The following is a 216,692-nucleotide window of genomic DNA, read 5'->3' as shown; positions in this document are numbered from 1 at the left end:
TTGCGGCGAGTTCTTCGGCGCGGTTGATGAGCCAGCCGTGGATATCCTGCATCTGCTTCTTGCTGGTCATCAGCTGGGTATCCTGACAGCCTTCGAGCCAGACGCCCTCGACGCGGAGCTGGCCGATGTCTTCGAGATACTCGTACTCGCGGACAGCCCACGCGCTGCCACCGTTGACAGGATATGGGTCCGGGCCGTCGATCTCTTTCTCGCGCCAGAGTTCGGGCGGGACGTAGTACTTCTCGGTGGTGTCCTCGACGGCGTTGACGTGGTGAACTTCGACCCAGTTACGTCGACGGAGCCATCGGGCGATCTTCGCACCGACGAGATAGCAGGGGATCGCCAGCACAAGCCAGCCGACGGCGATGGCGGGAATCCACGTCGGCAGGGTCGGCAGCTGTGGCTGGTAGTAGGCGAACAGCACGGCCGCACCGGCGAGCATCCCACCGATGAGTAGCTTGTACTCGGCAAGCAGGTAGACAAGCCGGTCGCGGTTGTTCTGGAAAGTCGGTGCGGGCTTCATGCTACCTCCGGACGGCCGTTCTCGCCGCGGATTACGTTGTAGCCAGCTACGATCATCCAGATGAACGCGACAGTTGCCCCGGCGAGCCACGCCTGCAATGACGAGAGCGCGCGGAGGATGTCGAGCCCGCCACCGGAGGGCTGCTGGACGATTTCGGCGTACAGTGGCGTGTTCGCCGTGGAAATGGCGACACCGACGTAGCCGTCCTTCTCGGTGACGGGAATCTCGACAGTAGCGGTGTCGTCCGAACGCAGGGCGACTGTGCGGACGGGAATCTTCCCGCCTTCCTGGAAGCGGCCGGCGTCGGAGATCGTTACGGTCTGGACTCCGCTCGACCGGAGCGTGATTCGGGCGATACCCTCTTCGGGTAGGTACTCCGAGCCGACGATCTCGGTCTGTCCGTCGATGCGAGTAGTTTCGGTGGCGTTTCCTGTGGGCTGTGGGCCGGATGTTTCGGTGGGGAGGTTCCCCGCGGACTGTGCGACGGTCGGAGCGCTGACGCAGCCAAGGCTGACCACGAGCAGCGCGACGAGGAAAATGGAACGCATGGGTGGGTTAGTTCTGGAGAACGACGATAGCCAGTAGCGTGCCGATGACGGCCAGCGCTACGACGGGTGGAACACTGCCACCACCGAGCAAACCACCGCCAGCAGACTGTTTCAAGGCTTTCTCACGAGCTTCGATCTGTGCCCGCTTGTAGGCGAGATCCTCGTACTGCTGTTTGAGTTCGGTAACGTTGGTCGTCTCGTATGTCGTCTTCTGGATAGTGACATTCTGGACAGTCTGACCGTCCTGCGTCGAGATACTGTCGATGGTGAACTCTCCATCCAGCTCGACAATGCGATCCGAGGTAACGACGTACTGCGTGCCACCGATATTGGACGTGTTGTAGGTCGTTCCGTTCTCGAACTGACCGCTGGCTGGATTTTCTTGAGAGAACAGTACGCCCTCGTACTGCGTCCCGGATTCAGTGGTGATCTGGAAGCTCCCGATCTGGTCGAAGTTCTCTGGGGAGTTCGTGCCGAGCAGGGTGAGCTGTGCGGCGGCCCAGCCTTGGAAGTCGTCGCCCGGCGACTGCTGGGACGCCAGCACGTACGGGTCCACGAGGTCGCTATTGTTGATTTCGCCAGCCTGATAGGCGCTATACGTGTTCTCTGCCAGCGTATCCATTTCATTCCGAACAGTCTGGTCTTGATTCTCGATAGTCGTCCACGTAGACTGATACCGCTCGAAGGGGACGACAGCAACATATGACGTATCGGAACTGTATCCATGGACCCCGAGCGACTTAGCCGATATACCGAGGGTTGCACCAGATTTCGCAGTGTTTGTGATGTAGTGGTCGTACGTTTCGGTGTCGCCACCCGGACCGTAGGTCTTGGATATTTGGACGTATGTGTAGTCCTCAGTCGTGCCATCAGTGAGAGTTACGGAGTCTGTCGGTTGATTCCAGTTGTAAGTGTAGTCTCCAGTGCTTGATAGCGACTGGTCGTCAGTATCCACGTAGCTACTGTCTATGCTCTCGTTGAGGGCAGTACTACGCAGGTACTTGAAGTGGGAGACGGTCAGTGTGTACTCAGCCAGCAGATTCCGCTGGTGGGTCGCGTAGAAATCACTTACAGCCTCTTTAGCCGCATTCTTAGCGGCTGACTTACTGCTTCCGTTGTTTAGTGCGCGGATATAGGCGTTTTTGCCCTCAATGCGAGCTTGCGTCTTAGCATCCTTCAGGTCGTTGTTCAGGACGGTTAGCGTGTTGTCAGTGCTAGCATTGCTGTTGAGGGCAGACTGATAGATGTCCGTTTTGACCTGTGCAGTGTCCGTATTCGTCGTGTTGACGGTCGTCGTGCCCGGTTGAGGCGTACAGTCCAGATTCTCGACGCCGGAGAGTGCATTACCGATTTTGTCGGACGTGTCGCAGGTCAAATCAGAGTCGCCGCCGGTCGTTCCGACGACGGTACGAACGAGGTTCACACCGCCGAGAAGCCCGCTCTTGGAGTCGAACGTCGGTTCGCCGCCGGAGTAGTCCGACACGGTGACGTTCACGGATTCATACGCGCCGTCGTTGAAGAACAGGAGTTGGTCTTCTTTGAGGTTCGCGGTGTTGTACGTCTCACGGGCTAACACGGTCGTCCGAGTGGACGGGCCGCCCTGCGTGGTGTACTCGACAGTAAACTCCGTGCCACCGTCGAGATTGCTGGTGTCAACAATCAGCGTCGTTGGGGAACCGGTGTACTCGTAGGTGACTGGTCCGCTGTCGGTGGCTGTCTGTGCCAGTGCGGGACCGACGGCCCCGACGACGGCGGAACAGACGATGAGCGCGGCGAGCAGGACCGAACGAGCGCGGGTCATTGCTCGCGTCCCCCGTCGGTTTCGACCTGCTCGACGCTGGCACGAACCTCTTGATCGTCAGCACCGGTGGCGGTGTCCTTCTGCTGTGCGTGGTGCGCGGCGATCACGCCGCCGGCAACGACGGCGGGACTGACGACGGGGAGCGGGGAACCGATGACAGCCGCGGCAATTGTGGACGCAGAGACGCCGATGACGCCCATAAGCCCATAGCTGAGTATGCGGTCCATCGGATTCACCCCAGGTAGCTGATGACGTAGTAGCCGGCAGCCTCGACGCCAACGACGACAAGACCGATAGCGGCCGAACCGACCACGATATCCTGCGCGCCAAGGATGTTCAGCCCGGTGAACAGAACGATGACGAGCGTCCCGAGCGCGAGGTAGGTTTCGACAGTGGCCGAGCCCTTGGCGATCTCGACGAGGTCGGTGTCGAGCTGGTAGTTCTTGTTGCGACTCTCGTTGACGCGGTTGGTGGCATATGCCATCGCCAGAGCAGCGAGCGACAGCAGAAACGCGAGGTCAATGCTCGTGCTCTGGACGGTGAACACAGAGGCGGCGAGGTCGTAGCCGAGCAGGCTGATTGAGGCGATACCGTTGGTGACGAACGCGCTGGCGGTGAAAATCACACCGGCCAGGGCGTCTTCGATGTCTATCTTTCCGAACATGGGTTGCACCGGCCGTGAGTACGACCGTATTCCGGCCGTGCAGTCTGCTGGCTAGAAAGCACCGAATCGCGGTATTCCCGGGACTCAGTAAATTTTAGTATCGGGACTGCACCGCCGGTGGCATGGAGATGCGAAAACTCTCTCCGGCAGGCGGCTGTGTGACCGTCTCGATACCGATAGACGATCTCCGCGAGCGCGGAGTCGTCGACGAAGATGGCGAGCTGGTGGGCAACCACTGGGCGAAGGTCGAGAGTCTTGACCAGGACGACGAAGGCGACTACCGATTAGAGTTGGTCAGCCCATGATGCGAGCCCGACCCCACGGGGTTAGACTCAGATGTAACGCCAATCCTCGATGTATGCACCTGTGGGCTGTGGGCCGTGGGCTACGGTGCATAAAATCGAGGCGGTTGGGCTGGGGGTTCGCCCCGATCACGGCGGCAGTCCGACTCCAGTTTATGAAGAACCACCCTGTCGCTCACTCCAGAATGACGCGAACCAACCCCCGGTACATACACTTGTTTAAACAATGACCCGACGTACCAGCCTCAAGATCACTGACGAACGGCAGCGACTACTGGATAAGGCGAGTGCGATTGTCGCGAGCGATCAGCACGACGACCCACCGATGTCCGATGTGCTGGACGCGGCGCTGACGCACTTGATCGAGAGCGAGGAAAACATCGACGACGCGCGTGGGGATCTGGACCCCGAGACGATCCAGCAGTTCAATACGAGTGTGATTGGACTCCGCTATCGGACGAGTGTCGAGAGTAAGTGGCGATAGTCAACTTCTCAGAGGTTACTTAGTGAAAATGAGAACCTGTCGTTATGATTCATTTCAAAGGCCACCTGCGCGATGTCGATATTTTCTGTACCATCTGGAATACCTCGCGAAACAGTAGAATCAACATCTTTCTCCAGGCCATATTTTGGCACAATCTCTTTGACGTGCTCAGTGAACTTGCTGTACATCGTTTTGTCTGGATTATTTCCGGGTACAGAATAGCCCAGGTCTCGTAATCCCTCACATGACTTAGAATTGAGTGTAGCGTACTGTGATGGATCAATCACCTCTAGTAGTTCGCTTAGTGTTGCAACCCCCATTCCAGGAATATCTTCGTTAATCGCTTCTGGACCTTTTGAAGCAGCACGTTCGAGTAGATCTCGCATCTCGGTAGCTGTATAGCCTTTATTCAGGGTACGCTTCCGAACGAAATGAGCTGGATCTCCAAAATGGCGATATGCCCACCATGTTTCTCCAAACTCAAGGAGCGATTGGGAAGTGGGGTTGGTACGGAACGTTTCCCAGTATTTCCGCTTATTTTCGATACTGAACTGCTCACCACGTACTGGTTGATCCCAATACTCACTCGTCATTCTCCATTAGGATTGTCTCTTCAAATATAAAAAACTCAACTACTTTTCAAACGAGTGACCTCCTCTAATATGACTTCAATCATTGGAAGTGAGGTCAATAACCCCATCAAAGCCTTCGGAGAATAGTAGGTGAGGCTGCAACAGCGTTTTCTGTGAGTACGATAGATGTACGCACGTATGTCAGAAGCCGATGCGAACGACGGCGATCCCGAGATTGACAGGATCAACCTCCGCATCGCTCGGTCATTTCTCGATGTCGTCGACGAGACATGGCGCGAGCGTGGGTTCAACAGCCGAAGCGAGTTCATCCGGTTCGCACTTCGTGACACGGTGAATCACCCGGAAGGGGCCGGCGTGTGGAAGGACCTCGCAATCAGTGAAGCGCAGTTCGACGAGGGTGACGGCATTTCGAGCGACGAGATCAGAGCACAGTATGGGACAGACAGCGAGTGACGACGAGTGGGACTGGGAGTTTTCGCCCCGAGCTGAAAACCAGTTCTCGCAGTTAGATTCTGATATCCAGCAACGGATAATCGACAAACTGGATGAAGTTGTCTCGTCAGAGTGGGGTAAGCTCGATGATTTTCTTGAACCACTGATGAACCCCCTGCCTTGGAAGTTCCGTGTCGGTGATACCGACATGGGTGCGGTTAGTCCACGAGCTGAGGATGCCCGGAAAAAAGTATTAAATCGACCAATTTCGATTAATAAGTGAGATGGAGACATATCTCGTAGTGGTTGCAGAATTGACGCCCGTTAGCAATACTGCTTCACAACCGGAGCCTGCGTTTTCACTTCTGTCATTCGTTATAGGGGTGGGGATTTCCTTATTGTCAGCAATACTGGTGTATATCCTCCGTCAGTTATGGGAAAAAAAGAAGCTACATCGTGCATTGCTTACGGAAGTTGAGCAAATGGATGGTATAGCTACTTGTAAAGATCAAATGGAACGAATAGGTGAGCCACCCAACTATCAACTATCCTCAGATGATGTCCCTGCTCCAGATTCAATACCAACAACTGTATATGAATCTACGGCCTCAAATATCGGTCTTATAGGTGGTATCCGAGCACCCAATGAATTAAAAGGGGTGGTAAAATTCTACTCGAAAGTATTAAAATACAAATCAATAATAAAAGAGATTGGTGACAGAGGGAATAAAATTAGATTCAACGGCGAAGATGAGGCTGAAGAAGTAGAGCAAATCCCTATCTCAGATGATGATCAAGAAGATTTGTACAATAGTATCACTCACCTAAATACAGTCAGGAACAGAATAATCGAAGCTCGATCTTTTGACGTGGCTTATCCGGAGGAGTTAGAGTCGTAAACTATCCAGAAGAAATAACTGGCTCGTACACATTTACTTAAATATGGATGCAATTTGCTCCCTTATGATATCTTGGGGGAAGGCTCATGAGTGAAGACGCTGGAGATTTTCTAGGCGTTTCTGATATTGAGTTCGATTCACGCGATGATTTCATATCTAATATTGATAAGAAATACCGGCTTGAAAAGTTGGGTGGTGGATTTAATATTATTGCGGCTGTGAACAACCGAGAGGATCCTAGCGAATTCTTTGACCTCCTAAAACAGCAGTTCAATGTGCTGGAACGGAATGGAGATTTGATTCGGATACATACAACTATCGACGGGGAACCCGTGTATAGCTACGTCTTTCTTGATGAAATTGCTCCAATATTTCTAACACAAGCCAACAAAACGGATCAGATCCCTCCGACTATAATTAAATTCTTGCAGTCAACACAGGATATTGGCCGGTTAATGTTGTCCAAGCGTGAGATTGATGAAACCAGAAAGCGAATCGTTTCTGAATATGATAATGTTATAGTACCGTACTTTAGTGCCAAGCGTTCAGTAGATGAGCCAATAACTGCGAAGAAACGTCCAGACACCAAGCGCTCAATCCAGTACCGGGCAACTGATGGATTAGAGACATACCGTGAAATGCGTTTTAATTATGGTGTTCTCCCTCGGATTATGACTTTTGAATGTCCAAATGAATTCAAATTCAAAATCAAGGAGGACGGGACATTTGTACATGTGAGAGGTGGAATTAGGACTATTTGGAACTGTCTACAGCGTCAAATCGAGCGAGTTGAGGAAGTCGTTGAATATGCCAACACAGGTTCATATGGGGAAACAGAAAGTGAAATTTTCGCGGATGACGACAAGTTCACGGTTAGTAAGCCATGGGCAGTAGAAGTAACTGAGGGGATCTCCTCAAAGCAAATTGAAACACTTCCTTCTCAACTTGATGACTCATTTTGGGAATTCAGTGTGGCAGACTACTATAGCCAGCCAGAAGTGAACTCGTTTGAAGCAGAAGTAATCGACGAAACAACGCATGAGCGGACAACATTGAAATCAAAGGGTAATGATATTAGAATATTCCCTCGTGAATTTACCGACGTAGATCAATCACTGAGACTGTATAATTTCATTACAGACCACTTTGACGCAGATTGTAAACCAAAGAAAGTGGTATGATAGAACCAGATAGCTTTGATGATGGGTATTATTCTGGTCTAGGACTTCAAGATAAGAAGGATTTCGACAAGCTATATAAAAAGAAATACAAATCTATCGACGAAGATCGGGCTCGCGAAAGCTTTGAACAGTCATTTGACTCAAATGAAGAGGCAGAGTATCGCCTATTTCGAGATGTGGTTAATGCATTTTCTTCGCCACAAGCGGGGTTTGAGGCTACTATTGTAAATCCCTTGTACGAATTTGGGGAACCAGAAGTTGAAATATTACTGGCTAAACCACAATCAAGCAGTGTTCACTTATGTTTTATATCTTGTGAGATATCCGGACAAGATTATATCCGTTGGCAAGAACGAATAAATTCAGTAAGTGAGTTAATGGATAATCAACAAATAGTAGAAACAATCAAAAATAATGCAAACTGCTCAAACCTTCGGTTAGGAAGTATACAGTTCGTAACTCTTACACAAGATATAGATATTGTAGATGCCGATGTGGATATCTTAAAACGGGGGATAGACCCTGAGTATTATGCTATTTGGAAATTGATCAGGTCTGCTGAGTACAACGAAGAAACTGAAGAAATGGAAGAGGCAAAGACAATCAAACTACATGATGGAAGTACATCCGTACCTAGTCTTGAGACCATTGTTAGCGGTGGAATTGACCCCACAACTGCAGAAAACGATGATATTAAGTACTGTTTTTCATCACATCCGGTTTTCCCGATAGGTGAAGTATGTTTAGAATTGTACTTAAACAAATATAATACCTCAGAAAACCCAAAAGAATTCAACAGAAGCGAGTTCGAATCAGCATATCTAAACAATGTCCATTTTGGAGACGACAGAGAATCAATGACGACAATTGCAGAAGATAGAGTTGATGATCTTCTGGAATTCTCGTTGTCACATGGAATAATAAAGAAGGATGATGACATTGTTGAACAACGCGATTTCAAAATAATGTGGTCCTCCGAAGATCCAGGTGATATCAAATCTATGGTCCAAAATAAGTATATTGACTCGAAAGTCCCTGAAAGAACCGGTCAAATTGCATATGACCGGACAAAAGAAGAGCATGAGAAGGGGGAAGCATCGCTTGATGACTTTGCCAATTAAATAATATATAGAGACCATCACCCTGTCTGAGGGTAATAATTTCTTTTCTTCCCGGAAGTGTCGCACCAGTTTATATCCCTGTCTGTTCTCACCCTCACCCAGCATGATTGCCGACCCTGCTGTCTTCGATGATGAACACCTCCCGCGTCGCCTCCTCCATCGAGAAGCTGCCGTTGACCACTTATCTCGTGCATGGGAACCGGCACTTGGTGGCAATCAAGCCCACGACGTGATGATTCACGGCCCGCCAGGCGTAGGAAAGACAGCGCTGACCCGCCACTCCTTACAGAAGCTCACTGGACACGCCGACGTTCAGACGGCCCACGTTCGCTGCCTCGGGAAAACGACTGCTGGTGTTGTCCGCTCGGTCCTTCACGATCTCCCCGGTAGTGACCCGTCGGTGAACGTCCCTCGCGAAGATCTTTGTATCCAGCTTCAGGAGCGCGTCAACAGTCCGGTGATCGTTGTCCTCGACGAGGCTGACGGCCTCCCGTCCACGAACGCACTGAATCGGCTGGTTGATGTCGAGAACGTGTCTGTCGTCGTTATCTGCCACGACCCAGATGAGTGGTTATCCCGACTTGATGGGAGACTCCGGCGGCGGCTGTCATTCGCGGAGTTTGGTCTGGACCGCTACAGTGTCGACGAGCTGGCGGACATTCTTGAAGCACGGGCTAACCTCGGGCTACCGTCGGAATCGGTCACCCGCGAGCAGTTAGAGACAATAGCTGATGAGGTAGCTGGCGTTGCACGGAACGGGATACAAGCACTTCGACAGGCTGCACTTCGGGCTGAGGAACTGCAACATGATCGAATCACCGACGAGGATGTGAGCGAGTCGTTTGAGCGGGCGAAGCGACACATCCGCGAGCTAAATCTGGAGACATTACCGTTCCATCATCAACTGCTGTACGAACTAATCCGTATGGGCGATGGGCTGGAGGCTGGGGAACTGCATGATCGGTATGATTCCGTTGCTGATCAGGCGTACCGTGGACGTGAACAGACGCCGATTTCGGAACGGGCTCGGCGGACGAAGCTCTCGAAACTGGTGGGGTACGATTTGATTGAAGTGAAGGGAGAGAACCGACACCGAGTGTATCGAGTTTGTGATCGAGAGGTAGTAGCTCAGATTGTGTTGAATTACGCTATTTGAATCAACAACCGCTGCTCTTGCACTATAGCCTGCGAATGATATCTGACAGAGGAGTAAGAGTCAAACTTGCTGTGTGATAACCGAAAACGGTGGTTTATGCAGGTAGCAGCGTTTTTATACGCGAATACAGCACGCAAATCGCTCAAATATGATTAGTTATTTTCATTGTCCATTTCGGAAGAATCAGTATCATATAATACTTCCTCAACCCGCTCCAAGCCATTCGCAAGATCCTCTATGCCATCACCTATAGAATTTAGTTCAACATGTACCTTTGCAGGACCGGCTGATAGTGACATAGTCCCTCCTGATAGGATTAGTGAAGTTACTAATACAACTCCCATCCCAGAAGCCACAATCGTCAGAGGACTCTTTTTCTCAATTGACAATAATTCGATTTCATATCTCTTGTTTGGACTGCTAACGTCAGGATTAGACTCTAAAACGTTCCAGATAGAATCCTTCTGGTCCTCTAGCTGATAATAATCTACACTGGTGTATTGTTCAATGATATCGTAATTTTCTGCTATGGTACTATATATTAAATTAAGATTCCGAATAAAATCATATAATTCGAGATCAGATAGACTCTCATTCGATTTAAATCGAATACGGACTTGGGAAGAAGTCGAACCATCCTCAAAAAGGGAATCTAATGGGAAGATCGCCCCACCAACTTGCTCTCTATTTATTGGCGTCCTCGAAATATGGACATTAGAGAAATCTGCTTTCTTCAATTTTGCTCCCGCTAGAGAAGTACGAACAACCCGGGCACCGCTCAAATCTGCCCCTCTAAGATCTGTACTACCGAAATCTGCACACCATAGATTTGCGTTTGATAGATCAACTCCTGAAAAATCTCCATTAGTACAATTAGCATTCCAGAGATCTGTTTCTGACATGTCTACACCGTTTAAAATAGCGCGACGAAGATTCACGCCCGCCATCACTGACCGCGTAAACGAATTATCCCTCAAGTCTAAATCGCTAAAATCAGCCCCAGTCAACCTGACATTAACAAAGTCTATCTCGGAGAAGTCTACGTTGTTAAACCCACAATTAGTAAGATCTGAGTCTGTAAATATAGTGTCGTGAATTGTTGCCCCATCAAATTTCGTCCCTTGAATTTCAGCCCCTCTAAAACTCACAGAATTTAAGTGTGAATCATGAAAGTCCACATTATTCACACTGCACTGCTCAAAGGATATTTCTCCATCTACCGAGATCTGTTTCAGTATTGCTCCGTCCAATAGTTCCGGTCCATCAGAACGTTGTTCTCGCAATTCAGAAATGGGTTTATTATCTTCATCAGCATGCCAAATGCACCGGTCTCTCCCTTCCCACAGGGGGCGTCCGCAGTATCCAGATATCTCATACCTTTTATAAATGTGTGTGCACCCTTGAATCGGGTTAGTATCAACATCTTGTCTAATCCCTTCCTGAGATGCTCCTGTTTTTGATTTACTCATTTTTACCCCAAAATCGAACGCCAAGTCAATAAATTAACATGGTAGATCTCCTTCCGATAGGGAGGTGACGATGTTTGTTGTTTTGAATCGGTCAGAAAATCAGAATGCTCTTCAGAATCCTCAGAAGGGTATTGACTCACTATGCCTTTTTCGAGTGACCAACTCATATATTAGAATGAGCAATAGTGAGTTTCGATGATGGAAACACCCCTCCTTTTTCTCCCGGAAGTATAGCACCTTTTTAACCCGTTTCTTCCCCTCGGTCCACAGTGTATGGAAGGAACAATCGAAGTCTACACTGGTGAAGAGGTGAACGTTGAGCACATCAAAGCCCTCGGGAACGGCGGTGCTCGGTTCGACATCACCGCCGAAGACGGCCGGAAGTGGCGCGTCGACCTGACCCGAGATGGTGAAACCGAGATCGTGACGAGCTGGCGCGACGGCAAGTTAGCCGATCTCGAATTGCCGGAATGGGCCGGTGACGTGACGGCACGACTCGTGGGGGTGTAAGAATGTCAGCCGGCGTCTTCGACAGGTGCGAGTTCGCTGGCGTCGAGTTCCTCGTTGAGGAATGCACGCCCGTCATCGGTCAGTCGGTAGAGACCGCGTCCGATCTTCTCAACCAACCCGTACCGGGTAAGCTCAGAGAGTCGATCACGGGCGTAGTTGGCAGCGGCTATGTCGAAAGTATCATCGAGAGCTTGGGGAGTCATGTTCCCTTCATCTCGAATCGTTTCCAGAATGGCTTCGTCAGTCTGAGTCATCCAATCAGCACGCTGCCTAGGCACATCAAGCGGTGTGGCTGTGGAACTCATAGGTGTATCGGTGCATTAGACATCTATTTGCAATCACTTGTATCTCAGCGTAGTAGCACAGATTAATCTGTGCAATTCACAGAAAAGTATTTCAGTAGAGGCGTTATACAGGTGAAGTGACCCGCCCATCGGACCAGAAAGGTCCGGCGTGCTGGCACACGCCGGGTGGGTCGTTTCCCGTTTGAGGCTTAGACGACCCATGAAAGACGAGAACGAGCGGGCTATTGAAAGTAGCCCAACGAGCAGCGGTATAGCCAGTCGACCAACCTGCGGAGACCGGTACGTCCCGTCTGGAGGTGAGCGTGCGTGAGCGACCGCGTCATCGAAGACGTGGACAAGTGTGAGACGGACGGCTGCGAGAACTTTTGCTATCCCGGTGAGTCCCGCTGTCTGGGCTGTTACCGGAAGCGAAAGCGGGGGCAAGCATGAGTGAGGATCTGATGGATCTCTCGCCAGAAGACGGTATCGAGCGGTTCCTCCGACACCGCGAACCGTCCGTTCGCGAGAGTACGATGCGGAACGCGAAGACGCGACTTCGGTTCTTCAACGAATGGTGTGAGGAGCGCGACATCGAGAACCTGAACAACCTCACCGGCCGCGACTTAGCTGATTTCGTGGCATGGCGACGGGGAGACATCGCGGCGCTGACCCTCCAGAAGCAACTATCGACGATTCGTGAAGCGCTCCGATATTGGGCCGACATTGAGGGCGTCGACGATGGGCTGGCCGAGAAGGTCCATGCCCCCGAGCTGCCCGACGGAGCCGAAAGCCGCGAAGTCCACCTGAGTGCAGACCGGGCACATCGGATACTCGACTACCTTCACGAGTACCGTTATGCGAGCCGGGATCACGTTGTCTTCCTGATCCTGTGGAAGACGGCGATGCGCCGGTCGGCCCTGCGGTCACTGGACGTTGACGATCTTCGTCCCGACGACTACGCGCTGGTGCTGGAGCATCGAATCGACGAGGGAACGAAACTCAAGAACGGTGAAGACGGCGAGCGGTGGGTCTACCTGGGTCCGAGCGATTACCAGGTCGTCGACGATTATCTCGACAACCCTGACCGCTACGAGCGGACTGACGACTACGGCCGGAAGCCACTCATCACCTCGCAGCACGGCCGGCCCACGGGTGATACCATCTACAAGTGGGTGAACAAGCTCACCCAGCCGTGCGTTCTCAATGGGTGTCCTCACGACGCTGATCCGTCGGACCCGTCGACCTGCGAGGCACTGGGCTCGCGTGCGGCCCACAGTAAGTGCCCGTCTTCCCGGTCACCCCACGGACTCCGGCGTGGCAGTATCACCTACCACCTGAATAGCGACGTGTCCCCGGAGATCGTCAGCGAGCGATGCGACGTATCGCTCGAAGTGCTGTACGAGCACTACGACGTGCGGACGAATCAGGAGAAAATGGCGGTTCGAAAGAAGCAACTGGAGCGAATCTAACATGACCATTACTAAACACAACCCCTCGTTGTCGTGTAAGTTTCAGACTACTACCCGGCGAGTCCATGCGAATTTCGCTTGTTCGGTAATCGCAACACGCCGCCGCTTCTTTATAATCGACATACCGTCGAATTGTGTCTCCGTTCTGGCTGCAGCAGCTTTGCCGGTAGTGATTCGAGACGCTGTCAGGAGGGGAAAACCCGTCCCAGGAGGATAGACGAAACCACCGGTGTGTCGGTATCGGCCTTGGTTTCGGATGAGCAGCGGGTCGACCCGCTGAGTCGTTCAGAAGAACTGGAACAGATCGTCTCGCTGGGCCTCGTGAAGGTGGTGCCGGACGGCCTCGTTCAGCGGCTCGACGGAGCCGCGCTTCGCGCTGATCGGCGCGATAGTCTCCTGCCACTGTTGCCATGGCGGGTGCAGTCCGAGTCGGTCACAGAGTTCGTTCAAGCGGTCGTCCTTGTCGTCGACCTTGTCCATCTTGTTGACGGCGACGACCGGCTCGACACCGACCTCCCGGAGGAAATGAAACATCTCCACGTCGTGTGGGATCTCGTCGGGGCCGGAGTGGCGGTCGATGATGTCGATGACCGACTTGCCGTCCACGACGAGGATACCGACGAGAATATGCTCGGCGTTCCGCTCGACGTACTGGACCACGTCGGTCTTGATTTCCTCGCGGACGTCTTCGGGGACGCCTTTCATGTACCCGAAGCCGGGGAGGTCACTGATGACGAAATCGGCGCTGGCCCAGTCGAAGTGGTTGGGCGAACGCGTGACACCGGGTCGCTGGCCCGTGTCGAACGTGTGGCCCGTTATCTCGCGCATCAACGTCGATTTCCCGACGTTTGACCGACCGACGAGCACCACCTCGGCGTCCCGGTCCGGTCGTGATTCGAACATACCCCGTGTACTCCGCCGGCGGGGAAAAGCGCGTTCGTTTCCCGAGGACCGACTGTTTCGTGATTCACGGCGGCGTTTCGCTCCAGTTCTGCACCCGGGACTCGCTAACTAGCCGCTTTTTTACCCTCGCGGGTCCCACCCGGAGCCGTGCGGCTGGTACAGATACTGATTCCGACCGGAAAGCGAGACGCCGTCCTGGGCGTGTTGGCCGAGGAGGGCATCGACTACGTGCTCACCGACGAGACGAGCGGGCGGGAGTTCACCGCTGTCGTCACCTTTCCAGTCCCGACCAACGCACTCGAACCAGTCCTCGAAGAGCTGCGGAACGTCGGTATCAACGACGACGGCTATACGGTCGTCGTGGACGCGAACACCGTCATCTCCAGCCAGTTCGACGAACTAGAGGAGAAGTACGCTGAGGAGGAAGACGAAGACCGCATCGCGCGAGAGGAACTCACCTCGAAGGCAAACGACCTCGCTCCCTCGATGTCGAACTACGCGCTCATGACCATCATCAGCGCGATTATCGCGACCGCCGGGCTCCTGCTCGATTCCCCGGCCGTCGTCGTCGGCTCGATGGTCATCGCGCCGCTCATCGGCCCGGCGATGACCGCCAACGTCGGCACCGTCGTCGACGACCACGAGATGTTCATTCAGGGCGTCAAACTCCAGGCCGTCGGGCTCGGACTCGCCGTGGCAAGCGCGACTGTCTTTGCCCTGCTGGTCCGGTACGCCAACGTCATCCCGCCGCTCGCCGATGTGACCACAGTCGGCCAGATACGCGAGCGGGTCGCCCCCGACTTCCTCTCGCTGATCGTCGCGCTCGGCGCTGGCGCGGCCGGCGTCGTCAGCCTCACCAGCGGCGTCTCGACGGCACTGGTCGGCGTCATGATCGCCGTCGCGCTCATCCCGCCGGCGGCCACGGTCGGCATCGGTATCGCGTGGGGCCAACCGCTCGTCAGCCTCGGGTCCGCCGTGTTGCTGCTTGTGAACGTCCTCTCGATCAACCTCGCAGTGCTCGTCGGGCTCTGGTATCAGGGCTACCGCCCGGAACACTGGTTTCAGGAGAGCAACGCACGGTCGGCGACTGTCAAACGGATCGGCGTCCTCGTCCTGTCGATACTCGTCCTGTCGGCGTTCCTGGGCGGCGTCACCTTCGACTCCTACCAGCAGGCGACGACGGAGTCGGACATCCGCGACGCCATCCAGGGCAGCGTCGACTCGCCGGCTCGCGTGCTGACGGTCGAAATCGAGTACACCAACACTGCGATCTTCCAACAGCCGCGCCGCGTCATCGTCACTGTCGGTCTGCCGCCGGACGCGGAGCAGCCACTGCTTGTCGACCAACTGGATGCTCTGGCTGATGACGCGGCCGGCCGAGACGTTGCGACGGAAGTTCGCTACGTCACTGTCGAGCGGAACGGCTGACGCTCAAAACCGACTTTGACCGTTCGGTGACATAAATACCGTTGGGCGTGTCGGGGACGATATGGTATCACGACCACTCGCAATCGCTGGCGTCCTGGCACTGCTCGTCGCCGGTGGCGTCGGGTTCGCACTCGCGGACACCGGAGCCGTCGCGCCGTCGACGAATTCGACCGTGAGCGTCAACGCTGACGCGACCGTCGAACGCGCGCCCGACCGTGCAACCGTCACCGTCGCCGCCGTGGGCCGCGGTGAGACCGCCGAAGCGGCGCGCAACAATCTCAGCGGTGATGCTGACGCCATTACGTCGGCGCTGGAAGACGAGGGCGCGAACGTGACCTCCTCGCGGTTCCAGATCCGCCCCGAGTACGAGGAGAGTCGAGAGGGCCGCGAACAGGTCGGCTACGTAGCGATCCACACCGTCGAAGCCGAGACGAGCAACGTTTCGACTGCCGGGACACTCATCGATGCCGCAGTCGACGCCGGCGCTGACCGCGTCGAGGGCGTGCGCTACTCCCTGAGCGAGGAGACGCGACAGGCCGCACGCGAAGAAGCCCTGACGACCGCGATGGACAACGCCCGAACGGACGCCGAAGTCGTCGCCGCTGCGGAGGATCGGTCCGTCGGTGACGCCGTCACGGTTCAGACCAGCGACCACGGCCGCCCCGTCGTGTACGCGGAAGCGATGGCCGCCAGTGATGCCGGCGGACGGACGAGCATCCAGCCCGGCGATGTCACCGTCGACGCCTCCGTCAGTGTCACGTACGAACTAGAGTAAGCCGTTCTGACTCGCCACTGCGGTTCCTTGTTCGGATTGATCAAGACGCCTCCCGTTGGTGACCGCAGTCCTCGCGGGTCGCTTCGCTCCCCGCTCGGAGTGTTCGAGACGCCTCCCGTTGGTCGGCGTCTCGCTATTCGTCAAACGGCAGTTCGATCTCGTACCCCACCGCGTCGATAGCGGCCTGCAACACGCCGTCGACGTTGTCGTCTTCGGTGACGCTCATGTAGTGGTCGGCCTCCACGTCCGTCGAGAGGTCGCTCTTGTTCGCAATCGTCAGTACAGGCACGTCGAAGCGCGCTTCGATGTCGTTGCGCAGTTCCAACTGGTCTGCGAGCGGGTAGCCACACTCGCCGCTGGGGTCGACGAACACGAGGACTGCGTCGGCGAGGTGTTCGAGCGCGCTCACGGCCTGTGACTCGATCTCATTGCGGTCCTCCGGCGGCCGGTCGAGCAGGCCGGGCGTGTCGACCAGCTGGTAGCGGATACGCTGGTCCTCGAAGTGCCCGACGCGGATCTGCGTCGTCGTGAACGGGTACGAGGCGATCTCGTTGTCGGCCCGCGTGACGCGGTTGACAAAGGACGACTTGCCGACGTTGGGGTAGCCGGCGACGACGATGGCCGGCTCGTCCGGGCGGATATCGGGGATGTCTTTGAGGGCGTTGTGCGCCGTCGAGATGGCGGCGAGGTTGTCTTCGACCTCCTCGACCACGTCGGCGATACGGGCGAACGCCTGCTTGCGGAGTTTCCGGGCGGTGTCGATGTCGCCGCGGGCGACGCGGCTCTCGTACTCCTGGCGGATCTCGACGACCTTGTCGGCGGCCCACGAAACCTCTGCGAGGTGCTGTTTCAGCGCGTCGATACCGGGGTCGTTGTCTGCGGGGTAGGCTTCGCCGATGACCGCGTCGGCGAGTTCGATATAGAAGGGGTCCAGATCGTCGATCGTCGGCCACGCCGTCACCACGTTCTCCATGTTGTCGGAGGCGATGTTCGACGCCGTCATCAGCATCGACTGCTGGGCTTCGTTCCCGTCCTTGGCCCCGCCGGCGCGCGACGCCCGCGAGAAGGCTTTGTCCACGAGCTCCTCGGCGGTGGGCGTCGTCGGCAGACCCTCGAAGGGATGGCTCATAGGTCACGTTGACGGCCGGAGCGTAAAAGCGCATTCAATCGCTCCCCAAACTGTTGCGAGTCACGTTTTTGAGCGTCCCGGACACAGTTCCGGCATGGCACAGATTGACGCCGGCGAGATTCTGCCCAACGACCACGTCCAGCAGATGGCTGCTGAGGGGCGGGTCACTCAGATGCACCGCGGCCACCAGTACGCCGACGAGGGCGACACGTTCGAGATCGACGGCACCGAGTTCGCGGTGACAGACGTAACACACCGGACACTGGGTGACATGACCGACGAGGACGCACAGCGTGAGGGGTCGGAAGACCTCGACGCGTACAAAGAACGGATGAAGAAAGTCCATGGCAGCTTTGAGTGGGACGACGACAGCGAGGTCGTCCGGCATCGGTTCGCGCCAGTCGACGAGTGAGGCGGGACCGTCTGACGACGACCGGCAACTGAATTGACGGCCGAGCGGGCTGCCACCGCGCCGCAGACAACCCTTATCAACTACGGTAACTATCAGTAACTACATGACAGAGACGATGAGCAAGTCGAAAGCGGACGATCCGGAGCGGGCGCATCTCGCGGACGTTGCGGATGGCTGTGGCTGCACCGAAATCTGGGAGCACATGAGCGAAGCTCGCGACGCAGACGACGACTGAGCGCCCTATTACTCCGATACCACGTCGACGCCGGTAAACTCGAAGCGTGCGCCGCCGGCATCGCTTTCAGTGAGGGTGACTGTCCAGCCATGCGCAGCGGCGATCTGTGAGATAATCGAGAGCCCGAACCCGGTGCCGTCAGTTGTCGTCGAGTAGCCGCTTTCGAACACCGCCTCCCGGTCGGCTTCGGGGATGCCTGTGCCGTCATCCGAGACTGCGAACCCGCCCGGAATCTCGCTAATCGTTACTGTCACGCCTGGTATGTCGTGTTTATCGGTACCACCGGACTGAATCCGACTGTCCGTAGCGCTGTGCTCTACGGCGTTTCGGATCAGGTTCTCCAGCAACTGTTTGAGCCGCGTCATGTCCGCCTGTATCTTGCGGTCGGTGTCGACCACCAACGTCGCGTCGCCGGTATCGACGACCTCCCAGCAGTCCTCGACTGCTGTCGCCAGTGCCACCGTTTCCATCTCTGTAATGTCGTCGCCGGTCCGGGCCAGTAACAGGAGGTCGTCAATCAGCGCCTGCATCCGCTCGAGAGCCTGTTCTATCGCGGCCATATTGCTGTCGTCGTCACACTCCTCTTTCAGCGCGCCCAGCCGGCCGATAGCGACGTTGAGAGGGTTGCGAAGGTCGTGGCTGACGACTGTCGCGAACTGTTCCAGACGGTCGTTTTGCGTCGATAGTTCCTGCTCACGGTCACGGAGCTGTCTGTCGCGCTCGACGGCGGCGAGAGCCGCCTCCATGTTCGCCGCGAGGACCCGCCCAGCGACGATGTCTGCCTCGTCGAATGCATCGACGGTCGTCGATGCGGCGATGAGAATGCCGTGTTCCCCCAGCGGCAGATACAGTTCGCTGCGTATCGGTGTCTCGGGGTTCTGCACGTCCTCTTCCAGCCGCACGTCGGGGACTGCGGTCGCTTCGCCACGCTCGTACACCCGCCAGGCGATGCTGTCGCCCGGCCCGAACGTCGGGATATCACCGACCAACTCTCGAGCCGATGCGGTCGCGGCGACGGGTTCTAACTCCCCGTCGTCGTTGAGGAGGTGGACAGCATTCGCGTCGAGCCCGATAATCTCCGCGGCCGCGTTGACGCCGATCCCGGCAACTTCGTTGTGGACTTCGGCGGCCATCAACTGCCGGGTGGCCTCGTGCAGCGCTTCGAGCCGCTGTTCGCGCTCGTCCGTATCGCCCCGGTCGCTGATGACCGACACTGTGCCGTCTTCGCCGTCCCAGGTCACGTCACACGCCGTGACGCTGGCCTGCACGCTGTTGCCAGCGAGGGTCCGTATCGTCCGGCTGACTTGGCCGGCCGTCTGGCCGTTCTCGACGACGCGTTCAACGGTCTCGGTCCCGCCGTCCGTTGTCGGTTCGACGAGGTCAGTCAGTGGCCGGTCACAGAGGTCGTCGCTGTCTGCTGCGCCGAAAAACTCCACCGCCGCCGGGTTCGCGTATACGACGGTGTCGGCGACGCTGATGAGGGCCGCATCGCTCGTTGCGTCGAGAATCCGTTTCGTCCGTTCCTGTGCGGTATCGGCCGTTGCTTTCGCTCTGACTCGCTCGACTGTGTTTCGGATCCGCTGCGCGAGCACGGCGTACTGCTGGGACCCCTGCACTTTTTGAATGTAATCGGTGACGCCGGCCGTGACTGCCTCGCTTGCGAGCGACTCGCTCCCCTGACTGGTAAATAACAGGAACGGCATATCCGGGTCTCTGGCACGGACCGCCTCCAGAAACTCCAGCCCGTCGATGCCGGGCATATCGTAGTCGCTGACGATGCAGTCCACGTCGTGCGCATCCAGATACGATAGTCCGTCCGTAGCGCTCGTGACTCCGGTGGCGTCGATCGCCTCGTCGTTGCGTTCGAGATGTGTCGCGATCAGGTCTGCGTACGACGGTTCGTCATCGACACAGAGGACTGTAATGCCCGACGCCACATGGCCCATGCCTCCTGATATGAACTGTGTCAGTGTCAATCTATCGCGCCCCTCACCTGGTGACGGGTCGCCTTACCGCCGCTTGGCCAGTTCTGCACGCAAATCGTCGACGTCCATGTCTTTCATCGACAGCAGAACGAGCAGGTGATAGACGATATCGGCCGATTCGTGGGCGAGCTCTTCGGTATCGTCGTCTTTGGCCGCCAGAATCAGCTCCGTCGTCTCCTCGCCCAGCTTCTCCAGAACGGCATTTTCGCCCTTCTCGTGGGTGAACAGTGACGCCGTGTAGGAGTCCTCGGGAAGGTTCGCCTTGCGGTCCTCGATGACAGCGAACAGTTCGTCGATAACGTCGCCGGTGTCGTCGCTCATAGCCGCCGTTCGGTCAGCGGGGCCTTCAGGCCGTCGCTACGACTCCACCGAGTCGAAAAAGGCCAGGTCGTGGATGCGCGGGTCTTCGGTCAGTTCGGGGTGGAACGACGTGCCGACGACCGGTCCCTCACGGACCGCGACTGGGTGGTCGTCCCACGTCGCCAGCACTTCGACGTCCGTGCCGACGTAGTCGATGACCGGTGCGCGGATGAACACCGCCGGGAACGGGTCGTCAAGACCCTCGACCGCCAGTGGAGCTTCGAAGCTGTCCTTCTGTCGCCCGAACGCGTTGCGCTCGACGGAGACGTCGATGACGTTCAGCGTGTCGACGCGGTCGTCCTGTGCGTCGCTCGCGCTGACGATGAGCCCGGCACACGTCGCCAGCACCGGCTTGCCGGCGTCGACGTGGGACTGGATTTCGTCGGCGATGCCCTCCCGGTGGATGAGCCGCGATATCGTGGTCGATTCCCCGCCCGGTAGCAACAGCACATCGCAGTCGGGGACGACCCCGGACTCGCGTATCTCGACGACCTCCGCCGTCTGGTCGTGGGCCGCTGCCGCCCGCCTGATCGCGTCTCCGTGTTCAGAGACATCGCCCTGAACCGCGAGTACACCCGCGCGTAGCGTCATACGTCCCCGTTAGTGTGCCTGTGCGAAAAGCCTCTCGTCTCCTGCAAAGATCCGGTAGCAGGGCCGTCTTTGACTCCTCCGTTGTCGTCTACGACGCCGCTCAGTGTCCGTTCGGATATAGTCGAACCAAACGGTTAGGTGAGGCGGCCTGTAGACGTGGCACATGGGAAAGCGACGGCAGGACCCGGTCGAGGTAAACGCGGACGGGTCGGCAGACCTCTATGAGATATCGACTTGGGAGCCCCGGTCGAGGCTGGACCGGTTCGCCCACTGGCTCTACCACATCGGAATACGGACGCTGCGGTATCTGGTCATCCTTGCAGCCATTCTGATCCTCCTCCTGCAGGTCGCGTTCGGGAGCCTCGGCGCGCTCAGCGACCAGCCGCTGTTTGCCGGGATGGCCATCCTCTCTGCCGTGCCGGCGCTCGGACTCGCGGCCTACATCTACTACGCTGATGTGACTACGGAGGAACCACTGACGCTGCTCGTGGGAACGTTCTTGCTCGGAGTGTTGTTTGCCGGCTTTGCCGGTATTCTCAACGGGTTCCTCGGCGAGCCGGTTCAGGCAATCGGCTCCGGGTTCGGGCTCGTGCCGTTCCTCGGTCAGGTGTTCGTCTTCTTCCTCATCGTCGGTCCCGTCGAGGAGACCGTGAAACTGCTGGCGGTACGCCTGTACGCCTTCCGCGACAACCGCTTCGACGCCGTCGTCGACGGTGCGGTGTACGGCGCTGTCGCCGGTCTCGGCTTTGCGACTATCGAAAACGCGCTGTACATCACACAGAACGCCGAGATGGCTACCGGGACGGTCGAGTTACTCGCCGCGAGCAGCGACATCACCGCGATCAGAGCGCTCGCGGGGCCGGGCCACGTCATCTACTCGGCCTTCGCCGGCTACTACCTCGGTCTGGCGAAGTTCAACCCCGACGACGCCGGCCCAATCGTGCTGAAGGGACTGCTCATCGCTTCGCTCATCCACGCCGTCTACAACACGCTGGCCGGCCCGGTGACAGCTATCCTGGCGGGCATCTACAACGTCAACTTCCTCGTCGCGTTCTTCGGCTTCGTCATCGTGTACGACTCGTTTTTCGGCCTGCTGTTGCTGAAGAAGGTTCACGCCTACCGGCGGGCCTACAGGCGCGCTCACGAGGACCCGGACGAGACTGCGCTTCGCCCGGAACAGACCGAGTTCGACCCTTAGACCAACTGCTCGACGTATTTCGCGACCACGTCGACCTCTAAGTGGACTGGATCGCCGACCGACTTCTCCGACAGCGTCGTCTCGGCGTACGTCGTCGGAATGATCGCCACGTCGAACTCCTCGGAGCGACGGTCGGCGACGGTCAGGCTGATGCCGTCGACCGTTATCGACCCTTTCTGAACCAGATAGTCCTGATGGGCCTCGGGCAGGGAGAACGTGAACGTCCAGTCCTCGCCCTCCTGTTCGATACCGACGATCTCGGCCGTCGTGTCGACGTGGCCTTGCACGATGTGGCCGTCGAACCGGCCGTCGGCCGGCATCGCCCGCTCAAGGTTCACCCGGTCACCGCCGTCGAGGTCATCGAAGAACGTCCGGGCGAGGGTCTCCTGGGCGAGAAACACCTCGAACCACTCACCGTCGGCCGCCTTCTCGACGGTGAGACAGACGCCGCTGACGCTGATCGACTGGCCGTGGTCGAGTCCCTCGAACGGCGCGCCGATCCGCATCCGACGCCCGCCCTCGTCGTCAATAACCGCCTGCACCTCGCCGGTCGTCTCGACGATTCCGGTGAACATACCCCAGATACAGCACGGCTGGCGGAAAGCACTTGGCTTCCCGGAGACGTAATATAGACTCGGAACCGAGTAATTACTTACAATATCTTGGCGGAAGGAATTTATCCTCGCCGCTGGTAGCGCGGTGTATGGCAGCTACGCCCGACGCTGACCACGACTGGACTGGCCGTCACGCACGGACGGAGCCGACCGAAACCGGGCGAATCGTCGAGGTGCCCGACGAACTAATCGAGGACTGGGACCTGCGACACGCGGAGACGAAAGGCCGCAGTTAACGCTGTAGCGCTTCGACGCCGACCAGTTCCGCGCCGGTCAGCGCCCGGATGTAGGCCCCGCCCGCGATAGAGACGTGGCCGAACTCGTCTTCTTCCATCCCGTACATCTCGATAGCTCGTGAGGTGTCGCCGCCGCCGACGACGGAGAAGCAGTCGGTGTCGGCGATGGCTTCGAGCACGCCGGCGGTGCCGACCGAGAACCGCTCGTCCTCGAACATCCCCAGTGCGCCCTTCACGAAGACGGCCTCGGAGTCCCGGATGATCGGCGAGTACTCCATGACGGTCTCGCTCCCGACGTCGAGGTAGGAGACGCTCTTTTCCTCGATGTCGTCGACGGCCTGCTCGGCGCGGTCGCCGTTCTCGTCCTCGTAGGCCAGGTCGACCGCGAGCGTGATCTGGTCGCGGTGGTCTTCGAGCATGGACTCGATCTTCTCGCTGTTTTGCTCCCACTGCTCGTCGTAGAGGTTCGCGTCATCGATGTCGTAGCCGACCGGGTAGCCAGCGGCTCGCAGGAACAGTTCTCCGGCGATGCCGCCCAACAGGAAGTCGTCGACCTTCTCGTCGAGGTGGGTCATCACGTCGATGACGTCCGTGGCCTTCGTCCCGCCGACGACCATCGTCACCTGCCCGTCGAACTCCTTCTCGGCGATGGCGGTGTTGGCCTCGTACTCGGTTTCCATCACGCGGCCGGCGTAGGCGTCCATGACCAGCGGGAAGCCCACCAGCGAGGCGTGCGAGCGGTGGGCCGCGGAGTAGGCGTCGTTGATGTAGGCGTCGAACTCGTCTTTGAGCGTCTGGACGAACTCCGTCTGTGATTTGATTTCCGGGTCTTCCTCCGGCAGTTCGTCGTCGCACATCCGCGTGTTCTCCAGAACGAGTACGTCGCCGCCGTCGAGGGCCGCGATGTCGTGAATCGCCTGCGGCCCGTAGGTCTCGTCGACGAAATCCACGTCGTGGTCAATGTGTTCCGCGAGAATGTCGGCGTGCTGGGCAAGCGAGACGAAGTCGTCGCGGCCAGGACGGCCCTGGTGGGCCAGCACTGCAACCTCGAACCCGCGGTCGACGAGTTCGCTGATCGTCTCCGCGTGGCGGTCGAACCGTCGGTTGTCCTGTACCGTGCCGTCCTCTACCGGTGAATTGAGGTCGAGGCGAACGAGGACGCGCTGTCCGTCGTCGAGGTCGTCGAGCGTCTGGAAGGTCATCACTCGGGAGGAAACCTGCCGACCGCTTAACGGTTTCCGAGTCCGAACAGTGGGCGGCTTGTCGGGAGCTACCGTCGTTGTTTGCACTGGCTACCAGCGTAGAAATGGGGAGAGGGGTGGGAGTGAGGGTGGGGTGGGAGTCGGGATGGGGACACCGTTGTCGCACACAGCCGGCACCGGGTCACAGGATGCCGACTGGGGGCACAACTGTCTGTGCTGACACACAGAGTCGACCAGTGGGCAAACACCGGTTCGGACTCTATGTGTGCAACATCTTTAGTGAACAATAATTATAAACCTTCCTGACGCCGCAAATCGTTTCTGCGTTTACTCAGTGATGTACTCGGCCACGTCGAGCATCCGGTTCGAGAAGCCGTACTCGTTGTCGTACCAGGTGAGAATCTTCGTCATCCCGGAGACGACGTTCGTCGACTGCAGGTCGACCTGCGTGGAGTACGGGTCCCCGAGGATGTCCGAGGAGACGACGTCGTCGCTCGTGACGCCCAGCACGCCTTCGAGTTCGCCGGCAGCGGCCTCCTCGAAGGCGGCGTTGACATCGCTCTCCGTCACGTCGTCGTCGAGGTCGACAACGAACTCGGTGATGGAGCCGTTCGGCACCGGGACGCGGATAGCCATCCCGTCGAGTTTGCCTTCAAGCTCGGGCAGGACCTCGGTGGTCGCCTGCGCGGCACCGGTCGAGGTCGGGATGATGTTCTCGGCGGCCGCACGGCGACGGCGGGGCTTGCCGTTCGGGCCGTCCATCAGGTTCTGGGAGCCGGTGTAGGCGTGGACCGTCGTTAGCTGGCCGGCGTTGATGCCGAACTCCTCGTCGAGGACCTTCGCGACCGGCGTGATGGAGTTGGTCGTACAGGAGGCGTTCGAGACGACATCCTCGCCGTCGTACTCGTCGTGGTTGACGCCGTAGACGAGCTGCTTGACCGGCTCGTCGCCCTTCGGCGGGGCGGAGATGAGGACCTTGTCGGTCCCGGCGTCGAGATGCTGGCTCGCGTCCTCCTTGGTGCGGAAGATGCCGGTCGCCTCGAAGGCCACGTCGACATCGAGGTCGTCCCACGGGAGCTGTGTGGGATCTGTTTCGTGGAAGATGCCTGCTTCGAAGTCGGTCCCCTCGACCGTGAGGACGCCGTCGTCGACGCTGGCCCCTTCGAGTTCACCCATGACGGTGTCGTACTGGGCGAAGTAGTCGATTTCCGAGTCGTCCATCACATCGTTGATACCGACGACTTCGACGTTGTCGTTGTGTAACGATGCGCGGAATACGTTGCGGCCGATACGGCCGAAGCCGTTGAGGCCGACGCGGACTGGCTCACTCATTGGTGTCTAGAGAGGCAGTCGGTCAGTGTAAAGTGTTTTCGGATTTGTTGTAAATTTGTGTTTGTTTATGCGCGTTCGAGCGCGAATGATTAATAGTGAAGGTGGCCGTTCGTGTGAGAGTACCCCTCGACGGCGTCTGGTAACAGGTACTATATTCGTCCGAAGGCTTTTGAAACGGACGGACGTACTGATTGGTAGGAATGAGACGCGATGACAGTGACGACCCGTTCGACGAGTTCTTCCGGGAAATAGAGCGGATGATGGACGAGATGATGGGGGCCGAAGGCGACGTCCACATCGACCGGGACACCGGTGGCGGTGGGGCCGACCTCCACGTCGACGTTCACGAAACCGACGAGGAGATCCGGGTCGTCGCCGACGTTCCGGGCGTCGACAAGGACGCAATCGACCTCAAGTGCGACGGCACTGTCCTCACGATCAACGCCGAAAGTCCGGAGCGCGAGTACCACGAACGACTGACCCTGCCGACCCGCGTCGACGAACACTCAGCCGCCGCGACGTACAACAACGGCATCCTCGAAGTCACCTTCGACCCCGAAGAGGACTCCGCGGACATCGAACTGTAGCACGCCCGGCACACGGTTCTGATTTTCCGCGCGCCACTCCAGTGCGCTTGCTTCGCTACTGCTCAGCCGTTTGCCGTATCAACGCCGCCAGGTCGTCCCAGAAGCCGTCCTCGTACTTCGTCGCCGAGTCGATTGTCGGGCGGGCGTTCGTCTCGTTGACGACTGCGCGGTCCTCGGTCACCAGCAGGTCGACGCCGAGGTACGGAATCTCCAGTTCGTCGGCCGCGTCTTCGGCCAGTTCCCGTAGCGCCGCTGGCAGTTCCTGCCCTTCGGCTTCGGCCCCGCGGTGGACGTTGTGTTTCCACCGGCCCTGCGCGCGGCTCGCGTCGGGGAGGCGGCGCTCCACCGCGCCGACGTACTCGCCGTCGACGACCATCACGCGGTAGTCGGCGGCGTCGGCGACGTACTCCTGAACGAGAAACGACTGATCGCCGACCGCGCGGTAGTCGTGGACCAGATCGAGGTAGTCGACGATGCCGAGAAACGAATCCAGATCGTGAGCCTTGGCCACGCCGACGCCGCGGGTCGTCGAGTTCGGCTTCACGACCACGGGCGGGTCGAATCGCTCGAAGGCCGCCGTCAGCTCGGCCTCGCTCGCCGGGTTCGACACGACGACGGTCTCGGGAACGGGGACGTCCGCACGGCCGAGACGCGCCAGCACGTCGGCCTTGTTCCGCGAGCGGAGGATAGCCTCGCGGTCGTTGACCCATGGCACGTCCAGCATGGCGTCGGCGACCGCTCCCTCCATGATTCGGGAGGGATAGACGAAGCCCACGTCGTACTCGTCGAAGGGACTCTCGTCGAGCGCCAGCGTCCGCTCAGCTGTCTTGACGTGGCCCACCTCGATGTCACGGGCCGCCAGCGGCCCCTGCATCCGCTCGAAGGTCTCGGCGTTCGTGGCGACGGCCAGCCTGTACATAGCTTGCAGTTGTCGTGGAGAGATAAAACACGCTCGCAGCCGCTCTCGGCACACGGTGACCGGACTCTGCTGCGCGTCGCGTACCTATTCTCGCCAGCCACAGAATTGCGGCATATAATGGATGCATACGCAACTATTGGCGGAAATGACAGATAAACGCTAAGTATGCCGGGGAATAATAGACCACGCGTGTACGACGACATTCTCTTCCCGACGGACGGCAGTGACGGCGCGGACGAAGCGCTTTCACACGCACTCGAACTGGCGGAGACGCACGACGCGACGATTCACGTGCTCTCTGTCGTCGATTCGACGTATCTCGGGAGCGCCGCGGCAGAAGCAACGACCATCGAATCGCTGCAGGAACAGACCGAGCAGGTCATCGACGAGACTATCGACGATATCGCCGCCCACGGCGCGGCCGTTGTTGCCGAGCACCGAATGGGCGACCCCTATGAGGAGATTATCGACTACGCCGAGACGGCGGGTGTCGATATGATCGTTATGGGAACCCACGGGCGGAGCGGTCTGGATCGGTTTCTGCTGGGGAGCGTCACCGAGAAAGTTGTTCGGACGGCGGACGCGCCGGTGTTGACGGTCCGACTGTCCGGCGATACGTAGCGGGCACCCGCTAGCAGCGCCGGTCACCCGTGTGGTGTGGCGGGCCGTTCTGCTGAGTCACCCGCCGCTACGACTTCGTCGGAGTACCCACAGCACGAGGAGCGCGCCCTCGACTCGGGCGGCGCTGTACACCCACGGGCGCAGGTCTATCTCGTCACCGTTCGTCGCCGCCAGCCCCATCCAGAAGTCAACGACCTTCCGGGGGCGGAGCAGTTCGATGACGCCAAGGGCCAGGAGTATGACTCTGAGTACCATACTGGTGGTACGTGGAACGGGTGCAAGAACATTATGGGTGCTGGTACCATAGAGCAAGAAGCACGCTCCGAGTGTATGGGTTCGCGATTGAGATACGACTCAGTATTCTACGGAGCGGCACGGAGAACGAGGCAAAGGGCGACGAGTTGCGGACGTCTCGCCCTGCGAACGGCGAGCGAACACTGTTTGACTTACGCGACCAGCAGGTCTTCGCCGTGTTCTGCGAACGGTCAAAAGACGTTGTTGACCGATTTACGCGATCAGCTTCTCTTCGCCGCGTTCGACCTTGATGCGGCAAGAGGGCGTGATCTTGTTGTATGCGCGGCGGAACGCTTCCTTGACGTGCTCTGCGTCCTCGACGTTGACGTAAGCGGTGAACAGCTGTTCGCCGGCTTGGACGCGGGCGGCGGTGCCGACGATCTTCCCGAAGGCGGCGCGCATCCCGTCAGAGACACGGTCGGCCCCAGCACCGGTCGCCTGCTTGTTCTCGCGCAGGACCTGGTGGGGGAACTTCCGGAGGGTCATCTTGTAGTCACCCTCTTCGCCGAGCTCCTTGATCATGTGGCGGTTGGCCGACAGGCGGGAGGCCTCCAGCGAACCGTGACGGAGCTGGACGGTCTCCTCGACGATGAGGCTGATCTGGACGGGGTAGTCGTCGGCGTCCTTCTGCTTGCGGCCCATCTTGTGCTGTGCGATCTTCGACCCGGGAATGCCTGTGATGTATTCGCGTCGGGTGTACGCGGGCTTGTCGATGTCCCGGTACATTGAGGCGGGTTTGTCCGACATAGGTACTCTTGGAGAATACGTCGCCGAGCGGCCCAATAAGGGCTTCGAACCCGCCCGGCGGCGTGCCGTGGTGTCCCATACACTGGCGCGCGACCGCCAGCGGCCCCGGACTGACCGTTGCTGGAGTCCCTGCTCTCGGTACCATCGGGAACATCGGTGTTGGTCCGGTAACACCGCTGTCACCGCGCTCTTTTACCACTCGCGCGCGTACGATTGGTTATCATGAATATGCTCGTCGACGGCGAGTGGCGGACTGACGCGTACGAAACGACAGACGAGGACGGGGCTTTCGACCGGCAGGACACCACCTTCCGAGACCGGGTCGAGGACGACCCCGACGCGCGGTTCCAGCCCGAGGCGGGCCGGTATCACCTGTACGCCTGCCGCGCCTGTCCGTGGGCCCACCGGATTCTGGTCGCTCGGAAACTGCTAGGACTCGAAGACGCCATCACCGTCGACTACGTCGACCCGTTCCGCGGCGAGGACGGCTGGCAGTTCACGCCCGACAAGGACGGCTGCACGCCGGATACGGTCAACGGATCGGACTACCTCCGCGAGGTCTACGTCGCGGCCGACAACGACGCGACCTGCCGCGTGACGGTGCCGGTGCTGTGGGACAAACAGGAAGAGACCATCGTCAACAACGAGTCCGAGGAGATCCTTCGGATGCTCGACACTGAGTTCGACGACGTGGCCGACAACGACGTCGACCTCTACCCCGAAGGCTATCAGGACGAGGTCGACCGGATCATCGACGACATCTACGAGCCCATCAACAACGGCGTCTACCGCTGTGGCTTCGCGAACAGCCAGTCGGCCTACGACGAGGCCGTCGAGGAACTGTTCGACGCGCTGGACCACTGGGACAGCGTCCTCGAAGACCAGCGCTTCCTCGCCGGCGACCGCCTGACCGAGGCGGACATCTGTCTGTTCACGACGCTCGTGCGCTTCGACGAAGTGTACCACACCCACTTCATGTGCAACCACAAGCTCATCCGCGAGTACGACAACCTCTGGCCGTACCTCCGGGACCTCTACCAGCTCCCCGGCGTCGCCGAGACGGTGAACATGGACCACATCACGGAGCACTACTACACCACTCACCCCGACGTGAGCCCGAAGCGAATCGTCCCGATGGGACCCGACCCCGACTTCGAGGCCGACCACGACCGCGACGAACTCCCCGGTGACCTGCCCGAGACGCTGTTCCCGACGGCGTAACCGGGCAGTTTCGCGGCCGGATATCGAACGCTGAGTCGACGCTGTTCCTTTTATATACCCCGTTCTCACCTGTGTTCAATGAGTCGGGTAGACGGGCGACGTCGGGCCGTGAGCCCAGTCATCGGTGTCGTTATCCTCGTCGGAATTGCTGCAATTCTCGCTGCCACCATCGGTGTGTTCGCGCTCGGCTTCAGCGAGCAGCGACCCACGCAGGCACCGCAGGTCGCTATCGTGGCCGACTACAGCGAGCGGACCACCGGCAACGGGGAGTATCTGAACCTCAGCTTCAGCAGCGGTGAAACCGTCTACCGGGACAACCTCACTGTCGTCGTCTCCGATGCCAGGAGTTCCGACGGCAGCGACGTGACGCTTGACACCGATCCGATACAGGCACAGGCCTCGACGCGGATTACGTCGGGGACAGAAATTACGATACATCAGGGACAGTTCGCCGGCATCACGAGCGGGGAGCATCTGGACCTGAGCGACGCGACGCTTCGACTCGTCTGGAACCCAGCGGACGAACCGGAATCGGAAACATACGTCATCTACCGGTGGCCGGACCCGAGCCAGCGTAACTGAGCGGGCGTTTCGGCCCCGCTGTCGGACCGGCTCTCCTCACTCGGCCAGCGAGAGCGTGACCGCGTCGGTTTCGTAATCTTCGATGAACGACCCGGAGCCGCCCAGCGAGACAGTCCGGTCGCCGACGTCGACGACTAGCGTGTGTTCGATGGGGTAGGAGTTGGTCTGTGGCTCGGCGACGCCCTGTTTCGTCTCGACGACGGTCCCTTCGATGGTCGTTGTGTCGTCGTCCGCCTGTACTGCCCGTACTTCGGCGGAGACGTGGATGTCGTGGCCGGCGCGCAGGTGGAGCGTCGCCTGGAGGACGGCGTGGCGGAAGTCGTGGTAGGTGGCTGGGAGCGGGGCCGGGTCGGTGACGGTCTCCTCGGTGGCCATCAGCCAGTAGTTCCCGAGGAACGACCCTGACAGCACGGGGACGAGCTGTTGCTGGACGAAGGCGATGGCCCGCTGGTCGGAGTTAGTCCGTGTCACCATCTCCGCCGGGGAGACGAGGCCGAACTGGGCGTCGACGGTGAGCATTATCGGCATCGGCTGGTTCCAGGACCGGACCACGGAGGCCAGCCCGCGCACGTCGTCCGGTTCCAGGCCGTCGGCGCTGCTGACGACCAGCATCACGAGGACGCCGCGGTCGACAGCTGCGACCAGTTCCTCCGAGATCTCCGGGAGGTACTGCTGGGGAACCGACAGCATGATCTCCCGTTCCGCGTTTCTGATGTACTCCGTGAGTCGCTTGATGACTGTCACCCGGGACTTGATGACGTCGAACTGCTGTGGTTCCCGCGCACTCGCCGAGTATCTGGAATCGAGCGCACCGCTCATCTCTTCGAGTCGGTCGGTCAGGGCGTCGATGACTTCCTCGGGCGGCCGAGCGCGTATCGTCGTGGGCACGACGTGGTCGTTGACCTCGATGAACCCACGGTCTTCGAGCGATTCGCTGATGCTGTAGACGTACCGTTTGGAGACCCCGGTGTCGTCGGCGATTTCGCTGGCCGTGGCCTCGCCGCTGCCGAGAATCGACAGGTACGTGTCGACTTCCTTCTCCGACAGGCCCAGTTGCCCCAGCCTGTCCCTGAGAGTCGAATCGTCCATCTGTTCACATCTGGTAACGGCGGCGGATAACTGTGTTTCGGTGCTATGTGGCCCGCCAACGCCTCCGAAGCCGCCCCAATGGGCCGTATCGTCGACTGGCCCACACCGAGCTCACAAGAATGAAAAACTATTACACCATATTTTATATCCCCCGCAGTGGTGTCTCTCACCAATGACGCTCCGGACGGCACTTAACGACTTCAAGCGGACCCGGGACCGCCGCCACCAGTTCCCGGGCGAGTTCCGCTCTACGACGGGCACTTTCTCCGGACTCGACAGCCGGTTGGTGCACGTCGACAGCGATGGCTCACTGCGGGACTACTCCTATCCGCTGTGTGGGCTCACGGGGATCGACCGCTCGCGGTTCGGTATCGACACGGGTTCGACGACGTGGTTCGACGCCGACGCCGACCAGCGGTATCGTGGTGACGCTGGCGTCGTCGAGACTATCCACGACTGCGGCGACTGGGCCGTCGTCCAGACGGACTGCACTATCGAGCAGGCCCACGTCACCCGGTTCGAACTTCGCGGCGATGTCCCCGCCGACGTATCGCTTCGGGCGTTTGTCGATTTCGCACCCGACGGACGGGACGGCCAACAGAGCCTGCTGATGCACGGCAACACCGTCGAGGCCTACCATCGCTCCGAACACGACTTCGTCGGCGTCTCTACCGAACTCGACGCCGTTCAGGGCCAGATTCCCGAGCGGTTCCCCGAACTTGTCGACGACGACCCAGTCTCGTTCCCACGGGCGACCGGGGAGCGACGGTACGAGGACACGACGCTAACTGGCGGCGTCCTGCTGTCCGCGCCGTTCGTCGACGGTGGCGTCACGCTGACGACGCTGCTGACGGACGCGGACGACACCGACCGCGATACGGCGCTGTCGACCATCGACCGTCTGGTGAGCGACCACTACACTTCGGAGACACTGCTCGAAGCAGGGCAGGCACAGCGCCGCTGGAGCGTGCCCGCAGAGACGCCGAACCGGGAGAGTGTCGTCGCCGACCTCCGGGTCCTCTCGCTGCTTTCGGCTGCGAACGGGGCCAGAATCGCCGCGCCGGACTTCGACCCGTACTACGTCACCTCCGGCGGGTACGGCTATACGTGGTTCCGCGACGACGCCGAAATTTCGGCGTTCCTGCTCGAAGCTGACGGGACGTTCGACCTCGGATTATCGCCGTGGCACCAGCGTTCCGCCGCGTTCTACTGTCGCACGCAGCGACCGGACGGCAGCTGGCCCCACCGGGTCTGGCCCGGCGACGAGACGCTCGCGCCGGGCTGGGCGAACGCCCGGCTCGAAAGCGGTTCGGACGCCGATTACCAGGCCGACCAGACCGCAAGCGTCACCACCTTCCTCGCGACGTATCTCCGGACCGGCGAGCCGGCCGACCCGGAGTGCATCGAAGCCACGCTCGGACGTGCCGTCGAGAGCATCGACGACACGCTGGCCGACGACGGCCTCCCCATCGCCTGCCAGAACGCCTGGGAGAACATGCAGGGTCGGTTCACGCACACCGCTGCAACCTTCTTGCACGCCTACGCGGCCGTCGCCCGCGCACCCGTCTCCGCCGCGCTCCGGGATCACGCCCGTTCACAGGCCGAGACGGTGTTGTCTTCGCTGGACGCGCTGTGGACCGGTGACCGCTACGCCCTTCGCGAACACGACGGGACCATCGACGACCGACTGGACTCCGCGACGCTGGCCCTCCCCGCCGCCTGTCGCGTCGCCGCCGAGGCCATCGACCTGCCGGCGGCGACCCGTGACCGGCTCTACACCCACGTCGAGACGACACTCGACGGGCTGGAACGGGACACCGGCGACATCCGTGGTCTCATCCGCTTCGAGGGCGACGACTGGCGGCGCGGCTCGCAGGACCGCGAGAAAGTCTGGACCGTCTCGACGGCGTGGGGCGCAAACAGTGCCGCCCAGCTGGGTGCGCTCCTGCGTGACGCCGACGACAGCCGAGCGACGGCGGCCTACGCCCGGTCCCGGGACCTGCTGGACGAGATCCTTCCCGGTGGCTCGCTCGTCCAGTCCAGCGGCTACCTCCCCGAGCAACTGTTCGACGACGGGACGCCGGACTGTGGTACGCCGCTCGGCTGGCCCCACGCGCTCCGGCTGGCAACCGTCGCCCACCTCACTGACGCCGAGGCGCTCACTGCCGAGCCGCTGAGCGCCCGCGAGTGAACTGCCGAGCCGCTGAGTGCCCGCGAGTGGTTTTTTGTACGGACCGTGCTGCTCGCGCACTCGCAAACGTAGTAGATGGCCGTAGGGACTCTATAACTGATCGAAAACAGTGACTACGCCCGGACGCGGATCACTGACTATCGTCCTACTGCGGTGCTGCGACGGGCGCGTCCTCGCCGGCCGTAACCGTCTCGCCGGTCTCCGGGTCGAACAGGTGGACGGCGGATTCGTCGAACGACACCTGCACGCGGTCGCCGATGGCCGGCTCCACGTCAGTACTTACCCTGGCGATGAAATCCGGCGCACCGTCGCCCTCGAACCCGGTTTTCGATTCGCCCAGATCGAGATAAAGGTAGTTGTCGCTACCGATGGGCTCGAGCACGTCGACCGTCGCCGGAACGGCGTTCTGGTCGCCGCCGTCGCTGACGGAGACGTGTTCCGGTCGGATACCCAGCACGTACGAACCGCCTTCGATGTCGCCGAAGGCACTGGCACGGCCGCCCGTGAGGTCGTAGGAGAAGTCGTCGTGAGCACCAGTGAGCCGGATGCCGCTGCCGAGTGGCTCCGCGGTCACGTCGAGGAAATTCATCGAGGGCGAACCGACGAAGCCGCCGACGAACTGGTTCGTCGGGTTCTCGTACACCGTCTTCGGCCGACCGGCCTGCTGGAGTTCCCCGTCGTTGAGGATGACGATGCGGTCGCCCATCGTCATTGCTTCTTCCTGGTCGTGGGTGACGTAGACGGCCGTGATGCCGAGTTCCTCCTGCAGGCGCTGGATCTCCGTCCGCATCGTCGTCCGGAGCTTCGCATCGAGGTTGCTGAGTGGCTCGTCGAAGAGGAACACGTCCGGCTCCCGGACGATGGCGCGCCCGAGCGCGACCCGCTGTTTCTGCCCGCCGGAGAGCTGGTCCGGCGTGTCATCGAGCAGGTTCCCGATGCCCATCATCTCCGCCGTCTCAGTGACTCGCTCCTGCCGTTCTTCCTTCGAGAGGTCCGTGCTCATCCGGAGGCCGAAGGCCATGTTCTGCCGGATGGACTTGTGTGGGTACAGCGCGTAGTTCTGGAACACCATCGCCACGTCGCGCTTGCGGGCGTGAACGTCCGTCACGTCCTCGTCGCCGATGCGGATACGACCGCTCGTCGGCCGCTCAAGCCCGGCAATCATCCGTAGCGTCGTCGATTTCCCACACCCCGACGGGCCGACCACCGTTACGAACTCCCCGTCGTCGATGGACAGGTCGACATCGTCGACCGCCACGATGGAGCCACCGTCGAACTCCTTCCGGAGACCGTCTAGTTCGAGACTCGCCATTACACAGAGTCTCACACCCATCGCTAATAAGTTTGATGGGATTTTTCATAGAAGTTCTAGCGTCGCCGCAGATGAACTGGGACCTCCGCGAGGCCAGTCGGCTTAGCTGTCGATCCCCGCTGGTACCACGACGATGTCTCCGACTTCGACCGTCCCGGCGCTTCCGACCTGATCGCCACTGAGAAGGTCGGTGCCCCCAATCGGGGTTTCGGGCGAGACTGTCGCGGTCCCCTCGCCGAAGTGCAGAACGACCACGAGCGTTTCATCGCCGTCGGTGCGCTCGTACGCGACGACGCTGTTCGCATCGCCCGATTCGACGGTGTGAGGAACCGGACGTACCCCGGACGCGCGCAGTGCCCCGTGGTCCGCTCGCAGCGCCACCAGTCGCCGGTGGAAGTCGGTCAGTGCGTTGTCGCCGTCGTGCCAGCGCATCGTCCCGCGCTGTTGTTCGACGCCCCGTTCCTGGCCGGCGTAAACCATCGGCGTTCCGGGGAGCGTGAACGTGGCCCCGACGGCCGCCCGCAGTGACGCGGCTCCGCACTCGTCGAGATAGCGGTCCTCGTCGTGGTTGTCGACGTACCGCATGTGGGCGGTACGGTCGGGGTAGCCGTGCTCGGCCGTCGCGTCGAGCGCCTCGAACAGCGCCGACGCTGGTTCCTCGCCGGTCCCGATGTCGCGGAGCGTGTCGAACAGGTCCGTGTCGTAGTGAACGTCGAACTCGTTTTCGGCGAAGGCGGCGTCGCGTGGGACCGTCTCGTCGAGCAGCAGGAACTCGGGGTCGTCGGCTTTCACCCGCTCCCGGACTTCCTTCCAGAACCCGTGTGGCACGCCCCAGGCAACGTCACAGCGGAACCCGTCGACCACGTCGCGCCACTCGTCTACCACGTCGAGCATCCAGCGCCGCACCGCGAGCGAGTCGTAGTTGAGGTTCGGGATTCGCGTCCAGTTGAAGTAGTAGCCCGGCGCGTCCTCGCCCGCCCAGTCGATATCGGAGACGTCCTGTGACGCCGGGATTCGCTCGTAGTAGTCGGCGTACTCGGGGACACCGGCCCGGTGGAGCTGGAAGGCCGGATGGTCCCGCGAGCTGTGGTTTATTACCAGGTCGAAGACGACCCGAATCCCGGCGTCGTGGAGCCGGTCGACCAGCGATTCGAATTCGTCGCGCGTTCCCAGGTCTGTGGCGGTGTCGAAGAAGTCCGTGATATGGTAACCGTGCCGGGTCGGACTCGCCTGAATAGGGGTGAGCCACACCACATCGACGCCCAGCGACTCGATGTAGGGGACCCGCCGCTCGATGGCTTCGAAGGTCGTGTCGACGGTCTCGCCGGCAAACGACCGGACGAATATCTCGTAGATGGTGGCGTCGCCGGCCCAGGCCGGCGGGTCGGCCGGCCGTGTGACGGGCACTGTGCCGCCTGCGGTCGCGTTTCCGGTTCCACTGTCGCGTTCCACGACTAGCGTGTCCGCGACGCTGTGGCGCTCGGCGACGGCAACCGCGTGAACGCGGGCCATCTCCGGCAGGGCTTCGTGTGGCACCCGGAGTTCGTCGCCGTCGATGGTCACGGCCGACTCTTCCAGCGCGTCGCGGCCGTCGAGATAGAACTCGACTTCCGGTTCGCTCCCCGACGGGGCCGCGCGGGCGTCCGCCGAGACGACGAAGTCTCCGTTCACCGTCTCACCGGTGAGTTCGACCCGGGGGCGACCCGGTCCCTCGACGGTGACCTCGTCTGTCGCGGTCGACTCGAAGGAGCCATCGAAACTGAAGATCGCGTGGTGGGTCCCCGGTGGGAGGTCGGTTTCGATGACCCATTCGTCGCCGTCGCGCTCGGCCCAGTGTGTCCCCATCGTGAAATCGTTGAACGTCCCGATGACGATGGCGCGGTCGGCGACGGTGAGGTCGTCGGTACCGCCGTCGCAGTCGAAGTCCTCCGCCGTGACGCTGAACCGGGCCGTCTCGGTGATGCTCGGGAACGCCCGGACGACTTGCTCGTGTGTGCCGTCCGGTGCGGTTACCGCCGCTCGGTAGACGCCCGGCACGTCGGGTTCGAGGTGACAGACCGGGCCGTCGCCGAGCGCTGCCGTACTCGCCGCTGGCCGCTCGACTAACCGCCACTCGGCAGCCATGCCGGGGTCGGGCTGACGCGGGGCCAGTTCGACCGATTCGCCGACGGTGGCGAACCGTGGCGGGCCTGGATGGTGCATACGCCTACGGTACAGGGTCGGTACTGTGAGTGTTACGCTTCTGGTTGAAATTTAGAAAAGATATTACTTCGTTTATTCTCCTCCATCCGATCTGTTGAAACCGACACACGGCGAGGCGAATTCGCGCCGTTTCTCGAAATCTATCATCATTGTCTCCTTCTATTTCCGAATGATTTAAGTTATGAAGGACTATTTCATCCCATATCTATCCATGACAATGGAACGACGGACGGTGCTCAAACGGATCGGCGGTGTCGGGGCGGCTACGGCCTTGGCTGGCTGTAGTGTGCAAGAGCAGGGCAGTGGCGGCTCAGAGGGGGAAACGGCTTCCGGCGACGGATCGGGCGATGGGGCAAGCGGCGGGAGTCAACAGTCCGGCGGGACCGCGACGGCGTGGTACCAGCTTCAGGACTCGGAGATACCCGCACGCGAGGACGCGATGGAGACGTTCGCGAGCGAGACGGAGTTCGGCGTCGACGGGTCGGACATCTCCAATATGGAAAAGAAGACCACGAGCGCGATTCCGGCCGGGCAGGGGCCGGAAATCTTCGAGTGGGCACACGACTGGGTGGGCGACTACTACCAGCGGGAGTTCGTCGTCGACCAGTCCGAGGAACTCTCCGTGAGCCTCGACCAGTTCACGGACGCCGCCGCCTCGGCCGTCCAGTTCGACGACGCCGTCGTCGGCCTCCCGCACTCGGCGGAGACGGTGACGCTCATCTACAACGCGGACATCGTCGACGAAGCGCCCGAGACCATCGACGACATGGTGTCGGCGATGGAGGAGTACTACGACCCGAGCAGCAGCCAGTACGGCCTCGCCGCGCCGTTTGACCCGTACTTCACGAGCGGGTGGATACAGGCCTTCGGTGGCTACTACTTCGACCCGGAGCAGGACCCGGCGCTCGGGCTGGATGCCGACGAAGCTATCGAGGGGCTCCAGTTCGCCCTCGACACCCTCCGTCCGTACATGCCCGACGACCCGAACTACGAACCGCAGGCCGCGACGTTCTCGGAGGGGAACGCCGCATTCGCCGTCAACGGGCCATGGTATCTGGCGACGCTGAACCAGAGCGACGTGAACTATGAGGTGGCGACGTTCCCTGCCATCGACGGCGGCGAGGTGACGCCGTACACCGGCATCTCGATGTGGTACTTCGCGGACGCGATGAGCGAGGGCGGAGCCGACGCCACGGCCGCCCGGAACTTCGTCGAGTGGTTCGCCACCAACGAAGACCACGCCACGCGACTCGCTAAGGAGCAGGGCGCGATTCCGGTGCTCGACAGCCTCGTCGGCAGCGACGAACTCCCCGACCACGTCCAGACGTACTCCCAGACCGTCAGCCAGGGGGTCCCGATGCCGACCGACCCGCGCATGAACAAGGTGTGGTCGCCACTGGAGAACGCGCTCATCGAGGCGTTCAACGGCGACGCGAGCGCCGAAGACGCACTGACGACCGCCGCCGAAGAAATCCGAAGCAACTGGGAGTGAGAAACGCCCATGAGTACGGTTTCACGGGCGGCGGACCGCATCGAGTCGGTCCCGTTTCTGACGCGGGACGACGCGTCGTTACTGCTAGTGCTCCCGGGGCTGTTCGTCTTCTCGGCGTTCATGCTGTTCCCGGTCCTCTACCTGCTGGGAATCTCCTTTACGAACGCAGAGCCGGCCAACCTGTTCGCCGGCGAGGGCGTCGTCGCCGTGCTCACGTTCGGCGACGCGCTGTTCGTCGGCCTGGAGAACTACGCCGACGTGCTGACCGACGGCCAGTTCTGGAACTCCTTCGGCGTCACCTGGCTGTTCGTCGCTACGAGCGTCACGCTCAAAATCGGGGCGAGCCTGGCCATCGCGCTTATCGTGACCAGTGAACTCGTCCGCGGCAAGCGCGTCCTGCGCTCGCTCATCATCTTCCCGATGGGCCTGCCGCCGATTTTCACCATCACGGTGTGGCGCGGCATCTTCAGCTCCGCCGAGTTCGGGCTGATGAACCAGCTACTGACCGCGTTCGGCGCGAGTTCGGTCGCGTGGCTGTCGGGCCGCTGGACCGCCTTCGTCGCGTACAACGTCACGGAGGCGTGGCTGGCGTACCCGTTCATGGTCATCATCACCGTCAGCGCGCTACAGGACGTACCCGAAGAACTCCACGAGGCGGCCGTCGTCGACGGCGCGGGGTTCCTCGCACGCTTCGCTCATATCACGCTGCCGTCGATCAAACGGCCCGTGCTGTTCGCGTCTATTCTGACCTCCGCGGCCTCGTTCCAGCAGTTCCTCATCCCGTTCGTGTTCAACCAGGGCGGCCCGGCACGGGCGAACGAACTCATCGTCGTCTACGGCTATCGTGAGGCGCTGTCGTTCCAGCAGTACGGTCGCGGTGCGGCCATCAGCATCATCGCGCTCGCCTTCATCGGCGCGTTCATGTGGCTCAACGTCAAGAAAGGCAAACTCGCCGACGGGGTGAACGACTAATGCTCCTCGGTGCAATCGCCAGAAAGCTCGGCAACGACATCAAGACGTTCGCGACGATGCCCGCACGGACGGTCCGCAAGTGGTCCTACACTGTGCAGGCCGTCCGTCGGGGCGAACTGCCCGCGTCCGAAGTCCTGAAGGTCATTCTCTCGACCATCGGCGCGACGCTGGTCGTGCTGGCACTGCTCTTCCCGATCTACTGGATTCTGATGGCGGCCCTCTCCGGCTCCGGAAGCTCGCTGTACACGTCCGAGAGCTTCTCGCTGTTTCCCACTAATCCGACGGTCAAACCGTTCATCTGGGTCATCGGTGACCTCATCGTGCCGTCGTACTCGATATCCACCGCCATTCCGTTCACCGACCTCGCTTTCGTGTTCCAGACGCCGGGGATCGAGATTCTCGACGCCTCCGACTACGGCGTCGACCGCCCCTCGGAGTTCAAGCACTTCCTCTGGAACAGCCTCATGGTGGCGATTCCCACCGTGCTGATCGCGATGTCGCTCATCATTCCGGCGGCCTATGCCCTCTCGCGGCGGGAGTTCCTCTTCCGCCGGAAGATCCTGTTCCTCTACGTCCTGATGACACAGGTCGGGGGCGGTCTCGGCGTTGCCCTGCTCATCGGGATGTACGCACTGTACGTCCAGTTCGGCATCAACGACAGCAAACTGGCGCTTGCGGTGTACTACGCGGCGACCGCCGTGCCGTTCAACACCTGGCTGCTGAAGACCTACATGGACGGCATCCCGGTCTCCTACGAGGAGGCCGCCGTCGTCGACGGCGCGCCGCCGTGGCGGGTCGTCACCGAGGTCATCATCCCGATGTCGACCGCCGGGCTGGCAACGGTGTTCATCTTCGTCTTCCTCACCGGGTGGACAGAGTTCGTCGTCGCCCAGACGCTGCTGGGGACGGAGAACTACACGCTGCCGGTCGGCCTGTACGCGATGGTCGACGAGTACTCCATCCCGTGGGCGCGCTTCTCCGCGTTCGCGCTCACCTTCGCCTCGCCGATTATGCTGGCCTATCTGTTCGCGCAGCGCTACATCGAGGGCGGCCTCTCCTTCAGCGGGATGGAAGGCTAAGCTGGCGCGACGCCCGCCGTCATCCAGCACCCCTCATACGGCGCGTCACTCTGCTTTTCGACCGTCCACTGGTAGCTCGTCGTCGTTCCGTTCCCATCGACGACCGTCACCGGCTGTGACGCGGTGTCGCCGTCGCGGTCGAGCGGCCCGTACCGCACGCCGGTCGCGTTCAACAGCGGTTCGAACCCACTTCGAATGGTTCGGACAAAGTTCGAGTACGGCCCCGTCAGGCCCCGGTTCGACGGCGACGCGAACTGCCAGGTCGTGTTGATGCCCTCGTTCGTCGCCGGGTCGTTGTTCTGCAGTGCGAGCACCTGGATGTGGACGACGAGCCCCGGCGGGCGCTCGCAGTTCGGTCGCAGTTCGAGGACCCGCGGCTGTGTCACCGCCGATCTGTTGGTGTCGACGGAGACGTTGCCCCAGTACTCCCGCCCGCCCGCTGCCGGTTCTACCGCTTTCGCGTCCTCTGTCGGCACGTCAGCGGGCGTTATCGTCGCTTTCGACTCCGTCGAGTCGCCGCCGCCGAAAAACGCACCGCAGCCCGCCAGTGCTACGACCGCGGCAAGTGCGACGAGCGCCAGCGACCGAACGGCTGTCATACCCCTGTATTGGGGTGACGCTCCTTCGATGTTCCGTCGCCGTGTACAGTGCCCATATCGCCTGTCAGCGGTCGATGCCGTCAGCCGAGCCGTTCCTCGACCGCGTCGACGTCGCTCGGTTCGTTGACGTTGTGACACCAGCCCTCCAGTTCGACCGCCTCGACGCGGTGGCCGGCGCTCAGTAACAGGTCGATTGCGTCGGGGAGTTCGTACTCGCCCCGCTCGGAAGGTCGCGTCAGCGCGCAGGCGTGGCCGATGGCCGGCTCGAACACGAAAAAGCCCCGCGTGACCAGCGTCGACGCCGGGTCCGACGGCTTCTCGACGAGGCCGGTCACCTGTCCCCCGTTGTCCGTCGTGACGACACCGGTCGTCTTGGCTTCGGCCCGCGACACGTCCTCGACGAGCAGCGTCGCGCTGGCGTCGGTCTCGCGGTGGCGCTCGATGGCCCCGTCGAGATTTGCCCGGCAAACGTTGTCGCCGTTCAGCACGACGAAGGTCCCGTCGACGGCTGTGCGGGCCTGTTCGAGCGCGTGCGCCAGTCCTAACTGTTCGTCCTGCCGGACGTACGCTATCGGCGTGTCCCGATACTGCTCTCCGTAGTGTGCCACGATGTCGTCACCGCGGTAGCCGATGACGACGACCAGGCGGTCGACGCCGACTGACAGCAGCGTGTCGAAACAGTGTGTCAGCAGCGGCTTTCCGGCCACCTCGACCAGTCCCTTCGGCTTGTCCGCAGTGAGCGGTCGCATCCGCGTCCCTTCGCCGGCAGCGAGTACGACGCCGTCCATATCCGCCCCCACGCTTGCGCCGGCTAAATGCCTGTGGGCGAGCGGGTTCTGTCCGTGGCCGCCAACCTTGACGCATGGCTGAGGAGTGTGACACCTGCGGCCGGTCGGTCACCGTCGACGAGGCGGTCCGCCGGGCGACCTTCGGTGACCTCGACAACGACCGCTGGCAGACGCTGTGCTGTCCGGACTGCGGTGCGCGGCTCCGGACAATATTCGTCGGGCCGGACTCCTGACGGGGAAAGAGACAGGTAGCAGCAGTGTGTGACTCTGACGCATGGAAGACGAAGCGTGGCGCTCGGTCGACATCATCCGGGACAACGACGGCGTACCGCACGTCCTCCAACAGAAGATGCTGGTGTTCACAAGCGGTGTCTCCGAGGAGTCGGCCGGCTACACGAAGCCAGCGATGGAACACCGGCTAGTACCGCTCAAGGAACTCACGAAGTTCGGGCAGTCGTAACGAACAGCCGCCGGAACAGTCTGCGCCGCGGCCGATAGCTCGGACGCTGGACCGGTTGGACAACGAACACCTCGGGATACACTTTTGCGCCTATCCGAACGAGTATCGATAATGGCTGAACCGCTGTACGTCGGTGTCGACCGGAGCGACGAGTCCTGGGTCGCTGTGGCGCTCACCGGCGACGGGTTCGACCACGCGTCGGTGTTCGACAGTATCGGCGAATGCTGGTCAGCGTACGAGGAGCGCGCTCGGCTGATTCTGGTCGGAGTGCCGATTGGGCTCGTGGAATCCGGTGATCCGGACCGCCGGTGTGACGAACTCGCCCGGTCGGTGCTCGGCGAGCGGAGCGCGGCAGTTCGCACGCCGCCGGTACGAGAAGCGACCCGGAAACAGCGCTACTCGACGGCCAACCGCGTCCACAGGCGCAAGACCGGACAGGAACTCTCTGAGCAGGCGTTCGCACGTAGCGACAGCCTCGCCCGGATCGATGAACTCTTGCAGGAACTGCCCGAGGCTGCCGCAGCCATTCGGGAATCCCACCCAGAGGTCTGTTTTCGGGCCTTCGGCGGCGAGCCGCTTAGCTACTCGAAGCGCACCGCCGGGGGATATGCCGAGCGGATGCGGATTCTCGCACATTACGACCGCGACGCCGCCCCGACGGTCCAGAAAGCCGCCGAAGCGACCGGTGGCACGGCAGTGGCCGTCGACGATGTACTGGATGCCGTCGCCCTCGCGTACACAGCACAGCCGGGCGACAGGGAGTTGTACACGCTGCCGCCCGAGCCGCCGCGAGATGCGGCGGGGCTGCCGATGGAGATCGTCTATCGGGCGGCGTCGCCACTGATCACGTCGTGACGTGTTCCGGCGAGCGCCGTCGCTCGTCGTGGGTTATGTGCATGCCAGCGACACTGCCGTGTACGCTACACCGCGACCGCTGACAAGTGATTATAGTGCTAGACTGTAGACAGAAGCCGTCTTACAGTCGCGTGAGGTTGGTCGCACGCGGACCCTTGTCCGCCTGCTCGATGTCGAACTCGACTTCCTGCCCCTCTTCGAGGTCAGGGCCGCCGACGTCTTCCATGTGGAAGAAGACGTCTTCGTCCGCATCGTCGGTTTCGATGAAGCCGTAACCACCAGTGTCGTTGAAGAAGTCGACAGTGCCTTCCGCCATTGTTAGAGCCTCGTGACGTTGTTGGCGCGCGGACCCTTGTCCGCCTGCTCGATGTCAAATTCGAGCTCCTGTCCTTCCTCGAGGTCCGGGCCGCCGATGTCTTCCATGTGGAAGAAGACGTCCTCGTCCGCGTCCTCAGTGTCGATGAAACCGTAACCGCCAGTGTCGTTGAAGAAATCAACCGTTCCTTTCGCCATTGCAACCAAAGAGATGCCAGCACCACGGATAACAGTGTCGGTACGATGTTCTGGTGGGAAACAGAAAGATCCGACCGCTGTCTGGCGATTAGGGGGTGTGTAATACTGTCATGGCACATGCGCCGCCGGCTCTCCCGGCTGGCTATAGACGCCACGGCGTCGCGTTCGGTCTTACCGGATCACTAACCAAATGGAATTAGCCGTTCGAGCACAAGTCATAATTATGTACCGTGGTGCCCGGGCCCGCCTTGCGCCGTGGCTGCTTGCTGGCTTCGGACTCGCGTTCACAGGTGCGGCCATCGTCTGGCACCTCGGTATCGAGACACAGCGTATCGGACAGGTCGGCGGCCCTGCGCTCGCGTTGGCCCTCGACGGGCTACTGCCGCTGGTGCTAGTGTATGGCAGCTATCGCCTCGTCTCGTCGTCGACACCGGGGGAGCAGATATGGACAGTTTTCGTCTGGAGCGTTGTCGGCAGCGCTGCGGTCGGGGCTATCATCGGTTTGAGCGTCTTTATCCGCATGATGGAGGGTCGAACAATCGCCGAACCGGTGTTCGTCACCCTGTTGGCGATGGAGACGGGCGCTGTCACGGGACTCATCGCGGGCACGCTTGCGGTTCGGGCCCGTCAGGATGCCAGTCGGGCGACCCGAACCGCGAACACGCTGTCGTTCGTCAACGACCTGTTTCGACACGATATCGCGAACGGACTCGTCGTTATTGATGGCCGCGCGACGATCATTCGACGGAACGCCGACTCGGACACGGTTCAAACGGCAGCGGACGCGATCCACGAGCAGGTAACCGAACTCGATAGCTTGGTCGACAACGCCGGGGCGGTCGTTGAGACCCTCAGTTCCGACCCGGCATTCGAACCGACCGACATCGTCGGGATTGCCGAGGCGGTGATACAGCGAATCGAGCAAACACATCCCATCACCATCGAAGTTCAAGCCCCGGACAGCGCAATGGCATACACCAACGAGGCCGCTCGCCCGGTTCTCCGGAACCTCATCGAGAACGCTATCGAACACGGGACGCCGGCAGCAGAACTCTCCGCCGAGGGGACCGCGACGGACGGAGCAGCGCTGCCGAGCGAGGCACAGCGGGCGGAGACGACAGAGTTGACGGGAGACAGATATCATCAGCCATCGGTGTTTGTCGCGATCCGGGAGACCGACGACGATGTCGAGACCCACGTCGTCGACGACGGACCGGGGATTCCCGACGACCGGCGTGACAGCGTTTTCGACCCGCGGGCGGGCGACACGCACGGCGGTGGGCTCCATCTCGTCGAGACACTCGTTACGAGCTTCGGCGGCGATATCTCCCTCGCCGACACCGCCAGCAAAACCGACGCGCCCTTCCCCGACACCGCCCTAGACGGCGCGCACTTCGTCGTCGAACTCCCGCGGGCATGACACCAGTCCGCACGACCGACGTTTCTTGATTGTGGGAGGCACAGTGAGGCGTATGTTCCCTCGCTTGCGCGCACAGGGCCCGACCGTACTCATCCCGCTCGCGTGGCTGCTCGTGGGGCTGGCTCATCTCGATGTGGTCACTGACCGGACGGTGCTGGTGTTTCACGTCGTCGCTGCCGTCCTCATCGCTGCGTTCGCCGTCCTTTCGTGGGACGAGATGGAGACGGGCGTCCTCCGGGTCTGGCGCGACATTCTCCTCGTCGGCCTCCTCCTGACCGTCGGCGGCATCGTCGGCTTGCTCTACGCTCCGCTTCGGATCCCGTTCCTGACGACGACGATACTGGGATGGATGGTCGTTCCGGGCGTGGGTCTCTACCACACTGGCAAGCGCGTTCCAGCAGGCCAGCGGGCGTACATGGCCGGAGCAGTATTGAGCGTTCTCGGTGGGGCGGTCTACGCCAGTGCGCTGTTCCCGCCGGCGGAAACCGCGTTGCTTGCCGGCATCGGGCTTGCGCTGGTCGGCCAGACAGTCGGTATCGCACAGGCGGTTCGCCAGCCAGACGAGATTGACTCAGGCTAAGGCAGCGTCGAGCTTCTCCACCGGATGCGGCGGTTCGCCGTCGCTTTCGTCCCAGTCGTCCAGTTGCGTGCGACAGGACGCGCCGGGCGCGACCACGGTGTTGCCGCGACTCTCTCCAATCTGGTCGAACAGGATCGAGCCGATGGCCTTGCTCATCGAGAAGTGCTCGGCCTCGTAGCCGAAGGAGCCGGCCATGCCACAGCAGCCCGAGTCCAGCGGGTCGACGTCATAGCCGGCCCGCCGGAGGACGCCGACGGCGTGGTGGTCCTTCTTCGTCGCCTTCTGGTGGCAGTGGCCGTGGTAGGTCAGCGTCTCACCAGGGGCGTCCCAGTCGGCCCCCTGGTCCAGCCGGAAGGTGTCGAGATACTCACAGACGCCGTAGGCGTTCGCCGCGAGCGTCTCCGCGTCCTCGCCAGAGAGCAAGTCCAGATAGTCCGACTGGAACATCACGGCATCAGAGGGTTCGACCAGCACCACGTCCCAGCCCTCCTCGATGGCGGGCACGAGCGCGTCGACGTTGTCCCGCGCAGTCGCCCGAGACTGGTCCAGAAAGCCCTTCGAGTGGGCCGGTCGCCCGCTGTCGGTCCGGTTGGCTAGCTGGACGTGGACGCCCGCGGCTTCGAGCACGCGAACGGCGGCCTTCCCGACTTCGGGGTGGCTGTAGTTCGTGTACGTGTCGGGGAACAGCAGGGCTTGCCGCTCGGCTTCATCCGCCGGGACTTGCGGACCGCGGTCGTCGAACCAGTCCTGTAGCGTCGTGCGCCGGAAGGTCGGCAGCGTGCGGTCCGTGGCGATACCGACCGTTTTCTCCAGCACGGTTCGAGCACCCGGAACTTTCGTCGCGAGGTTTGACAGCGGCGCAAAGGCGCTGCCCAGACCTGCCAGTGCGTCAACGTTGGCGAAGATTCTGTCCCGGAAGCTGGAGCCGTGTTCCTGGTGGTAGGCGTGGGTCACCTCGGCTTTGAGCTTCGCCATGTCGACCTCGCTCGGGCAGTCCTTCGCACACCCCTTGCAGCCGATACAGAGGTCCAGAACCTCGTGCATGAACTCCTCGTCGGTGGGATCGTCCGGCAGATCGCCGCTCATGGCCTGCCGGAGCATGTTCGCGCGGCCCCGGGTCGTCGTCATCTCCTCCTCGGATGCGCGATAGGTCGGGCACATCACGCCGCCGGTGGTCTCCTGTGGGCCGCGACAGCCGCCACAGCCGTGACAGAGTTCGACCATCCCCTGCATCCCGTTGTCGTTGTCCCACTCCAGCGCGGGGTCAAAGCCGGCGTCGAACTCGTAGGCCGGGTCGAATCGGAGGTTCTCGGTCATGTCGACCGTGCGTGCCCGCTCGGGCATCGCGCCGGACTCGACTTCGCCCGCGTCGACGCCGACGACCTGGCCGGGGTTGAGCAGCCAGTCGGGATCGAACGCGGATTTGAGTTCCTGGAACGTCTCCCAGAGGTCCGCGCCGTAGAGCTTCTCGTTCCACTGCGTGCGGGCGCGGCCGTCGCCGTGTTCGCCCGAGACGCTCCCGCCGTACTTCACCACGAGGTCGGTCACTGCGTCGGCGATGGACTCCATGGTCTCGACGCCCTCGACTGTCTTGGTGTTGATGAGCGGGCGGATGTGGAGCACGCCGGGGCCGGCGTGGGCGTAGAAGGAGGCGAAGGTGTCGTGTTCTTCGAGAATCTCCTGGAAGTCGGCGACGTACTCCGGGAGATTCGCCGGCGGGATGGCGGTGTCCTCGATGAACGAGCCGTGTTTCTCGTCGGTCGTCCGCGAGAGCAGGATGGGGAGGCCGGACTTGCGCATCTTCCAGAACTTCTCGCGTTTTGCCTCGTCGTGGGCCTCCATGGCGTCGAACGCCCGCACCGGCGCGTCGACGACGGTCCGGCCATCTGTTGGGGCAGCGATCGAATCGACGCCGTTCGTTCGGTCTGCCAGGAGGTCGGCGACCTTCCGCCGGCCGCTCTCCGCGTCGTCGGCGTAGAACTCCACGATGAGCACCGTGCGGGTCCCCTCGGGCAACATGCCGACCACATCCTCGAACTCGGCGGTGTCTCGGGCCAGGTCGATGAGCACGTCGTCCAGCACCTCGACGGCCGCCGGGTCGTGTTCGAGGATGTCCGCGACGTCCTCCATCGCCTCGATGAGCCCATCGTAGGTGAGCAGGGCCATCGACTTGGTCTCGGGAATCGGCTCCAGAGACACCTCGGCCTCCGTGACGATGGCGAGGGTCCCCTCGCTGCCGGCCAGCAGCGAGGCGACGTTGACGGTCCCGTCCTGCGCGTCTTCCAGAACCCAGTCGAGGTTGTACCCCGAGACGTTGCGCTTCAGGTCCGGGTAGTGGCTCGTGATTTCCTCGTCTTCCTCGGCGAGTATCCGCTCGATTTCGGCGTAAATCTGCCCTTCGAGGTCACCGTCGGGGGCCGCTCGGTCGCGGAGTTCCTCACGGGTAAGTTCGCCGAAGGTCGTGACGGTGCCGTCCGCGAGGACGACCTCGCACTCCTCGATGTAGGCGTCGGTCTTGCCGTACTGCAGGGAGTGTGCGCCGGTGGAGTTGTTACCGATAGCGCCGCCGAGCACGCTCTTGTCGCCCCACGCGGGGTCCGGCGCGAACTTCAGCCCGTGGTCGGCCAGTTCCCCGTTCAGGTCGCCGAGCTTGATGCCCGGCTGCGCTCGCGCCCGCCGGTCGTCCGGCCGAGTCTCGACGAGTTCGTTCATGTACCGCGAGAAATCCAGTACGACGGCCTCGTTGACCGTCTGGCCGGCGAGGCTCGTCCCGCCGCCGCGGGGCAGGACCGGAATCTCTCGCTGGGCACAGTAGGACATGACCGCGGCTACGTCATCGGTCGACCGCGGATAGACGACGCCGATAGGCAGCACCTCGTAGAGGCTGGCGTCGGTCGCGTACAACTGTCGCGAGTACTCGTCGAACCGCACCTCGCCGTCAATGCGCGCTCGCAGGTCGTCGACGAGGCCCGACCGGGCGACGGTGTCGTTCTGGTAGTCGTAGTTCGATACCTCGTCAGCCGAAGGATCTATCCGGGTGCCGGAATCGGTTGCCATGGTGTGTCTCGTTTCCAGTCGCCCGGCCACCGACGGACCGGGTACTCGGCGGTTTGCTCTGGCTGTTCTAGCTGTACGCCTGCCAAAACAGTTCCGCTACGGTAGCCCATGAGGCACTTTTGACCCGGTCGAGCGTCTGCCCGGGGCACGCGCTTCTGTCTCCCTGTGATAGCACATGTTACGCAACTGTTAATATCAGTACTAGCCTATATAAGGTGATTATGACACACAGCAACGATCCGTTCGAGACGATGCTCCGACTCTTCGCACAGACGCGACGGTCGATGATGGACGACAGCCAGAGTCGCTGGACAGACGACAGTTTGGGCCGCCGGATGGGTGACGATTCGAGACACCGGATGGACGACAGTCCGGAACGCCGTACCGACCGACCGTCCACGGACGTACGCCGGAGCGGCCACCGCCGGCCCGGTATCGACACGAACCTCCACGTCGACGAGACCGACGACGGATACGCCGTGATGGTCGACCTCCCGGGCTTCGAGCGCGACGACCTCGTCGTCCGCTTCGAGGACGGCGTCCTCAGCATCCAGGGCGAGAGCACGGTCGCTGAAGAGACCAGCGACGGCGCTCGCCGCCACAGCCGACGGGTCGCCGAACGGGTCACTGTTCCCGAACCGGTCGTGGACGACGACATCACCGCCACCTACCACAACGGCGTTCTCGAAATAACGCTGCCGCGCGCGGACGACGCCGACGACTCGAACCGGATCGAAATCAAATAGACTCGCTTTTCGGCTGTTGTCTGCCGACGTTACACGACTGTCCCAGTGAGAACGCCCTTAACAACCTGCTATCCCGGTATTAGTCAGCTACTGCTGCTCTCTTATCGCCTCTATAGTTTCGTGCGACCGCCGGGGTCTCCGTGCTGTGAGGCCGTAATATGTCCGACGCGACCTGGGACGTTCAGGACGGCGCAATCGTCGAGCGGCCGCGGAACGTCCGGAAACACCCGCTGTTGCACCGAATCTACGAGCGACACGACGAGCTACTAGCCGAACAGCTCCCGCCCGGCCGGACGCTCGAACTCGCGTTCGGCCAGCATATGCATCCCCGCGCCGATGTCGGACTGGAAGGCTGGCCGTCGAACGTTGAAACCGTCCGCAAGCCAGCGCTAGCTGGTGACGCCCGAGCGCTCCCGTTCGCAGACGATTCCTTCGACGCTCTCATCGGCCGCCGGTTCCTCCACCACGTCCCGCCCGCGGACCGTCCGGAAATCATTCGCGAATCCGCCCGCGTCCTCCGCCCTGCGGGCCGTATCGCTCTGCTCGAAGGGACGCCGGGGCTGTACCGGCGACTCACCAAGGGTGTCGCGTTCCGGCTGGGGCTGCTGGAGGAAGACACCGACATCTACGGCCACCTCTCGGAGACCGCCGTCACCGACCTCGTATCCGAATCGTTCGAAGTCGCCGAGAAACGGACGCTCGGATCGCCGTTGATGCTCGCGAGCATCTCCGAGTCGGACGCGTCGGCGCGGCTGCTCAACCTCTACGAACGGACGCAGTTCGTCAAGTGGTGGACGCTCGTGGTGGGCGAGCGTCCCGAATCCGGAGCGTGACTACAGGTCGACAGTCACGCGCAGTTCGCTGTCAGTGATCGTTCCGATGGCGTCGGCGGCGACCTCGATATCGTCCTCGTCGGCGTCACCGAACCCGAGCCCCTGCACCCAGGCCTCGGTGAGGTCCGGATCCGGTTCGACGTACGCGACCTGTCCCTTCGGGTCGACCTCGGTCACGATGCCGATCTGCTCTCCCTGTGCGTCCATGAGGAACTTCCCCTCGTCTTCTGTCGATAGTACTGCCATTCTGTGTGACATTTCTGGCCAGGCTAAGTAATAAACGTCGGTTGCGCCACTCGGTCTACCTGCGTACCGACGCCCGCTGTCGGGCGGTTCCAAGCGCTAGTACCGCGAGAAGTTCTCGTCGGGGTAGACCCCCTCGTCGGTGATATCGACAACATCCAGCGTCGCCAGCCGACTGAGGCGGTCTGCCGCGTCACCCTCGTCGACGCCCAGTTCCACTGCCCGCGCCAGAACGCGGTCTCGGCTGGGTACAGACTCAATGAAGCCGTCGCTATCCGTCTCTGTTTCCTCTGCGATAATTGCCTTCAGGATGGCCCCATGTTCCCGCTTCGACGGCGTGGTGCTGTCGCCGGTCCAGTCCACGCTTAGCGTCCCGTCCTCGTTGACGTGGGAGACGACGAACCCGTCCGGCAGCGCTTCCGTCACCGCCGCCACCAGCGCCGCCCGGTCGAGTCGCGCCTCGAACCGGAACCGCTTACCGTCTTTGGACTGCTCGATATTCCCGACGTTCGCGCCCGCTTCTGCTATCGCCTCCGAAACCGCGTCGGCAAGCCGGTCCTGTACTGCCGCCGCGACGGCATCCCGCTCCGCACCGAGGGCCGCGAGTTCGTCTGTCAGGGTCGCATGGCGCTCCATCTGCTCGTGTGCTGGCTCCTCTGTCATACCCCTGCTATTCGTCGCCACAGAATTACCTGTTCCGGCGACCGTGTCTCCCGACCGGGGCGACGCGGTTTCGCCCGCGCCGTTCAACTGCTCGATCGTCATCGGGCGGTTCGGTGAACCACATACCAGATGAATCGAAGAGGAGTCGATTCCGCTGTTCGCAGGTAAATGCTGTCCCCCGCCTGATGGACTACGGCCAGAAATACTCGCTCCGCTGCGCCTTTCCGGCCTCGTTCAAATCCATTCGAGTCGCACTAACGGAATCTACTACGCTCGCTTCGCTCAGCGGGTAGGTTCAGAGAAATGCCGCCTCCCGGATTTGAACCGGGGACAGCTCGATCTTCAGTCGAGTGCTCTCCCAGTCTGAGCTAAGGCGGCGTGCACTCCAAGCGATGACGAGGGTAGAAAAAAGCATTTCGAAAGCGGGCGCAGGTTCTGTGGGGTCGGCCGGGCGGTTCGACCGCCGATTACGGGAGGAACAGGTCCGCGCTGTCGAACGTCTCGCCACAGTCGTCGCATTCGTATTCGGTGCCGTTAGTCGTCGAGACGTGCCCGCTGCAGGCCGGACACGTCGAGCCATCTATCATGCCACGCACTACCACCACTCCGGATATATGGATTACGGGCGACTATCAATCGAGATAGACGCTCTGGTACCTGGGTCATGATATCGTGCGCGACTGGCAGGAATCGAATCCACAGGGACCATCCGCTCCTCACGTCCGTTCGTCGCAGGATGGGTCCGGGCGTCCTCGTGAGCGAAGCGAACGAGGGCTCGGGAGAGCAGTGCTCTCCCGGCGGATTCGAACCACGGTCACTCCGCGCTGCTTCGTTCCCTGATTCGAACCGCCCGGCCGAATCACACATGCGGCGCTCGGAGGTGAGCGCCGCGAGAAGTTCAGTGGGTCCGGGCGGATTCGAACCGAAGCCAGACGTGCTCACTGCGTTGCGCGCGACTGGCAGGAATCGAATCCACAGGGACCATCCGCTCCTCACGTCCGTTCGTCGCAGGATGGGTCCGGGCGGATTCGAACCACCGGCCTCGGCCTTGTAAAGGCCACGTCATAACCAACTAGACCACGGACCCGTATCCCACCGTTTTCCATCGGCAGGAATAACGCTTTCTCTCTCGGTCGACAGTGGGCACCGACAGTATTACCCACGGCCTGCCCCTCACACGGGGTATGCAGCGCCCCGCTGTGATTGTTCTCGGACTCGTCGGCCTCCTCGTCGCGGCTGCCGTCGTTCTCCAGACTGGCCTCTGGATCGAGGTACTCGGGACCGGCGAGTACGAGGAGGGCACAGTGACGGTTCGGGAAGCCTCGGACGCGGTGACACCGACCGCGACACAGCCTTCGACGGATACTTCGATGCCGGAGACGACCATCGCGGCCCGTGAACAAGAGGCTGGGGAACCGCTGGGCACGGTCGAGGTTCGCATCGCACAGACGTTCGACCAGCGGTACGTCGGGTTGAGCAAGACCGAGTCGCTCGGCCCCGATGAGGGAATGCTGTTCGTCCACGACGAGGAAGGCCAGCACACCTACGTCATGCGGAACATGTCGTTCCCGATTGACATCATCTTCATCGACGCCAACGGCACCATCACTGCCATCCACCACGCGCCGCTCCCGCCGGAGGGGACCAGCGAGAGCGGCCTGACGGGCTACGAAGGGCGGGGTAAGTACGTCCTCGAAGTGAACCGCGGGTGGGCCAACCGAACCGGCGTCGAGGTCGGCGACCGGGTCGAACTGCCGCCCGAAGCCATGTAGCCCGACGGCCTTTTGCGGGCTCAACCCTTGGATTCGACAATGGATTTCGACGCGGGTTCGGACGACGACGTGTTCGAAGACGCCAGGGAACGCGTCGACCAGCCGATGCTTCGACTGTTCACCGGCTACGGCCGAGGACAGTGGGGAGCGTTCGTCGTCGGCCTCTGCAGTTCTATCGTGGCTCGGATGTTGGACCTGTTGCCGCCGATTCTTTTGGCGCTGGCTATCGACGCTATCTTTCTGCAGGAGGTCGAATACGGGCTCTTTCTGGTTCCCGATGCATGGATTCCCAGCGGGCAAGGCCCACAGCTATGGCTCACGGCCGGCATCATCGCCGCGTCGTTCGGTATCGGGGCCGTCTTCCACTGGAGTCGGAACTGGGGCTGGAACAAGTTCGCCCAGCACGTCCAGCACGCCGTCCGGACGGACACTTACGAGACGATGCAGCGGCTGAACATGGACTTCTTTGCCGACAAGCAGACCGGCGAGATGATGTCGGTGTTGTCGAACGACGTGAACCGGCTGGAGAAGTTCCTCAACGACGGCCTCAACTCCGCCTCCCGGATGATAATCATGGTCGTCGGCATCGCCACGTACCTGTTCTACATGAACTGGCAGCTGGCGCTGGTCGCGCTGTTGCCGGTCCCGATTATCGCCGTGTTCACGAAGCGATTCATCGACGTCATCCAGCCCAAGTACGCCGAGGTGCGGTCGACGGTTGGCAAGCTCAATTCCAGGCTCGAAAACAACCTCAGCGGCATCCAGATAATCAAGACCGCCAACACCGAGCCCTACGAGGCTGACCGGGTCGAGGACACCTCTGAAGACTACCTCGACGCTAACTGGGACGCCATCGAGACGCGCATCACCTTCTTCCCCGGACTGCGGCTGGTCTCGGGTATCGGCTTCGTCGTCACGTTCATCGTCGGCGGGCTGATGGTCACCGGCCAACCACCCGGACCGCTGACGGCGAGCCTCTCCCGCGGGCAGTTCGTCGCGTTCATCATCTACACCCAGCGGTTCGTCTGGCCGATGGCCCAGTTCGGGCAGATCATCAACATGTACCAGCGGGCCTACGCCTCCGCCGAGCGCGTGTTCGGGCTGATGGACACGCCCGGCCGCCTCGAAGAGGCCGAGGACGCGCCGCCGCTCGACGTGACCGAGGGACGAGTCGAGTACGACGACGTGTCCTTCAGCTACGACAGCGACGACGAGCCGGTGCTCTCGGACATCTCCTTCGAGGCCGACGGCGGCGAGACGGTCGCCCTCGTCGGCCCGACCGGCGCGGGGAAATCCACCGTCCTGAAGCTCCTGCTCCGGATGTACGACGTGGATTCCGGCACGGTCCGCATCGACGACCAGAACGTTCAGGACGTCCAGATTCAGAGCATCCGGCGGGCCATCGGCTACGTCAGTCAGGAGACGTTCCTGTTCTACGGCACCGTCCGCGAAAACATCGCCTACGGGACGTTCGACGCGACCGACGAGGAAATCGTCGCCGCTGCGAAAGCCGCCGAAGCCGACCAGTTCGTCCGCAACCTCCCCGACGGCTACGACACAATGGTCGGCGAGCGCGGCGTCAAGCTCTCGGGTGGCCAGCGCCAGCGCATCGCTATCGCCCGGGCGATTCTGAAAGATCCCGAAATTCTCATCCTCGACGAGGCGACCAGCGACGTGGACACAGAGACGGAGATGCTCATCCAGCGGTCGCTTGACGACCTGACCGCCGACCGGACCACGTTCGCCATCGCCCACCGTCTCTCGACGGTGAAAGACGCCGACACGATTCTCGTCGTCGAGGACGGCCGTATCGTCGAACGGGGGAGTCACGACGACCTGCTCGCCGCGGACGGCCTCTACGCCAACCTCTGGGCGGTTCAGGCCGGCGAAATCGACGAACTCCCCGAAGAGTTCGTCGAGCGGGCGATTCAGCGACGGGCGCGGACGGATGCTGATGACTGAAACGGTGAGAACGCAATGTCTGAGCCGTTTGGCTCTGTTAACAGCCGCTTCTCCAGACCTAAAATGGGCTGAAACAGCCGGTCGCTGAAGGTGCAGCCCCTGAAGAACCAGAGTTCTATCCTGTCAGTCTCCCTTGTCGGTGCTTGGTAGTGTAGCTGATCCACACTCACGAGCGGCATAACACCCTCACAGCCTAGGCAGCAGTTTCGCCGCTATCGCCGACCGACCCTCGCGTGACAAACAGATACGAAACGACGAACGAGACCACAAACAGCGGCGGGAGAGCCAGAACTTGCATCATCGGGTCTGGCGGTGTGACGAACGCGCCGACCACGAACGCCAGAAGGACGGCCAGCGAGTAGGCAGTGACCACCCGTTCACGCCGGTCGGCTGGCTCCGAACGCGACTCCCAGTCGTTTCGGACATAGCGGACCCAGAGGTAGTAGACCAATCCAAAGCCCGTAGAGAGCAGCAGGAACGTCCCAAGCACTGACCCGTTGCGTGCTCTGGCCTCCGCACGGGCCCAGTAGCCCAGTGCGATGAGATTCCCAATATAGATGCCGACGGTAAGCGCCAGAGCAGCACGCATCATAGGCTGTTCAGCGGCGAACGAGGCGAATTGCACAGGCCTCAGTCGGCTTTAGATATGTATATGCTTTCCGTGAAAAGAGAGATGCCCCGCTGGTTCAACAGGGCAATACCCCGAGACGCCGATTTCTATCCGGCCGGGCACAAACGATTATTACGCATTGTGTTGTAATGCTATCACATGTCAACCACGTACCTCGCTAGCATGGCACTGATGGGTGCGTTAGTGGTGGCGGTGGTCACATGGATGGTCCGCGGGCGAGGGTGGTATCACTACAGCCCGGGGTCGTCAACGAGCGGCCGGTCTCCAACCAGTGACCGCGAGAGTCGCTTCGAGACGTATGCCGACCAGCCGATGGTCTGGGTCGGCGCGTTCGGGGTGCTGGTCGTCGGCCTCCTGATCGGCGTCGTCGCGTCCATCTCCGGCCCCGTCGAGACCCAGTCGATAGCCGGGCTGGCGGTCGCTGTCGTCGGCGGGGCGGGCCTCTGTGGCTACCTCCTGTTTGGGGTGTATCTCTCGGCGACGCGACGGGGACATCCCCGCTCGCTGGCCGTCGCGGAATCCGCGACCGTCGCCGGCGTGCTCTTCCTCATCGCGGTCGGTTTCCAGCTTGTCGGAGCCTGAGACCCTCACAGTATCGAGTACGCCGCTGCGCCGGTCAGCGCGAGCGCGGCGACAGTCCCGCCGAGAACGAGGTACGTGACGGCGCGGGGTTCCCAGCGGAGGTGCTGGTAGTACGCGGCGACGCCGACGGCCTTGATAACCGACAGCACCATGATGAGCGCGAAGGCGGCCCAGTAGGCGCTGTCGACGAGGCCGGCGAACTCGACGACGGCCTGTGCGGTCGCGAACACGAACAACACGACGTATATCACGGTGTAGCCTTTCCAGTCCATTGTTCTAGAGGATGTAAAACAGCGGGAACAGGAACAGCCAGACGATGTCGACGAAGTGCCAGTACAGGCCGAAGTACTCGATGGCCCTGTCGTCGCCCTGGTAGGCCCCGTTCCAGGCCCTGACGGTCATGTACGCACAGATGACGAGCCCGATGGTGACGTGAGCGCCGTGGAGCCCCGTCGTCAGGTAGAACGTCGACGACGCGATGTTCGTCGAGAGGTTCCAGCCGTTCGGGAACGCCTCTGTGCTGATGTGGAACAGGTGCTGCCACTCAAGGCCCTTGTTGATGAGGAAGCCGACCCCGAGCGCGAACGTCCCGACGAGCGCGGCGACGGTCCCGCGCTTGCTCTCGCGCTCGGCGGCGACCATTGCCAGCACGACGAGGAAACTCGACGTGAGCAACAGATACGTGTTGATGAGGCCGGGCATCGTCACATGTTCGGCCGGGATGAGGTCGTGGTGCCAGGCCGTCCAGCCGTACGCGACCCGGACGAAGGCGTAGGAGCCGATGAAGGCCCCGAACAGGACGATGTCGCTGGCGAGGAACGTCCACATCCCGAGTTTCATCTTCTCGACGCGCTCGAAAGGCCACCGCTCGGCGATGGCCATCTCCGGCGCGTGGAACGGCTCGCGGGTCATCCCGACGAGCGACCCGAACGTCGCCACCCCGCCGATGGCCGCCATCGACAGGTAGAACACGCTCCCCGTCCGCACGCCCGAGAGCCCGAGAAAGGCGATGAACCCGCCGAGGCTGACGAGGAACGGCCAGAAGCTGGCGTGGCTGGCGTGTTCCTCGCCGCCGACCTCGTGGGCCGGCTCCACCGAAGTGGCCGTCGCCGCGGCCCTCGCTGTCACCGCGCCGCCGTCCGTCGCGGTCCCGCCGTCGGTCGCCGCGTGGCCGTGGGCCGCGGCTCCGGGCATGCTTTCGGTCCGCTCGGCGACCGTCTCCTCGTCGAGGAACTCCAGTTTCCCGGTGGCGTAGCTCGGTACACCGGGGAAGTTTTCGAGCGGCGGCGGCGAGGCGGCGGCCCACTCGGCGGAGGTGGCGTACTCCCAGGGGTTCGGCCCGACATCCTCCCCGCGCCAGAGGCTCACAAAGAGGTTGTAGAACATGAGGAGGAAGCTCGCGCCGAGAATGAACCCGCCGACAGTGGCCATCGTGTGCCAGATCTGCAGGCCATCGGGGTAGACGAACACTCGCCGCGGCGTCTCCCAGGCGATGAACATCGGGAAGTACAGCAGATTGAACCCGAGGAAGTAGACGCCGAACTGTATCTTCCCCAGCGTCTCGTTGTACATCTTCCCCGTTATCTTGGGATACCAGTAGTAGAGGCCGCCGAACAGCGCCGTCGCGCCCGCGACCATCACGTAGTGGAAATGCGCGACGACCCAGTACGTCCCGCGGAACTGGTAGTCCAGCACGATTGCGCCGAGGAAGACGCCGGTGATGCCGCCGATGATGAACAGGATGAGCGCGCCCAGCGAGAACAGGAACGGCGTCGTGAACCGGACCCGACCTTTCGCCATCGTGTAGATGAGCGAGAACACCATCAGGTCGAAGGGTAGCGAGATGCCGATGGTCGTCGCCATGAAGATGGTCTTGATTGGGAGGTTGATGCCGGTCAGGAACATGTGGTGCATCCAGACGACGAAGCTCTGGAGCGCCACCAGCACCATCGAGATGATGAACCACTTGCGGCCGACCAGCCGCCGGCCGGTAAAGGTCTGGAAGCACTCGGCCATCACGCCGAGCGCGGGGAAGAAGACGATGTACACCTCCGGATGGCCGAAGAACCAGAACAGGTGCGCCCACAGCAGCGACGCACCCGGGTTGTCCGCGTCGGTCGCCATCGTCGTCCCGTCGATAGAGTACTGGAAGTAGGTCGTTCCGAGGACGTGGTCGGAGGCGAGTATCATCAGCGCCGCCAGCAGCGCCGCGAAGGCGAACAGCATCATCCAGACAGTGAGGTTGATCGACAGCGAGAAGATGGGGATGTCCCGCATCCGGAGCCCCTCGGCGCGCATCCGGTACATCGTCGTCAGGAAGTTCACCGACCCCAGCGTCACCGCGGCGGTGAACATGATGAGTGCCAGCACGACCGAGGTCGCCCCCAGTCCCTCGCCGGGGATGTACGCCGGCGTGTTCAGCGGGGCGTACATCGTCCACCCGCCCGCGAAGGTGGTCCCCTGGAAGAAGGAGACGCCCATCAGGATGCCAGAGAACAGGTACAGCCAGTACGACAGCGCGTTCAGCCGCGGGAAGGCGAGGTCGTCCGCGCCGATCTGTAGTGGGACGAGGTAGTTCGCAAAGCCGAAGGCAAACGGCGAAATGAACCAGAACACCATCAGGAGGCCGTGGGTCGACACTGCCTGATTGTACCCCATTGACCCCAGCAAGTCAGCGCCTGAGGAAATCAGTTCGAGGCGGAACAGCAGGGCGAGAACGCCGCCGAAAATCAGGAAAAACAGCGCGGTGATGAGATACAGCACGCCGATGTCCTTGTGGTTGGTCGTGAGGAACCACCGGCTGACCGACGACTTGGGCGGCAATCCGTGTTCGTGGTCGTGGCTCATGCGGGCGCACCTCCGAGGGCGGTCGCCTCAGTCGCGATTCGCTGGTCCGTCTCGTTGCCGCTCGCCGCCGTCCCGTTCGTCTCCGCGTACCACTCCTCGTACTCGTCCTGTGGCATCACAACCACATCCGTCGTCATCAGCGAGTGGCCGCTGCCACACAGCTCGTAGCACTTGGCGGCGTAGGTCCCCGTCTCGTTGGCCGTGAACCAGGCCGACGTGTACTGGCCCGGGACGGCGTCGGTCTTGACTCGCAACTCCGGTATCCCGAAGTTGTGGAACACGTCCGTCGAGGTCACCTGTAACCTGACCACCCGGTCCTGTGGCACGTAGAGCGTGTTGGTCGTGTGCCCGTTCGGATACACGAAGTCCCAGCCGAACCGGTATCCCTCTACGTCGATCTCCAGCGCCTCCTCTTGAGCCAGATCGGGACCCTGTTCGATGTACAGCAGTTGCGAGTACGTCCAGGCGATGAGCGAGACGACGATGATGGCGCTGATGCTGAACGAGTAGAACACCTTCCGGCCGCCCGCGCCGCCGGTCGGCATCTCCCCCATTTCGGGCCGTTCGACCTTGTCGGCGTACGGGTCCGTTCCGCCCCCGTCGTCGCGGTACTTGAGCGCGTGGTACATCGTGTACGCCACGACGACCACCCCGACGGCTGTTCCCAGCAGCAGGAACACCTCGAAGATCTGGTCGAACACCGCACTGGGTGCCCTGACGTCGCCACCGTGCAAGGGGAACACAACCATGGCGTATGTTATCAAGGATGCCGCCATTTCTTCATGATTCTTCCCACCTTGTAATAGGTATTGCGGACAGATTTCTGACATATGTCCTTCGCTGGCCTAACGTGTGCGGGAACTTTTTTATCTACTGCCATGTTACAACACACCATGGAAGACACGTCACCCGGCGTCGAGGACCCGCCTATCAACGACGACGGCCTCACAGAGGTCGAGGAGTTCGATAGCCTCGCCGGGATTCTCGCCGACGGTGTCGTCGGTGCTGCCGGCGGGCTGGTCGGGACCGCGATGATGTCCGTCGTCTTCCTCATCGCCCAGTCACTGGGCGCGTTCAGTCTCGACGACTTCGCAATCCTCACCGAACTCGTGGGCCTGACCGGCTACGTCCCGGAGGTACTGTTCGGCTTCTTCATCTTCCTCGGCGGCGGGATGTTCCCGTGGCCGCTGCTGTTCGCTTCGCTGAAAGCGTACCTCCCGGGCCAGTCCGATCCCGTCAGCGGCGCGTTCTTCGGCGGCGCGATGTGGACCGGGTTCGTGCTCGCCTTCTACACCGACCAGTCCGGACTCACGCTGGTGCTGTACGCGGTGCTGACGCTCATCGCTCACGTCGTCTACGGCATCGGTCTCGGCGCGGTGTTCAACTACTTCTCGACGCGCCCGGACTCTATCGTCTGAGGCCGAAGACCTGTCTGAGATTGCGAGCTACTCCGTCGTCACTGTCTCCGACGCGGTGAGCGTCGTCGCACGGTGTGTTGCGGACGCGATCTGGAAGTGAACTGTGTGCTCGCCGGCCTCGTATGCATCGCCCAGTTGCTCGGCGAGGTCGAGGCTCCCGCTCGTCGAGCCATCGCCGTAGTGGACGTGTCGCGCATCGTTTGGGATGACCTCGCCGGTCGGCACCGGATCGGTGTTGACGATCGCGTGCAGATGGCCCGTATTCGACGTGATACCGTCGCTGGTGGGTCCGATGGTGTAGTTCTCGACACTGGCCTCCCAGTCAACGACGCTCCCGTCGACGCTCGTCTCGACACTGAGGCTGGCCTCGTCGCTGACGGTCACGTCGACGCTGTCGGTCAGTGCCATCGCCGTGTGTGCGCCGTCCCCCAGTTGGAGGTGGAGCGTGTGCTCGCCGGGGTCTAGTTCCAGCACGCCGTCTTTCTGCCCGGTCCCGTAGTGGATGTGGGCGTCGTCCGTCGGAATTGTCTCGCCCGGCGTTACAGGGTCGGCGTCAACGATGATGTGGTAGTGCCCGGCCCCGCTGGTCACTTCCCCGGCTTCTTCGATGGAGACGCCGTCAGCGGTTGCCCGCCACTGTACGGACGGACTGGTAAGGGCCGCAGTATCGTTTGGGACCGCAACGGAGACGCTGGCGTTCTGTCCGACGCCGTTCCGATACGCCCCGGTCTCCGCTTCTGTGGTGTCGGTGTCCCCGCCGTTCGCTGGCTCCGTTGCCATGCTATCGGTTCCGTCTGTCCGGGTCGGTGTCACCGCGCCGCCGCCCGACTGGTCCTCGCTACAGCCCGCGAGACCGGTCGCTACAGCAGTCGAGACGCCACAGACGAACGTTCGGCGTGTGAGTCTGTCGTCCATATCGCGTGGCCGGAACTGTTGCTCCGCGAACACTTAAGCGCTCGACCGGCCGTAAATACGGCTTTGGATAGAATGTCACACCGGTTGCCAGGCACCGGCCGGACCTGTTTCTGCAGTCAATTTCACCGAAACCGGGACTTGCGGGACAAAAGTCGCTGGACGACGCGAGCGATGCGCTGGTGACCGGCGGAGAACGCGGTGAGCATTCGCCGGAACGTGGCTAGCTTGCGCTCAGGCTTCGGCTTCCGCATCGGCGTCGCCGTCCGCCTCCGCGTCCGCCCCGTCTTCACCCTCGAACTCTTCGAGCGTGCTTCGGAGCTGTGGGATCGTCGCGGTGAGGTCACCGATCTGCTCGCGGGCGTCGTCGACGTCGTCGATGAGGTCGGCGATGGTTTCGATTTCCTCGGCGAGGTCGTCGGCGTCCTCGAAGGCGTCCGCGCGTTCGCCCATCGTGTACCACTTCTTCGCGTCGCGGAGGTGGTCCTCGGCGTCGCCCACGTCGAGTGCCGTTTTGAGCGAGTTCAGAACGCCGAGCGTGTTGTCGGCCTCCACGTCCCAGACCGAATCGGCCTCGGGGAGCGCGTCGCGAGCCTCCGCGAGCGACTCCTCGACGTCCGTGCGCATTTCATTGGCCGCCTCGCCGAACAGTTCGTCGTCGTCCAGACTTGACTGACTCATACGGAGACGTTGGTGCGGTGAGGGATTAAAAGCCCGCCTGAAAGTGAAAGTGAAACCGCAGGACGTGACCGGTCGGTAATTCCTGAAACCGAAAAGCGGTTGTTGCTACTCAGCCCGGATGGCCGAGCGCACCTCGGGAATCGGGTCCATGTCTGCGTCGATGTCACCCAGCACGAGCATCGCGTAGTACCGCAGGAACGTCGTTAGCGGGACCTGTATGAGCGCACCGATAACGAGCAGGACCAGCAGCCCCAGCAGCCCGACAACCCCGGCCAGGACCACGCCGACGGAATTCTGGAGCGCGAGATACAGCGCAAACGCAACGAGCCCGAACGGGATCAGAACGACGATAAATGCGATGATGCCGAGAATCGCGCTGACGATACCGACACCGATCTGGAGGACGATGGAGAAAAACAGGTAGGCGAGGTACTGCTTGGGGTGGCCTTTCATCGACCCCCAGAGCCGCGACCACCCGGAGAGGACGCCGTCGTCGTCCGCCGTCATCAGCGGGACGACAAACACCGTGGTGAAGCCGAAGACGATACCGTAGCTTATCGCGAGCACCGCGAAAACGGCGATGAACAGTCCCGATAGCGCGAGGGCGCTCGACGTACCGACGTTTGCGGCTTCGCCACCGAGCGCCAGGAAGAACACGGCCGCACCAATCACGAGCGCGACGCCGAGCCAGATAACCCCGAGGACAAGCCGGAACAGGAACAGCCGTATTCCGTTCCCGACGTGGTCGCTGAAGTATCGGCGGACGTGTATCTCGCGGTCGATGAGCGCCTGGGTCAACACGAACTCCATGAAGTTACTCAGGATGCCGTACGCGAGCACAAGCAGGATGAACAGGCCGATGACGGCGAGCACAAGGAGCCCAGCCCCGGCGAGTAGTTCGTCCGGTGCGCCGGACGGGACGCCGGGCTCGGAGACTTGCAAGGCGAGGTTCCCGGGCACGGACATCACAGTTTCAAGCGGCGCGGCCAGTTGAAACTCGCTTCCCGGGCCGCTGGGACCGCCGTTCCCGCCGAAATCACCGAAGTTGCTGAACGACTGGACGTTGTTCAGTCCGACACCACCGCCACCGATGAAGAACACGACGAACGCCATTCGGAGCCACGTTCCCTTCTCGAACGGGAACAGGAACGACTTCGTCGCGTCGATTGCGTCGTCGATATCGTCGACTGCGTGGAGGGCCATATCGGAAGTCTCACAGCCCGCTCTGGTAAAATTTTCGGGCCTGTGTCAGTGATTCAGGCTCCCGTCTGGTCATTCACTCCTGCACTGCGTCGACCTGCATCAGCGGGTAGCCGTCCTCCATCGCCATGCTTGTCTCGACCGTGACGCCCTCGTATTCGATGCGCATCTCGACGTCGATGAACCGCCCAGTAAGTTCGGTGTAGTCCGCCCCGCCCTCGGCGATAGCGTCTTCCAGCGCCTCTGTTCGGACGCTGACGGTGACCGCCTCACAGAACGGCTGGTTCTCGATGGCTTCCTCCATCGCCGCCGCGAGCGAGTCGGCGCTGGCCGGGCTGATCGGGGTGCCGGCGAACTGGTGATACAACGACCCGAACTTGACGCCCGCTTCGAAACACGCCTCCTGCGGAGCTGTGGGTTCCATATGCTCGGTCCGGCTGGGCGACACAAAAGCGAACCGCAAGCTACCTATTGCGTGCGACGTATCGTCTCATACGAATGGACGACCCGGTTCTGCTCACCGGCGCTGGCGGCGCTGTCGGGGCGGCCATCCTCGAAGGCCTCGAGGACGCCTACGAGTGGAAACTCATGTTCCACAGCCCACCCGCCGAGGAGCCCGACCACGAGTACCTCGTCGGGGACGTGTCCAGCGAGGGCGACGTGGCCGCGGCGATGGACGGCGTCAGCGCCGTCATCCACCTGGCCGGCGACCCCCGGCCCGAAGCCCCCTGGGACTCCGTCCTCGAAAACAACATCGACGGCACCCAGAAGATGTACGAGGCCGCTGTCGACGAGGGCGTCGAGAAGTTCGTCTTCGCGTCCTCGAACCACGCCGTCGGCTCCTTCGAAACGGACGAGCGCACGCCCGAGATGTACCGCCCGGACGACCAGTACCGCCTCGACGGGACGGAACTTCCCCGCCCCGGCAACCTCTACGGCGTCTCGAAAGCCACCGGCGAGGTGCTGGGCCGCTACTACCACGACCAGTACGGGCTCTCCGTCTGCAACATCCGTATCGGCAACCTCACGCGGGGCCACCCGCCGATAGACTACGAGCGCGGGCAGGCGATGTGGCTCTCCTACCGAGACTGTGCTCACATCCACGACTGCGCGCTCCAGGCCGACTACGAGTACGAAATCGTCTACGGGATCTCCGATAACGACCGCAAGTACTACTCCATCGAGCGCGCGAAAGAGGCACTCGGCTACGACCCACAGGACAACTCCGCGCACTTCGACGGCGAAGAACGCGTCGCCGAACCGGAGCCGTAGCCGGCACGCCGCGACTACTACTCTTCACCGAGCACGCCGCGCTGCCGGTCCTCGTAGGTCCCGTCCCGAAAGACAGTGACACGCCCGTTCTCCTCGCTCAGCGTCACCACTGCAAACACGGCGTCCCGAGTGGACGTCTCCAGCGCGCTCATGTGTCGTGTCCCCATCCAGTCAGCATACGGGAGCTGGTCGACAGCTTCCGCCTCCGCTTCAGTCAACTGCGTGAGCCGAACCATCGATGGTCTGACTGTGCCGTCACTGCGGACGACAACTGCGCCGTCACACGCAACCGCAACCGACTGGGCCGCCTCGAACAGCGCCCCGGACTGGTCGAACACGCTCGGGCAGTCCTCGACCGGCCACCGGTTCGACCCCATCGGGTCGGAAAACGCCGTCGTCGGGTCGCGCTCGATGACGACGTACAGCCCCGGCCCCCGTACGTGAGCGTCGTCCCACCGGTCGAACGCCAGACTCACGTCCTCGACACAGCCCCTGATTCGGTCGAGAACAGCACTCTCCGGGGCAGCCTCTCTCTCCGCGTCTGTGGGACTCGGACGTTCAATCGAGTCGCTCATTCGGTCGTCTGTCGGTTGGGCCGCCACGGGCATAGTCGGTGCGGATTTCCGGAAAATCCGTTGTGTTGATTAAATGGGTAACCAGCCAGTCAAGCGGCCCGAGCTACTCGAACAGCCCCCGCACGTCGTCGTCTTTCTGCTGTTCCAGTTCGACGTGGTCCCGGAGCCGCTGGTAGACGACGGGGCGCTGGTCGCGCTCGCGCACGAACGAGAACACCATTCCGACGAACTGCGAGCCGCCGTCGCCGTCGAGTTCATCTCGCGCGCGGTCAACAGCGTCGGCGATGACCGCCTCGTTGTACCGGCCAGCCTCCGCCAGCACCCCGGCGGCGACGGCCGTGGCGTCGAAACCAAGTGCGCCGTAGCCAATCGCTTCGCCGTTGTGTGTCAGCGTCGGCGGGTCCGCTGCATGGTGTGGGTCCGCCGCTGTCGCCACGAGGAACGACCGGACCTCGTCTAGCGCCACGCCGTGATACGGGTCCGGCAAGCCGTCGAGGTACTCCACCGCGCTCTCGGCCAGTCCCTGCGCGCCCGACCAGTTCTCCTCGCTAGCGTGGTGGACGACTGCGGTAAACTGGATGAGACCGTGCAGAAACCGCTCGTCGTCACCTTCGTCGAGGTCCAGCCAGTACGCCTCCCACGCGTCGTGTGCGGTGTGGTAGCGACCTTCGTTGTACACTGCGATGCCGGCACGGAGATGGTCGCGCACACGGTGGGTTGTATTCGCGGTCGGAAAACCACATCGCCATCTGTGCAAAGTTTCGACAGCGAGACCCTATTACCGTCGCTCGGCGGTTTGCGTCGGTAGAAACGTCCGGACGGAGTTCCACGCGAGCGTGGAGCACGTCCGGTCGTGAATGGAATGAACGTCCGGACGGAGATTTGAACTCCGGTCCCTGGCTCCGCAAGCCAAGAGGATAGTCCACTACCCTATCCGGACTCATTTCCAGAGAGGGTGGTGCACCTAAAAAGGGTGACGGTTCGCGTGCCGTCACGCGACGAGTAGGCACACTTCGCTACAACGCTGATTTGAGCGACCGGGAGCATCTTTCAACTGGCCTACATTCGGGTGAATATGAAGCGGCGACAACTCCTACGATACGGTGGTCTCGGTTGCTCGATAGCGCTCGCTGGCTGCTTTGGTGGGGCGCCCGGTAGCGGGGAAACATCCACAGAGGGCGCGAGTGAAACCCCGAGTGTGAACGAGACAACATTCAGCGTCACCCAGCGACAGTCCGGGTCACAGACAAGTTCGGCAACGGTGGCTTTCGACGGCGATCAAGTCGTCGTCGAAGGCACTATCTGGGGATCTGATGGGTGCAAAACGGCCGACCTAACAGACGTCACGTACGATTCGAGTGCCGATGAACTTCGCATCAGTGTTGGGACGAAGGATAAACCGGACGCTGGCGATGTGTGTACGCAAGCCATTATGGAGATCGACTACCGGGCGACGGCGACGTTTGAGAACGGGCTCCCCGGCACGGTGTCTGTGTCTCACGACACCGGCGACGGCCAGAGCCCCGTAACAACAGCGACACGCTAACGGCTGCCCACGACTCTCTCAACGTGGTGGCATAACAGTGCCCGCTGTCGGGCCAGCGGACGAGGGTTTATACCCCATCGCATGACCACCATCGAGTAATGGACGGGAGACCACCGAAATCGACCGACAACGGCCGCTCGCTCGCCCAACGACAACGCTTAAGCGCGCCCCAGCCCAGCGTCCCATAGATAGATGGGTGCGATAGAGGACATTTACGAGGACCTAGAGACGGACGTCCCCGAGGAGGAGTTCCGCGAGGCCGTCGAGGAGAAGGTCGAGCAGATGGGCGGGCTCGCCGACGAGGAGACGGCCGCGATGCTGTTGGCCCACGAGCTCAACGAGAACGAGGTCAACGCCATCGCCGATATCGAACCCGGGATGGACGAGGTGAAGTTCCTCGCCAAGGTGATGGCCATCGGCGACCTGAAGACCTTCGAACGCGACGACGAGGACGAGGACGGCCGGGTCATCAACGTCGAGGCGGCCGACGAGAGCGGCAGCCTCAGGCTCGCTTTCTGGGACGGGCAGGCCGTCGATATCGACGAGGGGCAACTGGAGGTCGGCGACGTACTCCGGGTGAAGGGTCGGCCGAAGGACGGCTACAATGGGCTGGAGGTGTCCGTCGACAAGGCGGAGCCGGACGACGACGCCACAATCGACGTGGAGCCGGGCGCTGGCTCGTCCATCGACGCGCTGACGATGGGCCAGTCCGACGTGACGCTGCGCGGGCTCGTGCTTGATACCGACACCATCCGGACGTTCGACCGGGATGACGGCAGCGAGGGCCGTGTCTCGAACCTCACGCTCGGCGATGAGACGGGGCGTATCCGGGTGACGCTGTGGGACGACCGAGCCGACCGCGCCGAGGAACTCGATGCGGGGGCGGCCGTGGAGATAATCGATGGCTACGTCCGGGAGCGGGACGGCTCGCTGGAACTCCACGTCGGCGACCAAGGGGCCGTCGACGAAGTGGATGACGACGTGGCCTTTGAGCCCGACGCTGACCCAATCGCGGAGGTCGAACTCGAAGAGACAGCCGATATTGCTGGCGTCGTGCGCTCGGCCGACCCCAAGCGGACGTTCGACCGCGACGACGGCAGCGAGGGACAGGTCCGAAATGTCCGCATCCAGGACGCGACGGGCGACATCCGCGTGGCGCTGTGGGGCGACAAGGCGGACAAGGACATCGCGCCGGGCGACGAAGTGCTCGCGGCGGATGTCGAAATCCAGGACGGCTGGCAGGACGACAAGGAGGCCTCGGCGAGCTGGAACTCTACGGTCGTCGTGCTCGACGACGGCGCGGATCTGGCGACTGGTGGCGCAGGTGGGGGAGCCAGCGCCGAGACGACCGACGCCGAACACGCCGGCCTGTCCTCCTTCGGTGACGGTGCGGACGACGCTGATACCGACAACAGCGGCGACGGGGCGGCCGCAGTCAGTGCTGGTACCGGCGACACGTCGCCGGACGGTGGCGCACAGAGCGCCGGCCAGCAGGTGGAGTTCACCGGCACCGTCGTCCAGACCGGCGACCCCGTGGTGCTGGACGACGGCGAGCAGACGATGAGCGTCGAAACCGGCGAGCGCGTGCAGTTAGGGCAGGAGATAACGGTCCGTGGCGAACTCCACGACGACCGGCTTCACGCTGAGGACGTGTTCTGAGTCGCCGAGCGACGCTACGGAAACTCTTAAGACCGCAACACTCCCGGGTTTGGGTATGAGTGTCGAGCTACCGTTCGCACCGGTGGATGCGGTCATTCGGCGGAACGCGGACGGGCTCCGGGTGAGTGCCGACGCTGCGGAGGAACTGGCTCGTCGAATACAGGACCACGGCGCTTCGCTTGCCGTCACAGCAGCTACCGAGGCCACCACGGACGGCCGAAAGACGCTGATGCCGGCCGATTTCGGCATCGAGCAGGTCCCGGAGAAGGACGGCCTCGAACTCCCCGTCGCGCCGGTCGACCGCATCGCACGGCTCGACATCGACGACGACTACCGCGTCGCAATGGACGCCCGCGTCGCCCTCGCGTCGCTCCTCGAAACGTACGCCGACGACACGGCCGCCGCGGCCGCCACGTTGGCTCGTCACGCTGACCGTCGGACGATCAAGGCAGCTGACGTCGAAACGTACTTCGAACTCGAACAGTACTACTGAATGAACTTCGGCTACCGCGAGGTCTGTCTGGACCACGACACCGGGCCGCGACATCCGGAGAGTCCCGACAGACTTCGAGCGATACGGCGCGCGCTCAAGGAGAACCACGGTGTCGAGTACGTCACCGCCGACGACGCCGACATCGACCTCGTGCGCGAGGTCCACGACACCGACTACATCGAGGAGTTCCGCGAGTTCTGTGACGACGGCGGTGGGAACTGGGACGCCGACACCGTCGCGGTCGAGGAGACGTGGGACGCCGCGCTCGCGTCGGCAGGCCTCGCTGTCTGGGCGGCGGAAGCCGCGCTTGACGGCAACGCCGGCCGCGACACACCGTTCTCTCTGGGCCGACCGCCCGGCCATCACGCTGTGGGCGACGACGCCATGGGCTTCTGTTTCATCAACAACGCGGCCGTCGCGGCACAGGCGGCCCTCGAAGCCGATGCCGAGCGCGTCGCCATCTTCGACTGGGACGTCCACCACGGGAACGGTACACAGGACATCTTCTACGACCGTTCCGACGTGTTCTACGCCTCGATACACGAGGACGGCCTCTACCCCGGCACTGGCGACATTGAGGAGACCGGCACGGGGAACGCCGACGGCACGAACCTCAACGTCAAGTACAAGCCCGGCGCTGACACCGCCGACTACCTCGCCGCGATCGACGAGTGCATCGCGCCGGCCATCGAGGACTACGACCCCGACCTGTTGCTCATCAGCGCCGGCTTCGACGCGCACGAACACGACCCGATTTCACGGATGCGCGTCTCGACGGAAGGGTACGGCGCAATGACGGACCGCATGCGCTCGCTCACAGACGCCTATGACGCGGCGCTTGGAATCATCCTCGAGGGCGGGTACGGACTTGATACCCTCTCAGACTCGGTTACGACCGTTCACGAAGTCTTTGACGGCTACCAGCCGATGGAACCGGACGACGACGTCAGCGACGACGCTCGCGACGTTCTCGATGACCTCGCCGATCAGGGCTTCGGCTCGAAGTAGTCCGCCAGATCGACGCCGAAACCGTCGGCAAGCGCTGTAATCTCTGTGCCGACCAGTACCTCGTAGCCGTCCTCCAGTGCCGACTCGATCCGTGGCCCCAGCCCCACGTCGAAGACAGCATCGCTCGACAGGAACCCGGCAGCTGTGGTGATCGCGCGTGGCCGCTCGACGACGTAGCGGTCGCCGTCGATGAAGGGGCCGGCCACCTCGGGGTCGTCGTCGTACTTCTCGAAGAACCCGCTCGCGTGCTCGCGGACGTGGACCGGCGGCCCTTCGTGGCGCTCGACGGCCGGCCGCTCGGCGACGGCAAATTCGAGCAGCAGGACGGCGTCCCGCTGTGCTGGTGATCCGCTGTCGCCGCCGGCGGTAGCTCTCGCACTGTCGACGGCTCGGCCCCCGTCGTCTCCGCTGCCGTCCTCGACGAACGCGGCCGACCGCAGGACCTCGAACCCCAGTCGGTCGAGTTCGCTGCAGAGCCCATCGAGGGATTTCCGGAGCTGGGGCCAGAGCTGGTCGTCGACCACGTCCGGGGCGACGAAGCGGAGCGCCATCGGCGTCGTTTCCCGCTGTGACACAGCGGCTTCGATGTCTGGTGCTGCGAACGGCTCAGGGTCGTCCTCGGTGAACAGCGAGGCCCGTGGTTCGGCGAGCAGGTCCCGGGCGTAGTGCTGGAGCCTGGCGACGTTCGTGGCGGACAGCACCGCCGCGACGTTGCGCTCCGGGTCCGTCGGGTCGATGACGACCAGCGGGTCGTCGAACGTCTCGCTCCCGTGGTCCTCGGGGTCCAGCCGAACCGGCGGGTACCAGTCCGCGACTGCCTCGACGAACGCCCGGAAGCCGCCGTACTCGAGTACCAGCAGCTCCGTCAGATAGCCCGAGAACCCGCATGTTCGGAGGTCGCTCCCGTAGACACCGATGCCCTTCAGGAACTGCTTTGCCACCCGCACCTCGCCCGCGCCGTCGTCGTCCAGTCGCTCCTGCAGATATCTGGTGTGAAACGGCGTCCGGTCGACCGCGGACTGGATCTCGGTGGCGTCCTCGACCGCGTAGCAGGGCACCAGATCCACGGCGTACCCCTCGCGCTCGCCGACGACGTAGGGGTGTTCGGCGTACTCCTCGCGCCCATCGGGGAGGACTTCGTGCCCGACCGTCAGCCCGTATTCCTCCAGCGCTTCGCGGTCGAGTGACGGTGGAAAACAGACGAACACGTCCACGTCTCGGTCGCCGGCGGTCCACGTTCCGCGGGCCGTCGATCCGACTTGCACTACCTCCGCAGCGACCGGCAGGTCCGCGATGGCTGCTTCGGCGTCGGCCATCACCGCGTCGGCGACCCGCTGTAACTGCGCTCGCTCGTCGTCGGTTGGCGAGGCCCGTGCTCGCATCTCCTCGACGACGGCGTCGAACTCATCGCTCATACCGCCGCTTGCGCACAAGTGCGTGAAAGCGTGTCGATGCCGACTGGAAACGAAAGCCCTAATTACCAACTCTGGCAATGATTGGATGCGTTCGCGCCGCCGTAGCTCAGTTGGTAGAGCACCTGGTTGTTACCCAGGTTGTCCCAGGTTCGAGCCCTGGCGGTGGCGTCGTTCTTTCACTCGCAAATCGACGAGTGCTGCGAGTCAGTCGCTGTAACGTCGGCGTTCGGCCGCTGAACAATGTCCACACAAACGATGCATAGATCGCTCTGTCCTGTCTCGCTTGCATCTCCGAAACCCCTCCACTCCAACCCGACAGGCTAAAGATGCGGACTCATCAACACCATTCTGAGGGCCCTTAGCTTAGTCTGGTTAAAGCGATCGGCTCATAACCGATTGAGCGCTGGTTCAAATCCGGCAGGGCCCATGTCCACCACTGGCAGAACGGTCTGCAATGCGGTCGGAGTCTCATATTTTCGAGGGGAAGGCGACTCACACGCCCACAACTCACTCGTCCACGACGACGACCTTGACCTGTTGGACACCACCAATCGCCCGGAGACGGTTGGCTAGCTCCGTGATATTGCCGCCCGCGCCCTCGACGACCAGGGTCTCCATGCAGGTGTCGTGGGAGAGATGAATGTGCTGGACGGAGGTGATGATGTCGGCCATCTCGTGTTGGACCGTCTGAAGCTCGTCTGCGATGCCCGAGACGTGGTGGTCGTGGACGATGACGATGGTCCCGTGGTGGTGTTTTTCGTCACCGGACTCCCACTCGTAGGTCGCAAAGAAGTCACGTAGCGAGTCACGAATGGCTTCCGACCGGCTCGCGTACTCCCAGTCGTCGACGATACCGTCGAGTCGGTCGACCATCGACGAGGGGAGTGTCAGGCTGATCCGGTCGAGGTCCTCACTCATGTGTGTCGATAGAGAGGGGCTCGCATATGGATATCCGGGCTTCGGTAATACTCACTCGTCGGCAGTAATACTGCCCGATGAAAAAGTATTATTACTGCGCCGGGGCCAGACCCGGGTAGCATGCACATTCCCGACGGATATATCGATCTACCGCTTGCGTTGCTGTTCGGTGCGCTTGCGGTCGTCGTTCTGAGCGTCGCTGCCAAGCGTGTCAACGGTGAGATTTCCGATGCGCGCGCGCCGCTGCTCGGTGTCGTCGCAGCGAGTATCTTCGCCGCACAGATGCTTGACTGGCCAATTCCCGGGGGCACCAGCGCCCACTTCGTCGGGGGCGCGTTCGCGGCGATTCTCCTCGGTCCGCACCTGGGCGCGCTCTGTGTCGCGACTGTCGTCACGATTCAGGCGCTCGTCTTCGGTGACGGCGGGCTCGTGGTGCTTGGCGCGAACGTGTTCAACATGGCTGTCGTCGAGGTGTACGTCGGCTATGCCATCTATCGCCTGCTCGTCCCTTACGGTGAATTCCGCGCGGCCTTCGTCGCGGGGTGGTTAGGAATCACGGCCGGCGCGCTGACCGCCGCCCTTCAGCTGGGCCTTTCCTCTGCGTTCCAGTACCAGTTGCTGACGACGCTGTCGATAATGGGCGTCGGGCACCTCGCGTTGGGCCTGATTGAGGGGGCCATCACCGCCTTGGTCTACCGCTATCTGGCCCGCGCTCGCCCCGACCTGCGACCGAACGCCGCCCCGGAGGTGAGTGCGTGATGGCCCGGGATCTTCCCGACTGGCTACCTCGTGCCCTCGCCGCGCTGCTGGTCCTGACATTGCTCGCGCCGGTGTTCGGATGGGCGGCCGGTCAGGTCGGCTACGCCGAACCGCTCGAAAACGCCGCCGAGGCGACCGATGCGACGGAACACGCCACCGCCGTCGGTACCGCGCTGTTCCCGGACTACGGCGTCCCCGGTCTCGGTGGTGCAACCGGAACGTTCGTGTCGGCCGTCGTCGGGACGGCGCTGACGCTCCTCCTCGGTGCCGGCATCGGTCGCCTGCTCGGGGCGGATACCGACCAGCGGCAGTAGCTGATGTCCGGCAGAGACCTGCTCGACCGGACCGTTGCGGCCATCGCGGCCAGCGCCCAGTGGTTCCTGCTCGCTGAGGACCTGCCGGACCGGGACGGGTTTCTCCAGGCCGTCACGCCGACGGTCAAGCTCGTCGGCGTCGCGACGCTCGTCGCCCTTACCGTGACACAGCGGACGCTGGCAGTCGTCAGCGCGCTCGCGCTCCTCGCTTCGGTGCTTGCGGCCATTTCTCGGATACCTATCCGTACTTTCCTGGGGCGGCTGACCGGCCCGCCGGCGTTCGCGTTCGTCGTCGTCGCGCCACAGGCCATCCTGATGGGTGGTCCCTCGCTTGGCTCGCTCCCGCTCTCGGCCGCTGGCGTCGACTACGTGCTTACGTTCGCCGTCCGCGTAACCGCGTGTGTCGGCTTCCTGTCTGTCCTGCTGTTGACCACCCGCTTCGCCGACCTCTTGGCGGCGTTTCGCCGGCTCCGGGTCCCGTCGATTGCCGTCTCGCTGCTCGGAATCACGTACCGCTATCTGCTCCTCTTTTTCGCCGAACTCGAACGCATGGTCCGGGCTCGCCGGAGTCGAACCATCGCCGAGCCGAGCCTCCGCCGGAACTGGCGCGACTCGGGGAACTTCGTGGGCTCGTTTCTCGTCCGCAGTCTGGAACGCGGCGAGCGGGTCCAGCGGGCCGCTCGCGCTCGTGGCGGGACTGGCTCGACGCCGGCACAGCCCCGGGAACCGCTCGGGCGGGCCGACCTCGCCTTCGGACTGGTCGTCGCGCTCGCCGTCGTGGTGGTGGTCGCGTGACTGCTATCGAGGCGACTGACCTCCGGTACGCATACCCCGATGAAACGCTGGCCGTCGACGGCGTCGATGTGTCCATCGAGCGCGGCGACCGCGTAGCGCTGCTCGGCCCGAACGGGGCTGGCAAGTCGACGCTGCTGGAACTGCTGGGCGGGCTGGTCGACCCCGATGGCGGGCGGGTCCGGTACTTCGGGGAGACGACCGACGCCGACACCGTCCGCAGCCGTCTGAGCGTCCTCACGCAGAACCCTGCGGACTACCTGTTCAACCCGACCGTTCGCGAAGACCTCGCCTACGGGCCGGCGCAACTCGACTGCGAGCGCGCGGAGGTTGACCGCCGCGTCGAGCGAGTCGCGGCCCGGCTCGACCTCGACGGCCTCCTGTCGAAGCCGCCGTTCCGGCTCAGCGGCGGTGAACAGCGCCGGGCTGCTCTCGCCAGCGCGCTCACCGTCGAACCGGACGTACTGTTGCTCGATGAACCGGTGAGCAACGTCGACGCCGCGAACCGGGAGACGATTCTCGACCTGCTGGACGAACTCGCGGCCGCGGGCGTCACGCTCGTCGTCTCGACGCCGGACACCGAACTCGTCCCGCACGTCGCGGGCCGGGTCCTGTTGCTCGACGATACCGGCACGATTGCCGCGAGGGGGCCCACCCGCCGTATCCTGACTGATACTGACCTGTTGCGGGACTGTGACCTGCGCCCGCCACAAGTCGTCAGACTGTTCGAGGGCCGGACGGACGACGTGCCACTGACCGTCGCGGGGGCCGCCGAACGGCTGGACGCGGACGGTCCGGATACCATGGAGTGACGGTCTGACGCGCAGAGAAACTGGCGCTTTTCACACCACCCTCACTCTGACGCGTCGAGCAGGCGGCCGTGTACGTCGATTTCGCCGTTCCGAATCCGGGTGCTGCTGATCCGCGTGCCGTCTTCGGCGACGACAAACGGCGGCGTGTGGATCTCCAGCGGGTGGAGCCCCGCGTCCCGCCGCTGCTGATTGAGTTCGTAGGCGCGGCGCTGTGCCTTCGCCTCCGGCGAGGCGACGAGCGCATCCACGTCGGCCCGCGTCGCGGCTGGTCCTTGCGTGTCCTCTAATTGGAGAATCTCGTAAGTGGCGGTGTATGACTCGCCTAACTGGGCCAACTCGGCATCGAGCGCGGCATGGCGGTCGTCGTACGCACCCAACTGCTCCGCGTGTCCCGGGTCGCTACGCGTCTCTGTAGCCAGCTTGGAACTCGTCAGACCGACGATGACGTGGCCATCGCCACGTCCGTCGTGGCTTGCGGTCTGGAACGCCTTGTGTAGGAGCGCCCGGTGGCCGTTGTGAATCGGTGTGAAGGTCCCGCCGAGAATCGCTGTCCGGTCCGCGTCTGCCATACGCGAATGTCCCACCAGTGTCATATATAACTGCTGTCCGTCGCATGACTCGCCAGTGCCAACAGCTTCCACCGACTGTACCCCGGTAACACTCACGTCAGCAGTCACTCAAGTAGTTCCGGCACGTATTGCTCCCAATGACCGAAGCCACCCCTACACCGGGCATCCATCACGTCACATGCATCGCGAGCGATCCCCAGCAGAACATGGACTTCTGGGTCGAAACGCTCGGGCTCAGGCTCGTCAAGCGCTCGATCAACCAGGACGACCCCAGTACGTACCACTTCTTCTTCGCCGACGCCGCGGGGAACCCCGGGACGAGCATGACGTTCTTCCCGTGGGAGGACCACGCACAGGGGAAGGTCGGCTCTGGACAGGTCTCACGCACCGCGTTCCGCGTTCCCGAGGGAAGCCTCGACTACTGGGAGGACCGCTTCGACGAGTACGGCGTCGACTACGACGACCGTGTCGAGCGGTTCGGCGAGACCGTCCTCCCGTTTCGCGACCCGGACGGGCTCCCGGTCGAACTGGTCGAAGTCGGGATTCCCGACGACGACCCGACCGAGCCGTGGACGGAGTTCGTTCCCGAAGACGCCGCCATCCGTGGCTTCCACTCGGTGACGCTCTGGCTCGCTGACCCCGAACCGACGGAGGACCTGCTCCAGAAGATGGGCTTCGAGGAAGTCGGCACCGAGCAGGCACAGGGCGATACGCCCGGCGACGAGCGGACCCGCTACGCCGCGACGGGGTCTGTCGGGAAGTACGTCGACGTGTTGCCGACTATCGAGGGCGGCCGGCAGGGCCACGGCACGGTCCACCACGTCGCCTTCCAGACGCCAACCGACGAGGACCAGCAGTCGATGCGTGAGGCCGTTCGCGGTGCGGGACTGCGCCCCACATCACAGATCGACCGCCACTGGTTCCGGTCGGTCTACTTCCGGGAGTTCGGCGGCGTGCTGTTTGAACTCGCCACGAGCGGCCCCGGGTACGACAGCGACGAACCGCTTGACGACCTCGGTGGCCGGCTGGTGCTGCCCGGGAAGTTCGAGGGCAGACGCGAGGAAATCGAAGCGGGGCTCACGGAGGTGACGATTCCCCGGCCAGCGGCCGCCGAAGCCGACGACTAACACCGACGAACCGACCGGTATACGCCTCATTCTTCCTGTTAGCCTGTGAGTAAATATGAGTGTCCGGACTGTCCCACGTTATATGTCCACAGAGGGGCAGGAGTACGTTATCGCGCCGTGGGGTGAGAGCGAGTGTGAGACGATCGATATCACGGTCGATCTGCCGTCCCGGGAGCTCGCGGCCCAGCTGGAAGTCCCGACGAGCGTGCTAGACCGCATGGCACAGCTCGGCGACGAGCACGACATCCCGGTGACGCAGGCGCTCGGGGAGCGGCTGGAAATCAACCGAGCACGGGTGTCGCTCTGTGCCGCGAAGTCGGTTGACGACGTGGCCGCGGTCCAGCAGCATCTCACGGACGCCCGCGAGCACCTGTCGGGCGTCGAAGCGCTCGATACGGCTGATCTCGAAGCTGACATCGAACACCTCTGGACCAACGAACTCGGCGGCGCGTAACCTCGTCCATGGGGCGAGTAATTGAAACTGAAGTGGCTATTTGTGACCGTAGATGCCCGATAAACCGGTTTATTGATAACGCCGAATAATTGGTAATGAAGTGGGAATCGGAGCACTGCCCAGTACGCGGGTGGAACCTGCCACCCATTTCAACGGGTTAGAACACCGTTTCCAGCGCCGTTCCCAATTCTTTACCGTTGGCTTGGAGTTTACAGTAAGTTTAATTCACTGAGTGTCTCACCTGCGTCCGTGGTATTATCATGAACGATGATAGACGACTGTGGTTCGTCGCTGCAGTGTCGCTACTCCTGATATTCAGCGGGAGCGGGCTCGCATGGACAGTACAAACAGACGCCGGTTCCGTCGAGGTTCGCGACGTGAAGTTCTCCGGGACCAACGGGACGATGATGAGCGGGACGCTGTACATCCCTGAGGAGGCGAGCAGCGCTTCCCCACAGCCGGGGGTGTTAGCCGTCCACGGCTACATCAACTCGAAGGAGACGCAGTCGCCGTTCGCTATCGAGTACGCAAGGCGAGGTTTCGTGGTTCTCGCTATCGACCAGACCGGCCACGGCTACTCGGACCCGCCAGCGTTCAAAAACGGCTACGGTGGCCCCGACAGCCTCGAATATCTCCGGTCGCTGGACTACGTCGATAACGAAAACATCGGGCTCGAAGGCCACTCGATGGGTGGCTGGACTGTCATCACGGCGGCCGCGGCCCATCCGGACGGGTACGAGTCGATGGTCATCGAGGGGTCATCGACTGGGTCGAACCGTGCCCCCGAAGGTACTGACTCGTTCCCACGGAACCTCGCCGTCGTGTTCAGCGAGTACGACGAGTTCGCCCCGTTGATGTGGGGGACGGCGAGTGCGTCCGACGTTGAGCAGAGCGACAAACTCCAGACGGTGTTCGGCACGGACAGCGCCGTCGAGGAGGGGCGTACCTACGGCAGTGTCGAGGACGGGACCGCACGGCAACTGTACACCCCGGCAACCACTCACCCCGGCGACCACTTCTCGACCGCAGCCATCGGCGCGTCCATCGAGTGGCTCCAGCTAACGCTCGAAGGCGAAGACGAGATGGACCCGAGCAACCAGGTCTGGTACTGGAAATCGCTCGGGACCTTTGTTGCCCTCATCGGCGGCGTGCTGTCGCTGTTCCCGGTCGGCGGCCTGCTCATCGACCGGGCACCGACCGACAGGCTCCGACGGGAGTACCCCGACGGGAAGGGGATGACCGGCGCGAAACGCTACGGGGCGTCGCTGCTCGCCGCCGCGATTCCGATTGTGACGTACTTCCCGTTGCAAGACGTTGCACCGGCGATTATCGGCCTCAGTTGGCTGTTCCCACAGCAGATCAACAACGGCGTGATCGTCTGGGCGCTGGGGAACGCGGTCATCACCGCGGTGCTGTTCGCGGTGTGGCACTACACGACTAACGCGGACGACCCCTCGGTGTCGCTGGCGAGCTACGGCCTCGATACGGGCGACGGCGCGCGGACAGTCGGCGTCTCGGTCCTGGCCGGTGTCGTTACCGTCGGTGTGCTGTATCTGCTGGAAGCTGTCGTGGCGTTCCTGTTCCAGACGGACTTCCGCATCTGGGTGTTCGCCATCAAACTCCTGTCCCCGGCGCAGTTCCGGATCAGCTTCTCGTATCTCTTGCCGCTGTTTGCCTTCTTCGTCGTCCTCGGTGCGCTCCTGCACGGTCAGCTCCGTCCCGAGGGCGAGTCCCGGTCGCTCCGCCGCGCGATGGCGACGAACTGGCTCATCGTCGTCGGTGGGTTCGTCGTGCTGCTGGCGGTTCAGTACATCCCACTGCTGACTGGCCAGCCCCTGCCGCTTGGCCACCCGCTGCTGACAATCCTGGCGCTGCAGTTCGTCGCCCTGCTCAGCATCGTGGCTTTCGTCAGCACCTACTTCTTCAGGAAGACGGGTCGGGTCTGGGTCGGCGCGACGATCAACGCCGTCCTCGTGACGTGGGTCATCGTCGCCGGGACGGCGACGCAGTTCCCCGTCTAGATCCGACGGGTCACTCTCTTCTCGTTGCTGTCGGCGAGCCGTGTTCCGGCCGTGATGACCACAGCCGAAACCCGGCGGTAACTCAGTCGTCGCTCATGACGCCCTCCGCGACGGCCATGTCCTCGACCGTGGGGTCGTCCTCGGACCGCCGGAGGACGAACCGCTTGCGGATCAGGTCGGCCGCGTAGATGGCCGTCCCGAGGATGATGAGCGTGTCACCGGGGAGCCGCGCCCAGAACAGCGTCTGGACGAGCGGCTGGTTGTAGAACGCCACGCTCCGGGCCGCGGCGTAGCTCCCGGTGAACGCCGCCTCCAGCTGGAGGAAGCCCACGGGCAGGACGGAGACGAACACCATCAGTGCGAGGCCGACGTTCCAGCACCAGAACGCCGCCCGGAGCCAGGAGCCGTCCCAGCGGCCGGGCTTGATGGCGAGCTGGAGCATGTAGGTGACCATCCCCAGCGCGAGGAAGCCGAACGCCCCGAACATCGCGGCGTGGGCGTGGCCGACCGTGAGGTAGGTGCCGTGCTCGTAGTAGTTGATGAGCGGGAGGTTGATGAAGAACCCGAGCACGCCGGCACCGACGAAGTTCCAGACCCCGCTGGCGATGATGAACATGAACGGGAGCTTGTAGGGGAACCCGCCAGTTTCCGACATGGCCCGGTACTGACCCAGCGCCTCGTAGAGGATGAACACCAGCGGGAGCAGCTCTAGCGTCGAGAACACGCTCCCGATGGGGACCCACATGTCGGGCATGCCGACCCACCAGTAGTGGTGGGAGACGCCGATGACGCCCGTACTCATCACCAGCAAGGCCTGAAGCATGACTGCCTTCTCGGCGCTGCGGCGGCTGAGCAGGTTCATCGACACCAGCGTCAGCCCGATGATGGCGACGATGAAGAACTCGAAGGCCCCTTCGACCCACATGTGGACGACCCACCAGCGCCAGAACTCCGTGACGGCGATGTTGGTCTCCGGGGTGAAGAAGAACCCGGCGGTAAACAGCAGTGCAATCGAGCCGCCGGCGTACAGAATCATGTGGGCGAGGCCGAACACCGGCTCTCGGTCTAGCAGCGGTTTCAGGCCCCGAATCGAGAGGACGGCCCACAGGCCGAAGCCGACGAGCAGTCCGACCTGCCAGACCTTCCCGACTTCGAGGTACTCTAGCCCTTCGTTGCCGAACAGCCACCAGAGGTCGCCGAAGTAGCCGTGCGACCCGAGCCAGATGCCGCCGAGGCCGCCGACGGTGACGACGACGATGGCTCCGAGCAGCACGTTGATGTACGTCGACTGGCGTTTGGGCTCGTGGCCGGTCAACAGCGGCGGCAGGAACAGCCCGGCACCGAGCCACGTCGCGGCGATCCAGAGAATGCCCAGGTCGATGTGCCAGGTCTTCGCCATCGCAAACGGCAGAATCTGGAGGATATGGACACCGAAGATTTCCTCGATGCCGAAGAACCCTGCCCGTTCGATGTAGAAGTGGGCGAGTAATCCACCGAGTAACACCTGCGCGAGGAACAGCCCGGCGGCGACCGGGATGAACCGCAGGGCGGCCCGCTGGCTGGGGAAGATGCTCACGTCGCCCGGCTCGGGAACCGAGAGGTCGCCGGCGGACGGTTCCGGGAGGCTGACGGACTGGTACAGCCAGATGCCGCCACCGGCGGCGGCGACGAGCAGGACCATTGCGATGACGCTCCAGGTCATCGCCGCGCCGGTCGCGTCGTTACCGGCGGCCGGCTCGTAGGGCCAGTCGTTCGTGTAGGAGTGTTCGCCGCCAGGTCGGTCGGTGTGGGAGAACCACGCCGTCCACATGGCGAAGTCGGCGAACTGTCGGGCGTCGGCTTCGGAGTCGATCATCCCCTCAGGGACGCCCCGTTCGTGGCTGCCCTCGTGGTACCGCTCGACGTACTCCTGACGGACCTGCTCGTGGGCGTACAGCTCTGCGGCGGAGTACTCGATGTTCCCGCCCTCGTACTCCCCACTGAGGTCCTGTTTCACGTCGTCATCGACGGCAGCCTGTTCGGCCGTCGACAGCGAGTCGTACTCGGTCCCGTAGCGCTCCTCGGCGTAGTACGTCCGCATGTGCTGGGTTTTCAACTCCAGCGAGTCGGCGGTGTAGTCCGCGCCGTAGTACGCGCCGTTCCCGAGAATCGACCCGTGGTTCATCAGCCCGTTCTTCTGGAACGCCTTCTTCCCGTCGCGGATGTCCTCACCCGTGACGAGCGTCTCGCCGTCGGGTCCGACAACCTGCTCCGGGATGGGTGGCGCTTCCTGATACGCGATCCACGCGCCAGCCCCCATGACGACGAGGTTGAAGACGAACGCGGCGGCGATCACCTTCGCGATCGTTTTGCGTTTGAGTTCCATGTGGTTGGAACTCCAGTATCCCAAAATAAGAAGGGGGTAAGACGTTCTCAGTCGCTGGCGACGGGCGGGAACATGTTCGCCCTGATAGGGACCAGTGGTGTCCCTTCACCGGATTTGGTGTGGTACGTGGCGGGGTATCACAAGGCAGATTACGACCTGTCCCTCCCACTCTGGTATGCGCCGTCGCCACCTCCTCCAGACGCTCGGGGCGTCAGCACTGGTCGGGAGCGCGGGCTGTACCGGGCAGTCGGACGACACGACACCGGCTTTCGAAGTGTCGAGCCCCGCGTTCAGTTCCGGGGACGAGCTTCCGGCCCGGTTCACCTGTGACGGCGACGGCGTTTCGCCACCGTTCGTCATCGAGCGCGTCCCGGAGCCGACGGCAGCGCTCGCTGTCACAGCCGAGTACGACGGCGGCGTGTTTAGCCAGCCGGTGTTCTGGACGCTGTGGAACGTCCCGCCAGAGACGGACCGGATTCCGGCCGGCCTCCCTCGCGAGCCGACCCTCGACGCGCTCGGCGGCGCTCGACAGGGAACACAGCCCCCCAACGAGCCGGGGTACGAACCGCCGTGTCCGCCGGCCGGCCAGCCGTACGAACACCGGTTTCAGGTGTTCGCTCTCGACGAAATGCTTTCCATCGAGGGTGGGACAGAGCAGGAACAGGCGTCAGAGGCCATCGCGAACGCGCTCATCGCAAGCGCCCGCATCACTGTTGATTACACCCACCCGGTTGCGACCGACAGCTAACGGGTGGTATCGGAGACAACCGGGCCAGCACACCGTCTGAACGACTGCTCATCTGATGTTGTCTTCTGGTTGTACGGCTCCTGAGTGGCACGGCTCGCTGTGACTGACCGTCTCGTTGCGCGTGGTGCGTCGTTACTTATGCCAATGTTTCACAATACCATTAAACCTATATACTGATGTGATATACCATAGCATGTATGGCGTCCGCACCGAGTAGTGACGATATGTTCGACGAGTTCCTCTCCCAGCGTGGCCACGACGTGGACCAGAGTGGTTGGGAAGAGAGCTATAACAAGAAGCAGTGCCCTGATTGCGGCGGCCTTCACGAGTCGACAGCGGCACAGTGCTCGGTGTGTGGCTGGACACCGGTACGGTAAGGATACTCCACTTTCTCGGCTTTCCACACTGCATCCGATAGCGGCGGTACTGACCCGCAAACCGACAGTTCGCTCTCTGCCAGGATGTGCCTCGCTACGTCTCGTGTCGGGACAGCAACGGCTCAGGCAGTCGGGACTGTATCACGTTGCGCAGAAAGGAAGTGGGGAGTCTTTGTGTGGCCAGCCGACGGTTGGGGGGTGGTGTGTCGGCGGACTGACCGGTTTGTGGTGGTTACAGCGCATCGAGCGACGCGTGGAGGAACAGCCCGAGCGCGAGATGTTGGGACGCGGACGTTGCGATCTGCTCTTTCGCAGCCGCATCGTCCGCGATTCCGTACTGTTTCGTCTGGACGAGTTCGTGCATCTGGAGCGTGCCATCCGCTTCTAACTCGTGTAGCCGGGGGTACACTGTCCCCGGACTCAGTTCGGCACCGAACTGGGCTTCCAGTTCCTCCATCAGTCCGGTCCCGTGGGTGCCACCATCGGCGACTGCGATCATCGCCAGTAGGATCTCTTCCAAACTCTGTGTGACCAGGCCGTCATCGACCGCGGTCTCGCCGTCGACGACGTCGTCAATGACCGGGTCCAACGACTCCGTGATGGCGTCACGACTGGGTGGGTCATGCGATTCCGGGCGCTCTGTCTCGCCGAGAGGGGTCACTCGCTCATCGGCGTTCTGGCCCTGCATCTTGCCCGTCGTCACGCGACGGAGGTTGTCTCCGGACATCGTCTCACCTGAACGCAATCCGCAGTGAGCACTACAGGGGCTATCATCATATAAACGGGGCAGTGTTTTCTGAACGTGAAACCACCACAGTGCTCGAAAACGCTTATATAATATGACGCGAATCTTGGTGTAGTGGCTGAGGAACAGAGCATCGAGGAGATTCTCGATACAATCGGTGACCAGCACGCGCGCCGTGTACTCGCCGCAATCAGTCGTGAACCGCAGTCGGCGAAGGAACTCGCGGAGGAGTGCGACCTCTCGCTGCCGACGGTGTATCGACGTATCGAACTGCTCGACGAGTACGACCTCGTCACCGACCGAACGCTCGTCGCCGAGGACGGAAACCACTACAAGGTGTACGAGTCCAACTTCGAGTCGACGGTCATTTCGCTCGAAGACGAGGAGTACAAAGTGCGCATCTATCGGGAGGAGAACCTCCCGGACCGGTTCAGTCAGCTCTGGGACGAGCTGAACCCGGAATGAATTCACTCTCCAGCGGAGGCGTGACTGCATGACGACCGGCGTGGCTATCGCACGCGGCGTGCTCATCCTGATGCGGATGGTGGTGTTCGGGCTGACGCTCGGGATCACCCTGATTAGCTTCCAGGCCTACCGGAAACGCCCGTCAGAACGACTACAGTATGCGTTCGTTGGCTTTGCGTTCATCAGTATGGGTGTCGCTATATCCAGTGTCATCACGCAACTGAGCGCCGGCGAGACCGGTGCCATCGTTCGCGTGTTCTTCCAGATGGCGGAGACGATTCCGTTCATCATCGGGTTCGCGATGCTGTACGTGTCGCTGTACCGATGAGAAATCCGTTCGGGTGCGCCTGTTAGTTGTCGTCCCCGTAAAGCACGTTGTTTATTTGGCCGCGGTCCCACTACATGTTCAATGACTGATTCGACCACCGAGGTTGTCCGCCTGTTCGGTGGGCCCGGTAGCGGGAAGACGACGGCGCTGCTCGACCGCGTCGACGAACTGCTGGAAGACGACGACGTCGATTTCCGTGACGTACTGGTTGTCTCGTACACGCGTGCGGCGGCCGCCGAGATCCGTGAGCGACTCGCGGACCGACTCGGCCTGTCCCCTCGCGCTCTTCGCGGGAACGTCTGTACGATGCACGCGAAGGCGTACGAACTGCTGAACCTCTCCCGCGGCGACGTCGTCGGCGAGGACGACAAGGAGGCCTTCTGCGAGGAGTTCGGCATCGACTACGAGGACGAGTACGAGGGCTCGCGCCGTCGCTCGGCCCGCTCGACCACCCTCGGGAACAAGATCATCGCGACGAGCCAGTGGCTCCAGCGGACCCGCCGCGACGTGGCCGACTGGTACGACGTGCCCTTCAAGTGGGACGACGAGGAAGTCCGACTCCCGCCGGAGATCGACGACAACGCCCAGACCGGCAACAAGTACACGCCGACGTGGCCGACCGACGACGACCGTGTGGACGTGCCCGCCGCCATCCGCGGCTGGCGCACCTACAAGGGCGAAAACGACTTGACGGGCTTCGCCGACATGCTCGAACGGGTCGCCCAGCGCTCGCTGCTCCCCAACGTCGACTACCTCATCATCGACGAGTTTCAGGATATCACGACGCTGCAGTACGACGTCTACGACGAGTGGAAACCCCACATGGAACGGGTGCTCATCGCTGGCGACGACGACCAGGTCGTCTACGCCTGGCAGGGCGCGGACCCGGACCTCCTGCTCGAAGAGGTCGTCACCCAGGACGAGGTGCTGCCCAACTCCTACCGGCTCCCCTCGCGCATCCTGAACGTCGTCAACCGCGAGGTCCGCCACATCGAGAAACGTCAGGAGAAAGACCTCAATCCGCGCAAGGAGGGCGGCCGCGTCGAGGCGGTCCAGAACCCTTCGATGTTCGACCTCTCCCGGAACGTCACGCGGACCATCGAGCAGTCCGATGAGACGGTGATGGTGCTGTTCCGGGCCCGCTACCAGATGTTCCAGTTCATCGACGAGTTCATCGACAACGGGATCCCCTTCTCCTGTCTCACCGACCAGCGGATGTGGACCGATCGGCTCACCCAGTACGTCAACGGGCTCGAAGCCGTCGAAGCCGACGAACCGCTCACGGTGCTCGAAGCGCGCCGGCTCGCCGATATGCTCGTCGACTCCGCCTTCGGCACGGGCGAACGTGACGACCTCTTCGACGCGCTCGAAGAGATCGACGAGTCCCACGAGGACGAAGACATCGCCGATATCGAGATCGACCCTGACGTCGTCCACGACCACGTTCCCTTCCTCCCCGACGCGGCCTCGGCGGGCGACATGCTCCGGAAGGTGACCAACTTCCAGGAGCGGACCGTCGACGCGTACTTCACCGGCGATTACACCGGGATGGACGCCGACCGGGTCCGCGTGGGGACGATCCACTCCGCCAAAGGTCGCGAGGCCGATCATGTGTTCGTCGCGACCGACCTCACCGAGAAAGTCGTCGAGCAGATGGCCGCGACTGTCGACCAGCAGGGTATCGAGGTACCCGGAATGGACGAGTTCACGAAACATACCAGTCCCGTCCCGACGCTGACCGACAACGAACGGCGCGTGTTCTACGTCGGGATGTCCCGGGCTCGCGAGCGACTCGTCCTGCTCGAGAACCTCGTCGACGGCGCGCCGACGCTCCCTATCGACGTCTTGCTGGAAAACGAGCCAAGCGACCGCTCCATCGAGCAACTGCTCGACGACGCCAGCGAGACCATCGCGGCCGACTGAAGCCGCCGATTTCCTTCCTCGTCGATGATTCCACCTTCCAGGTAGTACCTCGTCTCGTCGCGCTCGACGTGGCGTTCGAGCGCGTGTTCGAGGAAAGCCCGTCCAGAAGGCCGAGGAATCGCGGGCCGAAACGGTCGAGGAACACGACCACATGGCGGCGGTGGACAGAGTCACCTCGGACCGCTGGCGCGACGAGAGTTAGTCGTCGTCGCTACTGTCCGGTGGCTTCCCGCCGGGGAGCGCACTCCGCGCCCGCCCGGCGAGTGCACCGGGGATGTCTGTCGGAGAGGGAGCGACCCACTCGATAATCAGTAAGGCGGCGGCTAACCCGAGAAAGACCGCACCGATCGCCGTCTGGCCGCGGGCGAGGTTGTCGACGCCGAGAAGGGTGACCCGCGCGGCGAGTACGACCGCGACCATCAGCTCGATTGTCCCGATGAGTCCCCGTGCCATCGGTCGTCGTAGGCGGTGACTAAACAAAAGCGTCGCGCCTGTGTGGTGACGGCGGTCCCACCTGTATCGTGGGCCACACGTTCAAGTCGCTCCCGGCTGAACGTCGTCGGTATGCAGATCGGCATCGTCTCGGACACGCACGACAACGCCGCGCAGGTCGAAGCCGCAGTGGAGACGTTCTCGGAGGCGGACTGTGAGACGGTCGTCCACTGCGGCGACTTCGTCGCCCCCTTCTCGGTGACGCCGTTCGACGGCGACTGGTCGTTTTACGCCGTTCGTGGCAACAACGACGGCGAGTGGGCAGTCCAGTCTACCGTCGAGGAATTCGGCACGTACTTCGGCGAGATGGGCGAGCTGACCATCGATGGGCACACCCTCGCGGTGTATCACGGGACCAGCGGGGAGATCGTCGACGCGCTGGTCGACTGTGGGAGCTACGACTACGTTTTCCACGGCCACACGCACGAACGCGGTCACGAGGAGCGCGGGGGCACGGAACGAATCAACCCCGGCGGCATCTCGATTCCGCCGGCCTCCGAGCCGTTCTCGGTTGCGACGCTGTCGACGGACACCGGCGAAGTCGAGTTCCACGAACTGGGGTGAGAATCAGTCGTCGGCGTGACTGTCGACGCGCTGTGGACTGCCGTCGTGTTCGACGAGGCCGCGCCCGACACCGAGGGCTTCGTCGGTCCGTCGGATGCTCTTCTCGGCGCTTGCGGTCCGCTCCGAGAGCGCGCGAACGGCGTCGATGTTCTCCGGCACGACATCGGCTTCCTGGTGAATCGCCTGAAACAGGTAGAGATCCCGCCCCTGGACTGTGATTGATTCGGCCCAGATACAGTTCTCCCACACGTCACCGCGCGGGCGACCGGCATCACGAGTGTACTCTTTGAGTTTCCCTGCACCGTCGATACCCAGCGTCTTCGGGATGAGGAACAGTCGCGATTCGTCGGTCAGTAGCGACGTGACTTCCTCTGTCGTTGGTTCGCTTTCCAGCGTGACGTTGACGCTGTGGGTGTGCATCTGCGTTGTCGGGACCTTCATCCCCATCGTGTCGATGTCGAGGTCGGGAAAAATCGTCTGGACGTCAGGACCGTGGTGGGAGGGGATTTCGACGGGGTCGGGGAGTGTGTCGTTGATGGGGCCACGACCGGTCTGGCCCGGGTCGGCACCGCGCCGGACCAGTGTCACGCGCGATTTCTCGACGCCGTATGATTCCTTGAGCGGCGCGAGAAGGCGTGAAAGTCCAGTCGTATTGCAGGAGACGACGCGGGCCGTGTCAGCCCCGACTGCGTTCTCGTAGTTGGCGCGAGCGTTGAAGCTCACGTCTGCCACATCGGCGTCCTCCCCACCCTGGAAGATGGCTGGCGTATCGTGCTCGGCGTACAGCGGCGCGTTGGCCGCGCCGACGCCACTTGGCGTGGTGTCGACGACCACGTCGCTCGTTTCAATGAGGTCATGGACCGTACCGGCCGTCGCGAGATCGGCTTCATCGAACGGTTCGCGGCCGTCCGCGGCGTAGAGGTCGTAGCCGCGGTCGTCTGCGATAGTTGCCTCGAAGTTCGGCGAGCGCTTTGCGACGCCCGCAACTGTCATATCTGGCTGGACACGCACCGCGTCAGCGACGCGTTTCCCGATGGTGCCGAAGCCGTTGATGCCCACGTGGAGCATACACGTCCATATCTCCGGGGAGAGTATATTCTTTGTGATTAATATATGGAGAAATTAACTCACATAGTTGTACCTCTGGCGATTGTGAGCTTTGACCACATTCCTCTGAAAACACTGAGACGTAGCGCGTTTCGACGCCCTGCGCCGACAGTCCATCAAGAGTTATTCAGTCGGAGTACGCAATCAGTTGTATGGACAACTCGTCGCTTCGCGCGCCCGCCGAGACCGCTGTCAAACAGTGCCTGAACCTCCAGCCCGACGAGTCATGCGCCGTCGTTACTGACGACCAGCGGAAATCAATCGGCGAGGCGCTGTATCGCGTCGCCGCGGAGATTACCGATAACGCCGTTTTCGTACGCTACCCGCCGGGCGAACAACACGGTTCGGAACCGCCTGCGCCGGTCGCTGGCGCGATGGAAACTGCCGATGTCGTGCTCGCGCCGACGACCAAGAGCCTGAGCCACACAGAAGCCCGGACCGACGCCAATGAGGCCGGCGCTCGCGTTGCAACCTTGCCCGGTATCAGCGAGGGCGTGTTTCTGATGGGATTAGACGCCGACTACCACCGCATCGAACAGCACTGCAAGGACGTGCTGGCGCAGGTCGAGGACGCCGATGAAATCCGAGTCACGTCGCCCCAGGGGACCGATATCACGTTCGGCATCGGTGCGCGCGAGTGGCACATGGACACCGGTATCGTCCACGAGGCTGGCGAGATGTCGAACCTCCCTGCCGGCGAGGTGTTCCTCGCTCCGGAGACTGCCGACGGCACGTTCGTCGTCGACGGGACGATGCGCCCCCACGGCAAACTCGACGGCAAGCGTCTCACCTTTGAGGTCGAAGACGGCTACGTCACGGATATCGACGACCCCGATATCCGCGCACAGGTCGAGGAGGCTGCCGAGGAGGTCGGCCGGGACGCCTACAACCTCGCCGAGCTCGGCATCGGCACGAACGTCGCCGTGACCGAACTCGTCGGCTCCGTCCTCCTAGACGAGAAGGCCGGCGGGACGGTCCACATCGCTATCGGCGACGACCACGCGATGGGCGGCGACGTGCACGCGCCGATCCATCTGGACGGGATTTTGACGGAACCGACCGTGTATGCGGACGGCGAGGAAGTGGAACTTCCTCGCGTCGAGTGAGCGGCGAGAACGGACTCCCACAAAGACCCGTGAATAGCGGACGCTGACTGACAGCCAACCGCCGCTATCAGTCTACGTATTCTGCTTTCAACGCGTACGCGACCATGACAACCGTCCAGACGAGCGACCCGACGAGGACGATGTCGAACGGGACCGAATAGCCGAGGTTCCACGCGAGCACGAGCCCGTGTATCCCACTCATGAACGCCATCGTTGCGACGGTGATGGTGGCTGCCACCCGCGGCACGTCCGGCGGGTCGTAACGGAACGCCAATTTCAGCACAATGAGTGTTGCGAGCATCAGCGCCGGCATGAGAACGACACCGACCGGCTTCGAGACGTAGTTATCGGGCGTGCCCGACGCGGAGAAGTGAATCGCGACCTCTGCGGGGAGGCGCGACCAGACCGCCACGCCGGCCAGGGCTGTCAGGGCGATGATGGCACCGCTTGCGATGTCAGTACGGCTCTGTCGGCGCGCCATACCCGTTGTTTCGTCCCGCCGCTCAAGAAGGTCGGCGTGACTGTGCGAGTGAGAACCACGAGCAGCGCCGTGGCGACGACCATTTACGGGAGCGTAGTCAACGACTGCATATGACAGACGCTACACCGGGCGACCGCATCGCCCTCCCGTGTCCGGCCTGTTCGCCGGACCTGGAAACGGTTCACGAGGTGCTGAAGCCGGGCGGCCATGTGACGGTTCGCTGTACGGACTGCGACCACGTCCACAAGGAACAATTGCCGGAGGAAGAGACGCTGAAGCGAAGCGTCGTTGTCTCACAGGACGGGGACTCCTTTACCGCCGAGGTCGACGTCCCAGCAGAGGAAGAACTGTCCGTCGGCGAGGAGTTCCTGCTGGAGACAGAAGAAGCAGTTGTGACGGCGCGGATCACCAGTCTGGAGACCGCGGACGGCCGCGAGGACGAGGCGGCCGCCGAGGACGTCGAGACTATCTGGTCGCGGGCGGTCGGGAACGTCTCGGTCAACGTCACGATGCATCCAAAGGACGGCACTCACGACGAGACCGAGAGCTTCAAGCTCCACGTCCCCGGCGACTACGAGTTCGTCGTCGGCGAGACCGAGGAGTTCGGCGAGGAGGAATTCACCGTCGAGGGGATTCACGTCCGCGACGACGCACACGGCTACGACCACGAGAACATGGACCACGACGGCGACATGGGTATCGCGAAAGACATCAACCGACTGTACGTCAGGGACGAGTCGACCACGGCGTGGTCGGCGTGGTAGGATGGCCGACTGGGGCCGAAAACGGTCGCGGCTGGCCGACCGCCTTCGCGAGCGTGTCTCCGACGAGGCCGTTCTCGCGGCGATAGCGTCGGTTCCCCGCCACCGGTTCGTTCCGGACGACAAGCGACACGACGCCTACGCCGACCGCCCGCTCCCGATCGGGTCAGGTCAGACGGTTTCTGCGCCGCACATGGTTGCAATCATGTCCGAGTTACTGGACCTGTCCCCGGGGGATCAGGTGTTAGAGGTCGGTACGGGGTGTGGGTACCACGCCGCGGTGACCGCCGAACTGGTCGGCCCCGAGAACGTCTACAGCGTGGAGTACCACGCATCGCTGGCCGACGAAGCACGGGAAACGCTGGAAGCGACCGGCTACGGCGACGTTTCCGTTCGCGCCGACGACGGCAAGGAGGGGTGGCCCGACCACGCCCCCTACGATCGGACGTATCTCACATGTGCCGCGCCGGAGTTCCCCGCCCCGCTCGTCGACCAGACCCGCACCGGTGGTCTCTTGCTGGCTCCAATCGGTGACGGGCGACAGCGTCTCATCCGCGCGGAGAAACAGGCCGACGGCACGCTCGATAGCGAGGACCACGGCGGCGTTCGATTCGTCCCGCTCCAGTAGGGTCTTTCGACAGACGCCGCCGTTGTCGCGCCATTGATATAGCTCTGGTCGAATATACTGGTATGGACCCAGCGGTACTGCGGGACGACATGGTCGACAGCCTGCAACACGAGAGCAAGGGTGTTGTCCGGAGCGCGTGGCTGTCGGCAGCGATGCGTGCCGTCCCCCGGGAGGCCTTCGTCGGCGAGCAACAGGCCTACTCCGACCGCCCGTTCGAGCGCCTCGGCACGCGCGTGCTCTCGCCCAGTACCGCCGGTCGAGTGCTCGAAACCCTGTCACCCGAAGAAGACGACGACGTGCTCGTGGTCGGTGCCGGTGTCGGCTACACGGCCGCGGTGCTTGCGGAACACGTCGGTGCGGCCAACGTTCACGCGATAGATATCACGCGGCGGCTCGTCATCGAAGCCCGGCAGAACCTGGCAGAAGCAGGCTACGACGCCGTCCTCGTGGACCGCCGCGACGGCGCTGCCGGGCTGCCCGAATACGCACCGTACGACCGTATTCTTCTGGAAGCCGCCGCAATCGACCCGCCGCGGGCGCTCCTCCAGCAACTGACCGATGACGGTCGACTGGTGATGCCGCTTGGCACCGGTGAACAGTCCCTCGCTGTCGTGGAGGCCGACGGCTCGGTCACGCAACACGGCACCGTCGCGTTCCAGCCGATGCTCGTCGAGGGCGAGCAGGCCGACACCGTCGAGCGCAACCGGACCCATCGTGAAGACCGCGAGCGCGCCCGGCGGGCGGCCCAGTCCCGCGCCGGCTGGGAGCAGGAGTGGATCGACTGGGACGGCTAGGGCGACTCGACGACGAGCAGGTCGGTGTTCGAGCGGGCGTCCTCGTAGTTGCTCCCCGCTGGTGGTTTCACCTCGAACGTGACCGTGCCGTCCTGTTGATTCGGTCCGAGCGACGGCGACAGTGAGAGGGTCGCGTTCCCTGCACTCCCTGTCTCGCCAGTCTTGACCGACGAGAGCGTTGCTGTCCCGCTTTTCGCGACCACCGTCGCGCCGGAGACGGGCGACCCCTTCGAGTCGACGACAGTGACAACTACGTCCTGTGTCCCCGGATTAGCTACTTCGGGGTGTGGCTCAACGTCGACCTCTGTCACCTGCAGCGTCTCGATTCCGGAGATGGTGCTCATCATCACGGAGAGGCAGGCGACGCCGACCACCAGCGCGATGACCAGGCGGATCGGCAGTCCCTCGATAGCACGTTCGTCGTGCCACAACGAATCTGACATGTGCTGGGGTGGCCCCGGGTTCGTACTTGAATCCCCGGACAAACGTTCAAATATCAGAGCGAAGCAACCGCCGGCATGGTCGTTATCGGACGTGAGGGGGCGACGGGGGCGACGGCGCGGCTGGGTCACTATCGGGCCCGCGACGGGAGCCGCGGCGCTGCGGTCGACCTCGATATCGACCGGCCACACGTCGGTCTCGTCGTCGGCAAACGCGGGTCGGGGAAGACATACACGCTCGGCGTCCTCGCCGAGGGCCTGCTGGCTGCCGAGGGGGTCGCGCCGGTCGTCGTCGACCCGATGGGGGCGTTCACGCCACTTAGCGCCGCGGACGTGTCTGCCACGGTGGTCGACCCCAGCGTTCGCGCGGACGCGCTCGACCCGCGCCAGTGGTGTACGGTGCTCGGCCTCGACCCCGAACGGGGCGCGGGCGCGCTCGTGTGGCGAGCGGCGAGCGAGCGTGCGACGCTTGGCGGGATGCGTTCGTGGGTGGCCGATGCCGATGTGGCGGCGAGCACCGCCCGCGCGGCGACGAACCATCTCGCGCTCGCCGCGTCCTGGGGCGTCTTCGAGCCTTCGGGTATCGAGGTGGAGACGCTGTGCAGCGACGGCCTGACCGTGCTCGATATGTCGGGATTCGCTTCCCGACCGGCCGGTGCGGTCCTCGCCGCTGTCGCGACCGCGCTGTACGATGCCCGGGTGACTGACCGGACGGACCGACTGCCCTGGCTGCTGGTCGACGAAGCCCACGCGTTCACCGACGGCGTCGCCCGGCGTCCGCTCCGTCGGTTCGTCACCCGGGGCCGCCAGCCCGGCGTGAGTTGTGTGCTCGCGACACAGCGACCTAGCGCTGTGCCACCGACGACCGTCTCACAGACGGACCTGCTCGTCGCCCACCGACTGACGAGTACGGCAGACATCGACGCGCTACAGGCGGCCCAGCCGACGTATCTCGACGGCGATTTCACGGCTCGACTGCCAGAGACGACCGGCGACGCGCTCGTCGTCGACGACGATACTGAATCCGTTCATCATGTAACGGTCCGCGAGCGGCGGACGCCCCACGGCGGCGAGACGCCGCGAGCCAGCGATCTCAAAGCAGACAGGGAGCACGAAGCTCGTACAGGGGGTTCTGAAATCTGATGGTCCGGCACGAATCACACGATCTGTACGACGCCCCAGGCCAATCCGATCCCGGCCAGCGCACAGGCGAGGTTGGCGACGGCGTTGAGTACGGCCAGCGCCACGTAGCCGTCCTCCCATAGCCGCACCGTCCCGACCGAAAACGAGGAAAACGTCGTGAACGAGCCACACGCGCCGACACCGACCAGCAGCGCTGCATCGCCGGTGACGCCAGCAAACGTCAGCAGTCCGAGGACGAAGCTCCCGATGACGTTCACCGTGAGCGTCCCGAGCGGGAACGTCTCTCGCTGGACAGCCCCCGCCAGGTAGTGACGACAGAGCGCGCCGATAGCGCCGCCGGTCCCGACCAGATGCGCCGGCTCGATAGCGACCATCAGCGGCCACCTCCGGCGAACAGCCGGACGGCCTCACGGCCGACGAGGACACCGGCAAACCCCAGAGCGTAGCTGCCGACGATGTTCGCGACAGCCCACTCGGGCGTTAACACCGTCTCCACTGCGAACGTGCTGTAGGTGGTAAACGACGAGATGAAGCCGGTCGACGCGGCCAGTTTCGTCTCGCTGGCCAGCGCACCGACCTGCAGCCCTTCGTACACGAGCACGCCGAGCGCGAAACTGCCGCAGACGTTGACCAGCAGTGTCCCCTGTAACCCCGGAACAAAGAGGCCGACGAAGTACCGGAGGTTCGAGCCGGCGAAGCCCCCCAGACCCACAAGGACGATAGTTTCGACCGTCACCAGTGGGTGGGTGTCTGCCATCTTCACTCCCCAAGTATCTCCGCTAGCCGCGCTTCACCGAGCGTGTCGACGAGCTGTGCGAGTTCGATAACCCGTTCTTCGCCGAGCGCGTCGACGAGTTCACGGATCTCTGCCGGGTCGAACGTTCGGGCGACGTAGCCGAGGTTCTCCACCATCCGCGTCGTCCGGTCTAGTGTCTCTTCGTCGGGTCGTAGCGTTAGCGGCCGGTTCGTGAACTTGCCGTTTTCGTTGAAGTAGCAGAACCGTAACTCGGCGGTGTCGCTGTCATCCGGATCGACGATCTGCAAGACACCGTACCCACTGTCCCACTCGTCCAGTTCGACCTCGAGCAGCGTTTCGTAACGGGTCATACGACCTGCTTCCGATCACGCCGACTTATAGGTTGGCATCTGAAGAGACTCACAAGCGGTTAAGATTGCTATCCACAATAAAACAGTAGTATAAGAGAGAAAAACCTCCTCTCCCTCCCGTCAATCCTTCTGTATCGGAATAATATTGGTACAGGTGTTATTCCGGAATCGACTGTCAGTCTGTGCGCTGTCTGCCGTGTCTCATCGCCGTCGAGTCTGGCGTGTCCGCCCGCACTCGGGGCGCCAAGTGTGTAATTTGGTTTTCGGCAATGAAATTATTTTTATATCCGCTCCGACTACAGCAGACCAATGCCAGAATCAAAGCAAGGATCTAGTGTCGCCCATTTTGATGTCACCAATATCGGTGGGATCGACGAGACATCAGTCGATATTCCACCGGGTGTGACGGTGCTGACGGGAAAGAACGCCACAAACCGGACGTCGTTTCTGCAGTCTATTATGGCGGCAATGGGGAGTACGCAGGCCACGCTGAAAGGCGACGCCGACGAGGGGAGCGTTGCCCTCACGTATGGGGATGAGGTGTACGAACGGACGCTCACGCGGGCGGGGGATGCTGTCCAGTTCGACGGCGACGGCTACCTCGACGACCCCGAGGTCGCCGACCTGTTCGCGTTCCTCCTCGAAACTAACGAGGCGCGCCGGTCCGTGGCTCGCGGCGACGACCTCCGCGAGATCATCATGCGCCCGGTCGACATCGACGCGATCCGTTCGGAAGTCGAACAGCTGGAAGCGGAGAAAGGCGACATCAACGACGAACTCGCCACGGTTGAATCCCACCAGCGCGACCTTCCGGACCTCGAGCAGCGCCGGACCGAACTCCGCGAGCAGATCGAGGAGAAACGCGAGGAACTGGCCGAGCGCGAGGAGGAGATCGACAACAGCAGCCGGGACATCGAGGAGAGCCGTCAGGAACAGGACGTCCTCGAAGAGAAACTCGACGAACTCCGCTCGACGCGGTCGGACCTCGAATCTGTCCGGCGGGACATCGAGGCACAGGAGGAGAGCATCTCCTCGCTGAAACGCGAACGGTCCGACCTCGAAGACGAACTGGACGAACTGCCGGAGACGCCGATGGGCGACCAGCAGCACCTCGAAGACGAGATCGCAAGCCTGCGCGACCAGCGCCAGCGGCTGAACAGCGAGATCTCCGACCTTCAGAGCCTCATCCAGTACAACGAGGAACGGCTCGAAGAGGAAGACTACGACGTCATTCAGTCACTCGAAGACGCGCCCGAAGGCTCCGACGGCGCGGTGACGGAGCAACTCCTCGAAGGCGAAGACGAGGAATCCGTCGTCTGCTGGACGTGTGGCTCGACGGTCGACCGCGAGCAGATAGAAGACACCGTCGACCGCCTGCAGGACCTCCGCCGGGGGAAGGTCGAGGACCTCAACGACATCAAGTCGGAACTCGACGATCTCAAGACCGACCAGCGCGAGGCGGAAAAGAAGCAGCGCCGTCGCGAGAACGTCGAGCGGAAGATACAGGAGACCGAAACGGAGATCGAACGCCGCGAGGAGCAGATCACTTCGCTGAAGGAGCGACGCGAGGAACTGACTGACGACGTCGAGTCGCTGGAAGACGAGGTCGACAACCTCGAATCCGAGGACTTTGACGAGATCCTCTCACTACACCGGGAGGCAAACCAGCTCGAGTTCGAGATCGACAGCCTGGAATCCGACCTCGACGACGTATCAGCCGAAATCGAAGAGATCGAGGAGATGGTCAAGCGGGCCGACGACCTCCGCGAGGAACGCGACGCCCTCGTTGAGGAACTCACCGACAAGCGGACGAAAATCGACCAGATCGAGGCTAACGCTGTCGACGAGTTCAACGAGCACATGGACGCTATCCTCGGCATTCTGGAGTACGAGAACCTCGAACGCATCTGGATCGAACGCGTCGAGCAGACCGTCCGCGAGGGGCGCCAGAAGGTCGACCGAACGGTGTTCGAACTCCACATCGTCCGGACCACCGAGAACGGCGCGGCTTACGAGGACACCATCGAGCACCTTAGCGAGAGCGAGCGCGAAGTGACCGGGCTCATCTTCGCTCTCGCGGGCTATCTGGTGCACGACCTCCACGAGAGCGTTCCGTTCATGCTGCTCGACTCGCTGGAGGCCATCGATTCGGCGCGGATCGCCGAACTCGTCGAGTACTTCGCCGACTACGCCGAGCATCTCGTCGTCGCCCTCTTGCCGGAGGACGCGCAGGCGCTGGACGACGACTTCAACCGCATCACCTCGATCTAACCCCGTAGTCTTTTAGTTCCGGTTACCGTACGTGGGAACAACAGATGGCGAATACGACAGACGGCCGGCCGTCGAGCAAAGTCGCTCGGCTCATCGACGAGTACGAACTCGATGGACTCGGTGCGGAGATGGAGGCCCGCTGGACGGGCGACGGTGAAGAGCGCATGAGCCTCCGTGACCTCGCGGAGTTTTTCAACAAGCGCCTCCTCGAACGCGAGTTGGTCGATGCGGGCCTGAGTGCCCTCGAAAGCGACGTGGAATCGACCTACGAGAACCTCACCGGTGACGACATCAGCACAGGTGTCAGGACCGACACCGTCAATCGACTCGAACGCAACGGCGTCGACGTCGATGGTCTCGAAACCGATTTCATCACCTACCAGGCTATCCGGTCGTATCTGAAGGAGTGGCGCGGCGCGGAGTACCAGGGACTGTCCGACGACGAGAAGATCGAAAAGGACCTCGAGAGCATTCAGCGGCTACTGACCCGAACGCTGTCGGTCACCGACCAGCGCATCGAGAAACTACGCGATACGGGCCGCATTGACATCGAGGACTTCGAGGTGTTTCTGGACGCGCAGGTGCTGTGCCAGTCGTGTGGCAGCCAGTACGCCGTCGCGGAGTTCTTCGAGCAGGGCGGTTGTGAGTGCCAGCAAGACTGAGTTACCACTCTACGTCTTCCCTGACTGTCGGGATAGACTCAACGATTCGAAAACGTCGAAACAATCGACAGAGTTTGTGAAACACAACAAAGTAGAATATACGGTAGCTACGGGTAGTCGCAGAATCAGAATCGTACTACTGTTCCGGAACCCCGACTGCGAAACTGCCTACTGGCTCACACAGGGCTGAAGGCGTCGGGGGCCATCGAAACGGACATGGACCCAGCCGAGCTCCGAGCGTCGATTCCGGCACTCGAACGGTGTACGTACTTCAACACGGGGGCAAGCGGGCCGACGCCGCGCCCCGTAGTCGACGCTGCGACGGCGTTTCTCGAACGCCACGCCTTCGATGCACCTGCCGGCGACGGCCCTTACACGGTTGCGTGGGACGCTATCGCGGCGGCCCGCGAAGTCGTCGCCGGCCACATCGGAACCGAGGCCGCCAACGTCGCGTTCACTCGCAGTACCGCCGATGGGGTCAACATGGTTGCAGGGGCTATCGACTGGCAGCCCGGCGACGTAGTGGTCCGGACCGACCTCGAACACCCCGCCGGAACGCTCCCGTGGGACCGGCTGGCCGACACCCACGATATCGAGGTCCGCGTACTGGAAACCGAGGGTGGTCGGCTCGACATGGCTGACGTAAAAGACGCCGTGGCCGACGCCAGACTGGTGGCGCTGAGTTCGCTCACCTGGACACACGGGACCAGACTTCCGGTCGGGGATGTCGTCGACGTGGTCCACGACGCCGGCGCACAGGTGCTCGTCGACGCCGTCCAGTCCGTCGGGCAACACCCCGTCGACGTGACCGAGTGGGGCGCGGATTTCGTGGCCGCAGCGGGGCACAAGTGGTTGCTTGGTATCTGGGGCGGCGGGTTCCTCTACGTCGACCCCGACGCCTACGACCGACTGCGCCAGACTCGCATCGGCTACCGGAGCGTCGAGAATCCCACTGGGGACGGATACGAGTACTACCCGGGCGCGCGCCGGTTCGAGGTCGGCACTACCTCACCGGTCCCGTACGTCGCGCTCGCGAACGCCATCGAGACGGTCGAGGCCGTCGGATTCGATACGATTCAGGCCCGCGTCGAACGGCTGACCGACCGGCTCAAGGACGGCCTCGGCGACCGGCTGCTGAGCCCCCGCGACTACGAGTCGGGACTCGTGACGTTCACTGCCGACGACCCCGAGGCGACCGTCGAGCGACTCGCGGCCGAGGGTGTCATTATCAGGTCACTCTCCCACCCCGAGGCGCTTCGGGCGTCGGTCCATGCGTTCAACACGGCTGACGATGTCGACCGCTTGCTCGACGCGCTGTAGTTCTCTCAACGCATCCCGCCTCGACTGTGGCTCTCACTGGCCCGGACTTTATTGCCCCGGCCAGCCGTTCACGGCCGTATGGAGACACGCCCTGTCGTGACGTGCTTCCTGCGCAGCGATGGCGAGGTGTTGCTGTTGCGCCGGAGCGATGCAGTCGGCTCGTATCAGGGCCAGTGGAGCGGGGTCGCGGGACACGTCGCCGACGACGCCGGGCGAGATCGGGATCCGGAGACGGCCGCGCGGGCCGAAATCGACGAGGAGACCGGGCTGGCCGACGCGGTGACGCTCGTCCGGCAGGGCGACTCGTTTCGGGTCGCTGACGACGACCGGGGCGTTCGATGGGTCGTTCATCCGTTCCTGTTCGACTGTGCGGCCCGCACAGTCGCGACTAACGAGGAGACGACCGAGACTGCGTGGGTCCACCCGCCCGACATACTGGTCCGCGAGACGGTCCCGCGGCTGTGGACCTCCTGGGACCGCGTTCGCCCGCGAGTGGCGACAGTACGCGAGGACCGGACCCACGGCTCGGCGTGGCTGTCGCTCCGGGCACTGGAGGTGCTGCGCGACGAGGCCGCCCTGGCCGATGCCGGACGGTCTGACGACCTGGAGACGGCCGAGCGGGACGGTGACGGCTGGGACATGCTCGCTGCCCTCGCCGCTGAAATCCGCGAAGCGCGCTCCTCGATGGTCGTCGTCGCGAACCGTCTCAACCGAGCGATGGCTGCCGTGACCGATGAATCGCCAGCGGCTGTCGAGCGGGCGGCGACCGAAACGCTGAATCACGCGGTGACCGCCGACCGCGTCGCCGCCGCCGTCGCCGCCGAGCACGTCGGTGACCGCCTCGCGACGCTGTCTCGCTCCGGGACAGTCCGTGCAGTGGTCGACGCCGCTGCCCCAGCGGCCGTGCTCGTCGCCGAGTCACTGCCCGGCGGTGAAGGCGTCGGCGTCGCGGAGACGTTCGCCGACAGCGCCGCGGTGACGCTGACTACTGACGCAGCGTTCGGTCACGAACTGGATGTGTGGAATGCCGACACGCTCGTCGTCGGGGCCGACCGAGTTCTTCCGGATGGCCGCGTGGTCAACAAAGTTGGAACCTGCCCAGCAGCTCTGTCGGCGGCCGCCGCGGCCGTGGACTGCTACGCCGTGTGTGCCACGGACAAAATCGCACCGCACGCTGCGTGGGGCCGAGAAGAGCGGGAGCCAGAGGAGGTGTACGACGGTGACGCCGACATCGCTGTGTCCAACCCCACCTTCGACCTGACGCCGGCATCGGCAGTGACGGTCGTCACCGAACGCGGCGTTCTGGGGACGGACGACATCGAGGAGATCGCCGAGGCCCACCGGGAGCGGAGCGGGTGGGCCGACGGTGGCTAACGCCGATCTTTCGCCCGCTCACTGCTCGTCTAACACGACCGGGACGCCGGCTTCGGCTACGTCGGCAGCGAACTCGCGGGAGTCGGCTTCGAGGTTGGAAAAGGTGTTGTAGTGGACCGGCATCACGAGGTCCGGGTCGATGGTCGCGGCCAGCGAGGCGGCCTCGTGGCGGTCCATGGTCGCCCGCGGGCCGATAGGCGGACACAGCAGCGATACCTCAAGTGTCCGGTGGCCCGGCAGGACGTCTGAATCGCCGGGATAGAACGCTCTGGTCCCCTCGACGGCGATCATGAAGCCACAGCCGAAGCCCTCCGGGTGGTAGGGCGTCCCGTCGGGGAGCGTATGCGGGCCGTCCGGTTCGTTGTACGCCGGCGTCGACCAGATAGGTACGTCCTTGACCGTCGTTTGCGATTTCATCCCGACCTCGACCACGTCGTAGGGGAGCGAGGACAGCGGCGGGAGGTCCCGGTCGCCCACGCGCTCGTCGATACCCTCGTAGGCGACGATGGTCGCGTTCTCGCTCGCGACGCGCTCGATGCCGTCTGGGTCGTAGTGGTGGACGTGGGTCACACACACCACGTCGCCGTCCTCGGCGCGGTAGTCGCTGCTTGGCGGGTGGCCGATACCGTCCGTGTGGGGCTCCCACTCGCCGGTGAGCACGCCGTACCGGCCCGGATCGACGTACACCACCGTGTCGTCGCCGGCGAACCGGAGCGTCGCGTACCCCAGCCAGTCGACGGTCAGCCCGTCGTGTCGAACTGTCATTAGGTGTCCGTACACGCTACACCCTGAATAAGGCCGCTACTCGTCGGCGCCGTCCCCAGTCAGAAGCTATACCCGGCCACTGTTCGTTGGACTTCCCGTGCGAAACTTCCACATCACGACGGTCTGGGGGATCCCGATACGGGTCAACGTCTCGCTGCTGATTTTCCTGCCGGTGCTGGCCTGGATTATCGGCAGCGGGGCACAGATATCGGTGTACGCCGGCATCGTGAGCGCTCTCTCCGGCGTGACGCTCGACCTCACGGTGCTGACCGCGGGCCAGACGCCGTGGCTCATCGGCACCGCCGCGGCGGTGGGTCTGTTCGCCAGCGTCGCACTGCACGAACTGGGCCACGCCTGGGCGGCGATGCGCTACGGGCTCCGGGTAGAGTCGATCACGCTCTGGATTCTCGGCGGCCTTGCCAGCCTCGAATCCATGCCCAAGGAGTGGAACCGGGAACTCGTCATCGCGCTGGCCGGTCCGGCCGTGAGTATTCTGACCGGGCTCGCCTGCTACGCCGCGCTGTTTGCCCTGCCAGCGAGCGCGCAGGTGACGCTGTTTGTCGTTGGCTGGCTGGCCGTCACCAATCTCTTCCTCGCCGTGTTCAATATGCTGCCGGCGTTCCCGATGGACGGCGGCCGCGTCCTCCGGGCGCTGCTCGCGCGAAAGCGACCCTACGCGACGGCGACTCGCATCGCCGCTCGGATCGGGACCGGGTTCGCCGTGCTGTTCGCCGTCGTCGGCGTCATGTCGTTTAGCCCGATGTTGCTGCTACTCGCGCTGTTCGTCTACGGCGCTGCGTCGAGTGAATCCCGCACGGTTGCCCTGGCCGCCCTGCTGGAAGGGCTGACCGTCGACGACGTGGCCAGCCCGCTCGACGCGACTATCGAGGCCAGCGCCAGTATCGAGGACCTCGTCGACCGGATGTTCGCCGACCGGCGGACGGAGTTCGCTGTCACGCGCGGCGGCGACGTGGTCGGCGTCGTCACCGTCGGCGATTTCAGGGAACTCTCGAAGGCCGAACGTGAGGCCGACACCGTCGCCGACCTGATGGAGACCGACCTGCCGCGCTTTGCCTCGGAAACTGCCGCTTTCGACGTGCTCGTCGAACTCGACACCGCCAGAGCCACCGCCGCCTTCGTCGACGGCCCCGAGGGGACCCGTGTGGTCTCCCGCGAGGACTTCTCCAGTGCGATGGAGATGCAGCGGCTCGTTGGGTCCCCGGAACCGTTCTAACACAGCGTTTACTCGCTCGAATATGGTCCCTACCAGCTAGAAGGCGCTACCTGAAGCCGGCTGGACAACCTGGGCGAGCCGGGGTTTTCCGATTCTGTACGGAGACGACGCCAGAACCTGAGACGCCCCCTCTCGACTGCCGGTACATCCAAGAGGGGGCGACGTCCACTACTCGACAATGCAATCCGGGTTCGTCGACCTGTTTGTCGACCTCGTCGGCACCGACCCGCTCATAAACGGCCTCGTAGGTGGGACCATCATCGCGACGATGAACCTCTTCGGCGCGTCGCTCGTGCTGGTCTGGCGTGACCCCTCGGAGCGGGCGCTGGACACGGCGCTCGGGTTCGCCGCCGGCGTGATGCTGGCCGCCGCGTTCACGAGCCTCATCATCCCCGGCATCGAGGAGTACTCGGGCGGGAACCCGATTCCGACACTCGTCGGCGTCGCACTGGGGGCGCTGTTCCTCGACCGCGCGGACGGCCTCGTCCCGCACGCCCACTACCTCCTGACCGGGAGCCGGCGGTCGGACGCCGCCAACCCCAGCCAGGACCTCTCGATTGACGAATCCAAACTGACGGGCGTCATCCTGTTTATCCTCGCGATCACGCTGCACAACATCCCGGAAGGGCTGGCCGTCGGCGTCGGCTTCGGCGCGGCCGCCGGCGACCCGCTCCGGATCGGGGGCGCGCTCTCGCTGATGCTCGCCATCGGCATCCAGAACATCCCCGAGGGGCTGGCCGTCTCCGTCGCAGCGATCAACGCCGGTCTGGACCGTCGGCTCTATGCCGTCTTCACCGGGATTCGTTCCGGCGTCGTGGAAATCCCGCTCGCGGTGCTCGGCGCTGTCGCCGTCGTGACCGTCGAACCGCTCCTGCCCTACGCGATGGGGTTTGCGGCGGGCGCGATGCTGTTCGTGATTTCCGACGAGATAATCCCCGAGACCCACCAGCGCGGCTACGAGCGCGTCGCGACGCTCGGACTGATGGCGGGCGTCATCGTCATGCTGTACCTAGATATCGCGCTCGCAGCTTGAGTCCTGTTTCGTATCTGCTATTCCTCGTAAGGCCAGTTCGGGTCGCGGTCGAGGCCGGTCGGCTCCTCGCAGTCCCCGGCCTCGTCGGGGGAACACGCCCCGTGTTCGCTGAAGTTCTCGCGCGCTTCCGTCAGCGACACATGGTTCGTATCGCTGACGAACTCCGCGTCGCCGAACTGGATTGGGTCGTCGAGCCAGTGACACACCGGACACATCTCGTACGACCCGGGCCGCCCCTCGGGGAGTGTCTGGTAGCCACAGCACGGGCAGTAGCCCAGCTCCCGTGCGGCTGGATTACCGGGCGTCTCGGTTGACATATTTCGTGGTATGTGTCTTCACACCATAGAATTACCGACCCGTAGCGGTGCATGATTATCGCTGAGACGAACAGACTACTCCGATTGCGCGTCTTCGACCTTCCCGGCGTACTCCTCCAGTTCGGCGGCGAGTTCGCGTGCCTGGGCCGCCGACAGCGTCACTGAGTCCGCGTGTGGCTTCACTGCGTCGAGATCGGTGTTGTCCATCTCTAACTGGAGTTCGACGTGGTCCGGGTTCTTCCGCGGCGCGGTCACGTTCAGCACGGCCAGGGCCTCCTCCTCGAAGCCGTGGCCCTCTACCTCACCGTCGAGCAGGTCGAAGGTCGTGTACGCGTTGACCTTCATGATGCGATCGACCATACCCTTTGTTCGCGGGCCGCCGACTTAACGCCCGTTACTCGGCTGCGGTCGCGCCTTCGTAGTCGACCCGTTCGGCGTCCGCCGCCGCGCGGTCGATGGCCCCGTCGAGGTCGAACTCCCTGACGATGTCTCCGTCACGAATCAGTGGTTCCAGTAGCGATTCGGCGTCCTCCGGCGCGTCGCGGTCGGCCAGGCCGATGTGGTGGCCGCCGTCGGCGGTACGGTACACCGATTTTGTGCCGGTAAGCTTCCCCCGCTTGGCCGCCGGCTCGCCGTCTAGTTCCACGATATCCAGCGCGAAGTCCAGCGGGTCGGCGTTGGCGACGTAGCCCCCGACGCCGAAGCCGTCGGCCACGTCCCGTAGCTCCCGGAGCGTCGTCGGGGTAAGTCCGCCGGAGAGGAACAGGTCCACGTCCTCGTGGCCGTGGGCGTCCAGCGTCCAGCGAACCTCCCGGACGATGTGGCGGAAGTCCCCGCGGCGGGATCCAGTCGTATCCAGTCGGACGCCCGCGAGGTCGTCGACGGCTTCCGCTGCGCGGAGCGCCTCGTCGACCTCGTCGCTGTAGGTGTCTGTCAGCGCGATGCGGGGCGTCTCCTCGGGGACGGCGGCGTCGAACGCCTGCCACGCCTGTTCCTGATTACCGCGGCCGAAACAGATCATGAGCGCGTGGGGCATCGTCCCACCAGCGTCCCGGTCGATGACCTCGCCCGCAGCGACGTTCGAGATACCGTCGAGACCGCCCAGCAGCGCCGAGCGCTCGATCATCGCCGCTATCGACGGGTGGACGTGACGCGAGCCAAAGGAGAGCACCGTCGACTCCGGTGCGGCGTAGCGGGCCTCTAGCGCCCGCGTCGCGATGCCTGTCGGATGCGAGAGAAAACCAAGGAGCGCCGTCTCCAGGCGACAGAACTCCCGGTACGGCCCCTCGATTCGCATTACCGGGCCGCCGTCGAACAGTTGTCCTTCGGGGAGCGCGTCAACGTCGACGCTCCGTCCTTCAAGCAACTCGGCGGCGTCTTTCAGCCCCGCCAGCAGCTTCCACTGCCCCGTCGCGAACTGGTTCGCCGTCACTTCGGCGACCACGTCCGGGTTCTTTCCGGCGTGTTCCAGCGTCTCCATTGTCCGGTCGAAGTAGGCGTCGGTCGCCCGCCCCTCGCGAATCGCCTCTGGCGAGACGACGTCGAACTCCTCGGTCATAACACGGTGTTTTCAGTGTGGCGAAAAAAGCGGTCCGGTCGGCGACTGGCCCTCAGGACTCCGCTGGCTGGTGAATCTCGTCGAGGTCGCTCACCGTCGGCCCGTTGACGATACGGACGGTCTTGCCGGACCGGACGACGCGGAAGGCGTCGTTGAACTGGTCGTCCGCTGGGACGACGTAGACGTTACTCCGGGGCTGGCTGGCGTCGTGTTCCTCGGTCAGCGCCGCTCGATATGCCTGTGCGAACTCGCTGGCGTCCTCCTCGGCATCCCAGCGGGTCTCCCAGACGTAGCCGTAGCCGCCGGAGCCGTTGCGGTAGGGAACGACGAGGTCACCGCCCCAGCCCGCCGATATCTCGCTCTCGTAGCTGTAGCGGTCGCCCTCCGTCTGGCCGTTGTGGTACATCATCGCGTAGATCGAGGTCTCCCCGACCGTGTCGCCGACCGGGTCGTGGTCGAAGCGGCTCCACTCCTCGTTCGAGCGGTCCGCGACGCTGACGTTCACGGGCTTCTCATCGGGGTATTTCTCCGGGTGGAGGACCTGCTCGGTGCTGTCGGGGAAGTCGTCGTGGAGCGCGTCGACGGCGTCCCAGCCGCCGTCAGCGCGCACCTGGTCGATGAACCGCGGCCCGGTGACGTACGGCTGGTAGAGGACGGTGAACAGCCCCTCGTTGTAGCTCGGCTGCTGGCTGGCGTCGTCTCCGTCGCTGCTTCCGCCGTCGTCACTGGTCCGGTCCGGGAGCGCGATACAGCCCCAGCCGTCACCACAGCGGCGCTCGTAGAGGATGCGGACGTAGTTGGCCTCGCCCTCGGTGACGCCCTGCCGTGACAGTTGCGTGTCCTGCGTCTCCGCGGAGCCGTTCAGCCCGAAGTGCTGGTCCTGCAGGGCGTGAACGAGTTCGTGTGAGAGCGTGCGCCGGTCGATCTGTGGCGTCTCCGTTGGGCTGACGATGACGATTTCGTCCTCGCTCGGTGAGTAGTATCCCTGGACCGTCGTCGAGAGCGTGTCGTCGATTTCGTCGCTGCTACCGGAGTCCTCGCCGATGAGCAAGAGCGCTTCCCACACCTGGTCGTTCCAGGGGTCCTGTGGACGACTGCTGCCGCCGCCCTCGTTGCCCCCGGACCGGTTCTGGTACTCGGCCCGGGAGATGACCGAAACCGGGACTGGCTCTTTGAATTCCAAGTCACGGACCTGCTCGACGCGGGCCATCGTCCGGGCGACGACAGCCTCTCGCTCCGTCTCGTTCAGGCCGTCGTCGGTCGTCACCGACACCGAGTCGTCGTACCAGTAGCCGCTCTCGTAGCCGATGGCATCGTCACCGGTCGGTGTTGCAGGGTGGTCGCTGCCGCCGAAGGATGGGACCGTACAGCCCGCCAAGACGACCGCCAGCGCAATGAGCAGTTCCTTACGCATCGTGGACCTCGTCGAGTTCGTCGGCTGTCGGCGCGTTCACGACGGTGACCGTCTCCCCATCGACTCTGACGGCGACAGCGTCGGTGTAGGGGCTATCTTCCTCGATGACCCAGTGGCCCTCCGCGGTTCTGGTACCGCCCCAGTGGGCGATGACCGCTTCCCAAGCGTCAGCGAACTCGCGGGCGTCGGCCTCGCTGTCCCAGGTCGTCTTCCAGACGTAGGCCGTCTCGTCGCCGTTGTCGTAGATGTGCATCCGGCCGCCCTGCCAGCCGTCGGTGGCGGGCAGGTCGTAGTTGTACGGGTCGTCGCTGTCCAGCGATCCGTCCTCGTAGTTGATGACGTCACGCGTCCGGACGACGCTCGACTCGTTGTAGTCATCGGCGATGGTGTACGCCATCGACCCGGCGATGGCAGAGGGACCGACGACGGCGTAGTCGGGCCGGTCCCGGTCGGTCGAGGGTCTGACCCGCTCCCAGTCGTCGCTGGACCGGTCCGCCAGCGAGACGGACTCGGGTTCCCATTCGGGGTAGCGCTCGGGGTAGGTCACTTCGGCGGCCCCGTCGGGATAGTCGTCGTAGGCGTCGTTGACAGCACTCCAGCCGCCGCGTTCTCGGAGGGCTCCAATCAAGCCGGGACCGTCGCTGTAGGGGAAATACTGCATGAAGTTGATGCCGAAGTGACGGTCGCCGCCGCCACCGCCGCTCTGGGCGGGCCTGTCGATACAGCGCCATTCCTCGCCACAGCGGTCGGTGTAGGTCTGGGTGACGGCGACGGCGTCGCCTTCGACCATTCCGTTTCGACCCTGCACCTGATCCCGCGTCCGCGCGTCACTTTCGAGGCCGAAGTGCTGGTCCTGCAGGGCGTGGACGAGTTCGTGGGCCAGCGTCCCCCGGCTTATCGTCGGCGTCTCGGAATCACTGACGATGACGATTTCACCGCGCTGGCTGCTGTAGTAGCCAAGCACGCTCTCCCCGCGGTTGCTGTTCTGGACGGCGATGGAGTCGCGGTCCTCGCCGATGAAAAACAGCGCCTCGAACTTCGCGTTGTCGAACCGACGCAGCGAATCGCCGGTTTCGCCGCCGCCCGTGTTGTTTCGATACTCGGCTCGCGAGACGACGGAGACCGGCACTGTCTCCTCGAACTCCAGCCCGCGAATCCGCTCGACGCGGGCCATCGTCCGGGCGACGACGGCTTCCCGCTCCGTCTCGTTCAGCCCGTCCCCGGTTGTTATCGACAGCGATTCGTTGTACCAGTAGCCATTCTCGTAGCCCAGCCGGTCCGTCGCAGGCGCTGGCGGGGCGGAGTCGTTGCTCCCGTAGTCGGTCGCGGGCTCACTTGGCGTCAGGTCGTCGCCACCAGTTTCCGTCTCGGGCGACGCACTGGGTGCCTGACAGCCCGCCAGTAACAGCACAACGGCACAGAGAACGACGAGGGCGAAAGGGCGGCGCATCTACCTTTACGCTGGGTTACCACAGTGAAAAGTCACACGCTAATCGCGGGAACGTTCGTCGGTCAGAAAGACTGCTCGTGTTTGTTCCCGCCGTCCGAAATTCACCGTGGGAGTAACTTTCGTAGTCGCGCCCTCCCAAGGTCCCGCATGGAACTCGACCCAGCACAGACCGCTCTGGTCGTCGTCGATATGCAGAACGGCTTCTGTCACCCCGATGGAAGCCTCTATGCACCGGACAGCGAAGCAGCCATCGAACCCTGTGCCGAACTCGTCGACCGCGCCCGTGAGGCCGGCGCGAAAGTCGTGTTCACTCGCGACGTGCATCCGCCCGACCAGTTCGAGGACACCCACTACTACGACGAGTTCGACCGATGGGGCGAACACGTCGTCGAAGGTTCCTGGGAGACCGAACTCGTCGAGGACCTCGACCCGCAGGACGAGGACCTGACCGTGGTCAAGCACACCTACGACGCCTTCTACCAGACGGAACTAGAGGGATGGCTCGACGCCCACGGCGTCACGGACCTGGCTATCTGTGGCACGCTCGCGAACGTCTGCGTGCTCCACACCGCCTCTAGCGCCGGCCTGCGGGACTACCGCCCGATCCTCGTCGAGGACGCCGTCGGCTACATCGAGGACGACCACCGCGAGTACGCACTAGATCACGCCGACTGGCTGTTCGGCGAACTGACCGACCGGGGCGAACTCGCCTTCGCCTGAGATGGGGGCTGACCCATTCGCGGCGACATGGCCGAGGTCAAGGAAGGTCCCGAGTACGACCTGGACTTCCGCGCACATCCCGAGCGGTACGACAAATCGTAGTTACAGAGACGCCTCGTCACCGGTCGTGGCCTGCTCGATAGTCACCTGCACCTCGTCACCGACGGCGAGGTCGATGGTCTCACCGACGAGCTTCGCGCCGAAGCGTTCGCGGCCACAGAACAGCGCGATGCCGGTTATCGGTTCGCCGTTTGCCAGGACGGTCAGGTCGTCCCATGTGACCGTGCGGCCGTCCGCTGTCCCGACGTGCTGGCCTGCAAGGGCTGCGGCGTCGGTTCCGTCACGGCCCAGCAGCCCGCCTCCGAAGTAGTGTGGGAGCCCGCCGTCGAGGACTCCGGAATCGCCGCCGTCGGCGTCGTTGGCGATGCCGACGAAGGATTCACCAGGTGCCGGATGAGCAGGTTCGTCAAGTCGGACCCACGTTTCGCCGCCGGCGACGACGGTGCCGGTCCCGTCCCAGGAAAGCGGCGTCACGTCGACAGCCACGTCGACCGGCAGCGACCCCGACGCCCGGTAGGGGTTCGCGTCGGGATCACGGAAGCCGAGGTGGATGTGGTTCGGGACCCACGGCGCGAAAAAGCCCGCTCGGACCAGCGCTCCGAGGTCGTCGCCGACGGCCACCGTCTCGCCGGGTTCGACGGCGGGGTCGACATGCAGCAGCCGTGCCACAGTGTCGCCGGTGTCGACCAGGATGAGATGGTCGTGTTCGGCGGCGTAGGCCTTCGGCGGGGCCTGCACCGTCTTCGTGTCCAGCACTTCGCCGGCGACCGGCGACGGCGCGCGCTCGCCGTCTGGGTAGAGGTCGATGGCACACCCCTTGTCGTGGGCGTCGAACGGCGAGTTGTACAGGGAAAAGCGGTAATACTGAAAGAGTACGCCTCGCGGTATCGTGACGACCATCGGCGGCGATTAGGCGTGTGTCGGTATGGCTCTGTCGCCCGAGAGTTCAAGACCCATGCCGAGGCCACCGGTTCGTGTGCGCTGACGACGACCGCGGCGGGGACAGCGGGAGCGCGACACGTCCCGCCGCGACGGCCATGTGTCGCCTGTTCGCTATCCACCGCTGAGGGGTATCTGCTTGACCGGCGGACCGTTTTAAGCCCGAGGAGCCATACGGTCCGCTATGCGTCTGCTACGGGGTCGCACCGCCGACCCGGAAACCGACTTCGAGCGGACCCGCGAGATGGCCGAGACGGTCGCCGAGGACCGCGAGCCAGCCCTGCGAGCCTGGCGACCGCACAGACAGGTCGCATTCGGCCGCCGTGACACGAACAGCGACGGCTACGACCGAGCGCGCCGGGCCGCTCGCGACCGGGGCTACACCGTCACCGAGCGCGCCGTGGGGGGTCGCGCCGTCGCCTACACCGGGTCGACTGTCTCGTTTTCCATCGCCGTCCCGACCGATGACCCGCGAGGGTCTATCGATGACCGCTACGAGTGGGCCAAAGCCGCTGTGAAGCGCGCGCTCGACGACTGCGGCGTCACCGCTCGGACGGGCGAACCGGACGCCTCTTTCTGTCCGGGGAGCCACTCGCTGCAGGCCGATGGCAAAATCGCGGGGCTCGCACAGCGCGTCCGCCAGTCCGTCGCTGTCGTCGGCGGCATCGTCGTCGTTCGGGACCACGAGGCTATCGCCGAGGTGCTGGCTCCCATCTACGAGGCAATCGATGTCCCGTTCGACCCCCAGAGCGTCGGGAGCGTCGCCAACGCTGGGGGAACCGACGACCCCGAACAGGTTATCGTGGCGCTGGAGCGGTCGCTGGCTGACGGCCCCGACGTGTCGGTGAGCGCTATCCGAGAGACTTAGGGGTGCGCCCGGCCGACTGGGCGTATGCTCATCCGTAACGCGACGCTGCCGGACGGCCATCAACGCGATGTCCGGGTGCGTGGCGAGTCCATCGTCGAAGTCGGCCGCGACCTCGACGCATCCGACCAGCACGTCATCGAAGCGACTGGCAAGCGTCTGTTCCCGGGAATGATTGACGCTCATGTCCACTTTCGCCAGCCCGGCTACCCGCACAAGGAAACGTGGGAGACGGGATCACGGTCGGCGGCGGCCGGCGGCGTCACGACGGTCGTCGACCAGCCAAACACCGACCCGCCGACCGTCGACGGTGAGGCGTTCGACCAGAAAGCCGAGTTCGCCGCCGACTCCGTCGTCGACTGGGGTATCAACGGCGGCGTCACGGCCGACTGGATTCCGAACGTCCTCCTGCGCCGTCGCCTGTTCGCACTCGGCGAGGTGTTCCTCGCGGATTCGACCGGCGACATGGGTATCGAGGCCGACCTGTTCGCCGACGCGCTGGAGGCCGCTGCTGACACCGACGTGCCGGTCACGGTCCACGCCGAGGACGCCGACTACTTCAACGACGATGCCAAGGCTCGCGACGACGCCGACGCATGGAGTGCGTTCCGGACCGCAAAGGCAGAAGCGGAGGCCGTCGAGCGGGCCTGTACAGTCGCGAAAGAACACGACGCGACCATTCACATCGCTCACACCTCCACGCCGGAGGGCGTCGACATCGCCAGCGAGGCCGGAATGACGACCGAAGTGACGCCCCATCACTTGCTGCTCTCTCGGCGCGACCTCTCGGAACTGGGGACGTTCGGGCGAATGAATCCGCCACTGCGCCGCGAGAAGCGCCGCCAGAAGCTCTACGAGCGTGTCGTCGACGGCACCGTCGACATGATCGCGACGGACCACGCGCCACACACCCGCGAGGAGAAAGACGCCAGCATCTGGGACGCGCCGTCGGGTGTTCCCGGCGTCGAGACTGTCCTCCCGCTCCTACTAGCCGAAGCCCGGGACCCGGACAGCGGGCTCACCTACGAGCGCGTTCGGGACCTCACTGCACGCAACCCGGCCGACGTGTTCGACATCCCACAGAAGGGTGCCATCGAAGCCGGCAAGGACGCCGACCTCGTGCTCGTCGACACGATCGAGACGAGTGAGATCAGCGGTGCGGCGCTCCACTCGAAATGCGACTGGACGCCGTTCGAGGGCCACGATGCGGTGTTCCCTGAATGGACGATGGTCCGGGGGACGGTCGTCTACGAGCGCGGCGACGCGTTGGCTGACGATGCAACGCCGCAGGAAGACGTGTTCTACGACCATCAGGGCGAGAACGTCCGCGGCGCGGACAGCGAGCGGCTAGAGTAACGCCGCGACGACTGAGGTCCCGACCATTATTCCGCCGCCACCGCCACAGAGTCGGGCCATCGCCCGCCGGGAGTCGCGTTCGGTCCAGTTGCTTCGCGTGTCCATGTGTTCCTGCATGGCTTCGATGCCGCGGCCGGCGAGTATCGACCCCGACCAGCCCAGCAGGCCGAAGCCGAACACGAGCGCACCGATGGCGAACACCGTCGCTTCACTCGACCGTGCATCACCGGTGTAGAGCGTCCAGCCCGCCGTTCCGAGGCCGCCAAGTACCAGCCCAACGACCAGGCCGCTCCCCACCAGTCGTGCCCGGGCCGCAACGTACTGCCGGAGTCGGGGTGGGTCACCGCTCTGGGCCATCAGTCGATCGCGTCGCGCATCCGCGGGTCGAGCGCGTCACGCATCCCGTCACCGAGCAGATTGAACCCGAGGACGGTGATAGCGAGGAACAGCCCCGGGAAGAAGGAGAGCCACCACTCACCAGTCAGGAGGCCGTTCTCGACGCCTCGGGAGAGCATCAGGCCCCACGATGGCGTCCCGGCCTGTGCGCCGAATCCGAGGAAAGACAGCGCCGCGAGGTCGATGATGGCGAGCCCGAAGTTCAGCGTCGACTGGACGGTGATCGGCGCGAGCGTGTTCGGCAGGATGTGCCGGACGAGCACCCGCGGGTCGGTCGCGCCGAGCGCAACTGTCGCGTCGACGTACTCGTCTTCGAGCACTTTGAGCGCGGCTCCGCGGACGACCCGAGCGAACCGCGGCGTGTACACCAGCACGAGCGCCACCACGGCCCGCCAGAGCCCAAGGTCTCGCGGGAAGATGGCGACCAGCGCAAGTGCGAGCAACAGCGGCGGGAACGCCAGTAGGACGTCCATCGTTCGCATGATGACGTTGTCGGTCACGTCGCCGTAGTACGCCGCAATAATACCCAGGCCGACACCGACGGTAGTCGATGTACCGACGGTAATCGTCCCGAACTTCAGGGCCAGCCACGCGCCGTACAGGCTCCGCTTGTAGATGTCACGGGCCGCCGCGTCCGTCCCGAACAGTTGTTGATTCGCGGGCGCGGGACCGAGCCAGCCGGGCGGTGCGCGGTCAGCGATCTCAGTACCGAGCTGTGAGCTGGCAAGCGCGCCGAGGTCGTAGGTCACGCGGGCGTAGATGGCGACAGCGGCCATGCCGAGGATGATCGTCAGCCCGACGACGGCGAGGCGGTTCGTCAGCAGGTCGGCGAGGAACGGGGACGCCCGCAGGCGTCCCAGCGTGCCCCGTGTCTCGGTGTCCGTACTCATTGTTGAATCCGTGGGTCGAGATAGCTGTATGTGACGTCGACGAAGAGGTTCACGAGCGTAAACAGCAGGGCGAAGGTGAGCACCGTTCCCTGTACGACCGGGTAGTCCGAGACGCCGATGGCGGTGACGATAGTCAGCCCCATCCCGTTGATACCGAACACGGTCTCGGTCAGGACTGCCCCGCCCAGCAGCGTCCCGAACTGGATACCGATGACGGTGACGACCGGAATCAGCGCGTTCCGGAAGCCGTGTTTCATCAGCGTGATTTTCGCGCCCTGACCCTTCGCCCGCGCGGTCCGGATGTAGTCCTGCCGGATGACTTCGAGCATCGAGGAGCGCATCATCCGCGAGATCAGTGCCGTCGAGTAGACGCCGATGACCACCGCCGGCAGGAACAGGTGATGCGCCGCCGAGAGGAAGGCCTCGGTGTTCCCGAGCAGTATTGTATCGACTGTTATCATCCCGGTAAGGGGCAGCTCACGGCCGAGCAGCGTCCAGGTGTCGGGCAGAAATAGCGTTGAGGCGATACGCCCGCTGGTCGGGAACACGTCAAGGTACGTCGAGAACAGCAGGATGAGCAGCGGACCGGACCAGAATATCGGGACGGAAATACCCGTCAGTGCTCCGATTCGGGTGACGTGGTCCGTCAGCGAATCCTGCTTGACCGCGGAGATGATGCCCAGTGGCAGTCCGAGCAGGATGCCTGCCGCCTGGCCGTAAATCGCGAGTTCGAGCGTGATCGGGAGTCGGTCGGAGATGACCGAGCGGACGCTGTTCCCGCGGCTAATGCTGTAGGACTGTCCGAAGTCGAACCGTGCTGCGTCCCACAGGAAGGTCAGGTACTGCTCCCAGAGCGGCCGCCGAAGTCCCAGTTCAACACGTATCTGTTCGAGCTGTTCGGCCGACGCTCGCTGGCCGGCGATAATGATAGCCGGGTCGCCCGGAGCCAGGTGGAGGATCGCAAAGACGACCGACGCGACGCCGAACAGCACCGGGATGAGCAACAGCAGTCGCTTGATGACGAACCGTGGCGGTACCACCGGCTCAGCCAGCCTGAAAAGAAACTGTGTCCAGTTCATTCGGAAGTTCCCTTGAAGCGCTACTGCAGTTCGACTGTGTTAAGATACGGGCCACCTACGGAGCTGATCGTGTAGGTGTCTTCGACGACAGCCTCGTTGACCGCCCGGAGCGTCTCGGCGTAGTCGATGAACACCCACGGGGACTCGTCGTAGGCTATCTGGCTGGCCTCTTCGTACATCGTCTCGCGGTCGCTCTCCGCGTAGGTCTTCTGGGCTTCCCGGACCAGTTCCATGTAGTCGGCGTTGGCCCAGCCGGACACGTTGAGGGTGTTGTACCCGTCGGCGTCGAAACTGACCCAGTCCTGCCCGTCGGGGACGGCGTCCATCTCGACCTGTGGGTCCAGCAGGACGTACAGGAAGTTGTCCGGGTCGGCGTTGTCGGTGTACCAGCCGAGGAAACACGCGTCGTGTTTCCCGGCCGACGTGTAGTCCAGATACGGCCCGAAGTTGGAGAACTGGTTGATGTTGACCGTCAGACCGATTTCCTCCAGGTCAGACTTCACCTGGTTCGCCGTGTTGACCGGGCTGGGGTTGTATCCGCGAGGGTTCGAGAACGTCGCGAGTTCGAACTCGAAGCCGTCGCCGTAGCCCGCCTCTTCGAGCATCGACTGGGCCTTCTCCTTGTCCGTCGGATACGGATCGAGGTCGTCGTTGTGCCCGAGCACGTCCGGTGGGAGCGGCTGGGAGGCCTGGGTCGCAAAGCCCTGGTAGATCTGGTTGACGATGGCCTCGGTGTTGACGGCGTGGGCGATGGCCTGGCGGACCTGCCGGTCCCGGAACGGCTCGAACCGCGCCATGTTCATCGCCATGTAGCCGTGGTTGATGCCGTCCTTCCGCAACAGCGTCGCCGTCCCGCTTTCCTCGGCGCGCTGGAAGCCGGAGGAGTCGAGGTTGTCCGTGATGTGTGAGGCCCCGTTGATGACGTCCTGCACTCGCGTGCTGTTTTCGGTGATGGTCTTGAAGATGACCGTTCCGACGTTCGGGCCGTCGCCCCAGTAGTCGTTGTTGGCCCGCAGTCGGATGCGCTCGTTCGGGTTGTCGAGCGTATCGAACTGGAAGGCCCCGGTGCCCGCGGGTTCGCTTCCGAGGTCGGCCTGATTGTCGCCCATCGATTCGATCTGGGCTTTCGAGAGGACTGCCGAGGCGAACATCGCGAGGTTCCGAAGGAACGGCGCGAACTGCTGTGTAAGCTCGATTGTCAGCTCGTAGTCCTGGCTCGCGTCGACGCTTTCGATCCAGTCGCCGAGCGTGAACGGACCGTACCCCGACCGGGTATCGTCGCCGAGGTAGTACTCGTAGTCGCTCTGGGTGAACCGCTGCCAGGTTGCCTTGAAATCTGACGCGGTGAACTCTTCGCCGTTGTGGAAGGTTACACCTTCGCGAAGCGTCAGCGTCGCGGTAGTTCCCTCGAGAGTGTAGTCGGTCGCGAGCGCGTCTTCGAGTTGGCCGCCGCTCCCGGCCGCGAACTGGATGAGGGTGTCAAACACCTGATTGGTGACCTTCGCCACCTCGCCGCTGGTCGACTGCTGTGGGTCGTAGTTTTCCGGGTGGTCACCGCGGGCGTACACGAGCGTCTGGTCGCTTCCGCCGTCCCCGCCGTCGCTACCAGTGCCGTCGCCACCGTCTCCACCTTCGGTTCCGCCACCATCGCCGCCGTCGCCGGAACAACCTGCGAGCGTTGCGGCTGCCGCGGCACTGCCGGCCGCGGTAAGGAAGCTCCGTCTGTCCAGAGAATCACCGGATGACATGGAACTTTGTTCAAACAGATATATTATAATTGTACCGGATAGATCAATGATTCTGCTATATATATGTTGATAGTTATGTGCAGCTAAGTAATATTATTCAGTTACTGCTTTCCTCCTCCTGTTCGTAGAGGTGACACGCTGCTGGGTGGGAGTCCGGTTGCAGTTCGGGATGCTGTGTCTCACAGACGCTTTCGAATCGATCCCGTAGCGCCGACGCGGCGGCGTCCCAGTCCTCGTCCGCGAGATGTTCAATCGACGTTTCGACGACGCGGCGGTTCTCTCCGGTCAGGCTCGTTTCGAAGAACCGGTCGACCATCGTCTGTTTGAACGCTGCCATCGGTACCTCCCCCCTGCCGCTCGGCGGCTCGGTAAGGTCCGCGCCACCGTCCGTCGCCGCTGTGGCACTGTCGGTTTTTCGGGCCTGCTTCCGAACTGCATCGATGGCGATGGCCTCGTCCTCGACCCGTTGCCGGTAGTCCATTACCTCGCGGTACGTCTCCTGTTCGATGTCGATGTCGGGCGGGATGACTTCGGGACAGCGTGTCCGGAAGTGACAGCCCGACGGCGGGTCGATCGGCGACGGAACGTCGCCTTTCAGCAGTATCCGGTCGGCCTCCACGGTCGGGTCCGGTTCCGGGATCGCCGACATGAGTGCCCGCGTGTAGGGATGTTTCGGGTCCGCGAACAGGTCCGGCGTGTCGGCGACTTCGACCACCTCACCGAGATACATCACCGCGACCCGGTCACAGATGTGGCGAACCACGCTCAGGTCGTGGGCGATAAACAGATACGTTAGGCCGAACTCATGCTGGAGGTCCTCCAGAAGGTTGATTATCTGTGCCTGGACGCTCACGTCCAGCGCCGAAACGGGTTCGTCACAGACGATGAAATCGGGGTCGACGGCGAGCGCGCGAGCGATGCCGACCCGCTGGCGCTGTCCGCCTGACAGTTCGTGCGGGTAGCGGTCGTACTGGTCCGGATCGAGCCCCACCGCCTCCATGAGGTCGGCCACGCGGTCGACCCGCTGTTCCCGGCGTGAGCCGTCACCGGTGTCTTCCGGCAGGTCGTGGATCTTCAGCGGCTCCATGATCGTCTGGCCGACTGTCATCCGCGGGTCGAGGCTGGACATCGGGTCCTGGAAGATCATCTGCAGGTCCCGACGGACTTCCCGCAGGCCATCCTTGTCGAGGTCCGCGAGGTCTTGGCCGGCGAAGACCACGGTCCCGTCTGTCGGTTCTAGCAGTCTGAGGATGGTCCGGCCAGTCGTCGACTTCCCACAGCCGGACTCGCCGACGAGCCCCAGCGTCTCGCCCTCGTAGATATCCATCGAGACGCCGTCGACGGCCTTGACCGACTCCGGCTCGCGCCCGATGTACTTGTCAAGCAGGTCGTCGGCCCGCGAGAAGTGTTTTTTCAGCCCGTCGACCTCCATGAGCTGTCTGTCCGTTCGCGTCGTCTCCGTCGCGGCGACACCGGCGTCGCCAGTACCGTATTCGTCTGTATCGAACGATTCGAGGATACATTTCGAGCGGTGGGTGACGTCGTCCGGCCCGTGCTGGAGATACGGAATCTCGCCCTCGCGACACTCGGGCTCGGCCCACGGACAGCGGTCAGCGAAGTGGCACCCTTCGGGCATGTCGATGAGGCTGGGAACGTTTCCTTCGATTGGAGTCAGCCGCTCCGTTCCCTCGCCCGGTATCGATTCCAGCAGCGTGTACGTGTAGGGATGTGACGGGTTCTGGAATATCTCCTCGACCGGCCCCTCCTCGACGATTTCGCCGGCGTACATCACGGCGACGCGGTCGCAGGTCTCTGCAACGACGCCGAGGTCGTGCGTGATGAACAGGACCGACATCCCGAGGTCCGCCTGGAGGTCGTCGATGAGGTCCAGAATCTGTGCCTGGATAGTCACGTCGAGCGCCGTCGTCGGCTCGTCGGCGACGAGCAGCTTCGGGCGGCACGCCAGCGCGATGGCGATGAGGACGCGCTGGCGCATCCCGCCGGAGAACTCGTGGGGGTACTCGTCGACGCGGTCGGCCGGCTCCGGGATTCCGACCTCTTCCAGCAGCGAGATAACGTCCGACCGGATCTCCTCGTCCATCTCGCTGCCCCGGCTGAGCGAGGGCGTAATCTCCCGGACGGCGTTGAACCACGAGTCGTTCCGCTTGCTCCCGTAGCGGTGGAGGCGCAGGCTCTCCGCGACCTGCTCGCCGACCGTTATCGCGGGGTTCAGCGATGTCATCGGGTCCTGGAAGATCATCCCCATATCGCCGCCGCGGATGTCCCGCATCACCCGCTCCGGGGCTGCCGTCAGGTCGACGTAGCCGTCGGTGATCGTGACGGGCGCCTCGCCGCCCTCCGGAAGGGCCTTTTTCGGAGCTTTCCGAATGAACTGCTCGGCGAGCGTCCTGTCGTCAGCCGTCGTCGAAACCGAGTCGGGGACACGGTTCCGGTCGACCGTCGCCGCGTCGATGGTGATGAAACCGCTGTCGCTGTCGGCCGTCCGTACTGCCTTCGGATACTGCCGAGACAGCCGTGTGACTGTCTCAAGCGCGCCGAACCGGATCTCCCCGCCGGCGATGTGTCCGGGCTCGTCGACGATGTCCATTGCCGATAACGCTGTGACGGATTTCCCTGATCCCGACTCGCCAACCAGACCGACGGTTTCGCCCTCCCTGACAGTGAGGTCGATGCCGTCGACGGCTTTGACGGTGCCGCGGTCCGTCTCGAACTGGGTTCGGAGGTCAGATAATGTTAAGAGGTCGCGCATCTGTCGCCTTCTTCTCAAAATACCAGTAAAACTGTTGTGCCACTGGCCCACCAACAATTTATCCCGGCCGCCGCCACACTCGACGTATGAACGACCCTGTCGACCCCGAGTCTAACCCCTTCGACCGTGTCGTCGGTCACTGGGAGCAGGTCATCGAGGACATGGCGGCCACGGCGACACAGTACCGCGACGACGGGCGCGAGGCTATCGAACTCCACCCCGGAGACGTGGCGGTACTGACCGGCGAGCCGCGAACGATGGCTGAACAGACTGGCGAATACGAGCCGGAGACCCGGCGGCTCGGCTTCGATGTTGTGGTTCCCGGCGACGAGTTCCGGCGGGTCGCCGACGCGCTCGAAGACCGCACCGTCGAGCGCAGCGAGGTGTTCCGGGCGACCGACGACGGGATGGTGTTCCTGCTCGTCGCGCTGGAATGTGGCGACGACCTCGCCGTGCTCGTGCCGCTGTACTACGACAAGACCGACCGGGCGGACCTCTCGCAGGTCGCCGCCGACCACGGACTCTACTCACACATCCGACCGCTCACCGACGACGAGGTGGTCACCGTCTCCCACGAGGACCCCGAACCGTTCTTCCCCGAGTGAAACCTGGTTCCGGACGGGTCACAGACCGCTTAGCTACGAGGTCTCTCGGACTCGGGTCAGCCGGTACGCCGGCACGTCGAAGACGAGACCGTAGAGTGCCCGGTTGGCGATGACACCGACACCGAAGCCCGAGAGAACGGCCGCGAGTACGAGCGTCACCGACGCCTCGGAAAGCGTCACGAGGCCGGCGACAGCCCCGGACAGCACGATGAACGCCGCCAGTGCGGCGACCTCCGGGTAGACGCCCGGGACCGCGTCGTGTTCGACGACAGCCACCGTGATCCCCGTCAGGAGTCCGAACCCGACAACCACCGCCAGTACGTCGACCAGTGCTGTCCCCGCCTCCGCGTAGCCAAGCACCGCCCCGCCGATGCCAATGGCGAGGTCGGTCCGCAGCACTTTCTGTGTCGCTTCGTGGACCGACATCGATGGCTGTGTATCGGGGTCGATACCGTCCATTTCAGCCGTGTCTACTCGTCGACTTGGAATTCATTCCCACACTCTGGACAACACACCTCGTCGTGTCGCAGCGCCGCGGACTGCTCGCGGACCTCCCGCATCACCGAGGAAATCCGGTCTTCGGCCTCCATCTCGTCCTCGACGGCGAGGTCGACACCCTCGACTTCGAGGAGGAACTTCGCGACCTCGGTGGCCTCGTACATCACGTCGTCGAGGTCCTCAGCGGTGAAGAAGTCACACATCGCGCCGTAGAGGAACGTCGCGCCGGCCTTCCGGACTTTGTCCTCGAAGGCAGCGCGGGCCTGATTGACCGCCTGTGGCGTGTACGTGTCCGTCATGAACGGGACGAGTTCTGGGAGGTTCTCCCCGATTTTCGTCATCTCGACGCCAGTTTCGGTCCGGAAGTCAGCACAGAGGCGGGCGATGGCCCACTCGCGGGCGGTGATGTACGTCCGGTCCCGGAGGAAATCGTTCGCGCGGTCGTAGGTCCCGCCCTCGATTTTCTTGAAGCGGTCGTACTTTTGTACGTCGGACGGGACGTCACTGGCTTCAGAAACCGCTGTCCCGCTGGTTGGCTCGGCCGGTGCTGTCCCCTCGGTGGCCGAGTCGGCGGGGCCGCTTTCCGTGGTCTCGCCGTCGTCGGCCCCGTCATCCGCGGCCGCCGGGTCGTCCGGCTGGTGGCCGGCCGAACCGTCGTCTGCCGCCTCGACATCCGTCTCGTCCGGCGGTGCGCCCTCAGTCATAGCCGAGCATGCGTGCCCGCGGTGAAAAAGGGTATCGCCGCCGCCCCGCTGTCATGGTCTTTCCCCGACAGTTCAGCCGGGTGGCTTTTTTACCGCTCCCATGCATGGCCCGACTATGAAAATACTGCTCGGTGTCGGGGGCAGCGAACTGTCCTACCAGGCACTGACCGAGACACTCGAACGCGTATCGGAAACAGGCGACGAGCTGACCGTCGCTGTCTTCGAAAACGGCGACATCGACGCCGACCTCGAAACGGTCCAGCAGCGGATACAGGAGTATATCGACGAAAGCGGGCTCGAGCCGCCGATCCGCCACGTCGAAGGCACCTCGCCGGGCAGCGAGCTGGTGAACATCGCCGAGAGCGAGGAGTTCGATAGGATCGTCCTCGGCGGTGGCGGCCGCTCGCCGCTCGGGAAGATACAGCTCGGCCCCATCGTCGAGTTCGTCCTGCTGAACGCACAGACGCCAGTGACTCTCATCCGATGACTCGAACGTACCCAGACGAACCCGCCGAAGAGTTCCCACAGCCGCCACGGACGATCACCGACCGCAAGGACCGTCCCATCGACGTCATTCCCGCCGACGACGCCGATACGGAGAGCCTCGTCGAGATGTATCTCGACTTCGACCCTGCCGACCGTGCGCAGGGCATCCCACCGGTCAAAGAGGAAGCGATCCGTGAGTGGCTCGAAACGATCCTCGACGGCGACTGTGTCAACGTCGTCGCCAAACACGACGACACTGTCGCCGGCCACGCGACGCTGGTCCCGGACAACGAGGACGAGCACGAACTCGCTATCTTCGTGCTACAGGCCTACCAGGGCGCTGGTATCGGGACGGCGCTGGTCGAGACGCTGCTGGGTCACGGTCAGGCCGAGGGCATCGACCACGTCTGGCTCACCGTCGAGCGGTGGAACGACCCGGCGATATCGCTGTACGAGAAGGTCGGCTTCGAGATCAGTAGCGCCGAGAGCTTCGAGATAGAGATGGCGATCCGTCTCTAAACGGTGAGCACTGGCTGGCTGGCGTACTCGATGACGTAGATCGCCGCGCGCCCGACGGCCTCTTCGCCCTCGCTTCTCTCCTCGCGCGGGACGACGATGAAATCCGCGTCGACGTCCTCCGCCACATCGAGGACGACGCTGCCCGGTGTCTGCATCAGTCGTGTCTCGGAGAACGCGGTCGCGGACGACGTTTCGAACGTGCCGTCGTGGACGTCGCGGAACCGTTCCCGGATGCTCTCGGTGAACGCTCGATGCTCCTCGGCGATCGCGGTTGCGCTCACGTCGCCGCTGTCGATATCCTGGTGGAGCCGTTCGTCGATGACGAACAGCAGGTGGAGATCGGCGTCGTACCGCTCCGCGACGGCGATCGCGTACTCGGCCGCTCGTTCCGACTGGTCGCTGCCGTCGACCGGCGCGAGTACGAGGTCGATGTCCATCACTCGCCAGTGCGGCCCCGGCCGGCAAAAATCCACCGAGGTTCGTGCCGACCCCGTGGCGTCATCCGGAGCGTCCCTCGCCGTGACCAACAGTGTATTTAGTCGCGGCTTCGATGCGTGGTGTATGTTCGATACGGTGGTCATCGCCACGGACGGCTCCGGCAGCGCAGAGCGGGCCGTCGAAGCGGCGCTGGACCTGGCAGCGCGCTTCGACGCAACTGTCCACGGGCTGTACGTCGTCGACACCGGCGAGGTTGAGACGACTCCCGAAGAGGTTCGCGAGGCGCTGGAGCGCGCGCTGGCGACCACTGGCGGCCGCGCCCTCTCGTTCATTCTGGAGGCCGCCGACGCCGAGGCAGACGAGGAGCTCGTCACTGCCGTCCGGGAGGGTGACCCGGCCGACGAAATCTGCAAGTACGCGGCGGAACACGACGCCGATGTCATCGTCAGCGGGACTCGGGGCCGCCACGGCGAACATGGATTCCTGCTGGGAAGCGTCGCCGAGGAACTCATCCGGGAGGCCCCCATGCCGGTGCTGACGGTCCGCCAGCTCGAAGGCGAGCCAAACCCCGAGCGCGAGGACGTGTAACGGAACCCGACGGCTTCTTGACGCCCCGCCCGCTTGCTGGGGCATGGACGATTGGCTCATCGACGACGACCGTCTCTCTATCGGCCGCAAATCCGTACTCCCCGGCGAGGGGTTCTTTATCCCGGATTCCTACGAGGAAGAGCAAGCCGAAGCGGAAGCCGCCGAGACGCTGGACGACGCCGGTGTCATTGTTATCGCCGACCCGGACGCAGACGGACTGGCCTGTACCGCACTGATCCGCGAGGCCCACGGAGAAGGCGCACTGCTGCCTGCCGGCCCACACGAACTCACCGAAGCGCTCGAATGGACCGCCGAGTACGCCGACCCCGACGCGACCGTCTTCATCTGTGACCTCTGTCCCGACCGCGAATCCGACATCGCGCCCCTCGATTCGCTGATCGAGCGCGTCGAACGCGTCGTCTGGTTCGACCACCACCAGTGGCCCGACGACCTCGCCGCCGACGTGGACGCGGCCGGCGTCGAGCGCACCGTCGGAGATAGTGAGGAAGTGTGTACCGCTGACGTGGCGCTGTCGGAACTCGACTACGACTTCGACGAGCAGTGGGCCGACCTCGCCGCCGTCACCCGCGACCACGACCTCTGGATCCGCGACGACCCCCGAAGCGACGACCTCGCGGACCTCTCGTACTGGAGCGAACCCGAGGAGTACATCGAGGCGGTTCGCGACCACGGCCCCGACCTCTCGCCGGAGTTCCACGAGTTCCTCGACGAGAAGCGCGTCGAGAAGGAGGCGCTCATCGAGAAGGCCGTCGAGCGGGCCGAACTCCGCGAGGTCGGCGAGTGGACGGTCGGCGTCACCTACGGCCGCTGCTCACAGAACGAGGTCGCCGAGGCGCTCCGCGAGCAGGGCGCTGACGCCGCCGTCATCGTCAAGCCCGCCGGCTCCGCCTCGATTCGTGGGACGGATAACTTCGAGCGCGCCCACGAGGTCGCCCAGCAGGTCAACGGCGGCGGCCACCCGAAGGCGGCGGGCTGCAAGCCCGACATCTACGACGACATGATGGACTACGCCCACCACTGGACGACGCAAGGGGCCGTGGCGAAACAGGCTATCGTGGACGCCTTCCGACGGCTGCCTGAGGAAGAAGCGGAAGGCGTCGATACCGACCGATAGGCGGGCCCGTGAACGAACTGAACGGTATTTCGCCCCCTGACACAACGTTGATTTATCTCTCCGTCGTCACTGCCGGGTGATGTCCGAGACCCTCCACACGCGAATCGCGCGCGAAACAGCTGTGCGACGGCGACTCGGAAGCGCCGTTGCCGTCGGCGTGACGCTGTACGTCCTCGACGGCTCGGTACGGTACGCCGCGGTCGCGGCGGCGCTCGCCTTCTGTGTCTGGCTCGTCGCCGACGCCGCCCAGGCCACTGTCGGCGACTACGCCGACCACATGGTGTTCGGGCTCCTCGTGTTCGGCTTCGTGGCGTACACGGTCGCGGCCGCCGGCCTAACGTGGGTCGTCGTCCCCGGGGCGCTTCTCGGCTGCTGGTTCATGATTGACGGCATCCAGCACCTCCGGCACGGCGTCACCCGCAATGAGGTCGGGGTGTCGTACTCACACGATGGCGGCCCCGTGACGGGCCTGCCGAAGGCACTGCTTGTCAGACTTGCCGAACCGTTCCTGCTGTAGGCCCGGGGACTACTCCCCGACGACCCACTTGTCGCTGTACCGTTCTCCACAGGCACAGACTGCGTAGGCGTGGACCACGTCTCCCTCGGCGTAGAGCCCGCCTACGTCCTCGTTCTGTTCCTCGGCGAAGGCGAAGACGAATCGGGTCGTGTGGTCGCTCTCCGGCTCCTCCTCGGCGATCGGACAGACCGCGTCGGTCAGGTCGTCGTCGATGTCGCCCTCCGTACCCATCGCCTGCTGAGCCAGTCCCATCGGGTCGATGCCCGTCGCCGACTGGAACGCGCTGCGGCCGTCGTCGCCCGGCAGGACGAGGACGTGGCCGTCCTCGACTTCGTCGGCGTACTCGGCCAGCGCGCCGGGGTTCGAGACGGCGTCCTCGTGCAGGAAGAAGAGCACGTCTTCAGGCCGCTCGCCCGCCAGAAACTCCGTGTGTTTGGTCATGCAGGGGGAGAGTCACTCGCCGGGCAAAAGTGCCGCGTTCCGCTCGGGAACGAGACGCGCTGTGTCGCCGCCCCTTCCAGCCTCACTTTTAGGCTCATTCGTCTGGTATCGTCGTCCATGACCGACTTCGGCGAGTACGTCACGGATATCGTCCACGAACCGACCCAGACCGACAGCCCGGGGTTCGACCTCACCGTCGGCGAAGTGTACGAGGTCGTCGAGCCGGGGCGGATCGACTTCGGCGGCGGCGAACTCGACGCGGCCGGCGTCACACCCCATTCGAGCGAGAAGCGGAATCCGGACGACGACTACGAGTGGTGGACGCTGCGGGCCGGCCAGTATCTCGTCGAGTACAACGAATCGCTGACCGGCGCGGCGACGGTGACGCTCCAGCCGCGGACGGAACTGCTCGAACGCGGCGCGACGCACTCGACACTGCACGTCGACGCGCTCCCGCGCGTGCCGCTATCGGTCGGCGGCGCGGGGCTACAGCTCAAAGAGAATGCCAGAGTCAGTACGATTGTCGCGGCCGAGGAGTAAACGGGTAGACAATCCGCCTCATACGGATTGTTGTAGCGATTTACCGGTATGTGTCGACCCCGTGATCGGCACTATCCGGAAATAATCCACAACAATCCGTATCAGGCGTTGACGTCTTCGAGGTGGCGGCTGGCGACGACCTTGCCCGTCGGCGTGAGCGTCGGCCCGTCGGACGCGTCCTGAACGAGGCCGTCCTCGGCGAGGTCCTGGAGAATCATCGACACCTGTGAGGAGTCCTTGCCGAGAATGCTCGCCAGCGGCATCCCGTCCATGTCGCCGGTCGAGTACATGGCGACCAGCACCTCCTTCTTGTCCTTGGTGAGCTCGACGTTTTTGAGCTCCTCCATGAGCTCGGCGTACTCGCGGCGGAGATAGCGCCCGAGGATCGACATCTTTCGACTCGAAGCCATCGCGGCCAGCGTCGTCATGGCTGTCCCGTCTTTCATGTGCCGGACTGTCAGCACCGGCCGGCCCGTGCCGTTGATCTCCCGCGTGTTCCGGTCGAAGTCTGACACCGTTTTGAGATCGACGTTGAACGATCCGTCCTTGCGTCGGAACTCGACGTTACCGGGTGTGAGAAAGAGCTTCGCAGTCTTGAACGACTCGTCGGTGACGCGGCCACCGACGCGGGCGCGCTCTTTGACCGTCGTTTCGGTGCCGTTGATGACGGCCTTGAACAGCACCGTCCCGAACTTCTCGATCTTCTCGTCGCCAGCCTCGATGGCTGCGACGAGCCGCTTCCCCCTGTGTTCGAAGGCGATCGTCACCGTCGAGTCGAAGAAATCGCCCAGGTCGGGCGGGACCTGCCCGATGGCAATGTCGAAAATCGAGTCCAGCGGGATCGTCAGCTTGTCGTCCTCGCTTGCGGCCAGTACCAGCCGCTTTTGCGAGAGGACGATCCGACCCCTGATAGGGTCGCCCCGACCGGCCACTTCGGAGTTGAATTTGCCGACGAAATCCGCGATCACTGATTCCGACATTCGTCCGTTACCCGATGTACAGCAGCACTGATATTGAGCGTTTCGCGCGAGTATCAGCAGCAAAAATCGGCTTCATTCGGGAGAACGGGGGCTAACGGCGTCAGTTGTCGAGGTTTCGAGCAATATCTGACAGCGAGGCGTCCGGCCCGCCGGTCGCCGTATAGACGACGCGCTTGCCCGGCGTTCGGAGGCCGTACTCGGTTCCGTCGGTTACCACGTCGAGATGTGCTGACCCGCCGAGCGAGACTTCGCCGTCGGCGACCCACTCCGCGAGGCGGTTCGTCCCGTCCCGTTCGCGGGCCAGTCGGCGGTTGTCGGCGACGTGTGAGAGCACCGGCTCGCCGTCGAGATTCGTCTCGACGACGGCGTGGTACCGGTCGCCGTCCAGCGCGAGGCGGACGGTGTCGCCGTCGTCGAAATCGAGTTCGTCCGGGAGCACGACCCGGGGTCGGTCGGTTCGGCCGACCGACTCGACGGGAACGCGATGCGTCTCGACGGTTTCGTGGTCACTGGGAACGCGGTCCGGCACTGACTTACTCGTCGTCGTCGCCGAGGAGTTCGGCCACGTCGTCGCTGCCGCGGGCCGTGATCTTCGCGTTGATCTGGCGCGTGTCGTCGCTGACCTCGCGGCCGCGGACGGTGATGCGCTTGCGCTCGCCGTCGGTGGTCGGTTTGAAGCCGACGCCGCCGTCGGACATGATTTCTTTCGTCATGACGCCGCGAACGTCGGGTCGCATCGGTCGGCCCGAGGTGTCCGACCCGCCGGTCAGTTCGAGCGTGTAGCCATCGAGGCCGACAGCGCCGCCGTCGACCTCGTCGCCGAGCTCGCGGCCGATGAAGCGGTTTGCGTCCTGTCCGTCGACGTCGATCTGGTAGGTGTGGCCGTCCTCCGGATCGGAGACGGCGACCGTGAATTCTGCCATACCTGTTCTCAATCAACCGCGCTTCAAAAACGCGTCGAACCGTCCGTCCCGGTCGCACCGTCTCAGCGTCACGGTTACTGGTCAGCCATCGCATCGCTCGCGATTGAGCGGCCGCGGGCCTCAAGCTGGACCTCCCGGCGTGTCCGGACCGGTTCGAGGATATCGGCTTCCATCAACCGGTCGTACACGGCTTCGACTTCCTCTATTTCCATATCGACGAAGTCCGGAATCTTGAACGGCGAGATGCCGGAGTACAGCGCCATCAGCACCTGCGTCTCCTTATCCGAGAGGTCCACGTCGTCGGCGATGTTGCGCTGCTCACCTTGCCGGACGAGTCCCTCGATGAGCGAGACGTGACGTGGCGTCCCCGAAATGTGAGTCTCGACGCTGGTCCCTTCGATGGTGTGTTCGACCTCCAGCAACGGTCGCTCGTCGCCCCGAATCGTCTTCTCCTTGGCCTCGACGGTCCCCACGTCGTCGATGTCAAGTTCGACGAACGTACCGCTGGCGATGGCCAGATTGATGCAGTCGCCGTCGAGTTTGAGTCGCCCCTTCTCCCAGCCGCCGTCCTGAACAACGCCACCCTTGACTGCGGGGTGGTTGACGAGGACGACGGTCTGGTCGAGCAGCGTGCTGTAGAGGTTCTCCTGAAATTCCTCGGCCTTTTTCGCCGAGATGAGCGTCACGTTCCGGCCGGCCTGCACCTTGATGTAGCTGTCAACTTGCGCGAGGGGCTGGTTCATCTGGCTGGCCGTGACGCTGCTGACCTTCGACAGCGGGATGGTCCGCTTGCCGTCGTTGGTTGCGAGGACGAGACGCTTGTTCGAGAGGAGTATCCGACCGGGTAGCCACTCGATGTCGTTTCGCTTGCGCCCGTCCGAGACGACCTGGACGAACTTCCCCTTCGTATCGACCAGTGCGTGTTCTCCGTCGCTCATCGGTTAGCCAGCTATCGCTCTGGTGTACGCCCCGCCGCGTCTTAATCCACTCGGCTGACTCATCCGCGGCCACCGAGCTTCGAGATAGCCGAGAACGCCTTCTTCCTGACCACGTCGTGTTCGGTTTCGTCAATGAGCTTATCCAGCGTCTTCCGGGACCGCTCGCCGCCGACTTTCCCGAGGGTGAAGATGGCCTGGCCACGAACGTTGGGGTCGACGCCGTCGTCCTGGACAATTTTGAGTAGTCGCCGCTCGACCATGTTGTCGTCGTCGCCGAGTTCGGCGAGGCTGGTCGCGGCGAACTGTCGGAGCATCTGGTCGTCGTCGCTGAGCGCGTCGACCAGCGATTCGATGACGCGGTCCCGCTCCTCCTGACTGGTGACTCGGCCGAGCATCCAGGCGGTGTTGCGCCGCTGGGCCGACTGCGTGCTCTCTTCGAGAATTTCGACCAGCGGCACGACGACGCTCCGGTCGTCCGTGTTCGAGAGCTTCTCGACGACGGTGTCGCGGATCTCGTGGCTCTGGTCGGTCGGGACGTTCGACAGGAGTTCGATGAGCGAGTAGACTGCCGTCCGCCGAACGGCAGCCGACTCGTCTGAGAGGGCTTCGATGAGATAGTCCACCGGCCGGTCGTTGCCGAAGTTCCCGAACGCGCCGACGGCGATGCGCCGGACCCGTTCGTCGTCGTCCTCGTACAGCGGCAACAGCGCCTGGAGCGCCTGCCGGTTCCCGATGTTCCCCAGCGCGTCCGCTGCCTCGCGCCTGACGGCAGCTTTGGGGTCCGACAGGACGTTTTCGAGCGGGTTCGTCGCCCGCGAGTCGCCGATCTTCCCGGCTGACCGGGCCGCTCGCGCCCGCACTCGTGGGTCCGGGTCCTCGAAGCGCTCTGCGAGCTTCGGGACCGCGTCGGCCTGGTCTAAGTTTCCGAGGCCGTTCGCGGCCGCCATCCTGAGTTCGGGCACATCGGCGTCAAGCACCTGCATGTACGCCTTCGCCTTCACCCAGTCTGCGGCGTCGTCTTCGAGGTCGACGCCGGCCATTCCCCCGATGAGTTGCGTGATGGCGTCGTCGCCGAGTTCGTCCAGCGAGTCGATAGCCGCGCCGGTGATCGCGTCGCTGTCGCTCTGGGCCGCGTCCACGAGCGCGTTGACCACGTCGCGCCGGTCGTCGTGGTCGTCGAAGTTCCCCAGTAGCTCCGCGGCGCGGGTCTTGACCCGCTCGTTGTCGCTTTCCCTGAGGAGGCGGATGAGTTCCTGTGCCTTGCCGTCCCGTTCCAGTTCGTAGAGGCTCATTGGTCGCTACACACGCCGGTAGATGCGGTGTCGTTTGTCGACCGCTTCGAAGGAGTCCCGACACTCCGCGGGCAGCGTCTCGGTCATGCCGATCATGAGATATCCGCCCTCGCGGAGCGACCCGCGGATCGTCTCGAAGATGGGGACCTTGAACTCCGAGTCGATGTAGATGAGGAGGTTCCGGCAGAACACCAGATCGAAATCGCGCTTGGGGTCGCCCCGGATGAGGTCGTGTTGCTCGAACGTGACCATCTCTTTGACCCGGTCCCGGACCTCAAACGTGTTGCCGTCCTGCTCGATGTACTTCGTGTAATCGTCCAGCGGCTCCAGCTCGTCTGCGATGTCGGTCGTCTGGGAGGTCGCGTAGGTACCCATTCGGGCTTCTTCGAGGATGTCGGCGTTGATGTCCGTCGCCGTGATCTCGACCCGCCGGGCGTCGATCTCGGGGTCGTCGAGTGCCAGCATCGCCGCCGAATACGGCTCGCGGCCGTCGGCACTCGGGGCCGACCAGAGCCTGACGCGACGGTTGTTCTCCGTGAGGTCCCGGAGGACCGGCCGCAATCGCTCCCAGGCGTCCGGGTTCCGGAAGAAACTGGTGACGTTGATCGACAGCGAATCGAGCAGTTCCTCGCGCTCGCCGTCGTCGCGCTCTAGCAGTCGCTGGTAGGACTGGTAGTCCTCGGTGTCGGTCCGGCGCATCCGCGCGGTGATGCGGCGGTCGAGATACGAGTCGTTGTAAAAGCCCGACTCGAAGTCCATCTCCTCGCCGATGAACTCCACGAGGTCGTTGAAGGTGCGCTCGCTACCTTTGTTCATAGCGTCACCACGTCGAGGATGTGGACGATGTTCCCGTCGCCGAGAACGGCCGTGCCCGAGAGGCCGGGTGTTCCCGAGAGGATACCCTCCAGGGGCTTGACGACGACCTCCTCCTGGCTGTTGACCGAGTCACAGTGGAGCGCGACCTGGCGTTCGGACTCGCGGATGCGGACGAGCATCCCGTCGCCGTTTGCCGTCTCGCCCTCGATGTCGAAGGTGTCGTCGAGGTGGATGACCGGGTAGATCTCGTCGTTGTGCTTGATGACTTCCTGGCCGTTGACCTGCTTCGCCTCCTCTGTTCCGGTAATCTCGTCGACGTTCTTGATCGGGACGCCGTACTCCTCGCCGCCGACCTTGACGAACAGCACTTTGACGATAGCCATCGTCACCGGCAGGCGCAGCGAGACCGTCGTTCCCTCGCCCGGTTCGGAGTCGACGCTGACCGACCCGTCGAGCTGGGAGACCGTGTCGTGGACGACGTCCATGCCGACGCCGCGCCCGCTGGTGTCAGTCACTTCGTCGGCCGTCGAGAAGCCGGGGTGGAACACGAGGTCGTACACCGCGGAGTCGTCCATCGCGTCCAGTTCCTCGGGCGAGCGGACGCCCTTTTCGACGGCCTTCTCCCTGATTCCACTCACGTCGAGCCCGGCCCCGTCGTCTTCGACTTCGATGATGACGTGGTCGCGCTCGCGGGAGGCCCGGAGCGTGATGTGGCCCGTCGGGTCCTTGCCTGCCTGTTCTCGCTCCTCGGGCGACTCGATGCCGTGGTCGACGGCGTTCCGGAGGATGTGCATCAGCGGGTCCGAGATCTCGGTGAGGATGGTCCGGTCGAGTTCGATGTCCTCGCCCTCGATATTGAACTCGATGTCCTTGTCGAGTTCGCGCGCGAGGTCGCGGACGAGCCGCGGGAACTTCCCGACGACCTTCTTCAGCGGGATGAGCCGCATATCCATCACCGTGTTCTGGAGGTTCGCCGTGATCTTGTCCAGTTCGTTCAGCGTCTCGCCAGTGGAGTCGAGGTCGTCTTTCTCGACACCACGCCGGAGCTTGATTCGGCTCGTGACCAGTTGCTCGACGAGCCCGTGGAGGTCGTCGAGCTGGTCCACGTCGACGCGCACGGACTTGATCTCGTCGACGCTGTGTTCCTCTTCGGCACCCGGGTCGGGGTCCGAACCGGAATCAGCGTCCGTGCCGCTATCGTCGACAGCCTCTGCGTCGCTTACCAGTTCGTCGGTCACGTCGGTCACGTCGAAGCTGTCGACCTTCCCAGTCGTTCCCAGTTCGGCGTCGACGGTCGCCGCGTCGGGGCCGTCGAGATACAGGACGAACGTGTCCTCGAACTCGCCGTCCTCGATATCGGCACGGCTCGGACTCGAATCGAGAATGTCGAACCGCCCCTCGATGGACTCGACGGCAAGCATCGAGTCGACGCCGAGCATGTCAGACTCCCCGACGCTGATTTCGGCCTGCAGGACTCGCTCGTTGACAGCGTCGGCGTCGATGTCGGCATCGCTGACGCTGGCATCCGCGGAGAGCGACTCATCGCTGTCCGAGGAGCCACCGTTGTCTGCCGTTTCGGTGTCGCCCGCGGCGGCGGCCCCCTCTTCGAGAACGGCTCGGAGTTCCTCGACCATCTCGTCGGTCTCCGTCCCCGATTCGCCGTGCTCTTCGATCTCCCCGACGATGACCTCAATCTTGTCGACGCCGGCGAAGACGAGGTCCATCAGGTCCGGCGTGACCTCCATCTTGCCCTGGCGCATCTCGTCGAGCAAGTCCTCCATCGCGTGCGCGAGGTTCGCTGCGTTGTCGAAGCCCATCGCTCCGAAGTTACCCTTCAGCGTGTGGGCTGTCCGGAAGATCGAATCCATCGCCTCCGTGTTGGAGGGGTCGGATTCGAGTTCGAGCAGCGAGTTGTTGAGTTCGGTAATCGCTTCTTCACTTTCACGGATGAATGCGTCTAAATACTGGTCGTCCATTGTCAGGTCACCTCAGTGGTAATCGTGTCGATAATGCCGTCCGCAATGTCGTCGATAGGCAAGACAGTGTCCACACAGCCCGTCTCGGCGGCGCGCTTTGGCATGCCGTACACCGCGGACGTGGCCTCGTCCTGTGCGATGGTCTTGCCACCGGCTTGCTTGATCCGCCGAATCCCGTCTGCGCCGTCTTCGCCCATCCCAGTGAGGATGAGTCCGACGAGCGGGTCGTCGATTGTCTCCGCGGCCGTTCGCATCGTCACGTCGACGGCCGGCCGGACGCTGTTGACCGGTTCGTCCTGTGTCAGCTTCGTCCGCAGTCGGCCGTTCCGGTAGTTCTTGACCTCCATGTGCCGGTCGCCGGCAGCGACGAGTCCCTCGCCGCCGCCGATGCGCGCCCCGTCTGTGGCCTCCCGGACCTCGTAATCGCTTCGCGTGTTGATCCGCTCGGCGAACCGGCCGGTGAACCCCTCCGGCATGTGCTGGATGATGAGCACCCGGAGGTCAGCCTCGATGGGGAGGTTTTCCATTACCTGTTCCACCATCTTCGGGCCGCCGGTCGAAGAGCCGATGACGAGCGTCGGGTTCGCAACGTAGGTCGTCTGACTCGACGAGCCTCCGGTTGCCCTCCGGTCAGTGGCTGAACCGCCGGCTGTTGGTGAGCTCGCGCCGCTGTCGCTGCTTGTCCCGCCGTGGCTGTGTGTCGCGCCGACATCGACCGCCGCGACGGAGCTGACCATCTCGACCAGCTGGTCTTTCAGGCGTGACATCTCCATCGATACCTCGCCACCGGGCTTGGTGAAGAAGTCGACCGCACCCTTATCGAGCGCCTCGAACGTCACATCGGCGTTCTCGTCGGTGTGTGCCGACAGCATCAACACCGGTGTCGGAGACTCCGACATGATGCGCTCCGTCGCCTCGATGCCGTTCATTACCGGCATCTCGACGTCCATCGTCACGACGTCCGGTTTGTGTTCGATAACGGCCGACACCGCCTCCTCGCCATCACGCGCCTGCGCGACGACATCGATACCGCCATCGCTGAGGATATCAGAGATGACACTCCGCATGAAGTGAGAGTCGTCTGCGACCACGGCGCGGACACCATCTGCCATATCACCAACGCTCCCGTCGGACAGGAGACATCGGCGAACGAGACATCCTCATACCTACTTCCAAATCCCGTCCGGCCCCGAAATAAATACTCCGCCCACGTAATCAAAGTTGATAGCCCAGCAGGCACCTTTATGCGCCCCTGTCCGCGACAGTTTGGATAAGAACTGCAATGGCAGCACAGTCAGCCACCACCGGCCAAGTACTCGAGTTCCAGCTCGGCTCGGAAACGTACTGCGTGAGTATCGACTACGTGACTGAGATCGTCGATATCGGCGAACTCACGTCCGTCCCGAACGCCCCGCCGCACGTCCGTGGCGTCATGGACCTGCGCGGGCGCACGACATCAATCGTCGACCCCAAGGTCGTTTTCGGTATCGAGGACGAGGGCGAAGAGAAGCGCATCATCGTCTTCGACCCGGAGATCGTCGAGGAACAGGGTGCGGCCGGCTGGCTCGTCGACGAGGTGTATCAGGTAGTCCAGATCACGCCGGAGCAGGTCGACCGGTCCCCCGCGAACGACGCCGGCTCAATCCGGGGCGTGATCAAGCGAGATGACAGTTTTGTTATCTGGGTGGACCCCGCCATCGTCCACGCTGGTGACTGATTCCGGTTTGTTTAGCGACACACCAGCAAGACTTTTTAACATTCCCGACAGAGAAGTATCCAATCAACTTTCAGTTCCTTCCGAAACTATGATTGAGCAAACCAAAACGGGGATCGAGGGCCTCGACGACATTCTGAACGGTGGCATTGTGAAGAACTCGACGACACTGGTGAGCGGCAACCCCGGGGCCGGGAAATCGATCCTCTGTCTCCAGTACATCTACAACGGCGTCGAAAAATACGACGAGAAGGGCATCTACCTCTCTTTCGAGGAGGACGAGTCAGACCTCCGGGAGGCCGCCGAATCTCTCGGCTTCGACAACTGGCAGGACCACGTCGAAAACGGCGACATCAAGGTGTACGACAAGCAGGTGCTCCTGCGCGAGAACGACTTCACCTCCTCGCTGGATATTCTGCTGGAGGAACTCGAAGACGGTGACTACGACCGACTGGTGCTTGACTCGCTTGCCATGTTCGAACTGTTCTTCGAAAACGAGAAGGAGAAGCGGACGTATCTCCTGAAGTTCACCGATATCCTCAGCGACAGCGGTCTCACGACGCTGATGACCAACGAACAGGGGGCCGTCTTCCCGGACACCGAGATCGGACTGGAGAACTATCTGACCGACGGCAACATCTACCTTATCCAGACGCCGACTGATACCGGTGTGAACAGATACGTCTGGGTCGCCAAGATGCGAAAGCAGAACATCGAGACGGACATCTATCCGATGGAGATCGACCGCGGCGGTATCGATGTCCACCAGAACGCCAGCGCCTTCTCGATGATGAGCGAGGAAGAATCACCAATTTAGCGATACAATAAAGCCATTATTACTCGGTAGAACGACGGATACAGCGGCACAGGCCGCTGTTTTCGTACGAGCGTCCTGTAGTGCGTGTTTGTCTCCTTTCAGTCGATATCACAGGCGATAGCTTTATTATCGACTGAATTTATGATTTGATAACGATGGATTCAGGGGAGATTCTTCAGACGCTTGGCAATAAATACAGTGCCGAAATCCTCGACGCGACGGACGAACCGGTCTCCGCACAGGAACTCAGCGACGAACTCGGAATCCCCATCGCGACGTGTTACCGACGCATCGACGAACTGACCGAACACGACCTCCTGGAACTACACGACAACATCCTCTCTGACGACCGCCGACGTATCAAGGTGTATCGGCGGAACGTGGACGAGGTCCGGGTCGATTTCGACGACGAACTGACTGTCCACATCGAAGAGCGGTCGGAAGTGACCAACAAACTCGACGAGGCGTGGCGGACCCTATCTGAGCGGTAGAACGCCTCTTCTCGGCGTTATCACGAAAGATATTTTCGAGCGTGGATTTAATAACGGGTTCGCTGTAGCCCTGTACAGTGCTGATGATAGAACTTCTCTATGCCATATCGACGCTGGTGTTCGTCGTGGCCGGACTGACAATGGTCGGGATGGCCATGCGGGCGTACGTCCAGACATCCCGGCAGGCGATGCTTCACCTCTCGGTGGGATTTTCGCTTGCAATCGCGGGCGCGGCCGCGACGATGATTAGCGCGTTCATCAACGACTTCGAGGGCGTACGGTCGTTGTTGCTAGTCAACAGTGGGTTGACGACGTTCGGCTATCTGTTCGTGATGTACAGTCTCGTCACGTACGAGTGAGTGTGTTTCTCGACTGCATCAGTTGACCACCCTGCCCGTGAGCGGATTTCTCTGTGCTTGGTCTCTTTCTCGACTACGGCTTCAATGCCTCTCTTTTATGTACCACGCACCAGATAACCAGCCATTTCCATCGCTGATATCAACCTACAGAAGCAATTAAATCTGATTCTTAGAGACGACATAGCTTATTGGTCTTCCTCAGCCCAGACAATAGACGTTCTTCTGGTAAAATGGCTCCTCAGAGCCTCAGAGATCTATTATCAAGTAGTATAATTTGGGGGGAGGTATTATTACTGACGAAAAGAACGGTTGTGTAGGGTCAGACAGACCCGGATCAACAATGCTAACGGAACTAACGAACGACGACGACCGCGGGCAGGTCGGTATCGGCACCCTGATCGTGTTCATCGCGATGGTGCTGGTGGCGGCAATCGCTGCGGGCGTCCTGATCAACACGGCTGGCTTCCTCCAGAGTAGCGCCGAGGAAACCGGCCAACAGAGCAGTGACCAAGTGACGAACCGACTGCAGCTCGTCAACGCTGTTGGTGAAGAAATCGATTCTACAAGCAGTACAATCAGCACGGTCAAGCTGACGGTGAAGAAGGCACCCGGTGCTGGGAATATTGATCTCGGCAGTACAATCGCCCAGTGGGTTGACTCCAGTGGATCGTACGACCTCACGTACGAAGGCAACTATGATGCTGACCCGAATGGCAACGAATTCTCTGTTTCCGAGATCCAGGACGATGACGGATCTATCTCGGGAAGTCAGGTTCTCAACGATCCATCTGACCGCGCGACGATCATCTTCAGCGCCGAATCGATTCGTGGAAGTGGAGTTGGAGACGGCCTCGGTGAGGGTGAGACGGCGACGGTTCGTCTGAACACCCAGTCCGGTGGCACGACGACCGCTCGGTTGGTCGTCCCGGAGACTCTGTCTGGTAACTCCGCAGTCAGCCTCTAAGGCGCCATATCTTTCAACTTCGATTGCTGATATATTCGTAGCTTATTTCTGCCTTCTGCGTGCTTTCCACCGGTTAGCTTGTGGCACACTACTGGCTCCGACACGTAACGGTCATTTAGGATTCCTCACACGGCCAGACGTTTTTGTTGACTACTGCTCTCAGAGATAGAATTCAGCGCTCCGTCTATTCTCGGACAAATATCTGTTTCGGCCGCTGAGACTGTTGCTTGCGACGATCAGTGGCTTGGTTATCAAGACGTATAATTTGAGAGGAGGTATTATTACCCACGAAAAGAGTCAACAGATAGGGTCAGACAGACCCGGATCAACAATGCTAACGGAACTAACGAACGACGACGACCGCGGGCAGGTCGGTATCGGCACCCTGATCGTGTTCATCGCGATGGTGCTGGTGGCGGCAATCGCTGCGGGCGTCCTGATCAACACGGCCGGCTTCCTCCAGAGCAGCGCCGAGGAAACCGGACAACAGAGCAGTGACCAAGTGACGAACCGACTGCAGCTCGTCAACGCCGTCGGTGAAGACATCGATTCTTCAAGCAGCACGATCGACACGGTCAAGCTGACGGTGAAGAAGGCACCCGGTGCGGGCAACATCGATATCGGTAGTACGATCGCCCAGTGGGTCGACTCTACTGGCTCGTACGACCTCACCTCGTCTGGCTACAGTGACACTCCGGACCCTGACGGGTCTTCCTTCGCTGTCACTGATGTGCAGGACGACGACGACTCGATTTCGGGGAGCCAGGTCCTGAACGACCCGTCTGACCGCGCGACGATCGTCTTCAGCGCCGAGCTGATCCGCGGAAGCGGCACCGGTGATGGCCTCGGTGAGGGTGAGACGGCGACGGTTCGCCTGAACACTCAGTCCGGTGGCACGACGACCGCTCGGCTGGTCGTCCCGGAGACTCTGTCTGGTAACTCCGCAGTCAGCCTCTAAATTCGGTTATCCTTTCGGTTCGACGTAGTTCTCTTTTCGTCCACCCTGACCAGCGACGGAGTTATACGATAGCCTCACACACTAGTACCTATGGCTCGGCGGTCAGACGAACCGAATCCAGAGGAGGGCAAGGTACTCTCGCCCGAAGAGCTCGATATCGCCGACGACGAGCACGTCACTGAAATCGACGAGGGCCGCTACGTCGTTTCGTCGGACGTCCGCACTGACGACTCCTACGGGAACCACGTCTCATCGGATTCGGCGTCTGAATCCCCGCCGTCTCCTGCACCGGACCCGGAGCCGTCGACTCCCGAGTTCTCCGATGCGAACGTCCACGAGTGGCTTGCCGAACAGATGGCCGACTCGAACGCCAGATACGGCTTCGACGTGACCGCGAAGTTCGACGGCGACGTCGACCAGCAGCAACTCGCTTCCAACGACATTGTCACTGTTTTCGAGAGCTTCATGCTCTGGTACGGTCGCCAGATGGACGGGTCGACACCGGTCGAAGAAGTGCTGGGTATTCTGCTGTCGGAATCGAACGTGCCGGTCCGCTATCCGCCGGCGGTCATCAAACAGCTCGTCCGGTCGACGCAACTGACGCCGGACGATTCTATCGCTGATCTCTTGGAAGCCGTTGAGGCCGCCGACGGTGCTGAACTCTGAGACGGCCGCTGTAGGTCATTTCCACAACGACCACCTGCAATCGAGCAGCTATCGCGATGAACAGGGGCAGCAACCTGCCCAACCGACGAGGGATTTAAATCCGGGCACGGCAGTGTGTACGGTAGATAATGGTTCCGCGCCATCCGCCGACGGTCGTTGCCCTGTTGGTTCTGGTGACGCTCGTCGTGACGGGACCGCTCGTCGGCGTCGACGCTGTCAGGACACAGCCGACGACTATCGGTGACGGAACGGCGGCTATCAGCTCCGTTCAATTGCCTACATCGGAGATACAGATCACGAACGGCCGGTTCGGGACAAGCGTTGCGTATCTCCGAGTGCCCGATGCCAGCGTGTCCGTCGACTCCGTGACGGGGCGTCCGAGACTGCTGTATCAGGTCGCAGTCCCTGCGCTCGACATCTCCCTCGAAGACGAACAGGTCCTTTCGGACGGTCAGTCCGGGACGTACCGGCTCGCACCCGGTGACAGAGCGGTCATGCCGTCGTCACTGGAGCGGGACGTGTACAGGGGAACCGTCCTGCTTCGGGTCCAGAGCTTCGAAACCGCTGAGACAATCGTTGCTGAAAACGTGACAGTGCAGGTGGCGCAATGATTCGAGACATCGAACGGCTCACTGGCCGCTGTCGCCAGATCGGAACGGCAATCTTCGGTGACCGCTACGGCTATGTCCTCTGGCTCGGCCTGCTCGTGACGTTCGGGCTCTACTGGCGCGTTGGCATTTTCGTCACCGACACGTACACCACTGCCAACGCCCTCGTCGCTGTCTCGAACGGGCACCTCCACATCGTAGAGACGCCGTACTCCCTGACACTCGGCGCGCAACCGGGTCTGCACGAGGCCGGCGGCAGGCTTTACGGACGCAACTACGGCCAGATACTTCTGGCTGTCCCGCTGGTCTGGGCGTTGCAAGCGCTGTCCGTGCTCATTACACCCCGGCTACTGCTCCTTGGACTCTGGTCGGGCACTGCGCTCGTCTTCGTGGCTCACGTCAGCGTGCTCGGACAGCGCCACACCAGTATCACCAAGCGCACAACTCTGTGGGTCGGTAGCGGTCTGGTTGCGGTCCTGTTTCTGATCGGTGCGCTGACAGCGACAGCCCTCCCGGACACTTCGCTCCCAATAGCCGCGTTCCAGATATCGACGATGCTCGCAGCAGCGACGACCAGCGTCGTCCTCTACCGCCTCGTCGGAATCTGGCACGACCGCTCAGTCGCCCTGGCGGCTGGTGTCGCAATCGGTATCGCCTCGTCTGTCGGGTTCTGGGCTTCGCTTCCGAAACGGCACGTTCTAGTAGGGCTATTGATACTGACGACGGTGTATCTGTTCGCTCGGAGCCGAGTTGCGTATGCGGACGCCGAATTTCGGCTCGGGCTGGGTTTTCGTGCCGGCGCGTACATCGCCGCTGGTCTGGTAACCTGGACCCACGCCTTCGAGGGCTTTTTCCTCGTGGTGACGCTGGCTCTCGTAGACCTTGCCACTGCAAGGCGAAACTCGCTTCTCCATCTGGCCGTTGTCGCCCTCGCGCTCTTCCTCGGCTCGCTCCCGATGCTCGTGACGAACTTCCTTATCTCTGGTAACCCGGTCAAACCGCCGCGGTTGCTCTCCGCCGTCGGGGGTGCGAACGTCGAATTCACACCTGAGACCGGCGGCGATGCCGGAACCGGTGGCGGTAGCGGCACTGGCGGCACTGAGGGTGCCGGAACGGACGGTGGGACTGGCGGGGGTTCCGACGGGAGTGATGGCGGGTCTAGTGGTGGCAGTGATTCCACAGGGGCGGACAGTGATACCGGAACGCCGATCATACCACCGATTCTCGGCCTGTTCGACCGGATCATGGGACCTGCGGCCCCCGCGATGGTGTTCGTTTCGGATGCGGTCAGCCGTGGTCTCGACGTCCTGGCTACGCCCGAGCGACTGTCACAGATTTTCCTGCGGAGCGGCTCCGCGCCACAGATCAACTACACCCCGAACTCCTACGAGGCGATCGAACTCACGATGGTCGAGGCCGTCCCGCTTTTCGGCGCGGTCGCGGCACTCCCCGTGGTTCTAGTCCGGTCAGCTGTTCAGCGGATGCGGCAGTGGAATGTCCGTCCGTCGTACTATTCCCCCCGAACCCAGACCGATATGCTCGTTGCGACCCTCGCAACTGTGTTCACGCTCGTCTATCTGAGCCGCCTGCCACTGCACACACAGCTCACTGTTCGATATCTGCTGCCGACGGTCCCGCTGATCATGTACGGCGTCGTTCGGATTCCGGCGGTCCACGAAACCGTCAGCGACGCGAAGCGGTGGCTCGCCGGCGGGTACGCTGCGAGTACAATTGGTGGTCTCCTCATCGGACTCGGCGTCGTTGCCGGACTTGATCTGGCGCTCGGGGAAGCGGTACAGTTCCACGCACTCCTCAATCTCGGTGGTGCTGGTGTCTGTGCTGGGACTGTACTGGGCCGCACACTCGTTCCCGACCGCGTCCCGTCCAGAGTAGTCGCACTGGGTCTGGCGCTCCCGGCGGGGCTGACGACAGCGTACCTCCTCCTCTCGGGGCTCGTGTACTTCCAGTATGGCCCCTTCGCGCTCGATTTCATTCGCGTTCTCACACCGCATCTCCCCGCGGTGTAACTGGGTTTCGGGACCCACCGATATCACACGCGATAATTTACGGGACACCTTTATCTAACTCATCACGATATGTAGGCTTGATAGGCATGCCAGACGTACTGATCGCCGACGATTCAGAGTTTATGCGTAACCTCCTCCGCGAGATTCTCGAAGAAGACCACGAGATTGTTGGGGAGGTCGAGAACGGTGTCGAAGCTGTCGAAGTGTTCAAAGAAGAAGGGCCAGACCTGGTGATGATGGACATCGTGATGCCCATCCGGGATGGCATCGAGGCCACGGACGAGATCAAATCTTCCAATCCCGATGCGAACGTCATCATGTGTACAAGTGTCGGCCAGGAAGAGAAAATGAAGGAGGCAGTGAAAGCGGGGGCTGACGGATACATCACCAAGCCGTTCCAGAAACCCAGTGTGATGGAGGCCATCGAGGACGTCGTCCCCTCATAGATGAACGTCGATATTCAGTCGCTCGGTACGTTCAACCAACTCGCTCACGAGGGGGCCGAACAGGCCACGCAGTCGATGGGCCAGATGACGGGCATCGATGCCGTCGTCGACGTAACCAAGATAACGCTGCTCGACAGAGCAGATGTCGGCGAGGAACTGGCCGGCCGCGACTTCGTCGGCGTCCAGTTCTCTTTCGATGGCGTTCTGGAGGGCGATACCGTTCTTGCCTTCGACGTAGACAGCGCCGGCACGATCACCGAGGAGATGATGCCCGGTAGCAGCGACGACGAGGCGATGGCCAGGAGTGGCATCGAGGAGATCGGCAACATCATGATGAGCGGTTTCATCGACGGTTGGGCCGACTACGTCGGTGCGACCATCGATCACTCGCCGCCGGAGTACATCGAGGAGTCCGGCGGTGACGTGCTTCCCGATGCACCCGAGAACGGCGACCACCAGCAGGTGTTCGTGTTCAAATCGGAGATCGAATGGATCGACGAGTCGGTGAACTTCTACATCTACATGCTCCCTGAGTACGAAGCGCTCACGGAGATGATGATGGACCACGTCGACACGGACGGCGACGCCATCCCCATCGACAAGCTCCAGACGTTCAACGAGATGACGACTAGCGGCACCCAGAAAGCCGCTGACAACGTCGAGATGATGACCGGCATCCCGACCGAGTCGGAGGTGACTCAGATCAGTTTCGCCCCCATCGAGGACGTGCCAAAGCAGATCGGCACGGACACGTTCGTCGGGACGGTCGTCGAGTTCACCGGGACGCCCAGTGGCTACCTCATGGTGCTGTTCGACGAGGTCTCCGCGATCAACGTCGCAGAGGCGATGATGCCCATCGAGATGGACAGCGACGAGCTAACCGACCAGCACAAGGCCGCCATCGAGGAACTGGGGAACATCATGACGAGCGGGTTCGTCGACGGCTGGGCGAACGTCCTCCAGACGTCAGTCGAGCACACGCCGCCGCGGGTCGTGCACGACATGGGGCGGGCGATTATGGACCCGCTGGCGGCGCAGGTCGGACAGTATCAGGAGCACGCGTTCATCATCGACTCCCAGATGCGGACCGACGACATCGAATTCCAGGCTGAGATTCACGCCCTGCCCAACGAGAAAGAGTTACGCGCCGCCCTCGACGACCTCGATGTCGAGCGGGCGACCGAGACGGGCGCGGACGTCGAACAGATATTCAAATAATGAAAGTATACGATGGTAGCCAAACAGAGAGTCCCGAACAAAGTACGCCCGAGCGTATCAAAGTCGGCATCGCGGAGTACAAGGTGACCACAGAGCCGGCTGTGCTGACCACGAGCGGGCTGGGCTCCTGTATCGGTATCGCGGTATACGACACCCGTAACACGGTGGCCGGGCTCGTTCACGTCATGCTTCCGTCGGCGGCTGATATCGACGGCGGCAACCATGCGAAGTTCGCGGACACGGGCATCGAAGTGCTCATCGAGGCCATGGCGGATGCCGGGGCGTCGACGGAGGCGATGGAGGCCAAAATCGCCGGCGGGAGCGATATGCTCGACTTCTCCGAGAACGGCTCCTCTATCGGTTCGCGAAACGCCAAGAAGGTGCGCGAGACGCTGGATGCACACGGCGTTCCCGTTGTCGGCGAAGACCTGGGCGGAGACCACGGCCGGTCCGTCAAACTAGAAGCGGACACCGGCAATTTCATCGTCAAAAGCGCGAACACGGATTCGATAACGCTGTGACGTCTGCGAGCAGGACTCGTGCGCGACTCCGGACGTCAGACGGGTGACTGCCGTTCGTCTGCCGGGGGCGCACTGACACACTCTGTTCCCCCGATCTTCCGTCCGAAATTAATCTGAAATGTAATAGGCTAGTACTTGAATAGTTAATTTACTGTATCTGAGCCGGGAAAATGGGATATTATTATCAAATATGATACGCTAAGGGGAATATTCAAGAGTAGAAACAGCATGAGATACAAGAGATGAGTAGTCTCGCTCTCGTGCCGCTGGCTCCAGCCGTCTCACCGGAACTGGTTGGACTGGCACCCGCCCTCTTTGTCTTGCTGACCGGCGGGCTGGTCGGTATGAGCATCAAGAATATGTTCGACTCGATCCTGTCGGACGACGAGAGCGGGGACGCGAGCGAGGACGGCGGTGGCGGCGAGATGGCCGACGGCGGCGGCCTGATGGCCGACGATGGCGGTGGCGGCGGTGATGACCTCGGCGGTCTGGGTGGGCTCGACGACGGTGGCGACGACATGGGTGGGTTCGGTGACGACGAGTTCGGCGACATGGAAGACGCGAGCGGACCCGACACCGACGAACTGGAACACCGTCTCGACGAACTGGAAAACGAGGTCGGTAGCCTCTCTTCGACGGTCAACACGGTCCGGACAGAAAACGAGAGCATCTCCGAGTCCGTCGAAGAGACCGAGGAGAACGTCCGGAAGCTGCTCGATATCTACGAGATGGTCACCCGTGGCGTCAACCCCTTCGCCGACGACGTCGACGGCGGTATGGGCGGCATGGGCGAAGGCGGCGGCTCTTTCGGTCTGTTCGACGACGACGGGAGCGACGATACCGAGGAGGACATCGACGACGACGTCGCCAACGCCGACGCAGAGGGCTTTTTCGACGAAGACCTGACGGAGGACACTGGCGGCGACATGTCGATGGACGACGGCGGTGTCGACGACATGTTCCCCGACGACGGTGGCGACGACATGGGCGACTTCGAGGACGACGGCGGGTCGTTCGACGAGGAGTTCGACGACTTCGACGACACGGAGGACGACATGAGCATGGACGATGGGATGAGCATGGACGACGGGGAGAGTATGGACGAGGACAGCGACGACGGCGACGGCGGCAAATCGTTCGCAGAGCTCAAAGACGAGTACGAGTCCGGCGACGCCGAGTGGGCCGAGGGCGAGGAACCCGAGGAAGAGGCGGACGACGACGATGACCTGCTCGGCGAAGGCGATGACGACCTGCTGGGCGAGGAGGACGATATGCTGGGCGAGGAGGATTCGGACGACGATATGGGCGGGCTGGAAGACGACGACCTCTTCGACGAGGTCATCGAGGACGACGGGAGTGACGAGGCCGAGGCGGCTACGGAAGCCGAACCGGAGCCAGAGCCGGAACCCGAGCCAGCCGTGGAACCGGAGCCCGAGCCCGAGCCGGAACTGGAGCCGGAACCGGAACCGACTGCCACACAGACTGAGACGGCGGCCACCGGCAGTAGCGATGAGGCAGTGGCAGACGACAGCTCGGCCGCAGATGCGGACGACGGCGGGAAGCCGTATCTGTCGACGATGCCGGAAGGGTTCGCGGCGGACCTCATCATCGTCGAGTGGCTCGAGTTCCTGGTCCAGCACTCGGGCTACCGCGAGACGGCTCGCGCTATCGACTACTACGAGACTATCGACTGGATCGACGAGTCGGTCGCGGACCAGCTCAAGGAGTACCTCCGCGGCTTCAACGACGTGAACGACACCGGGGATGGGCTGTCTATCGACCACCACACGGAGAGCCTGCACTACATCTCGCAGCTTGACAGTGACAGCGGGGCTGACGCCGTTGCGCTCTCGAAACTGGTCGGTGGAGGTGGTTCCGATGGGATTCAGCGTTAGCGGCTCGGCAGCCGTCATCTTCGTGGCCGCGTTCATCGGCTTCGGAATGTTCTATTCCGCGACCGCGAACAGCTTCGAGCGCGTCAACGACGCTCGCGAGGACCAGCGAGACCAGCTGCTCGACCAGCAAAACACCGACATCTCGCTTGTCTCGGCGACATGGAACGCGAGCGGCAGCGAGAATCTCGTCGTGACCGTCGACAACACCGGCTCCGAGACGCTGTCGGTCGAAGCAACCGACCTGCTGGTCGACAACGACTATCAGGCGGGCTATGACACGACCGTTGACACCGACCCCTCGACGGATATCTGGGCGTCACAGGAGCGGTTAGAGATTACCGTCACCTCACTCAGTAGTCAACCCGACCGGGTGAAAGTCGTCACCGAGAACGGCATCGCCGAAACGATGGTGGTGAGCTAACATGGCGAGCGTTTCCGTCTCTCACCTGATCCTGTTCATCGCGTCGATGGCTATCGCCGCGAGCGTGGCCGGCGTCTTTACGAGCAGTATCGGCGAGCTGAGCAACGCTGTCTCGGAACAGGGGCTGGACGTGAGTAGCGACGTTCGGACCGACGTCGAAATCATCTCCGACAGCGGCAGCAACACCATCTATGATAACGGCGCGAACACAATCACGATTCACGTCAAAAACACCGGCTCAGAGACGTTAGCGCCAGTCCCCGGGCAGATAGATGTGTTCGTCGATGGGGCCTTCACCAGTGACTACACGGTGACGCTGGAGCCGGACGGCGGTAACAGCTGGCGGCCCGGTGAAGTCGTTCGCATCGACATCAACGGCAACCTTGACGGTGGCGACCACCGCCTCAAGCTGATTGTCAACGGCGACGAGGAGGTGTTCGAGTTCAACACATGAGTATCGCAAGTACTGACCTATTCTCGCTCGGACTGGACGATCACGACCGACTGAACAAGGAACTGGGCGGCGGTATCCCGCCCGGCAGTATCATCCTCGTCGAGGGTGACTACGGGGCCGGCAAATCCGCCATGAGCCAGCGGTTCACCTACGGCCTTTGTGAGGAGGGCCACGAAGTGACCTACCTCTCGACGGAACTCACCGTCGGGAGCTTCCTCGACCAGATGCACTCGCTGTCGTATGACATGGTCGACCACATCCTCGACGAGGACGTGCTGTTCCTGCACGCCGACATCGGCGAGTCGAACGCGCTCACCGGCGGTGACGAACAGTCCGAGCGGAAGGAACTCCTCAAGCGGCTGATGGAGGCTGAAGTGATGTGGGACGCCGACGTCGTCGTCATCGACACGTTCGACGCCATCCTCCGGAACGATCCCAAGTTCGAAGCCCTCGTTCGGCAAAACGAGGAACGACAGGCCGCACTGGAGGTCATCTCCTACTTCCGGGATGTCATCTCACAGGGCAAATGCATCATGCTCACCGTCGACCCGTCGACGCTGGACGAGGAGGCTATCGGTCCGTTCCGGGCCATCGCCGACGTGTTCATCGAACTGGAGATGATCGAGGTCGGCAACGACGTGCGCCGGCAGATCAACGTCCTCCGATTCGCCGGCATGGGCGAACAGGTCGGTGACACCATCGGGTTCTCGGTCCGCTCGGGAACCGGCATCGTCATCGAATCGCGCAGCGTCGCCTAGAGGTGATATAAGATATGACAGACCACGGACGTGCGAAACCGTCGGACGAACTTCGGCAGATGGCAGCGCGGCGGCCCCACCTGCGGGACCACCTGAAGAAGTTCAAGCAGATCACCGGTGAGTTCCCAATGCTCATCGACGAGGCCGACGACGAGTACGAGACGAACCGGCCGAACGTGCTCTACCCGGTCGGCGGCCCCATCTTCTGTCATATCTACGGCGACGTGGGCCAGGACATGAAGTACTACGCCATCGAGCCGGAACTCGACGAGGACGAGCGGGCCGTCTTCGGAAAGGTCCGGAACCGTCTGCTCCAGCGCAGCGTCAACAAGCCCGCGCCCGAAAACGAAGCCCAGTTCGACGACCGTATCGAGGAACTCCTGCAGGAAACCACCAAAGTCCGAGACGAAGACAGCGACAGCGGCGTCCTCACGCGCCTGTCGAACCTGACCGACGTGAACAGCGTCGAGGTCACACAGGAGACCTACGAGAACATCCTCTACCGGCTGAACCGCGACATCGTCGGCCTCGGCCCGCTCGAACCGGTCATGCGCGACCCGGCCAACGAGGACATTCACGTTATCGGCCGCAGCGAATGTCACGTCGACCACGGGGTCTACGGGATGCTCGAAACCACTGTCGAGTGGCAGAGCGAGGAGGCCTTCGACCAGTGGCTCCGCAACATGGGCGAACGGATGGGTGACCCGGTCTCTGACTCGGACCCTATCGTCGACTCGACGCTGCCGGACGGGTCGCGTCTGAACCTTATCTACTCCGACGACGTGAGCCTCAAAGGCCCGTCGCTCACCATCCGTCAGGGCGACGACGTTCCGCTCTCGATTTTCCAGATTACCAAGTGGATGACGCTGTCGCCGCAACTGGCCGCGTATCTCTGGCTCTGTCTGGAGAACGAACAGACGGTGTTCGTGGTCGGGGAGACGGCGTCCGGGAAGACGACGACGCTGAACGCCATCACCTCGTTCATCCCCGACGACGCGAAGATCTACACCGCGGAGGACACCGCCGAGGTGCTGCCCCCGCACAACACCTGGCAGCAACTCCTCACTCGTGAAGGCGAAGACGAGGGGACCAGTATCGACATGTTCGACCTCGTCGCCGCTGCACTGCGTTCCCGCCCCGACTACATCATCGTCGGGGAGGTTCGTGGTGAGGAAGGGCGGATGGCGTTCCAGGCCGCCCAGACCGGCCACCCGGTGATGCTGACCTTCCACGCGAGCGACATCGTCTCGATGATTCAGCGCTTCACCGGCGAACCGATCAACGTCCCCGAGACGTTCATGGACGTGGCCGACGTGGCGCTGTTCCAGAACCGCGTCAAGCAGGGCGATCAGGTCCTGCGCCGCGTGACGAGCGTTCAGGAGATCGAGGGGTACTCGAAGGAGATGGACGGTGTCGTCACCCGGCAGGTGTTCAACTGGGACCCCGTCGAGGACGAGATCATCTTCCAGGGGATGAACAACTCCTTCGTCCTCGAAGAGCAGATAGCGACCCTCCTGGGGTACGAGGACACGCGTGACATCTACGACGACCTCCAGTTCCGTGCTGACATGATCGAGCGGGCCATCCAGGAGGGGATTCTGGGGTATCACGAAGTCAACGACTTCATCTCGGACTTCCAGCGTGACGGCGTCGAAGGGATTCCGTTCAACATCGCCAGGCCTGACTAACGATGGCACAGGGCGAAGCCGAAAGCGGACTCGACCTGACGATATCCGAGACGATCCAGTCGCTCGTGGAGTCCTACCGCCAGATGACGATCCCGCTGGAGCGGTATCTCTTCCTCATCCTGCTACCAGCCGTCGCCTTTTTCGTTATTTCGACGGTCGTCGCCTTGCTGCTGGATCAACCCCTTGCGGTCCGAGCACCGATTCCCCTGCTTGGATTTCTGGTGATGGCGTCGGCGATTTTCTACCCAAAGATCCTCCTGAGCCAGCGCAAACGCGAACTCAACAACCGGTTTCACCTGCTTATCACGCACATGACCGTGCTCGCGACGACGAAAATCGACCGCATGGAAGTGTTCCGAACGCTGGCCGAGGAAGACGAGTACGGCGAACTCGCGATGGAGATGCACCGCATCGTCCAGCTAGTCGACACCTGGAACCTGAGCCTCGACGACGCCTGCCGTCGCCGGGCCAAACAGGTCCCGAGCCGCGCAGTTTCGGACTTCTTCGACCGCCTCGCGTACACGCTCGGGGCCGGACAGGGACTCGACGATTACCTCCTGACTGAACAGGAGCAGATCATCCAGCACTACTCGACGGTGTACAAGAGCTCGCTCGACAGCCTGGAAGTCATGAAGGACCTCTACCTCTCGATGATTCTGTCGATGACGTTCGCGCTGGTGTTCGCCGTCGTCCTGCCGGTGCTGACCGGAACGAACCCGACGATGACCGTCAGCGCCGTCATCGTGATGTTCGTGTTCGTCCAGACCGGCTTCTACCTCGCCATCCGCTCGATGGCCCCCTACGACCCGGTGTGGTTCCACCCGGTCGACTACCCGTCGCCGATCGAGTCCAAACTCAACAAATCGATGGTCGCCGGTGTGGGGCTGTCGATGCTGCTCGTGTTCATCACGCTTGGGGGGATGCTCGGCATCTCGCCGATCACGCTGAACGACCTCTTTTTCATGTTCGACGAGGTGCCGCTGCCGCTGTACGCCGCCGCGCCGATCACGCCGATGCTCATCCCCGGCATCGCCTTCCGACAGGAAGAACAGCGCATCAAGGACCGGGACTCCGAGTTCCCGAACTTCATCCGTGCGCTCGGGGCGACCGAGGGCGCGAAGCAGTCGACGACCGGTGCGGTGCTTCGTACCCTCCGCAAGAAGGACTTCGGCGCGCTCTCGCCCAACATCGATAATCTCTACAAACGACTGAATATGCGGATCGAGCCGACCTCTGCCTGGCGCTTTTTTACCGCCGACTGTCGCTCCTATCTCATCCAGACCTTCTCCGAGATGTACCTCATCGGCCGCGAGATGGGTGGATCGCCAAAGCAACTGGGCGAGCTTATCTCCGAGAACATGAATCAGGTGCTGCAACTCCGCCAGAAGCGCAAGCAGGCGGCAACGACGCTTGTGGGCCTCCTCTACGGGATGACCGCCGCGTCGACCTTCGCCTTCTTCATCGGCCTGCAGGTCGTCAACATCCTCGCCGACATGTCACTCAACCTGTCCACTGGGAGCCGACTCGACGCCGCCTCGCTCATCAATACCAGCGTCTACAACATCCCGCTCATCGAGTTCCTGCTGATCATCATTATCATGTTCGGCGCGATGCTGTCATCGTTGATGATCCGGACCGTTGACGGTGGCCACAACGCCAACACCTACATGCACTTCGTGGTGCTCTCGTGGATCGGCGCAATTACTGGGACGTTTACGAAGTGGCTGGTGTCGCAGTTCCTCTCTATCTAGTACCTTTTTACTTCGTCGCCCTTCCTCGCGGCGCTTCGCGCCGCTGTGGGAGGGCTCCTCGCAAAAATCTACGCTAAAAACGACCTCCGAGTCGCGGCCTGCGGCCGCGCTCGGAGTGAAACCGCTCGCTCCGCTCGCGGTACATCAGCAGCGCAGCCTTCGGCAGGCCTGCCCTTCCCCGGGTCGCGCCACGGAGGGCGCTCCCGGCCCACGGATCATGACATCTATTCCCGGCCCACAGCACCGCGACAGTGGCTCTCCGCAAGCACGCCGCAGCAGTCCCGCGACAGCTACCCTTCGAAGCCGTCTTCCCAGCGGAACAGGCCGTCTTTCTGAATCGTCTCGCCGTCGACTTCGAGCCGCGACCCCTCGCCCATCGTCGTGATGAGGTCCTCGTGGACGGCGCTGTCGTTGCCGGATTTGCCCTCCGGCAGGCAGGCGTCGTACGCGCGCCCGAGCGCGAGGTGGACTGTCCCTCCCATCTTCTCGTCGAAGAGGATGTTGTCGGTGACGCGGTCGACGCCGCGGTTCATCCCGATGCCGAGTTCGCCCAGTTGGCGGGAACCGCCGTCGGTCCCGATGATTTCGCCGATGACACCCTCGCCCTGTTCGGCCGCCCAGTCGACGACAACTCCGTCCTTGAACGTCAGCTCGACGTTTTTCACCCGGCGGCCCTGTATCGTCATCGGCACGTCGAAGGTGACGACGCCGGCGGTGTCGTAGGGCGCGGTGAACACCTCGCCGGAGGGGAGGTTGTGCGAGTCGTAGGCCACGCTGGCGGCGGAGTTGACGGCGATACGGCCGTCGATGTACAGCGTGATGTCCGTCCCGTCGGCCACGATTCGGACCTCTTTGCCGTCGTCGAGGATATCCTTCAGTTGGGCCTGCTCCTCCGCCAGCGCCTCCCAGTCCCGGAGCGTTGCGTCGTAGACGAAGTCTTTGTAGTCAGCGTAGGCCATCCCGGCCTGCTGGGCCATCGCCCGCGTCGGGTGCTGGGTCGACACCCAGTCGGTGTCCAGACGGGCCTCCCTGATTGCCTGTCGCGCCGTCGAGTACGCCTGTCGCTGGTCGCTGTCCACGTCGGCCGTCTCGGTAGTGTTCCGCGACCCTTTCAGGAACAGCACGCTGTCGGCCCGTTCGTACAGCGCCAGTTCGTACTCGGGGTTCTCGGTGAATGACCCGTTGTGGGCCCCCAGATAGGCCCGCGTGAGTTCGTCCGACTGGTACGTCGACAGGAGGTTCGCGCCGCGGTCGCCAAGCTGCTCGGCCACGGCGACTGCGAGATCGTGTGCACCGTCCTCGACAGCCACGACCACGTCGTCGCCCGCGTCGATGCGAGCGCTCCAGTCGACGAGAATCCTGGCGTGTTCGCGTATGCGGTCGTCCATATTCTCACCAAGAGTGGCCGGAACAAAACGGCGGTGATCCCGGGATTACAACGGACGATGTGATTGTATTCCGTGGATTTTTTGCGTTCCAGAGCCGGAGTATCCGGTGCAGTACGGGACAGGACTCGTGGCAATTGCTGGCTCCCACGACCGCTTCCGAGACGGTCGGCTGGGGCGGTACCATGACTGACGACGGCACGGGTGGTGTTCGTGCCACGCTTTTCTGTCGAACCGCAATCCCTACCTGTTCGGTCGGCGACTCCCCGGTATGGAACTTGGCGTCATCGGACTCGGACGCATGGGCCGAATCGTGGTCGACCGCGTGCTCGAAGCCGGCCACGAGGTCGTCGTCTTCGATATCGACGAGAAGAGCGTCGCCGACGCAGCTGAAGCCGGTGCACAGCCGGCATCGTCCATCGCCGACCTCGCGGCGAAACTCGGCTCGGAGAAACGAATCTGGCTGATGGTCCCAGCCGGGGACCCGGTCGACGCCGCGCTGGATGAACTGGCCCCATCACTGGACGATGACGATATCGTGGTCGACGGCGGTAATTCCTACTTCGAGGACTCGGTTCGCCGTGCCGAGTCGACCGATGCGGCCTACCTCGACTGTGGCACCTCCGGCGGCCCCGCCGGTGCGGAGCTGGGCTTCTCGCTGATGGTCGGCGGCCCGCAGTGGGCCTACGACGAACTGGTTCCCGTCTTCGACGCCGTCGCGACCGGCCCCGACGGCCACGACCGGATGGGGCCGGCGGGGTCGGGCCACTACGTCAAGATGGTTCACAACGGGGTCGAGTACGCGCTGATGCAGACCTACGGCGAGGGCTTCGAACTGCTGGCTAACGGCCGGTACGACCTCGATCTGGAATCGGTCGCAAACACCTGGAACAACGGGGCCGTCATCCGCTCGTGGCTGCTGGAGCTCTGCGAGGAAGCGTTCCGCGAGGAGGGCAACGACCTCGGCGACGTGGCCGACCGCGTCGAAGGCGGGTCGACTGGGACGTGGACCGTGCAAGAAGCGCTCGAACAGGAGGTGCCGATCCCGCTCATCTACCAGTCGTTGGCCGAGCGGTTCGGCTCGCGGGCCGACGACGGCCGCTTCTCGCGCCGCCTCGCCAGCCGCCTCCGATACGGCTTCGGTCGCCACGACGTCCCACGTCGGACGTGAGTGTGCTACCGTATCGCTTCAGAACTCGCTTGCCTGAGCGGTACCCTTTGCGAGCACCGTTGTCTGGTCGTCCCCGTGCCAAACGAGGCTGACTTCAGCTCCGTCTTCGACGCTAACGCGTGACTGGTCGCCGGCGGTCACCTCGCCGTCGTCATCGTCCCACCCCACTGTTCGTCCGTCCGCCACTTCGATAGTGAGTTGCTCTGCACTGATCGTATCACCACCGTCATGTGTCACGACGGCAACGACGCCGTCTGTCGTCTCCTCGTACTCGAACGTGAACGAGGCCTGCGGGGCCACAGCTACGTCGCCGCCACTGCTACCCATGCCCAGTACGAAGGACGCAATTATCGCCGCGACGATGATGATGATCGGAATCAGGATGAACAGGACAGCCACGCCGACGCCCAGTCCGACGAGTACCTTTCCGGCGGTACCGAGATCGTTCCACGAATCTTTTAGTCCCACGACATACTCCATTAATTGATAGTACTAAACACTGTGGAAATTAATCGCCCGTCGCCGGGCACACAGTCGTCTGGTGGCCGGGCCGTTCGCGGGCGGCTGCGGGTGAAACAACAGCTAATTAAACCAGTATTCCATAGCCGGACACATGGTAGAACTCGTTGGACTCGCCGCCGGGGCCACGCTCACCCTGATAGTGGTCGCGCTCCACTACGCCAAAGGGACCGGTTGGGAGGCACCGGAAGACATCTCCCAGGAGGTCCTCGAGCAGCGGGCCGCGACAGTCCCCGAGACGGACTTCCCGGAGCCGTACAACCGCTCTATCGGTGGTGGCGGTGCCACAGCGATTCCGGCTGGTGAGGCCGAAGGCGAACTCGGCGAAGGCGAGGAGGCCGAAGAGGAGGACGAGGGCTTCGACCCCGACGACATCGCCGAGGACGAGGTCGAGTACTACGAGATCGAATTCGCCAAGGAGGGTGAAACGATCGAGGTCGCCAACAACGAGCCGCTCCTTGACGCCGGCGAGGAGGAAGGCTGGGACCTCCCCTATGCCTGCCGCGAGGGCCAGTGTATCTCCTGTGCCGGCCACATCGAGGACGGCCCGGCCGAGGACTACATCCGCCACAGCAACAACGATTCGCTGATGGACGACGACATGGAGGAGGGGTACTGCCTGACCTGTGTCGCGTACCCGACCAGCGACTTCACCCTTGAAACTGGCGAGTCACCTTGACGCTGCGGTTCACAACCGTTAAGACGGACAGTCTGATAGCACTTTTCGTGGGCGGCTAGTTCAGCGGACAGAACGCCTGGTTCCGGACCAGATGGTCGGGGGTTCAAATCCCTCGCCGCCCGCTATTCTGCGAGGAACGGATGTGACGAGCGAATAGCAACACAAGAGCGGTTTGAACCCTGCCAGTCGCGCGCAGCGGAGCGAGCACGTCTGGCTTCGGTTCAAATCCCTCGCCGCCCGCTATTTTGCGGCCACACTGTGACCGATACGTCTCGTCCTACAGCTCTAGACAGCGGCAGGACTGCACGGCAATCGCCGCAACGTCCTTGAGGTTCCGACACAAGGTACGAACACATGCGTGTGCTCGTTATGGGTGCGACCGGATTCATCGGACAGCGACTGGTTCATACCCTGGCCGAAGCGGGCCACGAGGTGGTGGCGTTCTCCCGGAGCGCGAGCGAGGAATCCTTTCCCGACGGCGTCGAGCCGTTCGAGGGCGATCTCGGCGAGCCGGACTCTCTCGATGGCTTCTGTGACGATATCGACGTTGCGTACTACCTCATCCACTCGCTCACGTCCGAGAACTTCGCCGAGCTAGACCGGCGCTACGCCCGTCGGTTCGCTGACTCGGCGTCGGCTGCGGGGGTCGACAGGGTCGTCTATCTCAGCGGTATCAGCGGTGACGAGGAGAATCTCTCACCCCATCTGGCGTCGCGGCGCGAAGTCGAATCGGTGCTCGCAGAAGGGTCGTTCGATCTGACAGTGCTTCGGGCGGCGGTCATCATCGGCCCGGAAAGTGCGAGCTTCCGAATCGTCGACGACCTGACCGACCGCCTGCCGCTGATGCTCGTCCCCAAGTGGGTCCGAACGCCGTGTCAGCCCATCGGCGTCGACGACGCAATCAGCTACCTCGTGGAGCTACTCGGTGCCGACGAGACCCGCGGCGAGACCTACGACATCGGCGGGCCGTCGGTGTGGTCCTACGAGTCGCTGCTGAAACTCACCGCCGCGGAGAAGGGCAAGCGGGTGTTTATCATTGCCGTGCCGGTGATGACGCCGGGCCTGTCCTCGCACTGGCTTCGCTTCACGACAGACGTACAGTACGCCATCGCGCGGCCGCTGGCCGAGAGTATGCGGAACCCGGTTACGGTTGACCCGGAGATGGACCTGCAGGACGTCGTGCCGATTGACCAGACGCCGATCAAGGACGCCGTTCGGCGGTCGCTGATGGCATCGTAGGCCCTGCGGGACTGTTTTGGGGCTGTGCGGTGCAGACGTAGCTATGCCCGAATCGGTCGCCGTTACTGGTGGCAACGGCCGCGTCGGCCAGCACGTCCTCGAACACCTGACTGCAGCGGGGTATCGAACGGTCAACCTCTCCCGTGGGAAACGGGAGGAAGACCATTCGGACGCATACGTCAGGACTGACCTGCTCGATGCGGGCGAGGTCTACGGCGCACTCGCAAAATCCGGCCCCGACGCGGTCGTCCATCTCGGGATGATTCCCACGCCCGACCACACGCCGGGGTACCGGACCTACGAGAGCAACGTCATGTCCAGCTATCATGTGCTGGAGGCGGCCGGCGAACTGGGTGTCGATACGGTTGCCCTGGCGTCGAGTTTCAGCGCTATCGGCGGCGGGTTCGAATCAGACCCCATCACAGTCGACTACCTTCCGATCGACGAGGACCACCGCCTCACGCCGTCGAACCCGTATGCAATGGGGAAACAGGCACTGGAGATCACCGCCGACGGGTTCGCTCGCCGGAGTGCGGACGCCCCGGACACTATCACGTCGCTTCGGCTTCCGTGGGTCGTCGACGACGACCTGGCCAGGGAGACGTTCGTCGAGGCAGACCGGACACTCACCGGGTCTCGGGCGTCACCGCACTTCCACACCCAGCGGAACACGCTGTACGCGTACGTCCACACCACCGACGCCGTTCGGCTCGTTGAGCGGGCCGTCGCGGCGTCGTTCGACGGCCACGAACGCGTCTGGGTCTCGGCACCAGATACGAGCGCCGAGACGCCGAGCGCCGAACTCGCGGCGGAACTGTACCCTGATGCTGACTACCGGGGGCCGACAGCCGACGACGAGAACCCGTATGCGACGCTCATCGACACGACGAAAGCCGAGCGGCTGCTCGACTGGGAGCCGACTTGGAGCTGGCGACAACTGGCGTGAAGTCAGCGGCGGCCCGCGCATCGATCCGGACGCCGCCATTACCACGCCGCATGTAGCGGCCGTTTCATCCGGAACACGTTGCTAAAATGTAATGTGTATGTAACTAACAAGCATGAGTGACGCCGAACAGCCGTCAGAGAGCGAGACACACGACCATCACGAGCATCACGACCACGAGGGGCCGGGCTATGCCACCCCGCAGGCGGCCATTGAGGAGGCCGAGCGCGAACGGACCGCCTACGTGATGGGGCTGCACGTCGGCCAGGACGTCGACGCGCCGGACTTCCTGGCCGTCGTCGACGTAGACCCCGACTCAGACACGTACAGTGAAATCATCAACCGGGTCCAGATGCCGAACAAGGGCGACGAACTCCACCACTTCGGGTGGAACGCCTGCTCGTCGTCGTGCCACATGGAGGGGCTGGAGCGCCGACACCTCGTCATTCCCGGCCAGCGCTCCTCGCGCATCCACATCGTCGACACGAAGGAGCGCCGCGACCCCGAACTGACGAAAGTCATCGAACCGGAGGCGGTGTACGACCACGACCTCTCCGCGCCCCACACCGTCCACTGCATCCCCGACGGTGAGATTCTCATTTCCATGCTCGGCGATGCCGACGGCGACCTCCCTGGCGGCTTTCTGGAACTGAACGACGACTTCGAGGTGCAGGGCCGATGGGACCCGCCCGGCGAGATCGAGATGAACTACGACTACTGGTACCAGCCCCGCCAGAACGTGATGCTGTCGACGGAGTGGGCGGCCCCGAAGACGTACTACCCCGGCTTCGACCTGGACGATGTCGAGGACGGCAAGTACGGCCAGCGGCTCAACTTCTGGGACTGGGAGGCCGGCACCGTCGAGCAGACCATCGACCTCGGCGAGGACGGCCTGATTCCGCTAGAGGCCCGCTTCCTGCACACGCCCGAGAGCACGCACGGCTACGTCGGCGCGGCGCTATCCTCGAATATCATCCATTTCCATGAATCGGATGGCGAATATCACGCCGAGCCGGTCATCGAGTTCGACGACCGCGAACACGAGGGGTGGGACATGCCGGTCCCGGCACTGGTGACGGACATCCTCATCTCGATGGACGACCGCTACCTCTTCGGGTCGAACTGGCTCCACGGCGAGGTGTGGATGTACGACATCTCGGACCCGTCGAACCCCCGAAAAGCCGATTCCATCTCTATCGGCGGCTACTTCGGCGACATCGAGCAGGTCCAGGGTCGTGATATTGTCGCCGGGCCGCAGATGCTCCAGCTCTCGCTCGACGGCGATCGGCTGTACTGGACGACCTCACTGTTTTCGTCGTGGGACAACCAGTTCTTCCCCGAGGAGGCCGAGCAGGGGTCGGTGATGCTCAAAGCCGACGTAGACCCGCGGACGGGGACGATGTCGCTGGACCGGGATTTCCTCGTGGACTTCGGCGACCTACCCGAAGGCCCTGCTCGCGCCCACGAGATCCGGTGGCCCGACGGCGACTGTACCAGCGACGTGTGGCAATGAGGACGATGCGACTGGGCGGCCGATGACCGAGGTCCTGCTGGACTGGCGGGACAGCGACCGGACGGAGACGGTTTCGGTGCCAGACGGCGAAACGATACTCGACGCCGCGGAGGCCGCGGATATCGGGCTGCCGTTCGGCTGTCGAACCGGAGCGTGCGGGACCTGTACCGCTCGCCTGCTGTCCGGCGACGTGGTCCATCACCGCCCGCCGCGGGCGCTCAAAGAGCAGCATCTGGCGGACGGCTACGTCCTGCTCTGTGTCGCCGAGCCGACGACCGACGCGCACCTCGCCGTCGGCGCGACGGTACAGGCCGAACTGGTGCCGAACCCCTGGAAGTAACCAGCACCGATTCCACTCAGCCCGACAGCGCTTGCTGGAGGGTTTGTCCCAGAAACCCGATAGCTGGAATGACGAACACTGTCGCGTGGACCCAGGCGTCGTAGGTGATGTCGCCAGGCTTGGTCAGGAGAAACAGGCCATAGAGGACGATCATCACGACGACCCACAGGACGGTGATGACCAGGAACGGCACGGCGTCCCGGACCGGCTCGGCGACCGCTTCGCGCAGTGTGGCGGACATACCCGGGTAGTCGGACGGAATCGGCAAAAGCGTACCCCGCGACGGTCCGAACCCTGCCGCCGGTTCGATGCAGTCGGTTTCGGCTTCGATGGCCGCCGGCACGTCCGCGACGGCGCTGTCATCGATGCCGTGCCCCGGACAACGGCGCACCGGACCGCTGACCGGCCAGCTATCGGGAGCCGATTTTATGTATCCTCTCCAGCCATCTCCCAGATATGACCTTCCTCCCGGTTGTTGTCGCCCTGTTCGTGTCGCCGTCCGTCACCGCGCTGGTGTACGCCGACGCCAGGCGGCGCGACCTGTCCCAGCGGTACTGCACCGCCGCCGCCTCCGCCGTCGGTCTCGCCAGTTTCGGCGGGTTTCTCGCCGCGAGTGTCCTCGGTAGCGGGCTCCTTTCGGCGTTCTACCGCCTGTTGGACCGGCCGGTCATAGCCGTCACGCCGCTCGACCTCCTTTTCTCGCTGCTCTTCTTCGGACTCGCAATCACTGCAGTCGCAGTTCTGGGATACGGGTTCGCCAGCCGGTACGGCCCGCTCGCCCCTTCGTAATTGCTTCATCGGCCGCCCGACGACCCCTAATTTCAAACCCGGCACGGCCCCACCGGGACGTATGGACGACACTGACTGGATCGGCGAGACGTTCACCAGCACGGCCGGCTGGGATCACTTGGAGACGCTGGTCGACATCGGGAACCGGATGGCAGGCAGCGACGGCGAACGGGCGGCCGCAGAAGCGACTCGGGACGCGCTGGCGGCGTACGCCCGCGACGCTCGGCTCTCGGAGTTCGCAATCCAGGGCTGGGAACGGGGCGACAGCGCCGTCCACGTTGACGGGTCGCCGGTCGCGGCGCAGGCCCACGAGTGTATCGCTCTGCCGCGGTCGCCGGCCGGCGAGGTGACCGGTGAACTGGTCGACGTTGGGCACGGCCTCCCGGAGGAGTTCGAAGACGCCGACTGCGAGGGCAAAGTAGTGCTGGCCCGCTCCGACGTGCCCGACTGGTACGACCGGTACATCCACCGACGGGAGAAGTACTATCACGCCGTCGAGGCCGGCGCAGTCGGATTCGTTTACCGCAACCACGTCGAGGGCGTCCTGCCGCCGACCGGAAGCGTCGGGACAGCAGACGCACCTATCGGCGAGATTCCGGCTATCGGCGTCGCCAGCGAGACGGGCGCGCGACTGTCGCGTCGCTACGCGGGCAACGATATCACTGTCAGCGTCGACTGCGGGACGCCCGACGCGACGAGCCAGAACGTCCACGCCGAACTGGGACCGGACACCGACGAACGACTGTTGGTGACCAGCCACGTCGACGCTCACGACATCGCGGAGGGGGCGATGGACAACGGGGCCGGAACGGCGATGGTCGTCGAGGCCGCCCGCGCGCTGGCCGGCCGCGAAGACGAACTGGAGACACGCGTGGAGTTCGTCGCCTTCGGTGCCGAGGAGGTCGGCCTCGTGGGGTCGAACCGCCTCGCCGACGAAACTGCTCCCGACGACGTGACGGCCGTGCTCAACTTCGACGGCGTCGTCCAGAGCCGCACGCTGAAGTGTTACACCCACGGCTTCGACGCACTCGCGGCCGCCGCCGAGGACGTGGCCGACCGCTTCGATCACCCAATCTCGCTCACGCCGGAGCAAGGCCCCCACAGCGACCACTGGCCGTTCGTACGCCGGGGCGTCCCCGGCTATCATGTGACCAGCGAAACCGGCGGTGAGGGGCGTGGCTGGGGCCACACCCACGCCGATACGCTGGACAAACTGGAACCCCGGACGTTCCGCGAGCAGGCCGTCCTCCTGACCGAACTCGCCGTGACACTTGCAGACGACTCAGTGCGATCTGCTCACAAAGACCCCGCAGAGATAGCCGATGCGCTCGAAGCCCAGAACCTCGCCGAAGGGATGCGGATTACAGGTGACTGGCCCTTCGACGACTGACGCGACGCCAGTCACTTCACTGCCGCGTTCGACTCCCGCCACCTGTGCGAAAGAACTACCAGATTTCTAGCATTTTCGCCTCCTCCAGTGTTCCGGTTCTCTGGTCGCTGACGATTGGATATAATGATTTACTCAGTATAGAAGTAACATATTTCGTAGGTTATTTACCATATGGGTACCTGGAAATCGATGGCAGGTTGATTGGTCTACGTACTGTAGCCGTATGTGAACGCCGTCACCGGCGTTCGCTGCCAAGCTCCCATGCTTATCGGTCTCGCGGAGTCCGAGGCCGAGTCGACGTGAGTAAACCATCCCTGCCGTCGTCAGTCAACACCAACACCAATACCTGACACAACGGCCGTCCATGTGCCAAGACGGCCGTCGTGTCCACTTTCGGACTATTCCTCTGAGGAACACCAGTCAGTAGCGAGCGCGATGCAAGGCGACACCCAGCGGCGGAGCCGGTCTATGACTCGTAGGCCTGTTCTACGTCAGCCTTCGCCGACGGAATGACCTGCTGTTCAGCCCGTCGCATCGACCGCAACGCCTCGTCGGTGAACTCGACGTCGAGCGTAGGGAGGGCTCGTGCCAGACCGCCCAGCACCTCACCGGGGTCGATGGTGAGTTCGAAGGCGAAGGCGTTCTGATTCTCCCGCAGTGGGACGGAGAACTCGAAATGGGTCTGGACGATGTCCGTCGCCCTCTCCTGATCATATGCGTCGGTGACAGCCGTCCAGAAGTCGTCGCTGTCGGCGGCGACAAGCGGTGCGAGGTCGTCCCCGAACGACTGCTGGCGGGCCAGCAGGCTCTCTCGAATCCGGTCCCGGCGGTCGCCATGGACGGTGTCTCGAAGTGCGTTCCAGTAGATATCACGGGCCAGCACTTCGTCAGCATAGGTCTCGAACGCCGCGTCAGTGGCGGCGTAATCCAGTACGGGCTCCAGTTGGGCGAGTATCTGTTGCTGGTAGGACTGGAGTTTCGGCCGGACGACGTGGCGCTCCAGCGGGCGGCTGTTGTTCAGCAGTTTGCCCGCAACGCGGCTTCCGCTCCCGTTTGACCCGCGTAGCACGGCTGCCACGTCGAAGGCCGCGTACGTCTCGTCGACGAACTGCGAGAGGTAACGTTCGAACTCCCGTTCGACGGCACGTCGTGTCACACCCGACTCTGTGGGCTGCAGCGACCTATCCCTTACGCCGATGTCCGCTGCCGATAGTCGTTCGCGATACGGGCCGCCGCCCATCGCTGTACAACTAACACGAGCGTTATGACTGTGCATAACTAACCGCGGATGTGCCCAGAGACCTGCCCAGCGACGTCCATGCGGTGCTGACACAACTCGCTGAAGAGGGCGAAACAGCGATTATCGCGGCGGAGTTCGATACGGCCCGACAGACAGTTGCGACGGCTGAGACGGTCAGCCGGAACAAACTGCCGGAGTGTGATCTGCGGTCGCGGTTGTTGCACGGCTGCGAGCAAGTGAACACCGCGCTAGATAACGACCATCCCGATGCTGCCGCCGAGTATCTACGAGCGATGAACCGACGACTTGCGGCCGTCGACGACTGCTGATACCGGTCATCAAACTACTGTTGGCTCCGTAGTATCGAGACATTGGTGGGCCAGCTCCCGTGAGAGTTAAGACACCGAATGATAATACCGTGGTATGTCTCAGCGACTATCGAAGGCCGAGGACACGCTCGCCGACGCGGGCGAACGCGAACTCGTCGTCGGCGGTGACCGGCCGATCCGGATCTCTGCGGGCCATCGACTGCGACACCACGACGGGAAATGTTCGCGCCCACACGGACACAACTACGAGATAACTGTCCGCGTCACCGGCGAACTCACCGACGAGGGGTGGGTCGTCGACAAGGGCGGGGTCACGGACGTGGTCGACGAGTGGGACCACCGCTTCCTATTGGAGGCCGGCGACCCACTGGTCGAGGCCTTCGACGCCAGCGGCGACGGCGACGCTGTGGTCGTCCTCGACCACCCGCCGACAGCCGAAGTCATGGCGACGATACTGGAGCAGCGACTCGCCGACCGCCTCCCGGAGACGGTGTCGGACGTGGCTGTCTCCGTTCGGGAGACCAGCGAACTCTGTACCCGCTGATGCCGGTCGCAAACGACGCGCCCGGGCTCGATATCGAGGGGACCGCCGTCGACGCGGAGACGGGCGATCTCCCTATCAATGAACTGTTCCAGTCCCTTCAGGGCGAGGGCCGACTGGCCGGCGTCCCGAGCGTGTTCGTCCGGACCAGCGGCTGTAATCTGCGCTGTTGGTTCTGTGACTCCTATCACACCTCCTGGGAGCCGACCCACGACTGGTTCACCGTCGACGACGTGCTCGCCGCTATCGAGGAGTACGACGCCGACCACGTCGTCCTCACCGGTGGCGAACCGCTCATCCACGATTCGAGTGCGGACTTGCTAGAGCGGCTGGCCGACCGGGGCTACCACACGACGGTCGAGACCAACGGGACCGTCGTCCCCGACGCCCCTATCGACCTCGCCAGCGTCAGCCCGAAACTGGCCTCCAGTACGCCGACGGCCGAACGCGATCCCGATGGTGACGGCGAGTGGGCGGACCGCCACGAGGAGCGCCGGCTCGACCTGCCGACACTGGCCGAACTCGTCGAAACCTACGACACGCAACTCAAGTTCGTCGTCACGGGCCGCGAGGACATGGACGAAATCGAGCGCCTCGTCGAGCGACTCCGCGACGCCGCGTCTACCTGCGTTCGTGACGACGACGTGTTGCTGATGCCGGAAGGCCAGACGCGCGACCAACTCGAAGCGACCCGGGAAACGGTCGCGGACCTCGCGCTGGAGTTCGGCTACCGGTACACACCGCGACTCCACGTCGACCTCTGGAACGACGCACCGGGAACGTAACTGCTTGCGACACCACGTACAACGATGACCGACGATACCCGCGCTGTCGTGCTCGCCTCCGGCGGCATGGACAGCGCCACGGCGGCCTACGAAGCACAGACCCGCGGCTACGACCACCTGTACCTGCTGCACACCAGCTACGGGCAAAACACCGAAGACCGGGAGTACGACTGCGCCAGCGCGCTGGCCGACCACGTCGACGCGGCGGACTTCCTCCACGTCGAGACCGGCCACCTTACCCAGATAGGCGCGTCGTCGCTGACCGACGATTCGATGGACGTGGCGGACGCCGACACCGACAGCGACGAGATTCCGACCTCGTACGTCCCGTTCCGCAACGCCAATCTGCTGTCGATGGCGGTCTCCTACGCCGAGGCCAACGACTGCGGGGCCGTCTTCATCGGCGCACACAGCGAGGACTTCTCGGGGTACCCGGACTGCCGGCCCGCCTTCTTCGACGCCTTTCAGAGCGTTATCGACGCCGGCACGAAACCCGACACCGACATCGACCTCGTCGCACCCTTCGTCGAGTGGTCCAAGACCGACATCGCCGAGCGCGGCGTCGAACTCGGCGTCCCCTACGAGGACACCTGGAGTTGCTACCGGGACGACGAACCGGCCTGTGGGACGTGTGACGCCTGTGCCTTCCGGCTCGAAGCGTTCCAGCGAATCGGCGAACGTGACCCCATCGAGTACGCGGAACGGCCGACGTACGCGGAGTAAGTAGATTGCAGGCGGTTGTCTCCCGCTCCGACGGGCTAGTCGTCGGCTTCGTCCCGGACCAGCCCTTCCAGCACGTACTCCGCCGAGGTCCGCGTCGTCGCCAGCGGCACGTCGTGGACGTCACAGATACGCAGGAGTGCCGAGATGTCCGGCTCGTGGGGCTGTGCCGTCAGCGGGTCCCGGAGGAAGACGATGCCGTCCATCCGGCCCTCGGCGACCTCAGCGCCGATCTGCGTGTCGCCTCCCATCGGCCCGCTCTCCTTTCGTTCGACGGTGAGATCGGTCTCTGCCATGATGCGCTTGCTCGTCGTACCGGTCCCGACCAGGTCGAACTCCGACAGCGTGGCTTCGTAACTCTGTGCCAGGTCGATCATCTCGGGCTTCTCGTCGTCGTGTGCGATGAGTGCGACGCGGGTCATATCTGGGGCTCTCGGGCCATCGTCTTATGTCATTTGGACATAGCACCGACTCAACTGTCGACAGAAACCTCTCCGTCAGCGGTAATCGTCACGTCGTGTCCTTCGACACCGAACGTGAGCGACTCCGTCGTCCTCTCTGTGACGACCGCACGGAGTGACTCGATGTCGACGTACGTATCCAGTCCGTCAATATCGTCCGCATCTAGATCTGTCGCTTCGATCACCGCATCGGCAATAACATCACCTGCGGGTTCGGGGCTGACCCAGTCGTCGGACCCCTCCGTGGCCCGGTTCCGCAACATATACACAGTCCCCTCGTTCGAACTCATACCACAGTGTACGCTCCCTTCTCTTATAACAGCAGATGAGTGGTTTCACTGTCTGAAGTAACCGGTGTGCCGATGACAGACCATCGGTCTTGCATCTGACGACTGTCGCTTTGAGCAACGCAGAACGCAGCTATTCGGCACTACCTACCCCCGGACCCGCTGCTCACAGCGATTCGGCGTTCCACCACCTTCGTCTTCTCTCAACCGAACTCTGTTCCGCCCCGGTTACTCCGGCGGTGAGCCGACAAGCGGCCGCTCAGGGGCCGCCAGTGTGTTCTGGACCAGCGTCCGCGTCCCCCGCCGGAGCCGCTCCGAGGCGGCCTGACTGGAGATCCCGAGCTCCGCGGCGAGGTCCGAGAGGGACGATTCTCGCGGGACGGTGAAGTAGCCACGGTTGAGCGCGAGCAACAGTACTTCTTGCTGTGGATCCGTCACGCCGAACTGGGGAGAGGCTTCCGTGTCGTCGGTGATGGTCTGAATGTCGATGTTGATATCACTGGACACGAGCACGTCACGGAACGACAGCACCGAACTCTTCTCGGGGAACCGGGCTCGAAACACCCAGTCGTCGCCGGTCTGTGCGGCACCGAGTAGGAACCCGTCCGCGTTCAACAACGCTTCTCCGATCGTATCGATTATCGTGTCAGTTGTATGCAGGGTGTACCAGTGACCATCTCCTTCTGCCGCTACGTGGGCATAGTCGGTGATACTCTCGTCCTGGGCCAGATTCGCTTCGATGGCGGGCCGCTCGACGGGGCCAATCCAGGCGACGGCACGGCAGTCGCCACTCTCGCAGTGAAGTCGCTGTATCCGTATCGCTGCTTTACTCAGCGTTTCAGCTGTTCGCTGCAAGAGGGGGGCATCGATGTGAAATTCTACTATCATGTCTCACTGTCACGCAGCAACGGTGATAAACCCCGGTCAGACAGTTGTCGTACCTGAAAACGGTGCTTGTGTAATTTCCGGGTACTGAAGGCTGACGGCAGTATGGACCGAGGTATAGTTGCTTCAAGCACCAATCGATAGCACTCAGGAAATCCACTTAAATTCACAGCATGGCCTACCATGTCTCAGGCTATGAGACGTGTTTCGGACCGCGATCACGCATCAGAGATTCTCACCCTGATACGACCCCTCGTACGTCCCCTCGTGAGCGGCGTCGGCGAGAACGAGCTGTGCGATCCGCGCGCCCTGTTCGAGTTCTATGGGATGGTGGACCTCCAGTAACCCCTCACCTCGCCCCTCGTAGCCGGCGTCCCAGACGGCCGTATCGAGCATACACGAATTACGGAGCAACGACGACCGCGGGAGGAGAAAGCCGATGTGTCCATCCGGAATGACGACCCGGTCGGCGTACTCGACGATGTAGCCGCCGCGGTCGAGCTGATAGATCCCGTCGCTGGGTTCGAGTTCCCGACGGTCGCCGACGGTCTTGCCGCCGCGTTCGATGCGTCCCGGCTCGCTCTGCTCGTAGATCGCACCGAGCGTGAGGTCGACGCCGTTCGGTTGTACCTGTGATTCTCTCAGGTCGCCGAGGGAATCGGCGACGAACCGCCCGCTTTTGAACATACGCGATTCTGTGCGAGTGTCGTGGAAAGACCTGCCGATCTGGCCGACCGCCGTTCCGGTCGGTTGACTCGCTTCTGAGCGACGGACGGAGCGGGTTTTTATATGAAAAATACGACGGAATACGCGGGATTTATACCGCCGCGCCATCCATTGACGCACGTTATGGGACAGACGCTTACGGAAAAAATTCTCGACGACCATCTCGTCGAAGGGGAGCTAACACCCGGAGAAGAGATCGGTATCGAGATCGATCAGGTGCTGACACAGGACACGACCGGGACGCTCGTCTGGCTGCAGTTCGAAGCGCTGGGCCTCGAAGAGGTCCAGACGGAACTGGCCGCCCAGTACTGTGACCACCAGACCTACCAGTTCGACTTCAAGAACACCGACGACCACCGCTTCCTCCGCTCTGCGGCAGGCACGTTCGGGGCCCACTTCTCGCGCCCCGGCAACGGTATCTGCCACAACGTCCACAAGGAGAACTTCGCCGCACCCGGCAAGACGATGCTCGGGTCCGACTCCCACACGCCGACCCCCGGCGGTCTCGGCGAACTCGCCATCGGATCCGGTGGGCTCGACGTCGCCGTCGCGATGGGTGGCGGCGCGTACTACATCGAGATGCCGGAAGTCGTCAACGTCCGCCTCGAAGGCGAGCTGCCCGAATGGGCCACCGCCAAGGACGTCATCTTGGAGCTGCTCCGCCGACTGTCGGTCAAGGGCGGCGTCGGCAAGGTGCTCGAATACACCGGCCCCGGCGTCGAGACGCTGACCGTCCCCGAGCGGACCACCATCACCAACATGGGGACCGAACTCGGTGCGACGTCCTCGATCTTCCCGACGGACGACCAGACCAAGGACTACCTCGAACGCCTCGGCCGTGAGGACGTCTTCGAGGACATCGGCCCCGACGAGGACGCCGAGTACGCCGACGAGATCGTCGTCGACCTCTCGGACCTCGAACCGCTCATCGCCGAGCCGTCCATGCCCGACAACGTCGTGCCCGTCTCCGAGGTCGAGGGCGTCGACGTCGAGCAGGTCATGATCGGCTCCTGTACGAACGGCGCTTACGAGGACATCCTCCCGGCCGCGAAGATGCTGGAAGGGCGCAACATCGACAAGAAGACCGAGATGATCGTCGCCCCCGGCTCCAAGCAGGCCTCCGAGATGCTGGCCCGCGAGGGCTGGACCGCGGAGATGATGGCCGCTGGCGTCAACTTCTCCGAGGCGACGTGTGGTGCCTGTATCGGCATCGGTCACGTCCCGGCCTCCGACTCCGTCTCCCTGCGGACCTTCAACCGCAACTTCGAGGGTCGCTCCGGTATCGAGGACGACAACGTCTACCTCTGCTCGCCGGAGGTCGCCACCGCGGCGGCCATCAAGGGCGAAATCGTCGACCCGCGGGACCTCGCCGACGAACTCGGCGACCTCGAGGCCCCCGGTCTGGAGATGCCCGACCAGTACATCGGCAACTCCGAATCAGATCTCATCGCGCCCGACCAAGCCGTCGACGACGAACTCATCAAGGGCCCGAACATCGGCGACGTGCCGCTGAAGGACCCGCTGGAGACCGAAGTCGGCGGTGAAGCCCTCCTCAAGATGGAGGACAACATCACGACGGATCACATCATCCCGGCCACGCAGGACATCCTGATGTACCGGTCGAACGTCCCGAAGCTCTCCGAGTTCACGCTCTCGCGCGTCGACGACACGTTCGCGGAGCGCGCACTCGAAGCCGACGGCGGCGTGCTCGTCGCCGGCGAGAACTACGGCCAGGGCTCCTCGCGCGAACACGCGGCCCTGTGCCCGATGTACCTGGGTATCGAGACCGTCCTCGCACAGAGCTTCGCCCGCATCCACAAGGCGAACCTGTTCAACTTCGGTATCGTCCCGCTCACCATCGACGAGGAGACCTACGAGAAGATCGAGGAAGGCGACGACATCGAGGTCGTCGACGACGCTGCCGAAGCCGTCCGCTCCGGTCAGGAGGAGTTCACCATCCGCGTGAACGACGACTGGGAAGCGACCGGCCAGCTCGATGCCTCCGAGCGCGAACGCGAGATCCTCGCCGCCGGTGGCAAGCTCTCGCACACGAAACAGCAGCACGACGAAGGCGGCGCTGCACCTGCAGACGACTAGAGAGACTCCGAACATAGTGAGGAGTCTCTTACGGGTCGAACGGCGCGTCGCGCCGTGAGACACGCGAGGTTTCGCAGAAACCTCGTATTGGGAGCGGGACCGCAGGTCCCGCGAGCAGAGCGATTCCGAGCGTAGCGCGGTCGCCTTGCGACCGCGGTTTTTTGTGAGCGGTGAAGCCGGAACAGCGAAGACGCTCGGTTTGTGCGAACGGCGCGACGCGCCGTGAGACAGTGGGTTGCTCCCCGACCGCGGCTTTTCCGGCAGTGAAATCGGGCCTAGTGCCACGTCTGTCCTAGGTCAACGGCGATATACGAAGTCTGCCTCGCGACAGTGCCAGACCCATCGTGCCCTTCTGTGACTGCTGTCGCTTCCCCGGCGTGTGCAGTCGACTCTGACAGAACCTACATCTAGTACAACTCGGCAGCGATGGAAAAGTTCGGAAAGAGGGGTGGGGGTGGGGGTGGTGGCACCCAAAACGGGTGCAACTACACGTAGACTCGTCAGACTAAAGAACCTTCCGGCGTTCTAACTCTGTCTCGGCCCTATCGATGCATGAACTATCAGCACCTATCGACAAACAGTCAGATACCAGGGTATCTTCGGTCGGCGGTAACACATATGTAGGGCCACACCGAAGTACACATGTGACAACGGTCGCTCCTGACGGGCCGGAGACGCCGGATACGCCAGCGGTTCGGCGCGCCGTCCGCGCGGATCTCATCGAGATCCACCGTATCGAGCAGGCGTCATTTCCACAGCCATGGCCGTTTTCTGCACTGGAGAGCTATCTCGGCGAAGCGGGGTTTCTCGTCGCCGAAACCGGCAACGACGACGGCGACCCGCCCGCTGTCGCAGGCTATGTCATCGCGGATACGGTGCCGAACCACGGTACCCCGCTTGGTCATGTCAAAGACATCGCGGTTCGGCCGGCGTACCGGCGACAGGGCGTTGCGAGCGCACTGTTGCGGCGTGCGATGGAGGTCATCGGCGAGACGGGTGCCGGTTCAATAAAACTGGAGGTTCGAGCCGACAACGAGGGAGCGCGACGGCTCTACCGGCGCTTCGGGTTCGAACACCGGAAGACTATCCCGAACTACTACAGCAACGGCGAGGACGCGCTCGTGATGGTCCGTCTGCTGTAGGCGTTCTGTCTTACTCCGCTGTTGTGTCTCCTCAGTGCAGTCCCGGCGAAGAGCGGGAACGCCGGTCTGAAACGACGACCGCTCCGAGACCCCGACTACATATACGGCTCCGAATCCACGGTTCGGACACCGATGGGATACGCCTGTCCAGTGTGTGACGACCCGCAGGCCGACGACGTGCATCTGGCGAACCACCTCGCGTTCACGGCGATGACCGGCGGCGACGACCACGAGGCGTGGCTCGACGAGCGCGTCCCTGACTGGGGCCAACTCGGCGAAGACGAACTGTCCACCGAGGTCGTCGAGTACGCCGAGGAGACCGAGTTCCCGCAGGTATTCGAGGACACCGTCGACCGCAGCGGCGACGGGCACAGCCACGACCACGATCACGGCCACGGTGACCTCCCCCAGGGCGCGGACCGCCACCGGGGGTCGAACGCGCTGAGCGACCACGACAGCGAAGTGCTGGCCGAGGCCCGGGATCTGACGCGGGAGATGTTGCGCGACAGCGACGACGGCGGTACGGCGGACGACGGTTCGGACGCCGATGCTGCGGATGCGACCGCGTCCGGAGACGAAACCGAATAGTCCCGCCGGCGGCAAGGGGACGTATGGAAACTGCAGGGCAGTTCGCGCCGGCATCGGCAGCCGAGGCCCGCGAGCGCTACGAAGCGTTCGGGCCGACGGCGCAGGTCGTCGTCAAGGAAGTCGCGAAGGCGATGGGCCTCGACGCGGAGGCCTACGAAGAACGTGTCACCAGCGAGGTCGTCGAGACCGCCCGCGACGTGCTGTTCGCGGAATCGCTCGCTGTCCAGGTCGGTTCGATGACGGAGTTCGAGGAGTGGCGCGCGGACACCGATTGCGAGGTGACGCTGGTCGGCGCGGAGAACGTCGACAACGTCGTCTGGCACGCCGCACCGTTCACAGAGCAGGCCGTCGCGGCGACGTTTCAGGACGAACGCCGGGCCGCCGTCGGGACGCTCCGTCGCCAGGCTTTCGGCCGCATCTACCGCGAGGTCGTCTGATGCGCCCGGTCACGCGGAACACCCTGCTCGGCATCATCGCCGTCGTCATCCTGCTACTGGCGCTGGGTGCGCTGCCGGGCCTCCTCAAGAGCGGGGACCCCTACTACACTGTCGCCACGCCGACCGACGGTGAGTACAGCGTCGACAACGGCACGGCGCTCAACTGGAGTACCCAATCCGAGCGGCGGTTCCCGTACACGAGCGCGGCGCTTTCCGACGCCTCCCCGTCGGCCGCCGGGCAGTCCGAACCGTACTGGCGCGGGCCGCTCGGATTCAAGGGCGCGTTCACTCACTCGCCCTTTGACGAACGCGACGCACTCAGCCAGCAGTACGACGGGGCCGTGACCGACGACGGCGTCGTCGTCAGGCACAACGGCACGTTTTACCACATCGCGGTCCGACAAGACGTATGACCCGCGAACCGGCCCACGAGTGGCCAATCGTTGAGAGCGAACGCGAGTACGAGACCGGCTGGTACACCGGCGGTTACGACCGGGTTCGCCAGCCCGACGGCTCCGAGAAGGACTACTACTGGGCCGAACTGCCGGATGCGGCCGTCGTGGTTGCCACGACTGGTGACGAACTCGTCATGGTCGACCAGTACCGCCCGACCATCCGCGAGCAGTGCCTCGAACTCCCGGCTGGCATCGTCGAGGACGACGAGTCCTACACGGCCGCCGGTGCGCGCGAACTCCGCGAGGAGACCGGCTTCGAGGCCGCCGGCGTTTCACTTATCGAAGAGTTCTCGTGTTCGACCGGCGTGCTCCGCCATCGCCGTGGCATCGTCTTCGCCGAGGGGCTCGAACCCGTCGACCGGGACCTCGACGACAACGAGTTCCTCTCGGTGACGACTGTGCCCATCGACGAAGCGTTGCAGGTCGCCCGGCGCGAACCGGCTAACGACGCGACCATCGAAGGTATCCTGCTGGCACAGGCCGATGGCTTGCTGTAGCCGGTGAAGGTTTAGGTATCGCCCGCTAGCGGCTGGATATGGACGGCGAAATCGACACCGACGAGCTGCGGTCGAAACTCGACGAGGAGGCGGTCCGGGTAGTCGATATCCGCTCGCCCGGCGCGTTCGAGCGGGGCCATATTCCCGGAAGCGAGAACGTCCCGTTCCCGTCGCTCGTCGACGAGGTCGAACGGTTCGAAGGCGACGACGAAGTCGTGACAGTGTGTCCGAAAGGAAAGTCAAGCGTGCAGGCCGCCCGACTCATCGCATCGTACGAAGGGTTCGATGGCGACGTGGTAAGCTTCGAACCCGGGCTGAACGGTTGGGACGGACCGCTGGAGCGCGAGAACGCTGGCGGAGAGACAATGTCGGACAGTGCGACTGCCGACGGAGACACCGACGAAGGTCCTGCTGCACCGTTTTAGCCGCTGTTTGGAGTCGAAATGGTGGCTCAGGAAAAGTCCATCGTCACAAGGGGCTCAGCGGGGGTAACATCTCGTCATCGCCACCGTTGAGCCGTACTTGCCCGTGTGGCAAAAGTGCATCCGTTGACGACGACGCGAACGGACGATCTGACAGCATGGGTGCCCGGTATGATCTCCTCGCGTCCTGCTATTCCCGAAACCACTGGAACAAGAGTGGTCGCGCGGCCTGCTGAGCCTGTCCCGAACTACCCGTTGGCCGTTCAGCGGTAGCGGTACTGTCGACTATATAGCGAACATATAAAATACCTATACGACGACAGCTGACGGTTCGGTCGAGTACTCCGTGTCTGACACTGAGACGAGCCAGCCACAGATCGAGCAGGCGCTCGCCGTCGTTCAGCGGGAGATCGACTGTATCGAGGCTGAACTGTCGGCCTTCAGGCGCTTTCGGACCAGACTCGTGTCCATCGAACCGACGGGACAATCCGCAGGCACCGTCGACACCTCAGCCGGGGGGATGTCGGTGCTCAGTGCCCGGCAGCTGAAACCCGATACGAGTCTGCGTGCCGTCCGGGAAGCTTACCGAGAGACAGTCATGGCTGTACCGCACTTCGAGGCCGAGTACGACGATTCGCTGGAGGCGAATATGTCGATGGAGTTCGGGCCGGAACTCGGCACGCAGATCGCGACAGGAACACGCCTGCCCCCGCAATTGTACGAGGCGCTGCTGACCGCGAGCGAGGGGGCACGCGACGAACGCGAGACGTTGCTCCCGGCGCTCGAACGCGAACGGGAGTCGTTACAGTCGGTGCGGGCGACGCTCGACGACTGTGAACGCCGCGGGGCCGCACTCGGTGCGAACGCACGGCGAACGACCGACCCAGCCCGACTCGACACTATCGATGACCAGCTCGCCGAAATCGAAGCCGACTGCGAGACGGCGGCAGCGGCCCGCCAGCGACAGCTACACAGCCGGTCGGCCGCTGCTATCTCGGGCATCGACGGGACCAGTCTCGTCCGGTATCTCTACGGCGACTGTTCGGCGACGTGTCCGGCGCTCGCCGACATCCTCGCGTGCCTCGATACGATCAGGCGGCACCGCCGTCACTGTCTGGTTTCGACACGCTGAGATCACAGAACGGCTGTCCGTCGTTCCCTGTAATGACGACCCTCAGGACTGCGGTCGTGGTGCGGCCTTCTGGAGCGCGCTCTCGGCGATGTTGCCGCCGTAGTCGGCGGTCCGGGACAGGGAGTCGACGATGAGGCCCAGTACCTGTGCGCTCTGTGGGTCGAACTCGCGGATCTGCCCGTCGACTTCGCGAGCGGTTCCGTCGACGTCGGGGATCTGGCTCCGGGCCTCGTTTGCCAGTTCGACGGCCTCGTCGGAGTCCTCGGTCAACAGTGCGTCCATCGCGGTCTCGGGGACGGCGATAGCCTCGGCTTCCAGCTGATCGAGCAGTTCTGCGGTTTCCCCAGTTATTTCCCCGATTTCCTGGGAGAGGCTGGCGATCTTGGTTGCGTGGTCGGCGATACGCTCCAGTTGACGGGCGCTTGACTGGAAATCGAACACGGTCTCGCGTGGGAACCCGATCTCGTCAGCTGTCGTTGGGTTTCGGAGGACGGTGCGAAACACGCGCGAAACCATGTACCAGAGGCGGTCCACGTCGTCGTCGCGTTGCATCACGTCCGCCGCGAGGTCGTCGTCGTCCTCGATGAGCGCCTCGACAGCGTCGGAGAGCATCGTCAGCGAGACCAGCCGCATTCGTGTGATCGCGTTGTGGACCGACAGCTCCGAGGAGTCCAGCAGGTCCTGCAGGACAACCCGGTCAGTCGTCTCTTCGATCATCTCTAAACCGACCAGTCCCTGGGTCGCATCGCGGATGATCCGACGCTGTTCGGCCGTTATCCGCGTTGCTTCGAGCTGGATGATGTCGAAGCCGCTGACGTACATCGTCATCACCGCCCGCGTGAGTTCGTGCCTGTTTTCGAGTCCCTCCACGTCAAGCGTGCCCTCCACGCGGCCGTTGTCCCGCTGTGGAGCGAGCAACAGCAGGTCCCGTTCGGCGTGGAATTCGACGACGCTGCCCGCGCTCACGTCGTTTTCTGTCGCCCACTCTTTGGGGAGGGAGACGGTGTATGTCGACCCGCCTGTCACCTGGACCTTGCGTGTCTCCATGTGGCTGGCACTCGTTCACGGGATGATATAAATCCACTCATATCTATATACTATATCCAAGCTCTAATATTTGGGGACATATTCTCCGGATGACCGTCGCTCCGGCGACGATATTCGCCGGTAACGGTGATTCAAACGGCTGAAAAAGCTATATTCACCGCTCGTTCATATACGGTGTATTCGGGATGCTGAAGGCACAATGGCGACGTGATTGCTGATATATGCCCGCCTATTTGCGGGTGTTTAACATACTATGTCTATATAGTAATAACCCAATAGATATAGCTATCTTAGCAGGTTACTTATTACCTGTCTCACTGGACTCTGGTGATGGCGCACGATCCAGACGGGCTGTCAGAGTTCGTATCGCGGCGGAAATTCATCGCAACGACGGGTGCGACCAGCATTGCTGCAATCGCCGGCTGTTCCAGCGGCAGCGGCGACTCCGAGTCGGACGGGGGCGCCGGCGAGAGTGCGGACACCGAAGCGGTGTCGACGGAGATGGAAGCGACCGAAAGCACCGACGAGGGTGGTAGCTCCGGCGGTACCAGTGCACTCGAATCCGGCGGCTCCTCGACGGTGTACCCCATCGCGAACACGGCGGCCTCTTACTGGAACGCCAACCGGCCAGCCAGCGACACCGAGTACTGGCCCCACGGCGAGTACGACATCGACACGGACCAGAATCTCGCCGACTACTGGGCGGGGCTCTACGGGTTCGAGGCCGGCGGTGAGGACGGCCCGCCGTTCCAGTTCACGGTCGGTCTTTCCCACTCCGGGACCGGCGTCGAGAAGGTCATGAACGGCCAGAACGACATCGGCAACTCTTCCGGGAACGTCGAGGACGAACTCCCCGACCGTGACTCCTACGAACAGTTCGTCGACCACGTCGTCGGCGTGGACGGCCAGCCGCTGGTCGTCTCCCAGGAGATCGCCGACGCCGGTGTCGAACAGGTCACCGGTGATCAACTCAAGGGCCTCTACAAGGGCGAAATCACCAACTGGAGCGAACTCGGCGGCCCGGACCGCGAGATTCAGGTGCTCGGCCGCGTCAAGGGCTCCGGGACGCGAACGTCGTTCGTCTCCAATGTCTTCGGCAACCCCGAAGAAGACACCTCTGTTGCTAACCGCTACGGCCAGAACCAGCGCCTCGCACAGGCCATCGCACAGGCCGACAACGCTATCAGCTACCTCGCGCTGGCGTTCATCGACACCGACGGGCTGGCCCCCATCGCGCTGGAATGGGAAGGGACGACCTACAGCTACCAGGACGACCAGAACGGCCTGGACTCGAAGGCCTACCCCCTCTCGCGCGACCTCCACATGTACACATGGGAAGGCACCTCGAAGAAAGAGGCCGCGGTCATCAACATGATCCTATCTGACTTCGGTCAGGACACCTTCGTCGCGCCGAACAACTACTTCAAGCTCGGCTCGCGCCGCCGCGAGGAAGAGCGCGCCAAGCTCCCCGATCAGGTGTAATCGACCGCGGTTCGAGTCGATCTGACGATTATCGGCCGTGTCGGTCGATTTTCCATACTATGACAGAGGACATACCTACGACGGAGGGCGAGGCGGTGTCGAACGGGGACAGAGCTGACGGGTCGACGCTCGCCGTCGTCACGATAGCGACGACGCTGGTGGCGACGATTCTCGTCTTCCTGTTTCGGCCCGCTCTTGCGTTGCCCATGCTACTGGCGTTCGTGTTCGTCACGGCGGTCGGCTGGGTCACCTATCAGGCCGAGGTTGCACGCCTGCTCACGCTGGTCGCGACGATCCTCACCGTGCTGACCGTCGCGTTCATCACGTTCTTCCTGTTCGCGAGCGCGCTGCCGGCGTTTCTCGAACACGGGACCGGACTGCTACTGATTCCGGAGCAGGGCGGGGAGGCCCGCTGGTTCTTCTGGCTCGAAACCGTCCTGCCGTCGGATTCGACGTTCTGGAACCCGCTCAGCGGGGCTTACTCGCTGATACCGATGATCTGGGCGACGGTGGTCGTCACCGTCATCGCAGGCGCGGTGGCGGGGCCGCTCGGCCTGTTCGGCGCGCTGTTTATCGCCGAGGTCGCCAGCGACCGCCTGCGGGAGATAATCAAGCCTGGCGTCGAGATCCTGGCCGGCATCCCCTCCATTGTCTACGGGTTCATCGGCTTCCAGGTGCTGAACGGCTTCATCCAGACGAACTTCCTCGACGACGGGGCGAGCTTCCTCATCGCTGGCATCGTCGTGGGCGTGATGGCGCTGCCGACGGTCGTCTCCGTCGGCGAGGACGCCCTCTCTAGCGTCCCACAGTCGATGGGCGACGGCTCCGTCGCCATGGGCGCGACCGAGTGGCAGACGATGAAGAGCATCTCTATCCCGGCGGCGTTCTCGGGCATCTCCGCGGCCGTCATCCTCGGCCTGGGCCGGGCCATCGGCGAGACGATGGCCGTCGCCGCGATCATGGCTTCGGGGACACAGTTCGCCGACCCACTGTTCGACATCTTCGACGCGAACGCGACGCTGACCAGCCTGATCGCGACCCAGTACGGGAGCGCCTCCGAGAGCACCGTCGACGTGCTGTTCGTCGCCGGCGTCATGCTGTTCGTCATCGTCGCCGGGATGAGCATCGTCTCGCAGTACATTGAGCGACGTATGCAGCGGAAACTGAAGGGGCAACAATGAGTGACGCCTACGCGACTACGGACCGACTCGTCAGTGCGGATTCGAACAGCTACGACCGGGGGCTCGATACGGCAATCGCGCTGAGCGTCGTCGGCTTCACGCTTGGACTCATCACGCTGGTGAATCTGGTCCCGCCCGGTGCCAGTGGCAGTGCCCTCACCACGGCGCTCGGGACGCTACTTGCTGTCGTCGTCGGCGCGGTCGGGATCACCGGCCTCGCCTCCTACACCAACGTCGTCCCGGTCACCTCACAGCGAGTGCGCGGCATCGGGCTGGGCCTCGTCGTTTCGACGCTTGCGCTGACCGCGCTTGCCGCGGTCCTTCCCGTGACGATGGCGACGCTGCTTGGAACCGTGTTGCTGGCCGAAGCGCTGGCGATCACTGCCGCCGGTGTCTCCTCCCGGCTCGAACTCGTGGACACGGAACCGAACATGAGCGCCGGGCTGCTCTCCGGCGGCGCGCTCGGCGCGGTCGGCCTTGCTATGGGGGCTGCCATCGGCGGTGCGCTCACCAGTGCCGGCTCACTTCTGTGGCTCGTCGGGGCTGTCGTCGCCGGCGTCGGGCTGTTCCTGCTGGCAATTCTCCCTCGCGAGGACCTCGGTTCGACGCTCCCGACAGCCATCGTGGTCGGCGCGCTCGGGCTGACAATCGTAACCGGCACCATCGGCGTCGGCTGGCAGTGGAACCCGCAGACCCTCTCCGGTGGCTTCACCGGCGGCGCGGTCATCCCCGTGTTCCTTCTGGTCGGGACGCTCCTGTCGGCCTGGTCGGCCGCCAAGTGCCGGGCCGGATTCGGCGCTCGGGGCCGGGAGTACGGGGCCTTCCTCGTAATCAACCTCAACGCCTTCCTGATGGTGGCTGTGATGGCGACAATCGTCGTGTTCGTGACGTTCAAAGGCGTCGGCTATGCCTTCCACGGGCTCTCGGTCGGTGCGCTGACCGCGCTGGTCCTCCTGACGCCAGCCCTTCTCGCCGCGGTCCAGTTCGCTCGCACACCTGCGGGCACGAATGACTGGAACAGCGGCGCTCGACAGCTATTCCGGCTCCTTCCGCTGGCAGCGGTCGGCGCGCTCGCCGCGGTGCTCGTGAGCGTGCTCGTCACCGGGTCCCCGCTGCGCTATTCCTACGCCTATATCGTCCAGGTCAACCGACAGGGACAGCCGCTCGATACGGCACTCGCGGTGACCCCCGACACGACGGTCGGGCCGCTACTGCTGCTCGCACCAGCGGTGCTGCTCGCAGTCACCTTCTTCCGGTCGTTCGGCTCGCTCCGAAACGTCGGGACGCAGTCCGAACGTGCCGGTTCGATTCGACAAGCCGTCCCGACTGCGATCCTCGCGCTCGTCGTACTCATCGGCTTCTTCCTGGTTCTCGGTCCCGCCCCGTTCGGTCTCCCCCTCGGCGGCACGCTCGGCCTCGCAGCCGTCGTCGCCGGTGCGGTCGCAGCGGGCGGTCTCGCGGTCTACCCGCTCGTCGGCGTGCTCACGACCGACGGGCCGACATTGGCGGACAGCGCACAGCGCGAGGCCCCGCTGTTCACGCTGGGGGTGTTCGGCGGACTCGGGCTGTTGGTGACCGCGCTGTTGCTCCAGCCCGTCGCCGGCGTTAATCCGCAGCTCGGCCCGGTGAACCTCGTGCCGGCGGTCGCGTTTGCGGCCGCTATCGCATCGCTCGCACTGGCGACGCTCACGACTGTCGCAAAGCGGTCCAGCGACGAGACGATCACCCGCCGGTTGCTCACTGAGGAGACGCGACTCGGCCTCATCGGCGCGGCCGGCTTTACCGCCCTAGTGGGTCTCCACGTCGCCGCTACCGGCGTCTCGTTCACCGTGCTCGGCGTCGCTGTCTCGAACGAGGGGAGCCTCTCGTGGCCGATGGTGATGCAGGCCTACATCCCGCTTGGGGCCGAACCTGGCGGGATCATGCCCGCAATCGTCGGCACGGTGTGGCTGGTCGTCGGGGCGACGCTGTTCGCCGTCCCGCTGGGAGTCGGTGCGGCGGTGTTCCTCACCGAGTACGCCGAGCAGGGCGAGTTCACTGCGGTCGTCGAAATCGCGACGAACGCGCTCTGGAGCACGCCGAGTATCGTCTTCGGTCTGTTCGGGGCGGCGTTCCTGATTCCGCGGCTGGGTGGCGACGAGTCGCTGCTGGCCGGAATGCTGGTGCTTGGTTTCATGCTCTTGCCGCTGGTGCTCATCACCTCGCGGGAATCGATCAAGGCCGTTCCCGACGAGTACCGGGACGCCAGCGCGGCCCTGGGTGTGACCCAGTGGGAGACGATCAAGAGCGTCGTCTTGCCGGCGGCGATGCCGGGCGTCATCACCGGTGTCATCCTCGGCGTCGGCCGTATCGCCGGTGAGACCGCCCCGCTCATTCTCGTCCTCGGATCGACGCTGAACGCGACAGAAAGCGTCGACGTCATCGACGGCTTCCGATTCGTCTCGGGGCCGCCGTTCATCGCTAACGACGCCTTGCTGACGGCCTCGGCGTCATTGCCGACACAGGTGTGGGCCGTCATCGCGGCCGGGGTGTCGGGGTCGCCGCAGATGGGGTGGGCGACGGCGTTCATCCTGCTGATGGTCGTCCTGACGTTCTATGCGGTCGGTATCACGGCGCGGACGTACTTCCGGAGGAAACTCAACTATGAGTGATAGCATCAACACGGAGCCGAGCACGGACACGCAAACGAACGGCGAGCAGACGGTCACAGCCACCTCGCCGAGCACCGAAACGACGGCCGGTGAGAGCGAGGAGCAGGTCCGCGAGGAGTGGCGGCAGTACGAGTTTGACGGCGATACGAAGCTCTCGGTCGAGAACCTCGACGTCTGGTACGGCGACGACCACGCGCTGAAAGACGTCTCGATGGAGATCCCGGAAAACAGCGTCACGGCACTCATCGGCCCGTCAGGCTGTGGCAAGTCGACGTATCTACGATGTCTGAACCGCATGAACGACCGCATCAAGGCCGCCCGCATTGATGGTTCGGTCGAACTGGAGGGCACCGAAATCTACGACCCCAACGCCAACCTCGTCGAACTCCGCAAACGTATCGGGATGGTGTTCCAGTCGCCGAACCCGTTCCCGAAATCCATCCGGGAGAACATCTCCTACGGCCCGCGCAAGCACGGCGAGATCAACAAGGGCCTGCTCGCGCGCCTGTTCGGGCGTGACGACACCGAAAAGGAGGGTGAACTCGTCGAACGCTCGCTGAAGCAGGCCGCCCTGTGGGACGAGGTCAGTGACCGCCTCGACGACAACGCCCTCGGCCTCTCGGGCGGCCAGCAACAGCGGCTCTGTATCGCCCGCTGTCTGGCCGTCGACCCCGAGGTCATCCTGATGGACGAGCCGGCGTCGGCGCTCGACCCAATCGCCACGTCGAAAATCGAGGACCTCGTCGAGGAGCTGTCGAAGGACTACACGGTCGTCATCGTCACCCACAACATGCAGCAGGCGGCCCGCATCTCCGACCAGACCGCCGTGTTCCTCACCGGCGGCGAACTCGTGGAGTACGACGACACGGACAAGATCTTCGAGAACCCCGAGAGCCAGCGCGTCGAGGACTACATCACCGGCAAGTTCGGGTGACCTATGTCACGAGAGTCGTACCAGCAAGCACTGGACGAACTCCGGGAGAACGTCGTCGAGATGGGAGACCTCGTCGTTGAGCGACTCGAAGCCGCACTCACTGCGCTTCGGTCCGTCGACGAGGACCTGGCACAGTCGGTCATCGATGGCGACGACGAAATAAACGACCTGTATCTGGCACTCGAAGCCGACTGTATCGACCTCTTCGCCCTCCAGCAGCCGGTCGCGACCGACCTCCGCTTTGTCGCCGCCTCGTTCAAGATAATCACTGACCTCGAACGCGTCGCGGACCTCGCCACGAACCTCGCAGCGTACGCACAATCTGCCGACCGTCGACTCGCTCCCGAGGTCGACGTCGACACGATCGGCCGCGAAGCCACTGAGATGGTTGAGCGCAGTATCGATGCCTATCGGCGTGAAGACGTCGAGGAATGCCGCGCTATCGCGGCTGACGACGACGCCCTCGATGCGCTCTGTCAGCGGGCCAGTGAGACCGTCGCACGGGACCTCATCGAACGGGAGGCAGACAGTGACGACGGCTGGGCGGTCGAACAACTCCTTGACGACGTCTCTCGGCTCTTGTTGACCGTGCGGGACCTCGAACGCGTGGGCGACCACGCTGTCAACATCGCCGCACGCACGCTGTATATGGTCGAAACCGACTCGGAACTCATCTACTAAGCATGGAAACACGAAAGATACAGACCGTCGGTGGCGGCACGTACACCGTTTCACTGCCGAAAGAGTGGGCCGAATCGGAGAACTGCACGGCCGGGACGACGGTGAACCTCCACACACACATCGACGGCCTGCTGGTGATTCAGACCCCCGAGTCCCAGACGACGGCGCGGAACCGCGTCGAACTCGAAGCCGGGACCGACGACCCGGCCGAGATAGAACAGTTACTCCGGGCAGCCTACGCCGCCGGCGTCGAATCAGTCGTCCTCGAAGTCCCTGATGGCTACACCGACGAACAACTCCGGGCCATCGAACGTGTCACTCGGAACCTGACCGGCGTGACCGTCGCCGAGGAAACCGAGACACAAGTCACGGCCCAGACGTTGCTCGACGCCGGCGAGGTGTCGGTCAGGCAGTCGGTCCGCCAGCTCCAGTTCGTCGCCCTGTCGATGCACCGGGATGCGATGGCCGCGCTCACGACCGGGACGACCAGCGACCGATGGGCCGACCGAGACGAGCAGGCCGACCGGCTGCACGCCATGATCGACCGCTACTTCGAGCGGGGACTGGCACGGCTCGACGAAATCGACGCGCTCGGGCTGACCCGCCCCGAACTGTTCAGCCTCTGGGCGACCGCCAACGAACTCGAACGCGTGGCCGACCACGCCGAGCGAATCGGGACCGTCGCCGACCAGCTCGACGGCCAGCCAGGGCGGACCATCGTCACAGCCCTCGAAGGTATCGCTCAGGAGGTCCGAACCGTCGTCGAAGACGCTGTCCGCGTCATCATCGGTGACGCCTGCGTCGCTACCGCTCGACAGACGCTGGCCACGCGCCGGGCCGTCCGCCAGCGGATAACCGACCTCGACCGACAGCTGTTCGAATCTGGCGACGCCGACTACCGGCTCACGCGCGCCCTCGATAGTCTCTCCAGAACGGCTGAACACGGCGGCAACATCGCCGAGTTCGGCCTCCGAATGGCCGTCCGCGACGGGGCGCTCACGGCTGACAACGCCGGCACTGACGAGGCAAACGCACCGAGTTCGACAGCCGAAACGGAGTCCTGACGAACGCACAGCACACAAGACCCGTCGGTCCGGAGACCCGCTATGGTCGACTGGGACGTGTACCTCGTCACGCAGGCGTCGCTCTCGGCGGGCCGGACAACCGCCGACATCGTCGCGGACGCGATTGACGGCGGCGTCGGCGTCGTCCAGCTCCGCGAGAAGGACCGAACCGCGCGCGAACGCTACGAACTCGGTCGGGAACTGCGAGCGCTGACCCGCGAGGCCGGCGTCACGTTCGTCGTTAACGACCGCGTGGACATCGCACAGGCCCTCGACGCCGACGGGGTCCACCTCGGCGACGACGACCTTCCGGTTCCCGTTGCACGGGAACTTCTGGGTGAGGACGCGCTCATCGGCCGCTCCGTTTCGACTGTCGCAGACGCCGAAGCGGCCGCGGCCGCCGGCGCGGACTACCTCGGCGTCGGCGCGGTGTTTGCCACCGGATCGAAAGACGACATCGACGACGACGAGTACGCCATCGGCACCGACCGCGTCGCCGCCATCGCCGACGCAGTGGACATTCCCTTCGTCGGTATCGGCGGAATCACGACCGAGAACGCCACCGAGGTCGTCGAAGCCGGGGCCGATGGTGTGGCTGTTATCACCGAAATTACGCAGGCCGACGACCCGGCGGCGGCCGCTGAAGCGCTGAAACACGCGGTCGAACGCGGTCAGTAGCACCGGCGTCCGTCGGCGACTGTGCGCACACTCCTGAAGTGGCCCAGCGAAAGGGGAGGATACACTCCCGACACAGTACAGCGGTCAGCCAACGATGAACTCGGGTGCAACGATGGACGCAACGACGAGACTGAGGAACACGAGAATCGCGACGGAGCGGAGGATACCGGCCGCTTGGTGTCGGCTCTTCGGAAGCGCTTCCGCAGTGCCGGCTAATCCGGTCCCGATTACCATGGCGAGCAACCAAGCAGCCGGGGTTCCTTCGACGACCCAGCCGTAGAGATACAGGCCGGCGAAGATGAGTGCACCGGCAGCGTGGACGAGTGTAATGGGGCGTCCGGACGGCTCAGTAAAGATTCTCTCGCTGATACTGGAGGGCATCGCCGACGTATTCTCCTCGAGAAACAATAAACAGCACTGGTACTTGCCCAATAGCGCCGACCCGGTCCCGACAGCGAACGGCTCTGGTGGGTCCGATGCCCTGCGGTTACGCCGACTGCTGCAGTTTCTCGCGCAACTCTCCCTCGACGACGTGGTACTTGAATGCCGGCGACCCGTCGACGAAGACGTATGGAACGCGCTCGCCGTACTCGTCGCGGAGGTCGGGGTCCTCGTCGACGTCGATGAGGTCCAGTTCGATGGCGACCCCCTCGTCCTCGGCGACCCGCTCGATTGTCTCGATGGCCTCTTCACAGAGATGACAGTCCTCCCGCGTGTAGACGGTGACCGGCACGTCGCTCATTACTGGAAACACGGGGGCGACGGCATAAGACTCTCACTCTCTTGCCGGCGATGGGTTTCAGTGTCTCGCGCCCGTATCTGCGTCAATGACAGGCTGGACTATCGAAGATATGCCCCCGCTGAGGGACCGAACTGTGGTCGTGACTGGTGCGAACAGCGGACTGGGACTCGAAGGCTCGAAGGCGTTCGCTCGCAGGGGTGCAACGGTGGTGATGGCCTGCCGGAGCGTCGAACGCGGTGAATCGGCCGCCACGGAAATTCGCGAAGCCGTTCCGAACGCGACGCTCGACGTCCGGGAGTGTGACCTGGCCGACCTGTCGAACGTCGCGGCGTTCGCCGACGGCCTCCGGGACGACTACGACGCCGTCGACATTCTCTGTAACAACGCCGGTGTCATGGCGATTCCCCGGAGCGAGACGGCCGATGGCTTCGAGACGCAGTTCGGCGTCAACCACCTGGGCCATTTCGCCCTGACCGGACACCTGCTCGACCTGCTCCGGGCCGCCGACGGCGAATCCCGGATTGTCACGCAGTCGAGTGGCGCCCACGAGATGGGCGAAATCGACTTCGACGACCTCCAGCGCGAGCGCTCCTACGGGAAGTGGTCAGCCTACGGCCAGAGCAAGCTCGCAAACCTCCTCTTCGCCTACGAACTCCAGCGTCGTCTGGGCAACCACGGCTGGGACGACGTGATAAGCGTCGCCTGCCACCCCGGCTACGCCGACACCGACCTCCAGTTCCGCGGGCCGCGGGAGATGGGGTCGACGCTGCGAACCGCGGCCATGGGCGTCGCCAACGCCGTTTTCGCGCAATCTGCCGAACAGGGCGCGCTCCCGATGCTGTACGCCGCCACCGCCGACGACGTCATCGGCGGCGAGTACGTCGGTCCCGGCGGGCTGTTCGATATGCGCGGCGCGCCAGAATTCCAGCAGTCGAACGAGACCTCGCGTGACGAGGAGACCGCCGAGCGGCTCTGGGCGGTCTCGACCGACCTCACTGGCGTCAAGTACGACTTCGAACGCCCCTGAGAACGGCCGACAGTGCTGCCGCGGCGTGAGTGGAGACTACAATCCCCACTTTTTCACCGCCGGAACGTGAACCCCGCCGGCACATGCAACCAGTCGAAGTCGCGGTCAGGCTGCTTGCAGGAATCGCCCTGATTCTCGCCAACGGCTTTTTCGTCGCCATCGAGTTCGCACTGACGCGGGCCAGACAGTACGACGAGTCCGAGTTCGACGAACCCGGCCTCCGGCGTGCCTGGGAGATGACCGACGACCTGGAGATCTATCTGACGAGCTGTCAGGTCGGCATTACCGCCTCCAGTATCGCCGTCGGTATCATCGCCGAACCGGCGCTCGCGGCCATCTTCGAGCCGTACTTCGAGACATCGGCACTGGCCGGGGTCGGCATCGGCGGCGCTATCGCGTTCCTCCTCATCAACCTCGTCCACCTGACCCACGGCGAGCAGACGCCGACGTATCTCGGCGTCGAGCGCGCGAAGTTCGTCTGCCGGTACGGTGCGACCCCGCTGTACTACTTCGCCAAGCTAATCTCGCCGATTATTTCGGTCGGTGACGGGGTCGCCAAGTGGACGCTGGGACTGTTCGGCGTCGAGATGTCCGGCGCGTGGCTCGAAGCCGAGGTCGAGAGCATCGAGTCCCGCGCCGAACTACGCAACGAACTCGGCTCCGTCCTCGACCGCGGCGACGTACCCGACGAGCGGCGCGAGGAGGTTCTCTCCGCGTTCCGCGTCGGCGACCGCGAAGTCAGCGAGGTGATGGTTCCGCGGGGGGATATCGTTGCGCTGTCGCCCACCGACGACGACGCGACCAACGCCGAGCGGATCGCCGAGACGCCCCACACCCGCTACCCGCTCGTCGGCGAGACGCTCGAAGACTTCCTCGGCATCGTCTACATCCCCGCGCTCGTCGACGAGCGCGAGGAGCAGGACGGGTCGGGCGGTCTGCTGGACGGCATCGACCTCGAAGCCGTCGCCTCACCGCCGATGACGATGTCGCCGGAAACAACCGTCAGCGACGCTATCGACCAGTTCCAGGCCGAGCGTCAGGAACTCGCATTCGTCCTTGAGGACGGCGAAGTCATCGGGCTGGTGACGGTCACGGACCTGCTCGAAGAGGTCGTCGGCGACATTCAGGACCCGATGGACGCGGAGGCCGGCGTCGCCTGACGCTGAAAGCATTTACCGGTCGCCCAGAAATCGGCGACTGTGCCCTCCCGCAGGACCGTTCTTGGAACCATCGCCTGTACGCTCGTGACCGGCTGTTCCGGACTCGGCGACGACTCCTCGACGGAAGAAGCCACGGCGACAGCGACGCCAACCCCGGTAGTGTTGTCACCGATCGACGCCGCAGCAGTGCCCGAAACGGCGACTGTCGGTGTCTTTTCCGAGACGACCGATGCACTCAAAACAGCCATCCGTGACCCCTCGGCAGACGTGACAGCCCACGAGTGGGCGCATGTGTTTCACGAGTTCGGCTGTTTCGCGTTCGACGGCGAGACGTACGCAGTCGCGGAGCGAACGACCGGATTCGGCGGCTACATCAACAAATACAGCGTGAGCGAAGTCGACGACCCCGGAAACGAGTCGACGGTACGGGTCGACGACCTCCCCGACAGCGACCGACGCGCTGTCATCGACGCGATAGACTCGGGCGAGCATCGCTACGACTCCGACGTGGGCGGCTTCGACCCGAACAGCTCGGTGTACGTCCACAACGGCTCGTACTACGTGTTCTCGCTTGCAGTCCACGGCGACAAGCCGGCCGAAGTCACGTATGCAGTCGAGGCGACGGATAGTGCCCGGTGTGTGACACTCGAACCGCTGTCGCTCGCCGACGCGCAGGCTGAGGCGCTCGACACGGCTCTCCGGCCGGATGAGGCGGCGACTATCACTGGTGAGGCAGCCCGCGCGCTTATCGCATCGGACGTGCCCTTCGTCCTTCGGGACGGCACCTGCTACGAACTGTCTCCGGTCGACGACACCGAGTCCTGAGACGGCTATCGCGGCGGCGTGTAGAAGTTGACCGTCTCCAGTGGCTCGTCCCCGTCGTTTTCGAGACCGTGGCGTTCGCCGGCCTCGATGCGGACGAGGTCGCTGGCGTCGACCCGGTGGGCGTCGTCGTCGATGGTGACGACGCCGGTACCGCTGACCACGAACAGCCACTGGTCGCTGTGCTCGTGATAGTTTTCCGGGCCGCCGACGGACCGACCCGGCTCGACAGTCATCTCCGCGGCCTGTGCCTCGTCGGTCTCCATTGCGACCTCGAAGTAGCGGTCGAAATCGAGATGTGCCTGCTCCATACGTTTCGGTCCGTCTGCACCGTAGAGCCGCTTTCGGGAACAGAGGACGTCAGGGACTCAATCACCGCTTGTGAGCCGCCCGACCCGCCCGGTGAGTCGGGCCGCGAGACCCTCGAAGTGGGCGGTGCTCCAGCCCGCGACGACGAGTGCGCCGACCGTATTGAACACGAGGTCGTTCACGATGTCGCTCGTCCCGTACTGGGCGAGGACCGCCTCGCCGCCGATAATCGACGCGATGCCGCCGCTGGCAAATTCCAGGATCTCCCAGCCGACGCCCACTGCGAGGACGAACAGAACGACGAAGGTCGCGCGGAACTTCCTGTTGAAAGCAACCGCCCCGGAGTGGCGTTCGACTGCTCGTGCGACCGCGTATCCCACGCCGGCCACGAGCGATGCCGAGACGGCGTGGGCCAGACTGTCGTACCAGCCAAACGCTCCGTACAGTTCGAACGCGCCGGCCGCGTGCAGCGTCGACGCCACTGTGATCCACAGGACGAGGCCGGTGTCCATCGCGTAGCCGTACTCCCGGCGGAACAGCGCCGGCAGGAACGTTATCGCCAGTGGGCCGCCGCTGTTGACGAACAGCGTCACGTTGCCACGAACGAGTGCGAATGCGGATATCAGACCGAGGAGCGCCTGTAGCGTCCGGACAGCGATGCGGTGGTGCGTGCCGTTTCCAGGAAGGGACGCTTCCGACTGGTCACCTTCCGGGGGATCCGGGTCCGAGACGCGCAGTCGAGCGATGCGTGCTGACCGCTCGAAGTACAGTTCGAACACGACGCCGGCGACGACACCGGCACCCGCCGCAGTGACGAGATCCCACATCAACTCTGTCTGTCCATCGAGAAACGTGGTTCCCAGTAGCGTGTCGGTCGCGTAGATACCGACCGCCCAGACGCCGGCAACGGCCATCGTCACGATGACGACGAACACCGTCGCGAACCGCGGCGTCATCGTCAGTGAGGTGCCCGCATCGAGCTCGACGGCCAGCAACAGCGCGACCCCGGCGACCACGAGGAACGGCGTGACCTGCGGGAAGCCGCCGAACGCCCGGACGAGTACCGGCACCGCGACCAGTCCGAGCAACTCCGCGGGCACCGTCGTTTCGAGGTCCCGCGTGGCGAACGGAACTGTGACCGCGATAGCCACGAGGAGTGCCGTGAGCACTGCCCAATCGAATTCGCCACCGGCCGCGAACCGTCCGACGCCACCCACGAGAATTCCCGTTACCGCCCACGCGCCGAGCGCGTCGAGCTGGTGGGGGCCGATGAGAGACTGTAGCGAGCCCATCACTGACTGTGGATACGACGCGAGTCGTAATCAAAGCATGGCGGTCTCCTGACACCCTTCTGGAACTCTCCGCCTTCGCGGCCGCTGTCACGCGACTGACCGACGGTTGTCTGACGAGGATATATTTCTCTGGCCGTCCAACTCCCCGTAATCAATGGACGAAGCGTTTCTGGACCTCGAATCGATTGAGGTCGAACTGGACGAGGAGTTGCTCGACGCGATTGACGACAAAGCGTTCGCCGACCACCGCGACAACCGGGACGCCGCAATCCGCGACCTGCTCGACGAGTGGCTGAAACAGCGAGCCACCGGAGACGCGGACGAGAATGACTGAGCGGGGCCGAGGTCGCCTGCGTAACCGCCTACTGGATATCGACGGTCGCGCCTAGCTCGGGCGCTGTCGCGTCATAGCCGTCCTGCCGGAGCGTGGCTGCGAAAGCCTCACAGCGGTCGCCGTGGTTCACGAGTACCGGCGTGTCACGGTAGCTGTCGAGGTACGCAAACAACCCGTCGCGGTCGGCGTGTGCCGAAAAGTCGTACTGCTCGACGCGCGCGCTGACCGGCATAATCCGACCGTCTATCTCGGCGCTCCCCGTCTCTAGCAGGTCTCGCCCCGGCGTCCCCTCGACCTGATACCCGGTCATGGTGATCTTGTTCATCGGATTCCCGCGGATTTCGGGGATGTACGTCATCGCCGGGCCGCCGGAGAGCATCCCGCTGGTGGTGACGATGGCCGCCTTCTGGTCGGTAATGCGCTTTCGCTGGCCGTCCTTCCCAGTGACGAACCGGGCGTGGGATTTCGCCCGCTGGAGCGCGTCCGCGTCGCGGACGAACTCGGGGTACTGCCCGAGCATCTCGGTCACCTGTTTGCCCATCCCGTCCACGTAACAGGGTATGTCGTGCGCTTCGCAGATGAGCAGCATCTCCTGGGTTCGGCCGATGGCGAAAGCAGGCACGACGACGGTCCCGCCTTCCCAGAGCGTCGTTTCGACGCTCTCGACGAACCGCTCCTCGACCGTCTCCCTGGGTTCGTGGTCGACATCGGCGTAGGTGCTCTCACAGATAATCGCGTCCGCGTCGGGGCGTGCCGTCGTCCCCGAGACGAGGCGCTGGTCGTCGGTGTGGAAATCACCCGTGTACAGCAGTCGGGTGTCGCCATCGTCGACGAGGACGTGTGCGCTCCCCGGGATGTGGCCGGCGTTGTAGAACGTGACTTCGTAGCCGGCGGCCTCGAACGACTCGCGGTAGCCGTGGGTCTCTGACACCTGTGTGACCCGTCTGACGTTGGTCTCGGTGAACGGACAGTTGACGGTCCCGCCGTGGAGTTTGAGCGTGTCCCGTGCGAGCGTCATCGCCAGTTCGTACGTCGGCGGCGTCCAGTGAATCGGCGGCCGCGCGTCGCCCGACACCAGCGCCGGGATGGTCCCGACGTGGTCGAGGTGGCCGTGCGAGACGACGACGGCGTCCGGCGACGGCGTCCGCACCGGAAACCGTGGCGGTGAGTCGGTCAACATTCCGAAATCCAGCAGCAGCGACTCGTCGATGAGGACGGCGCTCCGGCCGATCTCACCCGCCCCGCCGAGAAACTGCACATCCATTATACCGACGGAAGCGTCGCGCCCGTTTCCGTTCGTCGGTTCTGACCGAATCGTGCCATCAACCGCCGGGAAGGCGGAATATCTATGGACCGGAACACGACGATATCCGGGTTCTTAGGGACTATGAACTGTCAAGGGAGTCTTTCCGGTTGTGGTATTGTGTGAAGATAACACGTCGGCTGGGCAGTGTTATCACGCTAGCATAAACAATTATTATACTCGGGGCTCATTGTTCAGTTGTCATGGCGACACGCCAGCAACCCCCGACGACGTACCACACGTGCAGTTGCGGTGAGGAGTTCGACACGACGGAGGAACTCCTCGAACACGCACGAGAGGCACACGGGCTTAGCGTACACTGACTGGCGTCGTGCCGTTTTTTTCATCCACGCAGAAACACCGACACCGACAGCGACAGATCAGGACGTCTTGTCGATGTCCTGTCGCACGCTGAACCGCGCGTAGCCGCCGTGTGAGAGGTCAAGTGCACCCAGCCACCAGTTCCATCGCTCGGCGAGTTGATAGTCCTCGGGCGCGTCCGCGAGGTTGTCGACGACATCCCCCACCGTCAGCTCCGCCCCGAAGTCGGTCACGAACTGGTCCGATTCCGAGAGGTCCCGCGCCTGTCTGGCCACGACCGTGACGATATCGGGGTCGGCGTCGAAGGCGTCGCGGAGTTCCCGTTCGAGTTCCTTTCGGTCCACATTCGGGTGTACGACCCGCATCTGACTTGAATGTACGGTTGGGCACACCGCTGTATTTCGGCGTCGGGAGATAGCCGTTCGGAACGGCCGCCACCGTCTCGGCGACGCTACCGGCTCCGAACAACGCTACAAAAATTCGAAAGTCGGTCTCCGATTTTGCGCTGTCGCTTACTCAGCCTCGCCTTGCTTCACGGCTCCCGGTGGTCGCCGTTCCGCTACGAGGCCGATTCCTTCGCTACGCTCAGTCGTCGGCCTCGCCCTTCTCCGCGGCTCCCGTCGGTCGCCGCTTCGATTCGAGGCTTCGTACGCTGTCGCTTACTCAGCCTCGCCCTTCTCGATAGGCGCACCAACCAGATTGCCCCATTCGGTCCAGGAGCCGTCGTAGTTGATGGTGTCGTCGTAGCCCAGCAGTTCGTGCAGGGCGAACCAGGCGACGGAGGAGCGCTCACCGATGCGGCAGTAGGCGACCGTCGTGGAGTCGCCGTCGATGCCGTACTCGGCGTAGAGCTCTTCGAGCTCGTCGTAGTCCTTGAAGGTGCCGTCGTCGTTGGTGACGGCCGCCCAGGAGATGTTCTGGGCACCGGGTACGTGGCCGCCGCGCTGGGCGGTCTCCTGGAGTCCAGGGGGTGCGAGGATTTCGCCGGAGAACTCTTCGGGCGAGCGAACGTCGACGAGCGGCAGTTCACGCTCGATGGCGTTCTCGACGTCCTCTCGGTAGGCGCGGATGGACTCGCGCGGACCGGCGGCCTCGTAGTCGACTTCGGAGAACTCGGGCACTTCGTCGGTGAGTTCGTAGTCGTTCTCGACCCAGTACTCGCGACCGCCGTCGAGGAGCTTCACGTCGTCGTGACCGTAGTACTTGAACTGCCAGTATGTGTAGGCGGCGAACCAGTTGGAGTTGTCACCGTAGAGCACAACCGTCGAGTCCTCGCTGATGCCGTGGGCACCGAGCAGGTCCTCGAAGTCGTCCTTGTCGAGGATGTCCCGCGTGGTCTGGTCCTGGAGGTCCGTCTCCCAGTTGAAGCCGATTGCGCCGGGTGCGTGGCTCTCGTCGTACAGTTCCGTGTCGACGTCCACCTCTACCAGTCGGTGGGCGGGGTCGTCGCTCTGGAACTCGTCCAGATGCTCGCTGACCCAGTCGGCCGAGACGAGCACGTCGTTAGCGTAGTCAGTCATAGTGCGTCGAAGCGTAAGTCTACCAGACATATATTACCACGACTTTCGGCATGTTCGGCCACTCATCCACCCTGGCGGCATATATTACCCCTATTTGGAGGTGCCGAAAGACGGCGTTCCAGCGGTGGAGGGAATAAGGGCCATGGAGTACCATGTCCGGGACGGCTCGCTCTGTTCTCCCGTGAGAACGAGCAATATTTGCAACCACCTTCGACCGACTGCGATGGGAGTTTTCAAGCGGACAGAGCGGTAACGCCACGACAATGACTGATTTCGTCTCTGCGGAGTGGGTGGCGAGCCAGGGCGAGGGTATCCGAATCGTCGACGTGCGCGACGCCTGGGAATACGACGGCCTCGGCCACCTCCCGAATGCGGTGAGCGTGCCCTTCGATTCGTTCCGGGCAGACGAACACGGCACGGAGTCCGACGCCGACGCTGGCGAAGGGATGCTCCCCGACGAGGACGACTGGGCACAGTTGCTCTCGGAGGCCGGCGTCTCCCCGGAGAGCGACATCGTCGCGTACGACGACCACCACGGCGTCTTCGCCGCGCGGTTTCTGGTCACCGCAGAACTGTTCGGCCACGACCCCGCCCGGCTCCATCTCCTCGACGGCGACTTCTCCAGTTGGCAACTCGAACGGGAAACGTCGAGCGAGACGCCGGCTGTCGAGCCGACCGACTACGAGCTGACTCGTCCCGACGCGACGCCGCTGGTCGGTCCGGACGCGGTCGCTGACGCCGCGGACGACCCTGACGCGGTGCTGGTCGACACACGCGAGGACGGGGAGTACGACGAGGGCCACATCCCGGGTGCGGTCCTGCTGGACTGGCGGGCCCTCGTCGACGACGAGACGCGGGGACTGCTTCCGCAAGACGAAGCGCGATCTGTTCTCGAACGTGCAGGTATCGTCCCCGAGAAACGTATCGTCCTCTACTGTAACACCGCTCGGCGAATCAGCCACACGTACGTCGTTCTCCGGCATCTCGGCTTCGAGCAGGTGGATTTCTACGAAGGGAGCCTGACCGAATGGGAGGCACAGGGGCGGCCGCTGGAGACGAACTAACTGTTATACCGACTGCTGGCTCAGCTCAGTTGCTGCTGGTCTCCCTGCCGCTCGTTCGTCAACAGCGACGACAGTTCGACCAACAGCGCGATGACGACTGGCCCGGCGATAAAGCCGATGACGCCCAGCGTCAGCACGCCGCCGGTGAACCCGACGAAGTAGAGGCTGGCCGGGAGGCCGGTCGTGTAGCGGGCGAGTTTCGGCCTGATGACTGCGTCGGGGAGGAAGCCGACGAAGACGAGGCCGAACACGGTCACCAGTATCGCACCGGTGATGTTTCCATTGATGAGGTCCGCGACAGCGATGGTAAGGACGACGACGCTGGGGCCGATGACGGGGACGAACTGCAGGATGCCGGCGACCACCGCCAGTGCGAACGCGCCCTGATAGCCCAGCAGCCAGAACACGACCCACGCCACGACGAAGGTCCCGAACGCCGTCGCCGCCTGGAGAACGTAAATCGCGTACAGCGTCCCCCGGAGTCGCTGATGGAGTCGGTTGACGACCTCGTGATACGACGCCGGCACCGTCCGATAGGCGGCCTTTTTGGGCGCCTGTGGCCGCCACAGCATCGCGTAGACGAGAATCGTAAACAGGACGGCTTTCAGCGCCAGGACGGGCGATTCTGCCGCGAGGTCGACTGCGAAATCCGTGAGTATCCGTCGCGCTGATAGCAACGTCGGCGCGATCTCGACCGGGTAGCTAAACCCGCCGACATCGATGGTCACCATCGGTGGGAGTTGCTGGAAGAACGAAAACAGGTCACGACGGCGGAGATACAGCACGGCCCCGAGCGGGACGACGATGAGTGTGCCGCTGACGAAGGCGATACCAGTCGTCACGGCCGCCGACAGTCGCTTGTTGAGCCCGTGGCGCCCGAGCCACTTCGAGACGGGGAACAGGACGTATGCGACTGTGATTGCGAAGAATATCGTCGATAGCACTCGCGCGAGAAGGACTGTCGTCAGACAGCCGGTGAGAACGAGCAGGCCCGCGAGGACGTAGGTTCGTCGGCGTGTTACCACGCCCGACCTTTTCTATCGGTCGGTAAAAACGTTATCTGCACACGCCAGGCGAGTAACAGGTCCGTTAGGACCGGGAGAACAGCGCCGCCAACTGCTCCCGTGAGAACAGCGTCGTCGGCCGGTCCATGTGGACGCCGATCTCGCCCTCGAAGGCCTTCATCCCGGCTTTCTGTATCGGCTCCGGCGCGGAGTAGCCCGCCCGGACCGCGTGGCCCAGACGGATTTCCTGCCGGAGGTCGTCGCGCCACGCACGCTCGTACTCGCCCAGCGTCGCCGGGTCCTCCGAGTCGATTTCCCGGGCCGCGTGGTCGGCCGCGGTCATGCCGTAGCGGATACCGCCGCCGGTGAAGGGTTTGGTCTGGGCGGCGGCGTCGCCGACGAGGAACGACCGCCGGCCGGTGACCCGCTTCGGCGGGCCGATGGGGATAAGTCCGGAACAGCGGTGGTCGGTTTCGACGCCGTAGCCGTCGACGAATTCCTCGAAGCGCCCGCGGGCGTCGTCGCCCGGCGGCACAGCCAGCCCGTACTCGACGCCGGCCTCGCCCCGCGGGATGCGCCAGGCGAAAAAGCGCGGGACTGTGAGGTGAACGTCGACGAAGTCGGTGTGGTCCACCTCGTCGCTGAACCCGAGCACGCCGTGGAGCAGTTCGTCGGGCTCCGGGAGGTCGAGTTCCCGCCGGACGCGGCTCTTCGGGCCGTCACAGCCGGCAACCATTTTCGCTCGGTGCGCCTCGACGCCGTCGTCGCCGCGGACCTCCACGGTGACGCCGTCCCTGTCCTCGGTGACCCCGACGACGGAGTGTGCTTCTCGAACGTCCGCACCGGCGTCGCGGGCCAACCCTGCGAGGTGCTTGTCCAGGCCGACGCGGTCGATGACGTTCGAGATGACCTCATCCTTGTAGAATGGGTGGTCTTGGCTCCCGGGGCCGCCGGTGTGGAACCGCGCGCCGGAGATCTCGTTTTGGAACAGTTCGTCGCGGGCGTCCTCGGTGAACTCCCAGATATCTGTACTCACATGGCCCGAGCAGGCCAGCGGCTTGCCGATCTCCCCCTGTTCGAACACCACCACGTCGAGCCCCCGGCTCGCCGCCTGACGCGCGTACCGGGACCCAGCCGGACCCGCGCCGACCACCACAACATCGTGCATACACGTTCTCTCGGTGTCACGAACCAAATAGCTTCTCGATTCAGACGGACTGTTGTACCTGTTTTCGGGACGACCGCTGGGTTAGCTATCCGTCGCAGGGACCCGAGAATGGGCCTGTTGCTCGGCCAACCGCCGAAACGGCCGTCGCGTCACCAGCCGAAGCAGGGCGTATTTGTCGGTGTAGCCCCTGTCACCGCCCATGGCAGAGTACCAGCCCGGCGTCTGCAACATCGGGGCGAACCAGCGCCGTGCCCGCCGACTGTCGGCCATTGCTTCGTTTGCAGTCGCCATCGGTATCGCCCTCGCCGCCACCCTCGGCGCGATACCCGACCTGTCGCTGTGGGCGACCGTCCCCTTCGTCTTCGGCGGGTACGTCGGCGCGCTGCAGGATTACTTCCGGTTCTGCGTCGCCTTCGGGGCACTCGCCCGCTACGACCTCTCCGGGTCGGGCGGGGAAAGCGGGCGCGTCGACGCAAGCGAGGCTGTTCGCGCCGACCGGCGAAAAGCGGCGAAGATTCTCCTGCTTGCGACCGTTTCGACGGCCGTGACGAGTGGTCTCGGTGCCGTTTTGGTCCGACTGGCGTAGCTGCGGACGGACTCTGATGCCGACCACTTGCTCGGCCGCCCCTCACACGACGGCCAGTCCGCTCGGGACCTGGTCGTACTCGACCGGCCAGCCCACGCCGTCGGGACCCTCCCGAGTCCACGTCTCCCCGCGCTTTGACTGGAACAGGCCGTGGTTCGTCAGCGCGAGGAAGCCGTCGTCCGGGTCGGCGGTGAGAATCGGCCGGGCCAGTCCCGCCGGCCCCGGTAGACCGTCCATCGACTGTCTCCACCGGTCGCCGTCCCACCGGTAGACGTAGCTCTCGCCGCTGGTGCTGTGGGCCGACCGGGGGCCGCTGGCGGCCGAGACGACGATGCAGTCCGGATCGTCAGGATGGACGGCCAGCCCCCACACGTACCGATGGCCCAGCCCCTCCTGTGGGTGCGTCCACGTCGTCCCGCGGTCCGTCGACAGCGCGTAGCCGTCGCCGGCGGCGGTGTACACCCGGTCCGGGGCATCGGGATGAGTCGCCAGCGTGTGGTTGTCCCGCCGCGCGCCCTCGGGGTGGTCGACCCACCTCCCGCCGCCGTCGGGACTGCGGACGAACGCGCCGGCCTCGATGGCGGCGTACACCTGTTCCGGGTCGTCCGGTGCGAGGGCGATCCACCGGACATGGTGGGTGTCGGGCCGCGGCGGGAACGACCACCGCGAAGCCGAGTCCAGTTCCGTCAGCCCGGGTTTCTCAGTCCACGTCTCTCCACCGTCGGTCGACTGATAGACCGCGCTCGGCTCCGTTCCGGCCCACACCACGTCGGCATCGTGTGGGCTGACTGTGACGCTCGTCACGCGGTCCCCGGCGTCAAGGGCCGACTCCCACGTCGCTCCGCCATCGGTCGTCCGCTGGAGACCAGCGTCTACGGTGCCCACGAAGGCACGGTCCGGTTCCGCCGCTTCTGCAGCGACGCACTCGATGTCGTGACCGATGAGGCCGTCGTCCCAGCCGCTGTGGCCGTCGCCGACGAGGACGCGGTCACCGAGCGCAGCGTAGGCGGTGTGCATGGCCGACTGTACGACGCCCGAGCCAAGAACACTGGCGGTATCAGCGACTGACCGACCGCGTCAACGCGAAGACGTACAGCGCGGCGAAGCAGCCGCCGAGCTTAGTCGTCGGCGGCGACCGTTTCGGTCCCGATCCGGCGGTCGAGGAAGCCATCGAGCAGGCGGAACAGCCGCGTTTTCTGCTCGATGTCGGAGGAGGCGTGGCCCTCCTCGCCGAGTTCCCGATACTCGAAATCGCCGTCCGGTCCCTCGGTGTAGCCGGCGACTTCGAGCGCGTCGCGGAACAGGCGGGCCTGCGAGACGGGGACTCGACGGTCGTTGACGCCGTGGACGATGAACAGCGGGGCGTCGAGGTTATCGGCGTGGGTGATGGGCGACCGCTCCTCGTACAGCTCCGGGTTCTCCGCCGGGGTGCCCATGTTCTTCTCCATGAGCTCAGTCCGGTAGTGTGGCATCGTGTTCTCGTACTGGTCTTCGAGGTCCGTGAGGCCGATCCAGGCGACGCCGGCGTCGTACAGGTCAGGGTACTGGACCATTTGCCAGTACGCCGAGTAGCCGCCGTAGGAGCCGCCGAAGACGACGATGCGGTCCTCGTCTACCCACTCACACGTCGCGAGGACGTGCTCGGCGGCCGAGGCCACGTCGCCCTGCTCGGCCCCGCCCCAGTCGTCGTACAGTTCGCGGATGAACTCGCGGCCGTGGCCGGTCGAGCCCCGGTAGTTCACCTGCAACACCGAGAAGCCCCGGTGGACGAGGAACTGCGTGTAGAGGTCGAAAGACTTGCTGTCCATCCCGCGCGGGCCGCCGTGAGGATTGACGATGAGCGGCGACGGCCGCTCGCCGGAATCGTACAGCAGACAGCCGATCTCCAGCGTGTCGTAGGAGTCGTACTCGACGGCGGCCTGCCGCGTCTCTGGCACGCCGTCGGACTCGATGGTGAAGTACTCCGCGTCGGCGAAGTCGTCAGGTGAGAACGGGCCGTACTCGGCTTCGACCAGCGCCTCCGTCTCGTCGGTGTCGAGGTCGTAGGCGAGCAGTTCGGGGCGGCGCGTCGGCGTCGTGTGTAGCGCCAGCAGGCGGTCCCCGGAAAGCACCGGGTCGCCGCCCATCATGCCGAAGGAGGCGACGCCCTCTGGCAGGTCGAGTTCGCGCTCCTCGCCGGATTCGATGGCGTACACGACGGGCACCTTCGTGGCCTCGCGGGTCCGAACGGCCAAGAACCGCTCGCCGTCGGGCAGGAGCGCCTGTGGCTCCTCCTCGTACTCGCCGCCGAACCACGTTACCTCGTCCGTCGCCAGGTCGTAGACACCGCTCCGGGACAGGTCCTCGCTGTTGTCCACGACCAGCAGGCGGTCGCCGTCGGGTCCCCAGTCGGCTGGGGCGGCTTCCGCGCCAGTGATGCCGATATCCAGGTTCTCCGGGTCCGACCCGTCCGCGTCGCTGACGTACACGTCCATGTTGTCGAAGTCGTCGGTCTCGTTGGTCGTGTATGCCAGCTGCGAGCCGTCGGGTGAGAGGATGCCCGTGTGAACCGCGCGGTCGTAATCGGTCAGCTTCGCCGTCTCGCCGCTCCCGAGGTCGTGGCTGTAGAGGTTCATCTGGCCGTCGCGTGTCGACCCGACCAGCAGGGCCTCACCGTCCCTGCCGACGTCCTGTATCACCACCTGCCCGTCCATCTCGACGACTGCCTCGACCGACCCGTCGCGCTCGATGGCGTACACGTCGTTCTGTTCGTTGCCGTCGTCGTCGAGGTGGAAGAACACCCGCTCCCCGTCGGCTCCCCACTCGACGTGCCAGCGGGCGTTCCGGGGAACTTCGCCGTCGCTCCACTGCTCGTGGGTGCCGCTCTCGACGTCAAGGACGTGAAGCTCGTTGCGCCCGCTCACGTCGTAGTAGAAGGCCACTTCGTCGCCGTTGGGGGACGCCGTCGGATGGGCCAGCGTCGGGAGTCTGGCGAGTTCCTCCAGTACCGTTTCGGGGTCCGTCGCACCGCTTTCAGGGTCGGACATACGACGTGTGCTAACTCCGGCTAGATTGTAGTTGTTCTGCCGACACGAGAGCGTATGTGGTAAGGATGACTGTTCCTGTCGCCCCCGATGGGCGGTACCCACAGACTACGGCGTCCACCAGCGCAGGCCGACCATCACGAACACGATTGCCAGTTGCAGCAGCCCCTGCAGGCCCCCGAGCCTGGCGTTTCGCATCCCGATCTCGGAGACCAGGTCCACGTCCGGGTTCTCTGAGACGACCTGCCGGTAGATGCGGACCTCGCCGGGCAGGATGACCCCGAAGCCCTGCACGGACAGCAGCGTCACGATACCGAGCGTGGCGACGATCCACCACGAGGTCATCGCGAAGGCCGGCAGCGTGGCCGCGAGATACGCGCCGGAACCAACGACGGCGACGCCGAGGACGCCCAGCGTCTTCGGGTCGGTCAGCGCGTCGAACTGGTAGCCGATGAGGAGAACGACCGGAAGCAGCGTCGCGGCGGTCAGAATCGCCAGCCACGGGTCGGCGTTGGGGAACTTCCCGAGGCGGAGCGCCAGCAGGATGCCGCCGCTGATAGTCACCGTCGCCAGCGACGGCATCAGGAACGTCATCTTGGGCGTGAACGAGGCGAAGAAGTCGGCCCGCGCCTCTGGTTCCTGGCCGCCGAGCACCGGCCCCAACACGAGCCCCATGAACAGGTCGATGCCGGTCCACAGCACCCCAGCCATCACATGTACGTAGGTTAGCGCCCGGATGTTGCCGCTGGCGACGGCCCCCGCAAACGCAATGAGCGGGACTGCGACTGCGCCCACGGCAAAGGCCGGGTTCGCTTGCTTCGCCAGCCCACCGATACCCCGTTTCCGCTCGATGCGGTCCGCTGTCGACTGCGCCATAGCTGGCTATATCAGGTTTCCCTACTGTCAAAAACGTTGGTGGCCGTTTCAGCTATTGCCTGCTTTCAGCATACCGACTTCCTCAGTCGTCGTCCGCAGCCGGCTGTTCGGCCGATAGCTCGCGGTCTGCTCGCGGCCCCTCTAGGTCGACGTTCGGCAGCAGGTCACGGAGGTACTGCCCGGTGTAGGACGCGTCGGCCCGGGCCACGTCCTCCGGGGTGCCCTCGGCGACGAGTTCGCCGCCGTTCTCGCCGCCCTCCGGCCCGAGGTCGATGATGTGGTCGGCGTTTTTCACCAGGTCGAGCTCGTGCTCGATGACGACCACGGTGTTGCCGTCGTCGGTGAGCCGGTGGAGCACGTCGATGAGTTTGCGCTCGTCCTCGGGGTGGAGCCCGGTCGTGGGCTCGTCCAGCAGGTACAGCGTTTCGCCCGAATCCTTCTTGCCGAGTTCCTCGGCGAGTTTCACCCGCTGGGCCTCCCCGCCCGAGAGGGTGGTCGATGGCTGGCCCAGGCGCATGTAGTCCAGGCCCACGTCCTTCAGGAGCTCCAGCCGGCGGCGAATGCCGCCGTGGCTCTCGAAGAAGTCGTAGGCCTCCTCGACGGTCATATCGAGCACGTCGGCGATGGTCGCGCCCTTGTAGGTCACGTCCAGCGTCTCGTCGTTGTACCGCGCGCCGCCACACTCCTCGCAGGGGACCGTCACGTCCGAGAGGAAGTTCATGTCGATGGTGACCGTCCCCTGGCCGCCACACCCCTCACAGCGGCCGCCCTTGACGTTGAACGAGAACCGGCCCTTCTCGTAGCCGCGCTGTTTCGCCAGGTTCGTTTCGGCGAACAGCTCGCGAATGTGATCGAAGACGTTGGTGTAGGTCGCCGGGTTGGACCGCGGCGTGCGGCCGATGGGCGACTGGTCGATGAGCCGCACCGTCTCGACGTTGTCGAGGCCGTCGATGGCGTCGTGCTCGCCGGGGTTCACGTCGGTGTCGTTCATCCGACGGACCAGCCCTTTGTACAGCACGTCGTGCATCAGCGTGGACTTGCCCGACCCCGAGACGCCCGTGATGGCAGTGAACGTCCCGAGCGGGATGGACACGTCGAGGTCGGCGAGGTTGTGCTGGCGAGCGCCCCGAACCGTGAGTTCGCCGTCGGCCTCGCGGCGGCTGTCGGGCACCGGAATCGTCCGCTCGCCCGAGAGGTACTCCCCGGTCACCGACGCCTCAGTGTCGATGACCTCCTCCATCGGGCCGTTGACGACGACCTCGCCGCCGCGCTTGCCCGGGCCGGGACCCATGTCGATTATCTGGTCGGCCCGGCGCATCGTCTCGGTGTCGTGTTCGACGACCAGCAGCGTGTTCCCGAGGTCCCGCAGTTCCTCCAGCGTGTTCAGCAGGCGGTCGTTGTCCCGCTGGTGGAGGCCGATGGAGGGTTCGTCAAGGACGTAGAGGACGCCGACGAGGCCGCTGCCGATCTGGGTGGCCAGCCGGATGCGTTGACTCTCACCACCAGAGAGCGTCGAGGCCTCGCGGTCCAGCGTCAGGTAGTCCAGACCCACCTCGGTCATGAAGCCGAGGCGGGCGCGAATCTCCTTCAGAATCTCCTCGGCGATTTTCCGGTCCCGGGACGAGAGGTGCTCCTCCATCCCCTCGAAGTGGGCCAGCGCGTCGCTGATGGACATCTCGTTTACCTCGGTGATCGAGGTGCCGTCGACGAGCACCGCCCGCGATTCGGCTTTGAGCCGCGTCCCTTCACAGGCCGGGCACGTCGTGGTCGCCATGAACTCCTCGATGTGCTCGCGAGCGCGGTCCGAGTCTGTCTCGACGTGTCGCCGCTCCAGGTTCGGGATGACGCCCTCGAAGCGCTCGGTCTTCTCTCGGGTGCCGTTCTTGGTCCGCCACTCGAAGTGGACACGGCTGTCGGTCCCGTAGAGGAACTGCCGCTGGATGGATTCGTCGAGTTCCTCGAAGGGTGTCGAGAGTTCCACGCCGAAGTGCTCGGCGACGTTGTCCAGTTGCCGCGAGTAGTACGTCCGGTCGTAGCTCCAGGGCTCGAAGACGTGCTTGAGCGGCTTCGTCGGGTCGGTGACGACGAGGTCCTCGCTGACCTCCTTGGTCTCGCCCAGCCCCTCACACTCCGGACAGGCTCCATGGGGTGAGTTGAACGAGAACGACCGCGTCTCGATTTCGGAGATGTCGATGCCGCAGTGGGTACAGGCCAGATCCTCGGAGAGTTCGACAACGAGGCGGCCCGCGGCGGCTCCGTCGTCCGCTTCGTCTCCGTCGGCGAGGTCGCCGGTCGCCCTGGCATCCGACCCGCCCAGCGTCTCGGCTGCACCCTCCGCCGGGTCCGGAAGGATGACCTTCAGCGTCCCGTCGGCCTCGTCGAGTGCCGTCTCGACGGAGTCCGTGATGCGCGAGCGGGCATCCGGCGAGATCTTCACGCGGTCCACGACCACGTCGACGGTGTGGTCGTAGTTCTCGTCCAGGTGGGGGCGGTCCATCGTGAGGTCGAACTCTTCGCCGTCGACCTCGACGCGGCTGTACCCCTCGCTCACGAGGTCGTCGAACAGGTCCTCGAAGGCTCCCTTCTGGTCGCGGACGACCGGCGCACACAGCTTGGCGCGGGTCCCCTCGGGGAGTTCGAGAAGACGGGAGACCATGTTCTGGGCGGATTGTTCCCCGACCTCGCGGCCACACTCCGGACAGTGGGGCGTCCCGACGCGCGCGTACAGCAAGCGGAGGTAGTCGTGCAGTTCGGTGACGGTCCCAACCGTCGAACGGGGGTTGTTGGCCGCGTTCTTCTGGTCGATAGAGATGGCCGGTGACAGGCCCTCGACGTTCTCGACCTGTGGCTTGTCCATCTGCCCCAGGAAGTTCCGTGCGTAGGCGGAGAGCGATTCGATGTAGCGCCGCTGGCCCTCGGCGTATACCGTCTCGAATGCGAGCGAGGATTTGCCCGACCCCGACAGCCCGGTGACGACTGTCAGTTCCTCGCGGGGGATCTCCACGTCGACGTCCTTGAGGTTGTGTTCCTCGGCCCCCCGGACCTCGATTATATCCTTGCTCATCTTGGATTTTACTTGGCCGGCAGGGGGGAAACCCTGTCGGTTCGGGCCTCGGCGGACGACTTCAGGCGCGTGACTGTTTTTATTTTGAACAGTACGTCGAAAGATTTACCACGAATATCGAATATGAGATTGGTATGGGAACGAGCGACTACGACATCAAGGGGATCGACCTCTCCGACGACAGCTACACAGTCGAACAGAGTCTGGTCCGCAACAAGTACAAAGCCATGGACGCCGCCGGGAACGTCGTCCTCCGCGGGAAACAGAAGATGATGAAGATGAAAGAGGAGTTCCCGTTCGTCGACGCAAACGACAACGAGGTGTTCCAGGTCAAGGCCGGCGGCATCATCGACGTGGCCGGCAACTACGTCCTGACCGATTCCAAGACCGGCGAAGACATCGTCATCCTCGACAACGACTACTCCATCTTCCAAGATACGTGGAAGATTCGGGACGCCAGTACCGAGGCGAAGATCGCCGAGATCACCTCACAGGGCGCGCTCGTGACCATCGCCCGAAACGTCGTCCCGTTCGGCGGCTGGATTCCCCACAAGTACGAGATCAGCGATCAGGACGGCAACCACGTCGGCAACATCGACGGGCAGTTCTCGCTGAAAGACCGCTACGAGATTACTATCGACGACGCCAGCACGGTTCCGAAGGAGCCGATCATTGCCGCGGCGATGGTTATCGACGCGATTCAGGGGAACTGACCCCTCACCGGAATCCTTCTTGCCCTGGCTCCCGCATGGACGGCTATGCGCCGCCGGACGGTCCTCCGACGACTCGCCCTCGCAGGCACAGGTGTCGGCCTCGCTACGGGGACGACCCGCGGCCATCCGATGCCGACCGGAGATGGGACAGCCGAGCCAGCGGCCTCCGACACCCCGACTGGCGAGGACCCGCTGGGCGTGCTAGAGATGGAGACGGTGTACGAGGTCGTTACCAGCCTCGACGGACACACGGCCTACGTCGCGACGGGGGACGGCATCGCGCTCGTCGACCTCGTCACGCCGACCAGTCCGCGACTGCTCAGCCGACGGACCGACCTGCTGGCCGAGAGCGATGACGGGCCAATACAGCGTGTACAGGACCTCGCTGTCAGCGGCTCACGGCTGCTGGCCGCCGGTCCCGCTCACCCCGCCGACGGCGCTCACGGTTTCGTCGTCTTCGACGTGAGCGACCGGCAGGCTCCGGAGCGAATCGCGGGCCTCGAACTGGACACACGGGTCCACAACTGTCACTTTGACGGCCGCTACGCCTATCTGACCGCGAACGACCGCGACGGCAACCCCTTGCTCGTGGCCGATATCGAAGCCGAAGAGGAAGTCGGCGAGTGGTCGCTGCTTGATGCCGGCGACGCCTGGACCGACGTGCCGACGAGTCTCTGGCCGCTGCACGATGTCTGGGTGGAGGACGACCGGGCCTACTTGGCGTACTGGGACGGCGGGACGTGGGTCGTCGACGTATCAGACCCGAGTGATATCTCGCTGGTGGCGAAGGTCCGCGGGCGCTCCCCCGAAGACCTCGCCGCCATCGAGGACCCCGGGACCGAGCGGAGCGAACCGCCGGGCAACGACCACTTCGTGACGGTCAATGAGGACGCGTCGCTGCTGGGCGTCGGCGGCGAATCATGGGACCTCGCGGACGACGACAGCGGCGGCCCCAGCGGCATCGACCTGTACGACATCAGCGACCCGACCGACGCCGAACTACTGTCGACGCTCGACCCGCCGCCGACCTCGGACCCATCGCCGGGTGGCATCCTTACGACGGCACACAACTTCGAACTGACCGACAACCGCTGTTACTCGGCGTGGTACAACGGCGGGGTCCGGGTCCACGACCTGACGGACCCGACCGCGCCTGAACTCGCGTTCGAGTGGCGCGACACTGAAACGACCTCGTTCTGGACCGCCCAGCGCGCCGCCGGCTGTTTCGTCGCCGGGAGCACGAACGCGAGCCAGGGGACCGAGGTCCAGCCCGGGCTGTACACGTTCCCGGACCCGCGGATACGGACGCCGACAGCGGACCCGTCGGCCACAGGCGACGAGGGCGGCGGCGCTAACAGCACTGATGGCACCTCCCTCGGGGTCGGCGGCCCCGGCTTCGGCGTCGGGTCGGCGGTTGCAGCGGTCGGGCTGGCAGCCTGGCGCGCCCGACGCCGGCAAGACTGACGCCGCGCCGCGTGACTGACTTCACTCACTCCAGCGCGCTCTTGACAGCGGCGGCGACGCTCCGGGCGCGCTCGGCCAGCGGTTCGGAGATGTGTCCCCGCTCGACGGCCGCGTCGAGTTCGTCGTCGTCGACCCGCTCGACGGTGCCGTCGGCGTGTTTCACCACGTCGACGTGGAGGTCCACGTACCGGGCGGTGTCGGGGAATATCTCGACGGGTGTACAGACGTTGACGTAGGTGCCCTTCTTCTCGCCGTCGCTGTCGCGGTACACCGTCGGATACCACCAGCGCCCTTCCTTGACTTTCGTCTCCGCGATATCGCCGGCCTCCTTCGGAACACCGAGGCCGTCGTAGGTGCCGCCGGGGCTCATCTCGCGTTCGATTGTCACCGTCCCGTCGTCATCGACGGACTGGACCTCGCCATTGCCTAGCGTGATGAGTCGACCGCCGGGCTTGCCGTGACCCAGCGACAGCGACCCGCCGACCTGCGGGCCGAACTGCCGGGTCGTTACGGCGAAGGGGAAGTCCGTCTCGCCGGTTTCGGGGTCATCACACAGCGCTTCGACGTAGTCCACAGCGGCGCTGGCCGCGCGGTCCCCGGCCTTCACGCGGTGGTGGCCCGGCATCGTCGCCGTCACCTCGCGGCGGACCTCGTCGAGCGCGAACCGGCTCTCGCGGCCGAACCACAGCCACGTCGTCGAACGTCCCTCGTCGTAACGGGTCGGCGCGCAGTCCTCGGGCGCGTCGGCCCCGTCGAGCGATGCATCGATGGCCGCCGAACGGTCGTTGGCGGCGTCGAGTGCCGCAGCCAGCGCGTCGAAGCTCGCGTCCTCGCTCACCGATTCCCACGAAACGCCCCAGCCGTCCCGGGGCTCTGCGGCGATGAGGTCCAGCATCGCCGGGCCGCCGGTCCCCGACCTGTTGGCGGTCCCGCCGCGCACGAGCGAGAGGAGCGACCCGCGAACCGCGACGGTGGTGTCCAGCACGGGGCGGCCGTTCGTCCACGGCGCGCTCGCCTCGACGACCTGCACCCGGAGGGTATCGCCCGTCGCGACGCGCTCGTCCGAGGACGAGTACGGGAGAAAGCCCTCGCCGTCGCCGAGGTCGACAACAGCGCCGCTCCCCAGCGTCTCCGTTACCGTGCCGGCGTAAATAGCGCCCTCGGGCGTCGGGTCGTCCCAGCGGAGCGTGTCCCGACCGATTTCAGTCAGGCGGTCGGTGACTGTTTCGGCAACGTCGCGGTCCCCCACGACGCCGACGCCCTGCTGGTCGTCCGTCGTCACCACGGTGACCGCCGCCCGCTCGTCGGCGAACTCGCCGTCGAAGCGGTCCTCGATAGGACCCGATGCCTGGACGACCTCGTGGTCCGCCTCGCGCAGTAACTGGGTCAGCGCCGTTGCGTAGATGCCCCTGACCCGGACGGTCATAGCGCGTCCTCGTCGGCGGCAAAGCGGACCCGTCCGTGGACTGTCGGCCCCAGCGAGAGCTCTACTTTCTCGTCGCTCAGAACGCGTCCGCCCTCGACCGGGACGCCCCAAGTGTCGAAGCGCAGATATCCCCGGATATCGTCGGCGTGGGTGAACAGGTCGCAGTATTCGACGGTGTGTTCCTGAATCTCGCTGGAACTGTGAGCGATATCCATATCGGAGTACACCGTCTCGCGGCCGTCGAAGAAGGCTTCCAGTTCTCCGGCCGCGTCGTCGGTGGCTTCGACCACCGCGTCGGAGGCCGCTTCGATGGTCGCTTGCTCAACGCCAGCATCGCGGAGCGCCTGCTGTTCGCGTTGCGTGAAGTGCATACCCGCGAGTCAGTGGCGGGGAGAGGAAAACAGTGCGGAATCGCCTACACGATCATCGCGTTCAGCACGAGCATCAACAGCCCGAACATGACGCCGGTCGCGACGATTGTTCGAGGGTCGATACGGATCGTGTTCTGGTCTTCGGCGTCGAAATATCGGACCAGTCCCGCACTGGACATCAGTCCGCCGCCGTCGCTGCCACTCATACTTCAGGGTGGTGTATCACCAACACTAAGCCTTTCGGGTCGCCCGCGATTGCGTGCCTCCGGTACACATGGATAACCCTTATCAGATACCGCGGGCTAACACGAACAGAGTACTATGACGGTTACACTGAAGGACTTCTACGCGGACTGGTGCGGCCCTTGCAAAACGCAGGACCCGATCCTCGAAGACCTCGAGGAGGACTGGACGGACGTCGAGTTCGAGAAGATCAACGTCGACGAGGAACAGGACGTTGCCAACGAGTACCAGGTGCGCTCCCTCCCGACGCTCATCATCGAGAACGACGACGGCATCGTCGAGCGCTTCGTCGGCGTCACGCAGGCCGACGACATCGACGACGCGCTGCAGCAGGCCTCGGCGTAACGCAGTCGTTTTTGCGGTTCGTCACGTCAGCCGATAGCGACCGCTAGCTCACTCCCGTTCGGCCAGCCCCGAATCGTCGATTTCGTCGACGGCGATGAGCATTCGGCCGCCGTCGAGTGCCGTCACCATCTTCGATTCGGTGAAGGTGGTTTCGTCGGCCCGCAGCCCTTTGCTCTGGCCGGTCCACTTCCCGCCGCGTTGGACGACGGGGATGACGTGCGTTCTGATGTGCTGGACCTCGTTGCTCGGGTGGAGTTCCGACCAGTGCTTGCCGACGAGTTCCTCCGACTCGTAGCCGTAAAACGAGGCGTAGGTCTCGTCGACTCGCTCGAAGCGTTCGTCCGAGCCGATAACGCCGACACCGCTGAGTTTGACTTCGCTGCCCGTCTCGAAGCTGCCGTCCGAGTCGACGGCGTGTTCGACCCGGCGGATGAGCGACGTGTACTGGTCCGTCCCGACGGACTTCTTGAGGTAGTCGGTGACGCCGGCCTGGATGATCTCGGCGGCGACGTCGCCGGTCTCCTCCCCGGAGAACAGCAACACCGGCAGTTTCTGGTGGGTCTCCCGGATGGCTTCGAGGAAGTCGATGCCGTTCATCTCCGGCATGCTGTAATCGCTGACGACACAGTCGAAATTCGTCTCCGAAGACCGAATCATCGTGAGAGCGTTCTTGGGATTCGTCTCCGTCGTGACAGTACAGTCAAGGCCGCTGTCTTCTCGTTCGAGATACGTTTCGACGAGGGCTCCCAACGCCGCGTCATCGTCGACATGGAGTATTGAGAGCGAGTCTTCCGTCTCCATTCTTTGCTATCAGGGATAGAGTACGCAAGTAGTTGACGCCTATCTTGAGGTATTTGATAACCAACTGCGCGACCAGCCGCGGGCCGCGCCAGCGTCTCGTCGCTGGCGTCGGGGAAGGGCAGGGCTGCCGCTGGAACAGGAGTAGCAGTAGCGCCGTCGTTGCGGTGGCCGAGTGAGTGCAGTAAAGCATACCGCTCGCCAGCGGCGAGCGGTTTCACTTCTCGCGACCAGCGGGAGCGAGAAGGTCGTTTTTAGCGTAGATTTTTGCGAACCCGCTCCCCACAGCGCGCTCTGCGAGCGCGCGAGGAGAGGGGGTGACGTAAAAAGGTACTATTGGAACCGCACGCCGAGGTCGTGCAGACCGTCGTTGTGGCGGGCGACGTTGATGAGCAACGGCGTCAGTCCCTCGATTTCGGCGGCGTTAGCGAGCGGGCCGCCGTCCAGCGCACGCAGCCCCTCGATGCCTTCGGCGAGTTCACAGACGGTGTCCTTGGCGTCGGTGTCGTCGCCGACGACGATGGTGTCCCAGTCCAGATCGGCGTCGAGGTTGGCGAGGCGGCCGGCTGCGAGGTTGTGGAAGGCACCCACGACGGGGGTGTCGTCGGGGGCGGCGTTGGCGGCCAGTTGCGTGACGCTGCCGGCACCGGGGCGGTTGTAGTGGAAGCCGTCCTCGTCGCGTTGCATCCCGACGGCGGGGGACACGAGCGTGGTGTCGTCGAGTTCGTCGGCGACGGCGTCGATGGTGTCCGTGAGGTGGTAGGCGGGGACGGCGGCGACGACGACGTCGGCGCGGGCGGCGGCGTCCTCGTTACCCAGGCCAGCGATTGCCACGTCGTCGTGGCCGCGGCTGGCCAGTTCTGTCTCGTACTCCTCCGCTTTGTTCGCCGCCTTCTGGGCTTTCCGGGAGCCGATGATGATCGTGTGGTTGGTGTCGTCAGCCCAGCGGAGGGCGAGACCTTGGCCGATGTCTCCAGTACCGCCAAGCAACGCGATGTCCATACTTACGGCGTAGGCCGACCACTGAATAAACGTTGTGTGACAGGTTCGGTCATACTGTTGGCTGTCCCTAGTGTCCGATATTCGCTACCCTGTGTGGCGAAATTCTTTACAGACGTACAGCCGACAGTATCAGGTGTACTCCTCCCAGGCCCGGTCGAACCCGCCGGCGAAGGCGACGTACAGCGCGCTCCCGAGGCCCATCAGATAGCTGAGCCACTGTGTCGCGACGCCGGGGATCGAGGTGGCCCCGAGCCAGAGAGCAAATATCGTCGAGAGCGGGACCATCACGAAAAAGAGGACGATGATGAACATCCCGACACGGCCCGGCCGGTGGACGGATTCGAGGATGTCGTCGCGTTCGCGCATCGTCCAGTAGGCCACGACGAGGCCGATTAACTGGCAGGTGACGGCGTACAGCGGCACCAAATCGACCGACGGTTCGTGGATGACCGCGCCCCCGACGAGCCCGGCCCAGATGCTCACCAGGAATGCCCAGCCAAACGTCGGCAGTCGTCGCATACCCGAGGTCTCTGTCCCGCCGGTGAAACCGTTGCTGTTTGCGGTCGAGGGGCGCTGCCGGTGACCCGATGACGCGGGCTACGCCGCATCCAGAAGCTCCGGCAGGTCGGTGACCGATTCGACGACAGCGCTTGCGCCGTTGTTGGCGAACGTCCGGCGGCCGGCGTCGCCGGTCAGCCCGCCGGTCAGGACGCCGATGCCGTAGTACACGCGGTCGTCGTCGGCTTCGTCGGCGTTGACCGCCGTCGCCACGTCGTCGAGGGTATCTCCAACGAAGGCGACCCGCTCGGCGTCGAAGCGCTCGGCGAGCGTCCGCAGGGCGGCGGGGTGGGGCTTGCCCTCCTCCCAGTCATCCATGGTGAAGCGGTGCTCTGTGGGCAGGTCGAGACCGACGCGCTCCAGCGCAATGTCGGCCTCGGCGGCCGGGCGGCCGGTGACGACGCCGACGGCGAAGCGGGCCTGCAGGGCCGACAGTGTCTCGTCGTCGACCAGCAGCGGCTCGTCGTGGATGTACCCCGGCGCGTCGAACGGCGGCTCCCCGCCCTCGATGTCGCGATAGAGGTCAGTGCCGAGATACAGCGTCTGGAACACGTCCCGGAGCCGTTCGGGGTCCCAGAAATCGAAAACCCGAGTCTCGGCCGATTCATCGAGCAGATCACGAACCACTGCCTCGGCCGCGTCGAGGCCGCCGCCGCGCTCGGCGATGGCGTCGGTGAACGCCGCCAGGTCGGAGACGGCGGACTCGCGGTCGGCGAGGACGAACAGCGCCGCTGCGTAGGTCAGTTCCCAGTCGTTGTTGAACCCGCCGGCGTCCTTGAACTGCTGGACCGCCGCCTTCTTGATCGTGTCACCGTACACCTGGTCGATAGATTCGACGATTGCCCGACGATAGGAGTCGGCCACGTCCACCAGCACGCCGTCGATGTCGAGGACGACCGCGTCGATTTGCATGAGCGAGCGAAGGCGGTCCTCACTCAAGCGCCTTGCTATCTTTCGCCCGGTACAGCGTCTCCCCGCCCGGGAGCTGCTCCCGCTCGACGGCGACCGTTGGCTGGTCGCCGCCCAGCGTCGTGAACCAGAATGCCGCCCCGACGGTGTTGGCGACGGCCAGCGTCGGTCGGTGCAGCTCCGGCGGTAAATTCCGGGCGAACACGATATCACACCCCGCATAGACGGACTCGTCGGGGTCGAGAATATCGTCGACAACGAACCGCACGCCCTCGGGGACCGCCCGTTCGACGATGTCCGTTGCGGTCACATCCACGCCTCGCTCGGCCAGGGCCCCGGCTACGTCAGGGTGGTTTCCGATGCCGACCTCGACGACGGAATCGACAGACGCCAGTCGGTCGACAAGCGGGCCGGTGGTGTCGGTCACGTCGTACAATTTATGAGATGCGGGCGCATATGCGTTCCCATGCACGTCGACATCGTGCCGGTGGGCGAGGTCTCGGCCCAGGTCAAACGCGAGGCCTCGGACGGACTTCGATCCGTCTACGACTGTGAAGTCTCGATGCACGAGCCACAGTCCATTCCCGCCGGCGCGTACGATGGGGACCGCGACCAGTACCGCGCAGAGGAGTTCATCGACCTGGCTCGCCGGGTCGGCTCCGGCGGCAAAAACATCGCTATCACGCCGAAAGATCTCTTCTACCGCCGCCGGAACTACGTTTTTGGGCTCGCATATCTCGGTGGCTCCGGCAGCGTCATCTCCACGTACCGGCTCCAGACATCTTCCGATGGCGGGTTCTCGAACCGCTCGGCCGGCGAAATCTTCTCGCAGCGAGTACGCAAGGAGGTCGTCCACGAGGTCGGCCATACCCTCGGGCTGGAGCACTGTGACAACAAACGCTGCGTGATGAACTTCTCCCCCACTGTCCGACAAGTCGACGTGAAGGAAGTCTCACTGTGTGGCTCTTGCCAGCGAAACGTGCTGTAGTTTGCGAGCGCATACCAAACTGATTCGGTATAGCGCCTACAGTTCCGTGGTACTTGTACACATACGCGATGAGCAAGAGTCAGTCCCCCGAACGCGTTGCAGAACTGCGAGACATCTTCGTGACGGTCACCGGCGACGAATCAATCACCGAATCCCAGGCAGACGAGCAAACCGACCGCGAACTCGACCCGGACGAGGAGTTCGACCCGGCCGAAGTCGCTGACGGTCTCGACGATGCGGTTGCGGGGTCCGAGACGGACGGTGGCAATGACCCTGCGGCGTAACGCCGCGGACTACTCCTGTCTCCTTTGCGAGTAGCGGCTGTACTACTACCTGAGACGTAGTCTCACCAGCTAACTCCCGGGGTGACATGTGGAGTCAATAGCCACGCCGAGCGCGGTTCGGCAGGCGCGACCGTCGAGTATCGACCTCCGTCGACGAAACCGCTTGAGCACAGCTGTTCTCGCAAAAACGACTCCGGCTGAGGTCTCTTCACCCGTAGATTTCCGATGACGAGACAGTCGCCGTCTGGCTCTCGCCAGCCTCGCTCCCGCTCTGAGCCTACGGCGCGTAGTAGTACTCGCCGGCGTTCTTCTGTTCGCGGTCCAGTTGCGAGTCGGGTTTGTTGATGCGAGGGCGGGAGGTCCGTTCGTCACGGCGGAAGGTGATGTCGAGGTTCTGGAGGAACTCGTTCATCCCCTCGCGCATGCCCTGTGGCGGCGCGGCGTGGCCGTTCCGGGCCGGTTCACCGTCGAAGACGAGCAGGCGGTCGGCCAGCAGGTCGATCATGTAGATGTCGTGGTCGATGACCATCGCCGTCGCGTCATGGTTCTCGGCGTAGCGACGGATCGCGGAGGTCGCCATGACGCGCTGTTCCACGTCCAGGTGGGCCGAGGGCTCGTCCAGCAGGTAGAGGTCGGCGTCCTTCGAGAGGCAGGCCGCGATTGCGACCCGCTGGCGCTCCCCGCCGGAGAGGTCGGTGAGCTGCTGTTCCATCACCGACTCCAGTTGGAGCGGCTGGGCGATTTCGGTGTTCCAGTAGGAACTCCCGAAGTCGTCCGTGATCGACGCGAGGAAGGCGTCGACGCGCATCGGCTGGTCGATTTCGATGTACTGGGGCTTGTAGGCGATGTCGAGGCTGGTGTCGATTTCGCCCGCAGTCGGTTCGAGCCGGCCGGCGAGCATCTTCGCGAACGTCGACTTCCCGATACCGTTCGGGCCGACGACGCCCAGTACTTCGCTCTCGCGGATGGTGCCGGCCTCGACATCCAGCGAGAACTCGCCGCTGCCGTAGCTCTTCTGGAGTTCGGGGTACTCGATGACCACGTCGCCGGTGGAAGCGCTCCGTGGCGCGTGTTCCTCGAACTCGATGTCCGTCTGGCGGATGCGCATGTTCTCGTTTTCGAGGTAGCCCGAGAGGTACTCGTTGATGCCCTTCTTCGTCGATTTTGGCGGCGTGATGATACCGAACGCGCCGGGGGTCCCGTAGGCGACGTTGATATTGTCCGCGAGGAGATCCAGGATGGCGAGGTCGTGCTCGACGACGAGCATCGAGCGGTCCTCCTCCTCGGCGAGTTCCCGGATGAGCCGCGCGGCGGTCATCCGCTGGCCGATGTCGAGATACGGCGTGATCTCGTCGAGGAAGTAGAAATCGGCGTCCCGCGCCAGCGTGGCGACGAGGGCGACCCGCTGGAGTTCCCCGCCGGAGAGGTCGTCGATGTGGTTGTCGACGACCGGCTCGATACCCGTCTGCTCGATGAGGTAGTCGAGGTCGCCCCGCTCGTCGGTCTGGTCCAGCAGTTCGATGGCTTTGCCGTCGAACTGGTCCGGAATCCGGTCGACGTACTGGGGCTTGCGGGCGACGCTCACGTCGCCGTCGCGCATCTGTTCGAGGTACTCCTGCAGGGCGGTCCCGCGGTACTCGTCGAGGATCTCGTCCCAGCTCGGTTCCTCGCCGTACCGTCCCAGGTTGGGCTGCATTTCGTCGGCGAGGATGCGGACGGCGGTGGTCTTCCCGATGCCGTTCGGGCCGAGAATCCCCGTCACCTGGCCCTCGGCGGGGCTCGGGAGCCCGTACAGCGCGAAGGCATTCTCTCCGTAGCGGTGGACCGGGTCGTCGGTCAGCTCCTGTGGGAGATTAATGATCTCGATGGCGTCGAACGGGCACTTGTTCACGCAGATACCGCAGGACTCGCCCAGACAGATCTCCTCGGAGATGCGGACCTGGTCGGGCTGGCCCTCGAAGGGTTCGTCCTCCTCGTACTCGTCTTCCCGCTTGACGATGCACTCTTTCCCGCTGCGGTTGGGCGGGCAGTAGTTCATGCACTCGTAGTTACAGCGGTCGGGCTGACACCGCTCTAGGTCGACGACGGCGATACTGTCCTCGGCCATCGTTACGCTCCCGTCGTGAGGAGAATGCCCCACGAGACGAACCACAGCGAGAAGGTCATGAAGCCGATGTAGAGCACGTCCTTCGCCGAGAGGTCGTCCGTGTCGATGCCGATCACCCGCAGAATCGGGAACTGTGCTGCGATAGCGACCGCGAGGACAAGTATCCCTTGCGGGGCGTCCGGCGTGGCCGCTAACTCGTTGGAACCGAACGCGGCGGCGATGCCAGCGACGGCTGTCAGCGTCGTGACAGTGAGCCCCCGCATATGGGAGCTCATTCCGTCCGCCGTTTCCGTAGCCATACCACACGTTCCACTACCCGCAACCAAAAGGTGCGCGGTTCAGTACTGTGACGCGGCCGCGAATGCTTGCGCCGGTGAGACTGACTCCTCAATCTTTATGCGCCCGGCGCTTGTGATTACGGGTAATGACGGACTCTGATGGGGAGGCCATCGCAGACCTTCCGCCGAGCGCAAAGCTCGTATACAAGGTTCTGGAGTACGACGGCCCGCTGACACAGAAAGGCATCGTCGAGGAGTCGATGCTCTCGGCACGGACCGTTCGCTACGCTCTGGAACGACTCGACGAAGTCGGTGTCATCGAAGAAGACGTGTACTTCGCCGACGCGCGACAGAATCTCTACGAGATTATCGACCAACCGGCGGAAGCGGACGCCGCCGTCTCGGACTGACACGCCTTCTCGCTTGGCTGTTTCGCGACGCGTTCACGCAGCCGCTGGTTACAGCGACGCGACCACGTCGTCCGTCATCGCGATCTCCGCGAACTCACCGCGCAGTTGCGCCAGCGCAGTCCGGTGAACGAGCGACGGCTCGAAGCGTTCGCCGTCGAGCGTTCGGTCGAACGTCGCCGTCGCATCGCCCGGGACGACAACCTCAAACCCGCGGTTTTCAGCCATCCGCGTCGTCGTCGACACGCAGTGGTCAGTCGTCAGGCCACAAACAACGAGCGTCTCGTGGTCCCGTTCGCGGAGCCACGCCTCCAGTCCGGTGTCGACGAACGCGCCGTTGACGCGCTTTTCAAACGTCGCTTCTCCCGGTTCGGGCTCCAGTTCCGGCTTGAACGCGAACCCCGGTTCGCCGTGCCGGAGCGGCGAGTCCGGCTCCGTCGAGTTGTGCCGGACGTGGACGACCGGAAGCCCACGCTCTCGCCATTCGGTAAGCAGGCGTGTCGCGTTCGCCTCGGCGTCGGGGTTGCTCCGCGTCCCCCACGCCGGGTCGTCGAACCCCTGCTGGAAATCCACCAGCACGAGCACCGGTGTCTCGGGCAGTGCGACCATTTCAGTCGGCCGGCTCCGGGGCGGGCGTCCCGATGAGCCACTTCGATTTCGGGTGCTCGCGCGTCACGGTTATCGGACACTCGTCCGGCGACGCGTCCTCGTCCGACGACAGCATGTACTGGGGCCACTCCCGATCGCCCTCGACGCCCCAGTCGCCCAGGTCGGCGTGGGGACAGACGCCGTCGTACTCCTCCAGCCGTCCCTGGATGATATTGCGGGCGTGCTGACCGGCCTCGGTGTCGGCCGTGACGTTCAGGTCCTCGAACAGCGCCCGGGGCTGGAACGTGATCTCCAGCCCGACCGGACAGTAGCGGCTCTTTCGCGTGCCGTAGAACGGCGCGCGGCAGGTCGGAAACATCGGCTCGCCCCCGAAGCAGAACTCCCAGTGCGGGTCATCTGGATCGGTCGGGATGTCCTCGGGCCACGGCTCCGGGTCGTGGACGTGGAGGAACTGGAGGATATGCCAGAGTCGGTCGTGGTACTCGGCCTCCGTCAGCGGTCGCTCAGGCGGCCGGAAGAAGGTCACCAGTGAGGCCCGCTCGCTGTGGTCCTGATAGGTCTCCAGATACGTGAGCAGCGTTTGGCCAAGGTCGAACAGCGCGTCCGGGTCGCTCATTGACGGGACAGCCGTGTACAGCGGCTCGCCATCTCGAACTGACTCCGCGCCGAAGAAACAGGGGAACGGGGAGCCGTTCCGCTCGCCGGTCAGCCCCTCGCGGAAGGTCTGCCAGTGGGCCCCGACCCACTCCGGTGCGTCACCGCGCTCCACTCGGGCGGCCAGCGTCTCCTGGTCCTGTAAGCTCCCGACGACTGCGTCAGTCATGGCTAGTCGGTCGTGTTCCACCGGAATTTAGCTGTCGTTTTCGGCAGTTCGACTGTCGAATCCGACACGATTAGTTACCGGTGTCGTATCCTGCTGGACGATTCGACAGAGCGCTGGTCAAACTCCCGTGCGGCTGTCCTGCTCGCCGAACCCTACGACGGGACGACAGTAATCGTGCTGCCGCGGTCGATCGCTCGCTCTAGTTCCTCGGCGATGCCCGACCCGCGCGAGACCTGAATCTCGCCGCTGCGGGAGACCGTCGCGGTGAAGAGGTACTCGCCGTCGGCCTGCAGTTCGACCGTGTCGCCGGCGTGGCCGTCCAACGGGACGATGACGTGCCGGGAGGTGACTTCCGGCTGGACGATCTCGCCCTCCTTGCCACCTGACTCGGTCTGGGGGCCGCCGGAGGGACCTGACGGCCGTTCCTCGAAGGTCCGCACGTCGATGTCGATGCCGAGGCGGTTCTCCACGTCGGAGATGCGGCCGCCGCCCTTCCCGATGACCTGCGAGATGTCGTCGTCTTCGACCCAGACGACGGCGGTGTTCGGACCGCGGAGTTCGACCTCGACGTGGCCGCGGGCGATGGACCGGATCTCGCGTTCGACCTCCTGCTTGGCGAGGCGGTCGACGCCGGAGTCCTGCTCGTCCTCGTCGTCGCCCAGCGGGACCGTGACGACCTGGTTGTTGAAGGTGTAGATCTCGAACTCCGGCCGGTTGGTCTCGAAGTCCTTGACC

At 63.4% G+C, this 216,692-nt stretch carries 242 protein-coding genes and 6 tRNA genes (2 of these 248 running past the window's edge); 135 read left to right on the top strand and 113 right to left on the bottom strand.

The features are described 5' to 3' along the window. The 5 genes in view from HAH_RS13775 to HAH_RS13755 are tightly spaced (at most 7 nt apart) and all read right to left on the bottom strand, a layout consistent with a single transcriptional unit that may run on beyond the window. Window positions 1-523, bottom strand: partial view of a DUF2062 domain-containing protein gene (locus HAH_RS13775; protein WP_014041472.1) — the 5' portion only. Its footprint begins 272 nt before the window's first position; the window shows 523 of its 795 coding nt (coding positions 1-523); its start codon is at window positions 521-523; its stop codon lies off the left edge, out of view. Next, window positions 520-1,071, bottom strand: coding sequence for a hypothetical protein (locus tag HAH_RS13770; RefSeq protein WP_014041471.1), 552 nt, complete (start codon window positions 1,069-1,071; stop codon window positions 520-522). Before HAH_RS13770 ends, HAH_RS13775 begins: the two co-directional genes overlap by 4 nt. A 7-nt stretch (window positions 1,072-1,078) precedes the next feature. Beyond that, window positions 1,079-2,872 carry a hypothetical protein gene (locus tag HAH_RS20005; RefSeq protein ID WP_014041470.1) on the bottom strand — a complete coding sequence of 598 codons (1,794 nt, stop codon included), beginning with the start codon at window positions 2,870-2,872 and terminating at the stop codon, window positions 1,079-1,081. After that, window positions 2,869-3,099 carry a hypothetical protein gene (locus HAH_RS13760; RefSeq protein ID WP_023843434.1) on the bottom strand — a complete coding sequence of 77 codons (231 nt, stop codon included), beginning with the start codon at window positions 3,097-3,099 and terminating at the stop codon, window positions 2,869-2,871. The genes HAH_RS20005 and HAH_RS13760 overlap by 4 nt, the downstream gene beginning before the upstream one ends. Before the next feature lie 5 nt (window positions 3,100-3,104). Continuing rightward, complete coding sequence (locus HAH_RS13755) at window positions 3,105-3,536, bottom strand: hypothetical protein (protein WP_014041468.1); 432 nt, start codon at window positions 3,534-3,536, stop codon at window positions 3,105-3,107. Between the two features lie 122 nt (window positions 3,537-3,658). On the opposite strand from HAH_RS13755, the gene HAH_RS13750 reads away from it, so the two are divergent. Together HAH_RS13750 and HAH_RS13745 are read left to right on the top strand one after the other, a co-directional pair. Next, window positions 3,659-3,841, top strand: coding sequence for a hypothetical protein (locus HAH_RS13750; RefSeq protein ID WP_005537171.1), 183 nt, complete (start codon window positions 3,659-3,661; stop codon window positions 3,839-3,841). A 223-nt stretch (window positions 3,842-4,064) separates the two neighbouring features. Then, a complete protein-coding gene (locus HAH_RS13745; protein ID WP_014041467.1) occupies window positions 4,065-4,322 on the top strand; it encodes a DUF7386 family protein in 258 nt (85 codons plus the stop codon). Window positions 4,323-4,330: 8 nt separating this feature from the next. Here HAH_RS13745 and HAH_RS19535 read toward each other — a convergent pair whose 3' ends face one another. Then, complete coding sequence (locus HAH_RS19535; RefSeq protein ID WP_144443762.1) at window positions 4,331-4,915, bottom strand: hypothetical protein; 585 nt, start codon at window positions 4,913-4,915, stop codon at window positions 4,331-4,333. A 177-nt stretch (window positions 4,916-5,092) separates the two neighbouring features. Here HAH_RS19535 and HAH_RS13735 point away from each other — a divergent pair, with 177 nt between their 5' ends. From HAH_RS13735 to HAH_RS13715, 6 genes are all read left to right on the top strand, one after another. Next, window positions 5,093-5,368, top strand: coding sequence for a ribbon-helix-helix domain-containing protein (locus tag HAH_RS13735; protein ID WP_014041466.1), 276 nt, complete (start codon window positions 5,093-5,095; stop codon window positions 5,366-5,368). After that, window positions 5,349-5,630, top strand: a complete 282-nt coding sequence (locus HAH_RS13730) for a type II toxin-antitoxin system RelE family toxin (RefSeq protein WP_014041465.1) — start codon at window positions 5,349-5,351, stop codon at window positions 5,628-5,630. Before HAH_RS13735 ends, HAH_RS13730 begins: the two co-directional genes overlap by 20 nt. Before the next feature lies 1 nt (window position 5,631). Then, entirely contained in the window at window positions 5,632-6,246 is a 615-nt protein-coding gene (locus HAH_RS19530) for a hypothetical protein (RefSeq protein ID WP_144443761.1), read from the top strand. Between the two features lie 86 nt (window positions 6,247-6,332). Next, window positions 6,333-7,427 (top strand): hypothetical protein, encoded by a 1,095-nt coding sequence (locus HAH_RS13725; protein WP_014041464.1) that lies wholly within the window; start codon window positions 6,333-6,335, stop codon window positions 7,425-7,427. Further along, complete coding sequence (locus HAH_RS19175) at window positions 7,424-8,548, top strand: hypothetical protein (protein ID WP_079891626.1); 1,125 nt, start codon at window positions 7,424-7,426, stop codon at window positions 8,546-8,548. The genes HAH_RS13725 and HAH_RS19175 overlap by 4 nt, the downstream gene beginning before the upstream one ends. 103 nt (window positions 8,549-8,651) lie before the next feature. Next, a complete protein-coding gene (locus tag HAH_RS13715) occupies window positions 8,652-9,704 on the top strand; it encodes a Cdc6/Cdc18 family protein (protein ID WP_014041462.1) in 1,053 nt (350 codons plus the stop codon). Window positions 9,705-9,856: 152 nt separating this feature from the next. Here HAH_RS13715 and HAH_RS19170 read toward each other — a convergent pair whose 3' ends face one another. Beyond that, on the bottom strand, window positions 9,857-11,173 hold the full coding sequence (locus HAH_RS19170) for a pentapeptide repeat-containing protein (protein ID WP_014041461.1): 1,317 nt from the start codon (window positions 11,171-11,173) through the stop codon (window positions 9,857-9,859). Window positions 11,174-11,446: 273 nt separating this feature from the next. Here HAH_RS19170 and HAH_RS13710 point away from each other — a divergent pair, with 273 nt between their 5' ends. Continuing rightward, a complete protein-coding gene (locus HAH_RS13710) occupies window positions 11,447-11,683 on the top strand; it encodes a hypothetical protein (RefSeq protein WP_014041460.1) in 237 nt (78 codons plus the stop codon). A 5-nt stretch (window positions 11,684-11,688) separates the two neighbouring features. Here HAH_RS13710 and HAH_RS13705 read toward each other — a convergent pair whose 3' ends face one another. Then, window positions 11,689-11,937, bottom strand: a complete 249-nt coding sequence (locus HAH_RS13705) for a type IV toxin-antitoxin system AbiEi family antitoxin domain-containing protein (protein WP_014041459.1) — start codon at window positions 11,935-11,937, stop codon at window positions 11,689-11,691. A gap of 357 nt (window positions 11,938-12,294) precedes the next feature. Between HAH_RS13705 and HAH_RS20335 the strand changes: the two genes are divergently transcribed. Together HAH_RS20335 and HAH_RS13700 are read left to right on the top strand one after the other, a co-directional pair. Further along, the gene (locus HAH_RS20335; protein WP_255359480.1) at window positions 12,295-12,417 is read left to right on the top strand and encodes a hypothetical protein; all 123 of its coding nucleotides are present in this window, start codon (window positions 12,295-12,297) and stop codon (window positions 12,415-12,417) included. Next, on the top strand, window positions 12,414-13,436 hold the full coding sequence (locus HAH_RS13700; RefSeq protein WP_014041458.1) for a tyrosine-type recombinase/integrase: 1,023 nt from the start codon (window positions 12,414-12,416) through the stop codon (window positions 13,434-13,436). Before HAH_RS20335 ends, HAH_RS13700 begins: the two co-directional genes overlap by 4 nt. A 285-nt stretch (window positions 13,437-13,721) precedes the next feature. Here the strand turns inward: HAH_RS13700 and engB are convergent, their stop codons facing one another. Next, a complete protein-coding gene (engB, locus tag HAH_RS13695; protein WP_014041457.1) occupies window positions 13,722-14,339 on the bottom strand; it encodes a GTP-binding protein EngB in 618 nt (205 codons plus the stop codon). A gap of 147 nt (window positions 14,340-14,486) precedes the next feature. Here engB and HAH_RS13690 point away from each other — a divergent pair, with 147 nt between their 5' ends. Together HAH_RS13690 and HAH_RS13685 are read left to right on the top strand one after the other, a co-directional pair. Next, window positions 14,487-15,767, top strand: a complete 1,281-nt coding sequence (locus tag HAH_RS13690; RefSeq protein ID WP_014041456.1) for a TIGR00341 family protein — start codon at window positions 14,487-14,489, stop codon at window positions 15,765-15,767. A gap of 61 nt (window positions 15,768-15,828) precedes the next feature. After that, on the top strand, window positions 15,829-16,542 hold the full coding sequence (locus HAH_RS13685; RefSeq protein WP_014041455.1) for an SIMPL domain-containing protein: 714 nt from the start codon (window positions 15,829-15,831) through the stop codon (window positions 16,540-16,542). 133 nt (window positions 16,543-16,675) lie between these two features. Here the strand turns inward: HAH_RS13685 and HAH_RS13680 are convergent, their stop codons facing one another. Next, complete coding sequence (locus tag HAH_RS13680; protein ID WP_008307588.1) at window positions 16,676-17,671, bottom strand: NOG1 family protein; 996 nt, start codon at window positions 17,669-17,671, stop codon at window positions 16,676-16,678. Between the two features lie 94 nt (window positions 17,672-17,765). Between HAH_RS13680 and HAH_RS13675 the strand changes: the two genes are divergently transcribed. Together HAH_RS13675 and HAH_RS20330 are read left to right on the top strand one after the other, a co-directional pair. Further along, on the top strand, window positions 17,766-18,083 hold the full coding sequence (locus HAH_RS13675; RefSeq protein WP_014041454.1) for an ASCH domain-containing protein: 318 nt from the start codon (window positions 17,766-17,768) through the stop codon (window positions 18,081-18,083). A gap of 103 nt (window positions 18,084-18,186) precedes the next feature. Beyond that, window positions 18,187-18,318, top strand: coding sequence for a hypothetical protein (locus tag HAH_RS20330; RefSeq protein ID WP_014041453.1), 132 nt, complete (start codon window positions 18,187-18,189; stop codon window positions 18,316-18,318). Window positions 18,319-18,326: 8 nt separating this feature from the next. Here the strand turns inward: HAH_RS20330 and HAH_RS13670 are convergent, their stop codons facing one another. The 3 genes from HAH_RS13670 to pdxT all read right to left on the bottom strand — a co-directional run bounded on the left by HAH_RS13670 (window position 18,327) and on the right by pdxT (window position 21,254). Beyond that, window positions 18,327-20,264, bottom strand: coding sequence for a response regulator (locus tag HAH_RS13670; RefSeq protein ID WP_014041452.1), 1,938 nt, complete (start codon window positions 20,262-20,264; stop codon window positions 18,327-18,329). 63 nt (window positions 20,265-20,327) lie between these two features. Then, on the bottom strand, window positions 20,328-20,624 hold the full coding sequence (gene hisE, locus HAH_RS13665; RefSeq protein WP_014041451.1) for a phosphoribosyl-ATP diphosphatase: 297 nt from the start codon (window positions 20,622-20,624) through the stop codon (window positions 20,328-20,330). Window positions 20,625-20,660: 36 nt separating this feature from the next. Further along, a complete protein-coding gene (pdxT, locus tag HAH_RS13660; RefSeq protein WP_014041450.1) occupies window positions 20,661-21,254 on the bottom strand; it encodes a pyridoxal 5'-phosphate synthase glutaminase subunit PdxT in 594 nt (197 codons plus the stop codon). A 163-nt stretch (window positions 21,255-21,417) separates the two neighbouring features. Between pdxT and HAH_RS13655 the strand changes: the two genes are divergently transcribed. Further along, on the top strand, window positions 21,418-22,452 hold the full coding sequence (locus tag HAH_RS13655) for a PrsW family glutamic-type intramembrane protease (protein ID WP_014041449.1): 1,035 nt from the start codon (window positions 21,418-21,420) through the stop codon (window positions 22,450-22,452). Here the strand turns inward: HAH_RS13655 and HAH_RS13650 are convergent. Continuing rightward, entirely contained in the window at window positions 22,449-23,027 is a 579-nt protein-coding gene (locus HAH_RS13650) for a riboflavin synthase (protein WP_014041448.1), read from the bottom strand. The genes HAH_RS13655 and HAH_RS13650 overlap by 4 nt on opposite strands. Window positions 23,028-23,155: 128 nt before the next feature. Here HAH_RS13650 and HAH_RS20000 point away from each other — a divergent pair, with 128 nt between their 5' ends. Then, window positions 23,156-23,302: a hypothetical protein gene (locus HAH_RS20000; protein ID WP_008307600.1), complete on the top strand. Its 147-nt coding sequence runs from the start codon at window positions 23,156-23,158 to the stop codon at window positions 23,300-23,302. Here the strand turns inward: HAH_RS20000 and HAH_RS13645 are convergent. Together HAH_RS13645 and gap are read right to left on the bottom strand one after the other, a co-directional pair. Continuing rightward, a complete protein-coding gene (locus HAH_RS13645; RefSeq protein ID WP_014041447.1) occupies window positions 23,299-24,504 on the bottom strand; it encodes a phosphoglycerate kinase in 1,206 nt (401 codons plus the stop codon). The genes HAH_RS20000 and HAH_RS13645 overlap by 4 nt on opposite strands. A 327-nt stretch (window positions 24,505-24,831) precedes the next feature. Further along, window positions 24,832-25,836 (bottom strand): type I glyceraldehyde-3-phosphate dehydrogenase, encoded by a 1,005-nt coding sequence (gap, locus tag HAH_RS13640; protein WP_014041446.1) that lies wholly within the window; start codon window positions 25,834-25,836, stop codon window positions 24,832-24,834. Window positions 25,837-26,036: 200 nt separating this feature from the next. Between gap and HAH_RS13635 the strand changes: the two genes are divergently transcribed. Continuing rightward, entirely contained in the window at window positions 26,037-26,423 is a 387-nt protein-coding gene (locus HAH_RS13635; protein WP_004590910.1) for an Hsp20/alpha crystallin family protein, read from the top strand. Between the two features lie 55 nt (window positions 26,424-26,478). Here the strand turns inward: HAH_RS13635 and HAH_RS13630 are convergent, their stop codons facing one another. Further along, a complete protein-coding gene (locus HAH_RS13630) occupies window positions 26,479-27,342 on the bottom strand; it encodes an ATP-grasp domain-containing protein (RefSeq protein WP_014041445.1) in 864 nt (287 codons plus the stop codon). Between the two features lie 189 nt (window positions 27,343-27,531). Here HAH_RS13630 and HAH_RS13625 point away from each other — a divergent pair, with 189 nt between their 5' ends. Beyond that, window positions 27,532-27,963, top strand: a complete 432-nt coding sequence (locus tag HAH_RS13625; protein ID WP_044952305.1) for a universal stress protein — start codon at window positions 27,532-27,534, stop codon at window positions 27,961-27,963. A gap of 57 nt (window positions 27,964-28,020) precedes the next feature. Here HAH_RS13625 and HAH_RS13620 read toward each other — a convergent pair whose 3' ends face one another. Together HAH_RS13620 and HAH_RS13615 are read right to left on the bottom strand one after the other, a co-directional pair. Next, window positions 28,021-28,218 carry a hypothetical protein gene (locus tag HAH_RS13620; RefSeq protein ID WP_014041443.1) on the bottom strand — a complete coding sequence of 66 codons (198 nt, stop codon included), beginning with the start codon at window positions 28,216-28,218 and terminating at the stop codon, window positions 28,021-28,023. Between the two features lie 252 nt (window positions 28,219-28,470). Next, a complete protein-coding gene (locus HAH_RS13615) occupies window positions 28,471-29,004 on the bottom strand; it encodes a 50S ribosomal protein L16 (RefSeq protein ID WP_023843429.1) in 534 nt (177 codons plus the stop codon). Between the two features lie 222 nt (window positions 29,005-29,226). On the opposite strand from HAH_RS13615, the gene HAH_RS13610 reads away from it, so the two are divergent. Next, complete coding sequence (locus HAH_RS13610; protein WP_014041441.1) at window positions 29,227-30,225, top strand: glutathione S-transferase family protein; 999 nt, start codon at window positions 29,227-29,229, stop codon at window positions 30,223-30,225. A 108-nt stretch (window positions 30,226-30,333) separates the two neighbouring features. Continuing rightward, on the top strand, window positions 30,334-30,807 hold the full coding sequence (locus HAH_RS13605) for a type IV pilin (RefSeq protein ID WP_014041440.1): 474 nt from the start codon (window positions 30,334-30,336) through the stop codon (window positions 30,805-30,807). A gap of 36 nt (window positions 30,808-30,843) precedes the next feature. Here the strand turns inward: HAH_RS13605 and HAH_RS13600 are convergent, their stop codons facing one another. Then, window positions 30,844-31,896, bottom strand: a complete 1,053-nt coding sequence (locus tag HAH_RS13600; RefSeq protein WP_014041439.1) for a TrmB family transcriptional regulator — start codon at window positions 31,894-31,896, stop codon at window positions 30,844-30,846. A 172-nt stretch (window positions 31,897-32,068) separates the two neighbouring features. Between HAH_RS13600 and HAH_RS13595 the strand changes: the two genes are divergently transcribed. Continuing rightward, window positions 32,069-34,087 (top strand): glycoside hydrolase family 15 protein, encoded by a 2,019-nt coding sequence (locus tag HAH_RS13595; protein WP_014041438.1) that lies wholly within the window; start codon window positions 32,069-32,071, stop codon window positions 34,085-34,087. A gap of 145 nt (window positions 34,088-34,232) precedes the next feature. Here the strand turns inward: HAH_RS13595 and HAH_RS13590 are convergent, their stop codons facing one another. Then, entirely contained in the window at window positions 34,233-35,399 is a 1,167-nt protein-coding gene (locus HAH_RS13590; protein WP_014041437.1) for an ABC transporter ATP-binding protein, read from the bottom strand. A gap of 102 nt (window positions 35,400-35,501) precedes the next feature. Then, entirely contained in the window at window positions 35,502-37,601 is a 2,100-nt protein-coding gene (locus HAH_RS13585; RefSeq protein WP_014041436.1) for an alpha-amylase family glycosyl hydrolase, read from the bottom strand. 211 nt (window positions 37,602-37,812) lie between these two features. Between HAH_RS13585 and HAH_RS13580 the strand changes: the two genes are divergently transcribed. From HAH_RS13580 to HAH_RS13570, 3 genes are read left to right on the top strand one after another with little or no spacing between them, the layout of a single operon-like run. Beyond that, a complete protein-coding gene (locus HAH_RS13580; RefSeq protein WP_174878661.1) occupies window positions 37,813-39,093 on the top strand; it encodes an extracellular solute-binding protein in 1,281 nt (426 codons plus the stop codon). Between the two features lie 9 nt (window positions 39,094-39,102). Then, the gene (locus tag HAH_RS13575; protein ID WP_014041434.1) at window positions 39,103-40,065 is read left to right on the top strand and encodes a carbohydrate ABC transporter permease; all 963 of its coding nucleotides are present in this window, start codon (window positions 39,103-39,105) and stop codon (window positions 40,063-40,065) included. Beyond that, window positions 40,065-41,144: a sugar ABC transporter permease gene (locus tag HAH_RS13570; protein ID WP_014041433.1), complete on the top strand. Its 1,080-nt coding sequence runs from the start codon at window positions 40,065-40,067 to the stop codon at window positions 41,142-41,144. Before HAH_RS13575 ends, HAH_RS13570 begins: the two co-directional genes overlap by 1 nt. Here the strand turns inward: HAH_RS13570 and HAH_RS13565 are convergent. Together HAH_RS13565 and HAH_RS13560 are read right to left on the bottom strand one after the other, a co-directional pair. Beyond that, window positions 41,141-41,743: a DUF4864 domain-containing protein gene (locus HAH_RS13565; protein WP_014041432.1), complete on the bottom strand. Its 603-nt coding sequence runs from the start codon at window positions 41,741-41,743 to the stop codon at window positions 41,141-41,143. The two genes, HAH_RS13570 and HAH_RS13565, sit on opposite strands and share 4 nt — an antisense overlap. 80 nt (window positions 41,744-41,823) lie before the next feature. Then, on the bottom strand, window positions 41,824-42,531 hold the full coding sequence (locus HAH_RS13560) for a nucleotidyltransferase family protein (protein WP_014041431.1): 708 nt from the start codon (window positions 42,529-42,531) through the stop codon (window positions 41,824-41,826). A gap of 74 nt (window positions 42,532-42,605) precedes the next feature. On the opposite strand from HAH_RS13560, the gene HAH_RS19995 reads away from it, so the two are divergent. The 3 genes from HAH_RS19995 (at window position 42,606) to HAH_RS13550 (ending at window position 43,846) form a co-directional block, all read left to right on the top strand. Next, window positions 42,606-42,764, top strand: a complete 159-nt coding sequence (locus tag HAH_RS19995) for a hypothetical protein (RefSeq protein ID WP_014041430.1) — start codon at window positions 42,606-42,608, stop codon at window positions 42,762-42,764. Between the two features lie 41 nt (window positions 42,765-42,805). After that, entirely contained in the window at window positions 42,806-42,991 is a 186-nt protein-coding gene (locus tag HAH_RS13555) for a hypothetical protein (protein ID WP_005537226.1), read from the top strand. A gap of 111 nt (window positions 42,992-43,102) precedes the next feature. Beyond that, window positions 43,103-43,846, top strand: coding sequence for a DUF429 domain-containing protein (locus HAH_RS13550; protein WP_014041429.1), 744 nt, complete (start codon window positions 43,103-43,105; stop codon window positions 43,844-43,846). 121 nt (window positions 43,847-43,967) lie between these two features. Here the strand turns inward: HAH_RS13550 and HAH_RS13545 are convergent, their stop codons facing one another. Both HAH_RS13545 and HAH_RS13540 read right to left on the bottom strand, forming a co-directional pair. Continuing rightward, window positions 43,968-44,162: a cold-shock protein gene (locus tag HAH_RS13545; RefSeq protein WP_004515391.1), complete on the bottom strand. Its 195-nt coding sequence runs from the start codon at window positions 44,160-44,162 to the stop codon at window positions 43,968-43,970. 2 nt (window positions 44,163-44,164) lie between these two features. Continuing rightward, complete coding sequence (locus HAH_RS13540; protein ID WP_004515390.1) at window positions 44,165-44,359, bottom strand: cold-shock protein; 195 nt, start codon at window positions 44,357-44,359, stop codon at window positions 44,165-44,167. A 223-nt stretch (window positions 44,360-44,582) separates the two neighbouring features. Between HAH_RS13540 and HAH_RS13535 the strand changes: the two genes are divergently transcribed. Together HAH_RS13535 and HAH_RS13530 are read left to right on the top strand one after the other, a co-directional pair. Next, the gene (locus HAH_RS13535; RefSeq protein ID WP_225306786.1) at window positions 44,583-45,779 is read left to right on the top strand and encodes an ATP-binding protein; all 1,197 of its coding nucleotides are present in this window, start codon (window positions 44,583-44,585) and stop codon (window positions 45,777-45,779) included. A 52-nt stretch (window positions 45,780-45,831) separates the two neighbouring features. After that, window positions 45,832-46,359, top strand: a complete 528-nt coding sequence (locus HAH_RS13530; protein WP_014041427.1) for a hypothetical protein — start codon at window positions 45,832-45,834, stop codon at window positions 46,357-46,359. Here the strand turns inward: HAH_RS13530 and HAH_RS13525 are convergent. Further along, window positions 46,351-49,416 carry an FAD-binding and (Fe-S)-binding domain-containing protein gene (locus HAH_RS13525; RefSeq protein WP_014041426.1) on the bottom strand — a complete coding sequence of 1,022 codons (3,066 nt, stop codon included), beginning with the start codon at window positions 49,414-49,416 and terminating at the stop codon, window positions 46,351-46,353. The genes HAH_RS13530 and HAH_RS13525 overlap by 9 nt on opposite strands. 221 nt (window positions 49,417-49,637) lie before the next feature. Here HAH_RS13525 and HAH_RS13520 point away from each other — a divergent pair, with 221 nt between their 5' ends. Next, entirely contained in the window at window positions 49,638-50,162 is a 525-nt protein-coding gene (locus tag HAH_RS13520) for an Hsp20/alpha crystallin family protein (protein WP_014041425.1), read from the top strand. A gap of 158 nt (window positions 50,163-50,320) precedes the next feature. Then, on the top strand, window positions 50,321-50,995 hold the full coding sequence (locus HAH_RS13515) for a class I SAM-dependent methyltransferase (RefSeq protein ID WP_014041424.1): 675 nt from the start codon (window positions 50,321-50,323) through the stop codon (window positions 50,993-50,995). On the opposite strand, the gene HAH_RS13510 is transcribed toward HAH_RS13515, so the two are convergent. The 4 genes from HAH_RS13510 to HAH_RS13495 form a co-directional block, all read right to left on the bottom strand. After that, window positions 50,996-51,241 (bottom strand): hypothetical protein, encoded by a 246-nt coding sequence (locus HAH_RS13510; protein ID WP_014041423.1) that lies wholly within the window; start codon window positions 51,239-51,241, stop codon window positions 50,996-50,998. A gap of 96 nt (window positions 51,242-51,337) precedes the next feature. Beyond that, the gene (locus tag HAH_RS13505) at window positions 51,338-51,901 is read right to left on the bottom strand and encodes a hypothetical protein (protein ID WP_044952299.1); all 564 of its coding nucleotides are present in this window, start codon (window positions 51,899-51,901) and stop codon (window positions 51,338-51,340) included. A gap of 304 nt (window positions 51,902-52,205) precedes the next feature. Further along, a tRNA-Phe gene (locus HAH_RS13500) sits at window positions 52,206-52,279 on the bottom strand. A 635-nt stretch (window positions 52,280-52,914) separates the two neighbouring features. After that, a tRNA-Val gene (locus HAH_RS13495) sits at window positions 52,915-52,988 on the bottom strand. Between the two features lie 97 nt (window positions 52,989-53,085). Here HAH_RS13495 and HAH_RS13490 point away from each other — a divergent pair. Both HAH_RS13490 and HAH_RS13485 read left to right on the top strand, forming a co-directional pair. Then, window positions 53,086-53,673 (top strand): DUF192 domain-containing protein, encoded by a 588-nt coding sequence (locus tag HAH_RS13490; protein ID WP_014041420.1) that lies wholly within the window; start codon window positions 53,086-53,088, stop codon window positions 53,671-53,673. 39 nt (window positions 53,674-53,712) lie between these two features. Next, window positions 53,713-55,635 (top strand): ABC transporter ATP-binding protein, encoded by a 1,923-nt coding sequence (locus tag HAH_RS13485; protein WP_014041419.1) that lies wholly within the window; start codon window positions 53,713-53,715, stop codon window positions 55,633-55,635. A 193-nt stretch (window positions 55,636-55,828) separates the two neighbouring features. Here the strand turns inward: HAH_RS13485 and HAH_RS13480 are convergent, their stop codons facing one another. After that, window positions 55,829-56,260: a DUF7534 family protein gene (locus HAH_RS13480; protein WP_023843427.1), complete on the bottom strand. Its 432-nt coding sequence runs from the start codon at window positions 56,258-56,260 to the stop codon at window positions 55,829-55,831. A gap of 144 nt (window positions 56,261-56,404) precedes the next feature. Between HAH_RS13480 and HAH_RS13475 the strand changes: the two genes are divergently transcribed. Beyond that, a complete protein-coding gene (locus HAH_RS13475; protein WP_023843426.1) occupies window positions 56,405-56,848 on the top strand; it encodes a hypothetical protein in 444 nt (147 codons plus the stop codon). A 5-nt stretch (window positions 56,849-56,853) separates the two neighbouring features. On the opposite strand, the gene HAH_RS13470 is transcribed toward HAH_RS13475, so the two are convergent. The 3 genes from HAH_RS13470 to coxB are packed head-to-tail and all read right to left on the bottom strand — an operon-like array spanning window position 56,854 to window position 60,471. Then, window positions 56,854-57,120: a cytochrome C oxidase subunit IV family protein gene (locus tag HAH_RS13470; RefSeq protein WP_014041416.1), complete on the bottom strand. Its 267-nt coding sequence runs from the start codon at window positions 57,118-57,120 to the stop codon at window positions 56,854-56,856. A gap of 4 nt (window positions 57,121-57,124) precedes the next feature. Then, on the bottom strand, window positions 57,125-59,695 hold the full coding sequence (locus HAH_RS13465; RefSeq protein ID WP_014041415.1) for a cbb3-type cytochrome c oxidase subunit I: 2,571 nt from the start codon (window positions 59,693-59,695) through the stop codon (window positions 57,125-57,127). Next, window positions 59,692-60,471, bottom strand: a complete 780-nt coding sequence (gene coxB, locus HAH_RS13460) for a cytochrome c oxidase subunit II (RefSeq protein ID WP_044952043.1) — start codon at window positions 60,469-60,471, stop codon at window positions 59,692-59,694. Before coxB ends, HAH_RS13465 begins: the two co-directional genes overlap by 4 nt. 117 nt (window positions 60,472-60,588) lie before the next feature. On the opposite strand from coxB, the gene HAH_RS13455 reads away from it, so the two are divergent. After that, the gene (locus tag HAH_RS13455) at window positions 60,589-61,113 is read left to right on the top strand and encodes a DUF6789 family protein (RefSeq protein ID WP_014041413.1); all 525 of its coding nucleotides are present in this window, start codon (window positions 60,589-60,591) and stop codon (window positions 61,111-61,113) included. A gap of 27 nt (window positions 61,114-61,140) precedes the next feature. On the opposite strand, the gene HAH_RS13450 is transcribed toward HAH_RS13455, so the two are convergent. From HAH_RS13450 to HAH_RS13435, 4 genes are all read right to left on the bottom strand, one after another. Beyond that, complete coding sequence (locus tag HAH_RS13450; RefSeq protein WP_044952040.1) at window positions 61,141-62,028, bottom strand: DUF4399 domain-containing protein; 888 nt, start codon at window positions 62,026-62,028, stop codon at window positions 61,141-61,143. Between the two features lie 231 nt (window positions 62,029-62,259). Next, window positions 62,260-62,706, bottom strand: coding sequence for a DUF5790 family protein (locus HAH_RS13445; protein WP_014041411.1), 447 nt, complete (start codon window positions 62,704-62,706; stop codon window positions 62,260-62,262). Window positions 62,707-62,811: 105 nt separating this feature from the next. After that, window positions 62,812-63,909 carry a DUF7544 domain-containing protein gene (locus HAH_RS13440; protein WP_014041410.1) on the bottom strand — a complete coding sequence of 366 codons (1,098 nt, stop codon included), beginning with the start codon at window positions 63,907-63,909 and terminating at the stop codon, window positions 62,812-62,814. Between the two features lie 73 nt (window positions 63,910-63,982). Next, complete coding sequence (locus tag HAH_RS13435) at window positions 63,983-64,330, bottom strand: dihydroneopterin aldolase family protein (RefSeq protein WP_008307666.1); 348 nt, start codon at window positions 64,328-64,330, stop codon at window positions 63,983-63,985. A 74-nt stretch (window positions 64,331-64,404) separates the two neighbouring features. Here HAH_RS13435 and azf point away from each other — a divergent pair, with 74 nt between their 5' ends. After that, entirely contained in the window at window positions 64,405-65,178 is a 774-nt protein-coding gene (gene azf, locus HAH_RS13430) for an NAD-dependent glucose-6-phosphate dehydrogenase Azf (protein WP_014041409.1), read from the top strand. Window positions 65,179-65,195: 17 nt separating this feature from the next. On the opposite strand, the gene HAH_RS13425 is transcribed toward azf, so the two are convergent. The 3 genes from HAH_RS13425 to HAH_RS13415 all read right to left on the bottom strand — a co-directional run bounded on the left by HAH_RS13425 (window position 65,196) and on the right by HAH_RS13415 (window position 66,693). Continuing rightward, complete coding sequence (locus HAH_RS13425; RefSeq protein ID WP_014041408.1) at window positions 65,196-65,753, bottom strand: diadenylate cyclase; 558 nt, start codon at window positions 65,751-65,753, stop codon at window positions 65,196-65,198. A 103-nt stretch (window positions 65,754-65,856) separates the two neighbouring features. Further along, window positions 65,857-66,462 (bottom strand): DUF309 domain-containing protein, encoded by a 606-nt coding sequence (locus tag HAH_RS13420; protein WP_014041407.1) that lies wholly within the window; start codon window positions 66,460-66,462, stop codon window positions 65,857-65,859. A gap of 158 nt (window positions 66,463-66,620) precedes the next feature. Continuing rightward, window positions 66,621-66,693, bottom strand: a tRNA-Arg gene (locus HAH_RS13415). Between the two features lie 258 nt (window positions 66,694-66,951). Here HAH_RS13415 and HAH_RS13410 point away from each other — a divergent pair. The 4 genes from HAH_RS13410 to HAH_RS13395 all read left to right on the top strand — a co-directional run bounded on the left by HAH_RS13410 (window position 66,952) and on the right by HAH_RS13395 (window position 70,459). Further along, window positions 66,952-67,299 (top strand): hypothetical protein, encoded by a 348-nt coding sequence (locus HAH_RS13410; protein ID WP_023843424.1) that lies wholly within the window; start codon window positions 66,952-66,954, stop codon window positions 67,297-67,299. Window positions 67,300-67,491: 192 nt separating this feature from the next. Beyond that, a complete protein-coding gene (locus tag HAH_RS13405) occupies window positions 67,492-68,958 on the top strand; it encodes a single-stranded DNA binding protein (protein WP_014041405.1) in 1,467 nt (488 codons plus the stop codon). A 55-nt stretch (window positions 68,959-69,013) separates the two neighbouring features. Further along, window positions 69,014-69,451, top strand: a complete 438-nt coding sequence (locus HAH_RS13400; protein WP_005537260.1) for a histone — start codon at window positions 69,014-69,016, stop codon at window positions 69,449-69,451. Next, window positions 69,452-70,459 (top strand): histone deacetylase family protein, encoded by a 1,008-nt coding sequence (locus tag HAH_RS13395; RefSeq protein ID WP_014041404.1) that lies wholly within the window; start codon window positions 69,452-69,454, stop codon window positions 70,457-70,459. Here the strand turns inward: HAH_RS13395 and cca are convergent. Further along, complete coding sequence (gene cca, locus HAH_RS13390) at window positions 70,438-71,874, bottom strand: CCA tRNA nucleotidyltransferase (RefSeq protein WP_014041403.1); 1,437 nt, start codon at window positions 71,872-71,874, stop codon at window positions 70,438-70,440. The two genes, HAH_RS13395 and cca, sit on opposite strands and share 22 nt — an antisense overlap. 95 nt (window positions 71,875-71,969) lie before the next feature. On the opposite strand from cca, the gene HAH_RS13385 reads away from it, so the two are divergent. Both HAH_RS13385 and HAH_RS13380 read left to right on the top strand, forming a co-directional pair. Continuing rightward, window positions 71,970-72,042 (top strand) — tRNA-Asn (locus HAH_RS13385). 184 nt (window positions 72,043-72,226) lie between these two features. Beyond that, a tRNA-Ile gene (locus HAH_RS13380) sits at window positions 72,227-72,301 on the top strand. 80 nt (window positions 72,302-72,381) lie between these two features. Here the strand turns inward: HAH_RS13380 and nikR are convergent. Continuing rightward, entirely contained in the window at window positions 72,382-72,792 is a 411-nt protein-coding gene (nikR, locus tag HAH_RS13375) for a nickel-responsive transcriptional regulator NikR (RefSeq protein ID WP_008307710.1), read from the bottom strand. A 120-nt stretch (window positions 72,793-72,912) separates the two neighbouring features. Between nikR and HAH_RS13370 the strand changes: the two genes are divergently transcribed. Genes HAH_RS13370 through HAH_RS13355 form a run of 4 tightly spaced genes read left to right on the top strand, consistent with a single transcriptional unit; the run spans window position 72,913 to window position 75,469 of the window. Continuing rightward, entirely contained in the window at window positions 72,913-73,551 is a 639-nt protein-coding gene (locus tag HAH_RS13370) for an energy-coupling factor ABC transporter permease (protein ID WP_014041402.1), read from the top strand. Next, window positions 73,551-73,865, top strand: coding sequence for a PDGLE domain-containing protein (locus HAH_RS13365; protein ID WP_014041401.1), 315 nt, complete (start codon window positions 73,551-73,553; stop codon window positions 73,863-73,865). Before HAH_RS13370 ends, HAH_RS13365 begins: the two co-directional genes overlap by 1 nt. Before the next feature lie 3 nt (window positions 73,866-73,868). Further along, window positions 73,869-74,660, top strand: coding sequence for a cobalt ECF transporter T component CbiQ (cbiQ, locus tag HAH_RS13360; RefSeq protein WP_014041400.1), 792 nt, complete (start codon window positions 73,869-73,871; stop codon window positions 74,658-74,660). After that, window positions 74,657-75,469, top strand: coding sequence for an energy-coupling factor ABC transporter ATP-binding protein (locus tag HAH_RS13355; protein ID WP_014041399.1), 813 nt, complete (start codon window positions 74,657-74,659; stop codon window positions 75,467-75,469). The genes cbiQ and HAH_RS13355 overlap by 4 nt, the downstream gene beginning before the upstream one ends. 41 nt (window positions 75,470-75,510) lie before the next feature. Here the strand turns inward: HAH_RS13355 and HAH_RS13350 are convergent, their stop codons facing one another. After that, on the bottom strand, window positions 75,511-76,038 hold the full coding sequence (locus tag HAH_RS13350) for a phosphopantetheine adenylyltransferase (protein WP_014041398.1): 528 nt from the start codon (window positions 76,036-76,038) through the stop codon (window positions 75,511-75,513). A 137-nt stretch (window positions 76,039-76,175) separates the two neighbouring features. On the opposite strand from HAH_RS13350, the gene HAH_RS13345 reads away from it, so the two are divergent. From HAH_RS13345 to HAH_RS13335, 3 genes are all read left to right on the top strand, one after another. Beyond that, window positions 76,176-77,165, top strand: a complete 990-nt coding sequence (locus HAH_RS13345) for a ring-cleaving dioxygenase (RefSeq protein WP_023843423.1) — start codon at window positions 76,176-76,178, stop codon at window positions 77,163-77,165. 82 nt (window positions 77,166-77,247) lie between these two features. Beyond that, window positions 77,248-77,619 (top strand): hypothetical protein, encoded by a 372-nt coding sequence (locus tag HAH_RS13340; protein ID WP_014041396.1) that lies wholly within the window; start codon window positions 77,248-77,250, stop codon window positions 77,617-77,619. Window positions 77,620-77,879: 260 nt separating this feature from the next. Beyond that, window positions 77,880-79,640 carry an alpha/beta fold hydrolase gene (locus HAH_RS13335; RefSeq protein ID WP_014041395.1) on the top strand — a complete coding sequence of 587 codons (1,761 nt, stop codon included), beginning with the start codon at window positions 77,880-77,882 and terminating at the stop codon, window positions 79,638-79,640. Between the two features lie 82 nt (window positions 79,641-79,722). Here HAH_RS13335 and HAH_RS13330 read toward each other — a convergent pair whose 3' ends face one another. After that, complete coding sequence (locus tag HAH_RS13330) at window positions 79,723-82,005, bottom strand: nitric-oxide reductase large subunit (RefSeq protein ID WP_014041394.1); 2,283 nt, start codon at window positions 82,003-82,005, stop codon at window positions 79,723-79,725. Between the two features lie 175 nt (window positions 82,006-82,180). On the opposite strand from HAH_RS13330, the gene HAH_RS13325 reads away from it, so the two are divergent. Together HAH_RS13325 and HAH_RS13320 are read left to right on the top strand one after the other, a co-directional pair. After that, entirely contained in the window at window positions 82,181-82,753 is a 573-nt protein-coding gene (locus tag HAH_RS13325; protein WP_014041393.1) for a YbhB/YbcL family Raf kinase inhibitor-like protein, read from the top strand. 197 nt (window positions 82,754-82,950) lie between these two features. Beyond that, on the top strand, window positions 82,951-83,130 hold the full coding sequence (locus tag HAH_RS13320) for an HVO_0416 family zinc finger protein (RefSeq protein WP_004515335.1): 180 nt from the start codon (window positions 82,951-82,953) through the stop codon (window positions 83,128-83,130). Between the two features lie 232 nt (window positions 83,131-83,362). Here HAH_RS13320 and HAH_RS13315 read toward each other — a convergent pair whose 3' ends face one another. Further along, the gene (locus tag HAH_RS13315) at window positions 83,363-83,857 is read right to left on the bottom strand and encodes a PadR family transcriptional regulator (RefSeq protein WP_023843422.1); all 495 of its coding nucleotides are present in this window, start codon (window positions 83,855-83,857) and stop codon (window positions 83,363-83,365) included. Window positions 83,858-83,989: 132 nt separating this feature from the next. Between HAH_RS13315 and HAH_RS13310 the strand changes: the two genes are divergently transcribed. The 3 genes from HAH_RS13310 (at window position 83,990) to HAH_RS13300 (ending at window position 86,591) form a co-directional block, all read left to right on the top strand. Further along, a complete protein-coding gene (locus tag HAH_RS13310) occupies window positions 83,990-84,340 on the top strand; it encodes an ArsR/SmtB family transcription factor (RefSeq protein WP_004515333.1) in 351 nt (116 codons plus the stop codon). A 28-nt stretch (window positions 84,341-84,368) separates the two neighbouring features. Next, on the top strand, window positions 84,369-84,668 hold the full coding sequence (locus HAH_RS13305) for a DUF7521 family protein (protein WP_014041391.1): 300 nt from the start codon (window positions 84,369-84,371) through the stop codon (window positions 84,666-84,668). Between the two features lie 81 nt (window positions 84,669-84,749). Continuing rightward, entirely contained in the window at window positions 84,750-86,591 is a 1,842-nt protein-coding gene (locus HAH_RS13300) for a UvrD-helicase domain-containing protein (RefSeq protein ID WP_014041390.1), read from the top strand. Window positions 86,592-86,789: 198 nt separating this feature from the next. Here the strand turns inward: HAH_RS13300 and HAH_RS13295 are convergent, their stop codons facing one another. After that, window positions 86,790-87,044, bottom strand: a complete 255-nt coding sequence (locus tag HAH_RS13295; protein WP_014041389.1) for a DUF7533 family protein — start codon at window positions 87,042-87,044, stop codon at window positions 86,790-86,792. A gap of 111 nt (window positions 87,045-87,155) precedes the next feature. Between HAH_RS13295 and HAH_RS13290 the strand changes: the two genes are divergently transcribed. After that, window positions 87,156-87,647, top strand: coding sequence for a metallophosphoesterase (locus tag HAH_RS13290; protein WP_014041388.1), 492 nt, complete (start codon window positions 87,156-87,158; stop codon window positions 87,645-87,647). Window positions 87,648-87,650: 3 nt separating this feature from the next. Here the strand turns inward: HAH_RS13290 and HAH_RS13285 are convergent, their stop codons facing one another. Continuing rightward, window positions 87,651-88,715 (bottom strand): type II glyceraldehyde-3-phosphate dehydrogenase, encoded by a 1,065-nt coding sequence (locus HAH_RS13285; RefSeq protein ID WP_008307747.1) that lies wholly within the window; start codon window positions 88,713-88,715, stop codon window positions 87,651-87,653. Window positions 88,716-88,906: 191 nt separating this feature from the next. Here HAH_RS13285 and HAH_RS13280 point away from each other — a divergent pair, with 191 nt between their 5' ends. Continuing rightward, window positions 88,907-89,860, top strand: coding sequence for an aminopeptidase (locus tag HAH_RS13280; protein WP_014041387.1), 954 nt, complete (start codon window positions 88,907-88,909; stop codon window positions 89,858-89,860). Window positions 89,861-89,927: 67 nt separating this feature from the next. Here HAH_RS13280 and HAH_RS13275 read toward each other — a convergent pair whose 3' ends face one another. Beyond that, on the bottom strand, window positions 89,928-90,341 hold the full coding sequence (locus HAH_RS13275) for a DUF1648 domain-containing protein (protein ID WP_014041386.1): 414 nt from the start codon (window positions 90,339-90,341) through the stop codon (window positions 89,928-89,930). 110 nt (window positions 90,342-90,451) lie between these two features. Here HAH_RS13275 and HAH_RS13270 point away from each other — a divergent pair, with 110 nt between their 5' ends. The 3 genes from HAH_RS13270 (at window position 90,452) to HAH_RS13260 (ending at window position 92,524) form a co-directional block, all read left to right on the top strand. Then, a complete protein-coding gene (locus HAH_RS13270; protein WP_008307750.1) occupies window positions 90,452-91,105 on the top strand; it encodes an HVO_0476 family zinc finger protein in 654 nt (217 codons plus the stop codon). Window position 91,106: 1 nt separating this feature from the next. Further along, the gene (locus HAH_RS13265) at window positions 91,107-91,730 is read left to right on the top strand and encodes a protein-L-isoaspartate(D-aspartate) O-methyltransferase (protein WP_014041385.1); all 624 of its coding nucleotides are present in this window, start codon (window positions 91,107-91,109) and stop codon (window positions 91,728-91,730) included. 62 nt (window positions 91,731-91,792) lie between these two features. Next, window positions 91,793-92,524 carry a protein-L-isoaspartate O-methyltransferase family protein gene (locus HAH_RS13260; RefSeq protein ID WP_014041384.1) on the top strand — a complete coding sequence of 244 codons (732 nt, stop codon included), beginning with the start codon at window positions 91,793-91,795 and terminating at the stop codon, window positions 92,522-92,524. Here the strand turns inward: HAH_RS13260 and HAH_RS13255 are convergent. Then, the gene (locus HAH_RS13255) at window positions 92,521-92,967 is read right to left on the bottom strand and encodes a DUF7382 domain-containing protein (RefSeq protein ID WP_014041383.1); all 447 of its coding nucleotides are present in this window, start codon (window positions 92,965-92,967) and stop codon (window positions 92,521-92,523) included. The two genes, HAH_RS13260 and HAH_RS13255, sit on opposite strands and share 4 nt — an antisense overlap. Before the next feature lie 75 nt (window positions 92,968-93,042). Between HAH_RS13255 and HAH_RS13250 the strand changes: the two genes are divergently transcribed. Continuing rightward, window positions 93,043-94,107: an ATP-binding protein gene (locus HAH_RS13250; RefSeq protein ID WP_014041382.1), complete on the top strand. Its 1,065-nt coding sequence runs from the start codon at window positions 93,043-93,045 to the stop codon at window positions 94,105-94,107. Between the two features lie 14 nt (window positions 94,108-94,121). Here the strand turns inward: HAH_RS13250 and crcB are convergent, their stop codons facing one another. From crcB to HAH_RS13235, 3 genes are read right to left on the bottom strand one after another with little or no spacing between them, the layout of a single operon-like run. Continuing rightward, window positions 94,122-94,481, bottom strand: coding sequence for a fluoride efflux transporter CrcB (gene crcB / locus HAH_RS13245; RefSeq protein WP_014041381.1), 360 nt, complete (start codon window positions 94,479-94,481; stop codon window positions 94,122-94,124). Beyond that, the gene (locus HAH_RS13240) at window positions 94,481-94,864 is read right to left on the bottom strand and encodes a fluoride efflux transporter FluC (RefSeq protein WP_023843421.1); all 384 of its coding nucleotides are present in this window, start codon (window positions 94,862-94,864) and stop codon (window positions 94,481-94,483) included. Before HAH_RS13240 ends, crcB begins: the two co-directional genes overlap by 1 nt. Before the next feature lie 2 nt (window positions 94,865-94,866). After that, window positions 94,867-95,214: a hypothetical protein gene (locus tag HAH_RS13235; protein WP_008307758.1), complete on the bottom strand. Its 348-nt coding sequence runs from the start codon at window positions 95,212-95,214 to the stop codon at window positions 94,867-94,869. 309 nt (window positions 95,215-95,523) lie between these two features. On the opposite strand from HAH_RS13235, the gene HAH_RS13230 reads away from it, so the two are divergent. The 4 genes from HAH_RS13230 to HAH_RS13215 all read left to right on the top strand — a co-directional run bounded on the left by HAH_RS13230 (window position 95,524) and on the right by HAH_RS13215 (window position 100,841). Next, complete coding sequence (locus HAH_RS13230; RefSeq protein ID WP_014041379.1) at window positions 95,524-97,485, top strand: archaea-specific SMC-related protein; 1,962 nt, start codon at window positions 95,524-95,526, stop codon at window positions 97,483-97,485. 44 nt (window positions 97,486-97,529) lie between these two features. Continuing rightward, complete coding sequence (gene rdfA / locus HAH_RS13225; protein ID WP_008307760.1) at window positions 97,530-98,147, top strand: rod-determining factor RdfA; 618 nt, start codon at window positions 97,530-97,532, stop codon at window positions 98,145-98,147. Between the two features lie 216 nt (window positions 98,148-98,363). Then, window positions 98,364-99,467, top strand: a complete 1,104-nt coding sequence (locus HAH_RS13220; RefSeq protein ID WP_014041378.1) for an aminotransferase class V-fold PLP-dependent enzyme — start codon at window positions 98,364-98,366, stop codon at window positions 99,465-99,467. Between the two features lie 78 nt (window positions 99,468-99,545). Next, entirely contained in the window at window positions 99,546-100,841 is a 1,296-nt protein-coding gene (locus tag HAH_RS13215) for an NUDIX domain-containing protein (protein WP_014041377.1), read from the top strand. A gap of 18 nt (window positions 100,842-100,859) precedes the next feature. Here the strand turns inward: HAH_RS13215 and HAH_RS13210 are convergent, their stop codons facing one another. Then, entirely contained in the window at window positions 100,860-101,606 is a 747-nt protein-coding gene (locus tag HAH_RS13210; RefSeq protein ID WP_014041376.1) for an MBL fold metallo-hydrolase, read from the bottom strand. Between the two features lie 97 nt (window positions 101,607-101,703). Between HAH_RS13210 and HAH_RS13205 the strand changes: the two genes are divergently transcribed. Both HAH_RS13205 and HAH_RS13200 read left to right on the top strand, forming a co-directional pair. Continuing rightward, entirely contained in the window at window positions 101,704-102,840 is a 1,137-nt protein-coding gene (locus tag HAH_RS13205) for a site-2 protease family protein (RefSeq protein WP_014041375.1), read from the top strand. Window positions 102,841-103,018: 178 nt separating this feature from the next. Then, a complete protein-coding gene (locus tag HAH_RS13200; protein WP_014041374.1) occupies window positions 103,019-103,873 on the top strand; it encodes a ZIP family metal transporter in 855 nt (284 codons plus the stop codon). 17 nt (window positions 103,874-103,890) lie between these two features. On the opposite strand, the gene HAH_RS13195 is transcribed toward HAH_RS13200, so the two are convergent. From HAH_RS13195 to HAH_RS13175, 5 genes are all read right to left on the bottom strand, one after another. After that, window positions 103,891-104,190 (bottom strand): CPCC family cysteine-rich protein, encoded by a 300-nt coding sequence (locus HAH_RS13195; RefSeq protein WP_014041373.1) that lies wholly within the window; start codon window positions 104,188-104,190, stop codon window positions 103,891-103,893. 75 nt (window positions 104,191-104,265) lie between these two features. Further along, window positions 104,266-104,550 (bottom strand): DUF6360 family protein, encoded by a 285-nt coding sequence (locus tag HAH_RS13190; RefSeq protein ID WP_004590818.1) that lies wholly within the window; start codon window positions 104,548-104,550, stop codon window positions 104,266-104,268. Window positions 104,551-104,584: 34 nt separating this feature from the next. Continuing rightward, window positions 104,585-105,748, bottom strand: a complete 1,164-nt coding sequence (locus HAH_RS13185) for a nicotinate phosphoribosyltransferase (protein ID WP_014041372.1) — start codon at window positions 105,746-105,748, stop codon at window positions 104,585-104,587. A gap of 52 nt (window positions 105,749-105,800) precedes the next feature. After that, on the bottom strand, window positions 105,801-107,162 hold the full coding sequence (locus HAH_RS13180) for an Hvo_1808 family surface protein (protein WP_014041371.1): 1,362 nt from the start codon (window positions 107,160-107,162) through the stop codon (window positions 105,801-105,803). Further along, window positions 107,155-108,612 carry an Hvo_1808 family surface protein gene (locus HAH_RS13175; RefSeq protein WP_014041370.1) on the bottom strand — a complete coding sequence of 486 codons (1,458 nt, stop codon included), beginning with the start codon at window positions 108,610-108,612 and terminating at the stop codon, window positions 107,155-107,157. The genes HAH_RS13180 and HAH_RS13175 overlap by 8 nt, the downstream gene beginning before the upstream one ends. Before the next feature lie 147 nt (window positions 108,613-108,759). Between HAH_RS13175 and HAH_RS13170 the strand changes: the two genes are divergently transcribed. After that, entirely contained in the window at window positions 108,760-109,332 is a 573-nt protein-coding gene (locus HAH_RS13170) for a cysteine hydrolase family protein (RefSeq protein WP_014041369.1), read from the top strand. Between the two features lie 102 nt (window positions 109,333-109,434). On the opposite strand, the gene HAH_RS13165 is transcribed toward HAH_RS13170, so the two are convergent. Beyond that, window positions 109,435-110,292 (bottom strand): hypothetical protein, encoded by an 858-nt coding sequence (locus HAH_RS13165; RefSeq protein ID WP_014041368.1) that lies wholly within the window; start codon window positions 110,290-110,292, stop codon window positions 109,435-109,437. Window positions 110,293-110,515: 223 nt separating this feature from the next. On the opposite strand from HAH_RS13165, the gene HAH_RS13160 reads away from it, so the two are divergent. Together HAH_RS13160 and HAH_RS13155 are read left to right on the top strand one after the other, a co-directional pair. Next, window positions 110,516-111,199, top strand: coding sequence for a lipoate--protein ligase family protein (locus tag HAH_RS13160; protein ID WP_014041367.1), 684 nt, complete (start codon window positions 110,516-110,518; stop codon window positions 111,197-111,199). 24 nt (window positions 111,200-111,223) lie between these two features. Next, on the top strand, window positions 111,224-112,552 hold the full coding sequence (locus HAH_RS13155) for a dihydroorotase (protein WP_014041366.1): 1,329 nt from the start codon (window positions 111,224-111,226) through the stop codon (window positions 112,550-112,552). Here HAH_RS13155 and HAH_RS13150 read toward each other — a convergent pair. From HAH_RS13150 to HAH_RS13130, 5 genes are all read right to left on the bottom strand, one after another. Next, window positions 112,544-112,909, bottom strand: coding sequence for a DUF7268 family protein (locus HAH_RS13150; protein WP_014041365.1), 366 nt, complete (start codon window positions 112,907-112,909; stop codon window positions 112,544-112,546). The two genes, HAH_RS13155 and HAH_RS13150, sit on opposite strands and share 9 nt — an antisense overlap. After that, window positions 112,909-113,838, bottom strand: coding sequence for an ABC transporter permease (locus HAH_RS13145; protein WP_014041364.1), 930 nt, complete (start codon window positions 113,836-113,838; stop codon window positions 112,909-112,911). Before HAH_RS13145 ends, HAH_RS13150 begins: the two co-directional genes overlap by 1 nt. Further along, window positions 113,835-114,917, bottom strand: a complete 1,083-nt coding sequence (locus HAH_RS13140) for an ABC transporter permease (protein WP_014041363.1) — start codon at window positions 114,915-114,917, stop codon at window positions 113,835-113,837. Before HAH_RS13140 ends, HAH_RS13145 begins: the two co-directional genes overlap by 4 nt. A 20-nt stretch (window positions 114,918-114,937) precedes the next feature. Next, complete coding sequence (locus tag HAH_RS13135) at window positions 114,938-116,665, bottom strand: ABC transporter substrate-binding protein (protein WP_014041362.1); 1,728 nt, start codon at window positions 116,663-116,665, stop codon at window positions 114,938-114,940. Window positions 116,666-116,762: 97 nt separating this feature from the next. Next, the gene (locus HAH_RS13130; RefSeq protein WP_014041361.1) at window positions 116,763-119,435 is read right to left on the bottom strand and encodes a dipeptide ABC transporter ATP-binding protein; all 2,673 of its coding nucleotides are present in this window, start codon (window positions 119,433-119,435) and stop codon (window positions 116,763-116,765) included. Window positions 119,436-119,521: 86 nt separating this feature from the next. On the opposite strand from HAH_RS13130, the gene HAH_RS13125 reads away from it, so the two are divergent. Next, a complete protein-coding gene (locus HAH_RS13125; protein WP_014041360.1) occupies window positions 119,522-120,040 on the top strand; it encodes a DUF7529 family protein in 519 nt (172 codons plus the stop codon). 33 nt (window positions 120,041-120,073) lie between these two features. On the opposite strand, the gene HAH_RS13120 is transcribed toward HAH_RS13125, so the two are convergent. After that, entirely contained in the window at window positions 120,074-120,499 is a 426-nt protein-coding gene (locus tag HAH_RS13120; protein WP_014041359.1) for a hypothetical protein, read from the bottom strand. An 11-nt stretch (window positions 120,500-120,510) separates the two neighbouring features. After that, window positions 120,511-121,242: a DUF5806 family protein gene (locus HAH_RS13115; RefSeq protein WP_011224094.1), complete on the bottom strand. Its 732-nt coding sequence runs from the start codon at window positions 121,240-121,242 to the stop codon at window positions 120,511-120,513. 115 nt (window positions 121,243-121,357) lie between these two features. Between HAH_RS13115 and HAH_RS13110 the strand changes: the two genes are divergently transcribed. Beyond that, window positions 121,358-121,729 (top strand): universal stress protein, encoded by a 372-nt coding sequence (locus HAH_RS13110; RefSeq protein WP_014041358.1) that lies wholly within the window; start codon window positions 121,358-121,360, stop codon window positions 121,727-121,729. Next, window positions 121,726-122,247 carry a GNAT family N-acetyltransferase gene (locus HAH_RS13105; protein WP_008307801.1) on the top strand — a complete coding sequence of 174 codons (522 nt, stop codon included), beginning with the start codon at window positions 121,726-121,728 and terminating at the stop codon, window positions 122,245-122,247. The genes HAH_RS13110 and HAH_RS13105 overlap by 4 nt, the downstream gene beginning before the upstream one ends. Here the strand turns inward: HAH_RS13105 and HAH_RS13100 are convergent. Beyond that, entirely contained in the window at window positions 122,244-122,684 is a 441-nt protein-coding gene (locus HAH_RS13100) for a universal stress protein (protein ID WP_008307802.1), read from the bottom strand. The genes HAH_RS13105 and HAH_RS13100 overlap by 4 nt on opposite strands. Window positions 122,685-122,808: 124 nt before the next feature. On the opposite strand from HAH_RS13100, the gene HAH_RS13095 reads away from it, so the two are divergent. From HAH_RS13095 to HAH_RS13085, 3 genes are all read left to right on the top strand, one after another. After that, entirely contained in the window at window positions 122,809-123,273 is a 465-nt protein-coding gene (locus HAH_RS13095; RefSeq protein ID WP_014041357.1) for a universal stress protein, read from the top strand. 43 nt (window positions 123,274-123,316) lie between these two features. After that, window positions 123,317-124,408 (top strand): DHH family phosphoesterase, encoded by a 1,092-nt coding sequence (locus HAH_RS13090; RefSeq protein ID WP_014041356.1) that lies wholly within the window; start codon window positions 123,317-123,319, stop codon window positions 124,406-124,408. 79 nt (window positions 124,409-124,487) lie between these two features. Next, a complete protein-coding gene (locus tag HAH_RS13085) occupies window positions 124,488-124,925 on the top strand; it encodes a hypothetical protein (RefSeq protein WP_014041355.1) in 438 nt (145 codons plus the stop codon). A 9-nt stretch (window positions 124,926-124,934) separates the two neighbouring features. Here the strand turns inward: HAH_RS13085 and HAH_RS13080 are convergent, their stop codons facing one another. Then, window positions 124,935-125,366, bottom strand: a complete 432-nt coding sequence (locus tag HAH_RS13080; protein WP_014041354.1) for a DUF5807 family protein — start codon at window positions 125,364-125,366, stop codon at window positions 124,935-124,937. A gap of 117 nt (window positions 125,367-125,483) precedes the next feature. Between HAH_RS13080 and HAH_RS13075 the strand changes: the two genes are divergently transcribed. After that, entirely contained in the window at window positions 125,484-125,906 is a 423-nt protein-coding gene (locus tag HAH_RS13075; RefSeq protein WP_014041353.1) for a dCTP deaminase/dUTPase family protein, read from the top strand. Between the two features lie 101 nt (window positions 125,907-126,007). Here the strand turns inward: HAH_RS13075 and HAH_RS13070 are convergent, their stop codons facing one another. The 8 genes from HAH_RS13070 to HAH_RS13035 all read right to left on the bottom strand — a co-directional run bounded on the left by HAH_RS13070 (window position 126,008) and on the right by HAH_RS13035 (window position 133,943). Then, a complete protein-coding gene (locus HAH_RS13070; RefSeq protein WP_014041352.1) occupies window positions 126,008-126,886 on the bottom strand; it encodes a CheF family chemotaxis protein in 879 nt (292 codons plus the stop codon). A 100-nt stretch (window positions 126,887-126,986) separates the two neighbouring features. Beyond that, window positions 126,987-127,415 (bottom strand): DUF7112 family protein, encoded by a 429-nt coding sequence (locus tag HAH_RS13065; RefSeq protein ID WP_014041351.1) that lies wholly within the window; start codon window positions 127,413-127,415, stop codon window positions 126,987-126,989. Between the two features lie 4 nt (window positions 127,416-127,419). After that, complete coding sequence (locus tag HAH_RS13060; protein ID WP_014041350.1) at window positions 127,420-127,809, bottom strand: 30S ribosomal protein S6e; 390 nt, start codon at window positions 127,807-127,809, stop codon at window positions 127,420-127,422. 74 nt (window positions 127,810-127,883) lie between these two features. After that, window positions 127,884-128,747, bottom strand: a complete 864-nt coding sequence (locus HAH_RS13055; protein ID WP_014041349.1) for a CheF family chemotaxis protein — start codon at window positions 128,745-128,747, stop codon at window positions 127,884-127,886. A 59-nt stretch (window positions 128,748-128,806) separates the two neighbouring features. Beyond that, window positions 128,807-130,039 (bottom strand): HEAT repeat domain-containing protein, encoded by a 1,233-nt coding sequence (locus HAH_RS13050; RefSeq protein WP_014041348.1) that lies wholly within the window; start codon window positions 130,037-130,039, stop codon window positions 128,807-128,809. A 6-nt stretch (window positions 130,040-130,045) separates the two neighbouring features. Further along, the gene (locus HAH_RS13045) at window positions 130,046-130,855 is read right to left on the bottom strand and encodes a CheR family methyltransferase (protein ID WP_014041347.1); all 810 of its coding nucleotides are present in this window, start codon (window positions 130,853-130,855) and stop codon (window positions 130,046-130,048) included. Beyond that, a complete protein-coding gene (cheA, locus tag HAH_RS13040) occupies window positions 130,852-132,831 on the bottom strand; it encodes a chemotaxis protein CheA (protein ID WP_014041346.1) in 1,980 nt (659 codons plus the stop codon). The genes HAH_RS13045 and cheA overlap by 4 nt, the downstream gene beginning before the upstream one ends. 2 nt (window positions 132,832-132,833) lie before the next feature. Continuing rightward, window positions 132,834-133,943, bottom strand: coding sequence for a protein-glutamate methylesterase/protein-glutamine glutaminase (locus tag HAH_RS13035; protein WP_023843419.1), 1,110 nt, complete (start codon window positions 133,941-133,943; stop codon window positions 132,834-132,836). 170 nt (window positions 133,944-134,113) lie between these two features. On the opposite strand from HAH_RS13035, the gene HAH_RS13030 reads away from it, so the two are divergent. The 18 genes from HAH_RS13030 (at window position 134,114) to flaJ (ending at window position 150,587) form a co-directional block, all read left to right on the top strand. Beyond that, window positions 134,114-134,548, top strand: a complete 435-nt coding sequence (locus HAH_RS13030) for a chemotaxis protein CheW (protein ID WP_008307828.1) — start codon at window positions 134,114-134,116, stop codon at window positions 134,546-134,548. Window positions 134,549-134,636: 88 nt separating this feature from the next. Further along, window positions 134,637-135,362 carry an RAD55 family ATPase gene (locus tag HAH_RS13025; protein ID WP_008307829.1) on the top strand — a complete coding sequence of 242 codons (726 nt, stop codon included), beginning with the start codon at window positions 134,637-134,639 and terminating at the stop codon, window positions 135,360-135,362. Window positions 135,363-135,517: 155 nt separating this feature from the next. Beyond that, window positions 135,518-135,853: an ArsR/SmtB family transcription factor gene (locus tag HAH_RS13020; RefSeq protein ID WP_004515272.1), complete on the top strand. Its 336-nt coding sequence runs from the start codon at window positions 135,518-135,520 to the stop codon at window positions 135,851-135,853. A gap of 83 nt (window positions 135,854-135,936) precedes the next feature. Beyond that, on the top strand, window positions 135,937-136,212 hold the full coding sequence (locus HAH_RS13015) for a DUF7521 family protein (RefSeq protein WP_008307830.1): 276 nt from the start codon (window positions 135,937-135,939) through the stop codon (window positions 136,210-136,212). A gap of 340 nt (window positions 136,213-136,552) precedes the next feature. Next, window positions 136,553-137,176, top strand: a complete 624-nt coding sequence (locus tag HAH_RS13010; protein WP_014041344.1) for an archaellin/type IV pilin N-terminal domain-containing protein — start codon at window positions 136,553-136,555, stop codon at window positions 137,174-137,176. Between the two features lie 331 nt (window positions 137,177-137,507). Next, window positions 137,508-138,134 carry an archaellin/type IV pilin N-terminal domain-containing protein gene (locus tag HAH_RS13005; RefSeq protein ID WP_014041343.1) on the top strand — a complete coding sequence of 209 codons (627 nt, stop codon included), beginning with the start codon at window positions 137,508-137,510 and terminating at the stop codon, window positions 138,132-138,134. A gap of 90 nt (window positions 138,135-138,224) precedes the next feature. Continuing rightward, window positions 138,225-138,800 (top strand): DUF7500 family protein, encoded by a 576-nt coding sequence (locus tag HAH_RS13000; RefSeq protein ID WP_014041342.1) that lies wholly within the window; start codon window positions 138,225-138,227, stop codon window positions 138,798-138,800. 128 nt (window positions 138,801-138,928) lie between these two features. Further along, complete coding sequence (locus HAH_RS12995; protein ID WP_014041341.1) at window positions 138,929-139,411, top strand: hypothetical protein; 483 nt, start codon at window positions 138,929-138,931, stop codon at window positions 139,409-139,411. Then, window positions 139,408-141,435: a hypothetical protein gene (locus HAH_RS12990; protein WP_014041340.1), complete on the top strand. Its 2,028-nt coding sequence runs from the start codon at window positions 139,408-139,410 to the stop codon at window positions 141,433-141,435. Before HAH_RS12995 ends, HAH_RS12990 begins: the two co-directional genes overlap by 4 nt. Window positions 141,436-141,521: 86 nt before the next feature. Continuing rightward, window positions 141,522-141,881 carry a chemotaxis protein CheY gene (gene cheY / locus HAH_RS12985; protein WP_004515265.1) on the top strand — a complete coding sequence of 120 codons (360 nt, stop codon included), beginning with the start codon at window positions 141,522-141,524 and terminating at the stop codon, window positions 141,879-141,881. Further along, the gene (locus tag HAH_RS12980) at window positions 141,882-143,099 is read left to right on the top strand and encodes a chemotaxis protein CheC (RefSeq protein WP_014041338.1); all 1,218 of its coding nucleotides are present in this window, start codon (window positions 141,882-141,884) and stop codon (window positions 143,097-143,099) included. It begins immediately after the preceding gene. Next, entirely contained in the window at window positions 143,099-143,620 is a 522-nt protein-coding gene (locus HAH_RS12975; RefSeq protein ID WP_014041337.1) for a chemotaxis protein CheD, read from the top strand. The genes HAH_RS12980 and HAH_RS12975 overlap by 1 nt, the downstream gene beginning before the upstream one ends. Window positions 143,621-143,862: 242 nt before the next feature. Further along, complete coding sequence (locus tag HAH_RS12970; RefSeq protein ID WP_014041336.1) at window positions 143,863-145,515, top strand: FlaD/FlaE family flagellar protein; 1,653 nt, start codon at window positions 143,863-143,865, stop codon at window positions 145,513-145,515. Beyond that, window positions 145,499-145,936 (top strand): flagellar protein F, encoded by a 438-nt coding sequence (locus HAH_RS12965; protein WP_014041335.1) that lies wholly within the window; start codon window positions 145,499-145,501, stop codon window positions 145,934-145,936. The genes HAH_RS12970 and HAH_RS12965 overlap by 17 nt, the downstream gene beginning before the upstream one ends. Before the next feature lies 1 nt (window position 145,937). Continuing rightward, window positions 145,938-146,390, top strand: coding sequence for a CARDB domain-containing protein (locus HAH_RS12960; protein ID WP_014041334.1), 453 nt, complete (start codon window positions 145,938-145,940; stop codon window positions 146,388-146,390). Further along, window positions 146,387-147,148, top strand: a complete 762-nt coding sequence (locus tag HAH_RS12955; RefSeq protein ID WP_014041333.1) for an ATPase domain-containing protein — start codon at window positions 146,387-146,389, stop codon at window positions 147,146-147,148. The genes HAH_RS12960 and HAH_RS12955 overlap by 4 nt, the downstream gene beginning before the upstream one ends. A gap of 14 nt (window positions 147,149-147,162) precedes the next feature. After that, window positions 147,163-148,836: a type II/IV secretion system ATPase subunit gene (locus HAH_RS12950; RefSeq protein WP_023843417.1), complete on the top strand. Its 1,674-nt coding sequence runs from the start codon at window positions 147,163-147,165 to the stop codon at window positions 148,834-148,836. Window positions 148,837-148,838: 2 nt separating this feature from the next. After that, entirely contained in the window at window positions 148,839-150,587 is a 1,749-nt protein-coding gene (flaJ, locus tag HAH_RS12945; RefSeq protein WP_014041331.1) for an archaellar assembly protein FlaJ, read from the top strand. 290 nt (window positions 150,588-150,877) lie between these two features. Here the strand turns inward: flaJ and HAH_RS12940 are convergent, their stop codons facing one another. Continuing rightward, a complete protein-coding gene (locus HAH_RS12940; protein WP_014041330.1) occupies window positions 150,878-151,975 on the bottom strand; it encodes an aminopeptidase in 1,098 nt (365 codons plus the stop codon). 268 nt (window positions 151,976-152,243) lie between these two features. Between HAH_RS12940 and gnd the strand changes: the two genes are divergently transcribed. Further along, window positions 152,244-153,143, top strand: a complete 900-nt coding sequence (gene gnd / locus HAH_RS12935; RefSeq protein WP_014041329.1) for a phosphogluconate dehydrogenase (NAD(+)-dependent, decarboxylating) — start codon at window positions 152,244-152,246, stop codon at window positions 153,141-153,143. 18 nt (window positions 153,144-153,161) lie between these two features. On the opposite strand, the gene HAH_RS12930 is transcribed toward gnd, so the two are convergent. Next, complete coding sequence (locus tag HAH_RS12930; protein WP_129755612.1) at window positions 153,162-153,611, bottom strand: type IV pilin; 450 nt, start codon at window positions 153,609-153,611, stop codon at window positions 153,162-153,164. 145 nt (window positions 153,612-153,756) lie between these two features. Between HAH_RS12930 and HAH_RS20395 the strand changes: the two genes are divergently transcribed. The 6 genes from HAH_RS20395 to HAH_RS12900 all read left to right on the top strand — a co-directional run bounded on the left by HAH_RS20395 (window position 153,757) and on the right by HAH_RS12900 (window position 158,376). Beyond that, window positions 153,757-154,341: a 2Fe-2S iron-sulfur cluster-binding protein gene (locus HAH_RS20395; protein WP_014041327.1), complete on the top strand. Its 585-nt coding sequence runs from the start codon at window positions 153,757-153,759 to the stop codon at window positions 154,339-154,341. A 49-nt stretch (window positions 154,342-154,390) separates the two neighbouring features. After that, window positions 154,391-154,463, top strand: a tRNA-Arg gene (locus HAH_RS12920). A 232-nt stretch (window positions 154,464-154,695) separates the two neighbouring features. Then, window positions 154,696-155,580: an NAD(P)H-binding protein gene (locus HAH_RS12915; protein WP_014041326.1), complete on the top strand. Its 885-nt coding sequence runs from the start codon at window positions 154,696-154,698 to the stop codon at window positions 155,578-155,580. 43 nt (window positions 155,581-155,623) lie between these two features. Beyond that, complete coding sequence (locus HAH_RS12910; protein WP_014041325.1) at window positions 155,624-156,526, top strand: NAD-dependent epimerase/dehydratase family protein; 903 nt, start codon at window positions 155,624-155,626, stop codon at window positions 156,524-156,526. 112 nt (window positions 156,527-156,638) lie between these two features. Next, the gene (locus HAH_RS12905) at window positions 156,639-158,036 is read left to right on the top strand and encodes a selenium-binding family protein (RefSeq protein WP_014041324.1); all 1,398 of its coding nucleotides are present in this window, start codon (window positions 156,639-156,641) and stop codon (window positions 158,034-158,036) included. 22 nt (window positions 158,037-158,058) lie between these two features. Further along, the gene (locus tag HAH_RS12900) at window positions 158,059-158,376 is read left to right on the top strand and encodes a 2Fe-2S iron-sulfur cluster-binding protein (RefSeq protein WP_014041323.1); all 318 of its coding nucleotides are present in this window, start codon (window positions 158,059-158,061) and stop codon (window positions 158,374-158,376) included. Window positions 158,377-158,392: 16 nt separating this feature from the next. Here the strand turns inward: HAH_RS12900 and HAH_RS12895 are convergent, their stop codons facing one another. Then, on the bottom strand, window positions 158,393-158,617 hold the full coding sequence (locus tag HAH_RS12895; RefSeq protein WP_044952285.1) for a hypothetical protein: 225 nt from the start codon (window positions 158,615-158,617) through the stop codon (window positions 158,393-158,395). Window positions 158,618-158,832: 215 nt separating this feature from the next. On the opposite strand from HAH_RS12895, the gene HAH_RS12890 reads away from it, so the two are divergent. Together HAH_RS12890 and HAH_RS12885 are read left to right on the top strand one after the other, a co-directional pair. Further along, entirely contained in the window at window positions 158,833-159,165 is a 333-nt protein-coding gene (locus HAH_RS12890; RefSeq protein ID WP_014041321.1) for a hypothetical protein, read from the top strand. Window positions 159,166-159,226: 61 nt separating this feature from the next. After that, entirely contained in the window at window positions 159,227-160,555 is a 1,329-nt protein-coding gene (locus tag HAH_RS12885) for a M28 family peptidase (RefSeq protein ID WP_014041320.1), read from the top strand. A 466-nt stretch (window positions 160,556-161,021) separates the two neighbouring features. Here HAH_RS12885 and HAH_RS12880 read toward each other — a convergent pair whose 3' ends face one another. Then, window positions 161,022-161,711, bottom strand: a complete 690-nt coding sequence (locus HAH_RS12880) for a hypothetical protein (protein WP_014041319.1) — start codon at window positions 161,709-161,711, stop codon at window positions 161,022-161,024. 134 nt (window positions 161,712-161,845) lie between these two features. Here HAH_RS12880 and HAH_RS12875 point away from each other — a divergent pair, with 134 nt between their 5' ends. The 4 genes from HAH_RS12875 (at window position 161,846) to queC (ending at window position 164,173) form a co-directional block, all read left to right on the top strand. Next, window positions 161,846-162,124 carry a hypothetical protein gene (locus tag HAH_RS12875; protein WP_014041318.1) on the top strand — a complete coding sequence of 93 codons (279 nt, stop codon included), beginning with the start codon at window positions 161,846-161,848 and terminating at the stop codon, window positions 162,122-162,124. Window positions 162,125-162,218: 94 nt separating this feature from the next. Further along, entirely contained in the window at window positions 162,219-162,668 is a 450-nt protein-coding gene (locus tag HAH_RS12870) for a 6-pyruvoyl trahydropterin synthase family protein (protein ID WP_014041317.1), read from the top strand. Then, window positions 162,668-163,450, top strand: a complete 783-nt coding sequence (locus HAH_RS12865; RefSeq protein WP_014041316.1) for a 7-carboxy-7-deazaguanine synthase QueE — start codon at window positions 162,668-162,670, stop codon at window positions 163,448-163,450. Before HAH_RS12870 ends, HAH_RS12865 begins: the two co-directional genes overlap by 1 nt. Before the next feature lie 24 nt (window positions 163,451-163,474). Next, complete coding sequence (queC, locus tag HAH_RS12860; RefSeq protein ID WP_014041315.1) at window positions 163,475-164,173, top strand: 7-cyano-7-deazaguanine synthase QueC; 699 nt, start codon at window positions 163,475-163,477, stop codon at window positions 164,171-164,173. A gap of 35 nt (window positions 164,174-164,208) precedes the next feature. Here the strand turns inward: queC and HAH_RS12855 are convergent, their stop codons facing one another. From HAH_RS12855 to HAH_RS12840, 4 genes are all read right to left on the bottom strand, one after another. After that, window positions 164,209-164,592: a methylglyoxal synthase gene (locus HAH_RS12855; RefSeq protein WP_014041314.1), complete on the bottom strand. Its 384-nt coding sequence runs from the start codon at window positions 164,590-164,592 to the stop codon at window positions 164,209-164,211. Between the two features lie 50 nt (window positions 164,593-164,642). After that, on the bottom strand, window positions 164,643-164,921 hold the full coding sequence (locus HAH_RS12850) for a HalOD1 output domain-containing protein (protein ID WP_014041313.1): 279 nt from the start codon (window positions 164,919-164,921) through the stop codon (window positions 164,643-164,645). 225 nt (window positions 164,922-165,146) lie between these two features. After that, window positions 165,147-165,806 (bottom strand): helix-turn-helix domain-containing protein, encoded by a 660-nt coding sequence (locus HAH_RS12845; RefSeq protein WP_005537411.1) that lies wholly within the window; start codon window positions 165,804-165,806, stop codon window positions 165,147-165,149. Window positions 165,807-166,028: 222 nt separating this feature from the next. Then, window positions 166,029-166,490, bottom strand: a complete 462-nt coding sequence (locus tag HAH_RS12840; protein WP_014041312.1) for a deoxyuridine 5'-triphosphate nucleotidohydrolase — start codon at window positions 166,488-166,490, stop codon at window positions 166,029-166,031. 162 nt (window positions 166,491-166,652) lie between these two features. On the opposite strand from HAH_RS12840, the gene HAH_RS12835 reads away from it, so the two are divergent. The 8 genes from HAH_RS12835 (at window position 166,653) to HAH_RS12800 (ending at window position 173,299) form a co-directional block, all read left to right on the top strand. Then, entirely contained in the window at window positions 166,653-168,626 is a 1,974-nt protein-coding gene (locus tag HAH_RS12835; protein WP_014041311.1) for an aconitate hydratase, read from the top strand. 644 nt (window positions 168,627-169,270) lie between these two features. Further along, a complete protein-coding gene (rimI, locus tag HAH_RS12830; RefSeq protein WP_014041310.1) occupies window positions 169,271-169,768 on the top strand; it encodes a ribosomal protein S18-alanine N-acetyltransferase in 498 nt (165 codons plus the stop codon). Between the two features lie 132 nt (window positions 169,769-169,900). Beyond that, window positions 169,901-170,356: a DUF5810 domain-containing protein gene (locus HAH_RS12825; protein ID WP_044952035.1), complete on the top strand. Its 456-nt coding sequence runs from the start codon at window positions 169,901-169,903 to the stop codon at window positions 170,354-170,356. A 23-nt stretch (window positions 170,357-170,379) separates the two neighbouring features. Then, the gene (locus HAH_RS12820) at window positions 170,380-170,793 is read left to right on the top strand and encodes a DUF5809 family protein (RefSeq protein WP_014041308.1); all 414 of its coding nucleotides are present in this window, start codon (window positions 170,380-170,382) and stop codon (window positions 170,791-170,793) included. Further along, window positions 170,793-171,206 carry a hypothetical protein gene (locus HAH_RS12815; protein WP_014041307.1) on the top strand — a complete coding sequence of 138 codons (414 nt, stop codon included), beginning with the start codon at window positions 170,793-170,795 and terminating at the stop codon, window positions 171,204-171,206. The genes HAH_RS12820 and HAH_RS12815 overlap by 1 nt, the downstream gene beginning before the upstream one ends. Beyond that, window positions 171,203-171,745 (top strand): NUDIX hydrolase, encoded by a 543-nt coding sequence (locus HAH_RS12810; RefSeq protein ID WP_014041306.1) that lies wholly within the window; start codon window positions 171,203-171,205, stop codon window positions 171,743-171,745. Before HAH_RS12815 ends, HAH_RS12810 begins: the two co-directional genes overlap by 4 nt. Window positions 171,746-171,783: 38 nt before the next feature. After that, on the top strand, window positions 171,784-172,170 hold the full coding sequence (locus tag HAH_RS12805; protein ID WP_014041305.1) for a rhodanese-like domain-containing protein: 387 nt from the start codon (window positions 171,784-171,786) through the stop codon (window positions 172,168-172,170). Window positions 172,171-172,513: 343 nt separating this feature from the next. After that, window positions 172,514-173,299 (top strand): DUF7260 family protein, encoded by a 786-nt coding sequence (locus tag HAH_RS12800; RefSeq protein WP_014041304.1) that lies wholly within the window; start codon window positions 172,514-172,516, stop codon window positions 173,297-173,299. Between the two features lie 42 nt (window positions 173,300-173,341). On the opposite strand, the gene HAH_RS12795 is transcribed toward HAH_RS12800, so the two are convergent. Next, the gene (locus HAH_RS12795) at window positions 173,342-174,346 is read right to left on the bottom strand and encodes a phosphate uptake regulator PhoU (RefSeq protein ID WP_014041303.1); all 1,005 of its coding nucleotides are present in this window, start codon (window positions 174,344-174,346) and stop codon (window positions 173,342-173,344) included. 330 nt (window positions 174,347-174,676) lie between these two features. Between HAH_RS12795 and HAH_RS12790 the strand changes: the two genes are divergently transcribed. Genes HAH_RS12790 through thiE form a run of 7 tightly spaced genes read left to right on the top strand, consistent with a single transcriptional unit; the run spans window position 174,677 to window position 183,017 of the window. Continuing rightward, the gene (locus tag HAH_RS12790) at window positions 174,677-175,828 is read left to right on the top strand and encodes a substrate-binding domain-containing protein (RefSeq protein WP_014041302.1); all 1,152 of its coding nucleotides are present in this window, start codon (window positions 174,677-174,679) and stop codon (window positions 175,826-175,828) included. 59 nt (window positions 175,829-175,887) lie between these two features. Next, entirely contained in the window at window positions 175,888-177,009 is a 1,122-nt protein-coding gene (gene pstC, locus HAH_RS12785; RefSeq protein WP_014041301.1) for a phosphate ABC transporter permease subunit PstC, read from the top strand. Beyond that, on the top strand, window positions 177,006-179,660 hold the full coding sequence (pstA, locus tag HAH_RS12780; protein WP_014041300.1) for a phosphate ABC transporter permease PstA: 2,655 nt from the start codon (window positions 177,006-177,008) through the stop codon (window positions 179,658-179,660). Before pstC ends, pstA begins: the two co-directional genes overlap by 4 nt. After that, window positions 179,653-180,594, top strand: coding sequence for a phosphate ABC transporter ATP-binding protein PstB (gene pstB / locus HAH_RS12775; RefSeq protein ID WP_014041299.1), 942 nt, complete (start codon window positions 179,653-179,655; stop codon window positions 180,592-180,594). The genes pstA and pstB overlap by 8 nt, the downstream gene beginning before the upstream one ends. A gap of 3 nt (window positions 180,595-180,597) precedes the next feature. Next, window positions 180,598-181,275 carry a phosphate signaling complex protein PhoU gene (gene phoU, locus HAH_RS12770; RefSeq protein ID WP_014041298.1) on the top strand — a complete coding sequence of 226 codons (678 nt, stop codon included), beginning with the start codon at window positions 180,598-180,600 and terminating at the stop codon, window positions 181,273-181,275. 2 nt (window positions 181,276-181,277) lie between these two features. Then, window positions 181,278-182,339, top strand: a complete 1,062-nt coding sequence (locus HAH_RS12765; protein ID WP_014041297.1) for a phosphate uptake regulator PhoU — start codon at window positions 181,278-181,280, stop codon at window positions 182,337-182,339. Between the two features lie 42 nt (window positions 182,340-182,381). Next, window positions 182,382-183,017, top strand: a complete 636-nt coding sequence (gene thiE / locus HAH_RS12760) for a thiamine phosphate synthase (protein ID WP_014041296.1) — start codon at window positions 182,382-182,384, stop codon at window positions 183,015-183,017. An 84-nt stretch (window positions 183,018-183,101) separates the two neighbouring features. On the opposite strand, the gene HAH_RS12755 is transcribed toward thiE, so the two are convergent. Together HAH_RS12755 and HAH_RS12750 are read right to left on the bottom strand one after the other, a co-directional pair. Further along, a complete protein-coding gene (locus HAH_RS12755) occupies window positions 183,102-183,398 on the bottom strand; it encodes a hypothetical protein (RefSeq protein ID WP_044952033.1) in 297 nt (98 codons plus the stop codon). A 106-nt stretch (window positions 183,399-183,504) separates the two neighbouring features. After that, window positions 183,505-183,759 (bottom strand): glutaredoxin family protein, encoded by a 255-nt coding sequence (locus HAH_RS12750; RefSeq protein ID WP_014041294.1) that lies wholly within the window; start codon window positions 183,757-183,759, stop codon window positions 183,505-183,507. Window positions 183,760-183,844: 85 nt separating this feature from the next. On the opposite strand from HAH_RS12750, the gene HAH_RS12745 reads away from it, so the two are divergent. From HAH_RS12745 to HAH_RS12735, 3 genes are all read left to right on the top strand, one after another. Next, window positions 183,845-184,786, top strand: a complete 942-nt coding sequence (locus tag HAH_RS12745; RefSeq protein ID WP_023843413.1) for an oxidoreductase — start codon at window positions 183,845-183,847, stop codon at window positions 184,784-184,786. An 83-nt stretch (window positions 184,787-184,869) separates the two neighbouring features. Next, a complete protein-coding gene (locus tag HAH_RS12740) occupies window positions 184,870-185,946 on the top strand; it encodes a hemolysin family protein (RefSeq protein WP_014041292.1) in 1,077 nt (358 codons plus the stop codon). A 39-nt stretch (window positions 185,947-185,985) separates the two neighbouring features. Then, a complete protein-coding gene (locus tag HAH_RS12735; protein ID WP_014041291.1) occupies window positions 185,986-186,771 on the top strand; it encodes a hypothetical protein in 786 nt (261 codons plus the stop codon). A gap of 5 nt (window positions 186,772-186,776) precedes the next feature. Here HAH_RS12735 and HAH_RS12730 read toward each other — a convergent pair whose 3' ends face one another. Together HAH_RS12730 and HAH_RS12725 are read right to left on the bottom strand one after the other, a co-directional pair. Continuing rightward, window positions 186,777-187,079 (bottom strand): cupin domain-containing protein, encoded by a 303-nt coding sequence (locus HAH_RS12730; RefSeq protein WP_014041290.1) that lies wholly within the window; start codon window positions 187,077-187,079, stop codon window positions 186,777-186,779. A 57-nt stretch (window positions 187,080-187,136) separates the two neighbouring features. Further along, a complete protein-coding gene (locus HAH_RS12725; RefSeq protein ID WP_014041289.1) occupies window positions 187,137-188,369 on the bottom strand; it encodes a hypothetical protein in 1,233 nt (410 codons plus the stop codon). 154 nt (window positions 188,370-188,523) lie between these two features. On the opposite strand from HAH_RS12725, the gene HAH_RS12720 reads away from it, so the two are divergent. Beyond that, on the top strand, window positions 188,524-188,703 hold the full coding sequence (locus HAH_RS12720; RefSeq protein ID WP_014041288.1) for a ribbon-helix-helix protein, CopG family: 180 nt from the start codon (window positions 188,524-188,526) through the stop codon (window positions 188,701-188,703). A 28-nt stretch (window positions 188,704-188,731) separates the two neighbouring features. Here the strand turns inward: HAH_RS12720 and HAH_RS12715 are convergent, their stop codons facing one another. From HAH_RS12715 to HAH_RS12705, 3 genes are all read right to left on the bottom strand, one after another. Then, window positions 188,732-189,967 carry an MBL fold metallo-hydrolase gene (locus HAH_RS12715; protein WP_014041287.1) on the bottom strand — a complete coding sequence of 412 codons (1,236 nt, stop codon included), beginning with the start codon at window positions 189,965-189,967 and terminating at the stop codon, window positions 188,732-188,734. A gap of 419 nt (window positions 189,968-190,386) precedes the next feature. Next, a complete protein-coding gene (locus HAH_RS12710; RefSeq protein WP_008307932.1) occupies window positions 190,387-190,692 on the bottom strand; it encodes a hypothetical protein in 306 nt (101 codons plus the stop codon). 294 nt (window positions 190,693-190,986) lie between these two features. Beyond that, window positions 190,987-191,847 carry a sulfurtransferase gene (locus tag HAH_RS12705; protein ID WP_014041285.1) on the bottom strand — a complete coding sequence of 287 codons (861 nt, stop codon included), beginning with the start codon at window positions 191,845-191,847 and terminating at the stop codon, window positions 190,987-190,989. A gap of 263 nt (window positions 191,848-192,110) precedes the next feature. Here HAH_RS12705 and HAH_RS12700 point away from each other — a divergent pair, with 263 nt between their 5' ends. Next, window positions 192,111-192,911, top strand: coding sequence for a sulfurtransferase (locus tag HAH_RS12700; protein WP_014041284.1), 801 nt, complete (start codon window positions 192,111-192,113; stop codon window positions 192,909-192,911). 20 nt (window positions 192,912-192,931) lie between these two features. Here HAH_RS12700 and HAH_RS12695 read toward each other — a convergent pair whose 3' ends face one another. Beyond that, a complete protein-coding gene (locus tag HAH_RS12695; RefSeq protein WP_014041283.1) occupies window positions 192,932-193,936 on the bottom strand; it encodes an AI-2E family transporter in 1,005 nt (334 codons plus the stop codon). 64 nt (window positions 193,937-194,000) lie between these two features. Then, window positions 194,001-195,083, bottom strand: a complete 1,083-nt coding sequence (locus HAH_RS12690) for a geranylgeranyl reductase family protein (protein WP_014041282.1) — start codon at window positions 195,081-195,083, stop codon at window positions 194,001-194,003. Window positions 195,084-195,282: 199 nt separating this feature from the next. On the opposite strand from HAH_RS12690, the gene HAH_RS12685 reads away from it, so the two are divergent. Beyond that, on the top strand, window positions 195,283-195,669 hold the full coding sequence (locus tag HAH_RS12685) for a hypothetical protein (protein WP_014041281.1): 387 nt from the start codon (window positions 195,283-195,285) through the stop codon (window positions 195,667-195,669). A 42-nt stretch (window positions 195,670-195,711) separates the two neighbouring features. On the opposite strand, the gene HAH_RS12680 is transcribed toward HAH_RS12685, so the two are convergent. From HAH_RS12680 to uvrA, 4 genes are all read right to left on the bottom strand, one after another. After that, window positions 195,712-196,686 carry a beta propeller repeat protein gene (locus tag HAH_RS12680; RefSeq protein WP_014041280.1) on the bottom strand — a complete coding sequence of 325 codons (975 nt, stop codon included), beginning with the start codon at window positions 196,684-196,686 and terminating at the stop codon, window positions 195,712-195,714. Between the two features lie 101 nt (window positions 196,687-196,787). Continuing rightward, window positions 196,788-198,695 (bottom strand): S9 family peptidase, encoded by a 1,908-nt coding sequence (locus HAH_RS12675; protein ID WP_014041279.1) that lies wholly within the window; start codon window positions 198,693-198,695, stop codon window positions 196,788-196,790. Window positions 198,696-198,800: 105 nt separating this feature from the next. Next, on the bottom strand, window positions 198,801-199,568 hold the full coding sequence (locus HAH_RS12670; RefSeq protein WP_014041278.1) for a hypothetical protein: 768 nt from the start codon (window positions 199,566-199,568) through the stop codon (window positions 198,801-198,803). A gap of 82 nt (window positions 199,569-199,650) precedes the next feature. Next, window positions 199,651-202,632, bottom strand: coding sequence for an excinuclease ABC subunit UvrA (gene uvrA / locus HAH_RS12665; RefSeq protein ID WP_014041277.1), 2,982 nt, complete (start codon window positions 202,630-202,632; stop codon window positions 199,651-199,653). Between the two features lie 134 nt (window positions 202,633-202,766). On the opposite strand from uvrA, the gene HAH_RS12660 reads away from it, so the two are divergent. Continuing rightward, window positions 202,767-203,345, top strand: a complete 579-nt coding sequence (locus HAH_RS12660) for an LURP-one-related/scramblase family protein (RefSeq protein WP_014041276.1) — start codon at window positions 202,767-202,769, stop codon at window positions 203,343-203,345. 45 nt (window positions 203,346-203,390) lie between these two features. Then, window positions 203,391-204,809: an LVIVD repeat-containing protein gene (locus tag HAH_RS12655; RefSeq protein ID WP_014041275.1), complete on the top strand. Its 1,419-nt coding sequence runs from the start codon at window positions 203,391-203,393 to the stop codon at window positions 204,807-204,809. A 25-nt stretch (window positions 204,810-204,834) separates the two neighbouring features. Here HAH_RS12655 and HAH_RS12650 read toward each other — a convergent pair whose 3' ends face one another. The 3 genes from HAH_RS12650 to HAH_RS12640 are packed head-to-tail and all read right to left on the bottom strand — an operon-like array spanning window position 204,835 to window position 206,812. Next, the gene (locus tag HAH_RS12650; RefSeq protein WP_014041274.1) at window positions 204,835-206,235 is read right to left on the bottom strand and encodes a DUF402 domain-containing protein; all 1,401 of its coding nucleotides are present in this window, start codon (window positions 206,233-206,235) and stop codon (window positions 204,835-204,837) included. Then, window positions 206,232-206,606, bottom strand: coding sequence for a DUF7532 family protein (locus tag HAH_RS12645; protein ID WP_014041273.1), 375 nt, complete (start codon window positions 206,604-206,606; stop codon window positions 206,232-206,234). The genes HAH_RS12650 and HAH_RS12645 overlap by 4 nt, the downstream gene beginning before the upstream one ends. 44 nt (window positions 206,607-206,650) lie before the next feature. After that, on the bottom strand, window positions 206,651-206,812 hold the full coding sequence (locus HAH_RS12640; RefSeq protein WP_004514908.1) for a preprotein translocase subunit Sec61beta: 162 nt from the start codon (window positions 206,810-206,812) through the stop codon (window positions 206,651-206,653). 115 nt (window positions 206,813-206,927) lie between these two features. On the opposite strand from HAH_RS12640, the gene HAH_RS12635 reads away from it, so the two are divergent. Beyond that, a complete protein-coding gene (locus HAH_RS12635) occupies window positions 206,928-207,194 on the top strand; it encodes a thioredoxin family protein (protein WP_008307970.1) in 267 nt (88 codons plus the stop codon). Between the two features lie 48 nt (window positions 207,195-207,242). Here HAH_RS12635 and HAH_RS12630 read toward each other — a convergent pair whose 3' ends face one another. From HAH_RS12630 to HAH_RS12610, 5 genes are all read right to left on the bottom strand, one after another. Next, window positions 207,243-207,995 (bottom strand): response regulator, encoded by a 753-nt coding sequence (locus HAH_RS12630; protein WP_014041272.1) that lies wholly within the window; start codon window positions 207,993-207,995, stop codon window positions 207,243-207,245. Window positions 207,996-208,325: 330 nt separating this feature from the next. Continuing rightward, window positions 208,326-208,994 carry an NADPH-dependent F420 reductase gene (gene npdG, locus HAH_RS12625; protein WP_014041271.1) on the bottom strand — a complete coding sequence of 223 codons (669 nt, stop codon included), beginning with the start codon at window positions 208,992-208,994 and terminating at the stop codon, window positions 208,326-208,328. Between the two features lie 129 nt (window positions 208,995-209,123). After that, the gene (locus HAH_RS12620; protein ID WP_014041270.1) at window positions 209,124-209,513 is read right to left on the bottom strand and encodes a hypothetical protein; all 390 of its coding nucleotides are present in this window, start codon (window positions 209,511-209,513) and stop codon (window positions 209,124-209,126) included. A 78-nt stretch (window positions 209,514-209,591) separates the two neighbouring features. Further along, window positions 209,592-210,464 carry a TIGR01548 family HAD-type hydrolase gene (locus HAH_RS12615; protein ID WP_014041269.1) on the bottom strand — a complete coding sequence of 291 codons (873 nt, stop codon included), beginning with the start codon at window positions 210,462-210,464 and terminating at the stop codon, window positions 209,592-209,594. A 19-nt stretch (window positions 210,465-210,483) separates the two neighbouring features. After that, complete coding sequence (locus tag HAH_RS12610) at window positions 210,484-210,897, bottom strand: UPF0146 family protein (RefSeq protein WP_014041268.1); 414 nt, start codon at window positions 210,895-210,897, stop codon at window positions 210,484-210,486. A 30-nt stretch (window positions 210,898-210,927) separates the two neighbouring features. On the opposite strand from HAH_RS12610, the gene HAH_RS12605 reads away from it, so the two are divergent. Together HAH_RS12605 and HAH_RS12600 are read left to right on the top strand one after the other, a co-directional pair. Beyond that, complete coding sequence (locus HAH_RS12605; RefSeq protein WP_004514915.1) at window positions 210,928-211,449, top strand: archaemetzincin family Zn-dependent metalloprotease; 522 nt, start codon at window positions 210,928-210,930, stop codon at window positions 211,447-211,449. Between the two features lie 68 nt (window positions 211,450-211,517). Next, window positions 211,518-211,733: a hypothetical protein gene (locus HAH_RS12600; protein ID WP_014041267.1), complete on the top strand. Its 216-nt coding sequence runs from the start codon at window positions 211,518-211,520 to the stop codon at window positions 211,731-211,733. Between the two features lie 277 nt (window positions 211,734-212,010). Here the strand turns inward: HAH_RS12600 and HAH_RS12595 are convergent, their stop codons facing one another. Together HAH_RS12595 and HAH_RS12590 are read right to left on the bottom strand one after the other, a co-directional pair. Further along, window positions 212,011-213,840, bottom strand: coding sequence for a ribosome biogenesis/translation initiation ATPase RLI (locus HAH_RS12595; RefSeq protein WP_014041266.1), 1,830 nt, complete (start codon window positions 213,838-213,840; stop codon window positions 212,011-212,013). A 2-nt stretch (window positions 213,841-213,842) separates the two neighbouring features. Then, window positions 213,843-214,139 carry an EMC6-like membrane protein gene (locus HAH_RS12590; RefSeq protein WP_023843411.1) on the bottom strand — a complete coding sequence of 99 codons (297 nt, stop codon included), beginning with the start codon at window positions 214,137-214,139 and terminating at the stop codon, window positions 213,843-213,845. Window positions 214,140-214,264: 125 nt separating this feature from the next. On the opposite strand from HAH_RS12590, the gene HAH_RS12585 reads away from it, so the two are divergent. After that, a complete protein-coding gene (locus tag HAH_RS12585) occupies window positions 214,265-214,528 on the top strand; it encodes a winged helix-turn-helix domain-containing protein (protein ID WP_004514919.1) in 264 nt (87 codons plus the stop codon). A 48-nt stretch (window positions 214,529-214,576) separates the two neighbouring features. Here HAH_RS12585 and HAH_RS12580 read toward each other — a convergent pair whose 3' ends face one another. The 3 genes from HAH_RS12580 to HAH_RS12570 all read right to left on the bottom strand — a co-directional run. Beyond that, window positions 214,577-215,134, bottom strand: a complete 558-nt coding sequence (locus tag HAH_RS12580; protein WP_014041265.1) for a cysteine hydrolase family protein — start codon at window positions 215,132-215,134, stop codon at window positions 214,577-214,579. 1 nt (window position 215,135) lies between these two features. After that, on the bottom strand, window positions 215,136-215,957 hold the full coding sequence (locus HAH_RS12575) for a YqcI/YcgG family protein (protein WP_014041264.1): 822 nt from the start codon (window positions 215,955-215,957) through the stop codon (window positions 215,136-215,138). Window positions 215,958-216,109: 152 nt separating this feature from the next. Further along, window positions 216,110-216,692, bottom strand: partial view of a PINc/VapC family ATPase gene (locus HAH_RS12570; RefSeq protein WP_014041263.1) — the 3' portion only. The gene runs 1,295 nt beyond the window's last position; the window shows 583 of its 1,878 coding nt (coding positions 1,296-1,878); the start codon falls outside the window, past its right edge; its stop codon occupies window positions 216,110-216,112.

The sequence above is a fragment of the Haloarcula hispanica ATCC 33960 genome (assembly GCF_000223905.1).
Classification (GTDB): Archaea; Halobacteriota; Halobacteria; order Halobacteriales; family Haloarculaceae; genus Haloarcula; species Haloarcula hispanica.
The sequence above is the reverse complement of the archived record's forward strand: the minus strand, read 5'-3'. Positions and strand labels throughout refer to the sequence as shown.

Excerpts from the sequence above, each read along its gene's own strand:
- HAH_RS13770 (WP_014041471.1), bottom strand. The coding sequence starts at position 1,071 with ATGCGTTCCATTTTCCTCGTCGCGCTGCTCGTGGTCAGCCTTGGCTGC.
- HAH_RS20005 (WP_014041470.1), bottom strand. The coding sequence starts at position 2,872 with ATGACCCGCGCTCGTTCGGTCCTGCTCGCCGCGCTCATCGTCTGTTCC.
- HAH_RS13760 (WP_023843434.1), bottom strand. The coding sequence starts at position 3,099 with ATGGACCGCATACTCAGCTATGGGCTTATGGGCGTCATCGGCGTCTCT.
- HAH_RS13755 (WP_014041468.1), bottom strand. The coding sequence starts at position 3,536 with ATGTTCGGAAAGATAGACATCGAAGACGCCCTGGCCGGTGTGATTTTC.
- HAH_RS13750 (WP_005537171.1), top strand. The coding sequence starts at position 3,659 with ATGGAGATGCGAAAACTCTCTCCGGCAGGCGGCTGTGTGACCGTCTCG.
- HAH_RS13745 (WP_014041467.1), top strand. The coding sequence starts at position 4,065 with ATGACCCGACGTACCAGCCTCAAGATCACTGACGAACGGCAGCGACTA.
- HAH_RS19535 (WP_144443762.1), bottom strand. The coding sequence starts at position 4,915 with ATGACGAGTGAGTATTGGGATCAACCAGTACGTGGTGAGCAGTTCAGT.
- HAH_RS13735 (WP_014041466.1), top strand. The coding sequence starts at position 5,093 with ATGTCAGAAGCCGATGCGAACGACGGCGATCCCGAGATTGACAGGATC.
- HAH_RS13730 (WP_014041465.1), top strand. The coding sequence starts at position 5,349 with ATGGGACAGACAGCGAGTGACGACGAGTGGGACTGGGAGTTTTCGCCC.
- HAH_RS19530 (WP_144443761.1), top strand. The coding sequence starts at position 5,632 with ATGGAGACATATCTCGTAGTGGTTGCAGAATTGACGCCCGTTAGCAAT.
- HAH_RS13725 (WP_014041464.1), top strand. The coding sequence starts at position 6,333 with ATGAGTGAAGACGCTGGAGATTTTCTAGGCGTTTCTGATATTGAGTTC.
- HAH_RS19175 (WP_079891626.1), top strand. The coding sequence starts at position 7,424 with ATGATAGAACCAGATAGCTTTGATGATGGGTATTATTCTGGTCTAGGA.
- HAH_RS13715 (WP_014041462.1), top strand. The coding sequence starts at position 8,652 with ATGATTGCCGACCCTGCTGTCTTCGATGATGAACACCTCCCGCGTCGC.
- HAH_RS19170 (WP_014041461.1), bottom strand. The coding sequence starts at position 11,173 with ATGAGTAAATCAAAAACAGGAGCATCTCAGGAAGGGATTAGACAAGAT.
- HAH_RS13710 (WP_014041460.1), top strand. The coding sequence starts at position 11,447 with ATGGAAGGAACAATCGAAGTCTACACTGGTGAAGAGGTGAACGTTGAG.
- HAH_RS13705 (WP_014041459.1), bottom strand. The coding sequence starts at position 11,937 with ATGACTCAGACTGACGAAGCCATTCTGGAAACGATTCGAGATGAAGGG.
- HAH_RS13700 (WP_014041458.1), top strand. The coding sequence starts at position 12,414 with ATGAGTGAGGATCTGATGGATCTCTCGCCAGAAGACGGTATCGAGCGG.
- engB (WP_014041457.1), bottom strand. The coding sequence starts at position 14,339 with ATGTTCGAATCACGACCGGACCGGGACGCCGAGGTGGTGCTCGTCGGT.
- HAH_RS13685 (WP_014041455.1), top strand. The coding sequence starts at position 15,829 with ATGGTATCACGACCACTCGCAATCGCTGGCGTCCTGGCACTGCTCGTC.
- HAH_RS13680 (WP_008307588.1), bottom strand. The coding sequence starts at position 17,671 with ATGAGCCATCCCTTCGAGGGTCTGCCGACGACGCCCACCGCCGAGGAG.
- HAH_RS13675 (WP_014041454.1), top strand. The coding sequence starts at position 17,766 with ATGGCACAGATTGACGCCGGCGAGATTCTGCCCAACGACCACGTCCAG.
- HAH_RS20330 (WP_014041453.1), top strand. The coding sequence starts at position 18,187 with ATGACAGAGACGATGAGCAAGTCGAAAGCGGACGATCCGGAGCGGGCG.
- HAH_RS13670 (WP_014041452.1), bottom strand. The coding sequence starts at position 20,264 with ATGGGCCATGTGGCGTCGGGCATTACAGTCCTCTGTGTCGATGACGAA.
- hisE (WP_014041451.1), bottom strand. The coding sequence starts at position 20,624 with ATGAGCGACGACACCGGCGACGTTATCGACGAACTGTTCGCTGTCATC.
- pdxT (WP_014041450.1), bottom strand. The coding sequence starts at position 21,254 with ATGACGCTACGCGCGGGTGTACTCGCGGTTCAGGGCGATGTCTCTGAA.
- HAH_RS13655 (WP_014041449.1), top strand. The coding sequence starts at position 21,418 with ATGGGAAAGCGACGGCAGGACCCGGTCGAGGTAAACGCGGACGGGTCG.
- HAH_RS13650 (WP_014041448.1), bottom strand. The coding sequence starts at position 23,027 with ATGTTCACCGGAATCGTCGAGACGACCGGCGAGGTGCAGGCGGTTATT.
- HAH_RS20000 (WP_008307600.1), top strand. The coding sequence starts at position 23,156 with ATGGCAGCTACGCCCGACGCTGACCACGACTGGACTGGCCGTCACGCA.
- HAH_RS13645 (WP_014041447.1), bottom strand. The coding sequence starts at position 24,504 with ATGACCTTCCAGACGCTCGACGACCTCGACGACGGACAGCGCGTCCTC.
- gap (WP_014041446.1), bottom strand. The coding sequence starts at position 25,836 with ATGAGTGAGCCAGTCCGCGTCGGCCTCAACGGCTTCGGCCGTATCGGC.
- HAH_RS13635 (WP_004590910.1), top strand. The coding sequence starts at position 26,037 with ATGAGACGCGATGACAGTGACGACCCGTTCGACGAGTTCTTCCGGGAA.
- HAH_RS13630 (WP_014041445.1), bottom strand. The coding sequence starts at position 27,342 with ATGTACAGGCTGGCCGTCGCCACGAACGCCGAGACCTTCGAGCGGATG.
- HAH_RS13620 (WP_014041443.1), bottom strand. The coding sequence starts at position 28,218 with ATGGTACTCAGAGTCATACTCCTGGCCCTTGGCGTCATCGAACTGCTC.
- HAH_RS13615 (WP_023843429.1), bottom strand. The coding sequence starts at position 29,004 with ATGTCGGACAAACCCGCCTCAATGTACCGGGACATCGACAAGCCCGCG.
- HAH_RS13610 (WP_014041441.1), top strand. The coding sequence starts at position 29,227 with ATGAATATGCTCGTCGACGGCGAGTGGCGGACTGACGCGTACGAAACG.
- HAH_RS13600 (WP_014041439.1), bottom strand. The coding sequence starts at position 31,896 with ATGGACGATTCGACTCTCAGGGACAGGCTGGGGCAACTGGGCCTGTCG.
- HAH_RS13595 (WP_014041438.1), top strand. The coding sequence starts at position 32,069 with ATGACGCTCCGGACGGCACTTAACGACTTCAAGCGGACCCGGGACCGC.
- HAH_RS13590 (WP_014041437.1), bottom strand. The coding sequence starts at position 35,399 with ATGGCGAGTCTCGAACTAGACGGTCTCCGGAAGGAGTTCGACGGTGGC.
- HAH_RS13585 (WP_014041436.1), bottom strand. The coding sequence starts at position 37,601 with ATGCACCATCCAGGCCCGCCACGGTTCGCCACCGTCGGCGAATCGGTC.
- HAH_RS13580 (WP_174878661.1), top strand. The coding sequence starts at position 37,813 with ATGACAATGGAACGACGGACGGTGCTCAAACGGATCGGCGGTGTCGGG.
- HAH_RS13575 (WP_014041434.1), top strand. The coding sequence starts at position 39,103 with ATGAGTACGGTTTCACGGGCGGCGGACCGCATCGAGTCGGTCCCGTTT.
- HAH_RS13570 (WP_014041433.1), top strand. The coding sequence starts at position 40,065 with ATGCTCCTCGGTGCAATCGCCAGAAAGCTCGGCAACGACATCAAGACG.
- HAH_RS13565 (WP_014041432.1), bottom strand. The coding sequence starts at position 41,743 with ATGACAGCCGTTCGGTCGCTGGCGCTCGTCGCACTTGCCGCGGTCGTA.
- HAH_RS13560 (WP_014041431.1), bottom strand. The coding sequence starts at position 42,531 with ATGGACGGCGTCGTACTCGCTGCCGGCGAAGGGACGCGGATGCGACCG.
- HAH_RS19995 (WP_014041430.1), top strand. The coding sequence starts at position 42,606 with ATGGCTGAGGAGTGTGACACCTGCGGCCGGTCGGTCACCGTCGACGAG.
- HAH_RS13555 (WP_005537226.1), top strand. The coding sequence starts at position 42,806 with ATGGAAGACGAAGCGTGGCGCTCGGTCGACATCATCCGGGACAACGAC.
- HAH_RS13550 (WP_014041429.1), top strand. The coding sequence starts at position 43,103 with ATGGCTGAACCGCTGTACGTCGGTGTCGACCGGAGCGACGAGTCCTGG.
- HAH_RS13545 (WP_004515391.1), bottom strand. The coding sequence starts at position 44,162 with ATGGCGGAAGGCACTGTCGACTTCTTCAACGACACTGGTGGTTACGGC.
- HAH_RS13540 (WP_004515390.1), bottom strand. The coding sequence starts at position 44,359 with ATGGCGAAAGGAACGGTTGATTTCTTCAACGACACTGGCGGTTACGGT.
- HAH_RS13535 (WP_225306786.1), top strand. The coding sequence starts at position 44,583 with ATGTACCGTGGTGCCCGGGCCCGCCTTGCGCCGTGGCTGCTTGCTGGC.
- HAH_RS13530 (WP_014041427.1), top strand. The coding sequence starts at position 45,832 with ATGTTCCCTCGCTTGCGCGCACAGGGCCCGACCGTACTCATCCCGCTC.
- HAH_RS13525 (WP_014041426.1), bottom strand. The coding sequence starts at position 49,416 with ATGGCAACCGATTCCGGCACCCGGATAGATCCTTCGGCTGACGAGGTA.
- HAH_RS13520 (WP_014041425.1), top strand. The coding sequence starts at position 49,638 with ATGACACACAGCAACGATCCGTTCGAGACGATGCTCCGACTCTTCGCA.
- HAH_RS13515 (WP_014041424.1), top strand. The coding sequence starts at position 50,321 with ATGTCCGACGCGACCTGGGACGTTCAGGACGGCGCAATCGTCGAGCGG.
- HAH_RS13510 (WP_014041423.1), bottom strand. The coding sequence starts at position 51,241 with ATGGCAGTACTATCGACAGAAGACGAGGGGAAGTTCCTCATGGACGCA.
- HAH_RS13505 (WP_044952299.1), bottom strand. The coding sequence starts at position 51,901 with ATGACAGAGGAGCCAGCACACGAGCAGATGGAGCGCCATGCGACCCTG.
- HAH_RS13490 (WP_014041420.1), top strand. The coding sequence starts at position 53,086 with ATGCAGCGCCCCGCTGTGATTGTTCTCGGACTCGTCGGCCTCCTCGTC.
- HAH_RS13485 (WP_014041419.1), top strand. The coding sequence starts at position 53,713 with ATGGATTTCGACGCGGGTTCGGACGACGACGTGTTCGAAGACGCCAGG.
- HAH_RS13475 (WP_023843426.1), top strand. The coding sequence starts at position 56,405 with ATGTCAACCACGTACCTCGCTAGCATGGCACTGATGGGTGCGTTAGTG.
- HAH_RS13470 (WP_014041416.1), bottom strand. The coding sequence starts at position 57,120 with ATGGACTGGAAAGGCTACACCGTGATATACGTCGTGTTGTTCGTGTTC.
- HAH_RS13465 (WP_014041415.1), bottom strand. The coding sequence starts at position 59,695 with ATGAGCCACGACCACGAACACGGATTGCCGCCCAAGTCGTCGGTCAGC.
- coxB (WP_044952043.1), bottom strand. The coding sequence starts at position 60,471 with ATGGCGGCATCCTTGATAACATACGCCATGGTTGTGTTCCCCTTGCAC.
- HAH_RS13455 (WP_014041413.1), top strand. The coding sequence starts at position 60,589 with ATGGAAGACACGTCACCCGGCGTCGAGGACCCGCCTATCAACGACGAC.
- HAH_RS13450 (WP_044952040.1), bottom strand. The coding sequence starts at position 62,028 with ATGGACGACAGACTCACACGCCGAACGTTCGTCTGTGGCGTCTCGACT.
- HAH_RS13445 (WP_014041411.1), bottom strand. The coding sequence starts at position 62,706 with ATGAGTCAGTCAAGTCTGGACGACGACGAACTGTTCGGCGAGGCGGCC.
- HAH_RS13440 (WP_014041410.1), bottom strand. The coding sequence starts at position 63,909 with ATGGCCCTCCACGCAGTCGACGATATCGACGACGCAATCGACGCGACG.
- HAH_RS13435 (WP_008307666.1), bottom strand. The coding sequence starts at position 64,330 with ATGGAACCCACAGCTCCGCAGGAGGCGTGTTTCGAAGCGGGCGTCAAG.
- azf (WP_014041409.1), top strand. The coding sequence starts at position 64,405 with ATGGACGACCCGGTTCTGCTCACCGGCGCTGGCGGCGCTGTCGGGGCG.
- HAH_RS13425 (WP_014041408.1), bottom strand. The coding sequence starts at position 65,753 with ATGAGCGACTCGATTGAACGTCCGAGTCCCACAGACGCGGAGAGAGAG.
- HAH_RS13405 (WP_014041405.1), top strand. The coding sequence starts at position 67,492 with ATGGGTGCGATAGAGGACATTTACGAGGACCTAGAGACGGACGTCCCC.
- HAH_RS13400 (WP_005537260.1), top strand. The coding sequence starts at position 69,014 with ATGAGTGTCGAGCTACCGTTCGCACCGGTGGATGCGGTCATTCGGCGG.
- HAH_RS13395 (WP_014041404.1), top strand. The coding sequence starts at position 69,452 with ATGAACTTCGGCTACCGCGAGGTCTGTCTGGACCACGACACCGGGCCG.
- cca (WP_014041403.1), bottom strand. The coding sequence starts at position 71,874 with ATGAGCGATGAGTTCGACGCCGTCGTCGAGGAGATGCGAGCACGGGCC.
- nikR (WP_008307710.1), bottom strand. The coding sequence starts at position 72,792 with ATGAGTGAGGACCTCGACCGGATCAGCCTGACACTCCCCTCGTCGATG.
- HAH_RS13370 (WP_014041402.1), top strand. The coding sequence starts at position 72,913 with ATGCACATTCCCGACGGATATATCGATCTACCGCTTGCGTTGCTGTTC.
- HAH_RS13365 (WP_014041401.1), top strand. The coding sequence starts at position 73,551 with ATGGCCCGGGATCTTCCCGACTGGCTACCTCGTGCCCTCGCCGCGCTG.
- cbiQ (WP_014041400.1), top strand. The coding sequence starts at position 73,869 with ATGTCCGGCAGAGACCTGCTCGACCGGACCGTTGCGGCCATCGCGGCC.
- HAH_RS13350 (WP_014041398.1), bottom strand. The coding sequence starts at position 76,038 with ATGGCAGACGCGGACCGGACAGCGATTCTCGGCGGGACCTTCACACCG.
- HAH_RS13345 (WP_023843423.1), top strand. The coding sequence starts at position 76,176 with ATGACCGAAGCCACCCCTACACCGGGCATCCATCACGTCACATGCATC.
- HAH_RS13340 (WP_014041396.1), top strand. The coding sequence starts at position 77,248 with ATGTCCACAGAGGGGCAGGAGTACGTTATCGCGCCGTGGGGTGAGAGC.
- HAH_RS13335 (WP_014041395.1), top strand. The coding sequence starts at position 77,880 with ATGAACGATGATAGACGACTGTGGTTCGTCGCTGCAGTGTCGCTACTC.
- HAH_RS13330 (WP_014041394.1), bottom strand. The coding sequence starts at position 82,005 with ATGGAACTCAAACGCAAAACGATCGCGAAGGTGATCGCCGCCGCGTTC.
- HAH_RS13325 (WP_014041393.1), top strand. The coding sequence starts at position 82,181 with ATGCGCCGTCGCCACCTCCTCCAGACGCTCGGGGCGTCAGCACTGGTC.
- HAH_RS13320 (WP_004515335.1), top strand. The coding sequence starts at position 82,951 with ATGGCGTCCGCACCGAGTAGTGACGATATGTTCGACGAGTTCCTCTCC.
- HAH_RS13315 (WP_023843422.1), bottom strand. The coding sequence starts at position 83,857 with ATGTCCGGAGACAACCTCCGTCGCGTGACGACGGGCAAGATGCAGGGC.
- HAH_RS13305 (WP_014041391.1), top strand. The coding sequence starts at position 84,369 with ATGACGACCGGCGTGGCTATCGCACGCGGCGTGCTCATCCTGATGCGG.
- HAH_RS13300 (WP_014041390.1), top strand. The coding sequence starts at position 84,750 with ATGACTGATTCGACCACCGAGGTTGTCCGCCTGTTCGGTGGGCCCGGT.
- HAH_RS13295 (WP_014041389.1), bottom strand. The coding sequence starts at position 87,044 with ATGGCACGGGGACTCATCGGGACAATCGAGCTGATGGTCGCGGTCGTA.
- HAH_RS13290 (WP_014041388.1), top strand. The coding sequence starts at position 87,156 with ATGCAGATCGGCATCGTCTCGGACACGCACGACAACGCCGCGCAGGTC.
- HAH_RS13285 (WP_008307747.1), bottom strand. The coding sequence starts at position 88,715 with ATGCTCCACGTGGGCATCAACGGCTTCGGCACCATCGGGAAACGCGTC.
- HAH_RS13280 (WP_014041387.1), top strand. The coding sequence starts at position 88,907 with ATGGACAACTCGTCGCTTCGCGCGCCCGCCGAGACCGCTGTCAAACAG.
- HAH_RS13275 (WP_014041386.1), bottom strand. The coding sequence starts at position 90,341 with ATGGCGCGCCGACAGAGCCGTACTGACATCGCAAGCGGTGCCATCATC.
- HAH_RS13270 (WP_008307750.1), top strand. The coding sequence starts at position 90,452 with ATGACAGACGCTACACCGGGCGACCGCATCGCCCTCCCGTGTCCGGCC.
- HAH_RS13265 (WP_014041385.1), top strand. The coding sequence starts at position 91,107 with ATGGCCGACTGGGGCCGAAAACGGTCGCGGCTGGCCGACCGCCTTCGC.
- HAH_RS13260 (WP_014041384.1), top strand. The coding sequence starts at position 91,793 with ATGGACCCAGCGGTACTGCGGGACGACATGGTCGACAGCCTGCAACAC.
- HAH_RS13255 (WP_014041383.1), bottom strand. The coding sequence starts at position 92,967 with ATGTCAGATTCGTTGTGGCACGACGAACGTGCTATCGAGGGACTGCCG.
- HAH_RS13250 (WP_014041382.1), top strand. The coding sequence starts at position 93,043 with ATGGTCGTTATCGGACGTGAGGGGGCGACGGGGGCGACGGCGCGGCTG.
- crcB (WP_014041381.1), bottom strand. The coding sequence starts at position 94,481 with ATGGTCGCTATCGAGCCGGCGCATCTGGTCGGGACCGGCGGCGCTATC.
- HAH_RS13240 (WP_023843421.1), bottom strand. The coding sequence starts at position 94,864 with ATGGCAGACACCCACCCACTGGTGACGGTCGAAACTATCGTCCTTGTG.
- HAH_RS13235 (WP_008307758.1), bottom strand. The coding sequence starts at position 95,214 with ATGACCCGTTACGAAACGCTGCTCGAGGTCGAACTGGACGAGTGGGAC.
- HAH_RS13230 (WP_014041379.1), top strand. The coding sequence starts at position 95,524 with ATGCCAGAATCAAAGCAAGGATCTAGTGTCGCCCATTTTGATGTCACC.
- rdfA (WP_008307760.1), top strand. The coding sequence starts at position 97,530 with ATGGCGAATACGACAGACGGCCGGCCGTCGAGCAAAGTCGCTCGGCTC.
- HAH_RS13220 (WP_014041378.1), top strand. The coding sequence starts at position 98,364 with ATGGACCCAGCCGAGCTCCGAGCGTCGATTCCGGCACTCGAACGGTGT.
- HAH_RS13215 (WP_014041377.1), top strand. The coding sequence starts at position 99,546 with ATGGAGACACGCCCTGTCGTGACGTGCTTCCTGCGCAGCGATGGCGAG.
- HAH_RS13210 (WP_014041376.1), bottom strand. The coding sequence starts at position 101,606 with ATGACAGTTCGACACGACGGGCTGACCGTCGACTGGCTGGGGTACGCG.
- HAH_RS13200 (WP_014041374.1), top strand. The coding sequence starts at position 103,019 with ATGCAATCCGGGTTCGTCGACCTGTTTGTCGACCTCGTCGGCACCGAC.
- HAH_RS13195 (WP_014041373.1), bottom strand. The coding sequence starts at position 104,190 with ATGTCAACCGAGACGCCCGGTAATCCAGCCGCACGGGAGCTGGGCTAC.
- HAH_RS13190 (WP_004590818.1), bottom strand. The coding sequence starts at position 104,550 with ATGGTCGATCGCATCATGAAGGTCAACGCGTACACGACCTTCGACCTG.
- HAH_RS13185 (WP_014041372.1), bottom strand. The coding sequence starts at position 105,748 with ATGACCGAGGAGTTCGACGTCGTCTCGCCAGAGGCGATTCGCGAGGGG.
- HAH_RS13180 (WP_014041371.1), bottom strand. The coding sequence starts at position 107,162 with ATGCGTAAGGAACTGCTCATTGCGCTGGCGGTCGTCTTGGCGGGCTGT.
- HAH_RS13175 (WP_014041370.1), bottom strand. The coding sequence starts at position 108,612 with ATGCGCCGCCCTTTCGCCCTCGTCGTTCTCTGTGCCGTTGTGCTGTTA.
- HAH_RS13170 (WP_014041369.1), top strand. The coding sequence starts at position 108,760 with ATGGAACTCGACCCAGCACAGACCGCTCTGGTCGTCGTCGATATGCAG.
- HAH_RS13165 (WP_014041368.1), bottom strand. The coding sequence starts at position 110,292 with ATGGTCGTCACGATACCGCGAGGCGTACTCTTTCAGTATTACCGCTTT.
- HAH_RS13160 (WP_014041367.1), top strand. The coding sequence starts at position 110,516 with ATGCGTCTGCTACGGGGTCGCACCGCCGACCCGGAAACCGACTTCGAG.
- HAH_RS13155 (WP_014041366.1), top strand. The coding sequence starts at position 111,224 with ATGCTCATCCGTAACGCGACGCTGCCGGACGGCCATCAACGCGATGTC.
- HAH_RS13150 (WP_014041365.1), bottom strand. The coding sequence starts at position 112,909 with ATGGCCCAGAGCGGTGACCCACCCCGACTCCGGCAGTACGTTGCGGCC.
- HAH_RS13145 (WP_014041364.1), bottom strand. The coding sequence starts at position 113,838 with ATGAGTACGGACACCGAGACACGGGGCACGCTGGGACGCCTGCGGGCG.
- HAH_RS13140 (WP_014041363.1), bottom strand. The coding sequence starts at position 114,917 with ATGAACTGGACACAGTTTCTTTTCAGGCTGGCTGAGCCGGTGGTACCG.
- HAH_RS13135 (WP_014041362.1), bottom strand. The coding sequence starts at position 116,665 with ATGTCATCCGGTGATTCTCTGGACAGACGGAGCTTCCTTACCGCGGCC.
- HAH_RS13130 (WP_014041361.1), bottom strand. The coding sequence starts at position 119,435 with ATGCGCGACCTCTTAACATTATCTGACCTCCGAACCCAGTTCGAGACG.
- HAH_RS13125 (WP_014041360.1), top strand. The coding sequence starts at position 119,522 with ATGAACGACCCTGTCGACCCCGAGTCTAACCCCTTCGACCGTGTCGTC.
- HAH_RS13120 (WP_014041359.1), bottom strand. The coding sequence starts at position 120,499 with ATGGACGGTATCGACCCCGATACACAGCCATCGATGTCGGTCCACGAA.
- HAH_RS13115 (WP_011224094.1), bottom strand. The coding sequence starts at position 121,242 with ATGACTGAGGGCGCACCGCCGGACGAGACGGATGTCGAGGCGGCAGAC.
- HAH_RS13110 (WP_014041358.1), top strand. The coding sequence starts at position 121,358 with ATGAAAATACTGCTCGGTGTCGGGGGCAGCGAACTGTCCTACCAGGCA.
- HAH_RS13105 (WP_008307801.1), top strand. The coding sequence starts at position 121,726 with ATGACTCGAACGTACCCAGACGAACCCGCCGAAGAGTTCCCACAGCCG.
- HAH_RS13100 (WP_008307802.1), bottom strand. The coding sequence starts at position 122,684 with ATGGACATCGACCTCGTACTCGCGCCGGTCGACGGCAGCGACCAGTCG.
- HAH_RS13095 (WP_014041357.1), top strand. The coding sequence starts at position 122,809 with ATGTTCGATACGGTGGTCATCGCCACGGACGGCTCCGGCAGCGCAGAG.
- HAH_RS13090 (WP_014041356.1), top strand. The coding sequence starts at position 123,317 with ATGGACGATTGGCTCATCGACGACGACCGTCTCTCTATCGGCCGCAAA.
- HAH_RS13085 (WP_014041355.1), top strand. The coding sequence starts at position 124,488 with ATGTCCGAGACCCTCCACACGCGAATCGCGCGCGAAACAGCTGTGCGA.
- HAH_RS13080 (WP_014041354.1), bottom strand. The coding sequence starts at position 125,366 with ATGACCAAACACACGGAGTTTCTGGCGGGCGAGCGGCCTGAAGACGTG.
- HAH_RS13075 (WP_014041353.1), top strand. The coding sequence starts at position 125,484 with ATGACCGACTTCGGCGAGTACGTCACGGATATCGTCCACGAACCGACC.
- HAH_RS13070 (WP_014041352.1), bottom strand. The coding sequence starts at position 126,886 with ATGTCGGAATCAGTGATCGCGGATTTCGTCGGCAAATTCAACTCCGAA.
- HAH_RS13060 (WP_014041350.1), bottom strand. The coding sequence starts at position 127,809 with ATGGCAGAATTCACGGTCGCCGTCTCCGATCCGGAGGACGGCCACACC.
- HAH_RS13055 (WP_014041349.1), bottom strand. The coding sequence starts at position 128,747 with ATGAGCGACGGAGAACACGCACTGGTCGATACGAAGGGGAAGTTCGTC.
- HAH_RS13050 (WP_014041348.1), bottom strand. The coding sequence starts at position 130,039 with ATGAGCCTCTACGAACTGGAACGGGACGGCAAGGCACAGGAACTCATC.
- HAH_RS13045 (WP_014041347.1), bottom strand. The coding sequence starts at position 130,855 with ATGAACAAAGGTAGCGAGCGCACCTTCAACGACCTCGTGGAGTTCATC.
- cheA (WP_014041346.1), bottom strand. The coding sequence starts at position 132,831 with ATGGACGACCAGTATTTAGACGCATTCATCCGTGAAAGTGAAGAAGCG.
- HAH_RS13035 (WP_023843419.1), bottom strand. The coding sequence starts at position 133,943 with ATGGCAGATGGTGTCCGCGCCGTGGTCGCAGACGACTCTCACTTCATG.
- HAH_RS13030 (WP_008307828.1), top strand. The coding sequence starts at position 134,114 with ATGGCAGCACAGTCAGCCACCACCGGCCAAGTACTCGAGTTCCAGCTC.
- HAH_RS13025 (WP_008307829.1), top strand. The coding sequence starts at position 134,637 with ATGATTGAGCAAACCAAAACGGGGATCGAGGGCCTCGACGACATTCTG.
- HAH_RS13020 (WP_004515272.1), top strand. The coding sequence starts at position 135,518 with ATGGATTCAGGGGAGATTCTTCAGACGCTTGGCAATAAATACAGTGCC.
- HAH_RS13015 (WP_008307830.1), top strand. The coding sequence starts at position 135,937 with ATGATAGAACTTCTCTATGCCATATCGACGCTGGTGTTCGTCGTGGCC.
- HAH_RS13010 (WP_014041344.1), top strand. The coding sequence starts at position 136,553 with ATGCTAACGGAACTAACGAACGACGACGACCGCGGGCAGGTCGGTATC.
- HAH_RS13005 (WP_014041343.1), top strand. The coding sequence starts at position 137,508 with ATGCTAACGGAACTAACGAACGACGACGACCGCGGGCAGGTCGGTATC.
- HAH_RS13000 (WP_014041342.1), top strand. The coding sequence starts at position 138,225 with ATGGCTCGGCGGTCAGACGAACCGAATCCAGAGGAGGGCAAGGTACTC.
- HAH_RS12995 (WP_014041341.1), top strand. The coding sequence starts at position 138,929 with ATGGTTCCGCGCCATCCGCCGACGGTCGTTGCCCTGTTGGTTCTGGTG.
- HAH_RS12990 (WP_014041340.1), top strand. The coding sequence starts at position 139,408 with ATGATTCGAGACATCGAACGGCTCACTGGCCGCTGTCGCCAGATCGGA.
- cheY (WP_004515265.1), top strand. The coding sequence starts at position 141,522 with ATGCCAGACGTACTGATCGCCGACGATTCAGAGTTTATGCGTAACCTC.
- HAH_RS12980 (WP_014041338.1), top strand. The coding sequence starts at position 141,882 with ATGAACGTCGATATTCAGTCGCTCGGTACGTTCAACCAACTCGCTCAC.
- HAH_RS12975 (WP_014041337.1), top strand. The coding sequence starts at position 143,099 with ATGAAAGTATACGATGGTAGCCAAACAGAGAGTCCCGAACAAAGTACG.
- HAH_RS12970 (WP_014041336.1), top strand. The coding sequence starts at position 143,863 with ATGAGTAGTCTCGCTCTCGTGCCGCTGGCTCCAGCCGTCTCACCGGAA.
- HAH_RS12965 (WP_014041335.1), top strand. The coding sequence starts at position 145,499 with ATGGGATTCAGCGTTAGCGGCTCGGCAGCCGTCATCTTCGTGGCCGCG.
- HAH_RS12960 (WP_014041334.1), top strand. The coding sequence starts at position 145,938 with ATGGCGAGCGTTTCCGTCTCTCACCTGATCCTGTTCATCGCGTCGATG.
- HAH_RS12955 (WP_014041333.1), top strand. The coding sequence starts at position 146,387 with ATGAGTATCGCAAGTACTGACCTATTCTCGCTCGGACTGGACGATCAC.
- HAH_RS12950 (WP_023843417.1), top strand. The coding sequence starts at position 147,163 with ATGACAGACCACGGACGTGCGAAACCGTCGGACGAACTTCGGCAGATG.
- flaJ (WP_014041331.1), top strand. The coding sequence starts at position 148,839 with ATGGCACAGGGCGAAGCCGAAAGCGGACTCGACCTGACGATATCCGAG.
- HAH_RS12940 (WP_014041330.1), bottom strand. The coding sequence starts at position 151,975 with ATGGACGACCGCATACGCGAACACGCCAGGATTCTCGTCGACTGGAGC.
- gnd (WP_014041329.1), top strand. The coding sequence starts at position 152,244 with ATGGAACTTGGCGTCATCGGACTCGGACGCATGGGCCGAATCGTGGTC.
- HAH_RS20395 (WP_014041327.1), top strand. The coding sequence starts at position 153,757 with ATGGTAGAACTCGTTGGACTCGCCGCCGGGGCCACGCTCACCCTGATA.
- HAH_RS12915 (WP_014041326.1), top strand. The coding sequence starts at position 154,696 with ATGCGTGTGCTCGTTATGGGTGCGACCGGATTCATCGGACAGCGACTG.
- HAH_RS12910 (WP_014041325.1), top strand. The coding sequence starts at position 155,624 with ATGCCCGAATCGGTCGCCGTTACTGGTGGCAACGGCCGCGTCGGCCAG.
- HAH_RS12905 (WP_014041324.1), top strand. The coding sequence starts at position 156,639 with ATGAGTGACGCCGAACAGCCGTCAGAGAGCGAGACACACGACCATCAC.
- HAH_RS12900 (WP_014041323.1), top strand. The coding sequence starts at position 158,059 with ATGACCGAGGTCCTGCTGGACTGGCGGGACAGCGACCGGACGGAGACG.
- HAH_RS12895 (WP_044952285.1), bottom strand. The coding sequence starts at position 158,617 with ATGTCCGCCACACTGCGCGAAGCGGTCGCCGAGCCGGTCCGGGACGCC.
- HAH_RS12890 (WP_014041321.1), top strand. The coding sequence starts at position 158,833 with ATGACCTTCCTCCCGGTTGTTGTCGCCCTGTTCGTGTCGCCGTCCGTC.
- HAH_RS12885 (WP_014041320.1), top strand. The coding sequence starts at position 159,227 with ATGGACGACACTGACTGGATCGGCGAGACGTTCACCAGCACGGCCGGC.
- HAH_RS12870 (WP_014041317.1), top strand. The coding sequence starts at position 162,219 with ATGTCTCAGCGACTATCGAAGGCCGAGGACACGCTCGCCGACGCGGGC.
- HAH_RS12865 (WP_014041316.1), top strand. The coding sequence starts at position 162,668 with ATGCCGGTCGCAAACGACGCGCCCGGGCTCGATATCGAGGGGACCGCC.
- queC (WP_014041315.1), top strand. The coding sequence starts at position 163,475 with ATGACCGACGATACCCGCGCTGTCGTGCTCGCCTCCGGCGGCATGGAC.
- HAH_RS12855 (WP_014041314.1), bottom strand. The coding sequence starts at position 164,592 with ATGACCCGCGTCGCACTCATCGCACACGACGACGAGAAGCCCGAGATG.
- HAH_RS12850 (WP_014041313.1), bottom strand. The coding sequence starts at position 164,921 with ATGAGTTCGAACGAGGGGACTGTGTATATGTTGCGGAACCGGGCCACG.
- HAH_RS12845 (WP_005537411.1), bottom strand. The coding sequence starts at position 165,806 with ATGATAGTAGAATTTCACATCGATGCCCCCCTCTTGCAGCGAACAGCT.
- HAH_RS12840 (WP_014041312.1), bottom strand. The coding sequence starts at position 166,490 with ATGTTCAAAAGCGGGCGGTTCGTCGCCGATTCCCTCGGCGACCTGAGA.
- HAH_RS12835 (WP_014041311.1), top strand. The coding sequence starts at position 166,653 with ATGGGACAGACGCTTACGGAAAAAATTCTCGACGACCATCTCGTCGAA.
- HAH_RS12825 (WP_044952035.1), top strand. The coding sequence starts at position 169,901 with ATGGGATACGCCTGTCCAGTGTGTGACGACCCGCAGGCCGACGACGTG.
- HAH_RS12820 (WP_014041308.1), top strand. The coding sequence starts at position 170,380 with ATGGAAACTGCAGGGCAGTTCGCGCCGGCATCGGCAGCCGAGGCCCGC.
- HAH_RS12815 (WP_014041307.1), top strand. The coding sequence starts at position 170,793 with ATGCGCCCGGTCACGCGGAACACCCTGCTCGGCATCATCGCCGTCGTC.
- HAH_RS12810 (WP_014041306.1), top strand. The coding sequence starts at position 171,203 with ATGACCCGCGAACCGGCCCACGAGTGGCCAATCGTTGAGAGCGAACGC.
- HAH_RS12805 (WP_014041305.1), top strand. The coding sequence starts at position 171,784 with ATGGACGGCGAAATCGACACCGACGAGCTGCGGTCGAAACTCGACGAG.
- HAH_RS12795 (WP_014041303.1), bottom strand. The coding sequence starts at position 174,346 with ATGGAGACACGCAAGGTCCAGGTGACAGGCGGGTCGACATACACCGTC.
- HAH_RS12790 (WP_014041302.1), top strand. The coding sequence starts at position 174,677 with ATGGCGCACGATCCAGACGGGCTGTCAGAGTTCGTATCGCGGCGGAAA.
- pstC (WP_014041301.1), top strand. The coding sequence starts at position 175,888 with ATGACAGAGGACATACCTACGACGGAGGGCGAGGCGGTGTCGAACGGG.
- pstA (WP_014041300.1), top strand. The coding sequence starts at position 177,006 with ATGAGTGACGCCTACGCGACTACGGACCGACTCGTCAGTGCGGATTCG.
- pstB (WP_014041299.1), top strand. The coding sequence starts at position 179,653 with ATGAGTGATAGCATCAACACGGAGCCGAGCACGGACACGCAAACGAAC.
- phoU (WP_014041298.1), top strand. The coding sequence starts at position 180,598 with ATGTCACGAGAGTCGTACCAGCAAGCACTGGACGAACTCCGGGAGAAC.
- HAH_RS12765 (WP_014041297.1), top strand. The coding sequence starts at position 181,278 with ATGGAAACACGAAAGATACAGACCGTCGGTGGCGGCACGTACACCGTT.
- thiE (WP_014041296.1), top strand. The coding sequence starts at position 182,382 with ATGGTCGACTGGGACGTGTACCTCGTCACGCAGGCGTCGCTCTCGGCG.
- HAH_RS12755 (WP_044952033.1), bottom strand. The coding sequence starts at position 183,398 with ATGCCCTCCAGTATCAGCGAGAGAATCTTTACTGAGCCGTCCGGACGC.
- HAH_RS12750 (WP_014041294.1), bottom strand. The coding sequence starts at position 183,759 with ATGAGCGACGTGCCGGTCACCGTCTACACGCGGGAGGACTGTCATCTC.
- HAH_RS12745 (WP_023843413.1), top strand. The coding sequence starts at position 183,845 with ATGACAGGCTGGACTATCGAAGATATGCCCCCGCTGAGGGACCGAACT.
- HAH_RS12740 (WP_014041292.1), top strand. The coding sequence starts at position 184,870 with ATGCAACCAGTCGAAGTCGCGGTCAGGCTGCTTGCAGGAATCGCCCTG.
- HAH_RS12730 (WP_014041290.1), bottom strand. The coding sequence starts at position 187,079 with ATGGAGCAGGCACATCTCGATTTCGACCGCTACTTCGAGGTCGCAATG.
- HAH_RS12725 (WP_014041289.1), bottom strand. The coding sequence starts at position 188,369 with ATGGGCTCGCTACAGTCTCTCATCGGCCCCCACCAGCTCGACGCGCTC.
- HAH_RS12720 (WP_014041288.1), top strand. The coding sequence starts at position 188,524 with ATGGACGAAGCGTTTCTGGACCTCGAATCGATTGAGGTCGAACTGGAC.
- HAH_RS12715 (WP_014041287.1), bottom strand. The coding sequence starts at position 189,967 with ATGGATGTGCAGTTTCTCGGCGGGGCGGGTGAGATCGGCCGGAGCGCC.
- HAH_RS12710 (WP_008307932.1), bottom strand. The coding sequence starts at position 190,692 with ATGCGGGTCGTACACCCGAATGTGGACCGAAAGGAACTCGAACGGGAA.
- HAH_RS12705 (WP_014041285.1), bottom strand. The coding sequence starts at position 191,847 with ATGACTGACTACGCTAACGACGTGCTCGTCTCGGCCGACTGGGTCAGC.
- HAH_RS12700 (WP_014041284.1), top strand. The coding sequence starts at position 192,111 with ATGACTGATTTCGTCTCTGCGGAGTGGGTGGCGAGCCAGGGCGAGGGT.
- HAH_RS12690 (WP_014041282.1), bottom strand. The coding sequence starts at position 195,083 with ATGCACGATGTTGTGGTGGTCGGCGCGGGTCCGGCTGGGTCCCGGTAC.
- HAH_RS12685 (WP_014041281.1), top strand. The coding sequence starts at position 195,283 with ATGGCAGAGTACCAGCCCGGCGTCTGCAACATCGGGGCGAACCAGCGC.
- HAH_RS12680 (WP_014041280.1), bottom strand. The coding sequence starts at position 196,686 with ATGCACACCGCCTACGCTGCGCTCGGTGACCGCGTCCTCGTCGGCGAC.
- HAH_RS12675 (WP_014041279.1), bottom strand. The coding sequence starts at position 198,695 with ATGTCCGACCCTGAAAGCGGTGCGACGGACCCCGAAACGGTACTGGAG.
- HAH_RS12670 (WP_014041278.1), bottom strand. The coding sequence starts at position 199,568 with ATGGCGCAGTCGACAGCGGACCGCATCGAGCGGAAACGGGGTATCGGT.
- uvrA (WP_014041277.1), bottom strand. The coding sequence starts at position 202,632 with ATGAGCAAGGATATAATCGAGGTCCGGGGGGCCGAGGAACACAACCTC.
- HAH_RS12660 (WP_014041276.1), top strand. The coding sequence starts at position 202,767 with ATGGGAACGAGCGACTACGACATCAAGGGGATCGACCTCTCCGACGAC.
- HAH_RS12655 (WP_014041275.1), top strand. The coding sequence starts at position 203,391 with ATGCGCCGCCGGACGGTCCTCCGACGACTCGCCCTCGCAGGCACAGGT.
- HAH_RS12650 (WP_014041274.1), bottom strand. The coding sequence starts at position 206,235 with ATGACCGTCCGGGTCAGGGGCATCTACGCAACGGCGCTGACCCAGTTA.
- HAH_RS12645 (WP_014041273.1), bottom strand. The coding sequence starts at position 206,606 with ATGCACTTCACGCAACGCGAACAGCAGGCGCTCCGCGATGCTGGCGTT.
- HAH_RS12640 (WP_004514908.1), bottom strand. The coding sequence starts at position 206,812 with ATGAGTGGCAGCGACGGCGGCGGACTGATGTCCAGTGCGGGACTGGTC.
- HAH_RS12635 (WP_008307970.1), top strand. The coding sequence starts at position 206,928 with ATGACGGTTACACTGAAGGACTTCTACGCGGACTGGTGCGGCCCTTGC.
- HAH_RS12630 (WP_014041272.1), bottom strand. The coding sequence starts at position 207,995 with ATGGAGACGGAAGACTCGCTCTCAATACTCCATGTCGACGATGACGCG.
- npdG (WP_014041271.1), bottom strand. The coding sequence starts at position 208,994 with ATGGACATCGCGTTGCTTGGCGGTACTGGAGACATCGGCCAAGGTCTC.
- HAH_RS12620 (WP_014041270.1), bottom strand. The coding sequence starts at position 209,513 with ATGCGACGACTGCCGACGTTTGGCTGGGCATTCCTGGTGAGCATCTGG.
- HAH_RS12615 (WP_014041269.1), bottom strand. The coding sequence starts at position 210,464 with ATGCAAATCGACGCGGTCGTCCTCGACATCGACGGCGTGCTGGTGGAC.
- HAH_RS12605 (WP_004514915.1), top strand. The coding sequence starts at position 210,928 with ATGCACGTCGACATCGTGCCGGTGGGCGAGGTCTCGGCCCAGGTCAAA.
- HAH_RS12600 (WP_014041267.1), top strand. The coding sequence starts at position 211,518 with ATGAGCAAGAGTCAGTCCCCCGAACGCGTTGCAGAACTGCGAGACATC.
- HAH_RS12595 (WP_014041266.1), bottom strand. The coding sequence starts at position 213,840 with ATGGCCGAGGACAGTATCGCCGTCGTCGACCTAGAGCGGTGTCAGCCC.
- HAH_RS12590 (WP_023843411.1), bottom strand. The coding sequence starts at position 214,139 with ATGGCTACGGAAACGGCGGACGGAATGAGCTCCCATATGCGGGGGCTC.
- HAH_RS12585 (WP_004514919.1), top strand. The coding sequence starts at position 214,265 with ATGACGGACTCTGATGGGGAGGCCATCGCAGACCTTCCGCCGAGCGCA.
- HAH_RS12580 (WP_014041265.1), bottom strand. The coding sequence starts at position 215,134 with ATGGTCGCACTGCCCGAGACACCGGTGCTCGTGCTGGTGGATTTCCAG.
- HAH_RS12575 (WP_014041264.1), bottom strand. The coding sequence starts at position 215,957 with ATGACTGACGCAGTCGTCGGGAGCTTACAGGACCAGGAGACGCTGGCC.